This window comes from Legionella israelensis (assembly GCF_004571175.1).
Taxonomy (GTDB): domain Bacteria; phylum Pseudomonadota; class Gammaproteobacteria; order Legionellales; family Legionellaceae; genus Legionella_D; species Legionella_D israelensis.
In genome coordinates this window covers 1,384,113-1,614,798 of record NZ_CP038273.1, presented here as the reverse complement: position 1 = coordinate 1,614,798, position 230,686 = coordinate 1,384,113, and the positions used below count along the sequence as shown (strand labels likewise).

Here is a 230,686-nt window from a genome sequence, read left to right as displayed (position 1 = left end):
TGCTATTGACAACTCCTTGTAGTGGGTTATCAATGAATGAAACTCAATATAATAAGAAATGGAGACAAAGCATGTTAAGTTTGAAAAAGACAGCCGTAGCTGTGCTTGCTTTCAGTAGCAGTGCCGCGTTCGCTGGCACGATGGGTCCGGTATGCACCCCAGGTAATGTCACTGTTCCATGTGAGACGGTTGCTTGGGATTTTGGTATCACCGCCTTATATTTGCAACCTGTTTATGATGCTGACTGGGGCTATGCTGGTTCCAGAACTGATTTTGCCAATCATACCTATTATCATGACATAGACGGTGATTGGGATTGGGGCTTTAAGCTGGAAGGTTCTTATCACTTCAGCACAGGAAATGACATCAACATTAACTGGTATCACTTTGACAATGATTTTGATCACAGAGCTAATCCTTTCGTAACCTTTAATACTGATGTTAAATGGGATGCGGTTAATGGTGAATTCGGTCAGCATGTTGATTTCGGTGAATATAAAAACATCCGTTTCCATGCCGGTGTTCAATATGTAAGAATTGAGCATGACTTCCGTAGTCGTTTCTTTGGTCTTAATGACAACTACCTTAAAACATCATTTGATGGTTTTGGTCCAAGAACCGGTGTTGACATGTCTTACGACTGGGGTAATGGCTTTGCCATTTATGGAAATGCCGCTGCAGCAATATTAATCGGCACCAGTGACTTTGACTTCACGTCCCATTTTGGTTTGGTTGGAGGCTTCCATGGCTCTAAAAACGCTGTAGTTCCTGAGTTGGAAGCCAAATTAGGTGCTAAATACAGCTATCCTATGGCTACTGGTAACCTGACTCTGGATGGTGGTTACATGGTGGTTAACTATTTCAATGCTCAGCATTTCCGAGTTAACAATAACATAAGAGAAACTGACTTTGCCATGCATGGTCCTTATCTTGGTCTGAAGTGGGTTGGTAGCGTATAATATTAAAAATTTAAGAAATTTCAGTAATACTGTTGACTTTAGTAAAGTCCAGTTGGATAATTTATCCAGGTACGTTCTTGGTTAGAGCGAAGAATGCGTACTGTTACTGATTCTTCTTGAATGAGTAATGAACGGAAATTTAATAATAAAAAAAGTGGAGATTAAGCATGTTAAATTTGAAAAAAACAGCCGTAGCTGTTCTTGCTTTAGGTAGCAGTGCAGTATTCGCTGGCACGATGGGTCCGGTATGCACCCCAGGTAATGTCACTGTTCCATGTGAAACAGTTGCTTGGGATTTTGGTATCACCGCCTTATATTTGCAACCTGTTTATGATGCTGACTGGGGCTATGCTGGTTCCAGAACTGATTTTGCCAATCATACCTATTATCATGACATAGACGGTGATTGGGATTGGGGCTTTAAGCTGGAAGGTTCTTATCACTTCAGCACAGGAAATGACATCAACATTAACTGGTATCACTTTGACAATGATTTTGATCACAGAGCTAATCCTTTCGTAACCTTTAATACTGATGTTAAATGGGATGCGGTTAATGGTGAATTCGGTCAGCATGTTGATTTCGGTGAATATAAAAACATCCGTTTCCATGCCGGTGTTCAATATGTAAGAATTGAGCATGACTTCCGTAGCCGTTTCTTCGGTGTAAGAGGTACTCACGTCAACACAAGTTTTGATGGTTTTGGTCCAAGAACCGGTATTGACATGTCTTATGACTGGGGTAATGGTTTCGCCATTTATGGAAACGCCGCTGCAGCAATATTGATAGGTACCAGTGATTTCGATATCAATACCAATTTCGGTTTGCTCGGTGCAGGTGGTTTCCATGGTTCTAAAAACGCTGTAGTTCCTGAGTTGGAAGCCAAATTAGGTGCTAAATACAGCTATCCTATGGCTACTGGTAACCTGACTCTGGACGGTGGTTACATGGTGGTTAACTACTTCAATGCTCAACACGTCGGAATCAATAATAATGTAAGAGAAACTGACTTTGCTATGCATGGTCCTTATCTTGGTCTGAAGTGGATTGGTAATGTGTAATTGTCAGTTTTTTTGACAAACAAAGCCCATCAGTACTTCTGGTGGGCTTTTTTTTTTGAAAATGGAGTTGATATGTTAAGAAAAACAATCTTGACTGCTTTAGGATTAGCTGCCAGCAGCTTTGCTTTAGCCGGGATGCCCGGGAGCAAAGCTTGTCTGCAGGGGAATGTTACAGTACCTTGTGAAACGAAAAAATGGGATATAGGTGTGCAGGCCCTATACTTGAAATCCGCTTTTGATGCTGATTACGTTTATGGACTTGCGCAAAACGGTTTCTATCGCGATGCTGACAATGATTGGGACTGGGCCTTTCGCCTGGAAGGTTCCTACCATTTTTCCACCGGAAATGATATAACAATGACATGGATTCACTATGATACTGGTGATCATCATGGTGGTTTTAATGGGTTAATTCCGCTCAACGAAAGTTTTATTGCGTTGAATATTCCTTATGTACTACGGATTGATAACCAATTTGATCAAGTTAATCTTGTGATGGGACAACATACAGATGTTGGTCTATTTAAAAACATACGTTTTTATGGCGGTTTACAATATGCTGATATACGTGTGGATGCGAGCAATAACTTTTTAATTACTCCGACGCTACTTGTTGCTGCTGGAGTGAGAGCCGTGCGCCAATATCATAATACAGATTTTAATGGCGTTGGTCCTGTAATAGGTATCGATTACGCTTATAATCTGACTGACGGATTTAGTGTAACGGCCAATTCAGCAATGTCCATATTGTATGGCACGGGTCGTTTCAGTGATGGTTATCTTTTTTCGAATGACTTAATCCCCGTGGCCAATTATGGCAGCAAAAAAATGGTGGTTCCCAGCCTTGAGGCTAAGCTTGGTGTCAATTATGCCTTTTCAATGGCTGAGGGTGTGTTAAATCTCGAAGCTGGTTACCAGGCTGTGAATTATTTTAATGCTCTGCAAACTCGCGGTTTAAATGCTACAGGCACTCCCACCAATAGTGATTACGGACTTTATGGCCCCTATTTGGGCGCCAAATGGGTTGGGTATGCTTAACATCTATTCTTTAAGAACCATGAAAAGTAACAAAAGCCCATTTTTTAATGGGCTTTTTTGCGTGCTATTTGAAATGATACAGATAAATTTTTTCTGTTTTTGCTTTGTTCTCTTGTTCTGCGGTCATTTATTAGACCAGAGTCCATATCATTGCCTTAATAATGTATAAACTCTTCTCATGGCAGCTAACTTATCTTTCTATCATCTTATCCAAAGCTAGGACTGGCTTTAGGCTGTGCCTATTTAAATCATTCAACGTCCAGGAAATGCTGAAATTTATCTATGAAAACTCCCAATTGCGTTCAGAAAATATCCTCTACAAAGAAATGAGCGATTAAATTTTCAGATTGTTTAATTTTGCGCACTCAAAAGCATGGTCATCACTTGGCTAAAACGCTATAATCTTGCTTCCAAACATGAGAGGATGTAAAAAAAATAATCAGGAGTTTTTTTGTGAGGTTGAACAGAATTCTTTTATTCCTGGCTTTGTCGTCGGCCCCTTTGTATGCTACTGACCAACAGCAATTGCAAGATGAAATCCAGCAATTAAAACAACAGACACAGACGCTACAAGCACAACTTAAACAGTTACAGAAAAAAATATCAGAAAATACAGTAAAATCTGTAGCGGCAAAACCTTCTGTAAAGAAGGTTAAAGGCGGGTCTGGAGGCTATCATGGAAGCGTAGTCTCTGTGCATAGTTTTGATGGGCATCCAGAATCTCTCAATTTTTATCCAACGGCATTGCTGGTTGATGAGCATGTGGTAACTTATATTGCAGGTACACCTGTTGTTTCTTCTCCTTATCTTGGAGAAAGGCCTGCTTTTGATGGTTCGGATTATATCGTAAATATTTCAAGTATTAACCGTGATATCCGCTTGATGCAGCAACGGCGAAGGTTATATAGAGCTTACCAAAGAATGGGCTACCCTGTCCCTTATATGCCAATTATCTCTTTAAGCGGCGCTGTTCAGCCTGTAGCCATTTTAAACTTTGAACAACATAGAGAAACAGCCGATTTGACCTTAGGTACCAGTGAGTTGGATGTGGCTGCTGCTTTAAATGAAAACGTTGAAGCCTTTATGGCCATTACTTACGATCAGTCACCTCCTGCTGTAGGTGGTCCAAGAGTCAACAATTCCGTGTTCAATTTGAACATGGGTTTTATTAATATCGGAAATCTGGACAAGACGCCTTATTATTTCACAGCAGGACAGCTTTTTGTTCCTTTTGGTCGTTATTCTTCTGCCATGGCCAGTTCTCCCCTAACTTTATTATTAGCACGTACAAAATCTCGCCCGTTTATCTTAGGATATAAATCTCAAACAGACACCGGGCTCTTTGCTTCCGTATATGGTTTCAGAGGCGAAACGACTTTAGGAAAATCCGGTGTAGGCGGTGTAAATGCCGGTTATACGTTCAGTCATGGAGATGTTGCCGGGGAAGTAGGTGGAGGATATATCAATTCAATTAACGATTCGGCTGGCATGCAGAATACAGGCGTGACACCATTTACCACTTTTGGTGGATTCGGTTCTGTTACCAATGGTTCTGAAGCAGTACGTAAAATTCCAGGTGCTAATGTTCATGGAAACATCAGTATAGATCGATACAATTTTACTGCCGAATGGGTCGGTGCTGCTAAACGTTTTCGGCCTCAGGATTTGAGCTTTAATGGCCGAGGTGCAAAACCACAGGCTGCTCAGTTTGAAGCAGGCATGACTTTCAAGGCATTTGATAAGCCGGCATCCATTGGAATCGGCTATCAATTAACACGTCAGGCACTTGCTCTTAATCTTCCGGAACGTCGAATTAGCGGTGTTTTTAACATTTCATTATGGAAGGACACAATTGAAACGTTAGAATATCGGCATGATATTAATTATAAAAAAACTGAATTTGCTAATGGAGCGGCACCTGCAGGAACAGCAAACTTACCTGTGGTGGGTCGAGGCGGAAGCGAAGATGCCATACTGGCACAAATCGGTGTTTATTTCTGAGCAAAATATGGCAAGGAAAAAAACAGATTTCCGCCCGCTTGCGCGTAAATAAGGCATAATATTATCAAAGTATGATTTGCTCTGGGAAACATGCGCTAAAATTTCTATTTTTTATAACTCTATGTTAAATTGAAAAAAATAATTATTTTAGCCCTTTGATAATGACCTCAACGGCAATACGGGCGCCTTTAGCCGGCATTAATTTTTTTCTTGCTGATGTCAGAGATGGACTTGGTCCTTTTCTTGCAATTTATCTTCTTTCCTACCATCAATGGGAGAGCGGTCAAATTGGTCTTGTGATGACCATTGCAGGTGTTACCACCTTATTGTTGCAAACGCCTGCTGGCATGATTATAGATAGGACGCGCTTTAAGCGAGGTATTTTTATTCTCTGTAGCCTGTCCATTGCCATAGCTATTCTTTGCATACAGTTTTTCCCTCAATTTTATTCAGTGGCGATCAATAAAGCCATTATTGGCGCTGCTGCTGCTTTTTTTCCTCCCGCGATTGCGGCTCTGACTCTGGGAACAGTTGGCCCGCAGTTTTACGCTGTGCAAGTAGGGCGTAATGAAGCATACAATCATGCTGGAAATATTTTTGCTTCCATTATGGCTGCTATTCTCGGTTTTTATGTTGGCCTGCATTCCTTGTTCTGGTTTACTGCTATTATGGCGGTGGCTGCTGTGATAAGCGCCTTATCACTCAATAAAGCATTAATTGATCATCGTCAAGCCCGTGGTTTGCTGACGGATAGTCCTCAGGAGAAATTACCTGGTTTCAAAATATTATTGACGAATAAAAAATTATTGTTTTTTGGCATCTCCATTATGTTGTTTCATCTGGCTAATGCCGCCATGCTTATTCTCATCGGTGAAGAAATCGCTCTTAAACAACACGATAAATCATCGGTTTTGTTTGTATCAGGAAGTATTATCAGCGCACAATTTATTATGTTTTTCATGGCCATTCTGGTCAGTAAAAAAGCGGACTGTTGGGGGCGAAAGCCACTTTTTCTTTTGGCATTTATTGCATTGCCTATTCGCGGCTTCCTATTTACTTTATCCAGTGATCCTTATTATTTACTGGCTGTGCAATTACTTGATGGGGTTGGAGCCGGTATATATGGCGCACTTTTTCCCATCGTTACAGCGGACATGACTCGAGGCTCAGGACATTATAATACGGCATTAGGGGCACTCAGCACATTGCAGGCCATAGGAGCTGCGGCGAGCACTTTAATCAGCGGATATATTGTTGATTATTATGGCTTTAGTGCCGCATTTTATGTTCTGGTGGTCATCGCACTGATGGCCCTGGCGCTCTTTTTCTTCACCATCCCGGAAACACGCGCTAAAAATCTGCAGCCATTTACCGAAAGTCATGGTTATGAGGTATGAGTGTTTTTGATCATCCACCCCTTCCCATCATTGTTTTATTTTTTGTTTTTTTAGGCATCAGCTTCCGGAAAATTGGCAGTCTTCATTTGCCCATTTGGTTCATCATGACGCTTGCAGCTTTGCTGGTTTTAATCACAGGACAAATTGGTTTGATGCAGGCGATAAGAGCGGTAAATCTCGATGTTATCTTTTATTTGCTGGGCGTTTTTATTATTGGTCAGGCGCTGGAAGAAAGCAATTACTTAGAGCAGAAAATGCTTAAACTTATGCAGCGATTCACCAATGTAAAATGGATTCTTGCACTTTTGATCGTATTTTCCAGCTTTACATCCATGCTTTTAATGAATGATACCATAGCGATCATTGCTACGCCGGCTATTTTGTTGCTGCACCAGCGCATTAAACTCCCATTGATTCCTTTATTATTGACATTGGCTTTTTCCATTACCATTGGCAGTATCGCCAGTCCTATCGGCAATCCACAAAATTTGTTAATTGCCATGGAGATGACGAATCCTTTTATGTTGTTTTTTCAGCATCTGTTCATTCCCACTCTCATATGTCTGCTGATTTTATATTTTTACATGTGGTTTTGCTTTCGCGACATGCTCAATATTGAGATAAGACATGTTTCACTGAATACGGATATTGTTGTTGATAGGCATCTTGCTTTTCTTGCTAAGCTGTCTTTAGGCATTATGTTGTTACTTATCCTAAGCGAGATTACTTTTTCATTGTCTGGCTATCCGATACATCTTTCATTCAGCATGATAGCTTTGCTGGCGGCCAGTCCTTTAATCCTGTTTAGTCATAAACGATTTTCGCTGATGCGTAAAATTGACTGGCACACGATAGTTTTTTTTATTGCCTTGTTTGTGTTTATGGAAGCAGTCTGGTTGTCTGGATATTTCCAGAATGTTATTCAAGCAAGTCATCTACAGATTACGGCAAAATCCACCATCATCTGGGTTAGTCTGCTATTAAGTCAATTGATATCAAATGTGCCTTTAGTTGCGCTATATTTGCCCTTGCTTGCTAAAACGTCCGCGCAACATTATTTGTTATTAGCTATGGCCAGCACCATTGCGGGCAATATGTTAATATTAGGTGCTGCCAGCAATATTATTATCATACAAAACACGGAAAAAAGAGGAAAGCATGCTTTTAATTTTTGGCAGTTCATGTGTTTTGGTATCCCCCTTACCGTCATCAATGTCATTGTTTATTATCTGTTTTTATATTAAAACTCCGATTAAATATGCAGGGTCTGAGCCTCACGAGGGTAAACAACCAGAACCAGTCGTTCGCAAATTATATTTTAGATAACTATACTAAATTTGAAGCAGGAAGATCATGGGGCCTCGCATGCGTAAACTGAATCAAATAGAAAACATTAGTGTAAAGCACGCTTCTCTGATGGAAAATGCAGGCATAGAAGATCAGGAGGAGCTTTTAAAAATCTGTTCAGATCGAAAAGCTCGCCAACAAATTGCTGAACAAACCGGAATTCATGTAAAGTTAATTTTAAAATGGACGAGTCAGGCTGATCTCTCACGTATAAAAGGAATTGGTGATGAATTTGCTGAATTATTGGTAAATACTGGGATAGAATCGGCTGCTGCGCTGGCAAAGAGCGATGCTGAGCATCTTCTGGAAGAGTTGAAACTGGCTAATCAGAAAATAAGATTAGTAAAGCATATGCCAAGCCTCAATCAACTTGAAACTTGGATAGAACAAGCAAAAACATTGCCTGAGATTGTTTCTTATTAACATGAGTTATTAAGATGAATCTCGACATAAAGGCATTCGCAAATTAGAAGTTTTTTCGTAAGCTGAACCCCCTTAAATCTGGTCGTTGTATAACAGTCCCTGCTAGAAAACAATTGAGTTACTTTTTCCGTTTCTTTTTAATGCCAAGCACCGATAAAACAGCTCGTGTTAAATCACGAAAAATTTGTCTTATAACCTGACGAAAGAGCGTGTTTTTGCTCAAGCGATCAATCATGGTTGGAGATTTACTTTCAGATGTCGTTTTTGGGGAGCTGGGCTTTTCCACGCTTGATTGGTCAAAACGTTTATTGGCAGAACGTGGATTATTTTTTCTTGCATATCTCGACGAAAGTTCGGAGCGTGCAACTTGCTGCTGAATTTCTTCTGTAGTAAGTAATCCCATTCTTGATTCGGGCGCACGAATTAAACAATGTACTAAGGGGGTTGGTTGACCTTTAGCATCAAGAGCAGTGACCAGTGCTTCTCCAATGCCCAGAGAGGTTAGAAGATGTTCGGTTTGGTAGTAGCTTGAAGGAGGGAAGTTCTGCGCAATTAACCTCATTGCCTTACGATCCTTTGCCGTAAAGGCGCGTAATGAATGCTGAATTTTCAACCCTAGCTGACTTAATACCGTTTCAGGAATATCATTGGGAATCTGTGTGCAAAAAATCAATCCTACACCTTTAGAGCGGATGAGTTTCACCATGATTTCCAATGTGCTCATTAAGGTTTTGCTGGCATGATGAAAAATCAGATGGGCCTCATCAATAAAAATGACCAATTTTGGTTTTTCAGTATCACCGATTTCAGGAAATTTATGATAAACATCGTTTAACAGTTTCAGCATAAATGTTGAAAACAAGCCTGGATAACGCTGCATATCCATTAAACGTAAAATGGAAATTACACCTGTGCCTTGAGACGTGGTTTTTATTAAATCAAGCACATCAAAAGCCGGTTCACCAAAAAATGAGTCTCCTCCCTGGGATTCCAGCTCAATCAGTTGACGCAGGATAGTTCCGATGGAGGAAGAAGAGATGTGTCCATATTGCTTTTCAATGGCGGCTTCACCTTCCTCAGATTGTAAAAACTGCAATAAATTTTTTATGTCGTTTAAGTCAATCAGTTCAATGTGTTCATCTTTGGCATATTCAAATAAAACAGTCATAACTCCGGTCTGGGTAGAATTTAAATTGAGCATGCGTGAAAATATCATAGCGCCAAAATCTTGTACGGTGGCTCTTACAGGAACGCCAGGCTTGTCTTCTTCTAGTGTCAATAACTCTACAGGAAAGGAACGAGGTACGTAATCAAGGTTTAAGGATTGGTTGCGTGAGCGCAAAACTTCACTGTCTTCACCGGGCACGGCCAATCCGGAAACGTCTCCCTTGATATCCATAACAAGACTGGGTACGCCAGATAAAGATAATTGCTCTGCCAATACCTGCATGGTTTTCGTTTTGCCGCTTCCTGTTGAGCCGGCTATAAGTCCATGACGATTGAATGATTTCAACACCAGATTTACCGGAGATTCCGGTAAAACATGGCCATTCAATAAAATGGAGCCTAGCTGAATACCCGGGAGATGATTAGCTTTATAAGCTAAGCGCAAATCTTCATACATAATCATATCCTGTTTGATTACATTCAATATCTAACTCATGCTATGCAGCTACGTCTTTTTTGCATCTTTGGACGCATTTTGAAATTTCAAATGCTCATTTACTCCATGTAAACTGCGCTTTTAAATTTCAAAATGCGTCTAAATGTTCTAAAAAATACTGTGCTGCGTAACATGAGTATCTAAGCAATTATATTTTTATTCAGAAAATTTTCGCAAAATATCTCCTAGCTCAAGGGGAACAGGAAAAACAACCGTTGAGGTTTTATCTCCGGCAATTCCGGCTAAAGTCTGTAAATATCTCAACTGCATGGATTGAGGTTCTTGCACAAGAACTTGAGCAGCCTTTAATAATTTTTCAGAAGCTTGTAGTTCTCCTTCAGCATGGATGACTTTCGCTCTTCTTTCACGCTCCGCCTCAGCCTGTTTAGCAATAGCGCGAATCATACTCTCATCGATATCGACATGTTTGATTTCCACATTTGATACTTTAATACCCCAGTTATCGGTTTGTGCATCAAGTATTTTCTGGATGTCACTATTTAGCTTCTCTCTTTCAGCCAACATTTCATCGAGTTCGTGTTGCCCAAGGACAGAACGTAAAGTCGTTTGTGCCAGCTGACTTGTGGCTTCAAAATAATTTTCCACTTGAACGATGGCATATTGGGGATCAACCACTCTAAAATAAACCACCGCATTGACTCTGACCGAGACATTATCGCGAGATATGACATCCTGACTTGGAACATCCATGACAAAAGTGCGCAAATCGACTCGCACAACTTGCTGTAAAACTGGAATAATGATAATCAAACCAGGTCCTTTGACTCGCCAAAACCGCCCAAGCATGAAAACGACCCCCCGCTCATATTCACGCAGAACTCGAAACATGGAGGCAAGCAATAAAACAAGTATAACGATAAAAAAAAGTGCAAATGGCATCATGTATCTCCTTATTTAGCATAAAATCATTTTGAACAGTCTTTTCATTAACGGATTTCTTCTACCTCAAGGATGAGCCCTTTGGCATCAATGACCTTTATGGCTTTCCCCGCTTTGATTGGGCTTTGCGCCTTTACTGTCCAAATTTCACCTTTAATCAATGCCTGCCCCTGCAGGTTGATGTCTTCCAATGCCTGGCCTTGCTGATTTATTAATGCATGTGTCCCATGCATACTTTCACGCCAGCGTGAACGCATAACCAGGCTAAATACAATGAGAAAGAGCATAACATTGGCAGCGGCCATAGCCCAGATGGCAGACCAGGCGATTTGATAGCCTTCATGTTCCGTATCTATCAACATGATGGAACCAACAATAAAAGCTAATGTTCCTCCCATGCCCAGCATGCCAAAGCTTGGTGTATAAGCCTCAGCTATGATGAATGCAATACCGAGAATGATTAAACCCAGACCGGCATAGTTTATAGGCAATAATTGCAAAGCATATAGCGCGATAAGCATGGAGACGGCGCCGATGACGCCAGGTACAATGAATCCAGGATTCATCAATTCAAAAAAAATACCATAAATGCCTAACAAGAGGAGCAAATAAGCAACGGTTGGGTCTGTAATCATTAATAAAAACCGCATTCGCCAGTCTGGTTGAATCTTCTCAATTTCAACATTGCTTGTATTTAATTTGATGGTCTGCCCTTTCTGCGTAACGACTACGCCATTTAATTGTTGCAGTAAACTTGAGGTGTTTTTAGCTATAATGTCAATCACATTGGCTTTCAGTGCTTCACTTGCTGTCATGGTAGCCGCATCCAGTATGGCTTTTTCACCAAATTCAACGTTTCGGTTTCTTAACTGGGCAAGCGAGCGAATATAAGCAACCGCGTCATTCATGACTTTTTTACTCATGGTTGATTGTTGATCTTTTTTTTCACCACCCATGCCACCCGTTAAGCTTACGGGGCTTGCTGCGCCAAGATGAGTGCCGGGAGTCATCGCAGCAATCGTACTGGCATATAATAAAAAAGTGCCGGCACTGGCTGCTCTTGCTCCGCTGGGAGTCACATAGACCACAATGGGTACAGGAGAGGATAGAAACTCCTGAACGATTTGCCGAGTTGACTTATCCAATCCCCCCGGAGTGTCCATTTTTATCAGGATCAATGCAGAATCCTTTCCTTTTTCAATGCCTCGGACGAGGTAGTCAGCTGTTGCTGGACCAATTCCTCCCTTTATATTCAGTTCAGTAACTTTTACAGCAAAAAGAAAGGAAGTGTTAAAAAGCAGGATGAAAAAAATAAGAGTATGTAGGCAGCGAAATAATTCTCTCATGAAAATTCCCTGGCAACCGGTTCAATCTTCACAATTGAACCATCTGTCCATATTAAATGATTACATTCTAAAAGATAGCACAATTTGTAAGGTTTAAGTTCATCTCAGAAAAATGAATAGGCGGTTAAATCAGAGTCATTTTCCAAAATTCACCAATGATTATATAAGAAAGTGTTCCTATAAAAATACTGAGAAGTGTATTTCTTAACCACAGGTGGATGGCAAGAAGAATACTTAAGGCAAGCCATGCCGTTATAGCATAAGGTGGTCTGATGATGGTTTGAATATCAATTTCGTAAATGACAAGTAATAACATGATGTAGGCAGGTAGGTACTTACCCAGTTCATTTAATCGTTTTGTCATGAAGCGAGCCATGAGAAAAGGCAGGCTGCGTGTAACAATGATTAAGAGGCTCAGGCTAATTGTGACAAGCCAATAATAGCGGTTCATGATGTAACTCGTATTTTGATATAAAGATAAAACGCACAGCTTAAAATGGCCAGTAATAAATAATATTGAGGCATTAACCAATAGGCAATGAAAGCCGCTATTACAGGAATAATAAGCGCGTCTATTTTTTTGTTCAGCAAATAATATTCAATAACCAACAACATAAAAAAACTGGTTAGAATGAAACTCATTCCCTTGACTTCCGGAATTTTATCTGCAAATAAAGCACCGAAAAAAGTACCGCTTACCCAGCTTAAATATGGAAAAAGCGTGACATAAAAGCAAAAGCTAATGTCTTTGTTTTGCTTGGGTTTAATGGAGAAAATCGCATAGGTCGCATCCACGAGACCAAAGATTAAAAAGAATTTTTTTAAAAAAGTGGCCGGCTTAAAACGTTCAATGAGGCTTAATCCATAAAAGGAATTGCGCAGAGCGACAAATAAGGTGGCCAGGAGAATACCTAAGATACTGGCATGCTCGTTCATCATGCTCAGTGCAACGAATTGAACGGCTCCAGCATAAACCAAAGCACTCATCAAGGGTGCTAAATACCAGTCAAAATCTGCATGGGTAAATAAAACCCCAAAAACAAAAGCCAGGGAGAAATAAGCTACCATGGTGGGAGTGGTTAGGGAAAAGGCCAGTTTAAGTTCATCATTTTTCATTTTTTTACAACAATTCTTCAGAGTTCTGATTTATTCTTTTAAACTGGAAACATCGATATCGTGTGCAAGCAGGCGGCGATTGGCGCGAAAATAGGTAATGGGCGAATGCTCCAGTAAATCGGTTAATTTTTCCATGTAAATACAGGCAAAACGATCCACCTGATAAGCAAAATAACTTTCTTCAGCGCCTGCACGAAACACTCTGTCCCATTTTTCATTGTAAAAACCATGCTGTTTTTTTAACAATTCTGCTATCTCGCTGTCAACATCGGAAATTTTTTGCTGTAACTGGCTGATCTTATCCGCCTGTTCTTTTGACGACTCATCCTCAATCCTCTGGCTGCATAAATCGACATATTCTTTTTCCAGAGAAGTTTTAATTTTCATGGCATCAACAATTTGTTTTTCAACAGGTAAAGCTTTTATCTGAGAGGCGATTTCATCGCCTAATTCTTCCACCACAAGGGCGGTTCTCCAGTTACAGTCTTTTTTCAAACGCAGGATGTCGCCGTATATGTGATCACCAATATATAAAATTTCATCCCCATTGATGTTTAAATCCTCAGTGAGTTGATTGGCATGTCCCCCCTGATAGACACCGGGAACTATCTTGCCTTTCAGGTTGGTCATTGTACCGTCGGCGGGATTAATGCATAGAAATTTTAAATTGTCATAAAAAAAACGGGGCTTATTGGCCATGGTAATGACATATTCAAATAAGTCATGCCAGGTTTCTCCTTTAGAAAGAAAAGGATCAATGGCATATTTAAGTAGCGTGTGGGTATAATCGTAATCTGAATTGGTCAAAATAAAAAACTTTTTGCCATAATGCAAATATCGCTTAAGACCTTCGACGATTTTTTTATCCTTAACGACAAATTTAGATAAATTTTCAGCTATTTCCTGTTTTAACTTACCTTCAGCATGCACTTTGTCCACACAATACTGCAAGTCGAAAGCGATGGTTTGATAATTGGGCAAGATGTCCGGATAGGTATCTTTCAAGTCAACCATTTGCCCATATAAAACACAAAAGGCAATGGAAAAAGAGGTGTCGATCGGCATGTAATTGGGATCACCCAAATCAACGTAAATCGTGCGGTATATTTTTTTCTGCTGAAAAAAATCAATGGGGTGTGTGCCATGATAGCTTTGGCGAATGGCGCCAAAGCGGCTCAACTTTAAAATATTGCCGTTTTCACAATCAATCACCAATCCGCGAATGGCATCCTCAAATTTGAAACGTAAGGTTTTTATGATCTCAGGGTATTGTTTTATCTCAATCAACTTCGCTATCGCATATTGAAAAACCAGGGATTCAAGTGCTTCGATATGATAACGTACAAGCGTATGGTCCATGTCAAGACCAATCAATTTGATTTTTTTCATGTTTAAAATGCGATTGACAAAAATTTTTTGATCCAGCATGTTTTTCCTCAAGACAGTAAGGGGTTAGCCGTTTAATTTAAATGCAGATGCCTTGGTTCTGAGGAAGCCAGCATTTGTGGCGCGGCATCCCGCAGCATTTGCAAGGGTTTTTGGCATAATTGCAATACAGTATCCGTGGCCATTTTTTTGACATTGGCATTTTTTGCAAAATATTCCGATGCGCGCTTTAGTCCTTCAAGAACACCTACAGTCATCTCCCCTTTTTCTACCCGTTCCTTTAAGGCTAACACTTTCATGCTTGCCGTGGTATTTTGAGGGGAGGACTTGGAAAAAAAATAACCCGCATATTGAATGGCATTGTAAATGAATGAAGGGCCGCTTTCATCCTCTGTGTCAGTGACTTTTTTCCAGGCAATGATGTCTTTAGGATGGCTCAAAGGGGCTATGAGCTCAATCATACGCTGTATTTCGGGATGCAATAGTTTTTTACTGTTATCAGTGTCCGATGAATATTGCTCTGAACCGGCTTTCATGACCCAGTTATAAAGCTGCTGTATTTCAGCTAATTCCTCATGAAAATCCTTGATGCTGAAATGCTCAAGAACCAATCCAGCAACACCTATGTACAAAGTGTAATTTAAAATGGTCCCTATAAACTCGGGAATGGGTAAAAAAAGCCCCCAAACCCAAGAGCCTCCCCATAGTTTCATTAGCTCAGACATCGCCTGAAAAATATACATTGTATTGACACTGAACTCAAAATGATCCAGATAAGTCTGTAGCTCTTTCATTTGCTCTTGGTTATCTATATCAAAAGGCTGCTGCATCAACTGTTGTAGCTTTTCTCTATGTTGCTCTTTTTCTGCAGCTATTTTTTTCATTTGTACAGGGGTTAGAGATGGCATGGAAAACTCCTTGTTTAAAAATCAATCCTAAAGATGTTGATTATCGTGATGTTCAATCTTTTCTTAAACTACAGCCTGGTAGCGCTATATAGGCTTTTGAAAGTTGCACATCGCGTTTGAGAACAAAATATCATTTATTTTGCTATTTTCCCATGGCCTGATGGATTAAAAAACGTTTAAGAGGTTTAAACTGATTAAAGCAATGCAAGCCTATGCCTCTGATGACCTTTACAGCGGGAAGCGGATGACCAAACAAGGTTTTCAGGCTGTCCATGACAAAGATCATTTTCCATACCTCTGTTTTACGTTGGCGCTGATAAGAAGCCAGGGCTTTGCTGAAATCAGGGGTTGATTTCAGCCCTTTTATTTCTTCAAGCCAGCAGGCAATATCAGCAAGACCCAGATTTAACCCAAGACCTGCCAGTGGATGGATGGTATGAGCCGCATCACCGGCTAAAAGCCAGCGTGAGCCACTGTATTGTTTGACATGGCGCATGGTCAAGGGAAATTGATGCCGTTTGCTGATGAGCTTAGTTTGGCCTAGCCTTCTACAAAAGGCATCCGTCAGCTTTTCATTGAATTCATCCTCAGGCAGACTCATTAATGCTTTTGCTTTAGCTGAAGCGCTTGACCAGACGATAGAGCACTGATGTGAATCTGTTAAAGGTAAAAAAGCCAGGGGACCGTCTGCGTGAAAGACTTGCCAGGCTGTCTGCTGATGTTCGTGCTCAACTTCTACCGTGGCCACAATCGCATGTTGATGATAAGACCAACTGTTCAGAGAGACATTTAATTTTTCCCTCGTCGGAGAATGGGCTCCGTCGGTTACGACAAGCAACTGGCCTTGCCACTGTCGATGGGCTGCCCCCACTGTGATTAAGTTGTTATGAATGACGGAGTCGATCGATGATTCCGGGAAAAGATGAATACCATCCTGCTCCCTGATTCGCAAAAACAAGGCTTTTTTTAGAACTGATTCTTCAATGATGACGCCCAAATGGTTTGTAGCTACGATGCGTGAGTCAAAATCAATCGCTGCATTATTGGCAGCATCCCATACATGCATCTGTTGATAGGGAGAGATGCAATTTTCATCCATATACTGCCAAACGCCTAATTGCTGCAATAATTCTTTTGAAGCTTGATTTATCGCATAGACTCTCAGATCCGGCTTGCTCGTATCTGCCGTTAAACTGCCTGAGTCGATGACAGCAACAGAGTATCCTTGTGTGCTCATTGTAATTGCCGCAGTCAGTCCTACAATGCCGCCACCGGCAACCAGACAGTCAAATGTTTGATTCATCAATGCCCTCCTGTTGCACATTATCAGTGGCTTTGAGAGGAATTTCACAAACGAGATCGGGAGTGATTCCAGCAAAGCCGCGAGCATAATGTGCTAATGCCTTTTTCATGATCGGGATATTATCCACTGCAATCATGCCAAGCGTTCTGGCGATTTTAATGACTGGCCGATGACTGGTAAAAATATGGATGAGCCCGTCTGTCATTTGACTGATTGCTTTTTGGTCGCTTTTTCGAACTTTGTGATAATGCTTTAACATATTTGCATTAATGCCTTTTTCGGCGATAAGTTGTGCAAGCATGGCCACATCGCGTAAGCCCAAATTAAACCCTTGTCCGGCTACAGGATGCAGAGTGTGTGCAGCATTACCCACAAAAACTACCGGCCAGTGAATCGGTTCAGACATCAAGGTTTGTTTTAAAGGGTAAACTGAGCGCTGTCCTATGCGAATAAAACGTCCAAGCCGGTAACCAAAGGCACGCTGAAGTCGTTTGATGAATTCGCTATCCTTCATTTGTATCATGGATTCAGCTTCTATAGGAGGCATGGCCCAAATTAAGGACATGCGTTGTTTCGTCATAGGCAATAAGGCAAGAGGGCCATTTGCTGTAAAACGTTCATAAGCACGGAATTGATGTGAATGAGCCAACCCAACGTTAGCGACGATGGCCGATTGCACATAATCTTTGCTGATGGCTGACAGCCCGCATAAATGACGAGTTGCAGAATGGGTTCCGTCTGCGGCTACAATTAGCTTGGCTCTGATTTGATATTCGCCATCGGGTCGGGAAAGAGTGGCGAGGGATTGTTCTTTATCCAGATGAATTAATTTCGCTGGGGCCATGATCTTATCTTTAGGTAGCAAGCGGTGAAGGAGCTGATTGATATGCTGCATTTCCACTACATAGCCTAGAGGAGACGTTTTATCTCCGTGCAATCGTGTGCCGCCAAAGCGATTTTGATCGGAAACGTGAATCAATTCAATGGGTGTGGCATGAGGGGATAAAGCAGGCCAGATATTTAAAGTATTTAGAATGCGTATGCTGGCCGGCGATAAGGCAAGAGAACGTGCATCGAAATCAGCTTTAATATCTTCGTTAAAAGACTTTGCCTCTACCAGGAGACATTGATATCCCAGCTCATCTAATGCAAGCATGAAGGCGGCACCGGTTAAGCCACCACCCACAATGAGAATGTCAACAGAGTATTTAGTCACGCATCAAAGCCTCAATATCATCTATTTCAACCGGCAATTCAGCCGTTAAATTTTCATGTCCATCGGGGGTCACAAGAACATCATCCTCGATACGAATGCCTATATTCCACCAGCGTTCATCCACATTTTCCAGATGAGCCGGAACATAGATTCCTGGTTCTACTGTTAATACCATGCCAGGTTCAAGTAAACGCCATTTGTTATCTATTTTATAAGCGCCACAGTCGTGAACATCAAGACCCAACCAGTGGCCGGAATTATGCATGTAAAACGTTTTGTAGGTTTCATTGGCGATTAATTCATCCATTTTTCCGCTCAGTAAACCAAGCTCCGTTAAACCTCTAACAAGAACCTCTACCATCGTTTTTTGAATTTCATTCCAGGCCACACCGGGCTTGATGAGATTAATTCCTGCTTTCTGCGCGCGTAAAACCAGCTCATAGATGGCGCGTTGCTCATCATTAAAACGACCATTGACTGGAAAAGTGCGCGTGATGTCCGCCGCATAATTATGATATTCACCACCGGCATCGATCAAAACCAGATCGCCATTCTTTAACAGTTGATTGTTTTCTGTGTAATGTAAGATACAGGTATTTGAGCCGGAGCCCACAATGGGATCATAAGCTACTCCACGACAGCCTTGGCGGGTAAACTCATAAAGCAGCTCCGCTTCCAGTTGATATTCATATTTCAGATGCCGACAACGCCGCATGGCCTGTTTATGGGCCTCTACAGAAATATTTGCTGCCCGGCGCATGATTTCAATTTCCTTCTCGCTTTTGAAAAGACGCAATTCACTCAGCAGGGGGGTTAAATCGCAGATGGTGTCTGGCGCATGGATACCTCGTCTTGCTTGCTGCTTTATTTTTTGCAGGTTTTGCATTATTTGTTTTTCAAACTTTGGCGGCAAACCGAATTCGTAATAAATGGCTGATTTATTACTTAGTATTTCAGCGCATTTTTCCGCAAAAGATTCAATAGGCCAAGCTTCATCCACCCCTAATACCTCAGAAGCCTCTTCCTGTCCCAGACGTCGGCCTGTCCATTGTTCTTCAGCAGGATTTTTGCTGCGATTAAATAAAAAACTCTTGCTTTTTTTACCGTTGCTAATCACCAATAGAGCATCAGGTTCATTAAAACCGGTTAAATAATAAAAATTGCTGTTTTGACGGAAACGAAAATGGGTATCGCCACTGCGTAAAAACTCGGTGGCTGCGGGAATCAATGCAATTGAATTTTCCTCCATCTTTTCAGCCAGTTTGTTTCTTCGACTTAAATATTCCTGTTGAGTGATCATTTCCTTCTACCTCGGTTAATGAGTACGGTGACTATGATGATCGGATGTTTTTAGTGTGAGCTCGCCATGAAGGCTTAATACGGCTATGCGGGCATATTCACTAACTTCCAGCAATGCCATCTCATCTTCCTCACTGATATCCAGTGACTCATAATCCAATTCGGCGAACTCGGCTAAATGCCGCATGGCATCTTGGGCATCTTCTTCCTGGAGGTGGTTAACATGGATGCCGTTTATTCTTAAACCCTGAGTAAATCCTTCACACCATTCGCTAAATGCCTGAGCACGGTCGCGTAAAGGAGTATGGTCCTCTGGCAGCAACATTTGAAATTCAAAATTAAGTCCATTATTCATTTGTTGTTGACTGATGGCATAAACCTGAAACATGGCCAAAGCTGCTTTGCGAACAGATTCACTGTTCAGATTGCCCATTAAGGCCCGTAAATAGTTTTCTCCTTCGGTAGCTGCTCCTGCACAAAGGTAACTGCACATCATTCCATGTAGCTCACTGACTGAAAAAGGTAAATTCAGCACCAGAGTTGAATCAACAAAAGTCTGATAGGAAGGAAGATGTAATGGTTTATTTTCTAAAGACATGACCACACTCAATATAAGTTCAATACTAAAACTCCGAACAGGAGTTACTAAAAAATATCGCAGGGTTGCTCGTGAACCTATATGATAACTGATTTGATGCAACAAACCAAAATTGCTAATATTTATCGGATGAATTTACCAGGCAGGCAAACATGTCATTAAAAACATGCACGATTAAATTATTAAGTCATTCTTTTGAGATAAAATGTCCGGAAGGTGAGCAGCAAAATTTACAGCAGGCAGCCCAAAAACTAAATGAGCTGACCATGCAGCAGAAAATCAAATTTAAGCATCTTGATGATTTTCAAGCCTTATTGCTTGCTGCTTTAAACATAAGCCATGAATTGGTTTGTAGTCAGAATGAACAGGAAAAGCAACGCTTGCAGGTGAATCAGTTTATCAACTCCCTTGAAAATAAAATCAATAAAGTCATGGATACAGAGGCTAAAATTTGAGCTCTGTCATTTTGTTGAAAAGATTTTGTAAAATTCACAGTGTTTGATTTATGGGCTCTCATTAGTGCTATAATAGGTCTAGACCCGATGACAAGTGATTTATGAACCAACACTCATAAACAGGGGAGCATCCTGTAGTCGGCGTTGAGCAAGCCCACCTTGAAGTGGGAAGCCTGAACCGGCACATCCGCCCCCCACTTGAACTGCAAGGTTCAAAGTCTGAAGTCGTCGGGTTGTTTTTATTCTGTATCAATAAATACTAAACCATATCCATGAAATAATGATAATGCCCAGCAACAAAACTACAGGATAAATTATTCTCGACCAATGCATCAGCTTGTATTTTTCCGCTTCTTTCACGCTCTCGCCAATGACCACAAGAATGGCCTTTAAGCCTACCATAATGAAAAAGAACAACACCATGGCTTGCAGAAAAGTGATATAAGATACTTTCGGGACATCCGAGGTAACGGCCCATTGGAAGGCCACTATGGTTAACATGGCGGTAATGATGACAGCCAGACGGTTAATGGCAGGTTGTCTCGGCAGCCATAATACCATGTAGCTGATAAAAACAATGATAAGCATTGGTAAAAAGACTTTATAAAGGTAATACCCTGATTTTCGCTGGTAATTGAGGCTAAGTTGATACTGATTTTCATTTTGTGCGCTTATTTTATTTTTAGTTCCAGTCAAGTCCCATTCCTCAATATGGGCAACAGGATTGATGCCGATTTTATCGTTTAAAAGATAATAGTGAATACGATAGGGCATGGGACCAAATGGGGCTATCTGAATGTTGATCGTTTGAGTATCAAAAGGAAATTTGTGCATATTAAGGGCAGTTTCTATGCTTAATGTATATTTTGCCATGTATTCCACCATACCGTTATTTGAAATTTTCATGGCTTTATGGGTAACCTGAGTTGTACCCCGTGTATCCAAGAAAATAAAATAAGGCCACCACATCGTTTTAAGAGCGTCATCCACCTGGTTTCCATAGAAATACTGATCCTTTACTCCTTTTTTCTCAGATTGCCAACGAAGAAAAATGGTTGCCTCCAACTCTATAATTTCTTCTTGTGGCTGGATACGGGTAATATCATTAAGATAAAGGGCTATGCCTACTTTTTGTTCCGGTTTTTCTGCATAAGCTATCGCACAAAGGAGGGTAAAAATAAATAATCCTATCCATCTCCTCATGACATTCTCCTTTTCCCGTTCTTTTTAGAACCGGGAGTCAGTTTAAACGAGTTTTAAAGAGAGCGCTTTGCCCTTCTTCAAACAAATTCACTATCTCACTTAAGCGCCCCTGTTTAGCGGCAAACGCCTGTGTAAACGACAAAGCAGCGTCTTTGTGTATGCCTAAAAGCAACTCTTTTGCCGTGGCAATTTTAGTTTTCGCGGAAAAGGAAAAAAACGTAAAATGCTTATCAAGCCTGCGATCATGGATGTATTCTTGCAAACAAAATCCATAAACTCCTTTTTGAAATATCTGCTTTTGGCGTGGGTTTTTAAATGTTGATGCTTCTTTTATTAATTCCTTGGCGTAGGAAAATGCTGTTTCAAAGGAGCGAGTTTGATATTTGGAAACATAACTGTTATGAATATAGTTGAGCGCAGTTTGGAAGATAAGCTCTTCGTTTTTTTTATTCGCTTTAGCGTAAAATTCAGCAAATTGATAAACTTCACCGCTAAACAACAGATAATTGCTTATGGCTGACTCAGTGCCTTGTTCTTCCTTTGTAGTGTTTTTTCTAAATTGCACAGCCATTAACACTAATTCTATTTGCACCGTTGTGCAGTGCTCCTGCAAAAGATAATAGAGGACAAATAAACTTGTCATAGTGATTTGCAGTTTGCCCAGCTCACCCACATGCCAAAGCGATTTTGCCTGGTTTATTTCCCTGTCCAGTTCGGTAATTAAATTTTCTTTTTCCTCATGTATGCGGTAACCTGTTAAGCGGTTGCAAAAAATAAGAACATTCATGATTTGATCAAGGGTTAATTGGCTGTTATTGACAATAAATTCTCCTTGCAGCGGTGGATATAACAGCTCAGAACGATCATTGTGTTTTAAAATGTCATGTTGTATGAGGCTTTCCATAAAAACGAGCATAAGGTTTGTCTGAGGGTATAATGGCCATTCACCTGGTTTTACATTTTCAGATACATTTAGCCACATCACCCCCAATAATCGTTTTATCTCATGGGTATCTTCGGGAGTAAGAAGCTCATTATCATTTTTATCTTTTACCAAATCCAATAAGTTATCGCTAAAGATACGATATTCCTCTTCATTGCTTTGCTTAAAGGATTTTAGAACCAATTTTTTAAAACTTTTTATATCCATATCAGCTCCTGCTTTCCCAGGTAAAAGTAATAATTTAGCTGGATCTCAAACGTTCTTTTAAATGCAGATAGTCATCACGAATCTTTGCGGCCAGTTCAAATTCCATGTTTTTTGCATAGGCATGCATTTGCTTTTCCAGAGCATTGATTTGTTTTATTAATTCTTCAGAAGATAAATGCTCATAGACGGCTTCTTTCTCAGACAGCTTGCTCGGCTTTTTATAAATATAGGCACCTTCCATGATGTCTGTGACAGATTTGCGAATGCCTTGTGGGGTGATGCCATGAGCCTGATTAAAGGCCATTTGCTTGTGGCGTCGTCTTTCGGTTTCATCCAAAGCTCTCTGCATGGAACCGGTGATTCGATCTGCGTATAAAATGGCGCGTCCGTGAACATTTCGCGCAGCTCGGCCAATGGTTTGAATCAATGAGCGATCAGAGCGCAGAAAGCCTTCCTTGTCTGCGTCCAGAATAGCCACCAAAGCCACTTCTGGCATATCAAGACCTTCCCTTAACAGATTAATGCCTACCAGTACGTCAAAAACCCCCAAACGCAGATCACGAATGATCTCCACTCGCTCAACGGTATCGATATCCGCATGCAGATAACGTACACGTACTCCGTGTTCATTAAGGTATTCTGTTAAATCCTCTGCCATTCGTTTGGTTAGTGTGGTAACCAGCACGCGCTCTCCTTGTTTGACCACGTCATGGATCTCTGAGAGCAGATCATCTACTTGGTTACGTACAGGTCTGACTTCCACCAGAGGATCCACCAGTCCTGTAGGACGAACCACTTGTTCGGCAATGTTTCCTGTCTGTTCTTTTTCATAAGGGCCGGGTGTCGCTGAAACATAGATGGTCTGTGGTGAGCGTTCATCAAATTCTTCAAAGCGAAGAGGACGATTATCCAGAGCCGAGGGAAGGCGAAAGCCGTATTTGACCAGGGTTTCCTTGCGTGCTCTGTCGCCGCGATACATGCCGCCAATTTGTGGAACCGTCACGTGCGATTCATCGATGATAAGCAAGGCCTCCGCGGGCAAATAGTCAAATAAAGTTGGAGGCGGCTCGCCAGGGTTTCGTCCAGATAAATAACGGGAGTAATTTTCAATGCCGGAGCAATAGCCGAGCTCAAGCATCATTTCAATATCGAAATTGGTTCTTTGTTCCAGACGTTGCGCTTCAAGCAGTTTATCCTCTGCAATGAACTCTTCAAGTCTCTCTTGCAATTCCATTTTCACTTGCTCTATGGTTTGCAGAATTCGTTCACGCGGAGTGACATAATGGGTTTTAGGAAAAATGGTGATTCTTGGCAGTCTTTGTATGATTTCCCCTGTCAAAGGATCAAAGCGTGAAATGTTTTCTACTTCATTATCAAAGAGCTCAAAACGGATGGCTTCTTTTTCAGAATCAGCAGGGAAAATATCGATAACATCACCATGCACACGAAACTGACCGCGCTCTAAGGTTTGGGAGCTACGGATATATTGCATTTCAGCAAGACGTTTCAGGATTTTACGCTGATCCGATTGTTCTCCACGGGACAGATGTAATACCATACGCAGATAGGAATCCGGATCACCCAAGCCGTAAATCGCAGAAACGGTAGAGACGATGATGGCGTCTTTGCGTTCAATGAGTGCTTTGGTTGCTGATAGGCGCATTTGTTCAATATGCTCGTTGATAGAGGCGTCTTTTTCAATGAAGGTATCAGAAGCAGGAACATAAGCTTCAGGCTGATAATAATCGTAATAGGATACGAAATACTCTACTGCATTGTCAGGAAAAAAAGTTTTAAATTCGCCGTAGAGTTGCGCTGCCAGTGTTTTATTGGGTGCCATGATAAGTGTAGGTCTTTTCATGGCCTGGATAACATGAGCTATAGTAAATGTTTTACCCGAGCCTGTAACGCCCAACAGAATTTGTCTGGCCAGGCCGGATTGAAGCCCGTCAATCAACGAGGCAATGGCTGTAGGTTGATCGCCGGCCGGTTGATAATTTGAATAAATATTAAATACTTTTTTCATAATATATACTTTATCATAGGAGATTGAGGATGGAAATTCCATTGGCAGAGCGTGTAAATAAAGTCAAGCCATCACCTACTCTGGCTGTGTCTGCTAAGGCTGCGCAAATGAAAGCAGAAGGTCGTAATGTGGTTAGCTTAAGCGCCGGCGAGCCTGATTTCGATACCCCCGAGCACATTAAAAAAGCGGCTGTTAAAGCCATCGAAGATGGGTTTACTAAATACACAGCCGTGGACGGTATAGCAGAATTAAAACAGGCCATCGTAGATAAATTCAGACGCGATAATCATCTCGATTACAAATTGAAGCAGATATTGGTATCTGTAGGCGGCAAGCAAAGCTGCTACAATCTTTGTCAGGCTTATCTTAATGAAGGTGACGAGGTCATTATTCCGGCTCCTTACTGGGTTTCTTATCCGGACATGGCCTTACTGGCCGGAGGCGTTCCCGTGGTTGTTCATGCCACTGCTGAGCAAGGCTATAAAATGAGCCCTGAACAATTGTCCAAGGCAATTACCCCTAAAACCCGCTTAATGTTTCTTAACAGTCCTTCTAATCCCTCAGGTGTTGCTTATACGAAAGATGAGTTGAAGGCATTGGGAGAAGTGCTCAAGCAACATTCTCAGATTTTAATTGCCAGCGATGATATGTATGAGCATATTCTCTGGTCAAAGACTTTTGTCAATATCGTCAATGCCTGCCCTGAACTCTATGAGCGCACAGTGATTTTAAATGGGGTTTCCAAAGCTTATTCAATGACAGGATGGCGTATCGGTTATGCCGCAGGACCTTCTGAAGTGATTAATGCCATGAAAACCATACAATCCCAATCCACCTCAAATCCTTGCTCCATTGCCCAAAAAGCAGCCGTTGCAGCCTTAAACGGCGGTCTGGAAACAGTAGAGAAAATGGTCAAGGAATTTAAAAAACGCCATGATTATGTGGCCGATCGATTGTCAGAGATCCAAGGGCTGGATGTCATTCCTGCCGACGGCACTTTTTACATTTTTCCAAATATACAAGCCATTATAGAAAGAAAAGGCATGGAAAATGACGTAGAATTTTCAGCGCAGTTACTCAATGAGCAAGGATTGGCACTTGTTCCAGGCTCAGCTTTTGGCAATGAAGGCTGCATCCGCCTGTCTTTCGCTACCGACATGGATAGTTTAATAGATGCATTGGACAGGCTGTATATATTTTGTAATTAACTGTAAATGATCCTGCTGATTGACTATTTATCTGTAAGGTGTTTTAAGTACGACATTTCGCACCATAATATTTTTTAGCAAGAGTGCGGAATGTCTGTTTCAATAAACTAACAAAAAAAACCTTAATCCCCTTGACCTATAACCCAATTCATTTTAACATTCCGCTTCATTCCCCGGTAGCTCAGTCGGTAGAGCGGATGACTGTTAATCATTAGGTCGGCGGTTCGAGCCCGTCCCGGGGAGCCACACCACACGTGGCTTCTAGTAAAATTCAAATTTCCTCATAAGATCGCTGGGTACACTTCGGGGTACACTTATTTGAAAGTGACCAATTTTTGCTATAGCTTTGTCCATGGTTCTGGAAATTCATCCAAAGTTGGATTGTCATGAAATCCATCCGGTCTCGGGTACTTTTCACACATAATTACAAAAATGTCTTTCAGAAGTTGGCCGCATTTTTTAATTGTATTAATTTCCCATAAATCTGATTCATCCATTGGGGAATGTCCTTTTTCATTCTGGATATGGATTCTATTCCTGATTTCAGCGGCTTCGTTAATTTGATCATATATCGCCTCATCCTCCCCCAAAAAGCTATGCTTTTTACATATGTTATTAAAGCAATTCAGCTTATTTGGAACTTTCTTCATATCTTGAATAGCCTTAACTTCTTTTTTTGTTAAATTTGGAACTTGCTCATACCTATGCTCATTAATTTTTTTCAAAAAATCATAAAGTGTACATTCAATGATGGCAGCAAGGAGCAAATAAATTGGTTTGCAATAGTACCGCTTATCTGTACCCTCTATGGCACTATTAACCAACTTTTCAATAATTTTAAAATTATAATTTACGTTATCCATCCGCTTGAAATTCCAAAAAATAACCGATGAATAGTTGTCAAAGGATGCCATTTCAATTTCGTTTGCTGACTGTTGGTAACTGTATATCGGTATAATAGAAAACGACTTTAGTTTTTATCTTTTATTATTAACTCTTAAAGGGTTGTCTAGCTCGGACAACGGAGGAATTATTTCACTAACTTCAACCTTTAAAGCAAAAGCGATCTGAATTAAGTTCTGGATGGAAATATTTTGTTCACCACGTTCGACACGCCCCATATAAGTTCGCCCCATGCCAGCAGCATCGGCTATTCCTTCCTGGGAATAGCCTTTGAATGTGCGTAGCTCTCTAATTCTAGAGCCAAGTTTTATTAAATTAGGGTGCTTGTCTTTCATTTAGAAAGTTAAAACGATCACGCCCTATAAGTTCCACGCCTAATAGATGGCATTATTTTAATTTATGGTGTATTATTGCGCGAATGGACAAAATAAAGGCATAAAAATAATTGAAAATGATTTTCCTATAAAAAGCGTGCCCTTAAAAATACTTATCAAACTCATTACACATATCGCATATCAACTTACAGATGTGTTGTTGGGTTGTTATGAGTAATTTGACGTTTTTAAAGAGGACAATCATGTATAAAACACTTGAACCCATATGCCAATTCATTTTTCCTAATAAAATAGGCCGGCTTGATTTTTTTTTACGAATCTTGTTTTGGCTTATGGCTCTCGCATTCATCACTGTGGAAGCAGCAGCTGTTGGAGATAATTTATTAGGTATTGAGCCTGACTGGATATCTCTTATAGGTGGCTCATTAATGATCATTGGCTCTGCTTTTTCTTGTATAGCTCGACTTCGTGATGCGGGGAAATCTACTGGCAAATCGGTATGGTACTTGATTTGGATTTATTTGTTTCCTGTAATTGGCTTTATCGTCCTTCTTTGTATTTCTAGCGCTAATGATCATGCCAATCAAACGATACAGGTATCTCAAAATTAAATAACCATAGCCCCCTTAATAGCGCATCCTTTAACATTAGTAAACGCATATGAATATAGTAAACCGCTACATCTCCTCACACTGGAAAGGCAACTTAAGTCTAGGGAAAAGTTTCTGGATTAACTTTATCCTTTTGACGTATGCTTTTACTCAATTAATTGAACATGTTATTCCATCTCCCTCAACGATAAATAGCTGCCGCTTATTAGTAGGAATATTAACTAGTTGGGGATTAATATATTTATGGCAATTTGTTGGGTGTTGGCGTTCCGCAAGATTATATAAGGCTACAAGTAAAGATTCTTTCTCGGGAATAGCTGTACAATTGACATTAATAGGAAGCCTGTTCTATGTTGCTCATATATTTCCCGGGTACTCAGAATATATAAGAATATCAACTGGAAAAGATGATTTTTCAAAATATCAACTTAAGGTAAGTGAGGGTGAAATACTTTTAAGTGGTTATTTTGGATATGGATTAGACGATGACATCAAAAGAATACTTGAACAAAATGACGACATTTGGAACATAAGTCTCAGCAGCCGTGGAGGGAGAATTGCTGTCGCTAAAAATATTGCCAAACTTATAAAAGATTACAAAATAGTAACTTATACATCCTCAACATGTGAAAGTGCCTGTGTAATTGCATTTATAGCTGGTTCAAAAAGAATTCTGGGTGATGGGGCAAGGATAGGATTGCATTCATATAATTTTCCGGGGTTGACAAAAAAAGAGAACTTATCTTTTTCACTTGCAGATAAAAAGCTTTATAAAAAAATTGGTGTAACTGATTCATTTATTAAAAAGGCGTTTAAGACACCTGCTGACCAGATGTGGCATCCCTCTGAGAGGGAACTTATTAAAAATCATATAATAACGCATCAAATAAAAGAGGGTAAATTGATTGGCGTTAATAAGGCAGAGTAACACTTTGAGCTTTGTTTCAGACAAGAATATTATTCTTCACAAGTAATTTTTAATGGACTCTATATTGATCATTTACTATTGAACTGGCAGAGAAACTCGGAAAGTTATGTGCTACCGGATGATGCGACTCACTCCAAAACCCTGCTACCCCCCTCCAACCCCTAATAAATAATTTGAAATTGAAATTCGATTTATTTAGCCCAACTCTTTGATAAGGCTTTTGTTGTGCTGAATTGCTTGTCTAATCTCTGTTCTGAATGCCTTAGCCTCACTTGTGGTTTCGCCATGCTTTAAAGCATTGAGGTTATAGCGTGGCGCACCAGAGCCTCTCGCTCCACCATGTACGCGACAGCGGGCTTTTCCTTTAACAGTAGGGCAGCGACAAGGTTCGCCATTATTACCTTTTGTTCGTGCGCCACATCGTGGCGCAGAGTCAAACGCATAGCCCTTTTTCTCGGTTCTTGAGGTTGTTTTCATGTTTTTTCCTTTTTACCCATGCCCCCTTGGATATTGCCAACAACAGCTTGGCCTCCTTGATGGACATCAACGCGCTCAACAATTATTTTTTGCCCCCCAACGCCCTGTAGTTTTGCAAGTATATTGGCTTGTTGTACAAAGCAATTAGCTAATTTTACTGCCGTATTGGTGTAGTATTTCTTTAACTCCAAGCTATCAATGGCGTTAGCATAGGTCATCGTTCGCTGTTGTAATTCATGGATGGATAACATTTGGGCGGCAAGCATTGATTGCAAACCACCATTTACATCTAGAGCTATCAAAGCATCACTGCTTTTCTGTTTGGCTTTATCCATGTCAAATTTTTCAGCTCTGATATTGTTGGTTGCAATAGCATTTTCATCAATGATATGCCTGTTAAATTTCTCTTTTGCTTCAAGCACGTTATCGCTGAGTTGATATTGTTGTTTTTCTGTCGCATCAAGATTTGGCATAACTCCCTCGCTATATTCTGTTTTTTATCCGTATGGATTACTTGCCTGAGTAATGCGGTTTATCTGCTTTAAGCCAAAGCTCAATATGTAACCGCAATGATTCGGCAGGCACATTACCATTGATTATATCTTGTTCATCCTCCAAAGACAGGAGGCCATCTATAACTTGTTGCGCATCAATAGGAAAACCTTTTAAACATCCATTCACAAAACCAATCAAATCTATTTTTTCATTCATATTTTTATGAAAAACCTCAGAAGTGGTACTGACAAAACCGACAGAAGGGTGTTGTGTCAGTTTTGTCGGCTTGCTTTGTGGCATATCATCTACTATTTTCAGCCAACGCCCCATATTAATTTCCCTTCTACAGTGATGAAAAAAGCCATTGATAAACAATTTTTGGACGGCCATTTGTATCTGCTGAACCTAATGTTTTTGCTGCGATATAGCCAAAATCAATAAGCCAGTTTAAAGCGTCATTAACATCATCAATATTGTTAAGCCCTGACCAACCCTTGCGGTGTATAGTACGCGCCGTTAAAGGGTCATCCAGCTTGGATTTACGCTCAAGAATAAGTCTTGCGCCATCTAAGCTATGATTTATTGCAAGGCTGTAGAGCCGTTTAGCGTGGCTCAGCAAATAATCTGCCCAATCTAATGCTCTAGCAGTGGCTACCATTCCAACGGCATCATAGCCACCATCAATAATTTCAAATAACAGTGCCAATCCGGCAATGGTTTGAGGCATTTTGAGCATATGGCTTTCAAGGGCTGGGTGGATATCCGAACTGCGAGCAGTATCTTGAATTTCTTTCATCCAAGTAATGAATAATTGCTGTGCTTCATCGGTAAATCGAAAAAGACGCGGTTCCTCATCAATAGTGTTAAATTTAAGGTTGTGGAGCATGTCAAAAACAGTATTATATTTCGCTTTTGCCTGTTGATTAGGCGCACGATCAATCCACTCCCAGATGCCTATATCATCTGGCCAGATGGCTAATTGAAAGCGTTGAATCAAGCCATCATCAGCCGTTCCCCTGATGGCATCACGAACCAGTGTGGCTATTTTACTTGGTTGAATTCCCCCGATGATCGATAGAGTACAACTTTGAATTACAATTGTGCCGCGACCAATGCGATCATAAGAGTAATGCCCATTACCATCAAAGCACTCAAGATAAAACGCACGATCAGTTTGATGCTCCTCCTTGTTTAGTTTTGCTAACCAGCCCGACAGTTCATCACGAACTAATATCAAACCATTCGGATTTTCTTTTAATAACTCGCCTAGGGCGTGTTTTTAAAGTTTTTCAAACGATTAAAAATCTGATAAAAAGACTCCATACTGAAAATGGAGCAAATGGATGTCAAGATTTGTTATTGATGACAAAATGTGGATCAAATTAGAAGAATTACTTCCTGCTCCGAAAGGTCGCCATGGGGAAAATGATCGATTATTTATTGAAGCAGTTTGTTGGATAATCAGGACTGGTGCGCCCTGGAGAGATTTACCGCCAGATTATGGGAAATGGCAAAGTGTTTACGGTCGTTACAATAGGTGGGTAAAAAAGGGAAATTTCAATGGAATTCTTGAAATTTTAAAAAAAAGATGGCGATCACGAATGGCACATGATGGATGGTAGTATTGTTAGGGCACATCAACATGCGGCAGGTGCGATAGGGGGTCAGGACTATCAAGCACTTGGACGGTGTCGCGGCGGATTTAGCTCGAAAATTCATGCAAAAGTAGATTCATTTGGGCTCCCATTAGGATTTATATTAACCGGTGGCCAAGAACATGAAATAAAGATGGCGAAAGATTTATTGAGTGAAGATAAAAGTGAATATTTATTAGCTGATCGCGCTTACGATAGCAATGAATTTAGAGAAGAGTTGGCAAGGCGCGGAGTTGAGACCGTTATTCCAAGTAAAAAGAACCGATACCTTTTTATTGAGCATGACGCTCATATTTATAAAGAAAGGAATCATATCGAGCGATTTTTTAACAGAATCAAAGGGTTCAGAAGAATTGCTACGCGGTATGATAAAACTGCCGCCATGTTTTTAGGTGCTTTAACTGTGATAAGTATTTTGCTGTGGCTGAAACTTTAAAAACACGCCCTAGTTTTTCTATGGTAGCATCGTTGACCACCAATCTTTTTCGGGATGGTAAGGCAAGATTTTCCGAGAGTTTCAACGCTTCTCTCGCTGCCTCTCGATCGTCTTTTTTTAATGCGTTTTTAGCTTTATTTTTTGCGGCCAGCTTTTCCAGTTCAATTAATTGGCACTCTTCTTCATAATTTTTTACGTCTTCTTCAAATTGTCGCGCGGATTCTATATCAAACTGCCTTAGAGGCTTGAGAGCTTCCTTCATGCTCGGGCTTTTCATAGCAGATGGACGACCAATAATTGCTCCCCACTGATTAGGAGTTACTGCCCAATCATCAAGTTGCTTAGGGCATATCAATGCTTTTCGCCCTAATAGACTGGAAAGGCCGACAATTGCCGCCACGGCAACAAAATCAGGTAAGCTTTGCTGACGATCTGCTACATCAAAAATATAATCTCTAATGGCTTCAGGTAACATATCAGCTTGGAATGGAAAAACGGGTGGTCGTGCTTCTGGTAATGGTCGAGGTGAAATATTAGCTGCTTGCCGAGCCACTGATCTTTTATTGTACTCATCCACTGACCTGCCATCTGCTGCTGTGGTTATTTGCGCGACTTTAATAATCGCATCTTTTGGAGATAACCCTTCTCTAACACACATTAAATCAAAAGCATCATGCCAGTAACCATCATTTAATGGATCGTTGTGATGGCTAAAAAATTTGCCCTCTTTGACAGTGATACCAGCAATTCCAGAGGATGAATCAGGTGATAACCATTTTTCGTGATTGCTTGTGATAAGCTTTCGTTTGTAACCATACTGGCTCAGAAGCTCAGCCAATTGATGTTGTTCATTAAAGGCCTGTATCGGGGAAGTTTTATCACCTGACCATTGAGCCTTTTTAGATCCAGTATGATTGGTGGGTGGTAAATTTTTCGGCTCTACAACTTGGATCAGTAAGCCTTCCAGATACTCAAAATACAACGGTTCGGCATTATAGCTCATTGGTTTTCTTGGATAATACCAACCTTGAGCAAACACATTATTTTCTTTGGCATAGGCTAACAAGTGGCCGTTAATATTTTGATTGAGGGATATAATCGCTTGTTCAACGGTAGGTGCTAATTGTTCTCTGTTGTATGGCTTATCCGTTGCCAGGATAATTCTGTATCGATTTCCCTTCCTGCCAGCATAATGAGAGTGTGAGCCATAAAGGACATGCCCTATATCCATGCTTTTTAAAGCGTTATGAACGACTAATGGATCTGGAGCCCCTTCGAATTCACAACCTTGAGCATCAATGTGTTTATCGCAATCAATCACTATCAAATTAGCTATGCTGTCTGTGTTAGCGTCATTGCGTGGCATACACTTAGCATTTGCTGTATTCAGTGTTGTTCTTAAAAAGTGGCTACCGTCCTTATGCCCATGAGGTAATTGTTTAAGCTGTTCCAACCATTCCTTTCCGCCAATATTTTGAAACTGATCGGTTATGGCAATCCCTACCTGTGTTGACGCGACTTTAGTATTTTCCAAAATTGAGATAAAATTCTTCATGTTAAATCCTTAATAAAAGGGGGCGGTCACCCCCTAAAAATCCCGAGTTCATTGATTAACGCTTTCTTCTTGATCGAGTAGGGCGTTAATCTCTGTTGAAACTTCACCTAACTTAAATGGTAATTCGCACCAAAAACTCCATAAAACCGGAAACTCAGCCAATCGAGCCAAAAAACGGAGAAATTCTTCAACCAGTTTTTCCTGTCGTTCACGTTCAACAGCCGCACGCACCTCATCTCTTTGCTGTGCTTTAAGTTCGGGATTTTTATAGCGCGTGATTTCTTTAGGCGACATAAAATAATCACAAGTACCATCTGGGTTTTTACTGCTTTCAACAGGAATAAATCTCTGATTACGCAGGTATGACGCATAGGAATGTAGTGAGTCATTTGTATCAGCAATGCCCATATCGCCTAGTTTCTTTCGATGAATTACCTCGCCACGCAGCAAGGCTTGTAAACACTTATAAGCTTTAGTTTTTGTTTCATTAGTCATCATTTTTCTCCGGTACATTTTCATCAATCCATCGTTGAATGGTCGTGACGTTCCAAGCTAAGACCGAGCTATGTAATTTAGTTGGTTTAGGGAATTTGCCCTTTTCCCACCACCGCCTTAGCGTTAGAGGGCTGCGCCTTGTTAGCTGTTTTACATCCTTCATGTAATAAATTTGAGGTTCTTGAAAATCAGTCATTGCTAACCCCCAAATGACAGGGAATATCAATCCGACATTGAGCAAGATAGTTATCCAGATCGGATTTCAGGTACATGAATCTGCGTTTACTGATTCGGTAGCAAGGTAAGGGGATTGGAGTGCGATTACGCCACTCCCATAGAGTTTTAGGCTTTACGCCTAGATAGGCTGCGGCTTCATTTGTATCAAATCTCTTATCCACGATTTAATCCTTTTGGTTCGTTTTAATCGTGTATAGATTACTTGATGACAAATTAGGCTAAAATGGATTCATGAGAACACAGAGATATCTGCGTTTTTTGTGAGAATTGATTAATAAAAGATCAATCGCTTTTAATTACTGTTATTGGTTTTGTTCGAAAGCCATGTAATGATTTTATGTATATGTGGCCTTGCTGCGTGAAGATGGGTTTTGTGACCACAGTTAAATATTATATCTGCTTTTGTTCCACTGCCTTCAACGTGTTTTATTTTAAACTTTGGGTCAGATTTTTTCTTAACAAGAGATACGTATATTTTAGTTGCCATTAATACATGGTCAGGATCTTGTTCAAACAAAAGCTCTACTGCTTCTTTTAAGCTTCTAGTTGAATCATGTCCATATTGAGACGGTTTAGATAATTGTTTTACTGGTGTCCTAGACTCATCATCTTTTGATGTGCTTGTATCAGGGCTTTTTTCGGAAGAATAAGCATTCGCATTTTCATGTCTATTTTCAGCTACGGGGTTTTCATCTTGTATAGGGACAGCATTATTCAACAGCCAACTAAATTCCGGTAGATTTCGAAGTATCCTTACTGCCAAATCTTTAGTTACCTCCACACTCCAGTCATCTGGTATTTCACGCTCAGGTTTTCTTGCTATAACAGCAATGTCTAGTATGCCTTCCATACTTGCAACTTCACGATGTTCAGGCAACATTAAAGCCCACTCTCGCAGCTGAATACCTAATATTGCGCCAAGCTTCTCATATAAAAGCTTGTGAATGCTGATAGCATTATTGACAAGCTTTTGGTCATCATAATCTATATCACCATAGTCAATGTATTTTCTTGATGAGACAGCCAAATAATGAGCAATATATTTTAGCCATATTTTTTCTGGTAACTGCTCAATAATTAACGTTACAGGATTGTTGCGGCAAAAATTGCGCTGATTTCGAATTAATTCTGTCGATAAATTTTTTTCGGACAAATTATGTCGGTATTGATTATTGGCTCTTTTTTCGCGCTCTTTTAAGAGATCTGGCTTTTGCTTATAACTCAAGTCGGCATTAACTGATTCAATTAAACGAAGGCTTATGGATGAAAAAGGATCATCTAGGTGGCTTAGTGGCTCGACCCAATAAGTAGGTATTGTTTTCCCCTTATAGTCATGAGTCATTTCCCAACTTATACCCAATTTTTTATATATTTCCTCTGTCCTTGAATTTATAGGTAAGCTACTAATCTCAAAAAGATTGTGACACATTTTAATTTCATCAGTTATTTTTTCATGAAAAATGTTATCAATAGCATCAACATATTCGCAAAGATTCCGATCATTCCAAGAAATATCATCATAAGGACACTTTCGTTTCAGGATTGCCAATAACCAAGCTAATTCACGGGTACTTATCTTTTCCTTTTTAACAAATACATCCATTCTTAAGCTCTTAATTGGCTCTGGGGCATATTTTTCTAGGTAAGTTATTATTCGTTTGTGAAATAACGGATGTGATTCATTAATAATTTTCATTATTACTCCATCAAAGTAATATCATCACTGAGGTGTGCCAAGCGAAAGGGGTGATGTAACCCTTAATTCTCCCCGTCGGGATAGCTTGGCTAGGTGATTATACGATTTTTGCTTTATTAAAGCAGGTGTTTTATCGGTTATTTGTCACCTTTATCATCCTTAGATAACGCTTTTTTCGGCTTAAGAAAATTATCTGAGGTAACAACCTTTTGTCCTGTCTTTTCTTCTAACTCTATACGTGCTTTTTTGGCAATTCCACCCCCTTGTTTACTGGCCTTCTTGTTTTCTTTCATGCCAGTAGCATCGGTTGTTTCAGCAATTTGTCGGGTAGATAGCTCTGCCAAAGCTGTAAAAATAAGCTCAGCCTCACTCATATGATCACGCAAATTTTGAGACTTGAGGCCTTTTGCTTTTTTGTGATCTTTGACGCTAATATCTGACCATTCTTGATGGATGATATTGGTTAAAATGGCAAACTCTTTTGGCTCATCAATGCCATGATCTTTCCAATAATCAGTAAGTTTATTGCGGGTCTCCTGCCCCATCATACGTTGCTGTATCCATTTTTCACTGTAGCCATGCTTTTGCCAGGTCTCTCTGGCTCTATCAAGTGATCGGGATGGGTCAGCCATTTCTTGCATTCGCTCATAACCCACTTTTGCGAGCCATAATTTGATAGGCTCAGCTTTGGGACTAGGGACTGACTGAATAAGACGCAATAGTGTTTCTGCTGTGGCAGTATCTGTAAGGCGTAACTTCCCGTCCTCAGCCACCATTTTCAACCGGTTACAATTTGTAACCGTTTCACTGCCTTCTTTTTTCAAACGGTTTTTTAATACCTTCCAGTAGTTTCTAGCAGCTTGATAATCAGGCTGTTGAATTAACTCCTGAATCACATCAACAACAGAAAAAAACCATGTTTCCGTTTTCTCATCATATAGCCGACGAATTTTGAATTGCTCTAAAATGGTTGGATTACTATCCATGATAAACCCCTTATGTTTTTATGCTCTTTTTACTTGGAGCGGAACAACATTGTCCTGAAGCAAATTTTCAATATGTTCCGCCCATGCGTTCAATGCTTCTCTCCGTTGAGGCAGCATTTCGTTTTTATTGTAGGTCGCCATAATTTTTGGCATTTTGTGGCCTAAACACTTTTCAATCACAACCGGATCAACATGGAGGGCTTCACCAAGCTGCGTGGCAAATGTTCTACGAAGATCGTGCGCTGTCCAATCAGGAATGCCAACTCGTTCTTGAATTCTTTTAATTGCTCTTGGGAGTGCGTTTTCGGTAAGCGGTGTTTGTTTATCAGCACCAGACAGCACAAAGGGCGAGGTGCTATGAGCCTTAAGCTCGTAAAGAATAGCTTTCGTTTGTGGACTTAAATGAATTTTAGTCACAATACTGGTTTTAGAGTGACTAGCTGGTATTGTCCACAAAGATTGTTCAAAATTAAACTCACCCCATTGTGCCAGCCTTAATTCTGCGGTTCTAGCTCCGGTGAGCAAAATAAGCTTAATAGCACTCTTGGTTTGAAGTGACATCTGGTTTTGCGGGCTATCCAAAAAAAGCCATAGGATTCTAATTTCTTCAATAGAGAGGTATCTCTCGCGGGGGTGTTCTGTTCCACCAATATTTTTAGGGCGAATAACAGCAGCAGGATTATGGCTCATATGCCCTTGGCTAATAGCATAATTAAAAAGCTGTTTCAGTGAGCTGAGTACCCTATTAGCATGGACAGGGGCATCGCGATCCACAATTGTTTTTAACGCTGTAGAGATATCTATGGTTTGAATGCCATCAAGCTCGCAGTCGCCTAGCAACGGCACAATATCACGATCAATTTGCTTTTTTATTACTAAAGGACGTTTGATCTCCTTTTCGACATAGTCCACATACCACTTCTCGACAAGCTTTTTAACCGTATTCCTTTTCTGCCTCTCTTTTTCAACTTTTTGTTGCTTAATTAATTCCTTAGGATTTTTTTGATCTCTACGCAGGCCGCTAAGCTCAAGAAACTTATTTCTAGCATTAGCCAAGCTCATGGTCGGATAATGCCCCAAGGTAATTTTGTCAGTTTTGTCAGCTATCTTGTAACGGTAAATCCAACTTTTCACCCCTTTGGGGGTGATGCGAATACCAAAGCCACCGCCTTCATATTCTTCATAACGGTTTGCTTTCGGCTTAAGCCCTTTAATGTAGGTATCGGTGAAAATGCCCATAACCACCTTTTATCAAAACTGGGTACACCTTGGGGTACACTTAAATGTGTTCTCTCTTGGTACGACATGTTATTACATGGATGTGATAATATAGGGTAGGCCTTTATGTATCAAGGTTTATATTGAATTTTTGATAAAAGATGATTTTACTTGATACTGCTCAAAAAATGACTGTTAATCATTAGGTCGGCGGTTCGAGCCCGTCCCGGGGAGCCATATTTCATAAGGCTTTCAGCTCGATACTCCCTTTCACAAAACATTTTAATGGGTACTTTAGTGGGTACTTGTTACAAAGCGATCTGTTTGAAATTAGATGATATTCCTTGATTCCACACGATGATTAATTTTTGTATAATAGCCGCATCCAGCCATTGTATTAATTGAGTTGAATGCTTGTATGTTAGATTTTTATTTTGAAACCCCTTCAATTGTTTCCAAATCGCCTAGTTTAGACTGGACAGCTATTGCGGCTATAACAGCAACTTTTGCTTTAGTAACCACATGGTGGCTTTTCTTTCATGACAAGAAAAAACAGCAATCTTTATTTTACTTAAATCAAATCAAAGCTTACTTCACTCAAGCTACTTCTCTTTTAAGTGCTAATGACAATAGTAGTGTGAACTGGCACCAAGCGATTGAGATCTTGAAAATGGCCGATGAATTGGTTACTCAGCTAACAGATAAATCACATCAAAGTATTTGTGTCATGGATATGATGAATACAGGATTTCAGATTATTAATATCATAAAAGATATCGATGATTTTCGTTTTTTCTATGGTGTTCCTGATTACAAAACAAAAGATAGCGCCTCATTATTTCAGCAAGCCAATCCACAACACTTTGAGAGACCTACTCTTAGAATCGCACCAACAGCCTTATATTGCTTATGCGCTTTTATTAATAAGGTAAATTGTATTTTTCATGAGTCAGAGAATAATAAGCCAAAGCATATTATTTTTAATGCGGATTATTTCAAGGTTTCTATAAAAGAGCATAAAATTTCAGGATTTACTGAAATCAGTATGAAAGTTGTTATAGATTACATAAAAGACTCTAAAAAGCATAAGGCAGATAGAACACAACGCCACCTTAAGGAAATGGCAAACGTATAAATATTATCCATTATAAAAAACGCTTTTTGGAAAAAAAGCCCCACATGGGGGCTTAATACCTTGAAAACACATGCGTCTCGCCATTAACATCTACCGAACAATAGTCATTGATAAACAGATCACGGGCAAAAGCCTCACAATCAAAGTAATATCTCAAATGTTCCGGTATCTGATGCGCATAACATTCATCAAATAATTGCCAGGCAAAATCAACCTCTGAATCAAAGCTACCTTGATAACAGTCATCCATCATTGACTCAGCTTCTGATGCCTCGTACTCAGATAGCAGTGCTGCACCAACGTGACCATGTTCATTAATAAAATTTCCGTAATCAGCAATGGTTTTAATCGAGGTATATTCACTGATATCAGCATTACCAAAACCTTCAAAATCATGGATCGCAAATTCTTCTGCATCTTCTTTTGGGCTGTTCGCAAGCATGTCGTAGATTTCAGCCATAATATCGCTTTCTGATTGTGTGGCGCTAATCCACTCACCATGCAAGGTGCCGTTATTATAAGATGCAAGGCATGCAACATAGATTTGAGGGGTATCCATTAGACTTTCTCCTTATTCATTTAAAGAGCAAGCCCCATGGGAGCATGCTCCCATGTTGGGTGATTGATTAAAACGGTATATCGTCTGTCGTTTCCTGCAACATCTCACGCATTTGAGCCATATGGCTTTCAGCGATGTTGTTGGCAGGCTGGGCATCACTGGGTTTACTTTGGCCAAGTAACTGAACATTACTCACCACAATACTGATTGCAGAACGGTTATTGCCGTCTTTATCAGTCCATGAGTTTGAACGCAGTTTGCCTTCAATGAAGACTTGGCTGCCTTTATGTAAAAATTCAGTGACTTTGGTGTATTTGCCAAAGAAAACCAACTGATGCCATTCCACCCGGGTTTGCCATTCATCGTTTTGTTTAAACGACTCATTGGTGGCCAGTGTGGCGGTAACAAACGATTGACCGTCTTTGCCGGTGATACTTTTTGGATCAGCACCCAAATTGCCAATTAGTTGGATGCGGTTCAATGATGCAGTCATAATATTCTCCTATTAGGGTTAAAAATCGCATAACAGAAAAATAGCCGCATAGAGCAGACACTTTTCTGTTATGCGGATAATGATTTGCTTCAAAGGATTAACAAGCGATCTTTCTGCTTGAGAAAGTTTTTACAAATGAAATCAGCGACTCCAGTTTATTTAAACTTAATTCTGCCTGATGAATTTCATCGGCAGAAATTTGCAGGCGAACGCTTTGAAGATCATTCACACAACAATTTAATTCAAATAACAAATGCTCGATTTCTAATTGTGCTGCTGTTGTTCTTTGCATGGTAAGCTCCTTATTCAATAAAGAGGATTAACCCCAACAGGGATTATTTATCCCCAGTGGGTTATGCAAAACAAAGTTCACCGACGTATCGGTTGATTTGCCTGATTATTAAAGATGATATGCCTAGCGCATTCCATTGGCTTTAAGCCATAAGAAAATCCATGAAGGGTTTCCCGACTATACGTTCCACCATCAAATTAGGGAAAAAATGGTGTATCACAAGACCTTAAGGTTTCGCCAGAGTTTCACTGACTCTTCAGTTGTGTTAAATTAATTTCATACTAATTTATTGTGTATTTCAAGTAACTATTAGATATGCAGGGCAAGATCACGAGTGCCTTTAAATTAAACTGATTATGTGATCTCATAGCTCCTTTATTTATAAAGGAGCAAAAATGTCATCATTAGTAGAATGTTTTTCAATAATTCGCGATCCACGTCAATTTACTGCGGGTGGGAAGATGCGTACACAATCCTTAAGACAATTTGCAAACCGACAAATCAAAATGGACAGACAAGGAAAGTTTCAGTACCGGAAACACCGTGCCTATGTCATTCATAAAATGATTGATGACTTGTTTGTCATCCGCCAGGTGCCTCCCTCATGGCAAGCACTTAAACCTGAGCATATTTATAAATTAGTGCAGTACTGGAAAAAACGGCATATTAATCCCGTCACCATCATGCGCTATATGACTATTATCAGACGTTTTTTGCAGATGAGTGATTGTCAAATTGATAAGATTGATAATCAATCCCTTGATCTAACACGGCCAAAGCCTAAAAAGAGGCGAAATAAGGGCATTTCACCTGATATGTGGCAATCAATGGATAATCCCTATGCCCGAATCATTATGGCCTTCCAAGTTGAATTCGGCCTCACCTTCCAAGAAGCCATTCGGATTAAATCTTATCTTCATGTCAAGCAACATGGGCTCTGGATTACCCGTGATATTGCTTTTAATTCAAGTGATCGCTGCATTCCCTTTAGAACAGAAAAGCAAAAGGCTGCGTTACAATATTTTGATTGGTTAACCAAACATCATGACAACCTCATCAAACTTAAGCCTTATGAGGAACTCAGATTAATATGGCGAACGGCTTTGGCTCAATATCGTTTATCGAGCACGAAAAGTTGGCGTTATTTATATGCCAAACAAATGTATGCCTGCCTGTTACCGGAATATGGCAATTATAAAACCTGCCTGATGATTCGAGATGAGATGGGGATTAAATCAAGGAATACGCTTTGGCAATATTTGAAAGCTTGAAAATATCGCCGGGACAAATGGGACACTCGGGACACCTTGCTATTACTGGCTTGTAAGCGTCCCAATGTGTCCCAAGGCGAAAAATTTTTGGGACAATTTTAGTCTCAGTCCCAGATTTTTTTAGTAAATACATATAATCTGGGTGTACCGACACCTGGTACTCTGGGTTTATGGGTTGGCTGGCCATCACCACTCGGTTTCAGCCAGCCCGCATTCAACAACACATGAACGACTGTTTTCGGTTCAAACCCTTTGCACAATTCATTTTTAAATACTTCTGTTAATACCATGAATAGGCGGAATCCTTCATTATCGGTCATGTAAAAGCCTGCCCGGTTAGGGATTCGTTCTTGATTGGTATGCTTGATGTTTTCGAAACGACTTAGACCATGCGCTTCAAAAAAACCACGCACTTGCGACAATATTGCCCTTTCTTCTCGGTTACCTTCTTCACCAAAAACGTCCAGCCATGCCTGAAAACAAACATAAGCCGCATGAAGAGCTTCTCCTTCTTTCCATCCAGTTAAACCATATTGGCTGGCCATCTCGCCTGCGACGGCAACTAAGGCGAAACGTCTGGCAACTCGAATAATTTGGCCGGAGGAGTCTGGCCAGACCACCTTGTCCACAAAGGCTTGTATCGAATCGCCAATGTCTCTGGTTATCGATGGTTGGTTGGCAACAACTTGCTTTAACCACTCAACACCCACGGCGCCATGGTATTGATTGGTATACTGTTTTAAAGACAAGGCCATGCTGGCTGGACTTAACTGTTCATTCAGATGCTCAAAGATACCCATACCCATGCCTGCATCTGCTTCAATGTCCGCCAGCCTGATTTCTTGTCCGGCATTGGTTCTTTGTCCAGCTCTAGCCATCAGCGACATTAAAGACTCTTCCCCAGCCGATAAAAAGAATAATGACCATTGTGATGATGCTTTGGCTGTGCCATGACGGGATGCTCTTGTTTTGCCCTGACCATTGGCTAACAAATAAGCGGCCTCACCAGCCTCTTTGGGATCCATCTGACTCAATTCATCCAAAATTAAAAGCCCATCGTTATGCAGGGCTGCCAACCCTTCAAGGCCATTGGCCGTACTGCGCCATAAACGACAATAAGATTTAGGATTGCCCCAGACCGATGCAGCAACCATTAATGCAGTGCTCTTTCCGCAGGAAGACATGCCACGAAAATGAAAACCACCGGAATCTTCTTTGCTAAATTTTGCCAATGCCGGGGCTAGTGCTGCTGAAATTGCAAATACCAGCCGAGTGTTACCTGATGCTAATTTGCCAATAGACTGCTGCCAATCTTCCAGTGTTCCTGATACAGACATAGCGGACTCAATCGCATGGCTGTTTTGAAATACAATTTTTTCTGATGCATTGCCAATAACTTGTGAAGGGGTAACAAATAGATTGTCATGCCAACCTAATTTATCAACACATCTTGCCCGTGATTCCACAGGAAAGACTTGCAGATAAGTCGCCAGAAGATCACGAGCCATTTTATTAGGCGAAATTGTTAAGCCAAGTCGTGCCAGTTCCCGTCTTATTTCTGAGGAATCACCTTGCAATAACGCCAAAGGCATTGCCCACTGGTGGATGACGCCATCATCATCCTGCCATTCAAGCAAACGACCCTATTCCCCACTTTTAGCATCTCTGGTCTTTGCAACCACATACAATGGTGAGCAGATCCAGCGAGGTGCTAATGGATTGCCGTCTTTATCATTGCCAAGAAATGTGACGCCTTCTTCGGTTAACCTAAACCGACCACCAGCATACTCACAAACAATAGGGAAACGGTGCTTTATTGATTTTATATTTATAATTTGACCCTGTGTCATAAATTTTCTCCAAACAGAGTTCAATGAAGGCGCAAGATCTTTGATAGAAATATACTCCTTCCCTGAACGGTTCATACTTCAATCAGATTTATTCACTCACCATTGATAGGCATTGCCCTTCATCACTGGTGGAACGATAGATTTTTTGCTGTTGGAGAAAATCAAGCACATCGCTTTTGCGATATAAAACCTTACGACCGATTTTAAGATAAGGAACCCCCATGCCTGCCCAGCGATTGCGCTCAAGCAATTGGGTAGAGCAATTTAAAACAGCGGCCAGGGTGAGTTGATTAAACAAAGCCGAATCCGGTGCAGATTCAAATTCATTTAAGAGATGCAAACGTGATTTTTTATTAGTCATTTTGGAACCTCATCAATTGATTATTCATTCAGCATAACTGCCGACCTCTGGCGTCCCTGCCTAATGAATATCAGTTGACTGTCCGGTCGGATCTTTGACGGGATAAGTCTGTGATATTTCATACTCCTATTATTTTTCTTAGTATCGATACCTCCGTAAACTTAACAACTACAAGAAAGTATTATGTAAAAGTTAAAAGAAGGTCAAGGGCTTTTTGGCAACGTGAACTAATTGATACTAATTGTCATTAATTGTTACTAAAATAATTTTTAGCCTGCAGGCAATGTCCCATTTGTCCCAAGCGAAAAAGGCTTACTGGGACGCATCTAAACCAGTGTTGATGCGGTGTCCCGTTTGTCCCAAATGTCCCGCTCATTTTTATAATGATTGCAACAAGTATTAAATCAAATTTAACGATTATTAAGAAATCAAATAAGAATTTAAGTTTGACACAGCAATAACTTATTACCCGTAAATGCGGGTAATATTGAATTTACCCTCATTTGCGGGTATAATTAATATTATTGGCGATTGAGGGTAAAAAGAGGAAGTCGATGATCATCAGCTCAGCAAAAGATTTAGCATTGTATTTGAATGACAAGCGTAAGCAACTCAAAATGAGTCAATCTGAAGTTGCCGATTTAGTCGGTTTAAAACAGGATACCATATCAAAGTTTGAAAATAGCCCTGATAATAGCCGAATTGATACTTTATTTAGAATATTGTCTGCCCTTAATTTAAATATGAGTCTTGTTGAAAAAGAGCAAGCTGCTCATGAAGAGATAGAATGGTAATGCGTAAATTATACATATTGATGAACCATGAGCTCGTTGGGGAGCTTACCCAGGATAATGCAGGAGGTTTGAGTTTTTCCTACGTTGCTGACTGGCTTTCCAAGCCGTATTCACGGCCGGTTTCTTTATCGCTACCATTAATAACGCAAAAGTTCTCAGGTGAAGTTGTTTATAACTTTTTTGATAACTTACTCCCTGATAATCCGCAGATAAGAGCCAGAATTCAAGCTCGTTTTCAGGCAAGTTCATCACGACCGTTTGATTTATTAGCTTTAATTGGTAGTGATTGTGTTGGTGCAATACAAATCGTTGAAGAAATTCCCGAGAGACAAGAAAAAAAAATTGAGTGTAAAATTGTTAGTGAGGCCGAGATAGCTCATACTTTACGTTCCTATCAGATCTCGCCACTGGGAATGGATAAAGAAGATGATGAATTTAGAATATCGATAGCAGGCGCTCAGGAAAAAACCGCTTTTCTATATTATCAAAACAAATGGCATAAACCATTTGGACCTACACCAACAACTCATATATTCAAACTACCTATTGGGTATTTATCTCATCAAGGGATTGATTTAAGTGAGAGTTGTGAAAATGAACATCTCTGTTTACTACTGGCGAGCAAATTTGGTTTAGATGTTGCGAAATCTAAAATCTTACAATTCGAAGATGTAAAAGTATTGGTTGTCGAAAGATTTGATAGAAAATGGAGTCGAGATAATCGGTATATTCTCAGATTGCCGCAGGAAGATCTTTGCCAATCATTGGGATACTCACCAAATTTAAAATATCAGTCTGATGGTGGGCCGGGTATTAAAGAAATTATGCAGCTACTTAATGGCTCACAGCAGCCTCAAAAAGACAGAGATGAATTTTTCAGGGCACAGGTTGTTTACTGGTGCCTTGGTGCTATTGATGCGCATGCCAAAAATTTCAGTATAAGCATACAAGCGCAAGGCGGTTACCAGCTAACCCCATTATACGACATCATTTCAGCCTACCCTTTAGTCGAACAAAAACAGTTACAGTTTAAGAAATTGAAAATGGCAATGGCGTTATATGGTAAAAATAGTCATTATAAGATTGACGGTATTCAAAAAAGACACTTTATTGAAACGGCAAAATACGTTCAATATTCTAAAATTAAAGCAGCTCAGATTTTTGAACAAGTGATTGACCGTATCGAATCTGCTATTGATGAGGTCTCAACAGAGTTACCAAACCACTTCCCAGAAAGGATTGCAGATCCAATCTTCAAAGGGATGAGAGCTTTTAAGGCGCGAATGACGTCCACTTCATGACTCAATCTTACCGGATCAAAAAAATATCTATGATTTTGATTTAATTTTTTTCATATACTACGCCCTGTTTGGGTTGGATTTCTAACAGGGTTGCCGAGGGTTTAACCCCCATACACTTTAAGAAATAATCAGTAATCTGCTGCATTGGTTTTCTTAGACGTTCCACATCGGTCACAATATAGCCCGCGGTGATATCCCCATTCATTTTATGGTTCATTAAGCGTTTCAATGCATAGGCTGAAACATCTAAACTTTCGGCAATGGTAATGAAGGTGCGCCTTAAATCATGAATGGTGAAGTGAATACCTGAAACCTTGGTCACCTGTGCCATTTGCTTACGAGGCTCGATAATATGACCAGCAGCTCCTTTCCCGGGGAACACATACTCATTAATTTTGTTTTTGCTGCGTGCTAAAAGCAATTCATACAGGTAGTTCGATAGTGGCAGTGTATGGGGGGCACGATTTTTGGTATCCAGTATGGTGAGTGTTTTAGCTTTTAAATCCACTTGATCCCAGCGTAAAGTCGCAGCTTCCTGACGACGCAAGCCCGTTAGTATGATTAACATTAGGTAATCTCGTAACACCTCATTTTGTAATTGTTGTACGCCAAGATACCAAGGTGCTAATTCATGGGATTTAATATAAGTTTGGCGACGCTCAACCCGATACCAGGCACGGGTTTGTGATAGGCGCTTCACAGGGTTTTCACTAATCAATGATCGCCCTTGTGAATCTTCATATTGGCCGTCTGCAAAATTAAAAAGAGCACGCAAAAGTCGCATGGCTATATTGGCATAAGCTTCTCCTCGTTCATTGCCTAATTTTTTATGATGCCTCGCAACCTTATCTTTGGTGATGGCCAGAAATGGTTTATTACCCCAGTTCGAGAAAGCAGTGCCTAACAATTTTTTGTAATTGTATAACGTGTTGTGCTTTAACGATTTACGGACTTGGATATAGTCATTAAAGACATCGTTTAAGGTCATTTCACGTATTTTTTCAGCACGCTTTTCGGCAACCGGGTCAAGTCCTGTAGCAATCTGCCCCAATAACTTTTGCGCTTCTTTCCTTGCCATTTCAACGGTGAGTTCAGGGTAACGACCTAAGGTAATGCGGGAAAGTTTATTCTTTATCAGCTTTTCAACAAAAAAGGCTTTTGTACCTCCCGAAGTCACTCTGACACCAAAGCCTTTCATGGCATCATCATAATACCGTTTTTGTGCCGTTCTTCCCGGAGTCTTTGAAACGGGTATTGGTAATTTGTCCACTGCTGATTTTGTAATCTTCATTTTGCTTTCCATTCGTTTGTGTCGAACATGTGTCGAATATGTGTCGAAGAAATAATTAAAACACAATAAAAGAGTTTATACCACAAAAGTAGCGTAACACCTTGTAAATAAAGGGTTATTTAGGAAATTTAAAAGTTGATAAAAATTATTAAAAGTCGCAATATTATAACTGTTAATCATTAGGTCGGCGGTTCGAGCCCGTCCCGGGGAGCCAATTAGGACGATGTGGTAAGTTTAGGAAGACATCAAAGGGCTTTCGCGTTGTAAACATTAGCTTTCCAGCGTTCATTTCCAAGTTCGAGAATAAAATTGTAATAATCCGACGTTTTTCCACAAGGCGTGGAAAACAGGCGTGGGAGTTGAAGAGCAACGCATGCAATCAATTGAGAATTTAGAAAAGATGATTGTTATTCTCTCCTTTGTAGCCATTCGTTTACTGCAATTAAAAGAGCATTTTGAATACCCAGTTACTCTAAATATTGATGACAGTATTCTTTGTGAAGAATTATTATCTGAAACTGAATGGAAGGTATTGTGGAGTAGTGTTGAAAAAACATCATTACCCAAAAACACTCCGACCGCCGCATGGGCTTATCAAGCAATAGCAAAACTTGGTGGATGGACAGATTCTAAAAGAACTGGCAAAGCATCCTGGGCTATTATTTGGAAAGGTTGGTTTCGGCTAAGAGAAAGACTGGAGGGGCTTAGGATTGCAACGGAGATGATGAAGATGTGACAGTTTTTTAGGGTAGAGCCGGTAAATTTTTATATAATAGGTGCATCTGACCATTCATTTTAATTAAGTTGAATTAGTTTTGACTTAATCTGACATAACCACTTGAAAAGGTGAGAGTTTCCGGTTTTGATAGAAGTGCAAACTTTTAATCAAACCAAGAGGAAAACTCTCATGATAGATAATAACGTTAAAATCATTAAACATAAAGTTGGACTGTTAAATTTAGCAGAAGAACTTGGTAATGTATCAAAAGCCTGTAAAGTGATGGGATTATCCCGTGATACCTTTTATCGTTACAAGTCAGCGGTAGAATCTGGTGGAATTGAGGCATTATTTGATCAAACTCGCAGGAAACCTAATCATAAGAATCGAGTTGAAGAATCTATTGAGCTAGCGGTCAAGGAATATGCCGTAGAATACCCTGCCCATGGCCAGCAACGTACGAGTAATGAACTACGAAAGAAAGGGGTATTTGTTTCTGGCAGCGGTGTACGCAGTGTCTGGCTAAGACATAATTTAGCCAATTTTAAAGACCGATTAAAAGCACTGGAAGCAAAGGTAGCATCGGAAGGTATTCTTCTTACAGAAGCCCAAATAGCAGCTTTAGAGAAGAAAAAGAACGATGATGAGGCTTGTGGAGAGATTGAAACAGTTCATCCTGGTTACCTTGGCTCTCAAGATACTTTTTATGTTGGAACATTAAAGGGCGTTGGCAGGATTTATCAACAAACTTTTGTGGATACCTATAGCAAAGTAGCTTTTGCCAAGCTGTACACCACAAAAACACCGATTACATCGGCTGACATTCTTAATGACAAAGTATTGCCTTTCTTCGAACAACATCAATTACCTATGTTGCGTATTTTAACCGATCGCGGTACAGAATATTGCGGGAAGGTCGAACAACATGATTACCAGCTTTATTTGGCGATAAACAATATCGAGCACACTAAAACCAAGGCGCAATCGCCACAAACCAATGGTATTTGTGAACGCTTCCATAAGACTATTTTGCAGGAGTTTTATCAAGTCACATTTCGCAAGAAAATCTACGATACGACTGAAGAATTGCAAAAAGATCTGGACGAATGGCTTCATTATTATAATAATGAGCGCACCCATCAGGGCAAAATGTGCTGCGGACGAACTCCCATGCAAACTTTGACAGATGGCCAACAAATCTGGATGGAAAAATTTATAAACTGAATTTGACCTGACAGACACTTCTAGAAAACCGGCAACTGTCAGATCAAGTTTGAACTACTACAATTAAGTTGATGGCCTGTATGTTAGATTTTTACTGCCTTCCTTGTCTACTGCCCGATATAGAAACATCCAAATCCCTTTAACTTTTTGCAACAGCATCATCGTTTTTAGTTCTTTACCTAAAAGATAATGATGGCGGATAAATAAATCTGAAGGGATGGAGCTTATAGAACCCTTAAGTCTGCCCCATTCTCTTTTGAAATTTTATAAGATTCACGAATTGAAATCATCAAGCCCTCGATGGTATTTTTTGAAAAGTCTTGTTTACTATTATCCGCATAACGAGCAAGTTTTTTCACTTCTGGCATTATGTCATTTGAAAATGTTTCTGGACTTGTTTTTTTAAGAATATCCTTATGTAATGCCTTTGCAGCATCACTGGCTTTAGCATATCCTAGCTGCTTTGCAACGGTTTTTTTTAAATCCTTACCTCCACTCTCATTCAATAAGGCATAAATTAATATACTGACCTCTAAAGATGATTGCGAACTTTCTATCGCTACGGAATAAACCATGGCACGTCTTCTGCCAAGTTCTTTGGAAAAAAATGTCTTTTTTTTGTTTCTATTAGATAATCTTGAATCGCTATCTTGGTATTGGATTTGTTTTTATTTACCAATGAGTCCATTCGATCTAATCGTTTATTAAATTCTTCAGAAAAGTCCTCATTTACAATTTCATCTTTGTTCTTATAATGGAGAACCAAAATGTGAAAATCATTAAAGAATCGTAATACATCATCCGCGGTTGGACGTTCTTTATATTTAAATTTTTGCATTTTGTTAAGAAATTGTTTTACCGTTTCGATCAATCTCTCACGTTCAGGAAATTCCTCAGGGACCAATTCTTCTAATAAGTTAGAAAGTGAAAACGGAGGAGTTTTTCCATCCTTTCTATCATATATAAGATGATATGGATTAGGATACTTCTTATCCAACTCTTCAAAGGGATTCTCAACACCTAATACAACCGCTATAAATGGGACCATGGAAAAAATATCTGATCGGATACCACCTTTTTCATTTAATACTTCCGGAGCCACATAACGTGGTGATCCTTTAGCCGTTATTGATGTTCTTTTTCTTTCTACATCAGCTTGAGTAATGGCATCTGCCAAACCATAGTCAATTGGAGTTGCTTCCCACCTGTCTTTACTAACTTCTTTTATGACAATATTTTCCAATTTAATGTCAAAATTCTGGACGGCTTCCTTTGTAGATGGTGTATAGTGAGCCCATAAATTAAAGGTATGCAAAAAACTTACAACTAAATTTAGGCGCTGTTCCAGATTAAGGGAACTGAGTTTACTTTTTTTAAATTCCAAAAAATCTGTGCCCATATTTTCCATTATTAAAAAATAATGACCATTGACTAACATGTCACTGGGTTTTTCTGTCTCAATATATTTTTTCTGTACACGATATTCGTTATCCAATTCCTCTCTCTCTGTTTTAGCAGGAGACATGAGTTTAATCACATATTCTTTATCACCAAACCTTATTTCGTTTGATTCTAAAACAATTTTTTCAGCGGCATAGACTGCCCCGAAAGATCCCTTTCCTTTTAGATCCGCATGATTAATGTAATAATAACGAGGATTATCCTCGCTGCCTATTTTTAAAACAGAATCATTGTAAGCAGGCGGTTTCTTATCTTTCAGTAAGACAATACTTTTTTGGATACTTTCTTTTACGCCTAAGTCAGTTATCTCTTTGGACATTTCTCTCTCTCAAACCTTGAGGGGACTCAAAGAATCATATTCGTTTTATATATAATAGCTGCCCAACATTAAGTCTTTATTAACAAATAACAAGCAGTCTGCGCGGAGCAGGGCGATTTCATCAAAGTTCAAAATCCAATCATTTTTTTCAAATATTGAGTAGAAAGGGCAGCTTTCATTCGTTTTAAAGCGATGCCATCTTGGTTTGAAGTATCCTGGGTTAATAATTTAAGGACTATTTTACGCATAATGCTTAAATTTATATCAGCGCATCCACGATATATCGGACATTGGTCTTCATTCATCCCGACATCTAACTTGTAGTGCAAGCCATTTTCTATTTTCCAATGGTCGCGAATTGCCTGACGCATTAAGTTGTGTTTTTTATAAGGCAGGGATGTCATGTAGTAACGTGTAGCGGTTTCAATGTCGCCTGTGGGTAGATGCCGCGTGGATTGCACACGGATATAGGCGCTTAAATCTTTCCATTGTTGACCGTAGGAAGGAAGGTACATGGCTGGTAATACGGTGTATGTTCTTTCTTCAAAACGGCTGTGGTCATAATTATTGGTGTCTTTTTGTTGGAAAACCATGGCCTTGTAATTTAAGGAATCCGCTTTTTGAAAGAGGTTATCCACCTTTCGGTGCATGCGTTTATGATTCTTTTTTAAAGCAAGCACATAATGAGCTTGTTTGAGACGTATTAAATTGGCAATTCCCTTTTGCGTTCCCATTGCATCAATCGTTATCACCTTATCTTTGATACTGAGCGCCTTTAATAGTATAGGTATCCCCTTTATTTCATTAGACTTGTCAGGTGTAACCGTGCTGCCAAGGGTCGCGGATAAGCGTGGGGAGTAAGCATTCACCAGATGGGTCGCCTTCTTATTGCCCCTTTGATAAGAGGAGCCGCGACTCGTCTTACCATCAATCGCAATCAGCTCATCCATAAAAAATTGACTGATTTCTTCTATCCACGAACTTAAACAACGCTCAAATTCTAAAGGGTCAATCAGAGAAAATACCCGCGCCAATGTGTGGTGGCTCGGAAGACCTTCACTGACATCAATAAATTGGCTTAACCAGCGCTTGCGCGACCTGGCAAAAATCTCCATGGCTTTCCAACTGTCACAGCCACATATTAATCCGCATAAAACAATAATCAGTATCGTTAAAAGTGAATACGTGCAACGACCTCCAACTCGTGGATCGCGGATGGACAGAAAACAATGAAACAAATATTGATTTTTTCCAAATTTACGCGTACTTTCTAACACAATCAGGCTCCTTCTTAAGATTTTTATAATCTACGTCGACCAACGTAGGCGCCTGATTTTTAACATTTTTTATTTTAATTTGCCAGATTAATAAAACATATCCCTACAATTTAGCTCATTCTCAATGATGAATTTTTGAACTTTGATGAAATCGCCCTGTGCGCGGAGCTCTGTGCGGGACAAAACTTCATGAGTCAACTTCTACTTGTATATTTTGGGGAACAAGTTGTCTGATAATTTTTCTAGACTCATTGATTTTGCAACAAAAGGCGCTGAATTTATCGCGAATAAAATCCAAGCCCTATTTGAAGAGGCTGGCTCGTGGTCTTTGTTGTTTTTTATGGTTGTCCGCTTAAATCCATACCTCACCTCAAAAAGAGGTGATTTGATCATGTTTCTTAGCGATAGATAAGATGTGTAGAAGATTCAGATTTTCACAGTAGAGCCAATTGAACCTGCTACACCTGACCTAGATCACGATAAACAACAAAGGGTACCAAAAACTATAAGAAATCAGACAGTTAATGTGAATTTCAAGAGGTCGTCATGTTGTCTTTAAAAGTTGGTTATTGTCATGAATAAAGCCGCAAAAACCTTTTTTTCTACAAAAAGCTCTGTAAGTGTCGGATCAGTTTTCTGTTGACATTCAAAAATGAAAAGAAATTAATCTACTGATTTCAAATATATTTTAATATAATCACCACAAGATAATGTAAATTTTTATGTCTGTTTTTCAGTAAGAAGAAAGATAGATGAAATGTAGTGATACGGTTTTGTAACTTTTGAACATCCGTATATAAGGAGATATATTAGATGTTGTCTAAAAATATTACTCGGCTAAAAATTTTTTCCTTCTTTGATATTTTGCTTTATATCCACATCAATCTATAGTGGGGATGCCACATCCTTAAATTCATTTCCACAGTCAGGCATTTATCTTGGCGCCTCAGCTACAAAGGATACAGCCTATTATAAATTTAATCGTCGGGATTTTAATTCTCCTTTATTATTTATCGATCAGGACATATCGGTTTTAAGTGGTACGGGTGGTGCTGGTGAAGTTTATTTAGGTTACAAATATTCTTTTTTTTATCGATATTCTGTGGCACTTGAAGGATTTTATAATCGTAGTTTTAACTCTGCAAGTTTTAATTTATTAGATACAAATACACTTTATTCTCGTCAATTAACTGGTTCTTTTAAACAAAAATGGCTAGCCGGCATTGGGAAGGTAACATGAGGCTTTTCATCTCTTGTAATCCTCCTTTTGAGGTTGACCAGCATCAGCTTATTGATTAGGTTTACATGCTCAAACATTATTCAATAATCGAGTTACATGTATACAGCAAATGCTCTTTTTTGTCAGAGTCCCAGCCTCCCCCTCAGGCGTATCCGATGCTCCCAGAACTTCCGCTGCCACAGATGATATTCTCCGCACTTATCTGGTTTTATATTGAAACCCGGCTTGCTCAATATTTCATGGAGAAATACAGGAAAATGGCGTTTTCCAAATAATGCCTTAGCTTTTCAGCATTTAATTTATTCATACCTTAATCCCTTAAAAATGACCTCATTAATGGAAGAACGTGTCGGTTTCCTCTATGGTTCAAACAATGAATACAAGCGTTCGGCATAAGCTGATAGCTGATGAGCCTTGTCAGACATATTATCCTCACAATACCAGCAGACGCATAAAATGGCTTGAATGATGCACCAGCTCAATACTCTTTGCCGGTCAAAACCCGTTAACTCGATAATTAAATCAAGGTTTCGCGCAATGGCTTTGGTCTCAAGAGGACCTTCTACCACGCATAATGGATTTCTTAAGAAAGCACCGATTTCAAATTCTCTTTCGCCCACAACTCCTTTAGGGTCAATCGCAAGCCATTGATCATGGTGTCGCAAGATATTGTAATGGTGTAAATCCGCATGCAGAAGCACGGCTTCACCCTGGCTGGTTAAAAGCTCTTGCGTTTGTGAAGTTATAAATTCTCGCAATTTTTTAGCGACAAGCTTTTTTAACAAGGCATGGCTCTCTAATTGCTTAAGCCCCCTCAACCATTGTTTTAAGGAAATAAAATGCTCTGGATTGTTCAGGGGACGCCATAATTGCCGCATGAGAGAAACGGCTATTGGAATACTTTGCTGTTCATCCCTGAGTTCAAGCAAGCGACTACCAGGTATCGCACGTTCGATAATCATCCAGCCTTCTTCAGGAACAGCACTAATTAAAGAGACGCAACCGACACCGTTATAATGCTTTAGGGCGTGGATCTCATGAACAAATTCATTGTGTGGTACACAAAGCTTCAATACCCATTCTTCCTGATTAGGGCCTAAAACGGGGAGAACGTAATTAAAACTCAGATCGCTGAAAGGTGACTGTAATGTTAATTTATGTCTATGTGCCAGATTTTCAAGCAAATGAGGTAAATTATTCCACCATGACAAACCTTTTTGGCCGTGCACAGAGCAAATGGTTTCTTTTAACTTTGTTGTGTTCATTTGACCTCAAAAGAAAAGAGGTAAAGAAGGGTTATATGTTTGGTCTTTCTTTGCATGATTTATCCTTAAGCCGCATAGGCTGCAGCAAAAGCATTGATTACAAGCTTCGTTGCTTGAGCAATAACGCTTTCCTGTTTTTCCGCTGTTTTTTGATGGTCATTCGTGAAATAAACTACCAGCACAATAGGTGCGCTTTTAGGCGGCCAGATGATGGCAATATCATTCGTTGTACCGTAATACATGCCTGTTCCCGTTTTGTCACCCACTATCCAGCCTTTGGGTACACCTGCTCTGATTCTCGCTTCACCCGTGGTATTTTGCTGCAGCCAAGATATAAGCAGTTGACGCTGAGATTCAGCTAAAATATGTCCCAGCGCCAGGCGCTGTAAACTCTTTGCCATCGCTTTTGGCGTGGAGCTGTCATTCACATTATCCAAACCACCTGACATAGCCTCTTGTGGCCATCCGTGATCTTGACGAAAGACAGTATCACCGATGGAGCGAGCAAAAATATTCATCACCTGCACTCCGCCTAACTGCTTTACCAGTAAATTCATTGCAGTATTGTCACTGTAGCTGATTGCAGCGGCACATAGCGCTTCAACGGTCATGCCATCACTGAGGTGCTTTTCTGTAACAGGGTTCCAGTTGGTTAACTCTTCCTGTTTATAAAAAAGCTTTTTTTGTAATAGCAGAGGCTCACTCATACTTTTTTGAAGAACGGCTGCAACCCCCATAACTTTTGAAGTGCATCCTGTGGGAAAGCGTTCATTCGCACGGTATTGAATATGCGAGTTATCTGCGGTGTTGATGGCATAAAGACCTATTCTTCCTCCTGATTGAGATTCAAGCTCAGCCAGCTTTTTCTTCAATGCAAACAGTGAATCATTACGCGGTGTGGCAGCGTAGGTATTACAATGTCCTCCAAACAAAAAAAGCAGGCTTACCATGTATAAAAATAAACGTATAGACTTTATCATCAAAATTCTCTTAAATGGCATTCGATTTGAGCATCAATATAGAGGCTGTCATCAATGATTAAAATCGGCATCCATTGGTATTGTTAATCGGATGGTGATTCATTTTAACTGCCTTATACTTCTGCAATAAATGTCATAGGACCGCTGCCGTTGACTCAAGGCGGGTTGTTAACTGTTAGCACTTACAAATTGCTATAATAATTGTATAAAAAATTGAACAAAAATGGAAAATGAGTTTTGTGAATAATTTTAATCATATGCTAATGCATTCGAATGCTCTTTATGATGCATTTAAAGATTTTTTTAAGAATACGCCAATTGAACATTGGGGATATTATTGTTTTAACACGAGTGGCCATTATTTTCAGGTAGAATCTGACCAGCATTTTTTTAAAGATTTTTTAGAAAAAAAATTATATTTAGAAATTCCAATAAGTAATTCAAACTCAATTGAGTATCAATTTTACACTAGTGTTGTGGAAGCCGATCCAAATTTAAACAAAAATATTTATCAGCTGGCAAAGGCTCATGAATATTATTCATTTGTGAATATCATCAACTACCAGACCGAGTATACAGAAGTCATTACACTTGCCTCTAAAAAGAAATCTTTAAATATGGTCAATTACATCATAAACCATCAAGAATGGATGCTAAAAATAGCGCAAAAAATTCATGAGAAGCTGTTTTCTTTATTCAGCGAATCAAATTGTATCCTTTTACCTTCTGAGCTGACTCAAGACATACAAAAAATCCATCATCAAACCTTAATGAGTGTTGCACAGAAAAATGGCATTAATGTGAGCAATATTACTGTTTCAAATGATTCTTTTGATTTTGGTTCGCTTCCTTTCGATCTGCAACGTTATCTTTTCAGTAGTCGAGAAAAGGATATGATATACCTTCTGTACTACGGTTTTAACACGAAAGAGACAGCCGAAATTCTTGAGCTGTCAAGACGAACGGTTGAACGTACATTTGAAGAAATTCGAAAAAAACTAAAATGTAAAAATAAAATGCAAATATTATACGTTCTTTTTAACCGATTTAAGAAAAAAACCTGATAGGGGCGTGTCAGTCCCAATAAACTCATTACTCACCCATGCTGATTTTTCTATCGTATCTGACGGAAGTGTCGGTTATAACGCCATCTCTTTAATTCTTAAATAATCTTCAAATTATACACTGATTAGAAACAGGAGAATTAAAGGAAAAATGATGTCAAACAAGTTAATTAAAAATATCCAAAGCAATCCGAATAAAGTTTTAAAAGAAATAGCGATGCCTATTTATTCAATGGCTTCGGATGAAGTAACTCATAATATAGATCTTAACCAGGAGGACTATGAAGCGCGCATGGCTGCTTTAGCCGACTCATTCAAAGAGATTGTTGCTGCACAAGATTATTTTTCTCAAGATGATCTTATTGAAAATTATTTTGATTACAAGGAAATCATCAATAATTGGGGTGCACAACCGCATGATCCAGAAACAATGACAGCAGCAGCTAATTTTCAAGCTGCGTTATCAGACGAGTTATCCCGTGTTTTGTTAATGCAACTTAATGAAAAAAAAGAAGATGTATTTTTTAAATTGGGTTTGCTCAATTATAAAACCGGTCAAGTCCAAAAAGTGCTGTAAATTCCCATTAATTCAGCCTATCAAGTTAGTACGTTATTTAGTCAAAGCATTCATCCCTACAACATTAGACTTTCCGGCTTCATTCTCAGCCAGCCAGTCATTAAATTCGTCCATATTAAGATAACGCCTTGATTGCCACTGCTCGTTTTGTTCAGCTAATAAAGCGCCAATCAGCCGCCATGCAGAATCATCATTAGGAAATATCCTTATCACTCGTTCTCGGCGCCTGATTTCCTCGTTAATTCGCTCTTGCATGTTGGTGGTGCGAAGTCGCTTCCTGTATTTCTCCGGCAACGCCATAACTACCATGGCATCGTCAAAAGCCTCCTCAAGGCAGGTAACTGATTTTGGTGCTTTTTTCTCAAAGGCATCAATAAAATCATCGCGTCTACGCCTGGCTTCTTCCATATCAGGTGCCTGAAAAACAAGCTTTGCCTTTTCAGCAACATCTTTGCGGTGTCTGACAGAGCAGTGCCCGAGGATGTTGCGCATCAAGTGAACTTGGCATCGTTGCCAGGTTGCACCTTGAAAGTGCTTTCTAGCCGCTTCCACAAGCCCTGCATGCTGGTCTGACACAACATACATCACGCCTTTTAGCCCACGAGATTTTAGCCATTTAAACGCTTCATCCCATGTAGCATAGCTCTCAGTGTCACCAATGCGAAGGCCCAGTATTTCACGGTAGCCATCACTTCTGATACCCGAGATGGTCAAGGCTGCTCGAGACACGACTCTGTCACCATCACGACACTTGATAAACATCGCATCAACCATGATAAATGGGTAGTTGTCACCATCAAACCGACGCTCGTTGAAGGCTCTGACTCTTGCATCAAGACCAGAACACAGTTGACTGACGGTTGACTTTGAAAAACTAGCACCGCAAAGTTCTTCAGTAATGTTATTAACTTTTCTGGTTGATACGCCATTAACAACCATTTCCATCAGAGCCAATACAAAAGCCTGCTCACTGCGTTGATAGCGCTTAAAAATATCGGTAGAAAAAGAGCCATCACGTGTCTGCGGCACTTGAAGAGTGACTGGTCCCACACGAGTGTATAGTTGTCTTGGACGGTAACCGTTACGATAGCCTATACGTTCACCTGAACGTTCATGCTTGTCTGCTCCCAGACTTTCTGACACCTGTGCCTCCAATACCTGATTCAATACACCTTCAACAAGCTTTGCGAGCCCATCCTGGCTTGATAAAAGTTCTGGAAGCAATTCCTTTCCAACTGTAATATTGTAATCCGTCATCGCTAATCTCCTTCGATAGTTATTGTTTTTCGCAACTCAATAGTACCGAATTTTAGCGATGACTCCACTCCTAAAAAGTCAACCTGAATTTACAGCAGTTTACGGACATAACCTATAAAACCAGTGCGGCCAAAAAAAATAATTTAAATGAAATATTTCAATTTTTGAATAACAAAGAAATTGAATCTTGGCAAAAAAATAAAAAAATTGAAGATTTGGTGAAATATTTTAATGATATAATTAGACAATCAAAAGAAATAGCTGATAAAAAAGTGCCTCATCTTTCTAAGCTACTTGATACTTATCGAAAAGACTTGGAATTACATAGAGAAAAGACAAAAAATCGCTGGCTAGAAAGAGTAAAAGATGTCAAATATGATAAGAAAACAGGAAGCTTGTTTTCAAAAAAGATGAACTGTGATGCTGCACTAAGAATCACAGAAGAAATAAAAAACGGCATACTTAAAAATAAAAACCTTTCTTCAGTAGAAAAAATAAAACAGTTTGACGATGACCTTTCCCCCAAAAATAAGACCATGACATTGATGAGATTTCCATTAAAATTGCAAGATTGGAGAACTCAAAATGAAAAGACGTTATACAGAAGAACAAATCATCAAAGCCATTAAATCTCACGAAGCTGGAACCAAAGTGGCTGATATCTGTCGCGAATACAGCATTTCCTCAGGGACATTTTACAATTGGCGAAGTAAGTACGCAGGGCTTGAAATTAATGAGGCTAAGCGGCTACGTGAACTTGAATCTGAGAACAATAAACTTAAGAAGTTATTAGCTGACAAACTTCTTGAAGTAGAAGCAATGAAGGATGTGCTGTCAAAAAAGTGGTAACGCCCGCGGAAAGAAAGCCAATTGCTCAACACCTTATATTACGTTTTAAACTCAGTGAGCGTGTGGCTTGTAGGCTAACGGGATTGAGTCGAACGATGTTTCGGTATCAACCCAGATCACGGGCGGATGATGTAGTCAGAGCAAGACTCAGGGCATTGGCAACGCAATACCCTGCTTATGGTTATTTGTTACTTCATGGTTTACTCAAAGCAGAGGGCTTGGTCATTAATAAGAAACATACTTATCGGTTATATACCGAGGAGGGATTACAAGTACGAACGAAGAAGCGTAAAAAGCTTACCCGACCTAGACAGCCAATAGAATTACCCACAGCACCTAATCAACGTTGGTCAATGGATTTTGTATCTGATCAACTGAGTAATGGAAGACGATTTCGTGTATTAAATGTTGTCGACGATTTTTCCCGTGAGATGGTTGGTCAGCTGGTTTCCACATCAATCAGTGGCCGGCAAGTTGCACGTTTTCTAGATCAATTAATTGAGCAACGTTCTAAGCCAAATAAAGTGATTTGCGACAATGGGACCGAATTTACTAGCAAAGCAATGTTCTTTTGGAGCAAAGAAAGTGGTGTGAACCTTGGTTTTATTCAACCAGGAAAGCCAACACAAAACGCTTTTGTGGAAAGCTTGAATGGCAAGTTTAGAAATGAATGCCTAAACCTGCACTGGTTCCGGACACTGGATGAAGCAAAATATGAGATTGATCTATGGCGTGAGCACTATAACTATGTTCGCCCGCATAGCTCACTCAATTATATGTCACCAGTTGAATATGCGAAACAGGTAGCATAAGATTTCGAATCTCATCAAGGAAGTGGTACTAATTTAGGGGAAAGGTCATATGGTTTTTCACATCGATTCAAGAATTTTGTCTGCGTGCGTTTTTATTGCTCAGTGGGAATTATCCGAGGTGTACTTAAAAGATGAGTCACGATTTCCCTGGTTTATTCTTATCCCCCGTGTTGAAAACGTCCAGGAAATCCATCAATTATCGAGCCACCATCAAAGGATATTAATGGAAGAAATCAGCCATGTGTCTGAAATTATTTCTAAGCAGTTTAAGCCTGATAAAATAAATGTCGCCTCCCTTGGAAATATTGTTTCACAGCTTCATATTCATGTGGTTGGGCGAAGCCAAATCGATCCATTCTGGCCAAATGGCATATGGCAACCTAACTATACACCCCATCCGTACTTAAAATCAGATATAGAAAACCTTCAAAAAAAACTTCAATCCGTTTTAAAAGAGATATAGTTCGTCAATGGTTTTTCAAAGTAATTATGGTGCCGGTTTGTGGAATTAAAAAACAATCCTGAAAAGCTTGCAAAGACAATAATTCCGCGCAGTATTCACAGAGTTATCCACTGATTTTGTGGATAACAGCAAACCAACATTTTAATTAAGATAATGCGCTAAGTTTTGCTGGCGTGGATGTTTTTTGAAATGGCCTCGCCTATTGATGAAAATCAGAACGATGAATAAAAAAACTTATCCACAGGATAAGGTTTAATTTTCCAGGAAGCGAATACTGTATCAGAAATATTTTAAGAAAAATAGACTTGATTCTTTTTATTCTTCGTACCTGGCCTGTTTTTTCGTCGTCTACTGAGCTTTTTATTTTTGAAATCGGTTCAATAATGAACAGCTCATTCATTGTTCAAAAACGTTTGATCAGGAATGTCTTGATCAAGCTGCCTGCTCAATAACTGCAGCGGCCAGAGTACAGAATTTGATCATGAAAACATATCTATTTTTTCAATACAAATGTTTTTCAAAATACATGTAGAGTTTTACTCTAACGCAATCCTAAAGAAGCACAATTATCATTATTGTGAGATTCATCTTCTTCTCTTAGGTTTTGTTCTTTTTGTCCTGTTTTTAAGTATTGTTTATGTGTCTCATAAAATGCTTGGGTTGCTTTCTCATCTTCCTCGCATCTTTGAGAAAATTTTTCATATTTCTCATTAATTCTTGATTTGTGGGTATTATAGTTCTGTAAAGATCTAAGAAACATTTTAACTTCCTATTGATTTGGTGGATTAAGCCAGAAATAAATGATTATAATTTATTTCTGACTATCTTATTGATTTGCTCAATTGTTTACAAATGATTTTTTTAAATCATCATCATCATCTTTAACATTGGATTCCTTTTGAGGTTTTGAGCCCAGAAAACTGTCTCTGGTTGAACTTTTCTCAAAAAATCGTATGTTAAAAAGAGCTTCAGTGCATTGATTTACACAATGTTTCGGATAACCTGTTACGAAATCCTTGCTGGCCAGCAGGATATTAACCCAGTCTTTTTCATCATTTATTTGATTCATAAGCATCTTATGATTTTTCTTGATGGTTTTAACCTCTTTTTCCAGCCCGTACAATGTATCAAAATCTTGACTTAAAATTGAATCCATATGTCGTTTCAAGCCGCTTACTGATATTTTATCCTCGCCTGTTTGGGCAAAAATCTGCTCAAATCGGTGTTGCACCTCACTGCGTAATTTTTTGTTGCTGATTTTAGCAATGATTTGAGCTGTTTCTTCTTTACTAATATATGTCGTGAAAAAGTAAGAAGATTTTTGGGAAAAAATTTCCTTAACAACTGTTTCACTTGCCTCAACAATCTTTATTATATTTTCCCGCTGTTGTTTTATATTGGCATATTCATTTTCTAAGTCGTCTAGATCTTCTTCACGATTTTGAGCAATTGTTTCAGCCAATTTGATAAAAGCAGCGATTAACCCCATGAGGATTATAGTAGCAAGAATAAAGTTGAAAGAGCGTTCAGCCCGGTTCTCTACTTCTCCATAAGTGTTATTTCGCCAACCATTCGAAACATTATCAAGCGCCACAAGCAAAGTACATATTTTAAGTGCTGAAGCCTGGATGGACTTGTCAACAAAACCATGCCATAAATTACCTTTTTGTCCAATAAGCAAATTCGGCAATAAATCTAACATTTTTTTAGAAAATGTTTTTTGGAATATCTCAAGTTTATCTTCGGAGTTGACGACTTCGATGCTCATAAATTTCTTTCTAAAGCCCTCAAGTTGCCATTGGTTTATTACAAAATTTATACTGTCTTCAATGGATTCACGAGCTATCCTCCCCCCAGATTTATCGGGAACAAGGGGCAATTGACTTTGGCAAAACAGCCTTTTTACAAAATTAAATATTTCTCTTTGTTCAGATTCTGAGGTTATTTTTAAAGCTTCTATAGTATTTTTGGTAATCAATCCTAAAGCAAGGTCAATTTTTACAGGCGATCTTTTAAGATGCTTTTGATTTAAAATATTGGAAGATAAATAAATATTTGTGTCCAATTCACGACGAAATGCTTCAAAATCATAACTTACCAAGTCTATGTTAACTGTATCCTTATTATAAGAATTTTTACGATGTAAATTCATATAATGACGTCTGATTTGCTGATGGATTTTATACCTTCTCTGCTGTCTAAGCATCAATAAAATTCTCATGGTTTTCCTCTGATCAATATGGTTTATAAATTATCATTTTACGCATAAATCATTATTATTTAGTTATAAAGTTTGGGTAAAATGCGACATGAAAGTTATATAAAAATATTTTGAGGGGTATTAATTTGAATTGAATTGACAACAAACAAAGGAGGGTTATGTCCGTAAACTGCTGTAAATTCAGGTTGACTTTTTAGGAGTGGAGTCATCGCTAAAATTCGGTACTATTGAGTTGTGAAAAACAATAACTATCGAAGGAGATTAGCGATGACGGATTACAATATTACAGTTGGAAAGGAATTGCTTCCAGAACTTTTATCAAGCCAGGATGGGCTCGCAAAGCTTGTTGAAGGTGTATTGAATCAGGTATTGGAGGCACAGGTGTCAGAAAGTCTGGGAGCAGACAAGCATGAACGTTCAGGTGAACGTATAGGCTATCGTAACGGTTACCGTCCAAGACAACTATACACTCGTGTGGGACCAGTCACTCTTCAAGTGCCGCAGACACGTGATGGCTCTTTTTCTACCGATATTTTTAAGCGCTATCAACGCAGTGAGCAGGCTTTTGTATTGGCTCTGATGGAAATGGTTGTTAATGGCGTATCAACCAGAAAAGTTAATAACATTACTGAAGAACTTTGCGGTGCTAGTTTTTCAAAGTCAACCGTCAGTCAACTGTGTTCTGGTCTTGATGCAAGAGTCAGAGCCTTCAACGAGCGTCGGTTTGATGGTGACAACTACCCATTTATCATGGTTGATGCGATGTTTATCAAGTGTCGTGATGGTGACAGAGTCGTGTCTCGAGCAGCCTTGACCATCTCGGGTATCAGAAGTGATGGCTACCGTGAAATACTGGGCCTTCGCATTGGTGACACTGAGAGCTATGCTACATGGGATGAAGCGTTTAAATGGCTAAAATCTCGTGGGCTAAAAGGCGTGATGTATGTTGTGTCAGACCAGCATGCAGGGCTTGTGGAAGCGGCTAGAAAGCACTTTCAAGGTGCAACCTGGCAACGATGCCAAGTTCACTTGATGCGCAACATCCTCGGGCACTGCTCTGTCAGACACCGCAAAGATGTTGCTGAAAAGGCAAAGCTTGTTTTTCAGGCACCTGATATGGAAGAAGCCAGGCGTAGACGCGATGATTTTATTGATGCCTTTGAGAAAAAAGCACCAAAATCAGTTACCTGCCTTGAGGAGGCTTTTGACGATGCCATGGTAGTTATGGCGTTGCCGGAGAAATACAGGAAGCGACTTCGCACCACCAACATGCAAGAGCGAATTAACGAGGAAATCAGGCGCCGAGAACGAGTGATAAGGATATTTCCTAATGATGATTCTGCATGGCGGCTGATTGGCGCTTTATTAGCTGAACAAAACGAGCAGTGGCAATCAAGGCGTTATCTTAATATGGACGAATTTAATGACTGGCTGGCTGAGAATGAAGCCGGAAAGTCTAATGTTGTAGGGATGAATGCTTTGACTAAATAACGTACTAACTTGATAGGCTGAATTAATGGGAATTTACAGCACTTTTTGGACTTGACCCAAAGGAGTTAGAGATTTTATAAGAGGCAGCCACCACATTATTTTCACTCTCTTAATATAACTGTCTTTACTATACTAATGAGTATGTGAGTTTTTTAAGCCATTATGTCATTTTATGAATAATTTTAACCACATGTTAATGCATTCTAATGCGTTGTACGATGTGTTTCAGGAGCATTTTAAAGAAACACCGATCGATCATTGGGGATATTATTGTTACGATTATGAGGGGCATTATTTCCAACTTGAATCTGACAAGGAATTCTTTAAGGATTTTTTGGAAAAAAAATTATATGTGGAAACCCCGATATATCAATCGCGCTTAATGAAATATCAATTTTATTCTTCGGTTATAGGTGCGGATCCAAAGGTTCCGGAAAAACTGAGTCATTTATTAAAATCCCATGGATATTATTCTTTCGTTAATATCATTCATTTTCATAGTGATTACACTGCAATCTTAACAATGGGCTCAAAGAAACATTCTTTTGATATGATAAATTATGTCATGAATAATGAAGCGAAAATATTGAATATATCTCATAAAATTCATGAGAAACTCTATCCCTTATTCAAAAAACAAAATTGCATTATTCTTCCTGCCGACCTGAAAACCAAATTACAGATGTTTCAAGAGGATTTATTAAGAGAAAATGCCTACAAGGAAAAAGGCAATATAGCATCCCGCAACAACTTAGAAGCATTTAATTTTAGTTCTCTTCCTTTTGATTTGGCCCGATACAATTTTACCGCTCGGGAAAAAGATATTATTTATCTTCTTTTCCATGGTTTCAATACCAAAGAATCTGCAGATATTCTAGACTTGTCACCGCGAACAATTGAACGCAATTTTGCCAGTATTCGAAAAAAAACGAATACATCCAATAAATTGCAAATATTAAACTACCTCTTAAAGGCTCCATAGTTGCAATGTTTTCTTCTTATTGAATGCGCAGCAAAGCTGCGCGGGAAAAGCAATAAATATTCAACGGATGATTAACGAATGGCTATTATTGGGCTTAAAAAACACATTAAGTCTATACTTAAGGCACCTAATAAAAAATATTGTATCCAGAAGAAACTGGAGAAAATTATGCCTATATTTCCAATGATAGAAGAATCCACACAGTTAATCCGCTGGGTCAGTGTGTTAGGTGATAAACCTTTTTATTTATCTAGTGGGATGAATTCCGGTTACAGAAACACCTGGTTTCCTTTTCAAGGCATGCAGCAAGAAGATGTCGGAGCGACGACTTTTAAAGGACTATTAGTGAAACCTGATTCAACATTAAATAAGAATCATTATCCCCCAGATTTGGTCAATTTCTTTCAGACGCGCTTAAATGAATTAGAAATGAATTTTAACCTTATGTTAGATTTGCCAGAAGATAGAAAAAACAGCATATTTTTATATGAACAGTTTGCTGATATGTTCAGAAGGTATAAGGATAAAAGCGAGAATGAATTAGTAGAATCTTTGCAACAGCGTTTAGCTTCCGTATTGAATTTAAAAGGCGGTTATAATAACGAAGAAACATTAAAAACTCTGGATAATATTGCTGAAGTTATACAACATGTTTTAGATAATATTGAGCAACCAGATATTCTAAATAGTGCTGCAAGTATCATGGAAAAAAGTAAACAAAGACATACTCGCTTTGGAGAATACTATGAATATCAAGGTTTGGTTGAAAACCGCTTCGGTAATTTTGATTGCCTCTGCCTTTCGTTTTTAATTGGTGGAGGTTATTGGGAAAGCACTGAATCTCAAGAGTTACGCGATTTTTTACAAAATAACTACTCAGATTATTTAAGTTTCCTTGCAATACAATATGAAGAGCAAATTGAGGAGTGTAAGAACTTCGACATGGTTGTGCAAGGCGATTTACTGGATACCGTGCAAGATGCAGAGCAAATCAATGGGATTTTACGTGAGTCAGGTGCTGCTATTTCCGTTGATAATAATGGAAGTACTGCCTATGATAATACCTGGTACGATGTCCATGCAATATTAGATGATGATTTGCGTGATGATTATTTGCATGGTCTTCATCAACAACCCAGAGCGATAGAAAGAATCAACCTGGCTATCGATTGTTCGATAGAAAATAAAGAGCAAAGAAAAATAGCCAGGGCTCATTTACTTCATTATCACTCATGTTACGCACTAAACCTTGCTGCTCCCTGAAATTTAATTAAAATTTCATCCCTGATTTTTAGGGAGGAAGATTTAATGGATATGCTTGATATTTATAGTGACTATTTGATTTGCCAGAATAAATATGCAACAGCTACAGGTTTATCGGAGATGTTGGATGGTGAATTTGCTCACGACAAGGTGACACGATTTTTACGACTACAAGATTTTGGTTCCAAAGCGCTCTGGAATTATGTCAAGAAGTCAGTCAGGGAGAGTGAAGCATCAGACGGTGTTCTTTTATTGGATGACTCGATTGAGGAGAAGCCTTACACGGATGAGAATGAAATTAATTGTTGGCATTATTCCCATGCTAAAGGTGATGTGGTCAAAGGGATTAATATCCTGACCTGCATGGTTCGGTATGGTGACTTCAGTGTTCCTGTTGGTTATGAAGTTATCAAAAAAGACGTTGCTTTTTGTGACATTGAAACAAGGCAAGCTCGCAGAAAGTCATCCACGACTAAAAATGAACTTTTTCGCAAGCTTATCGCACAAGCGGTTAGTAATCATGTGTTGTTTGACTTTGTACTTGCGGACAATTGGTTTGGCTCGAAGGCCAATATGGCTTACATCCATAATGACCTTCAAAAATCGTTTATTATTGGGATTAAATCTAATCGAACCTTAGCTTTATCCAAAAACGACGCCAACAACGGACGGTACACAAAAGTCAGAGAATTAGAGCTTGAAGAGGACATAGCCCACACAGTCTATCTCAAGGGATTAGACTTCCCAGTGAGGCTTTTGAAGAAAATTTTCAAAAACGAAAATGGTTCTACAGGGGTTCTCTATCTCGTTTCTAATGACATGACCAGCAGTGCCGAACGTCTTTATGAAGTGTACCAGAAACGGTGGCGGATTGAAGAGTATCACAAGTCAATTAAACAAAATGCAAGCCTGAACAAGTCTCCAACCCGTACCAGGGCGATTTCATCAAAGTTCAAAATCCAATCACTTTTTTCAAATATTGAGTAGAAAGGGCAGCTTTCATTCGTTTTAAAGCAATGCCATCTTGGTTTGAAGTATCTTGGGTTAATAATTTAAGGACTATTTTACGCATAATGCTCAAATTTCTATCTGCATAGCCGCGATATATGGGGCATTGATCTTCGTTCATACCGACATCCAACTTATAGTGTAAGCCATTTTCTATTTTCCAATGGTCGCGAATCGCCTGACGCATTAAGTTGTGTTTTTTATAAGGCAGGGATGTCATGTAGTAACGTGTAGCCGTTTCAATGTCTCCTGTGGGTAGATGCCGCGTGGATTGCACACGGATATAGGCGCTTAAATCTTTCCATTGTTGACCGCAGGAAGGAAGGTACATGGCTGGTAATACGGTGTATGTTCTTTCTTCAAAACGGCTGTGGTCATAATTATTGGTGTCTTTCTGTTGGAAAACCATGGCTTTGTAATTTAGGGAGTCCGCTTTTTGAAAGAGGTTATCCACTTTCCGGTGCATGCGTTTATGATTCTTTTTTAAAGCAAGCACATAATGAGCTTGTTTGAGACGTATTAAATTGGCAATTCCCTTTTGCGTTCCCATTGCATCAATCGTTATTACTTTATCTTTGATATTGAGTGCTTTTAGTAGTACAGGTATCCCCTTTATTTCATTAGACTTGTCAGGTGTAACCGTGCTTCCAAGCGTCGCGGATAAGCGTGGGGAGTAAGCATTCACCAGATGGGTCGCCTTCTTATGGCCCCTTTGATAAGAGGAGCCGCGACTCGTCTTACCATCAATCGCAATCAGCTCATCCATAAAAAATTGACTGATTCCTTCTATCCATGAACTTAAACAACGCTCAAATTCTAAAGGGTCAATCAGAGAAAATACCCGTGCCAATGTGTGATGGCTTGGCAAACCTTCACTGACGTCAATAAATTGGCTTAACCATCGCTTGCGCGACCTGGCAAAAATCTCCATGGCTTTCCAACTGTCACAGCCACATATTAATCCGCATAAAACAATAATCAGTATCGTTAAAAGTGAATACGTGCAACGACCTCCAACTCGTGGATCGCGGATGGACAGAAAACAATGAAACAAATATTGATTTTTTCCAAATTTACGCGTACTTTCTAACACAATCAGGCTCCTTCTTAAGATTTTTATAATCTACGTCGGTCAACGTAGGTGCCTGATTATTAACACTTTCTATTTTAATTTGCCAGATAAATCAACTCTCTCTTCTACAGTTGAGATACTCTTATCGTTTGATTTTTGAACTTTGATGAAATCGCCCTGAACCCGTACGGTTAAAACACAATCCAACCATATCTTTGCCGCAATCATTGCATACTGCAAACTGGAAATGATGAAAATAAAGACAAAATTGAATCACTTTGCCATCAAGTACAAATTAATACTCAGGGCTAACCAAATTGCTATGCAGGAGTTAAAAAATATGGCTCGTTAAAGTCGATTGTGCGTAACATGAGTTATCAGTTAAACCATCTCTCCGAACTGGTGTCTGGCGCAGAAGGTCAAGAACCATGCCACCAAGGCATAGAAGAACAGGCACATCGAGTTTTGCAAGGCTTATATCAAACTTTTGTCAATACGAATTGGAATCCAAACTTGAATCCTAAAGGGGGAAAAACGATTGTTATTGGCTCTGATAATGAAGAGCGATATGAGTTCACCGGTCTTCCAGAGGGCATTGAGCGTATCCTTGACCTTATTTCAAATGCGCGTGCGAAAGACAAACAAGGTGAGGAAGTAAGTTGGGTTAACACGCTACATAAAGTAGAAAAAATTGGAGCAGAATCAGCCGCGCCACTCAAACTATTAGGAAAAAACCGCTTAGCAAAGGAGACGTTTAACTTTTTTAAGGCACGATATGAACAAACCAAAAGTCACCGAGAGGAAAGCGAAGCTGACTTTGTATCCCGTTATACGAGTCCAAATATTTAGCGCTCTCTAGGTTCTTTGCACTTATCTTTTACTGGCTGCAAATTAGGCTGCTTTTCTCAAATTTCAACTTGAGTTCGTTTAAATAGAACCGGCTATTCGTCTCATTCAAGCTGAAATTTGAGCTAAACCATCCAAATTTTCGCTACGACAAAAGATAAGTGCGCAGAGCCTAGGGCATTCAGAAAGCGGTTACTATATGTCGAATCTATATGGTCTATATTTAGATATATAGATTGAATATAGACCATGCCATGTATGTAGGACCCATCCTTCATTCAGATAAGCTCAATCTTCTGGCTTCGCAAATGCCATATATTTTTCTAAACCAACTAGGGGAGTATGGCCGCGAAAACCATGCAGAGAATATTAACTACATTCCGGAAGAAAGCAAAGACTCGTTTTTAGACAGTTTCATAGGGAATAGAGAGATTTCAAGCCCAACATTATCAGAATTTCATAAAATATAAAAAAACTGATTTTGCCAGAAACAATGAAGGTTTTAGCGTGATTAATCTAATCAATGCTCCTGAGGATCTTCCCGATACTTATTTTAGACGACAGTTAATTTATCTGATCTACTCGCGCATTCAGAATGGCGAAATAAAAGCCATTAAAGATGTAAGTATGAGAGGAAATCCTGAGACGGCGACCATCTCCTTAAAAGACTTGCTGGGAGATGAGGGCATAACTCTTTATCAATATGCGCTGCAGGAAGAAGTGAATTCCCCCGAATACCTGTTGGTAGTGGTCAATGAGGCAATCAGTCATGTTGAGGGAAACAAAACATTGCAACGGCCTATCATGTATGTTGCGGGACCTTCTGGTTGCGGGAAATCCTATAGTAGTCAATTTTTGAGTGAATATGCTTGTGATATGCTTGAAAAAGATCCCGATAATGATAGCGGGAACGTCTTTATTTCCATAGATGGCGGTATTGGTCGAGATGTATCGCAAATGCGACGATTGATGATATTGTTATCTAATGTCTGCGGCTATACTGGTGTCAAGGATCTTTATGATTATAGCAATGGCATTATTGCACCGGTAAAAAATCACCTGCTAAAAGCCGCTATCGATACTCCGGGAGTAGGAATTATCATACCAGAGACTTTTTCTAAACTGGTGATCCCATTCAATACATCAAGTGCTATGAAAAGATTAAATGAGTTAGAGGATTCGACCTTAATTTTTACCAGAATAAAATCAGAGCATTATCCGAGTATGAGAAAAACAGTGAAGGATATGGGGGATTCTCGCTCATGGAAAAGCGAGGGATATTATGATTTGATGGATTATGATTTAAATAGAGCCTCATTGAAAGAATCCAAAAAATATAATCCTCAATACTTTGAAAATGGAAGAAAAGGTTCATATAAGGCCCAAAAACAATACATGAATTTACATCATAGCCCCAAGCTCTTAATTGAATGTATATATGATTTACAATATCTTAAACCTGAAGGCGATGACTGGGTACCTGCAAGATATTTTGAAAAAGGGGCAAGACCCTTTTCTCAGCGTGTTTATAACGATTGGCATCAAACAGATAGGGCGGTGAGCTTACCAGACTACGCAAAGGCTTATCCTGAGCCGGAAATGCGCTTTTCTTCAGAGGCCAGGGAGGCTTTAAAAGAAAATAGTCCTTATGCTCACAGAAATTTAAAGATGTGATTGAATATACCGCTATGACAAAATTAGATTCATCTGTCTTTTGCTGTCATTTTGACGAAAAAAGTTAACCGCAGAAGACCCCATTTCACGAGGATTATGATGTGTTGGCTAAGCATTGAGATTAGAAGCTAATCATTTTTTGACAATTCGTGATATAATTTCCCATATACTTACCATAGATTATCCAGAGTGGTTATGAATCGTACATTATTTAGTGCTGTTGGCATCGCTCATAAAATTTTACTGGACTGTAAAAATAAGCTGCAATCTATTAAAGATGCACTGCCGGCTGTTCATCAACAAGAAAAAGTGGAACAGAGGAAAGAGGTAATAAACTTACTGAGGAAAGTCTCAAACATCTTCAACCCAAATATTCAGCAAGAAGTAGATGTAAAATACAAAGTGGCCGGCCTACTTTTAATGGCCGATCTATACTGTTATCTTGGTTATATAGCCGGCACTCCGAAGAGTGCTTTGAAAGCAATAAATGAAGCATTTAAAGCATTGGATAGCGCTAAAAAAATTATCAAAGATCTTGATTTCTCCGAAGTGGATCTTAAACTGATTTGTCAATTTAACACCTTTGAAATAGCAGATCCAGATGACGCATTAGAATTGATTCAAAGTAAATTATTACCAGAGCTCTCTGCAGCTACTGAAGATAAACCTTTTTTTCAAATAGTGACCCATGAGATTTCTCAGCCGCAAATTTAGTAACAGTGAGTTAGTAATATAATGGCTCAAATGCTGACGGTAGCATAAAGGGCCAAATATGACCGATTCTCGGGCAGGGCTGAGCACTTACGAATCAGGGGCCTCACCATAGTTGAGTTTCAATAAAACTTCCTGATATTTTATATTTTCATATCCAGGCTTTTATGCTCAGGTATGGGAGAGCCTGCGTTAGCTTCCATAGAGCAGGTTTTAAAAAATCTTGATTTTGCTGTTCCCTTCACCGTGGGTCCAGATTCTCCGGCGGCTAATTCCTCAAAGGGAGGGATATCATCTTCAAAATCGGATTCCTCATCGCTGAAAAAATCACATTCACTTTCACTGTCAGATGGAGAGAGATCGGCTCCCAACATGGTATCGGTTCCTTCATAAAGCGTTTCTGTATCAATGTCATATACGCTGGGAAAATTCATGCCATGTGAGCCGCGATGACTGATTTTATCATTTTGTCGGCTTAAAACCTCATGACAGGCCTGGCAGCACAACTTTGAAATGCCGATGTTAATTTTTTCTTCGGATGACTCCTCATTAAAATCAGTATATTCTCTTAAATAGTGCAATATGGCTTGCTCAGCATGCAATTGCTGTCGCTGCAATACCGCGGTATTAGGTGTGATGACCGTCATGGTGTCCGCATTTAACAAGGTATCCAGTTCCGATAAATTAAATCCTTTCTCGCCATTGGTATAAATACCCAACAAACAATGTTGGGCGAGTTTAAGTAAAGCATTTTCCAGATGTGAAATACTGTTTCCGCGATGTTTGTGACGAGATTGTTTATTGCTTGGCACAACATCTCCGACACCACCATTGTCTGAATGAATGATTTTTAATATGGTGTCGGTGGCTAATATTTTAGCGCGAGAGGAAAATTGTATTTCTTTGATGTTGGGTTGACTTCCAAGGGGAATATCTTTAGTCAGCTGTAACAGGAAATTTTGAATTAATCCCATTTTTCTGGCAAGACAATCCGCAAGTTCAGATTCCGTCATGGCTTCTTTCGGGTTAGGTGAATTTGATGAGGCAATGAGTTCTCCTTGATAAAAGGTCACTGCTACACATAGAGTATATTTATTATCCAAAGATAAAAGCCGGGATAAACTGTCCATTCTTCGCTGTTCCGGTGTCTTATTAACTGAGTGGCGAATGGGGGCGGAAAGCCTTTTAATCTCAGGATTTTGTTCGATGAACTGTTTTAGTTTTTCTTTTGAAAATTCCCCGCTAAACTCCCAATCCACGATTTTTGGAACAATAATATTTGCAATATCCTCGTCCATAAGGCCATAAAAGAGGATGGATTTTACTGCATTTTTACTGGCTTTTATTTTGGGATCACCAAGAGCTCTTTGTTGCTCTTCCCTTTGTATTAAATACATTAATTGTTCTATTCGCATGATTTTTTCCGGTATGTTTAATTAAATATGTACTTAATAAACAATATATAGCAGGAAGCTTAAATAAATATTAACCATTTATCCGCACAATTTGCGCCAAGAAAGGCTTACAGTAAAATTAATAAGGATAATTAAAAATAGGCTTAAAACTTGTAGCATCCTCCCAAGTGATAGCAGGGTTTTCACCACTATCCCACTGTTTCCATGAGGCGTTTTCCTTCAATCTGGAATAGCTGCGCATTAACTCCAGGCTTTCTTGCAAACCGGTTAAATCCCAGGCTTCATAAATGGTAAAATCCCTAACAGGTGACCTGTCGTAACTTGAATAGCGACGGCATGCAGCCCAAGTAGGCACATCCGCTAAATTTTTGGGCAAATAAATTTGTTCATACCAATCATTAAAGGATGTGCTTTTTTCTGGCGTGACTTCGACACTGACCATAAAAAATGGACGACCACCAAAAATGCCATCCCAAGTGCGTCTGGGATGTTCATATCGTTGTGTATAAATGCAAGCTTCTTGTATTCCATGTAAGTATTTCGATTGCCATGTGTTCCATTCAGATTTTTCCTGCTCACGGCCTGAACGTGTTTGAATGGCCTGAAGTGCTTGTTTGGCCATATTTTCAGAGGCACATTGGTAGATGGTAAGAAATTGCTTGTTATAATATCTCAAAGTACCATCAACGTTATGCTCTTCATAACGTTTTGCTGATTCAATTTCAGGAACGAGGTCCATTAATTTGGGAATATAAACATGGTGATAAAAATCGTTAAACTCAGCTTCTTTTTCACTATCGATGTTCAGGCTAACTATGATTAGCGCTTTCTTGTTCATTTGCGCTCCTCTCAATGATGAGTTTTAAATTACAGATCATGGCTGATATGGATATCGTCATTGTCCTTGGATATATCGGATAATAAATAGTGTTTAAACTCCCCACACCAGATGAATAATGATTCTACATCATTTCTTATTAGAGATGTATCAACAGACTCAATTTGAGCAATGAGTTTTACCACATCATCCAAGTCATGATTGAATTCTAGTTCTTCCTGAGACATTCCGCTGTATTTTTCAAGTTCATCCAATAAATTGAGCAGTTTTTTTAATTGCTCTGCTCTGGCCTGAGCGTGCTTGCTGATGGAAAAAAGAGGAATACTTGATTTAAGTCGATGTTTAATCTGTTTAAAGTCTTCCCATTTTTTTTCTTTATCTGATTCAGTCATTGTGTAGGTTAATCCTACAGAACGGCAGCATAACCAATGAAGCTCAATATCTCTTTGCGGGTGTTTGTCTCGATAGATTGCATTGATGATTTCAGAGAGGAATATTCGTTGTGATTGAGGTAGAAAAACATTGGGAAGCTGCTTGAATTTAGTGAGCTTCATGTCTTTCAAATTTTCGTCTGTAAGAGGCAACAAAACATGATTATACACCGTTTCTCCGGGTTGAGTAATGATTGGTTTAAACGCTTTTTCTGCAGTGACATTAAAGCGAAAAGGATTATGGCCTGTCTTGATTTGTAAATGTTTATTAATTTCTTTTAAACGCTTTTCCAGAGGAAGGGTTTGATGGGTCATGTTTAAACTATAAAAGTAAGTGTAGTCCATGATCGAGGTCCCCCAACTTTCCTGAGTGTAAAACACCAAGGTAATGCCTGGAGGTAAAGTAAAGGTTTTGGGGGCGGTGGTTTGATTTTCACGATTAATATGCTCAATCACTCCATGCCCCATACAAAATAACATTTCTTTCATCTTTTATGAAAAAAACAATAATCATATTGATATATTATAGAACGATATGGAGGAGATTGAATAAATATTTATCTCATGGCTAATCCTGCCCCGGGAACATAACATAACCATTATACGGAAGGGGGGAATGCGGCATCACTAGGTTAATTAATTTACTCTGATCGAGCCGGTATGTAGTCTATCCTTTTCTTAAAGGAGCTGTTCACATTGAATACTGTTCTTTCGGCGTAGTTGCTGATAAATAAATTCACGTCTTAATTATTTCAACTATACTAAACCAACTCTGCGTTATAAGGATTTCAAATGAAAAACACACTTATCACAGGGGCCAATAGAGGCATTGGCCTTGAATTTGCCCGTCAGCTAAAAGCGAAAGGTTATTATGTGATTGGAACTTGTCGTACTCCTTCCAAAGCCAAGGAACTGCACCAGATTGCTGATGAAGTGATTCAATTGGATGTCACCAATGACCAGCATATTGCGGACTTAAAAAAGGCACTTAATCATAGAGCCATCGATTTATTGGTTAACAATGCCGGTATCAGCGGTGATAAAGGGGTCACCATAGGAAATATTGATCGCGATAATTTTATCCATGTTCTCAATGTCAATTGCCTCGGCGCCGTTAAATTAAGCGATGCTTTACTGCCTAACCTGCAAGCCAGTGAGGATAAAAACATTTTAGTGGTCAGTTCCAGAATGGGTAGTATTTCTGATAATGAAAGAGGACGCTCCTATGCTTATCGAACCAGTAAGGCAGCCCTTAATTGTGTCATGCGCAGTTTTGCTATTGACGTGGAACCTATGGGTATCCATGTGATGCTGATTCATCCTGGTTGGGTGAAAACGGACCTGGGCGGCGAAGAGGCTTTGATCGATACACAAACCAGTGTGGAGGGTATGCTGAAACAGGCTGAACAACATTTTGCTGACAGCCATGCTGAAAAACTTCGTCGATTCGATGGCGACGGGATAATACCTTGGTGATTTATAAAGCAAATACAAGAATTACATTTTTTAAATCTTTCAAAGGATTGAATCTATCATGAACAAAATATTCTTAAACATGTTTTTATTGTTGTTGTTTCTTCCCGCGCAAGCCGCTGATATTCCAGAGGCAGAAATAGAGGATCAAAAACATGATCAGGAAATGTGCGTCCAGCAAAGGGTAAATCAATGCATTGATGTGATGTGTCAAACCTCAGAAGACATTAACTGTACTCAAATCTGTGAGCAAAATGCCAAGAACGAATGCCTTCAAGCTGGAGAGTGATATAGGCCCACCTGTAACAATTTAGTCCTGAACTTGTGAAGAGAAAACGTATCTTAGGTAAAATAAACTGGTTAATAAGATTAACAAAACCAATGCCAAACAAAATAAGAATAGCTGCAGCCACAATTAAAAAACCGTAGTATCGGATGCATACCTATCCAATTTTTATGTGCTTAATCTATTTGTAGTCTATTGAAGACCACTATTCCAATGATGATTGCTCATCATAATAAAATTTTAATAGCCTTAATCACTTGCCAGAATTCGGTTCAAGGAGTTCACAGACTGTGGTCCGTATAAGGTTTCAACGAGTCTACCTTGTGGATCAAAGACAAATGTTACCGGAACGCCTCTGATATCTCCGAGCTTGAGCTCTTTGGCGGGATCATTTTGCAGACTGGGGTAAAGGATATTATATTGACGGACAAGACTTAATTGTTGAGTGGTTGGCAAAGCATCATAATTGACAGCAAAAACGGTGGCTCGTTTTTTATTTTCCTTGGCAAATTGATTCAATGCAGGAATTTCACCGATACAGGATTCACACCAGCTAGCCCAATAGTTAATAAATACCCACTGTCCTTTAAGAGAAGAAAAAGGAATATTCTCTCCTTTTAACTTTTTAAGTACTGGCTCGGCAAAAAGAGATGTTGATATCATCACTAAAAAAAGAACGGTTAACATTTTTTTCATTTATTATCTCCGCAAATCTACGGTGGTAGAGAAAGTGGCGTTTAATGTTTAACGGGTAGTTTATCATAAAAAGAACTTGCCAATGCCAACTCATTGAACTTCACAAGATAGTAAAAAATGATCTAATGGGGTTTGTTGCAAGCAGAATTTATCGCAATAGATGCGCTTTTCTTGTCTTGTTGATTTTTGATAAAACCTGTAATAAGAAAAAACTGTGCCAGATAATAGCTCAGCATGATCCAGAAGCTATACTCATGATTTTTAAACATGAATTCATTAAAAGCAATAAGTGCATCAGAGAACATAAATAAAATCGCACCTGATGCCGAAATAGGATTATGTCGTAAGGCACTGATGGCCATAAGATTAATAACAAGCATATAAAGAGCAACAGGTATTTTCATTTGTCCCAAATAAGGCGACAAAATAAAAAAGACTAGCCCACTAACAAGAAAAACAGTAAGGATGAAAATGAAAAAGAAGTCTTTTCTTAAATACCATTGAGAAAGAAAGCGATTAAACAAGATAATATAAGTGATATGGGCTAATAAAAAGCAAAATAAACCAAATTCTAGAGTGTTTTGTGCTTTTAATGACAATACGATATCGCCTGAGGCAGAAAAAAGCAGTCCAAGCCATATTAATTTTTTTTTGGATAGAGATGAGGATGAGTGTTCTGCTAAAAACATTAAGCAGAAAATAGGAAGGGGTTTGAGAAGACTGGCAATTGGAAAATGAATATGTAAACCGATAAAAAGATAAAGAATGGATGTGAAAAAAAATGCCTTATATGTTCGTTCAAGGATGTCTTTATTCATGAAGTTAAATCCTTTTTAACCTGAAGAGTTTATTTTGACAGACCACAGTCTACACTATAAATAATGGAAATGTTCAGGGAAAAAAATGACCATTGCTTTTATATCTCATCCTGACTGTTTGTTGCATAACATGGGGAATTATCATCCCGAAAGCCCTGAGCGTTTAAAAGTCATTGATGAAGCCATAGATAAAAATCCATTGGCAGCTCAAATAAAACGTTATCAGGCTCCTCTGGCAACAAAAGAGCAATTGCTGTGCGTTCACGATGAGAGATACGTTAATTTTGTCTTTCAATCCTCCCCCAAAGAAGGTTCTGTTGTTCTTGATCCTGATGTGGTTATGAATCCATCCTCACTTCAAGCGGCTTTACGGGCTGCGGGAGCCGCTGTCTATGCTGTTGAACTGGTCATGAATGAGGAGGCGGAATCAGCCTTTTGTAATGTGCGCCCACCTGGACACCACGCTGAACGAAACAAAGCCATGGGCTTTTGTCTTTTTAACAATGTGGCAGTTGCAGTGGCACATGCTTTGAATGCTTTCAAGTTAAAAAAAGTAGCCATCATTGATTTTGATGTTCATCATGGCAATGGTACGGAGCATATTTTTAAAAATAATGAGCAGGTCCTGTACTGCTCAACGTTTGAGCACCCTTTCTATCCTTTCTGTGGAACGGAAACGCACAGTAAACATATTATCAATATTCCCTTGCCGGCAGGGACGACAGGCTCACTTTTTCGAGAAAAAATAGAAGAGCTGTGGTTAAATCAGGTAAGGGAGTTTCAACCGGATATGATATTTTTTTCAGCAGGTTTTGATGCCTATGAAGAGGATAATATGGCCGATTTATTACTAAAGGATGAAGATTATTTCTGGGTTACGCAAAAAATAAAAGAAATCGCGGATGAATGCTGCCAGGGGCGGATGGTATCAGCGTTAGAAGGAGGTTATCATCTGCCTGGACTGGGGCTTTGTGCAGTGGCTCATCTTCGAGGTCTCTTATCTTCACCTGCTGATTAACTTATGTTACGCAGCTTCTAAAAAATACTTTGCCGCGTAACATGAGTGATTAAAGAATCAGATTTTTTTTATTCTCAAAAACAGTCAAAAACAGCCTGGCTAATGACTTAACCTTCAAACCAATCTTTTGTGCCACCTTCATAGTCGTACACTTGCTTAAAACCGGCCTCATCCAGTTTTTCTGCGGCTTGTGGTGAGGCATTGCATTCAAAACTTGCACAATACACCACGATTTTTCGCTCCTTTGAGCCGGCGACCAACTCCACCAGCTGAGCAAAATTGTCTTTAGTATAAGGAATATTAATGGATGTTCGAATGTGTTTTTTATTGAAGTCATCTTGTGGCAGAACATTGATCAGTACAAAATCTTCATGCTCGACTTCATTCATTTTTTTTAACTGATGTTTTGTGATAGGTTGCATCCTTTCCTCCTTTCTCATTGTCCTAATATCAGAATGATTATAGACCCTAATTTTTACCATGGCAGAGATGAGCGCATGTTTAAATAAAAATGTCCTATAATAAGTCATAAATGGGTAACAAAGGATTGTTCAATGGCAGATATCAACATTTTAAACATTAATCCGGAAATGGTTTGCAGCCTGATAGTTAAAGCTAGAGAATTTCATGCCAAAGAAGAAGTCACATTCAGTGAAGAAAATCCCCAAACGGAATATGAATACGATTGGGCCCAGATTTTAGCCGATCATCAGGATGATTTTACCTATCTCGAAGTAAAAAATGTCATAAAATCACTCAGTTATGATGAGCAAATCGACTTGCTTAGTCTAATGTATTTGGGGCGGGATGATTTTGATGACTGGGAAAGTGCTCATCAGGCAGCCATTAACAATTTCATTCCCAATCTAACCGATTATTTGTTGGCCCATCCTTATATTGCCGATTATTGGGAAAGCGCATTAGATATACTTGAATATAACTGTGAAAAATAATCGTCTTGATGAAGCAGACAGATCTTTTAAATCATTTGGTGTAAAATGATTTAATTAAAACCAGTTCAGACTATGGGAAACTGGCCAGTATTTTTTGTTCTTTGAGGATGATGGATTCAGTTGCTTCATCATATTGATAAGCATCGAACAAGTCTTCATCCTCCAATGCTGTTTCTCTAATACCTTCATCAAAAGGCACATCCATTCGTTTGACTGTCCAGGCCCCATGAGTATAACTGGTGTATTTGCCTAATTTACGGTTTGAGGCCGGAGAAACATCAGTTGATGGACGAATGCCGGCCTGCTTTAAGCGATCTTCAAGAACCGAAATAATCTTAACCCACTGTTTGGAATCCAATTCAGGATTGGCATTGCAGTAAATAACCGCCTCTCTCCCTAACATTTTCAAATCCTTTTCTGATTGAATGCCATTGGCTTGCTTTTGGGACATTAACTTAAAAGTACCCAATTTAAATGACCGGGCACAATCAGCAATAATTAAAAAGGCCTTCAGCAAGTCATCTTTATGAATGGCAAAATTAAGTTTCCAGTCAAATTCATTTATTGACTTTACTGGTGGGTAATATCGTTCATAAACAATCCAGCGAGAGCGCTCAGGCATAAAGTCACTAAAATGAAAGGTTTTCAGTTTAAAGTTTAACGAACTGTGTTCTTCAATTTGGTATTTTTTCATGGGAGCATGGCTCGTTGCTTGAGGTATGTGCTGGAAATAGGCAGTAAGGATATCCTCAAATTTCTCAGTCTTAAACATGTGCGCAAAAGAAGTGACCATTTTGAAAAATGTATTGGAGGCATACTCAAGATACACGCTTTTGTCACTTCCAGTTCCCGTTTTGTTCTTTATTGAATCGTTCGTTATCGGCGAGGTTTTTGACAACGGTCTTTCTTTTCCCTCCAGTAATTGAGCCAAAAAACTTTGTCTTTTCTGCTGCGTTTGCTCTTCTGTACCTGGTGAGATAAATCCCATTAATGAGGAATTTTTAACTGTACCCCTAAGATAGTTATTAAACTTTTTAGCGTTTGGATCATAAGGTTGTTTTCTCAATAATTCGATGTAGGCTTCTTGTAAAATAGAGATATCAGATAACTGTTGTGAACTGTAATCCTCAACGCCTTCTTCTTGAGCATACAATCCCTCACTGTTAACAATCATGTTAAAAGCGATATCTAAAAGCTGTAACTTGACCAAAAGTTGAGTACTGTAATTTAATCGTTCAAGAATGTTAGCTACAGTCAATGCCTTTTGCTTGTCAGCACCTAATAGAGGAAGCAACATAAATTCTGCTGAAATATGCTCGGAGCTTACCATCCAATGGCCATTATTTTCATCATCATTTAAAAGTATAAGATAAGCATTGGCAATTTGTTCCAGATAAAAATATTCTTCTTCCTTCTGCAACTGCTTGGAAAGAACCTGCTCACTTAAAATGTGTAAATAATCCATTTTTTCTGTAAGAGAAAATGGAACATCTTGCGGGCAAAGAATATTTTCCTCAATATCTTTTAATTTTCTTCCTATCGATTCTGCTGAGCGCAGGCTCTTTACCATGAAAGAATGATGGGACATGGCTTCCAGAAAAGTCTGTGGCAGCTCCTCTTTCAATTGAATACGGCAATATATTAAAATGTCCTCAGATACCAGTTGATTCACTAAACTTTTAAATGGATTTGTCTGGCCTTCCATCATTTTCGGGATCTCTAAAGCAAACAATTCCTTTTTATACATGAGTTTTCTTAGTGAAAGATCAATATCAATATCAAATAGCTGTCTCCAAAGTTGAAGATAAGCCTCTTTTAAGGCTTCATTTGTGTATATTCTTTTTATTTCAGCTTCGGTATACGGATTATGGTGGGTAATGGACGTTATGGCATCAAGTAAATGTAAGGGGATGTCTTTGATTAAGCATTTGATTTTCTCCTCTGCAGAAGGAAATTGTGGTGATCCTTCATCGGCCTCCTCAGATGTTTTTGCATAGGCTGCAATCATCTTTTCCACTTGATGTTCATCCAGTGGAATTTCAACAAGAGGTTCTTTTGCTTTTTTATTCATGTAATAAAACCGCTTGTCAGCGGTCAGTACGTAAGCTTCAGTGGACTCAATCGATTGCAACAAAGTCATATTATCCAGTGTGTCAGAGGCCAGAATGAAATCCATTTTTTTGTTTTCATTCTCGATTTTATTAAACACTTCTTCTATCAGAGACAATTTTTTCTCTAGGTTATACAGCGTTTTACCTTCTGCATTTCGATATTCATTCTCCAATGCATTTAATGTGTCTAATAAAACCTTCGCATTTATTGACTCACTATCATTTAACAGAGGAAATAAAGGATTTTTTATCTTCAGATCTTCAAATTCCATGCCATGGCTATTTTGATAATAATTAACTACAAAGTCCCTGCTAAAATGACGTTTGAAGAGATTTTGAAGCGGTTCAATATTATTCAGACCAGGTTGTTGAGTTGACCAGCGCTCGAGTCTATAGGCCAGTATCGACTCATCGTTATTTTTAAAATAGCTGGCCATTTCATTCTGAGGTTTTTGCGATATCAGAAAAAGATATTCATTTCTTAAAAGCAAAAGCGACTTAAATTGTGTCGGAGTAATATATTGTAAAGAGTTCTTCCATACGTACTTAGTTAGCTCTGCTCGTTTGGTAATGGACAAAAACAAACGCTCAATATAATCGATTTTTTCATCCAGACTCATTGTATCATTATTTGTAATTTCCTTTTTGAAATCCAGTTCAGTCCCATTGTCAATCATTGGGAGTAAAGGTAGATCCTTGACATATTCCTGATAAGCTTTTTCGGTTAAGCGTTTGCCATGGAACTGGAGGCTCTGGCGTATACTGCTTCGTCTTTGATTAATGTATTTTGTTGAGCTATGATGTGCCGAGTCGTATCGGTATTTTTTCTTATGCCGTTCAATGAAGATATCTTCATCAAGATCAAAATCTTTTGATGTTTTCAAAGCCTCTTTCATCGACTCATAGGACTGACTCATCAGGATAATTTTGGTTGGTAAAGCGCTGAGAGGTACCCAGGATATTTTATCCATTACATCGAGACTTATACGACGCCCAGCTTTCATCATTGCACCGGGCATTACGGTTTCCTTAAGCTTTCTGAGCTCCATGTCCTCTTCATAATCTTCTGAAATATATTCAAAAACTTGTTCATATTTGGCAAATTCAGTTAATGCTGCAAGTACGTAGATGGAACAGTTATAACCATCTCTTTGTAGTTGTGAGCGACAAGATTTGAATTTGAAAGACACCCCCATTTGAGAAAGGGATTTATACAGAAGATCAACCGTTTCCAAATGCCTTGGATCGGCGGCTGATTCAAAACAGAAAATGTTATATTGGCCATTTTTATCGCGCTCTACATCAAAGCCAATGGCATGTTCTTCGGCCAAATGATAATAATAAAATTGTTTACGTTCCCCTTTTGCTAATCCTGCAATGTTTTTTGCCAATTTTCTCACTGTGGAATCAGAAGCATAATCAGGGCAGCTGATAAGTACCAGATTCAGAGATCTCATTAGATCTTGATTACGGCGATTTTTACTGTTTAGAAAAGGAAAAATGCTTTGATTGACAATTTTTTGCTCACCATTAAGTTTTGATGATAAAACTCTTATTTCAGAGTCTAAGTCAAGATAACCTGTAGCAGAAAAATCACTGGAAGCAAATTTAGCTAAGGTTTTTTTGCTCTTTTGTTCCTTCATAAATGCCAGTAATATGTTACTGACTTGCTCTTGCACATCATAAGATGGATTTTTAATAGAGCATGTTTTGTCGTTGAAAATTTTTTCTATTTTATGTTTTATGAACGAGTGGAAAAATAGCCAATATGAAAGTCCTTCGACATCTTCATGGCTGATCAATGAAAATAACTCATTTACCTCAGTTTCATCCTGAGTAAAAAAGGGTTTTTGTTTATGGCAATAAATAATGAGTTGAGCCAGTTGTATCGAGTTGATTTTCATATCTCGTCCTCATTCTTAAAAAATTTATACTTAACCTCAGCTCGACGTAAGCATTAGGCTCAGACTAGCTAAGATGACATCATTTTAAATCCCAATTATTAAGAGAACATTAAATAAACAATCAGAGCAAAATGTTTTCAAATTCTAGCTAAATTACCTATTACCAGGGAGGAAAAAATAGGGAATGGTTGAGTTAAGTAAATTGAATGGAATTTTAATGTTCAAGCTTTAGGCGCCTGGATTGAATGAGATGATAAACCACAGGCAGAACAAACAAAGTAAAAAGTGTGCCCAGGCATAAACCGCCAATTAAGACTGTACCAATGGCATGGCGTGATTCAGAACCTGCCGAGTGAGATAACACCAGCGGAACAGCGCCAAAGACCATGGCTCCCGTGGTCATTAATATGGGCCTTAAACGCAGTACAGCCGCTTTCTGTATGGCTTCCTTATGGGATGTGCCCTGCTGAGCAAGCTGGTTGGCGAATTCCACCATTAAAATACCGTGCTTGGAAATTAATCCTATCAAGGTGATAAGCCCTACTTCCATATAAATATTTATTGACTGCCCAAATAAATAGGTAAATAGTAAAGCTCCCGAGCAGGCAAGAGGAACGGTAAAAAGAATAATGAATGGATCGAAAAAATTCTCAAATTGGCTGCAAAGAATGGCATAAATAAAAACGACGGACAAAAGAAATAAAAATAGCGTTGTATTGGATGATTCATGGAGGGTTTTAGCAGCCCCTGTCCAGGTTAATTTATAATGCGGAGGAAGAGTATTTTTACTGATGGCCCATAGTTTATCAATGGCCTTCGCCATAGAGTCGTTTTTTTGCAACTGAACATGCAAGGTGGTTGAGCGCATTTGCTGGAAATGATCAAGTGTGGCTGGTTGAGCTTTAGGTCGCATGGTGGCTATGGCTCCGAGAGAGATTTTTTTCCCCTGTGGATTGGTTAAATAAAGCTCATTTAAGGTCCATGGCGCGGAAGCTCCCTTAACGGTGAGATTATAGACTATTCCATCTTTTTCAAAGGCTTGCGATTTGTCACCATTGAAAAATATTTCAATGGTTTTGGCGACTTGAGCTGCATTTAACCCCAGTTTTGCCAATTGATTGTGCTCAAGCTCTATACGATATCCCATGGTATCTAAGCGAAGATCATAACGGCTGGATGCAAAAGCTTGGCTTTCATCGAGTCTTGCCTTTAATTTTTCCGCCTGTTCAAAGAGTTCTCGATAACTGTCGGGACTGGAAATAACCAAACTAAGCTCAGACCCACTGCCTGCATCGTCAATGCCTGGTAAACCGGTATCCCAACTCCAGACAAAGGGATCCACAGAGGGATAATGATTAAAAGAGGGTCTTAAATCCTCGACAATCTGACTGGCTGAACGTTTTCTTTGCTCATGAGGTTTAAGGGGGAGAACAATGTTGCCGCCCCAATCACCGATGAAAGTCAATCGATGGCTGGATTCAGGAAGTTGACGAATAACTTTTTCAAGACTGAGTATTTTATTATCAATGGTGTTGATGTCCTCCCCAGCAGCAGGTGATGTAAACACTCCAACCAGTCCTCTATCTTCTTTGGGTGCTGTTTCATGCTCAAGCAATTGATATAAACCGATGCTGACACCAATGGAAAGAAATGCCATGCAAAAGATTATTTTTTGATGGCGGAAAACAAGATTTAAGACTTTGTTATATTGCTCTGCAAGCTTTGTAAGAAACTGATCCACCTGCGGCCATAGGTTTTTTTCATTAGGTTTTAACCATCTTGCGCACATCAGAGGAGAAAGTGTCAGCGCTATCACACCGGAAATAAAAACACTGCCTGCCAGAGCGACAGCAAATTCAACAAAAAGCTGACCTAACAAACCCTGAATAAAAGCCAGAGGCAAATAGACGCTGGCCAGGGTAAAGGTCATGGCCACAATGGCAAAGCCAATTTCTCGCGCTCCTTTGAGGGCTGCCTCAAAAGGAGAGCATCCGTTTTCCATATGACGCCAGATGTTTTCCAGAACAATGATCGCATCGTCCACCACAAGTCCGATGGCCAATACCATGGCCAGTAAAGTCATGAGATTGATGGAATAACCAAAGAGTTTCAAAAAAAGTAAGGCGCCGAGCAGGGAAACAGGAATGGTCAATAAGGGAATAACAGTGGCTCGAAGATTACGTAAAAAGAGAAAAACAATGACAAGAACGAGAAAAACAGCCTCAAGAATGGCTTTGCGAATATTTTTTAATGAGGCGTGAATAAAATCCGATTGATCGATAATGATGTTCATTTTAAGATCATCGGGCAATGTTTGCTGTAAGGCACTGAGCATTTGCCGAATGTCTTTTGCCACTTCTATGGGATTGGCATCGTTGGCTCGATTAATGGATAACACCAGTCCGGGATGCCCGTTAACCCTTATGCGAAATTGATTATTGTCCGTATCCAGAGCCACTTCAGCTACGGAGTTTAAAAAAACAGGATGTTTTTTATCGGCTTTGACCAGTAGATTTTCATAATCCTTTTGTGATTTAAGTTCAGAGTTAACAGTGGCGGGAATCTTATTTTGATAATTCCCTGCCGGCAGTGAGATGCGGCTATTGATAAGGGCTGTCATGATGTCATCCGCATTCACACCGAAAGAATACAATTTTTGCGGATCAAGTTCGATTTTATAAGTATAAGGTTGTCCCCAGATATTGACCGAAGCCACTCCTGGAATGCTGCGAAAGTTGTTTTTAAGATGAAGATTGGCATAATGCGTCAACTCGGCAAAATCTCGGCTTGCAGATTCTAAGGAGATGCCAATAAAAGGTAAACCCGAGGATTTCCGCTGACGCTCAACGGAAGGTGATTTTACCGAGGCAGGTAAAAATGACTGTGCTTTCCCTACAGCATCTTGAGCTGCACTGAAGGCTCTATCCATAGAGATGCCAGCACGAAACAGTAAACTGATGTAAGAACTGCCATTATTCGATTGAGAGGTCATGGTATCCAAGCCCTCAATTCCGGCCAGGCGATCTTCCAGAACATTGGTTACAGCGGTTTCGACCAGTTCCGAGCTTGCATTAGGATAAGTGGCAGAAACAGTGATGGTTGGAAAGCTGATGTCTGGGTACTCGCGTACTGGCAAGTTGCGCCAGCACAGCAAGCCCAAAACGACAATCATGCTGTTGATGATAATCGCAATCACTGGATGTTTAATAAAATAACTGGTTATCTGCATAATGATTAACCGACAGTACGGGCAGTGGCTGATTGATAAATATCCACTGGCATATCAGGATATAGCCGCTCTTGGCCTTTAATAACCAGTTGCTGTCCAGGCTTTAACCCGGTAAGAATTTCAATTTTGTCTTTTTGCTGAAGCCCTGTTTTTACTGCAACAAGTACAATTTTCCCTTTTTTTACGAGATAGACAAAAGGTTGGCCGTTTTTGAGGAATAAGGCTTGAAAAGGAACAACAATGGTGTTCTTTTTTTCAGCGACCACCAGTTCAATCGGAATAGTTGACCCCATCAGGCAATTCTCGCATTGAAAATCAATATCAGCAGGACACATATGGGTTTCTTCGTCCAGCATTTTCTGAAAATGATTTAAAGCATACGTTTTACCAAGGATTTTGACGGCTTGACCCGCATTAACGGTTCTTAAATTGCTGCAAGGGATATCCACATCCACGACAAGAGAAGAAGGATCATAAAGGGTGACGACGGCTTCGCCGTTATTAATCTGAGTTCCTTCTCTTTTTTTATAAGCACCGATGATCCCATTAAACGGTGCATAAAAACGAAGGTTATCCAGTTCAATTTTGGCTTTGGATAATTCTTTTTGTGCTTCTATCCAGATTTGTTTTTTTTCTTCGGCTTCTTTGGCGCTGACATAGCCTTTGCTGATGAGGGTATTTAATCGCTCATACTGAACCCTGGCCAGTGATTCAGCATTCTGTGAAAGCTGAACGCTATTTTCCAGCTCAGGATTTTTCATTTCGGCAATGAGCGTGCCTTTCTTGACTTTCTGCCCAGTAGGGATCAGGGTATCCAGCATGCCGTTGCCTTTAGCCAGCAATGTCGTTACATGTTTAGGTTTTATCGTTCCCAAAAGATTAACGGTTTGTTGTAAATCTTGTTGTTTAACCTTTTCAACTTCAACGAGTTTATTCGGCTTATTATCTACGGCATCAGAACGGGCACCGTAGAACATTTTTCCTGCGGCGTAAATAACGATTGCGATGAGAAAAATCATCAGGATTTTTTTTCGCAAAATTTGGCGAAACCATTTTAATATAGCAGGTTGGGTGTGCATTTTATTTAAGAACGCCATTTTAAGATGCGATACTTTAACATACTGCTGGTTAGATATTAAGCACTTATTGACCTAAGATGAGCATGGATTAGAAAACAGAATGCAAATCAATCGCCTGATTCAGCTTGGTGGATAAAAAAACGTAATGGCGAACGACATCGCTAAGACCGTCGATGATAAACTGTGTTGCAATAGCGGCAAGAATCAGCCCCATGATTCGAGTCATGACGTTTATACCGATTTGTCCCATATGTTCACTGATTTTTCTGGCCTGAAGAAGAATTAAATACAGTGCAGAAATGCAAAAGAGCAAGGCAAAACAGACGAATATGTATTCCATCATGGTGCCTGCCTCATCACCTAACATGATGACCGTCGTGATCGACCCCGGCCCTGCAATAAGGGGTATGGCTAAAGGAAAGATGGACACATCCTCTTTGGCAATGCCTTCTTCAAACTCCCGATGGGATGTTACAGAGCGCATCATACGGACATATAACATATCCAAGGAAATTTTAAACAGAATAATACCTCCGGCAATCTTAAAAGCCGGTATGGTGATTTTAAAAAACTGTAAGATAAAAGCGCCCATTAAATTCACTAAAAGTAAAAAGCTTCCTGCTGTCAAAATGGCTCTTTTCGTTGTCCATTTCAGCTCTTCCTCACTTAATTCTTCGGTGAAAGAGATATATTGGGGTAAGATACCTATGGGATTTAGAATTGCAATAAGTGCGCCAAGGCTAAATAGCATGAAATTGATGGTCAGGCTATAGTCCATTGTTGAGCTTCCCTCGCGATAAAGGCCTGGATAAAATGCATCCTACGGTGTATTGGGTTTTTTTAGGTTTATTACGATGGATGGCGGCGTAACATCAATTTATAATAAGGGATTCTTTGTAAAAAAACAAAACCCTTAGGTAAAGTGTTTTATGAATGCATAAATTATATGCATTTTGCCCTTAAAGATTAACGACTGTTTTTTTTATATTTACCGAGGACGGCCAATAATGTATGATCAATGCACAATTTAATAGCAGATTCTAATTGATTTCTTATGGTTATCTTATTGATAACATTAATCATTCTATTTAACCTTCTTTGTATAACCGTGATGTTTTATAAATGGTCACGGCGACCTGCAGAACGTTTATCCTTTTATCAATATATGACGCTGTGTCTGAGTGGTATTATTGCTTTCATAGCTGATACCGTTGGTGTAGGCAGTTTTGCTGTAAATGTTGCTCTGGCAAAATTATTCGGTACATTTCAAGATGATGAGTTGCCTGCCGTATGTAACGGCGCCCAGGTCATTCCTGGCATTATTGAGTCCTTTTTTTTCATGCACCTTGTTAATGTAGATGTGAAAACGCTGGTTACGCTGGTTTCCGGTGCTTGTGTCGGTGGTTTGATTGGGGGATGGGTGGTTAGTTTTTTAAGTAAGCAGGCTATTCGTCTCGCCATGATCGCTTGCTTTGCTTTGCTGATTATACTGGTTATTGTGCATCAGCTCCATGTTTTCTCGATTGGAGGCGATCTGATTGCCTTGCACTCATGGCGACTGTTTATTGGCTTTTGGGGCATGATCATTTGTGGAGCATTAACTTCTGTAGGAATTGGTTTATTCGTGATGGTTCAAGCAGTTTTATTTTTGTTGAATGTTTCCCCCTTAATCGCTTTTCCCATCATGACGACGGCGGGGGCGATGCAACAGCCTTTGACCACACTTGTGTTTTTACAACAAAATAAAATTCCCTTAAAGAAAACATTGATTTTAAGTCTGTCTGGCTGTCTAGGTGTGGTTTTAATCTTGCCTTGGTTTACTCAGTTAGCGGTTAAATGGTTGCATTCTTTGTTGTTATTCATTTTGATTTATAATTTTATTATCATTGGGCGGGCGTACCTGCACTCACGGTTAAGGCAAAAATATAAGCAGCCTCACGCTCTGGCTGTCGAATAAGTAACTCATGTTACGCGGCACGTATTTTTTAGAACATTTGGACGCTTTTTGGAATTTTAAAGCGTAGTTTACATGGAGTAAATGAGCATTTGAAATTCCAAAAAGCGTCCAAAGATGCAAAGACGAAGCTGCATAACATGAGTAAGTAAGAGCATTAAAAATCACCATCGCATTCCCATGAGGGAGCAGGAATGTGAGGTAAAGAAAAAAAGTTCAAACATACATCATACTGTACTCTGGTATTTTTTCTGAAACTAAAGTATTTTTAATCCCTTATGCCTCTAGGGTTCTATCTGGTCTTTATGTTTGATGAGTTACAGGAAGGGATATATGAAAAAAAGCTTAGTGGTTTTGCTTCTGCTATTTTGTTCATTGACCGGTTTTGCTGCGGATAAACGTTTTGATACTTTTGTTGTCTTTGGTGACAGTCTCTCTGATAACGGTAATTTATATAATTACATGTGGCATTTGCTACCAGCTTCCCCGCCTTATTACGAAGGTCATTTTTCTAATGGACTTTTATGGATAGAATACCTTTATAAGTCTTATTTTTCAGATGGTCATGCAGAAGGTTTTCAGGATTATGCCGTTGGAGGGGCGGGTGCAATACTATCGTATAAAGAAAACTTGCCTTTTACTTTAACGGTTGAGCTCGATGATTATCTTTATTGGAATACTTATGATAGAAAGGAGTCCACTTTATATACCATCTGGATTGGCGCCAATAATTATCTTAATGGGCCAACAAACATTGAGCCGCTGACCGATGCCGTTGTGGATGCCATAGGTGGAGTGGTGGAACGTATTATTGGTTACGGGGGGAACAAGTTTTTGCTGATTAACCTGCCGGATATGGGGCTTTCACCGCAAGCACGTGAGAATCATATGGAAAGTTTACTGACGGAATTAACCAGGGCACATAATCGAAAACTGGCAGAAAAAGTGGAGCAATTACGACAAAAATATCCGGATAAGATCTTTGTTTATTTTGACGTGCATCATTTTCTTAATTATGCCATAGAGCATGCCAGTGATTACGGTATAACCAATGTTACTGAGCCCTGTTACACGGGCGGTTACAGGGGCTGGCTGCCGGAAGTTTTTGGCGATGACACGCTTTTATATGATGATCTGCAAAAGCAAAACGCTAAATTCACTGAAAAACGATGGCAGATGATTCAAAGCAATCCATCTTTGCTTGAAGCCACACGCTTTGGTTATTGGTATCGAATCTTATCTGAAACACCTCAGGATGAACCACTGAATTGCGAGAGTTACTTATTCTGGGATCGGGTGCATCCCACCACCGTTGCCCATTATTTGATCGGCCAACAAGCCCGTTTGTTGCTTGATGAAGCCGGACTTGAAGCTTTTTCAGATAATGAAGCCGGTTTAATACGATAAAATTCAAGTGCGTTTTGAGCCAGAATGTTTCTGCATTCGGACTCGTTGAAATGAGTGGTAATAAGATTAAGATCAGAGGCATTAAAAGGGCGTGATGCTCGGGTTCCTGGCAAATCGGTACCAAACATCAATGCCTGAGGGCAGATGTCGTTGATTTTTTTTAAAGCATCAAGCACTTCAAAATCAACGCGCATAAAACCTGTGGCTTTAACACGCACGCCTTTTTCGACTAACCTGTAGAGTCGCCCAAGCCCTTCTCTGGTTAAACCCAGATGATCAATGCTGACCTTTGGCATTTGTCGGATGTATTTTTCCAATTCAACAAGCCTTGAATTCTGTACATAAAGCTCCACATGCCAGCCCACCAGATCAAAAATTCGTCTGGAAAAACGAACCAATTTTTCGGGAGACTGAGCCATGCTGCGATATAAATTAAAGCGAATACCCTTGATGCCTTTTTCATCCAGAGCAAGGATATCTTTGTCAGAAGTCTCATCGGATAATGTGGTAATGCCAACATGGTTTTTTGCCTGATGAGATAGAAAATCAATAAGAAACTCTTGATACCCTTCCTGAAAAGAGCCAGCAACAAGGGTTCCTCCGATTAAGAGATAAGGTTTCATGCGGGACTGATAATCATGAAAGCTGAAAGGCTTTGGCAAAAAATCATGATTTATTTTTAAAGGGAACCGCTGATCAATGATATGAAAATGGGCATCAAATAACATATAATCACTAGCAATATAAAATGTATTTTATATAGTATGGAACAATCAAAGAGCAAAACACAAAAAAAGCAGGAAGTTGAACGCCTGCAAAAGCTGGGTGTTGACATGATTAAATTAAGCGACGGCCAATTAGAACAGCTTTTATTGCCTGAAGTGCTGAAAAAGGCCATCATCGATGCGCGCTCAATTAAAAGTCACGGCGCAAAACGAAGGCAGGCTCAGCTGATTGGCAAATTAATGCGGGCCGCAGACAGCGAAGCCATTATAGCCGCCTATAATGAATTGCTCGCCGAAGGCAAGGCGAAAACTGCAGCTTTTCATGAAGCTGAGCGCTGGCGTGAGCGTTTATTAACAGAGGGTAGTGAAGCGCTTACGGAATTTATTCATCATCACCATCCTGATGATATCCAGCATTTAAGGCAGCTTGTTAAAAAAGCAATTGATGAGCAGCAAAAAGGAAAAAATACAGGTGCTAGCAAGACGTTGTTTCGTTATCTGAGGTTATATATACAATGAATTACTCGCTATTCATCAGTTGTCCCAAAGGACTTGAGTATTTACTGGAAGAGGAACTGAAAAATCTAGGGCTTTCAGTGACCAGGGTTAGTCCGCAAGGAGTATATGGCGAGGCAACGCTTGCCGTTGTTTACCATTTATGCCTATGGTCAAGAATTGCCAATCGTTTGCAGTTGATTTTATTTAATGGCAATGCCAGTAATGAACAAGCTTTGAACAAGCTTTGTGCCAATTTTCCCTGGCAAACGGTTTTCAGCCCTGATAAGACCATTGCTGTTGAATTTCATGGTTCTTCCGCTCGCATCCGCAATACCATGTATGGCGCGCAATTGGTCAAAGATGGCATCGTGGATCATTTCCGTCAATTGAACATCAGTCGACCAACCGTTAATAAGGACAATCCGCAGATTCGACTGCATGCTTACCTGAAAAATGAACAACTGACCGTCAGTTTCGATTTAACCGGATACAGTCTGCATCAGCGGGGCTATCGCAGTAAAGCTGGCGTTGCTCCCCTGAAGGAAAATGTGGCTGCCGCCTTGCTAATGCGGGCCAAATGGCCGGAATTGGCTGCTAAGGGGTATGCTTTTCACGATCCCTTTTGTGGCTCAGGAACCCTGGTCATTGAAGCTGCAATGATGGCTGCACATATTGCTCCTGGCTTATTACGCCAAGATCAGTCTCTTATGTACTGGAGCCAGCATCAACCTGGCTTATGGGAAAAACTGCGCTCCCATGCTTTAAGTCAGGTAAAACCGGTAAAAATAAAATTGTTGGGTTCTGACTCTAATTCCAAGTTAATTGCCGCTGCTTTTAAAAACGCTGAGCGCGCCGGGGTTTTGCCTTTAGTGGACTTCAAAACCCAGTCAATACAGGAATGCAGAGCAACTCAGGTTAAGGGTTTGCTGGCCTGTAATCCTCCTTATGGAGAGAGGATGGGCGAGATCACTCAATGGGTTCCCTTGTATCAGCAATTGGGAGCCGTATTAAATAAACATTATCAAAACTGGCAGGCGGCTATTTTGACGTCCAGCTCTTTATTGGCGAAAGCCATCGGACTGCAGTCGAAAAAACAATATACTCTTTTTAATGGTCCACTGGAATGTAAGTTATATTGTTTTGATGTTCGTGCTACCAACCAATTGCAGGGCGTCGATAACAAAAAACTGTCCAGCGGCGCTGAAATGTTCATTAATCGTTTGAAAAAAAATTATGCTCATTTAAGTAAATGGGCGCGAAAAAATCGGATAAATTGTTATCGGGTTTATGATGCTGATTTACCGGAATATGCCTTTGCCATTGACATATATAATGATTATGTTGTTCTACAGGAATATAAAGCGCCAGCAATGATTGCTGCCCATAAGGCTGAGAAGCGCAGTCTTGAAGTGATTCAGTCTATTCCGGCGGTGCTCGGTATTGAAGCGGATAAAATTGTAGTCAAACAGCGGCAACAGCAAAAAGGTCGTGATCAGTATCAAAAATTAAACCAGACGCGAAAGACCATGATCGTAAGTGAGGATCAGGCGAAATTAAAAGTCAATTTATACGACTATCTGGATACCGGACTGTTTCTTGACCATCGCCTGTTAAGATTACGTTTTTCCAGACTGGATGCGGGAACTCGTTTTTTAAATTGTTTTTGTTATACGGCTACCGCCAGTGTGCATGCGGCATTGGCAGGAGCAATAACGACTAATGTCGACATGTCAAAAACCTACTTAAGCTGGGCTAGGGATAATTTTAAATTGAATGAACTTGATGTATCGCAGCATCAGTTTGTCCAATCAGACTGTCTTGAATGGCTGAAAAGCTGTCGTGAGCGTTTTGATGTCATTTTTTTAGATCCACCCAGTTTTTCCAATTCCAAGCGCATGACTCAATCCTTTGATATCCAACGTGATCATATCCGTTTGATTGATGCGACAATGAAATTGCTCAACCCGAGAGGCATGCTGTATTTTTCCACCAATTTAAGAAAATTTAAATTATCACCGGCACTTGAGCAGCGATACGATGTTAAAAACCTCACCGCTGAAACCATTGATGTGGATTTCAGACGCAGTAAACGTATTCACCAATGTTATTTGCTGTCTCGTTTATCAGATGGCTCTTCTGTCACGTAAATTTTATTTTTTAACTCAGGAAGCCAATTGGCCATAAAAAATAACTCAGCCATTAAAAATAAAGGGGCTATGACAATTGCTTCATAAATATGATCTTTGATCGAAGGATGTTTTCCTTCCATCATGTGACCTATAAATTGCAATCCCCAACCAAGGACGAACGTGATGATGAATGCCCAGACCGCTGTTACTGTGGGGCCTGCGTAACCAAAAAGTGTTGCAATCCACAAAAGAAAAATGAGAATGGGTGTTAAAGGCAATGCCAATTTCCAGTTCAGCATAAAAGAATAGATGATCAAGACCAAGGTTCCGATGGTAGCAAAATCCACGTAGAGTACATTGGTGATTCCTATTTGAAAAAAACTGAGAAAAATCATGGAAGAGAGAAGAATGAGCGGTATACTGGCAAAATGAGTGTATCGGCTACTGGGCATTTGATGATAGGCTGCATACAAACGTGCATGTTCTATAAAATTTATCATTTTATCATCCTGATTTACTTATTGTTTTTTTTAAAAATAGCACATAATACAAGAATGTGGAAATTCATATCTACTTAAGCTTACTCCTTTAAGGGTTTTGCTTCAATTACCTGAAAATCCAGGTAATTTTTTTCTTCCAGGGCTTTTTGGGGTTCTTCTGTTTTCAGCTTGCTGGCAATGTTTAAAACAAGTCCTGCCAAAATGAGACTTCCTCCCAGTATTTGAGCGATTCCAGGTAAGGTTCCGAGGATGAGATAGGCAAAAAAAATGGAAACAAGAGGAACTACAGAAGAGCTGGTGACCACAATACTAACGTCAGCATATTTCATTCCTATATATTTAAAATAAGTTCTAAGACCCACAATAACGCCACCATAGAGGAGCATCCATTGCCAGAGAAAGGGTGAAAAAATATCGGCAAAATGTGACCAGCCGACAGTCAATATCACGATAAAGGAAAAGAAAATGATGCCTAAAAACATACTTAGTACGGAGAAAGCACCTAAAGGAAGTGTTCGAACGGCATGAAAATTGATAAGCATGCTGATGGTTTTCAAAAGGATAGCCATCAAAATACACATCTCTCCGGAATAGGGTGTTCTGGCAAGAAATGAATACAATGCTCCTTCGGTTGGAGATAACATGGTTTTTTCAGGATGTCCGGATACCCAGAGTTGAATGAAAAAAGCCGCAAGAATGCCGACTATAGTCAATAAAGAACCTAACAGTGTACGAAGTTGAGGGATTTCACGATAAAAAACCCAGCCGGCAAATAATCGCATTGGCGTTAATAAAGTGGATATCAATATCACGTTAATGATATCAGCGTACATGATGCCCAAAAAATAGAGGCTCGGAGAGAGGCATCCTGAAATAAAGGCGCTTAATGAGATGAGTTTCCAGTTTTTCCAGTTTAGGCTTTTGGGTTTAAACGTTTTTAATTCCCTGTAAAAAATGAACAACAAGGTGATGACGGCAATTAAATCACCAGCAAAAAGGACATTACAAAAGGAAATGGGATTGCGTCCATGGATGGGATGTTGGCTGCCAAGCTCCAGAAGCTTGGCGAGAGTTGGACTGGCTGCACTTACTATAGCAGCACTTAAACACATAAAGATGATTCCTTTCCCTTTTGCAGACAGTTTCATAATTTTTCATCAATAAATGAGGCATATCTTTTTAATCATATGCAGAGTTTTTTCTTCCGACAAGAGAAAATATAACAATAGGCCAGAGTGCGATTAAAATGTATATTTTGCAAATAAAAACAATACGTTACCTATGTCATGACGGCCTGGGATATAAGTGGCGGCCAGGGTGAAGCGGTTTACCATAAGAGATGCGACCGGCAGGATACCAGGGAAGGGAATATAGTTGTTAATGTCTGGTCGCGCGGTAAGAAAAGCCGTAATACCAATACCAGGTTGTAATGCCGCGTTTAATGTAAACATTTTTAAATAAGCATAACCGGCTATAGGTTCAATTTTTTTATGGGATTCCAGAAAGGCAAAGGCATATAATCCATGCCAGTTACCCTTTTCATCGATTACACCTTTACCCAACCCACCCCCCCAGGCAAGTTCATTGTATTTTTTAAGTCGCTGACGAGAGTATGTATAGCGGTTGTGCCAAGCGTAACCGCTCAGGTAGAGCTCGGGTTTACCTTCTGTCCAGATTTGCCGCAGACGAAGACAGGCTGGTTTAAACCATTTGGACCAATTTGTGCAGTGAGTGGATGGCTCATTGGTATATGCAGAGGTTGAAACAAAAAATAAAAGAAAAATAAACCCATTTCTAAAAAAGTTTTTTGCCAACAGTCTTTCTCCGTTTTATGATTTAATGATAAAGTTTAAACATCTCATTTTTTTAAAAAGTAAATGTTAACATGGGCTTGTTTCGTAAAAAAGCAATACGATGTTCTGCGGATACTGAGTATCATTTAGCCAAATGCCTGTCGGCATTGGATTTAACATTTTTGGGTGTCGGAGCCATTATAGGCGCGGGAATTTTTGTGCTGACAGGTATCGTTGCCGCTACGCAAACGGGGCCTGCTATTATTTTTTCTTATATTCTGGCAGGCTTGGCTTGTGCTTTTTCAGCTCTTTCCTATGCTGAGCTGGCTGCCGCTATTGGCGGATGTGGAAGTGCCTATGGTTATGCCTATGCAGGATTTGGTGAGTTAATTGCCTGGGTTGTTGGCTGGGATTTGCTTTTAGAATATTCTATTGCCGTTTCTGCGGTTTCTGTAGGATGGAGCGGTTATGCCAAGGATATTTTAAAGGCCGTTCATCTTCAGTTACCTACTGTCCTGCTTGTTGGACCGGACGGGATATTCAATGTCCTGGCGTTTTTAATTATCAGTTTATTAACCGTTTTATTGGTGATTGGCGTAAAATCAAGTGCTCGTTTTAATAATGCCATGGTCTTGGTTAAACTGTTGGTGATTCTTTTATTTATTATTGTTGCAGCAACAGAAGTAAAATTAGACAACTGGACTCCATTTAATCCTTTTGGTTGGTCCGGGGTTGTTGAGGGCGGGGCATTAATCTTTTTTGCCTACATAGGATTTGATGCTGTTTCTACCGCAGCGGAAGAGGCTAAAAATCCACAAAAAGACTTACCCATTGGCATTCTTGCCTCTTTGTTTATTTGCACAGTCATATACATGATAGTCTCGGGCCTTTTAACCGGCATTGTTCCCTATTCTGAATTAAACGTGTCATCTCCCATCAGTCGCGCTATGTTAATCCTGGGACATAAGGTAATTGCTGCCATGATTGCTGTTGGAGCAATTGCCGGCTTAACCACTGTGATGCTGGTGTTGTTTTATGGCTTGACACGTGTTTTTTTTGCTATGGCCAGAGATGGTCTTCTGCCTCGCTTTTTTGCTGTTACCCATCCCAAAACCAGGACTCCAATTCGAATTATTGTGACTTGTGGACTATTGATGGCAACGGTATCTGCTCTGGTTTCTATCAGTAGTCTGGCAGAACTGGTTAATGTCGGTACACTGTTTGCTTTTATTATTGTCTGTGCCGGTGTGATTGTTTTGCGTTACACACAACCTGAACTTGAGCGGCCATTTAAAACGCCCTTTATGCCATATGTTCCTATTTTAGGAATTCTTAGCTGTGCTTATTTAATTTATAACTTACCGGTTATCACCATGTTACGTTTTGCCGTCTGGATGGCGATAGGAGTCGTTATTTATTTTCTTTTCGGCCGTAACAACAGTGTTCTGCAAAGCGAAAAAGCCTGTTTGACGAATGGCTCATAGGGCATCGAAGATTTGAAAGTGTACAGCCAATATTTGATTCAGAATAGGGCAAAAATATATTGATTTATATACAATTTCTACGTCCCGCGGCCATATCATTACCCATAAGTATGTCCAAAAGCGCGTGTAAATACTTCACGCGCTTTAATATATTCATAAAGGGTTCGTAAACCTTTCCACATCACAATAGGACCGGGCTCACCGTCATGCTTTCGTCCGAGAAAACCTCCTAATTGGGCAATCATTCTCAGAGTATCTTTCAGGGTTGGGGGTTCATTTGGAGGGGGTTTTTCATAGATCATAACATAGGCGGTTTGCCATTCTATGGGCTCAAATAGACATTCACTGCTTAATGATGGGGAAGCACGACCAACCATGGTCATGAACAAAATACGCCAAGCAACAATAAGATACAGAGCGAGGCAAGGGTCAAATCGTTGCTTGTTGCTTAACTGCAATTTTTCAATAGCGCATCCGCTTTTCAATACCTTGAAAAAAATTTCGATCTGCCAGCGACATAAGTACCATTGAATTACTTGTAACGCTGCTTCCAAGTTGGATATAGGTACACTGGTTAAAAGTGTCCACTCGATTGCTTTCTCTCCAGGCGGTGGGTTTGTCTCTGTGGCAATGATTGTTGTTATTTTAACGGGGGTAAAACCTTCTTTTGCTTTATCCCGAGGAGGGAGCAAAGTCACTTCTTTTGCATAAATATCTTGTGCTACTTCTCGTTTTTTTCTATTTCCAAATGAGGACGTAGTAAATGTTATTTTTCCAATACTGGAAGAGGCTTTTACGCTTGTTTTTAATTTATTGCGTTTTTTAGGTTGATTCTCATCCAAAATAGAACGATCGAATGTTGCTCTAATCACCCAATCGGCAGTTCCTTTAGCGAAAGCTGTATTCGCTTCATGATAGATATCATAAATATCACCTTCTCTATCAGCAATATAAACAAATTGAGTATCGGGCATTGCCTTAGCAAGTTTTGTGGCTTTTTTATAACCTCTGACCCACCGGTAACTTTCCTTGTCTTTTATTGCTTTTGAATCACGTTCAGCTCTTCGTTCTTCTGAGCTTCGATGCGTAAATTTTTCCCGTGACCACTGTTCATAGTCAACTACTCCTAAACATTCGCGGTTGGGCGTTACCGCAAGAGTGGGATGAAGAAAAAGACCCCGCACGTTATCTTGTTGAATAGGGCCAATATCTTCACGTTCTTTTTGACCGCTATAGTTAAGCGTTGTTGTGTCTTGAAGCAATAAGATAATCGGATGTTCTTTAATTCGCTTAAGGGTGGCTATGCGATGAGGTTTTATAATTTTTTTTGCGGTAACCGTATTATTCTCAAAAAATCGATAGGCTGCTTTGGTTTCCGACCAACCTTTACAACTTTCAGGTATACTTGATGTTGGTTTATCACTAAACCTTTTTAATAACTCTTTTGCTCGTTTATTTAAACGTTGATCGCCGATATTCACGGAACCATACTCATGGTCGATCCAATCCATGGATAATACTGCCTTTAAAAAGGCAGCATTATCTCAAAAGTAAGGAAAAATTAATATAGCATTACTTATGGGTAACGATATGCCCGCGGCTCGTCTGCTGGATCCTGAAATCTCTCGGTATCACTGGATTCTGCAGTCAAGCCGCAGAATCTAAGGACATTTAAAAATAATAACTGCTTTGCGTCATCAATTTGGAGGTGATTCGCATCAATTCTTTAATGGGGGCTGGAAGCTCAGCGGCACCTGCCTGAATAGCCATTTCCGCATGCTGAGATTCATCTTCCTGCATTTGATTGAGAATAACTCTCGTTTTAATATCTTCCTCAGGAAGTTTTTGTAAATGGCCTTCTATATGAGCACTGACCTGCCGCTCGGTTTCTGCTACAAAGCCCAGACTGTATTTATCGCCAGCCCAACCCGCCGCCGCGCCAATCATAAAGGAACCGGTATACCAGAGAAAATTAAGAAGACTTGGACGAGCATTTAATTCATACAAACGTTTCTCGCACCAGGCAAGATGATCAACTTCCTCAGCTGCCGCTTGCGCCATTTTTATTTTTATTTCCTGTTTTTTTGCGGTTAATGCCTGACCCTGATAAAGGGCTTGAGCACAAACTTCGCCAGCATGATTAACACGCATTAAACCTGCAATCTGTTTTTTCTGTTTATCACTTAAAGGAGTGTCTTCGATGTGGTTGCCTGGACTATTGCGTTTGCAGAGTCGATGCTTTGGAGGAAAAATGGTCCTTAAGGCCGTATCAACCTCACTTATAATGTGATCAACAAAGGTCATATTATTTTACTCATGAGTTATTTTATGAATGAAAAATATCTGATAGCTCAAACCCCTATGTTGACGATAGCACAAACGTATTATGCATCAAAATAGGCTTGTTTCCAGGGCGGCTTAGAAAAATATTTTACCCTGATCTGCTCTTAAGATGAAACCGTTTCTGAATGTATGGCCAGCATAATGCTGCTCACAATTCAATCTTAGCGAAAAAAATCAAATGTTAATCCTGTCATTGATTCAAAATTAAGCGAAAAAAATAATGTATTTTCTTTCAAATCTTGTGATAAAATCGCCGATGGGCCAATCATTTTTGTCTTATTTTAATTCAACATGAAAGTTTAATTGACATTTTATTCATAAACCCATACAATCGCACTCAATCTTAGCTGATTGCCCAAATCCGCAAATGCCCAAAAAAAGCACAAGTAACGAAGCGCTCAGATCCGAAGATCTTGTTTGGTTACTTGCTTTCGCCGGAAGTCTCGAAGCTATCAACCAAAGTACCCAAAAAAGTCGTGAAAAAATCATTCGCTTCGCCCATAAGGTAGATGAAAATCGTGCGGCCTATTATTCCTATGCTCTTCTTGATGGCTTAAGTCTTTCTTATACCATGTTCAAGTATTTTTGTGATGTATTTATTGCTAATCAGGATTTTGATGCACAGCATGAGTTAATGCTAAGCCCGGGTGGAATGGCAGCCATAGCGGCAGAATCTATATTTATCATCGGTTTTTCTTTTCTCGCCTGTCATTTTGATGGTGATAAAAGCAATGCTCTTAAGAAGTTTATCGCTGTAGCCTGGCCTTATACACGCGATACCTTAAAAGCATTGAAAAACTGCTATAAGGGCTTACGCAGCACCCTGCAGATTGCAGAACTGCTCGGTGCTCCAAACATGCTTTCCACTCTTATTCCTGCAGGTTTGGCACTTGGTGCGTTGGCTGCGGCCAATCGCATCTGGATGCGCAGCATGGTTTCTAAGCGCAAAATACAACAGGATAAGAACAAAAAACTTCTGCAGGATATTGAAAAACTGGAAGCTTTGACTTATCTGGAGTGGCAATCCTATTTGAAACAAATAGAACATCAGTCGCATGGCCTGCGCGCTGCTGCCTTTGCTTCAGCTGCCTTTGGCGGTATGGCTGACAGTATGTATTTATATGTCGGCATTCTTACCTTAGGGTCACTCAGCTCCACAGTATTGTGGCCTATGACCGTTTTATGTGTGGTTTATGCTGTAAGCTGCGTGATTACTCGTATATATGAAGAGCATCAATACCAGCAAAAACTGATTCTCAGTCAGGTGAGTTGTGAAACGGCTCTTCTTCGTAAACGAATTGAAACGGTCTATGATGAGTACCTGAACAATGAGGGAGAAGAACTGGCTGATCTGGATAAAGAACAACAGTTGGCCAAATTATCACTGGTGGAATTGGAGCATCAATATTCGGCAATCCAGCAAAAACTTTTCATTGATGAATTGAGCCAACTGGAAACATCGGTATTAGAAAAAATTATTCGATTAAAAAATGAATGTTCAGAAGAAGAATTAAAGAAAAGATTAGCAGAAGAAAGCTTAGTACTCTCAGCAAAAAAATTACGCCAGCTACAGGATTCACAGTTAAATGCTGTATTGGAAGCAAAAAAGGAGAATCGATTAACGGTACTGAAAGAACCTGATGTTTTCGAGCTCAAAAAAGAAGAAAAATTATTACAGAAATTATTACTCAAAAAATTATTTGAAGAGGCTGAAATCAAGCGTTCTGAACTGCAAAAATTTTCCACCAACAGTTATAAAATGGCTGCTTTGATGGGAATGAAGCACGGTCTATATGCTTATGGAGCTTTGGCAAGCGTGATGTTTGTTGTGGCTACAGTTTTATTTCTGTGCTCAGTGTCCTTTCCTCCGGCTTTGCTGGCTGCGGGCGTGGTCATGGGGGCTGTTTTTCTGCTTGGTTTTGTCGCTCATTCATTGTTAAGTAATTATTGGCATAATCATCAGCAAAAACAAAAATTAAAAGATTCTTCTGAAGCAGGAAAGCTCAATGAGTTGAAGGAGGAGATTGATAAAACGGATAAGAATTTATTGCCTCAACAGCAATTCAGTGACAGTTTGAGGCAAGGCCTTATCATGGATCCTTCTCCCCAATTTTTCTTTCAGGAATGGTTTGAAGTTATTCGCTCATTTTTTTCAGGTCTTGGTAAGGGGCAAAGAAACGTGGACTTCACTTGTAATCCTTTATTGGAAGCCGATGAAAATGGTCATTATCATGAAACACCGATCATGTTTGGTATCATGGTTGTAAGCTCTATAGTCTTTTCCTTTACCCTGGCTCTGAGAGCGCTGGCAAAGGGTTTTCGGGGTAAAGGGAGTGAGAAAGAGGAAACGCTCTCCTCTGGTGAGCAAGAGCCAGAAAAAAGAAACAGTGTAACGGGCCCGAAAATTCAAGAGGATACTCCTTTTTATTCTTCTGAACCCATTCCTATACCACAATCTTTCCGTCCCTCCTCCCATCAAGAAAGCACCCTATCCCCTTCCCCATCTCTTCAAGAAAACAGCCCCTCCCCGCGACAACCAAGAAGGTCAACAAATTCTCTGTCGTTTTTTGCTCCTCCTAAAGATAAGTACCCTCCTCTCCTGAAAAGATCAAAATCCTGTCCGCACTTATCTCAATACCAATCAGCGGATGTGAGAAATTCTGTTTTTAATGTTTAAAATCTGCGCACTTTTAGAAAAAAATTCATACCTTGGAATATAACTCGGGGTTTAATTGCGGATCGTTATACATCTTAAATTGATGATAGACTCGAAAAGTACGGGTTTTAGCAACCACTTCTGCCAATAGTTCATCAAGACATTGTCCTAACTGTTGTTGCTGCTGAACAATAATCGCGAGCTTTTCTTTACATCTTTCCCTGTGTGTTGTATCAACGTTTTCCCGTTCAACCTGTATCGCCATATGGAAAGCTTTCAAGGCCAGTATGGATAATCGGTCAATCATCATTCCTGGCGTTTCGGAATGAACAGGACATTGTTCATAAGAAGCGGGAGCTAACTGTTGAAATAACCATCCATCCATCATTTCCATACGATTGTTTCGTTGCTGATTAAAATGGTCAATTTCCCGCTTGGCATGATAAACAAATTCAAATCCCTTATCTTCACGCCGAGCCTTATCTTCTGCATGCCAAAGCTGATAATTAAAACAATGATTCTCTTCCACAAGCTGATAAAATTCTTGATGTGATAAGTGAATGCCTTTTTTTTTCCAATGCAAAATGCAATTCTCATGCAGGTTTATTATTAAGTCAGCATTGATTACTTGAGACATGAAAACTCCATCACTAAGGCAAAATGACTTATTTTAACTTAAAAAGAAAAACAAACCTACCCATGATAAAAGCTATGCCCTGCCCTCTTAAAAGAGGGGGATTATTGAATGATTTTAAATTCTAGTCAAAATAACGTTTATAGATCTTTAAATAAGTGCCGTCTGCTTCCATATCGATTAAAGCATGATTGATTTGCTTAATAAGGGCAATTTGATCTTTATTGGCGACGATACCAAAACCAACTCCGACTTTGATAGGTTTTCCCACGAGGTTAAAGGCTGAATTGGCTGCTTTCCAATATTGGGAAGCAGCTTCATCCATTAAGGCTGCATCTATTTCATCATTCATTAAGGCATCAATAATATTATCGGAAAGTTTATAGCGAACAACTTCCACATCATTGTTGAATAAATTAGAAACCAGTTGTTCATATAGACTTCCGGCAAGAACACCTACACGTTGGCCTCGGATTTCCTTGATTTTATTTATAGCTTTGTTTTTATTGATAAATTGTCCATAACTTGCCATATAAGGAAGACTAAATAAATATTTTTTTTGTCGTTCAGCTGTGATACTGATAGCGCCTATTATTAAATCGACTTTTCTTTTGAATAATTGCTCAAAAATTTCTACAAATGAAGAAGGAATGAATCGACAATCCTTTTTAAGTCGCCGGCATATTTCCATCATCAGCTCCACGTCAAAGCCAGATAGGTGCTGGTTTTTATCGGCTTGCATATCAAAGGGGGGATCAAAAGCAGGAACCCCTATTCGCAACACGGCTGCCTGGTTTATGGTACTTAGACTGAATAACAGGATAAGAATCAAGGTACGCAGCATGTCAAATCCTTTTAATCTTTAAGATACATTCATCTCGCCGAGTAATAAGCCCAACTCAGTGAGAAATTTGCAAATCCCCATGGTTGACCACGAGTCCATAAAAAGGCCAATCTTATTTATCAAAGTCTTGGATAACACTGGATTTTGATAAATATACTGGTGATAGGCAACCTGGTCGATGCGCGGTGATTCTATGCGGAATAAATTCACAAAGTGTCGAGATAAGCGTTACGTTTCAAATTTACTCCATTTTTAGTCAAAAAAGATGCCGATGCGAAATGTCGAAAACCTATTAAAATATAGCCGATTTTTGCAGACAAAGGGAAGGGTCGATACGACATTTTAATATATTCTCTACGGTTACTGCGGCGGAGTGGATTTAAAGTTATCCTGTTATTCTTCTGAACCGATGAAGTCTGTGGTATTCTCAATGCAAGGTGAAGCTTTGCTTGAGGGTTATAATGCGCTATTTTTCTGTTATCTTGTTGAGTCTTTTTTGGGGTTTTGTTCATGCTGGCTCAGCACTGCCTGAATTTTGTCAAGCGATTCGCATTGACGACGAAACGGCGCTGCTGAAAACCAGTAAAACGGCTCTGTTTATGATTTATAATCGAACGGACAATACACTATGGCTGACACATCCCGTTGAAAATCCCGGAGCCAGCGCTGGATGGACGAGTGAATTACAGCCTGGGCATTGGTCTGCGCTAAACATTGGCCAAGATTTTACTCTCAATTGCGTGGAATCCTCTCCAGGGCATGAGCAACAGGTTTCCTGTAAGGACGCCATCCGTATATGTCGGTATAAAAAAGTTCGTTTTCCCAAAAACAATCAAGGTTCATATTGGGCTGGCGAGAATTTGCCATTAAAGGAATTGCTCAGTCATTTAGCCGAACGTGGTTTTGTACTGCCTGAATCGCAACATTAAATTTTTTTAAGCTTGCTTTAGCCTGAATATAAAATGAATGGTACACTGAAATTGATTCTTTTAAATTTTAAAGCAGGAAAACATTGAATAAAAAACATAATGATCCGTTCTATCAAAGAGAACAGAAAAAATACGATGAGCCGATTCCCAGCAGAGAATATATCCTTCAGATCATGGATGATGCCGGGCGTCCCATGTCACGGAATCAGATCATCAATAAATTGAACATTAAAAAGAAAAGCAAACAGGAAGCATTGGGGTTCCGCCTGAAAGCCATGCTGCGCGACGGCCAGATCATGCAGGATCGCAGAGGACGCTATTGTTTATTGCAAAAAACGAATCTGCAAAGAGGAACCATTCAGGGGCATCCCGACGGATTTGGTTTTTTCGTCCCGGATGATGATAAGCCAGACATGTTCCTCTCGGCCAAAGAAATGCGTGCTGTCATGCATGGAGATAAAGTTCTGGCTTATCAAACAGGTTTTGATCGGCGTGGACGTCCGGAAGGGAAGGTGCATGAAGTCATTGAACATGCCAATGCAACGGTGGTGGGACGTTTTTTTTCCGAACACGGTATTGCTTTTGTTCAGCCAGACAGCAAACGCTTGACGCAGGACATTTCTATTCCTTATGAATATATCAATGAAGCTAAAAACGGACAAATTGTACTGGCAGAGGTTGTTGCTTTTCCTAACAAGCGCACACAAGCCATTGGAAAGGTAATCCATATTCTTGGTGATCATATGGCTCCGGGCATGGAAATTCAGGTCGCCATCCATGCTCATGGCATTCCTCATGAATGGCCTGAGGATGTCAGTACAGAAGTGGCAAAAATTTCACAACAGGTCACAGAAGAGCAGATTAAGGAACGCACGGATTTAAGGAATTTGCCTTTTGTTACTATCGACGGTGAGGATGCAAAGGATTTTGATGATGCCGTCTATTGTTATCAGAAGCCTAAGGGAGGCTTTCAGCTTTATGTGGCTATAGCCGATGTCAGTCATTATGTCGATATAGGATCAGCGCTGGATAAAGAAGCTGTCAGGCGAGGCAATTCGGTTTATTTTCCAGAAAAAGTCGTTCCGATGCTGCCAGAAGCTCTTTCCAATGGTATTTGCTCTTTGAATCCAAAGGTGGACAGGCTCTGCATGGTTGCCGAGCTTGCCATTACTGCCAACGGGAAAATTGCCCGTTCACGATTTTATCGTGGAGTGATCCATTCTCATGCCCGGTTAACCTATACTCAGGTGGCTCACTGGTTAGAAGAAGAGAAGACCGATAAAAAACATCAATCTTTATGGCCAATGCTTCAATCCTTGTATGCTTTATATCAAACGTTGGTTTACACCCGCAAACTACGTGGCGCCATGGATTTTGAAACGACAGAAACGAAAATTGAATTTGATGAAAATAAAAAGATCAAATACATCGTTCCTGTCATCCGTAATGAAGCGCACAAGCTGATAGAAGAATGCATGCTGGCCGCTAATGTCGCGACGGCTCGATTTCTGGCAAAAGCAAAAATTCCAACATTATACAGAGTTCATGAGCCACCGGAAGAAAGTAAAATCACCGCTCTCAGGCAATTTCTTGGCGAATTGGGACTGTCTTTAAGCGGTGGAAAAAAGCCTCATCCAAAAGATTTTCAGCGCACATTAATGATGGCAGAAGGGCGTCCGGATAAACATCTTATAGAAACCGTGATGCTTCGATCAATGACACAAGCGCAATATGTTGAATCCAACGAGGGACATTTTGGCTTGGCTTATTCGGCTTATACCCATTTCACCTCCCCTATTCGTCGTTATCCTGATTTATTGATTCACCGTGCCATCGGTCATATTCTGGATAATCAACATGTCGATGCTTTTCCATACACCCATCAGGATATGAGTCGTTTGGGTAAACATTGCTCGCTCACTGAGCGCCGTGCAGATGAAGCTACCCGCGAAGTTATTTCCTGGCTGAAGTGTGAATACATGCAGAGTAAACTGGGGCAAACCTTCAAAGGTCATATTTCCTCTGTCACAGGTTTTGGTATCTTTGTTGAGCTGGATGACATTTATGTGGAAGGATTAGTTCATGTGACTTCCCTGAAGAGCGATTATTATTCTTTTGATGCCATAAAACATCGTTTGGTGGGTATGCGCAGTGGAAATGTTTATAGGTTGGGGGATTCAATGACGGTTCTGGTTGCTCGAGTGGATTTGGATGAGAGAAAAATTGACTTTGAACCGATAGAGGAAGAAGTTTCCAGTGACTGAGCAATACGTATACGGTTTACATGCCGTGAGTGCCCTGTTGAAAAATGAACGCCGAAACATCAAACAATTGTTTGTTAATAAAGGACGCTCAGATGAACGTATTCACCAGATTCTTGACTTGGCTTTATCGAAACATATTCCTGTCATAAGACTTGATGCAAAACAGATACAACAACAATTTTCTTCTTTTCCACATCAAGGTATTATCGCTTCTGTCACACCCCTGCCCGCGTTTAGTGAGCACGATCTGTTGTCGCTATTAAAAAAAGCAGGGGAGCCTGCGTTGATTCTCATTCTCGATGGCATCACTGATCCGCATAATCTAGGTGCTTGTTTACGCACAGCAGATGCTGCCGGAGTTGATTTTGTCCTCATACCTAAAGATAAAAATGTCGGATTAACGGCCGTTGTCAGCAAGGTGGCTTGTGGGGCCGCAGAAAACATGCCGGTTGTACGTGTAACCAATCTGGTTCGTGCGATGGAGATGTTAAAAGAACAGGGAATCTGGATCTATGGCGCAGCCGGTGAAGCCCAACAATCACTTTATGATATGGATTGTCTATCTCCCATGGCTGTGGTGATGGGAGCAGAAGGAAAGGGGCTTAGGCGTTTGACGCGCGAGCATTGCGATGGGCTTTTTTCTTTGCCAATGCTTGGTAGCGTGGAAAGTCTGAATGTTTCTGTAGCCACAGGCGTCAGTTTATATGAAATCATCCGTCAAAGACAAAAAGGATAAAGAAATGAATGAATTAAAAAAAAGGGCCGCAAAAGCTGCTTTAGATTACGTGGAAGATGATATGATTATCGGTATTGGTACCGGCTCCACAGTCAATTATTTTATTGATGAATTAAAAAACATCAAACATCGAATTGAGGCTTGTGTAGCCAGTTCTAAAAGCACTGAACGCTTATTAAAAGAAGCCGGTATTCCTCTTATGGATTTAAATGCGGTCAATGATCTGCCTCTATATATTGATGGTGCAGATGAGGTCACCAAACATGGTGAAATGATTAAAGGCGGTGGTGGTGCCCAGACCGGCGAAAAAATCATTGCCAGCGTGGCTAAACGATTTATCTGTATTGTGGATGAGTCAAAAGTGGTCAATCATTTGGGTGAATTTCCTCTTGCTGTAGAAGTGATTCCCATGGCACGCAGTTTTGTAGCCAGGCAATTGGTCAAATTGGGTGGTGACCCTGAATATCGAGAAGGGTTTGTAACGGACAATGGCAATATCATTTTGGATGTGTTCAATTTAACCATTAATACGCCAATGGCACTGGAGGATCAAATCAATACCATTCCTGGAGTCGTCGAAAATGGCTTATTTGCCAAACGAGTGGCTGACAAAGTATTGGTTGGATCCCAAGAGGGCATAAAACAATTAAGGTGAAAGTTTGGTTGCTATCCCACATTCCTAAGACAAGCTTTATAGAAGAATAATCGGGTTAACTCAGCTTACTTTAATGGACAGTTCAAGACTGAATTCAGCGACAGGTTCAGAGCGGGAGGGGTAGTCTGTGAACGCTCGTACTTTTATCGGTTTGTTGACCCGAGTGCTTTGTTTTCGGGACTCTTCAATCATTGCTCTGACTTTTTCACCATCTTCGCTGACGAAATAAACATCGGCTTCCGGCCGTTTTAAAAACTGGGCGCTAAATGATTTAAAGACTAAAGAAATCCTGCACTGTTGTTGTTCAGCGTGATAAAAACCATGCATTCCACCTGCCAAATCAGCTCCTACGGCCAAAGCGCCAAAATACATGGAACCCAAATGATTTCGGCTTCTTCTGTTTAAAGGAAGGCAAACCACCATTTCTTTGTCATCAATTTTTATCAGACGTGGTCTTAAATAGCCTATTAACGCGACTTTAAAAAGACCGAAATACCAGAGGAAGAACTTGAACCATCTTAAGGTTTTCATGATTGAACCTTACTGACTTTAAGATGAGAAATAATTTTTTTAACACCATGCACGTTACTTGCGCGTTTAATAATAAAGGAGATTGACTCTTCCCTCTTTACATCACCAGTTAAGGTGACTGTACCATTATCGGTTGTGGCATTGATGCCGATTAAAGGAATGGATTCATCGTCCAGTATCTTTGCTTTTAAGATGGCGGCTTCCACCTTTGCTGTAATATAAGCATCAGTGAGAGCCATATTGACTTGTTTAATATCCAGTCCGTCACTGTCAATGCGTTTAACACCATGGGTGTTTTTAGCAATTTTTAATGCTTCAATGAGAGCTTTCTTACTGCTGACAAATCCTTTCAGCGTGACTGCGCCCTGTTCGGTTGAAACGGATATTTTCAAGGGATTTAACAATTTGCTCTCGGCATATTTGGTGGTGATTTTAGCGGTGATCATGGAATCGCTTAAATCCTGTTCAAAGGCTTTTAGATCAGCTGCCTTTAATTGAAAACTTATCAGACATGTCAGGATAAAAAGAGCAATTTTATATTTGATATTCATCTCTCGAGCACAGGTTGTTTGACCATAATACTATTATACACAGGTCTGAAATAATTTACTCATGTTACGCAGCTTCGTCTTTTTTACATCTTTGGACACATTTTCTAAAAAATACTATGCTGCGTCTGGATCTAAATAAATATCCGCCTCAGTTGATTGCGCCTTTCTCTGTCATTTTATTGAGATTTATTTTTGCTCATGCTGATACTTTGAATCACAAAGCGTGAGCCATCCATGGGTTTGGCTTCAAGAACAGCCACAATGAAGTTAATTTCTACGTCAAGTTCGGGAATGATAATGTCTTGAGCAATGCGCCAGTAATGAATGCCGGACACATAACCGGTTTCCAATATATTGGGTGGCGCTTGAGGAGAAGGATGTAATTCCAGTTGTTTTTCACGAACGACATCTACCTTATCTCCGAGGAAACTGCTCAATCCATCCCAGGCATTCATTGAATAGTAGTGTTGTACTTTGCGAATGTCTTCATCACTTTCTTGATAACTGATAGCTAGTGTAGAAATAAGAACATTTTCTACCCAGGCTTTCACCTCCGTATTGTCGTCTGCCATACTTAAAGGTGAAATCAGCATCAACATCAATGTAAAAGACAAAATGAAACTGGGTGCTCTCATATTGTCTAATCCTTTAAACAGAGCGTTGATATCAAGAGTATAGCAAAATTGTATATTGCCTGATTGAGGTATATAAACAAGCACGTTTTGAAGGATCGCTATATTGCGCTAAATTGGTATATAATCTACTCATTTTGAGCTATAAAAATCTTAGAGCCGTTTCATGCAGAATATCAGTATTCGTGGTGCCCGCACACACAATTTAAAAAACATCGACGTGACCATCCCCAGAAATCAATTAACTGTACTGACAGGTCTCTCCGGCTCGGGCAAATCCTCCCTTGCTTTTGATACGCTCTATGCCGAGGGGCAACGTCGTTATGTGGAGTCTCTTTCAGCCTATGCCCGCCAGTTTTTGTCCATGATGGAAAAGCCGGATGTGGATTCTATCGAAGGATTATCACCAGCCATTTCCATTGAACAGAAAGCTACCTCCCATAATCCACGTTCTACCGTTGGAACCATTACCGAAATTTATGATTATCTTCGCCTGCTGTTTGCTCGAGTTGGCGAGCCTAGATGTCCAAAACATCAAGTCAGTTTGCATGCTCAAACGGTAAGTCAAATGGTCGATCAAGTGCTCAGCTTACCTGAAGAAAGTAAAGCCATGATATTAGCGCCAGTTGTTCGTGGGCGTAAAGGGGAGTATGTGCAGTTATTACAGCAACTACAGGCGCAGGGTTATATAAGAGCACGTATTGATAATGAGGTTTATGAGCTGGATGATCCTCCCAAACTGGAATTACATAAAAAACACACCATTGAAGTGATTGTTGACCGTTTTAAAGTTCGCGCCGACATGTCACAGCGTCTGAGTGAATCTTTTGAAAATGCTCTTCATCTGGCTGATGGTCTTGCCATTATTGCGCCGATGGATAATCAGTTTTCCGAAATGACCTTTTCTTCTAAATTTGCTTGCCCTGAATGTGGTTACAGTCTCAGTGAATTGGAGCCCAGGCTTTTTTCCTTTAATAATCCTATGGGAGCCTGTCCATCCTGTGATGGGCTCGGGGTAAAGCGTTTTTTTGATCCGGAACGGGTGGTTCATGACAAAAGCTTAAGCTTGGCCGATGGTGCTATACGCGGTTGGGATAAAAAAACGGCTTATTATTATTCCCTGTTAAAATCCTTAGCTGATCATTATCATTTTGATGTCGAAACGCCCTTTTTTGATTTGCCTGAAAAAATACAACAAATCATCCTTTATGGCAGTGGACGTGAAACCATTGAATTCCATTATCAGCGCCCACGTGGTGATGATCTGATTAAACGGCATGTTTTTGAGGGGGTGATTCCCAATATGCAACGGCGGTATAAAGAATCAGAATCATCCATGGTCCATGAGGAATTGCTCAAGTACATGTCATCACAGCCTTGCCAGGCTTGTCTGGGAACAAGACTACGTGAAGAGGCGCGTCATGTTTTTATTGACAATAAAAATCTGCCTGAAATTACCGCTTATTCCATTGAAGCCGCTTATTCTTTTTTTCGGCAACTCAAATTGACGGGTTATCGTGGTGAGATTGCTGAAAAGATCAATAAGGAAATCATTGAGCGTCTGGGTTTTCTGGTGAACGTCGGTCTGGATTATTTATCCTTAAACCGCAGTGCTGAAACCTTGTCGGGCGGCGAAGCCCAAAGAATTCGTCTGGCCAGCCAGATTGGCTCAGGACTTGTAGGTGTTATGTATATCCTTGATGAACCTTCTATTGGTTTACATCAGCGAGACAATGAACGGCTTCTTAATACTTTAAAACATTTACGTGATCTGGGAAATTCGGTCATTGTGGTGGAACATGATGAGGATGCCATTCGCTCGGCGGATTATGTACTGGATATCGGTCCAGGAGCAGGAGTGCATGGCGGAGAAATCGTAGCGCAGGGTGCGCCTGAAGACATTATGGCTAATCCTGATTCTTTGACCGGCCAATATCTTTCAGGCAGACAATCTATTGAGATACCTCAAGAACGCACACCTATGAATCCTGGGCAAATGATTCAGTTAGAAGGGGTTCAATGCAATAATCTTAAAGGCATTCATGTTCGTCTTCCTTTAGGTTTATTGACGTGTATCACTGGTGTATCAGGCTCTGGTAAATCAAGCCTTATCAACGATACGCTTTATCCTATTGCCGCCAATCGACTGAACCGTGCCAACCTGTTGCCTGCAGGAACATTGTCAGAAATTAAAGGGCTTGAGCTCTGTGATAAAGTGATTGATATCGATCAAAGTCCTATTGGTCGCACCCCTCGTTCTAATCCTGCCACATACACCGGCATCTTCACTCCGGTGCGTGAATTGTTTTCGGCAACGCCTGAATCACGTGCGCGCGGCTATCAACCAGGCCGTTTCAGCTTTAATGTTCGTGGTGGTCGATGTGAGGCTTGCCAGGGAGACGGTTTAATTAAAGTTGAAATGCATTTTCTGCCAGATATTTATGTGGCTTGCGACGTGTGTAAAGGAAAGCGCTACAATCGGGAAACGCTGGAGATTCAATATAAAGGAAAAAACATTCATGAAGTCCTGGAAATGACCGTTGAAGAAGCAAGAATATTTTTTGATGCCGTTCCTATCATTGCAAGGAAATGTCAGACCCTCATCGATGTTGGTTTATCCTATATTCGGCTCGGGCAAAGCGCCACAACCTTATCCGGTGGTGAAGCTCAGCGAATTAAACTGGCACGGGAACTATCCAAACGTGGTACGGGACGCACCTTATACATTCTTGATGAACCGACCACGGGTTTGCATTTTCATGATGTGAAGCAATTACTGGCCGTTTTATTCCGTTTAAGAGACCAGGGAAACACGGTGATTGTCATTGAACATAATCTGGATGTCATTAAAACGGCAGACTGGATCATTGATCTGGGACCTGAAGGAGGTAGCAAAGGCGGGCAAATCATTGCCGAGGGAACACCTGAGGAGGTGTGTGAAATAAGCGGTTCATTTACCGGACAATTTTTAAAACCTTTTCTATCTCAACTTTAGTTGTTTTTTAGAATTACCCCCCCTTGATAGCGGGGTGTAAATAGATCTTCATATATACCGCGGTCGATGCCGCGGTAATTCGAGTTTGTATTTTTCCAAGTCATTTTTTTCCATCGCATCCCTGCTACTTGATAGCGGGGTCTAGACTGAGTTTCATATAGATACCGCGGTCGATGCCGCGGTAATTCGAGTTTATATTTTTCCAAGTCATTTTTTTCCATCGCATCCCTGCTACTTGATAGCGGGGTCTAGACTGAGCTTCAATACCGCGGTCGATGCCGCGGTAATTCGAGCTTGTATTTTTTAAAGCCATTTTTTACATCGAATCTCCGCTACCTGATAGCGGGTCTATATAGAGCTGTTTTTTTATCAGGCTTTTATGAAGAGTTAGCTTTTTTAACTTCCAGAAAAATTTTTGCTTCAATCTGAAATAAACTCATTTTTTACAATTTATATAAGGAGATTGTGCATGAAATTAGCAAAAAAGTTGTATTTAGTGCTGTTTTCGCGCTATAACATGGTTATAAAAAAGAAAAAAGGATAAGAAGATGACTACATTTTTCATTGTTATTCTGGTAATTCTGGCCATTCTCATATTTTGGGTGGTTGGCATTTATAACAAGTTGATTGGACTCATAGAAGCTATCAACAATAATAAAAGGCAAATTGATATTCAGCTTGACCGGCGATACAAAGTTTTTGAATCGCTGATTGAAACGGTTAAAAAATACATGGATTACGAAAAAACCACCTTAAAAGACGTGGTGGAGCTACGTAATCAGGCTCAAAAAGCCAAAGCAGAAGGTGATGAAAAAACACGTATTGCGGCTGAAAACGGTATTTCCCAAATTGCCTCGAACCTGAACGTGGTGTTTGAACAATACCCTGACTTAAAAGCCAGCCAAAATGCTTTGCAACTTCAAGAAGAAATTGTCAATACAGAAAATAAGCTTGCCTATGCCAAGCAAGCTTATAATGATAGTCTTGAGCGTTACTATGCTAAGAAAAAATCTTTTTTTGAATCCATGGTGGTCAGCGTGTTTTCTTCTTCTTTGGATAAAGAGTATGAATACTGGGCTTTGCCTGAAGAACAGATTCAGACTCGTGAAGACTATACCGTTAAATTTTAATTAAAATTTTAAGGCCGAGCATGGCTCTTTCTGAATACAAGACAACCACCGGCAACTGGCGTGAACAGTTGCGCAAAAACGAGCGAAAAACCCGTTGGGTGATTCTGACCTTTTTAGGTATTTATGTGGCTATAGGTCTTGTGGTGGATGTCTTTGTGTTACAGTCTTTTTACCCCACAGCCACACTTGGGCAATTAATCTATGCTTTGCTCAGCTTTCAAGCAACACCCTATGCCACGCTGATCATGCTTGCCATTGCCGCCGTTTCTTTGATGATCACTTATGCCTTATATGATCGAATCATGCTACTTGGCACAGATTCTTATGAGATTACACCCGACAGCGCACGAAATTTACAGGAAAAAAAATTATATAATGTTGTTGAAGAAATGAAAGTTGCAGCCGGCCTCAGTTACATGCCAAAGGTGTATATCATCGATGCAGATTACATGAATGCATTTGCCAGCGGTTATAGTGAAAAATCAGCCATGGTCGCTATTACCCGAGGCTTGATGGAAAAATTGGATCGCTCGGAAATGCAGGCCGTTATGGCCCATGAATTAAGTCATATTCGTCATCATGATATCAAATTAACATTGATGGTGGCGGTGTTAAGCAATATTCTTCTCATTGTGATTGACGTGTTGTTTTATGCCGCTTTATTCAAACGCAATGGAAGACGCCAGGATAACCGTCTGTTGTTGATCATTATTGTATTACGTTATGTTTTACCCATTATTACGGTGATACTTGCTCTTTTTCTCAGCCGCACGCGGGAATATATGGCAGATGCCGGCTGTGTGGAACTCATGCGTGATAATGAACCCATGGCCCGAGCCTTGCTTAAAATCAGTCAGGACCATCAGGTCCATGCCGATGAATACACAAAACAATACGGCAATACCGCTCATGAACAAGTACGCCAGGCCTCTTATCTGTATGATCCTTCTACTATCGATCCGGTTAAATCCTTAAGTTCAATGTTCTCCACCCATCCATCAACTGAGAAACGTTTAGAGGCCATAGGCTTCAGCAAAAAGGAAAAATGAATTTTTTTAATTAATGTAGGTTTTTTGATTATTATTTTAATAATTTGTTAATATTGTTTGATTAAAATACATTTAAATTAACACTTAAGAAAATTCAATTCCTATGAAAATCGTAAATACCCTGTTTATAAAAAAACAGCTTCGCCAGCTATATCAAGGTTTTTCCGCTGAGCTTAAAGAGGCTGCGAGTGAGGTTTTGCTCGAATGTGAAGTGGCAATAAGAATGGGTGATTATCAAACAGCCTGTTATCATGCCCAGACTTTGTTTAAGTTGGCGGGCAAAGACAGCAAAGAAGCTAAAACCCTATTCCATGGTTTGATGTTCGCTGAAGATGTCGTAACCCGAGACTCTTTTGTTCTTATCCATAAAGAATCACCTTATTTTGAGTCCTTAAAAAAATTAGCTGCTGATTTAAATTTTTCTATAAAAGAACACTCTTTTCCTTATGGGTACTGGACAAAAGACTATGTGGTTTCCACTGGGAATGATGTTTTGACGCCGGCTAAAAAAAGTAAGGATCACTATTTTACAGAAACTTTCATGCGGAATGCTAAACAAAATGATGGTCTTTATTATGGCAAGTTGCAGTTAACCGAACACCATCAGGCAAAAACAAGCATACCTTCTGCGCTGGCTTGGAGAGATGAAAGCCAAACCTTACTCGACACCAGTTTTGTACGAAAAACAGCACTGGAAGGAGGAAATCTTTTTTGTGCTATCAATAAGAAAGGGCAACGTTTCTACTTGGTGGGTGAAAATGTGATTTCAGAAACGATGGCATACAATGAGGTCGACCGGACAACTGCCATTGACATTACTATCAAAGAACTAGGCTGTAATCCAGAGCAATTACTGGTTATTCCTCAATGGGTTTATCATCTTGATTTGCAAATGGCTTACCTAGGTCGTGGTCAATTTATCATTCACTCTTTTACTCAAACGGATTTCAATTTTAATTTATCGGAGGATGTTCAAAGCAAAGTCGCCGCGACTTTTCAGACCTTGGCTGATTTTTTTGAAAAAGACATTATCGATAAAACCTGTCAAATACTGAGAGATAACGGATTTGAAATCAAAAAAGTTTTTGGCTGCTTATTTTATCTTGATGACTACACGGATTTAAAACAACTTAAATACGTTCCTTTTTGTAAGAGCTCAGAAGAGCATGATGGCGTTCTTGCTTTAATGATGAACGGTTTTGCGCTGGATTTGGATGATAATGGCAGGCATTTTATTGTGCCCAGATGTGATCAGGATATTTTCAAGGAACAATTTGAAATTTACTTGGCAGGCTTGGGCGTAAACGTTCAGTACGTGGACATGCTTGAATATTATGACTACGACGACGAATTTTCAGGAATGGCTGCAGGAATTATGAGCGCAAACAGCGTAACCGATGTGGTTGCTTTTATGAATGGTTCGATTCGTTGCCAAACCTCAATTGTCAGCAAAAATCTGTCACCGGTTTATCATTTAGAGCAATCAAAGCATCGATTTTTTGAAGCTGCTAAAAAATTGGATCTGATAACCACAAAGACAGAAGATCATCTTTTTCTATCAGAAATGAAATGAAATGAAATAGTCAGATCCTTTATTGTTGGTAAAATCTGCGCTAAAAAATGAGTCATTCAGCCATTGTCTTTCGTAGCAGAGAGGAATTGAAAAAAGCAAATAAATTACTCATGTTACGCGGTATAGTTTTTTAGGAGATTTGGACGCATTTTGGAATTTTAAGGCGCAGTTTACATGGAGTAAATGAGCATTTGAAATTTCAAAATGCGTCCAAAGAGACAAAAAAGACGTAGCTGCGTAACATGAGTAAATTAAATCATGCCTTTTCTATATGCAGCCATCAATTTATTCAAGCAAACCAGGTAAAAATTGGCCAAATTTTTTTCATTTTTCTTAATTTTTTCTTAAGGTTTGCTCGTTATACTGCCCTCAGAAAATGAAGGGAGTGGTTATGCATTTATTGATCGTTGAGGATAATTCATTTAATGCCAATTGCTTGCAACGTTTGTTAGAAACTGTTTCAAACGATCTGAAAATTAATCTGGTGAATAACAGCACTGAAGCAAGCTCAATGATAAAATCCAATCCACCTGACTGTATCATTTTGGATGGTGATCTGGGTGTTACGGATGGCCTCAATTGCCACGGTCCGGCCTTGGCCGAGGTGATCTGGCAGCATTATCCTCATATGCATATTATTGCATGGACCGACTCAGAGGCCATGCGTCAGGCCTTCAAAGCAGTTTATAACTTACACGGAAAGTCCTTTAATGAATATTGCTGTTGGCCAAAAATAGTGAGTCAGGAACGACTTCATAAGTCGATGGCGTATTTTAATCAGCAATTTCACTCCGTGCGAAAAAATCCTGTGGCAGAGGATGTATTTTATTTAAATACAATAGGATAAGCCAGCCGCTCTTTTTTAAAGATGCGGCGATTGGGCCGCATGAAATGAAAACTAATGCGCTTCATCCCAATTATTACCCACGCCCATGGATACCTGTAATGGCACTGACAATTTAACGGTTTCTTCCATCAATTTTCGAATTATGGGTATGCAGGAGTCTACCTTGTCTTTAACTACTTCAAAGACGAGTTCGTCATGAACCTGCATGATCATCCTGGCTGGTGGAGTTTCCTGCTCTTTCTGCCATTCAGCGACAGCCAACATCGCTTTTTTAATGATATCAGCGGCTGTTCCCTGCATGGGGGCGTTGATGGCTGTGCGTTCGGCTGCTTTTTGCCGCATCATGTTGCGTGTGTTGATTTCAGGTAAATACAGGCGTCGACCAAACAAGGTTTCAACATAGCCGCGCTGATGAGCCTTTTCTCTCGTTCTCTCCATGTAATTCAAAACGCCCGGATAACGCTTAAAATAAGTGTCTATGTATAGCTGAGCATTTTGACGCTCTATACCAAGCTGCTTGGATAAGCCGAAAGCCGACATGCCATAGATCAGGCCAAAGTTAATGGCTTTGGCATGACGGCGATGTTCGCTGTTTATTTTATCCATAGGAATCTGAAAAATTTCACTGGCTGTAGCGGAATGAATATCCAATCCTTGCGCAAAGGCTTTCAGCAAGTTCTCATCCTGTGATAGATGAGCCATAATCCGTAATTCAATTTGTGAATAATCGGCTGCCAGCAATACGTGGTCTTCTGGGGCAATGAAAGCTTTACGGATTAGACGGCCTTCTTCACTGCGAATCGGTATATTTTGCAGATTGGGCTCACTGGAAGATAAACGTCCTGTAGCTGCCACGGCCTGATTGTAAGAAGTATGCACACGTTTTGTATCTGGGTTAATGCGTTTTGGCAAAGCATCAATATAAGTAGAAACCAGTTTACTTAAACTACGATACTCCAGAATGACAGCCGGTAGGCGGTAATCAAAACTCAGTTCCTGCAGTACGGATTCGGCTGTTGAGGGCTGGCCTTTAGGGGTTTTGGATATCACCGGCAATTGCTGTTCTTCAAACAAAATCTTTTGCAGCTGTTTGGTTGAGTTAAGATTAAAAATCTTTCCGGCCAGTTCCGTGGCTTCCTCCTCCAGCTCCTTCATGCGTGCTTTTAAGCGTTCTCCATGTTTTGCCAGAGTGTTCAGATCAATAAGCACTCCAAAACGCTCGATATCCGCAAGTACTGTCAATAAGGGCATTTCAATATCATGAAACACACGACGAAGGGTTTCATCCATCATGGGGTATAATTTATGATGCAGTTGCAAGGTAATATCCGCATCTTCAGCGGCGTAAGCGGCAGCAGAGGCGACAGGAATTTCATCGAAACGCAGCTGTTTAAGCCCTTTCCCGGCTACTTCCTCATAACTGATGGTTTTATAGCCCAGATATTTTAAGGCGAGAGAATCCATGTCATGGCGGCTTGCTGCACTGTTAAGCACATAAGACTCCAGCATGGTGTCAAAGCCAATGCCTTTTAAATCAATCCCATGATTTTTAAACACGCTGTAATCGTATTTTAAGTTCTGTCCTATCTTTTGAATATCTGGATTTTCCAGGATGGGTTTTAAGCTGTTTAATGTTTCTTCCCTGTCAAGCTGCTGATCTTCATTTCTGTGCTTTAAAGGAATGTAAAAAGATTTTTTTTCTTCAGTAGCTAAGGCAATGCCGACAATTTCGGCTTGTAAGGCATCGATATTTGTTGTTTCTGTGTCAACACAAAAAGCCTTACAGGTTTGAAGTGTTTGGCATAATTGTTCCAATTGAGCAGTCGTTATGATCACTTCAAAATTTTTTTTTATTGTTGCTGAATGGTTTTCTGTTTCGACGGTTTCCTTTGCAAGTAATTCTTTAAGCCAGGTTTTAAATTCCAGTTCTTTGGTCAATTCGATAAGCTGCTCTTGATCCATTTCTTTGAGTTGTAAGTCCTTATAAGATACTGGCAAATCACAATCTGTTTTTATGGTCACTAATTTTTTTGCCAAAGGTAAATTCGGTAAACTATCTCTCAAATTTTCACCTATCTTGCCACTGATTTCATCGGCGTGCTCCATTAAATTATCCAGCGTTTGGTATTCTTCAAGCCATTTGGCAGCGGTTTTAGGTCCGCATTTTTTTACACCGGGTATATTATCCACCGGGTCGCCGACTAAGGAAAGATAATCAATGATTTGAGAAGGCGTTACCTTAAATTTCTCTTTCACAGCTTCAATGTCTAATATGGTATTGTTCATTGTATTGATGAGCGTGACGTGTTCATTGACCAGTTGTGCCATATCCTTATCACCGGTAGAAATAAGAACAGACTGGCCTTCTTCACTGGCCTGTCTGGCAAGTGTCCCGATGACATCATCAGCCTCAACCCCATCAATGATTAATAAAGGTAGTCCCATCGCTTGCAGAAGTTGTATTAAAGGCTGAAACTGGCTGCGTAATTCATCCGGCATAGGAGGACGATGCGCTTTGTATTCTGGATATATTTCATCACGAAAGGTTTTACCCTTGGCATCGAACACCACGGCCATCCGAGAGGTTTGATAATCTTTCATCAGCTTTCTGACCATATTGGCTACGCCATAGATAGCACCCGTCGGTTTTCCCTTTGAATTGGTTAATGGAGGCAAGGCATGGAAGGCACGAAAGAAATAGGAGGAGCCATCTACGAGAATCAGGGGAGACGTCGTCATTTCTCAGCCTCAAGTTTTTCCAGGCGTTCGGCTAATTTTTTAACGGTTTCCTTTAATTGGTTATAATTTTTACGCATGATAGGTATGCGTGATACGGATAATTCCTGCTCAACGGCTTTATCACGAGGTCTGGCAGGGTTCCCAAGATAAACATTGCCTTCCAGTAAATGCTTTTTGGGAGGAACGCCTGCTCGTGCGCCTAAGATGACATCATCATCAATACGGACATGATCGCTGACGCCTACATTAGCGGCAAAAATAACCCGATCACCACTGACTGAGCTACCTGCGATGCCGGTAAAAGCACATAAAATATTATGTTTGCCTAGCTTGACAGAATGAGCCACCTGGACATGATTATCTATTTTTGTCCCTGCACCAATGACGGTAGCTCCTAAAGTAGCTCGATCCACCACTGAATTTGAACCAATTTCCACATCATCCTCAATGTTTACGTGGCCAATATGAGGTACCTTTAGATGCTTGCCGTCGGTAAAGGTATAGCCGAAGCCATCCGCGCCTATCACCGTTGAGGCATGGATATGTACTCTGGAGCCGATGTTACAATCATCATAAACCGTGACATGAGGATGTAAAACAGTGTGTGAGCCCAGAATAACGTTTCGACCGATATGAACATGACTTCTTAACACGCAGTGATCACCGATGACAGAGCCAGATTCTATTACCGCATAAGGACCTATGAATACTTCTTTGCCGATTTGCGCATCCTCGGCAATAACGGCCGTTGGATGAATGCTGGCTGGAAGTTGTGGTGGTGGATTATAGTGATTAAGTAAAGTGATAAAGGCTCTAAGCGGTTGAGATACCTGAATCAGCGTTTTTTTATCGCTTTGCGTGGATGGATCGACAAGGATAGCGGCAGCTTCAGAATTCTCGGCACGTTTTAAATTATCTTTGCCATCCGCAAAGACAAGTGCGCCTTTTTCTATGTTGTCAATGGGGGAAATGGAAGAAACCATCAGGTCCTCATTACCCACCACTTCACCTTTAATCAAATCCGCTATTTCGGCCAAGGAAGCTTTCATGAAAATAAACCTTTTATTTTTACAAACAAAATAGGCAAATTATATACTGTAGACGACCCATTATGCGAGTTTTTCGCCAATATTTCATCTGACTTCTCGGCCGCGGTCTTTTTTTGATTATTCTTCGTTTAAATTGATTCCATGCTATACACTACTTATATGTAAACCGTGCCGTTTTTTAATCTGAAGAATGGGTAATAACTTTCATCCTAAAGTATTCTTCAAACGACTTGTGGTACGGTTTTTTAAGCTGGCAAAGCAATTCATCTTCGTTCGATGGGTATAAGGTTTTTTAGCGACATAAAGGTACTCGTGCCCTTATGTCGAACACTCACGCTCATTAAGCTATAAATTTACGTAAAATCAGAGCAGCATTCGCTCCACCAAAAGCAAAATGATTGGACAAGGCAATGTCGATGAGCTGTTTTCTGCTTTGATTGGCCACATAATCAAGATCACACTCCGGGTCCGGTTCTGTTAAATTGATAGTGGGTAAAAGAACATCCTCTTTCAAACATAACGCGGTAGCAATAATTTCCATTGCTCCGGCCGCTCCTATGGTGTGGCCTGTCATTGCTTTTTGAGCGGTAATGGGAATCTCATAAGCGCGTTTTCCGAATACCGACTTAATCGTTATGGTTTCAGTAAGATCATTTAATTGAGTGCCGGTTCCATGAGCACTGATATAATGAACATCGTTAATGCTGAGCCTTGCGTTTTCCAAGGCATTGTGAATCGCGCGGCTCTGGCCTTCACTGTTGGGGGCGGTGACATGGTAAGCATCACAGCTGGAGCCGTAACCGATAATTTCTGCATAGATGGTAGCGCCTCTTGCTCTTGCGTGATTTAATTCCTCAAGAATCAATATCCCCGCACCATCGGCCATGACCATCCCATCCCGATTTTTATCAAAAGGACGAGAGGCTTTTTCGGGATGTTTGTTGTTGGTAGACATGACCCTTAATTTACACCAGGCAGCCATAATGGTTTCCCAAAGCAAAGACTCGGTGCCTCCGCACACAGCTATGTCCAGCTGACCGTTGGCTATTTGCTGATAGGCAGTACCTATGGCTTCGGCGGACGATACACAGGCATTGGATAAGGTGGAATTAGGGCCATTTAAGCCAAAGGCAATCGCCACATGGTTGGCTACGGAATTAGGCATTCCACGAATAACGGTTAAGGCGGGAACTTTTTTCCAGTTTTCAGTGAAAAAACTGCGATAAGCAGACTCCAGTTCAGGCATTCCACCAAGACTGGTACCAATAAAAGTACCCGCTTTTTTTCGCTCCTTTTCTGTGAGTCCAGAATTTTCAAAAGCATGATGGGTACAATATAAGGCATATTGAGCGACTTTAGGATAACGCTTGCTTTTATTGAATTCGGGCAGATGATCCAGCGACAAATCGGTAACCTCGCCGGCGATTTGTGTTGTATAAGGAGAAGGATCATAGGCGGTAATTCGTTTTATTCCACACTGTCCTTGTTTTGCAGCCTGCCAAAAAGTTTCAATTCCTGTTCCAATAGAGGAAATGATTTCCATACTGGTGATGACAACCCGTTTCTTCATTCGCTATCCTTGTTAAGGGAATATACCTACGCAATACTAAAGGTGAGAGGAAAAGGCTGTCAAGTCGATTTCAGTAACCTCTGTCATTTCCGTTCATATTTACGGATAGCGAACAGTAAAGACGCGTTTTTTCGGCCTATTTGATTATTGTTTATTATTCTTACATATCCTCAACGCGACGCAAGCATGACGCCTATATTTTGATAAATGGTATCTCGCTTAGGTATGAGATTTACGTTGAACTGGGGTTACATATCAAATGGGTATTCATTTTTAGCAACTGTTGATAAAGAGCCTGGATTAAATCGCCAGCATGATCATTCTCATTGTTTGTTGCACTGTTAAACAAGGCTACAACAATGACGTGGTTACAGGGGGAGTATAAATATAAAGCGCGATATCCCAGGGTTTCGCCTTCATAATACCAGTAATGGCCGATATTGGGTTGATAGCCTTGAATGATGCCTAAACCGAAACCGCGAGGATCATCTGCATCTGTTTCAGAAATCGGCTGACCCGTTTTTACCGAAATCAATTGCTGCATCTTTCTCTTTTGCTCTTTTGTCAACAATGTATCACGAATAAAAAGATGCTCTACCCACTGTGCGACAGCTTCACTGTTGGCCACAATCGCGCCTGCAGCCCCTGCCCAGCTTAAATTGTTTTCCGTAACATCCTGTCCCAGCAACTCGGGATTTTCATAAATATTGTAAGAGTAGCCTCGTACCATTCTTAACAAGACATCCGTAGAAAAATTAGGGATAGGATAATATGTGTTTTCCAGTTTTAGAAAGGAAATGATTTTTTCTTCCAGAAGAGAGCGAAACATCTTTTTGTACTGACTTGATAATATCATATCCATCAGGACATATCCGGAATTGCTGTAAAAATATCCTTTTTTTCGTGGTGGATTAAACTGCCTGGGATAAACTAAATCAATTAGTTCCACTGGATTCCAGAATTGCTTTAGATTTTTACTCATCAGATAATTAATTTTAGGTGAATCCGAATAATTCGGGATGCCGCTACTCATGTTTAAAAGACGAGTTAAGGTGATTTCACCCCAGTGAGGGTAATTCTGCAAATATTGATTTAAAGTTTGCTGCAATTGCAATTTATCCTCTGCTTCTGCCATGACAGCGAGGGCGGCGGTAAAGGATTTGGTAATGCTGCCTATGTTAAACAACTCTTTATTGGTAATGGGCATGCTTCCTGGAGTTAAGGCTTTTGTGCCTTTGACATAGGTGTGTATCTCATCGGCCGTTTTGATGGTGACCTGAATGGCGGAAAAATTTTCCATTTTTGAATAGGATAGATAGTGTTCATTAATGATTTTCTGAAAGGGATCCTGCTTTTCGGCCGGAGTTTCTGATTCAGCAAAGGTTATGGAAGATAAAAGAAGAAAAGCGACAAACAATAAATGAGTCATTTTGGATTTCAATAATGAGTTTACATAAAAATACTTTACTTTAGTTTCCTTGGCAGATCCAGGTTAAGACCAGAGTCGCATGAGATTTCTCGAAGCGAAAATGCAAGCTGTACAGCCAATTAATCGTCAACTCAGCCTAATCAAAGTAGGATTTTGCCCTGTTTTACAGACTCATTGCTCTTGACAGAGGAAGTTGCCAATAATCACAGGCATTTTGAGTCTTAAACCCTAAGCGCGTGTATAGTTTAAGCGCTTTAGTGTTTTTGATTTCAACGTCCAAATCAAGGTTTGGTTTGCCTTCTGCCAAAGCAAGGTTAATGCAATGGGCAATCAAACCGGTGCCAAAACCTTGACCCTGTAGCGGCGGTAGAATACCAATGTCAGAAAAAGTCGCTCCTTTTGCCTGCCATCGGATATGTGCCTTGCCTATTGGCTCGTTGTCAAGATAAGCCAGTATTAACTGGTAATCTCTGTCATTAAATAAGGAATGAAAGCGGGCAAGCATTTTTGCCGGATCTTTAGGAAAACAGGCTTTATCTACAAGACATAAGGCCGATATGTCTTGCGGAGATGCATTTTTAAAGCTTAAAAGCCGCTGGGGAACTAAAACAGGCTGCAAACTTCGACGCTCCATATGATATTCGCTTAATTGATACTCAAAACCCCGCGCCATTAACCATTCCTCGTTTGTTTGATGCGGGCTTGAAAAGATCAGCGTTTTTATGGGCTGGGCCTGAAGAATGGGCAGGACAGATTGCAGCAATTGTCTGCCTAGTCCTTTTCGCCTCTGTGCAGGGTCAACCAGCAAGCTGACTTCACAACAGTCTTCATAGAAGAAAAAGACACTGATAAAGCCAATCAGTTCTGCATCTTGATAATAAAGACCGTTGACGAAAAAAGGACGTTGTTGGATTAAGATGTGAGGATAAACATTGGGGGTACTTCCGTCTTTCAGTCGACATTGTGCAAGCAAGTGGTTTAAGTCACGCAGCTGAGCATTATTAAGTTGATTGGTATGGGTTAACATCACGCACCTTTTCACGTCTAACATGAGTGTTTAAGCAGAAAGTTCATATTTGATAACAAGGTCTTTCATTGCACCAGTCTTCTAAAAAATACTGTGCTGCGTAACTGAGTTATTAACAGCAATCTAAAAGACATTGCCTCTTTAAGTTGAACTCAGGTTATTTAAATAATTTTAAGTACTCGCCGTAGCCGCGTTTAATCAGCTGATCTTTGGGAATGAACTCCAATGCGGCCGAATTAATACAATAGCGTAAACCAGTAGGTTCAGGACCATCTTTAAAAACATGTCCTAAATGTGAATCCGCATACTTTGAACGAACTTCCGTTCGGGGCCAAAACAGCAAAAAACGATCCTTGTGATAGGTAATGTATTTTGAATCAATGGGTTTTGTAAAGCTGGGCCAACCAGTTCCTGAGGAGTATTTATCGGTGGAACTGAACAATGGCTCACCAGAGACCACATCCACATAGATGCCTTCTTGTTTGTTATTCCAGTATTTGTTTTGAAATGCCTTTTCCGTCGCGGATTCCTGGGTGACCTTATATTGCAAAGGTGTCAACTCTTTCAGTTTTTGTTCTTTATTAAAAGAAGGAAAGGCCTGTACATTAAAACTAAGAGTGAGCAACAACACAAAGCCTGCATATAATTTAAGATTTTTCATGACTCCACACCTCTTGCACGCGTTGATCGCGACCGCAGCGCCAGCGATAATATTTGTATCGCAGGGGATTTTTTTTGTAATAGTTTTGATGATATTTCTCAGCGGCATAAAAATGAGTTGAAGGTAATACTTCTGTGTATACTTTATCAAAGAGTTTCTCTACGCCCTCCAGTACATCTTCTGCCACTTTTTTCTGTTCGGGATTCAAATAAAAAATCACCGAGCGATATTGGCGGCCACGATCGCAAAACTGCCCATCCTTTGATGTTGGGTCTATATGCCTGAAAAAATACAAAACCAAATCACGATAACTGATTTTATCGGAATCATAAATGATCTTAACGGATTCGACATATTTTGTAGTACCGGATGAAACAAGATGATAAGTAGGGTTTTTATAGGTTCCGCCATCATAGCCGGAAGTGGTGGACAGTACACCGGGCAGTTTATCAAAATCGGCTTCAACACACCAGAAACAACCTCCGGCAAAAATGGCTTCATCTTGTTTTGAATATCCGGCAGCGCTTAAAACCAATAAAAAAAACAACCCAACAACTCGCAACATCAGCCTTCTCTCTGGTAATCTTTAAAACAACTATAGCGAATTTTTCTCAATAACTCAAAGCAAAATGCCGAGATGCCTTTCGTATAATTTTTGATTTCGTGAATGGTTTTGAATTTTAATGCAAAGGGGTACCGGCTTTCGCCGGTAATTCGATAACTCATATTACGCAGCTTCGTCTTTTTTGCCTCTTTGGACGCATTTTGAAATTTCAAATGCTCATTTACTCTATGTAAACTGCGCTTTAAAATTCCAAAATGCGTCTAAATGTTCTAAAAAATACTGTGCTGGCGTAACATGAGTGAATAATATGCTAAGATAGCGGGAAACTCAAAGGAATAAGACGAACGTTCTGTTTCAGCGCAATAAACAAGGTTTAACATGAGCCATTTTTTTCTTTTGCTAGCCGCCATTTTCTTTGTCCTTTTAAATGCTTTTTTTGTTGCCGCTGAGTTTGGTATGGTCAAGCTACGCCATACGCGGGTTAAAGCCATTGAGGAAACCTACGGCCTGCGTGGGCGGATTTTAGTCATTATTCACCAAAATCTGGATGCTTATCTTTCCGCTTGTCAGTTAGGCATTACCTTAGCCTCACTGGCCCTTGGCTGGATTGGTGAGCCGGCTTTTGCTCATTTGATAAGCCCTATTCTTCGAGGCGCGGGCATCACTTCGGCCAATTTGATCACGGTGATTTCTGTATTTGTGGCCTTTTCCCTGATTTCTTTTCTTCACATTGTGATCGGCGAATTGATGCCCAAGTCGCTGGCCATTCGTCAGTCAGAAAAAATTTCTCTTTGGACGGCTGTGCCTTTATACGCTTTTTATTGGTTAATGTATCCTGCTATCCTGCTGCTCAATAGTTGTTCTAATTTTTTGCTGAAATTGACAAAGCTTAGCGCATTTCATCCACAAGAGCATTTTTATTCAACCGAAGAAATCAAGCTGATTTTAAGCGCCAATCATTTGCACGGCGAATTATCAAAAGAACAGGTGAGTATGCTTGAGCACACCCTTGATTTCGCTGAACTTCGAGTAACGGAAGTGATGCGACCAAAGGAAGAAATGATCCAGCTGAATGTTTCTGACTCCCTGGAAGACACCATGGACATCATCATGAAATATCGATACAGCCGTTATCCGGTCTATGATCCAAAAGAGGATGCCATCATTGGCATTATTCATGTCAAAGACTTGTTTTCCACCCTTTACCATCAGGGTGAATTGAAAGATTTAAGCGCTCTCATTCGCCCGGTTTTAAAAATTTCCCGTCGCTTGCCTGTCTCTGAGTTATTACAGAAATTTCGCGAAGAAGTGCCTCATTTCGCTTTGATTTATAATCGTCGAGGCAGTCTCATCGGCTTTGTCACCCTCGATAATCTCTTGCAGGTACTCATTGGCCGTATCAAGGATGAGTTTCACTTAACGCAGGAAGACTGGGTTAAAAATCCCGATGGCAGCATCAGTATTAAAGGGGACTGTTCGGTGTATTCACTGGAGCGGGCATTGGATGAAGACATTGAACTCAGTGAGGAGGAAGAGGACATTGATACCGTATATGGCTTAATCACTCATCGTTTAGGCGCTCTTCCCAAGCAGGGGCAGCGGGTAGAGTTTAAGGAATTTTCAGTCGTCATCAATAAAGTGCAAGGCTCAAGGATTCGCTCCATGGTGGTTTATCCGAAAAAGAGTTGACTTTAAAGTTCATTTTTTCATTGTGAAAATTCAAAAAGATGAAGAAGGAGAATCAATGTTTACGAAATCCTCCTCTATATCCTTCTTCTTTTTTATAGGTACTGATATAGGTACTGACTTGGAGGTTTGCACAGGAGATTGCCCAAAATTCTCCTCAAAACCTTTTACCGTTAAATCTGAGGAAGAGTTGAGTCTGCTTAAAGAAGGAGAGACCTCAGGCATTTGGCCTATTTCAGAATCTATAGGTTCAAAATCTTCAATATCCGAAGTAATCTTAGGTTGCTTCGATTCAGCTGTCTTATTACTGAAAAAGGAGATGGCTTTTCCAATTCCTGCTTTGATCCCAACGAGCAGGGAGCTGCCGGCAATGGCAGTGAAAGCGGCACCAATCACCGCAGGCACTTCCAGGCTCAGTTTAGCGGCGATAAAGGTGACTGGATAACTCAGCGCCTTAATGGCAGGAGCAAGAAAGCCTGCGGCCCCTGGACCTGCCAAGGCCAGTAAGGCAGGAGCGGCAAAGATAGCCAGAGCGGCATAGGCAGCAACGGAAACGACAGCGCTTAAAACACCTAGCGCTGGATGAACACGCCAGGCGGCTTTAAAGCTTGTGATGGGGGAGGTAACCGTTCGCACCAGTAAGGAAAGCCCTTTGAATGCTCCTTGTAAACCGTATAAGGCCAGTAATGCGGTACTGCGTAAATATTGCAAGGCAGGATGGGTGGGAGCGGTGGCTAAAAGGGCATTTTTGGCGTAGCTAGCCGTTTCTGAGAGTGCATTTAATAAAAATTCTGTCGGCAGTTTGATGAGATTGATCAAAGGATTAAATAAAAAACCCAAGGTGGCAAAATAAAGCACCTTTTGTCCTGCACCTTTCTCCTTGGGCCAACCCATAAAATAATGGCCAAAATGCCGTTTTTTTCGCTTTTCTTCATTTTCCAGAGGCATGTAAGTGTCTTGCCAGGCCTTTTTCAAGAAAGCGCCCAAGCCGCTGTCGACTCTTGTTGCATGAGTCGTATTTTTAAGAGCATTTGCTGAGCGATAAACCGGGTTATGCGATTCTTTCAGTAAATTGTCCCGATTAATCTCACCGGCTCTACCATCGTTTATCATTTGCCTAAGCGTTAAGATATTGCTTGCAGTATGATAGCCGCAGGAAACAGGATCGAAGAAAGACTGGGTTCCTAAGGCCATGTAGTCAGCCTCTACTTGGTCGGTTGGATCAGGATCAGTCTCATTTGTAGTATTTATTGTGACTTTGGCTGAATAACGAGGGATAAGTGAGCGAAAGAGGCTGAGAATCACAGTGCCTATGCGACTGCCAGAAGGCTTATGAAAAAACTTATCTGGATCGCTTGTTTTAGGGTCAAAGATTTGAAGTCCGCCTTCACTTATAGGAGGTTGATATGCTGTAACGATATGACCTTCGGTAACGCCATCGCCTTTTATACCAGCAAGAATATGGCAGTTGTCCAGATTTCCATACTGAGTTTGTAAGGAGGTCATTAAGTCTTTATATCTATTGCTATCAAAGGGATGTAATACGACAATGGTGTTACCTTTTTTATAGCAAGAAAAGGAGTTAAATGGGTGATCAAAATCACCTCCGCCATGCAAGGGAATGTCTTTGTCGACATTCTCTGCAGGTAATTGACTCTCCAATGTATCTTTAAAAGCAGTATCGCTTAATACCGCATATCCAGTCATTTCATTAAACCCTAATTCATTGTTAATTAATGTTATAATAACAGAACAAAATTAAGACAACATTACGCATACAGTCTGGCCATGCCAATAAAAATCACTCAAGCGAAAAATTGCGACAAAGCCGATTTTTTTGATAATTGATCAAATATTAGATTAATTTGTTCTGTAAAAAAATAGAAAGATCAATATTTATTCTATACTAAAAATTAATATACATATGTGTAATGACTATGACAAAAGAGAAACGGTTACTACAGAAAGAATTGCCACGCTTGAATTATCTCTGGATTGGTTCACCGAAAATGAAGAGCAGTTATGAGGGAGCAGTTTTAGCGTCTGATGTGGAAAACGTCATAGAAATGGCAAAAAACTGTAATAATCCAGTTTGTTATTATTGCTTAGACGAATATAAAGACTTTTATGAAAATTTATTCGAAGAGCAAGGAGTCGATATCACTGTTGTCTCTGTCGATGCCTATCTTGAAGAGATGAGCTTGCATGAGGATGAGGAGTTTCGTCAATATGCCGAGCAGATGTTGGCAATGAAGCATGAACTCCTTAACCCGCCACGCGACAGAATTATTGATAGGGTCTCGTTTAAGGATGCCTTTTCCTTACTTTTACTGGCAACTCAAGGTAATTACACACTCGATACGAATGTAAAAATCATTGATGGTATAGAAGATAAAGTCACATTTGATGCTTATGATGCGTTTAAAATGCCTTATGTTAATTTGCAGCATGGCATAAATCCTGACTGTTGGATGATGTATGCTTCACCTCAAGCTTTGGAAGAACCCAAAAAAATGCTGGATTATTATTTATCAAATTGGGATAAAGTGCAGGAAATGATACGTGGCAATGAGAGAGATATTGATCATATATATAAATACCATAGGCACATTACGACATTAATGATTGGCTCGGTATATGAGGTATTATGCGGAGACAATAGAAGAATTGACCCAAATAAGTACGATAAAGATTGGGAATTTTCATTCGTTCGCCTGGATTCTTTACGTCCAAAAAACCCCGAGAGGCTACCTGTTGAAAAACACTATGCAAATTCGCATAAACCATGGCACGAATGCCTTAAAAATATTGAAAACGATTTCACTATTATTCAAAGTGAGAATGCTGCATACAAGAAATATAAGATAAGAAACGAGCTTATTGAAACTTTTCGCGGTATGTTGGAGAAGGAAAAAGAGAGAGCTCTACGAGGTTCCGTTCCAGATATGCATACCATTAAATTATTAGATGATGCATTAAAAAAAATCATATTTGTCGATCAGCATGCGAGAATATTGCGTGAAGTTTCTTCAGACTATAAATCAAAGAATAAAAAGAAACAAAAATATGCAAATGAAATTTTTAAGTGTATAGATAAAATGTATTCGATATGTGAGCAGTCACTATATTTCAAGGAGGTCATTGAACAATCCAGTCTTGAAGACATCATTAGGAACATTAAAGATATTCTGGAAGAAGCATGTGCTTACCATCATGACAAACATTCTTTCTTTAAAGAAGGCGTGAGTCGTTTCGAGAATTGCAAGGCATTACTTCAAGAACTCACTCTCAAAGAGGATTCAGAAAATATCGATGAGTACAGCTATTCTCAGTAACATGAGTCAGTAAGCTATAAGAGGTTAAGCAATAAAGCACCGCGCTATAGTGATATTAATAAATGCGCGTTCTACTGATCTAGAACGTGAGTCCCACAGTGTATGCTCATTTTTTCTTATGACAGGATTCACAGGGCTGGTTTTTGATTTTTAAATTGATAGTAGGCAGTTTATTAGCATCTTTGCCTGAGCTGGGTTTTAAGAAGGAAGCCGTGGTTTTCTCAGGAAGGTATCCGGCGTTTTTTATGGCTTTATTGATTAATTTTGGATCAGGATTTTTATTTGCTTTCATTAAAATAGTGACTTGGTGAGTTTCATCGCGAAATTTCACCTTTTCTACATTGGGTAGTTTGGTTAAATTGGCTATTAAGTCTTTTATACAATGTTGGCAATCAACACCTTGTATGTTTATGTTTACTAACTTTTGATTTGTTGCCAGGCAGATAGAAGCATAAAACAGGGCCAACACTATCAGTAGTACTCTTTTCATAATTCAATCCTTTATGCGTAACATGAGTGATTAATCAAAGACCGGGTGATTAACTAAACGGCAATCCCATAATCTAATAAAACCATATTTCCATATGGTTGTCATCAAATATGACAGGTGATGAAAATTAGGTAGTTAACAATTGATATACCACTCTAAAAGATTAAAATGGATACAGTAACTTAGGTTATGTCCGTAAACTGCTGTAAATTCAGGTTGACTTTTTAGGAGTGGAGTCATCGCTAAAATTCGGTACTATTGAGTTGTGAAAAACAATAACTATCGAAGGAGATTAGCGATGACGGATTACAATATTACAGTTGGAAAGGAATTGCTTCCAGAACTTTTATCAAGCCAGGATGGGCTCGCAAAGCTTGTTGAAGGTGTATTGAATCAGGTATTGGAGGCACAGGTGTCAGAAAGTCTGGGAGCAGACAAGCATGAACGTTCAGGTGAACGTATAGGCTATCGTAACGGTTACCGTCCAAGACAACTATACACTCGTGTGGGACCAGTCACTCTTCAAGTGCCGCAGACACGTGATGGCTCTTTTTCTACCGATATTTTTAAGCGCTATCAACGCAGTGAGCAGGCTTTTGTATTGGCTCTGATGGAAATGGTTGTTAATGGCGTATCAACCAGAAAAGTTAATAACATTACTGAAGAACTTTGCGGTGCTAGTTTTTCAAAGTCAACCGTCAGTCAACTGTGTTCTGGTCTTGATGCAAGAGTCAGAGCCTTCAACGAGCGTCGGTTTGATGGTGACAACTACCCATTTATCATGGTTGATGCGATGTTTATCAAGTGTCGTGATGGTGACAGAGTCGTGTCTCGAGCAGCCTTGACCATCTCGGGTATCAGAAGTGATGGCTACCGTGAAATACTGGGCCTTCGCATTGGTGACACTGAGAGCTATGCTACATGGGATGAAGCGTTTAAATGGCTAAAATCTCGTGGGCTAAAAGGCGTGATGTATGTTGTGTCAGACCAGCATGCAGGGCTTGTGGAAGCGGCTAGAAAGCACTTTCAAGGTGCAACCTGGCAACGATGCCAAGTTCACTTGATGCGCAACATCCTCGGGCACTGCTCTGTCAGACACCGCAAAGATGTTGCTGAAAAGGCAAAGCTTGTTTTTCAGGCACCTGATATGGAAGAAGCCAGGCGTAGACGCGATGATTTTATTGATGCCTTTGAGAAAAAAGCACCAAAATCAGTTACCTGCCTTGAGGAGGCTTTTGACGATGCCATGGTAGTTATGGCGTTGCCGGAGAAATACAGGAAGCGACTTCGCACCACCAACATGCAAGAGCGAATTAACGAGGAAATCAGGCGCCGAGAACGAGTGATAAGGATATTTCCTAATGATGATTCTGCATGGCGGCTGATTGGCGCTTTATTAGCTGAACAAAACGAGCAGTGGCAATCAAGGCGTTATCTTAATATGGACGAATTTAATGACTGGCTGGCTGAGAATGAAGCCGGAAAGTCTAATGTTGTAGGGATGAATGCTTTGACTAAATAACGTACTAACTTGATAGGCTGAATTAATGGGAATTTACAGCACTTTTTGGACTTGACCGTAACTTAGATTAGGATTGTTCGAGATGAAAAAAATAATGATTTATTTTTTAATGCTTCTTGGTGCTCCCATAGTTGTATCTGCCAGTTTACCAAATTTAACACACGAAAAGGAACTTGCAGTGAATGTTCTTGAAAGAAACAAACAGAATGTTATTGAATTTTACGATCTAATGTTCAACAAAAATAAGCCAGCTCAAGCTATAGCTAAATATGTAGGGGATACATATATTCAACATAATCCACATGTGAAAGATGGTAAAGATGGTTTCATTGCAGGGCAAGATCACGAGTGCCTTTAAATTAAACTGATTATGTGATCTCATAGCTCCTTTATTTATAAAGGAGCAAAAATGTCATCATTAGTAGAATGTTTTTCAATAATTCGCGATCCACGTCAAGAAAGCAAAATTGATCATGAACTGATCGATATCCTTATTCTGTGTGTTTTAGCAGTTATTTGTGGAGCTGAAGGCTGGCAGGATATAGAAGAAGTTGGACATGCTCGTTTAAATTGGCTTCAAGAACGCGGTTTTTTTAAGAAAGGCATTCCAGTTGATGACACGATCGCCAGGATAGTGTCCAGTCTCAATCCAGAAGAATTACAAAGCTGCTTCATTAAATGGATGGCAGCAGTTGAAGAAGCAACCGACGGTAAAATTATAGCAGTTGATGGAAAAACCCTGCGTCATTCATATGACAAGAAAAAACGTAAGTCTGCGATTCACATGGTGAGTGCATATGCTGCTGAAAATGGCGTTGTTCTCGGTCAAAAAAAGACAGATGATAAATCAAATGAGATTACGGCTATCCCAGCTTTACTTGATTTATTGGATATCAAGGGTTGCATTGTGACCATTGATGCCATGGGTTGCCAAGAGAAAATTGCGGAAAAAATAGTTAACAAAGAAGCAGACTATGTACTGGCTGTAAAAGATAACCAAAAACAACTTCACGAAGAAATAATCGATTTTTTTGAAACATCTCGCCGATTTGAATTTAAGAATGTCCGGTATGATTATTTTGAGGAAGCTCATAAAGGCCATGGTCGTGTCGAGCTGCGCCGATATTGGATTAGCGACATGTTGGATACTATTAGCAATCCTGGACGATGGGCTTCTTTGCAAGGCATTGGAATGGTTGAATCAGAACGTTATATCGATGGTAAAACAACTTCTGAAACCCGATATTTTATTGTATCAATAGCTCCAGACGCTAAAATATTTGCTAATGCAGTTAGAAAGCATTGGGCTGTCGAGAATCAGTTACACTGGGTGCTCGATGTGTCATTTAGAGAAGACGATTCTAGAGTCAGGCGAGACAATGCCTCGGAAAATTTCGGTGTGTTTAGACATGTTGCAGTTAATGCGTTACGTAACGAAAAATCATGTAAAAAAGGGATAAAAGCCAAGCGGTACAAAGCAACCTTGCAATCTGATTATGCACAGAAAGTACTAAATGGTATTTTTTGAGCACTCATGCGTTTGCCCTGGGTTTCATTGAATATTTTAGGAGAATGGCAAAAGAGTATCCTGGTAAGAAAGTCACATTTAAGAAAATCATTGCAGAAAATAACTTTGTTGTTTTGCACTGCTTACAAGAATGGCCAAGAGATAAGAATTATGCTGGTATTGATATTTTCAGGTTATCTGAAAGTGGCAAAATTTTAGAGCATTGGGATGTTTTACAGGTCATCCCCCCTGGTTCTAAAAATGGAAACTCAATGTTTTAGGTGGTCTGAATTTTACAATGACGGTTATTGGGTAAAGATAACTTCCCTCAAACACAAAAAATGTCCCAGAAAAATAAGTATTCGAAAAAATTTAAGTTCGTTGTCCTCAAACCGTGATTGTTGTTTTATAAAGAAGTAAGAGGGCTGTTGATTTGTCAGCGTTGTTACCGCATTCTATTAATTAAAATAGTTAGTTAGGAAGAAAAATGTTTGGTTTTTTTAAAAGACACTTAAATAAGCACAGCTTATTGATTACCGATGCAACTATTGATGATTTATCACAGCTTCGAGACGTTTCTATTGCAACCTTCAAAGAAACTTATATTGATTATATTAAAACAAAGTCTGACTCAGAAATTGAAGCTGAACTGGAAGATATATATAACTTGGAAAAATTAAAAGAATGGATTATGAATACGAATCATCATTGTCTTGTGGTTCGAACAAAATCCCAACCTCAAAAAATAGTTGGTTATTCATTAATGGTTTTAGAAACCCCGCAAGCAAAACTTAGTAAAATCTATCTCTTACGAGCATATCAAGGTAAAGGCTTGGGGCAGGTTTTACTTGAGGCTAATTATGATTGTCTTCGAGCAAATCCAGAAATAGAGTCATTGAGTCTCGAGGTTTGGGAGAAAAATCAGGCAGCCAAAAAATTCTATAAACGAATGGGATTCCGAGAAACGGGTGATAAAACAGTCTATTCTGGATCAGATCCTCATAATCCATTTTATGACGAAGTGCTTGTCCGAGACAAAGTAAGTTTTACAATCACAAACTCCTAGGACAATTCATTTTTAGCTATTTTGGCTAGTAGGCGATGCAACAATCGATTAGGCAAAACTCTTCGGGCGAGGGCAAGCAAATAAGCACTGAGGGTTACTTTATAAACAGGCTTTGGCCTTTTTGACTCAATAGCATGCAGGACTTTTTTAAATACCGCTTCGGGTGTTTGAGTAAAAGCTGATTTTTTCTTTTTTTCCTTAAAATGAAGCAGCATGTTTTTGTATTGCGGGGCAAAAAAACTATTTTCAATATTAATAGCTTTTAGCGAGGTATCTATCACCGTATCACGAAAATTGCTTTCAATTGGACCTGGTTGAATGGATGAAACCCAAATATTAGATTGCTCAAGTTCCAGCCGTAAAGTGTCACTTAAGCCTTCAACAGCGTATTTTGAAGCATTATATGCGCCCCTAAAAGGCAAAGACACCAGGCCTAAAATGGAGGAAATATTAATGATTCGCCCGCTTCCCTGAGCGCGCATTACAGGAATGATTTGCCTGGTCAGTTCATGTAAACCAAAAACATTCGTTTGAAATACATGCAGCATTACATCTTGACCAATGTCTTCTAAAGCTCCAGCCTGACCAAATCCTGCATTGTTGATGAGTATATCAAGCTTTCCAGAAGTGTGTTCTAGTAATTTCTCTACCGCCTTCTTGATAGAAGATGAGTCACTCACGTCCATCTGCAAAGTATTAATTCCCAAGGCTTGAAGCCGCATGACATCCTGAGTTTTTCGACAACTGGCAATGACCTTAAAACCTTTCTCATGTAAGGCTTTTGTCAGGAAAAATCCAATTCCCGTCGAACATCCGCTGATAAATACTGTTTTACTCATAATAAAGTCTAACCCTTCTTAAACTGACCCGGCAGATGACTTTGCTGTTTTTTCATTTGTTATTCATCGCTCTAATCAAAAAGTAAAACCAATCACAACACCCAGTAGAAGAAAGAACAAACAAATTGCAAGTAGGGCGAAGAATCCATCATTGGATATTAATGATATACCAAAAGTCATAAATATTAATCCTGCTAAATTTGCGCTAAATGGGATCAACTCCATCACTGGGGTTGCTAAAACAATAAGTAAGCAGATGAGGCAAATCATCCATGTACTTGCTGTATTAACCAAAAAGGTTAAACGTTGCTTGAACAATTTATCAAGGTATAAAGCTGGCTTACGTAAATAGTTTACACTTTTAATTAATTGTTTCGAGCTTATCGACCAATTCTTTATCCAGCTTGGCAACCAGATATGTTCTCGCCACATTAAAACTTGAAGAATAATCAGCAATAAAATGAAACCAATTACCACGGGGACGCCTGGAATATCTGCTAGACCAGGAGCGGCTAAAATCATACCAAAAAAAAATAAAATTGGCCCAAAGGAACGTCTTCCAATTGCATTTAAAAGTAAACCAAAGGAGATTTTGTTATTTTTATTGGCCAGATTTTCAATTTTATTTAAAAGCTGCTCTAAACTCCCATGTGAACCAGAGGACACTCATTTCTCCTATACATATACTTTGTGGCATTTCCACTATGATAAATCTCAGCGGAAATGGTAAAATAAAGTTAAGCTTAAGATATAAAAGACAAGTACTAATATGGAGTCGATACCCATTCTTAGCAGCCTTTTTGTTCCTCTAAACAAAAGCCCAATGCAATAAATTGCAGTGATAATAATGCCAGAAAGAAGAGCCAGTGCTGCTGTGGTATCAATGGAATTGATTATTAGTCCTTGAGAAAACATGAGGTCGGCGGGTAAAATCAAAAAAACCATAATGAGATTACTGCCTAAAATATTAGAAATGGCCAAGGTATAGGATTTTATTCTTACAGCGGCTATCACCGTGCTTAATTCGGGTAGCGAAGTGACAAGTGCGAGCATAGTTACCCCTATAAAACTTGTTCCCAACCCACTTTTTACAGCTATCGCTTCAGCAATAAGAGTTATTAACAAGCCAAAAATTAAAATAACCAAAGCACTTAATGATATATACATGAACAACTTTTTTAATGAAAGCTTCATGTAGTTAGAAGGTGACTTTTTTGCTTTTCCCTTTGATGATTCGGGCATCTCAAAAGGACGCCAGGTCTCAGAGGTAGTAAATCTTTTGGTAATAAAAACAGAACTTAAATAAAGAAAAGCCATAAAAACACTGGCAAATCCTACATGAGAGATAAAGCTAAAATCACCTATAAAATAAAAGACTAGTAAAATTGTAAGCATGATAATTGTAAACGCTTAATTAACCCCACTCTTCTCAGGCATTTCCAAAGCAGGTAAGCTGCGCATGTTTTCAAGTTCGGAAGGGTTTACATGAAAGGGCAGCAAAGCTTCGAGCTGTTCGATGGTTTCAGCATATTGGATGTTGGTCAGTGCGTATTTCAACCATGCGAAAGCATCAACCTGGTGTTGCTTACAGGTTTCGATGAGGGAATAGAGGATAGCACCTGCTTTGGCGCCCGTTTCGTTGCCATGAAAGAGCCAGTTTTTTCGTCCGATGACGAAAGGTTTAATGGAGCGCTCTGTTCGGTTGTTATCTATTTCGAGACGGCCATCGTCAAGGTATCGTTTGAGCGCAACCCAGTGCGTCAACAGGTAATGAACGGCTTTGCCCAATGGGCTTTTCGGTGGGATATTGATTTTTTTATCTTCAACAAAGTCTTTGAGTTCATCAAGAATAGGTTTGGCCTCTTTTTGTCTTGCCTGATAAATATCGTCTGGTGCAGCCTTTGCCTCTTTGAGGGAAGCTTCCAGCTGATAAAGCTCGGTAAAATAGGTCAAGACTTTATGGGCAATGCCTTTTTTCTTGCCGGCAAGTTTGACCACATCGACAAAATACCTTCTGGCGTGCGCCATACAGGCAACATGGGTAACATGGTCTTCTTTGTCTAAAGCGACATAACCACCATAACAGTCAGCATGCAGGTAGCCGCTGAAGTCGGAAAAGAAATCAGCCGGTATCTGGTGAGTGCGTGACGGATGGTACTGATAAACATAACAGCGTTTATCCGGTGGACCGCCAATGAATAGCCACATATAGGATTTTGATGTTGGCGGTTTGTTTTTCTGCTTGAGCACCTGCACGGGTGTTTCATCCGCATAAGCGATGTCATAATCGTGAATGGCCGCAACCATGAGTTTAACCAGCGGCGTTAATAAATCAGCGGCTTTTACCACCCAGTTGCAAAGCGTTGCTCTGGTAACGGGAATGCCCGCTTCTTTAAACATCGCCTCCTGGCGATAAAGCGGCATGTGGCGGTTAAACTTGGCATCAATCACTGCTGCCAGTAAACCAGACGATGCAATGCTTTGTGGAATAGGTTGTTTCGGCAGTTTGGCCGTTTGAATGGTTTCTTCACATGTCTTGCAAGCGTATTTTTTACGAACATGAACCACACGGAAGGTCATTTGCGGTACAACATCCAGTTGTTCTGAGATGTCGTCACCAATATGAGTTAACTCACAACCACAGTCGCAATGTTTTTCTTCATCGCTTAAGTCATGAATCTGCTCAACATAGGGTAATGACTTGGGCAGTGCTTTGCGGCCTGTGCCTTTTTTAGCACGGGTATAGGTAATGGTTTCAGTTTGAGAAGGCTCAACAGTCGATTCATCCTGTTCACTGGATGGCTCTGCTTCGTCAAATTGCAATGCCATTTGTTCCGGCACGACACCTTTTTCGCTTTTGCGGCCAAAGCGTGCATTACGGAATAAGTGCAGCTGGTGGCGAAGCGTTTCGATAGTGCTTTCCTGCTGAGCCAACAATGCCAACAAACGCGCATTTTCTTCGCGTAATTGCTCTACTGTTAAGTCAGATTGTTGTTTCATCGTTGGTATTATTTGTGTTGTTTTAATGGGCACTATTATACCAAAATAAGCATGCAATGTAACGGTTTAATTTAATAAAATCATGAAGTTAACTTAAAAATAATGCTTGAAATCAAGCATGGGAAATTCAGACATCAACTTAAATTCAAGCCCCGCCAACAACCAGTCCAACTGTTGGTGAGTAATGGCTTCAAGCTGGGTTGACGTCTTCTCCATCTTAAATTTTCCACGCTCTAAGCGCTTGTGATAAAGCACAAAACCATTCTTATCCCAAAACAAACACTTAACCCTGTCACGGCTACGATTATAAAAAACGTAAACAGAACCATCGTTCGCCGGCGATTCAAATTCCTCAATCACCATGGCAGCCAAGCCATTAATGGCTTTTCTGAAATCAACAGGTGTTGTTGCAACATAAATCGCTGTCGTTTCCGGTAAGCGCAACATTATAACGCCCCTGCAAACGTTAAAACTTCACGTAAAATGACTTTGTCGGTCTGACCGCTGATTCCAAGGCGTACACCATTTGGCAACATTAACTGAATGGCCGGCTCATAGGGCGTGTTTGCCGAAGTAGGTTCAACAGCTGACTTAACCGCTAGAAAATGAGGGGATGTTCTCTGCGCTTTTGAAGCTTTAGGACGAAGACGTCCTCGCCAATAACAAAACGCTGAATGACTTATGCCTTGCTGTTCACAGTAAACAGCTTGGGTTAAACCACTGACTTCCCATGAGTCATTATGAGATTGCCAAAATTCGCGTCGTGATCTTTTCGGATTGTCTGTCATGCTGATTTTCTCCGTTGTTAAAAATAAACGGAGTATCAAGGTTGGGAAGGAACTTTGCTAGGTGAGGTTAATTAAGCGCTTACTGATAATTAGAAATAAACCTTCAATTACTGGTGTCGGCTTGCGAGGAAAGGAAGTAAGTGTCTTTTGAGCAATTAAAATATCTGCAAGAACTAAAAGCGTCATTTGCAAGCTGATGCCACCAAACATATTATTAAGTGCTAATTGAGCATTGTTTGATGCAGCAGCTGTCATTGTGGTGACAACTTCAGGTAATTCTGTAATGACCGCTAAAAGGACAAATCCTAAAAAGGCCTTAGCAATTTTGGTTTTATCTGCAATGGCATCAACTAAATAAACTAAGAAAGTCCCAGCTATCCAAATAACAATGGTGAGTCCGAAAAATACACTCACACTAATGTATAAAGGAAGCTGTTGGAAATATGTAATTATTTCAGACATGTTTTGATGGCATAAGAAGTAATTGGCTTGACATAGTGCGTTCCTTACCTCAAGTTCTAACTGTTTTTTTAAATTAGTTGTACTTTCAAGAAAAGATAATAATTGATAGGGCTATTCAGTGATTTTTATCGCCTTGGCGTCCGTCGTTCAAAAAGGCCTATCGTAAATTCTCATTTTGTATCTCCCTATTCTCTCTCTGGACTAAATATAGTTATTTGCTGGGAATTAATCAATTTGATAGAAATTATTGTGCATTAGCTCAACATTCATACTTAACCTGAGCGTAACTGTCGCAAATGCGACCTAAATTTCATTCAGTTTTAATATAAATGCCTTACCATTTGTTTATATAATTTCGGGAGTGATTATGACACGAACAAATCGTTTTTTTAAAAAATCATCGAATGATAGGCGTATTTATAACAAGGTTTCCACGGAATTTAATTCAGATATAAAACACATCCAAAATTCTTATGCTGAAATACTCAATGACGAAAAAAATATCCGTCTATTGAATGAAATGGAAGAGCTAAACAATAAAATGGACGAGCTTTCTGAGAATTTTTTCAAAAAAGATGAAAAGGATGTCATGAAAGATATTTGTGTATTAAAAACAAACATCCTGCAATTAAAAACTAAGTGCATGATACAATATCTTTTATCTCATAATGATGAGTATGGATTAGAAGATTATAATCGTGTGGCAACAAGTTTGCATAACCCTTTGGAAGAGCTGAGCTCCAGGATTTTTCCCATTAAATGGGGTGAATTTAATCTGGACAGTGACACATATATTGCAATAAATTATGGGTTATTTGAAGAGGGATATTCTATATTACGTGCTAGATATGATGCATGCGTTATAGCATTTTCCATAGGTGATCTCTTCGATGACTGGAGTTATGATGAAGATGATAGCTCGGATAACAGCGTAGCATTACAGGTTTAAGGCCGGTACATATCCCTGATTTTCCCGGCAAAATAAGCTTTGAATTTATCTTGGCTTTTTGTGGAAAAATATAGAAATGGTTAGATTCTCTGCACTTATCTTTTATCGGCTGCCGTCATCATTTTTGCAACCAGACTGAAATACAGTATAATGCCTTACCCAAGCATTGAGAAGGCATCATGACAGTAAGCCCTTGGTATTTTTCATCGATTCTATCACTTTTTCTATATGGTTTTTGGGGATATTGGGGAGCAAGAGCCAGTCATATCATCCAGCCACTCTCCATCGCTTTTTATTCAAGTCTTGGTGTTTTATTAGCTGGCGCTGTAGCATTATTTCTTTTAGATTTTAAACCGGAATTTTGTATTAAAGGGAGTGTATACGGGCTTTTAAATGGACTGGCAAATGGATTAGGTTGTCTTTTTTTTATTATTGCTCTACGAAATGGTCCAGCCATGCCCGTCATATTAATCACTTCCATGTACCCTTTGATTACCCTTTTTTTATCGGTCATTTTTCTTAAACAAAGCATCACACCTAAACAAATTGTTGGTATGTTTTTTGCCATTTTAGCTTTAATTTTCTTATCCTTAGAATAAGTTATGATTTCTCATAAATTTAAGGGTAAACATAGGTATTTCATGAGATAATATGGTTTTTCATCTTCAGGGTACAATGAAAACCGCTTGATCGATGGTGCCGCTTTGGTATGCACTCTGATGGTAAGCTCTGCTACCTTTATTCATTCGTATTTAAAAAATAAAAAACGCACAGGAACTGTCATGAGCAAACCTCTGCAAATTATCCGATTAAAAGGGAAAGATATACTTCCTTATATTTCCGATCTGGCAACATTACGTATCAAAGTTTTCAAAGAATATCCATACCTGTATGAAGGTGATGTTCACTATGAACAAAACTATTTACAAACCTATGTGACCTGTCCTGAAAGCATTATGGTATTGGTATTGGATCAAAAACAGGTTGGTCAAGTCCAAAAAGTGCTGTAAATTCCCATTAATTCAGCCTATCAAGTTAGTACGTTATTTAGTCAAAGCATTCATCCCTACAACATTAGACTTTCCGGCTTCATTCTCAGCCAGCCAGTCATTAAATTCGTCCATATTAAGATAACGCCTTGATTGCCACTGCTCGTTTTGTTCAGCTAATAAAGCGCCAATCAGCCGCCATGCAGAATCATCATTAGGAAATATCCTTATCACTCGTTCTCGGCGCCTGATTTCCTCGTTAATTCGCTCTTGCATGTTGGTGGTGCGAAGTCGCTTCCTGTATTTCTCCGGCAACGCCATAACTACCATGGCATCGTCAAAAGCCTCCTCAAGGCAGGTAACTGATTTTGGTGCTTTTTTCTCAAAGGCATCAATAAAATCATCGCGTCTACGCCTGGCTTCTTCCATATCAGGTGCCTGAAAAACAAGCTTTGCCTTTTCAGCAACATCTTTGCGGTGTCTGACAGAGCAGTGCCCGAGGATGTTGCGCATCAAGTGAACTTGGCATCGTTGCCAGGTTGCACCTTGAAAGTGCTTTCTAGCCGCTTCCACAAGCCCTGCATGCTGGTCTGACACAACATACATCACGCCTTTTAGCCCACGAGATTTTAGCCATTTAAACGCTTCATCCCATGTAGCATAGCTCTCAGTGTCACCAATGCGAAGGCCCAGTATTTCACGGTAGCCATCACTTCTGATACCCGAGATGGTCAAGGCTGCTCGAGACACGACTCTGTCACCATCACGACACTTGATAAACATCGCATCAACCATGATAAATGGGTAGTTGTCACCATCAAACCGACGCTCGTTGAAGGCTCTGACTCTTGCATCAAGACCAGAACACAGTTGACTGACGGTTGACTTTGAAAAACTAGCACCGCAAAGTTCTTCAGTAATGTTATTAACTTTTCTGGTTGATACGCCATTAACAACCATTTCCATCAGAGCCAATACAAAAGCCTGCTCACTGCGTTGATAGCGCTTAAAAATATCGGTAGAAAAAGAGCCATCACGTGTCTGCGGCACTTGAAGAGTGACTGGTCCCACACGAGTGTATAGTTGTCTTGGACGGTAACCGTTACGATAGCCTATACGTTCACCTGAACGTTCATGCTTGTCTGCTCCCAGACTTTCTGACACCTGTGCCTCCAATACCTGATTCAATACACCTTCAACAAGCTTTGCGAGCCCATCCTGGCTTGATAAAAGTTCTGGAAGCAATTCCTTTCCAACTGTAATATTGTAATCCGTCATCGCTAATCTCCTTCGATAGTTATTGTTTTTCACAACTCAATAGTACCGAATTTTAGCGATGACTCCACTCCTAAAAAGTCAACCTGAATTTACAGCAGTTTACGGACATAACCAACAGGTTGTAGGGGCATCTACGGCTATTCCATTAGAATTTGAAACGGAAGAATGCCAGGCTCCCTTTATTGCACATGGGATGAACATCAAAGATATTTTTTATTTTGGCGAGTCGGTTTTATTACCGGCTTATCGTGGCCAAAATATCTATCGTCGTTTTTTTCAGAAACGTGAAGAGGCCGCCAGGGAATATGGAAGCCGAATAGCGGCATTTTGCGCGGTCGAACGTGCGGAAGATGACCCGCGACAGCCTGAAGGATATGTTCCTTTAGATCAGGTATGGCAATATTTCGGCTATCAAAAACATCCCGAGTTACGTGCTTATTATCAATGGCGAGAAATCGGAGAGAAAGAGATGAGCGCAAAGCCTCTGGTGTTCTGGCTTAAAAAACTGGATTAATTCAGCATCTTTTCTCGACTTTTGCTCGATGCCTCTCTGGCCAGTAAAGCGCGAAACACCGAGACATAACTCCAGGTCAAGGAGTGAGCTCCTTGCGGTAGACCGGTAAAAAGATTGATTTGCTCGGCGATGTTCATGTTTGGAGCATAACGCTTGATAAGAGATAAATATTCATCACCTTCCTGTATATAGTTTTCTATTAGAGCCTGATGTTTTGCTGTTAGGGGTAAGCTGTTGGCAAGGGTATAATAATACTCTGCCATTGCTGCAGTCAGAAGAAACCAGGGATTGCCGAGGCCATCATTGTGATAGCCATCATAAGTATCCCCAGGATAACGGCCAAAGAGCAAAGCGCCTTGATGTTGCTGATTGATGGGAAAGAGCATCTGAAATTGCTCTTTCAAAGCGGCCACGGTGTTTTTAATGTAAGTATTGCCAGGAGTAAACACGCTATCTTCGGTAGAACCCATCAATACGGCCAAGAGTACTGCAGAATCCAGTTCAAGCGTTTTTTGCGGGCCAGGATGAGGAGGAAGGGTTGCTTGAATGATGCCTTTGGTTTCGTCTAAGTGTTGCATCAGTCTTTTTTCAAGCCATCCAGACTGGAATTCATAATACTCAGCGGCTGGGATGTCGTTTAACTGCCTGGCAAGCTTTGCTCCTTCAAGGAGCGCTTTTCTTTGTATCATTGCTGTAAAAAAATGATGGCCATAAACTTCTTCCCAGAGATCAAAATTCTCCTCTTGCCAATGATGGGCTGTGTATTCAAGGTCTTTTTTAATCACGCCCATGGATACTGGCTCAAGACTGGCAGAGTATAAATGTTCTTTCACATAATCGATTTGTTTTTCTTTCAACAGTTCTTTGGCAAAACGAATCAGTGTGAGGGCTCGAAGTGCTGCCCCATCGTTTTGCGGTCTTCCCCAGGGGCCATCGTAGGGTCGTCCATCCAAATAAAATTTGGGCTCACCCAGAATATCCTGACCTGGAAGTGTATCTGTTTGCCGTTGTGTTTTTTCCACCCATTGAACATAATTAAGCAGTCTGTTTTTATCCTCAGTATGATGTGAGACTTCATACCAGCTTTCAACCAGGTCCATGGCAATGGCGGAGTCACGTATCCAGTCATAATAATAATCCGGATTCTGCTTCGAAGGCGATGCAACGATGGCGCCACTATCCTTTATGTTGGCAAGAAAATTCAATTTCAATTGACGGATTTCAGCAGGGGTAAATACGTCAGCTGTCGCTATGGACAACCATAACAACATGAATAGCGCTAAAATCCTTTGCATCATTTCTCCTGATGTTTTTGATAAGATGAGTGATAAGACCGAATCATTGAACGAAAGATATTATCCGAAATTGTCAATGGAGGCTATATGGATTTATCAAAAGGACGGCGGATAAACATTTTTCGCTCATCAACAGCAGCGAAATAATCTGCTGTTGATGTTTTAGAGTCTGTTTAAAATCTCTAATCTTGGTAAAAGAATTTAACAGGCTCTAAGAGTGTCAGAATTTACTCCACAATAAAATACTGGGGGCTATATTCATAACAATGCAAGGTTACCACATGATCCCCCAAGCGTACTCGATACTCCCCCACGTTTACATCAACCAGAGCCGGGTTTGTTTCATCGTAGCATACTCGGTTCGTTCCGCTTATGGTTAAATAGTAATAATCACGTGTGTTAACAACCGTGGTGGTGGGAACATATACACCCTGTATTTCATGAACCACAACCGGCTCTCCAGTTATTACAACTTTATCCGCCGCTGAAATGTTCAAGCTGAACAATAAGCAGGAAAAAGCGATGGTGGTTAATAAAAAAGGTTTCATTGTCTTATCCTCCATGTAAACCATCCGATTGGCGGTTTTTTTGATTGATTACCTCCTTTTTCCTGATGATTAAGTACTAATCTAAATATAGCTGATGTCAGGGATGAGGGTATTTTTTTCACCTTTTTGATAAAAAAATAAAGACGAAATCTGAATATGGATAAATTGACTTAACGTGCTTTTTTATTTTGCGGCTTTGCTCTTGAAAAATTCGTAGATCTTAGTAATGACAAGGTTTTTCGCGAATTTAAATGCTCTTTAAAATTTTGTCCATATGCCCTGTGGATAACTTTGTTAGGAGGTTTGGTCTATCCATAATCCATGCTGCCTGTGCCAGTCTTCAATGGACATGGGGGGATATTCGGCGTAATGAATATCATGTTTTCCTTCTGGTATTTCACACCAATTGGCGGCGGAATCCAACATCATATGAATTTTTTCAGGCGGTTTGGGCAGCGCTGTATCAATGGCAGAAGCAAAAGGGTGAATCAATTCTGGCCATTCGGGATCAAAAACCCAGAGGCAACTTGCACAGTTTCGGCAAAAATGCCGCTCTCCCGAGCTTATTTTGGTTTTTCCTTCTTCTCTAAGGATAGCCTGATAGATGGAGACAAATTTCTTGCCTTTCACCTTTAAGCTGTCAGCAACGGCCATGATATTGATGGCATAACCTCCTCCACCTGCGGTTTTACGACAAATGGAACAATAACAGCGCATAAATGGATAAGGAGAGTGACTCTCACATTCAAACCGTACGGCCTGACAGTGGCATGATCCTTTTAATTTCATCTTAATTTCCTTAACCTTTGATACATGCTAATGGTTTGAGAAAAGCAACTCTCTGAGCAAGACCAGCCAGCTCAGTTGCTCTGACAACTTCTTCAATATCTTTATACGCTCCCGGAGCCTCTTCTGCAACTCCACGCATGGAATGGCTGCAAATATAAATTCCCTGATTTTCGAGTTCATGAATCAGTTCCTTACCGCGCCATTTTTTTAGAGCCTGCCTTCGGCTCATCTGTCGACCTGCACCATGACAGGCTGAGGCAAAGGCATGATTTAACTCTGGAGAATTGCCGGCTAAAATATAGGATCCTGTTCCCATGCTTCCACCAATACATACCGGCTGACCGGCTTTTTTATAACGTTTTGGTAAGGCGGGATGTTCCGGTCCAAATGCTCGTGTTGCTCCTTTACGATGAATATAAATCTCTTTTTCTTGCCCATGGATTTGATGTTTTTCCCGTTTACAGGTGTTATGCGATACGTCAAACAAGGTTTCAATCTGCGTCTCGGGGATGAGTCTTGCGAAAGCCTGGCGGGTTAAATGGCTAATGATTTGTCGGTTGGCAAGTGCACAATTAATGCCGGCAGACATTGCTCCCAGATATCGCTCTCCTTCCTTTGAAAGTATGGGAGCACAGGCGAGTTCACGATCAGGTAAATGAATTCCCAGTTGTTTGGCTGCCTTGGCCAAAGATAACAAATAATCCGTTCCTATTTGATGGCCTAGACCACGAGAACCACAATGGATTGAAACAAGGATTTGATTTTCCGCAAGCCCGAACATTTTGGCAATGTCTTTCTGATAAATGGTTTTGACCAGTTGGATTTCCAGATAATGATTTCCAGAACCCAAGGTACCCATTTCTTTTAACTGGCGTTTTTTGGCTAAATCTGAAACATACTCAGGGTGTGCTCCTTGCATGCAACCTTTTTCCTCAATATAGGGCAAGTCTTCCTTATCGCCATAACCTTTATCTATAGCCCATTCAGCACCGCCTCGCATGACTTCATCCAATTGGGAGACGGTTAGATGTAGCTTTCTTTGCGAACCCACGCCAGAGGGGACAGTGGCAAATAATTCTTCAGCAAGAGGCTGGAGGTTGGATAGTATATCTTCTTTAAAGAGGTTGGTTCGCAGGCAACGAATGCCACATGAAATATCAAAACCGACTCCGCCTGCGGAAATAATACCGCCTTGTTCAGCATCAAAAGCGGCAACGCCTCCAATGGGAAAGCCATAACCCCAATGAGCATCAGGCATGGTCATGGCAACTCCCACAAGCCCAGGGAGTTGTGAGACGTTAATGATTTGTTCTCGTACTTTTTCATCCATGGCAGAAATTAAAACTTTACTGCCATACATCCGCACTGAATCCAAAGCTTCAAGCGGTGCCCAGCGATATTCATCGATTTGTTTTACTGTCGTCATATCCATAGCTCTGTCCTGTTTAAGCCGTGTCGTCATGAGATTTCCCGGCTCTATGTTTAAGCTAAAATCATCTCCATTTTCGCTTCCGCCCTATACATCCACCACGCATTGCGCAATCCATTGTTTGTTTTTCTGTTTGACCGATAACATTGTTAACGTTGCTCCTTTCACCTCAATACCTCGCGCGATGCCATCTCGCCACCTCTCTCCCCAGGCCCTGCCTTTCCATAGGTGATTTACTCGTTGCAGTTCGAAACGACTAAATACCAGATTTTCTGCTTGTGATTTTGCCACCAGCAAGTTAAGCCAGGTCACAAAAGCCAATTCCAAATCTTTTTCCTTAAATTCCAGTTCAACACACGAATGTCCATGCACTGACGACAAAGCGGCGGTCAATGCAAACATGGCTTCTGCCGCATCTATAAAACATTCTTCCACCGATGCGCCATACCCAATGATGCCGATATCGGCATCATGGTCAAAATAATTATTATCCGATGTCATCACTCTATCTAAAAAAGTCTTTTTTTAATTATAAGTAAGTCACATTCAAAATGTGGGATTTTAATAGAATCAGGCAATTAAATTGTCCTTGTTTTTATTAATATGAATAACATTTAATCTTTTCTTAAGCTCAAAGTGTTAATTTATTTTGTATATTGAATAATTATAGAGCTTTATATGATTAATAACGATGAAATGCATAAATTACTGGAATCAGATAAGACCGAGAAAAAAACATTCCTGTCTTCTTTGTTTCAATTTTTCAGTGAAATAAAGAAGATAGAGGAACCTGATTTTTCGCAGCAGTTAAGGGATTCTTACATGGCATTCGAGGTGAAAGAAGGATTTACTGAGCGATTTGTTACAAAAGCAGAAGATGGTGATTATCAAGGCGTTGTTCTTGAAAACGATCCCGATAAGCTTAAAGAAGAGGTATTATATCTTTATATTGTAACTTTGGATGGCCAGATTTGGTTTGCTCCTCAGTTTCAGAAAGGTGTAAAATTAACCCATGGAGGACTGGCCAGAAAAGCTCTGGCTGTAGAGGATGGGAAAACTCCCGCTGTGCTGGCTGCAGGAACGGTATTAAAAACGCAAGAGAAAAAAGAAAATTTAAAAGAGCAAAAAAATCTCTTTTTTAATCTTGCCAGCGGTCATTTTGAGCCGGAGGTCATCGGCTATACTTCTGTTTTGGAGGTATTGGCAGAGACATTGGCAGATGATTATTCTCTCTTTATTCAAGTCGGCTACGCTCATACGCATTATAAATCCATGGATTATCGGTATTGTGAGCCAGTGATTTTGCAGAATGTCATGGAAAATAAGACATTGAAACTTAATTTGTTGCAATACATACATGCTCACGACTCTGAACACCCTGGAGTGAGAGTTGCTTCTAAAATTTTCTCAAGCATGAATGTGGCTGGCAAAGAGTATGAAGAAGAGCCTGTTCCTTTGAGCGAAAAAGAGTTGCAAACTTTGTTCAATGACCATGAACTGGCCGATTTGATAAGAGATAAACTTCAGTTCTGCCCTGATGAGGTCCAGGAATATTACAAGCAGCAGTCTTCTGCTTCCTCGCTTTCCTTTTCAGGATGACAAATTCGAAAGTTATTTATAAGATGATGATCATTTTACCTAATAATGCAGACAGGGATGAGGTCATATTTTTTCGTAAGTACTTTTATAATCATACTGCTATTGAGCTCATGCGCCAAATTTATTGCACGACAGATTCAGCAAGCAGAAAATCAGGCCGATAAAGTTTATCCTCCGGTCAAAACCCTCTATCCGGAATTAAAAAATCAGTAGACGTAAAACTTGAACGATATAAGTCTGTCCAGACAAGACCTCATCAACGTGATGATATGGCTGTGGCAATTGCCATTTCCGGTGGCGGATATCGCGCAGCCAATCTGGCCTTAGGTGTATTGCTTGGGCTTGAAAAAATTAAAGGCCAGGGTTTAAAAGGAAATTTATTGCAGGAAGTTGATTATTTTTCAACCGTCTCTGCGGGAGGATTAGCGGTTGGTTTTTATTTAACAAAGCTGCATAATTATTTGCAGTCAAAGCGAAATCCACCATTTTCATTGCAAAAAGCGGTCGACAGCATGTTTTGGCTTGAGAAGGAGAAAGCCAATCCTTTGCGTGTCGATTTAATGGATTATTTATACACCAGTAATAAACAAGGCCTGACCATTGAGCGCATATTAAATGATACGCTTCTTTACACTCCTGAAGGCGGTTTGGCTGAAAAGGATATCTTCATTTCCCAGAAATCAGCCAGAGCAGTGCAACTACCCTATTGGGTGACCAACAGCACCATTTATCAAAATGCAGCGATTTTCCCCTTTACTCCTGATGTATTGGCCACTTATCGAGTGCGAGGCTTTTACCATAGACAACAAGATTATATATTCAGAGGCTCTTTAACTAACCCTGATTATGCTTTTTCAATGCCTGTGTCGGTTGGATTAATGGCAAGCATGAGTGTGCCATTTGCCGTGCCTTCTACAACTTTGATTAGCGAGGCATGCGGAAAGGAATGCTATTTAACGTGAATTCGATATAACTGGTCAAACGACAGCCATGAATGTTTTTTCAATATTCAAGGAAGGTTTCTTTGGCTTAAGTGCATAAGCTGCCAAACCAGCCAAGATATTGACCATAAAATTAAAGACAGAACGATGCCTTGAGTGTTCGATATTTGAAATATTTTTTAATTGGTCAATAACAGATTCAACAATGGCTCTTTTTCTCAACAGGACTTTGTCAAAGGCATCGAGCACTTTTTGCTTCATATTTTTTCTGACTTTGGTCAGTAGTTGCAAGCCTCTTTCAGCAAGTTTCTCGGTCAGATTTTGGGAAATATATCCCTTATCTCCAATCATTTTACCCAACAGATTTTTACTTAAATCGGGCACAACCGTTCGGTCATCTGTTCGGCTTGAGGTTATTTTAAAAGCCATTAGCTCACCTTTATCATTGGCCACCAAATGAAGTTTAAAACCAAAATACCATCCCATAGTTGATTTGGACTTCTCCGCTAACCCCTTAAATGTTTTATTCTGTTGCGCTCTTTTAACGTGGCAGACCTCAATAGGGGTTGAGTCTACGAAATAAATGCCAGTTAGAGTCTTTGATTGATTGTGGCAAAATGCCGTTAATGGCACTATACAAGATGGCATCAGCTCAGTCATTCTGCTATAGCTGACCAGTTTTGGGAAATAGGGACGTAAATCTTTCTGCAAAACATAAGAATAATAGCTTTTGAAGTTTCGATAATTGGATTGGTGGTAGTGTATCACTATCGTCATTATTTCGGACATAGACAGGCTACAGGGTTTCTTCCTGACTTTGCCTGAAATATTTATAAGTTGCTGCTCAAAGATTGGTAAAAACTTTTGACAAAAATCATCGACAATACAGAATAATTCGACTAACTTATCCATTCCAGGCCTCTTGTATCCTATTACTGTTCTTAGAAAAAACAAATAAGATCACAAAAGGTCTGGGTTTTCAATATATTTTCTCTTTGCAGGATAATCCTTAAACAGTTACATCGAATTCACGTTATTTACAATTATATGATGGGGGCATCGCTGATAATCTTGGCGTTTTCACCGCCTTAAATTTGTTATCCCAGGACAAGGCCAGGATCAAACTGTTAATGGTCATTGATTCGGGTAAAGATTTGTTGCAGCCTTTTTCCCAAAAAAGAGAGGCGCCAGAAGGCATGTCATTGGTAGTACGTTCTGCTACCATGACCATTGATTCTACCCGTAAATATCTTAAATCCAATTTAAATCTCATTGCTTATCGTACATTGTGTATGCGTGATGCAAGTCATGTGGTCGTTATTTACTTCAATCTGGAAAATTATCCGCGAACACAGAGCATCAGCAGTAAACTGACCATGACGCTTGCGGAGCAAAAACTGTTGATAGAAGTTGGCAAGGAGCTTGTAAAAAAAGAAAAGACTTTAAAACAATTTCTGGCAGAACTAAAGAAAAATGAATTGATGATAGGGGCATGTCAGCCAATACCGGAAAAAAACGAATCCCCGAATAAAGAATCCTTGCCGCCCAATAAAAAACTTAACGAAAAAATAAAGAAGAAAGGCTTGAAAGTTGTTTAATTTATCGATAGCCTGATTTTGAATCAATCAACATAGGACTTATATCATGCAACAAAAACTTGTTATTGGCTTATTTTCCTTAATGAGCATCACGGCTGCTATACCTGCTTTTGCCCAGGGAGAGGATTCCTGCTACATTGAATTTGCGGTATCTACACCTCCTGTTGAATTCAATCAAAGTGTTGCATTCAATGTGACCAATGATTATGGCTTCAGCAAATCCATTACCTTAAAAGGCGGCAGCGCCCCCCAAGTCATTGATAAGTTACTGTGTGTCGACGCTCCTTATACCATCAGCGCCAGTCAGTACTCCACACCGGCAAACCAACTTGCTCCAGGTATCGGGCAGTGCAGCTTAAGAGCTGGCAGTGTTATGCTGAATGCACCCTATAACAGCGTTTCGGTGGTTTTTCCTAATGATTTTGTGTGTAATTAATCTAAGTTCGATATAAAAGATATTAGTGCCAAAATGGCTTTGAATGAGGTGAATAGCTATTCTGTTCAACGAATTCAAAGCCATTTTGGCGCAATTAGCCGCATTTGGGAGAACATGCTCTGAATAAACGCCGCCCGCTTGCAGCCGTATTTTTAGCAGAAAAGACGAAGCTGCTAACATAAGTCATTGAGCCAAGGGCTTCACTTCACCGCCATACTGAGAAACTCGTTTGATCACTTTCCGTCCGTAAAAATAACGTGCAATGACATTAGTGACAAAGCGGTTTAGCAATTTTGGCCAAAACGGCATGGGCCGCAGGACATCGATGATGAGTACTGCACGATAATCATCGCTGTCATTTCTCACCTCATGAGGCCAGGAGTCATCAAATAAAACGGCCTCTCCCTCATGCCAGGTATAAGGCTGCTGATTGACGATAATCTGCGGCGGATTATTTTTGGGGATATGAATGCCTAAATGATAACGCAAATAGCCGAGATAGGGACCCTCGTGCAGGGGAATGGATTTTCCTGGTTCCAGGATGGAAAAGAAAGCCTGGGTTAAATGAGGAATGTTTTCCAGTAAATGACAAAGGGTCGGGCAAAAGCGATGGGCTTCCTCCAGTTGATATCCCAAGAGATAGAGCATAAACACATTCCAGTTTTTTGGAGTTGTATTGGATATATCCACTTCGCCTGGATCAATCTCATGGTAGCGCGGCAATTGCTGAGTATTGGCCAGGACCTGTTCAAATTCTTTTTTAATAACTGGAAATTGTTCTGTAATAAGATTCAGGGAAGGGAAAGTCTCGTCAATACTGAAAAAAGTCGGGCGTTGCTGGCCCACATAACGGTAATAAAAGCGGTTCAGTTTGTCTTTAAAATAATGGTAGTCCATTGCTTTTTCTTCCAGTAGCTAAAAAATGTGCAAGGATTTTAGCAGAAATTCCTTCACATGTGCATAGCCAGCTTATTCGTGAATTGCCGAAGAAAGCCAACCTCCAAAAACAAATCAGTTGAAAAGCATGTTTTCAGGTTTTTTCATAAAAGGATTAAAATTTGTCATTTCCGCGTAGGCTTGCCTGAAAAAAGACACAAATAAGGCAAAATATAATCAAATCATGATTCTGCCTGTGCCACAGCCTTTGGGTTTGACAGATAATTGCTCATTGTGTTAAAAATGATTTATTGTTTTATCCTGCTTCAATTTATGACTGTGAAATTCTTTATGCAAATCATGCTCATGCGCCGCCTGAACACTGTTTTCAGGTTGGCTTGTGATGTTTGAATTTGGCGCGAGAAGATTTCACAATCCCAACACGGTGTTCAGGCTTCTTCCTCAGTAACTCATGTAACGCCCCTTCGTTTTTTGTATCTTTAAACGCATTTTGGCATTTCAAATGCTCATATACTGTTAACTGCGTTAAAAAATACCATCGCGTAACATGAGCCAGTCATACCAAGCGCCCCTTTAAGATGAAAAAAGAGGCATTTTTATGAGCAAATGTATTTTAAAAGGCATTCATACTGACTCTATTGATAAAACCGATTATTCTTCCATTAAGCAATGCTATCAGAGATGGATTGCAGCTTTGCTGAAAAAAGGATTTTCTTTGGACTCCATCCGCATTTATTTTGACGATGAAAACCGCCAGATCCATTTGGATCATGAGCCGGATGAAATCGATGCCATGATCCTTTATGCCGAATATGAAGATAAGTTGCAGGAACATTTTACCCAATTTCCATTTTGTGAGGCGTGGGGAGGGCATCGTTATCGTCTTTGGCATAATAAATCCTTCGAAAAATACCTTTCAGACATTCACCACAGCTGTGATATCTACACGGAATTATCTAAGAAAGAATACCTGCCTGAAAAATGGCAATTTAGTCAAAAGGACCATGGTTATTTATCGATATCTGAACGGAAAGCAAAAATCAAACAGTCCTTGTATGAATTAAGAAAACAGGGAAATCAGCATCAGGGCATTTTTATTAATGAAATTCATCATCATCAATTCCCCAAGCGCTTTATTAAGGAAAATCTGGATTATTTTAAAGAGCTGGGCATAAAGACACTTTTTTTTGAGTTTCTCTTTTATGAGCGTCATCAGCTTTTACTGGATGAATATTTTTGCAGCGAACATGATGAGCTTCCTCCAGAGTTAGCCTGTTACCTGAATTTCAAAGACAAGGCAAGTGGCTGCGGTTTTTCAGGCTATACAGATATTGTTAAGGCTGCAAAAAAAGCAGGTATCCGCATTGTGGCTCTGGATTCATACGCCAGTATCCTGACGACCACAAGAACATTTCAAGCGCATTTCCACCATGATGATAGGGTTCGTCTGAAAAGTTTTAATGGCCAGGCTGCTCGTATTATCGAACAAGAGCATGATAACGAACCCTATCTGGTGTTTTTAGGAATGGATCATGGCTACGTTAACGGGCATTCATTGTATAAAAACATTAAAAGCGTGGCTGAGCTTTTACCCTTTACCTGTAGCATGTTTCTCAGTGATCAATTGATGATAACCGGCCATTTACCGTTCTTTTCTCATCAAAAAGCCATCCAATTTGGTTACAGCCGATATAAAGCTGAAGAAAAAATAGCAGGCGTGCACATTGTAGAATCATCCTGGCTGATGCACTCCAATTGCAAATTGTAATGGCCCATTCAATATTCTCTTGGGCACCGATTCGCCAGGATATCGCGCTGTTTCTCGACAAAAAATTTCAAGGGAAAAAGAGGAGCACAAGAGAATAGTCCTGAGGTTATTCTTAACCAACAACGAGTTTTTGATAACATGAGTTTAATAAGATATGCATTATGAACTCTTTCTTGTCTTTCTCACGTTTAAACCAGACGGTATATTTTAATGGGTTCATCTCGATGTTTCAGGTTAACGCTACCTATAAATTTACCTTGAATATTGGGTAGTTTTTTTGCGGCTTCTTCTGAAATGAGGACCTGCGTATGGTAGACTTTATTTAATTGCTCCAGGTGCGCTGTTGAATTGACCACATCACCTATCACCGTGTATTCGAGACGTCGTTTGGTGCCAATATTGCCTGTTATCGCATGACCAAAATGGATGCCAATTCCTAATCGTATATCCGGAAGGCTGCCTTTTTTTATTTCTTCCTGCGTACGCTCAATAATGGTTAACGCGGCAGTTACGGCATTAGCCACATCATTTTGGTTTGAAACGGGAACTCCAAAGACTGCCATAAACCCATCGCCAAGAAATTTATTGATAATGCCCTTATGCTCGTGGATGATTTCAATCATGTAATCAAAAAGATGGTTAAGAAGCTTCACCACTACTGCGGGTTTGTTTTCTTCAGAGAAATGAGTGAAATTTCTTATATCTAAAAACATCACGCATACAGGGATATATTCACTCGCATTCGCATCCTGCGATAACAGTTTGGAGGCCACCTCAGGTGAAACATGCTGGCCAAAAATACTTTCAATGCGTTCACGTTCTTTCTGGGCATTAAACGCTGTGGTAAGCCGTTTCTTGATTTCTTTGGTGATAAAAGCGGTAATGAAGCCACCTATCAGTAAAATTAGAGTGCGGGCAGCGAAACCATACCATCCGGTTAAAAAAGGATCAATAACAGAAATATTCGTATAATTTAAAAAATAATATGAAACTGCTGCATATTCTATGGCGGCTACAAAACCAGAAAACCGGCACAGCCATTCATTTAAAGTTAGTGAGGAAAGAGCAATAAAAAGATAATATGCCAAAATAGGCGGCATTAACAACACATAAGCCGGTGTGCGTTGAGCGATGACAATGATGGCTAAGGTTGGAATGCTTACTTCGACAAAAGCATTCAGATAGCGAACAAATATCGGCAGATTTGTTTTGTGCTCGATATAGCGTTGAACAAGTAATCGCATGAAAAGGAAATAAAGCGTAATAAGTGCGAAATAACCGGGCAAAAGAAAAACAGAAGCTTCCTCGCCCATGAATTGATGAAAATTTTCCCGTGAGACAACAATAAACAATGTCCAGACCAAAGTAAAAAGGGCAAAAACAAGAATTAAAATATTTGCTCTTAATCGTTCGCTTTTTAATACTTCCTGTTCCAGTGTTTTTTCCAGCGGCAGCATGATTTAATTCAATAAGTTGAATGGCTTTTTTTAATTGTAGACATACCGCCAAGAGTTGACCATTTTATGAGCTTTATTTGAATTGTTTGAACAGAGAAAGGCAAAAAACCGCCTTCATATGGAAGAATGAAGGCAGAAAGCTTATTTAACGGACAAGAACATACCTGCCATTTTTAATGTGATATGCTTTTCCGTTATGATAGACAACGCCTTTTTTACGGTAAACAACGATGTCGCGGTCCGTGGCTTCTTTACCAACGAGCCCACCAACCCCTGCGCCAACAACCGCACCCACCGGCGTACCACCTGTCGCAGCCAGCCCTACACCGGCACCCACAGCTCCCCCAGCGGTTGCGCCAACGTCATCACGCGTTCCGCAGCCTATAAGTCCCACTGATAGAGTGCTTACAGCCATAGTCATTAATATTAGTTTTTTCATTTTTTCCTCCTGAAAAAAGTTCCTTGTTTAAATACAACTCAGTAACAATATAGTACAAAAATCCCGAAAGGGGGGTTACAAAAAAAGGTTATGTCCGTAAACTGCTGTAAATTCAGGTTGACTTTTTAGGAGTGGAGTCATCGCTAAAATTCGGTACTATTGAGTTGCGAAAAACAATAACTATCGAAGGAGATTAGCGATGACGGATTACAATATTACAGTTGGAAAGGAATTGCTTCCAGAACTTTTATCAAGCCAGGATGGGCTCGCAAAGCTTGTTGAAGGTGTATTGAATCAGGTATTGGAGGCACAGGTGTCAGAAAGTCTGGGAGCAGACAAGCATGAACGTTCAGGTGAACGTATAGGCTATCGTAACGGTTACCGTCCAAGACAACTATACACTCGTGTGGGACCAGTCACTCTTCAAGTGCCGCAGACACGTGATGGCTCTTTTTCTACCGATATTTTTAAGCGCTATCAACGCAGTGAGCAGGCTTTTGTATTGGCTCTGATGGAAATGGTTGTTAATGGCGTATCAACCAGAAAAGTTAATAACATTACTGAAGAACTTTGCGGTGCTAGTTTTTCAAAGTCAACCGTCAGTCAACTGTGTTCTGGTCTTGATGCAAGAGTCAGAGCCTTCAACGAGCGTCGGTTTGATGGTGACAACTACCCATTTATCATGGTTGATGCGATGTTTATCAAGTGTCGTGATGGTGACAGAGTCGTGTCTCGAGCAGCCTTGACCATCTCGGGTATCAGAAGTGATGGCTACCGTGAAATACTGGGCCTTCGCATTGGTGACACTGAGAGCTATGCTACATGGGATGAAGCGTTTAAATGGCTAAAATCTCGTGGGCTAAAAGGCGTGATGTATGTTGTGTCAGACCAGCATGCAGGGCTTGTGGAAGCGGCTAGAAAGCACTTTCAAGGTGCAACCTGGCAACGATGCCAAGTTCACTTGATGCGCAACATCCTCGGGCACTGCTCTGTCAGACACCGCAAAGATGTTGCTGAAAAGGCAAAGCTTGTTTTTCAGGCACCTGATATGGAAGAAGCCAGGCGTAGACGCGATGATTTTATTGATGCCTTTGAGAAAAAAGCACCAAAATCAGTTACCTGCCTTGAGGAGGCTTTTGACGATGCCATGGTAGTTATGGCGTTGCCGGAGAAATACAGGAAGCGACTTCGCACCACCAACATGCAAGAGCGAATTAACGAGGAAATCAGGCGCCGAGAACGAGTGATAAGGATATTTCCTAATGATGATTCTGCATGGCGGCTGATTGGCGCTTTATTAGCTGAACAAAACGAGCAGTGGCAATCAAGGCGTTATCTTAATATGGACGAATTTAATGACTGGCTGGCTGAGAATGAAGCCGGAAAGTCTAATGTTGTAGGGATGAATGCTTTGACTAAATAACGTACTAACTTGATAGGCTGAATTAATGGGAATTTACAGCACTTTTTGGACTTGACCCAAAAAAATATTAGGGTTGTTTTACATTCCGAATGAGGATCTGTTGTCATCTTCTGAATCTGAAAACCCGAATTCTGAATCATTATCCAGATGATAAGATGTTTCCAGCTTTTCGGGTAAAGGCGGTAAGAATATTTGTTTGCTCTGTTCTTCTGCTGCTTTGAAGATTTCTTTTGCCGTTTTGAGAATATTTTTGCATTCGGCATAAAAGTCCTGCAAATGACTTTTGCTGAACATATTAAATGATTTAAAAGCGTCTGGATTATCTTGCTTTATCTTTTTTATTTTCTTTATCCCGAAATCCATATCTTTGTTTTCGAATGCCTCAATCACGGCATTATGCATTTCCGCCAAACAATCCTTTTTATCTTCGCTATGCTCAAGTTGCCATTTTTCCTTATCTGAGAGTTCGGCTTCCTCTTTTTCTTCTAACTTTTCCCTGCGCTGATCATATAAATTATATCTTTTCTCCATTTGCTCTAAAAAAAGATATACGGCGTTTTTTCGTTCAGAAGAGTCTTTGCTTTCCGCAAAATCCTTATATTTGCGCATGATCAGTCTCTGAAAAGAAGCAATTAATTCAATTATAGACCAGACTGTTTTTTATTGAATCAAAATATTGACTAAAATTAAATTTATCTTCCGGCGCAGATATTTACTCATGAATTATTTGAGTTCGACTTAGTGGTTTGCACTTATGAGCTGGTAAAGATCTGAGGATGGAGTTCGTATCTTGCGACCGTAAAAATACGTTTTTTGCCATCCTCTACTGCTGAAAGCCTCTAGAATGGGATATCATCATCCAGTTCTTCAAAAGCGTCCTGCGCTGCTTTGGAGGGTTGTTGTCGGGATGAACCTTCTGGCGGAGATGATGGCATATCTTCATAGGACGTATTGGAAGAACCGACTCCTTTCGTATCCAGCATTTGCAGATCGGATGCGATAATTTCAGTGGTATACCTGTCTTGCCCTTGCTGATCTTGCCACTTTCGGGTACGTAAGCTGCCTTCAATATAGAGTTTTGAGCCTTTACGTATGTATTCGCCGGCAATTTCTCCAAGACGGTTAAAACAAACAACGCGATGCCATTCGGTACGCTCTTGCCGCTCACCGGTTTGCTTATCTTTCCATGTTTCACTGGTAGCCAGAGACAAGGTGGTGACTGCATTGCCATTGGGCATATAGCGAACCTCGGGGTCAATACCTACGTTCCCCACCAGGATAACTTTATTAATACCGCGTGCCATGTGTTTTTCTCCTGTTTGCGAAAGTCAGCACAGAAGTATACCTAGGCTCTGTTAAATTTTCTACCATGGCGATGGGAAATCCTGGTGTTCTGTGCTTCGTTGTCTATTTCTTATATAATAACCTCAGCGTAACTCTTACGTCGAGTTGAAGTTATATAAGAGGTTATATAATAGGATTTTATCAGCGAATAGGTGTATAATATCAAAACAATGATCAAATGCTTATATAGATATTCTCTGGTCCGTTAAAACTGGACTTTAGCCATTTTTCAGTAAAGGAATGCAATAGATTAAAGATCATAGAAGCGCACCGTTATATTTATCAGAGGGCCGCTTTAAATCGATGACTTGAGAAAATAGAATGGCACGAATTACCGCGGCATCGACCGAGGTATCCATGCGAAGCTTCGTATGGACCCCGCTATCAAGTAGCGGGGATTCGATCCCTAAAAAATGGCTAAAGTCCCGTTAAAAGGAATTGAAGCGCATGACCTATTGTTGAAAGCAGGTCTGATGGAGCTGTGCCTCGCTTTTTTTAGTTTCTTAACAAGGTTTTTTTAATGATAGAACATATTCGTAACGTCGCCATTATTGCTCATGTGGATCATGGCAAAACCACGCTCGTGGATAAACTGTTGCAACAAACCGGAACTCTTAATGAAAGAGCTCCTGCCGTTGAGCGGATTATGGATTCAAATGCACTGGAAAAAGAACGCGGCATCACCATTCTCGCCAAAAACACCTGTGTCAATTGGCAAGGGTATCGGATTAACATTGTGGATACACCAGGGCATGCTGATTTTGGCGGTGAGGTTGAGCGTATTCTTTCCATGGTGGACAGTGTATTGCTATTGGTTGACGCCGTAGATGGTCCCATGCCTCAGACCCGTTTTGTCACCCAGAAGGCTTTTGCCCGTGGCTTGCATCCTATTGTCGTTATCAACAAAATTGACAGACCTGGTGCGAGACCGCACTGGGTCATGGATCAGGTGTTTGATTTGTTTGATAATCTGGGAGCGACGGATGCACAACTGGATTTTCCTGTGGTTTATACTTCAGCGCTGAATGGCTATGCCAAACTGGATCTGGATGAAAAAACTCAGGATATGCGTCCTTTACTGCAGACTATCGTCGATCACGTGGCGGCTCCCGATGTGGATGCAAACGGCCCTTTCCAGATGCAGGTCAGTTCCCTTGACTATTCCTCCTATGTCGGGACGATCGGCATAGGACGTATTTCCCGCGGAAAAATCAAAGCCAAATCTGCTGTTAAAATCATCGACAAAAACGGAGAGATCCGCAGTGGCCGCTTATTGCAGTTATTAGGATTCCAAGGATTGGAGCGTATTGAAATAGAAGAGGCTTCTGCAGGGGACATTATAGCCGTCACCGGCATTGAAAACTTAAATATTTCCGATACGCTCTGCGATCCTAATCATGTGGAAGCTTTACCGGCTTTGACGGTGGACGAGCCTACCATCAGCATGACCTTTCAAGTGAATGATTCGCCCTTTGCCGGCCAGGAAGGTAAATATGTGACCAGTCGTAAGCTACGTGAACGTCTTCAGACGGAATTATTGCATAATGTGGCTTTGCGCGTTGAGGATACTCCTGATCCGGATAAATTTCGTGTATCTGGACGAGGAGAATTGCATTTATCAATTTTGATTGAGAACATGCGGCGCGAAGGCTATGAACTTGCGATTTCCAGGCCAGAAGTGATCATGAAAGAAGAAAACGAGCAGATGCTTGAACCATATGAGCGTTTAACTGTGGATGTGGAAGAAGTCCATCAGGGAGCCATCATGGAAAAACTGGGCGAACGACGAGGTGAATTACAGAACATGATTCCTGATGGCAAGGGACGCGTTCGTTTGGATTACATCATTCCCACTCGTGGTCTGATCGGTTTTCATACCGAATTTTTATCAAGCACTTCAGGTACCGGTTTAATGTATCATGTCTTTGAGCATTATGGACCAGCGGTCCGGGGTCGGATAGGAAAACGAGTTAACGGTGTGTTGATTGCCAACTCTCAGGGCATGGCCCGTGCCTTTGCCTTATTTAATCTGCAGGAGCGTGGTCGCTTGTTTATAGAACCGCAGACCGTTTGTTATGAAGGCATGATTGTCGGTATTCATTCCCGTGATAATGACCTGGTGGTCAATGTCACTAAAGAAAAACAATTAACCAATATTCGTGCTGCAGGCTCCGATGAAAATATTATTTTGACGCCTCCCATCAAGTTATCTTTAGAACAGGCTCTGGAATTTATTGATGATGATGAATTGGTGGAAGTAACTCCGGCCTCTATTCGTCTGCGTAAAAAAGAATTAAAAGAACACGAGCGCAAACGCAGTTCAAGAGCGGCAAGTGCTGCGGATTGAGTGCTTGCTCAGTAAATTTAAATGTAACTCATGTTACGCAGCATAGTATTTTTTAGAAGACTTGGACATATTTGAAATTTTAAAGCACAGTTTACATGGGGTAAATGAGCATTTAAAATTTCAAATATGTCCAAAGATGCAAAAAAGACGAAGCTGCGTAGCATGAGATGTAAGTAAACTGGAAAGACTTGTTGTTGTGTGATGGTTACATAACTCATGAGTTATATAATTGAAAGAATAATAAGGTGATCATGAAGCAAAGGTTCAAGCGCGCCATTTTATATGCAAGGCAGCATCGGGCAAATGAAGATGTGCTTGAGAGCCTGCAGCGTCTGATAACTTATCTGGAAAAAAAGAAATGCGAAGCTTTTCTTGACGTGGATACGGCCTCCTCTTTTAAATTGAAACAGCCTGTTTTGCCTCGTGAGGAGATGGGTGAAAATCAGGATGTGATCATTGTGGTGGGTGGTGATGGCAGCCTGCTGTCGGCGGCTCGTATGGCCATTAAAGTGAATGTTCCTGTGATAGGCATTAACCGTGGTCGTTTGGGCTTTTTAACGGACATCTCACCGCAGGATATGGAAAAACATTTAAGTCCTGTTCTGGAGGGTGAATATCAGGAAGAACTTCGATTTTTATTGCAAACAAGAATTCACGATGAGGAAAACACTTATTTTCATGGCGATGCTTTAAATGATGTGGTTTTAAGTCGAGGCAATGAAACTCATCTCATCGAGTTCGATGTGTTTATTAACCGGCAGTTGGTCAGTCATTTTCGCTCAGATGGCATGATTTTGGCAACACCCACAGGCTCAACGGCCTATGCTCTTTCTGCTGGCGGGCCAATTATGCATCCCCGCCTGGATGCAATGGTCTTAGTACCCATGTTTTCCCATAGCCTGAGCTCTCGCCCTTTGGTGGTGGATGGGCAGGTCAAAATTGATCTAAAAATCAGTAAAAGAAACGAAGCGGATTTAAGGGTAAGCTGTGATGGTCATGAATCCAGACTGGTGAAAGCAGGGCAAGTGGTTTCGGTGGAAAAAAATGCCCAGTATTTACGCTTGTTGCATCCGTGTGATTATCATTATTATGATACCTTACGTATTAAACTGGGATGGGAATCCAGATATCAGGGATAAATCATGTTAACCCACTTACGCATTGAAAATTTTGCCATTGTTAAGGAACTGGAACTCGATTTTGCTGAAGGCATGACGGCTTTTACCGGCGAAACCGGTGCGGGCAAATCCATCATGATTGATGCCTTAATGCTTGCTTTAGGAGGGCGTGCTGATTCTTCCGTTATTCGCAACGGCGAGCACCGGTGCGACATTACGGCCTGCTTTCTGGTGGAGGCTGATACTGAGCCCGCTTTATGGCTGACCAGACATGATCTGGGGCTCGAAGAGGGAGAAGTGATCCTGCGCCGTGTCCTTTATGCTGAAGGTCGCTCAAAATCCACCATTAATGGACAGCCGTTTCCTTTGCAGAAAGTAAAAGAACTGAGTGAAATGCTGGTCCATATTCATGGACAGCATCAGCATCAGACGCTCATGCAGCATGCAACTCACAGACAGCAACTGGATCGCTATGCGCAGCATGAGCATTTGCTGGCTGAAGTTCAACATCTTTACAAAAATTGCACCGGAATCAAACAGGAGATAGAGCATTTGCAGCATTCGGGACCGTCTTCTGAACGCTGTGAATTATTACAGTTTCAAATCGATGAACTTATTTCCCTGCATGTTCAGGAAAATGAGCTTAATGCTTTACATGAAGAGCATCAACTCCTACACCACGCCAAGGATTATCTGCAGCGTAGCCAGGACATCCTGACCTTACTCAGCGGAGAAGAGTCATTAAATTTAACCTCTGGACTAAGTCAGATCCTGCATTTGTTAAAAGATCTGCCTCAGGAGTTATCCTCCGTTAAAAATGCCAATGAGCTCATCAATTCAGCTTTGATTCAATGTGAGGAAGCCATTGATGAAATACAAAGGCTTTCCGAGCAAATCCAGTTGGATCCTGAGCGCTTACAGGAAGTGGAAAACAGAATGGGGACTTTGCACCAGGCGGCGAGAAAATATCATATTGACGCACACAAGATTCCAGAACATGTGGCTCAGTTACAAAAAGAACTGGAAGAATTACAAGGCACAGAAACGCGCCTTAAGCAATTGCGAAAGCAATATGAACAGGAGCTTGACCGTTATCAACAAACGGCCATGAAGCTTAGAGCATCGCGTCAACATTTTGCCAAAAAGCTGGCTGAAGAAATCAGTACACATATCCAGAAACTCGGCATGCCTAAAGGCTATGTTGAAATAGAATTCACCCCTCTTGACAAGATGCAGTCCCACGGCCTCGATAAAGTGGAATACAAGGTGTGTACAAATCCGGGAGCGTCCCCTGATGCTTTGGCAAAAATCGCCTCTGGCGGTGAATTATCAAGGATCAGTCTGGCTATCCAGATGATTACAGCCCAGCGGGGGGCTACACCAACCTTGTTATTTGATGAAGTGGATGTTGGAATTGGTGGCGCAACAGCCGCATTGGTAGGACAATTATTGCGTAAATTAGGACAACGTTTGCAGGTATTTTGTGTTACTCATCAGGCACAGGTGGCCTCAGCGGCCCACCATCATTTTATGGTAGAAAAACGGAATGAGAATCAACAGACGTATTCCAAAATTATTTCTTTGCCTGAAAGTGAAAGGATTAAAGAAATTGCCCGTATGTTGGGTGGATTGACCATTACTGAGCAAACTCTCTCTCATGCTCGAGAGTTAATTGCTGAAAGTGCATAACTTAAGAGAGGTAGCTGGGGCCGTCTGATGAATCGAATCGCTTTAACTTGCTAACATGAGTTGCTAATATCAAGCAATAGCGGATACAGTCATCCACAGATCGTTTTATAAGAAAAAAATAAAAAAGAAAAATCAAAAAACTTTATTATTCAAAAAGTTAAATTGTGAGTTTTCATAATTTATATCATTATATTCCATTTTATAAACAATATTATCCACAGCCCTGCCTTAGTCCCACTCTGCTTTATTGTCTTTAAACCCCATGACGCTCCTGAGATTGAGGAAATCACTGTCGAACTTATTCCTGAGTTAAATGAGTTCGCCTTTCCTGCATGGTTTCAACACTGTTGGTGACACTTTGGTAACAAATATCCCGCATAATGGGTATGGAATCTAAAGAACGACCTTGGTTAATCGCATAGGCGATATAAAAACTGTCTTGCCAGATTTTTTCGTTTTTGCGAGCACTGGATTTTAACCATAAGGTAAGCCAGATAAAATGAAATAGCCATCTTTCACGCTGCACTTCCATTTCTTCTTTGAAAACATCTTTCATGGCTTCATCAAAGTTGCAGACTTTAGTTCCCTCTATAATGCTGCAATGTCGGTTGACGAGTTTATCAATATGAGCATTTTCTACGAACCAGGATTCGGTAAAACGTTTATTTTTAGACCAGGATTTGGAGCGTTTAAGAGAGTTTTCAAGATTCTCTGGCGTGAAGGGAGTGATTTGTATACCTAATTCTTCGATAAGAGCTTCAACATCGATTTGTTTGGGGTGAAATTGCAGGCCTAATAATTCTTGAATTTCAAGTAAGTGCAGATCAGGAATATTCCCTTTGGCGATGGTCAGGGCAAGAAAATGCTCGCACATTTGTTTAAGATAATCCAGGCCGACCGGACGAAGGGTGACGGTGTCATCAAAAGCTTCATGGTAATATCGTTTCACATCGGCCGCTGTTATATCCGGTGTAATCCAGGCATCTTTTATACCTGTCTGTAGACTGAACAAGAGTCCACACAAACGGTTTTTTCGATTTTTTTTGTAGTGAATAAAAACCCCTTGCGAACCACTGCCATCCACTTCACTGACCTTAATCTCGGTTTTTTCAGCCTGTTTTTCTTTTGCAAAGACAACACCTTTTTTCCGCTGAATTTTTATCCAGTGACTGAATCGGAGCTGGGTCTTTTCCGGAAACCAATGCTTAAGAGCTTCCAGTCGCGATAAAGAGATCGGTGATAAAACGATATCATCAATGAATTGATCCATCGTAGCAATGATCATATCTCTGACTTCTTTTTTCGGATGCAGTAAGGTTAAAAGTCCAATATCCTGGCCTTCTTCAATGCTGTATAAATCAATGACCAAGTCAGCAAAAAAATCTGAGGGCATGGCATAACTTTGGGCGAAAAAATTTTCCGTAATATCGAAAACACTTAAATCCGATAGTTCAGCAATTAAGTTTTTCATAGAATGAATATGAGAAAAATCATCATAATCGCTAGCGTCTTCTTCTTCGCTGGCCAAATTAAAATAAGCATTTTTTAATGCGGAAGTAAGTTCAGTATGTGTTTCATAAAAAGCATTTAAGGCAGGAAGCCAGAAACTGACTGAGTGGTTTCTTCGGTTCATGATTTCTGCCATATAATTCATTAAGCGTTCAAGCGTTTTCATTGAAGGTTTATATTGCAATTCAATGGTAGACTGCAATTGAGCGACACAGAGATCCAGAGCAAAGATGGCTGCGGAATATAAATTTATATTCTGAGGTGACTGTTCTTCACTTAAGTCATTAATGAAGTCGACCAGTTTAAAGGAAAGCTCAGGCTCTTGTATAAAACTGGCATAAAGGTTGGGATCCGGAGCGTCGTTTTTATCCAGCAAGACGGCCATTTGCTTGATTAGCTGCTCTAGGTTTTGATTGCTTACACTCATGAGAATTTTTACACCTGTCTTGGTTTTCCCTCGTCATCGATAGCGACAAAAACAAAAGTACCTTTTGTTACGCTATAACGGGTATGCTGAGTCGCTGGTTTTGCCCAGACTTCAACGTTTATGGTCATGGATGTTCGGCCGGTTTTAACTAAATCCGCATAGCAGCTAATCACATCCCCCACACGTACTGGCTTTAAAAAGCTCATGCTGTGGATAGCAACGGTAGCCACGCGACCACGGGATATCTGTTTGGCCAGAACCCCGGCTGCCAGGTCCATTTGTGAAACCAGCCAACCACCGAAAATATCACCATTAGCGTTAGTGTCAGCCGGCATCGCCAAAGTTTGAATGGTAATTTCACCTTTTGGCTCAGACATATTATTTCATACCTTGCTTTAATTTTGCTAATGCATCGGCCATGGCAGTATTAAATATCGTTTTTTTAGAGCTCGCAGGAGTGTTTTTGTTTTGCGCAGGCTTATCTTTTTTGGGAGTTGATTTTTTTGCTTTCCTGGCTTGAGGCGCCGTTGAAGCGGTTTTATTGACTTCAATGGCCTCTTTGTTTTCTTCCAGCTTCATGGTCAGGCCGATTCTTCGGCGTTCTTTGTCGATATCCAGAACTTTGACTTTGACAACATCTCCTGCTTTTACCACTGAACGTGGATCTTTAACAAAACGATGCGTCATTGCAGAAATATGCACCAGGCCATCCTGATGAACACCGATATCCACAAATGCACCAAAATTGGTCACATTGGAAACCACACCTTCGAGAATCATCCCTTCATGTAAATGATGAATATCTTCCACCCCTTCCTTAAATTGCGCGGTTTTGAATTCCGGTCTGGGGTCACGTCCAGGCTTTTCCAACTCCGTTAGTATATCACGAACGGTACTTAATCCCACGTTATCATTGATATATTGACTGGCATTAATCGAATGTAGCACTTCTTTATTGCCAATCATTTCAGATAAGCTTATCTGGTGATCTGCCAATATTTTCTCAACCAGAGGATAGGATTCAGGATGGACACTTGAATTATCCAGAGGGTTATCGCCATTAGGTATACGCAAAAAACCTGCAGCCTGTTGAAAGGTTTTCTCTCCGATACGTTCAATGGCTTTAAATTGTTCGCGATTGGTAAAAGCGCCGTGTTCATTGCGATATTGGACAATATTCTTTGCCAGAGATTCATTGAGCCCTGAAATATAAGTCAGTAATGCCGCTGAAGCAGTATTTACATCCACGCCGACTGCATTCACACAATCTTCCACGACCGCATCCAGACTTCTGGCCAACCGAGTTTGATTAACATCATGTTGATATTGCCCGACACCAATTGACCTGGGTTCTATCTTCACCAATTCGGCTAAAGGATCTTGAAGGCGCCTTGCAATTGATACGGCACCGCGTAAAGAAACATCCAACTCAGGAAATTCTTCTGCGGCGATTTCAGAGGCTGAATAAACTGAGGCGCCAGCTTCATTAACCATTAATTTGGACAATTGCAAATCGGGATACATTTTCATCATGTCGGCAACCAGACGTTCTGTTTCGCGTGAACCTGTGCCATTTCCAATGCTGATGAGACTAACTTCGTATCTGGCAGCCATTTTGGCCAATTCAGCCATGGCTGCATGCCATTCATTTTGAGGTGCGAAGGGAAAAACAGTCGTGTAGTCCAATAGCTTGCCTGTAGCATCGACAACAACCACTTTCACACCCGTTCGAATCCCTGGATCAAGTCCCATGGTGACTTGTGCCCCCGCTGGAGCTGCCAATAATAAATCACGCAAATTACGAGCGAAGACCTTAATGGCTTCTTCATCCGCCATCTCCCGTAAACGCGTTAATAACTCCAATTCCAACTTAGTAAACAATTTGATTTTCCAAGTCATGCGAACAGTATTCAGTAACCAGGAGTCAGCAGCTCTTTGCTGATCATGAATATGAAAATAATGGGCAACGGTTTTTTCACCATAGTCAATGTCATTTTCAGGGAGGGTCAGTGATATCTTTAATGCCCCCTCTCGCCTTCCTCGCAAGAGTGCGAGAGCTCGATGAGACGGTATTTTTTTAATAGGCTCGGCGTAGTCAAAGTAATCAGAAAATTTGTTTTTCTCCTCTTTTTTCTTGCTTGTACCAACAGCCTTTACAATTCCATGTTGCCATAAATATTCACGTATTTGATCAATCAGTGCGGCATCTTCTGAAAAACGTTCCATGAGTATTTGCTGTGCACCTTCTAATGCGGCACTTGCATCATGGATATCGGCTTCAGGATGAATGAATTCGGCCGCATATTGTTCAGGCTCAATGGTCGGATCACTTAAGAGATTGACTGCCAAGGGCTCAAGACCAGCTTCAATAGCGATCATTGCTTTGGTACGGCGTTTTGGCCTGTACGGCAGATATAAATCCTCCAGCCGGGACTTGGTATCTGCGGCCAGTATGTTCTGTTCCAATTCGGGGGTTAACTTATCCTGTTCACGTATGGAGTGAAGAATGGAGGCGCGACGTTCATCCAGTTCACGAAGATAGTGAAGACGTTCTTCCAGTAATCTTAACTGAACATCATTCAGACCTTTGGTTGCTTCTTTTCGATAACGTGCAATAAAAGGCACAGTTGCTCCATCGTCCAAAAGTCGGATAGCGGCTTCAACCTGTGCTACCTGTGCTTTTAGTTCCTGGGCGATGATTGCCGCAGCCCCCCTTAACTTCTCTTGAGTCATTCATATCCCCGTAAACATCATAGAAAATTTGTATACACCTCTTGGTGGTGCACACTATTATATACTTATTGGAAGTGATATTGCGATATTTTGTCAGGTTCTGTGCCCTTATCTTTTATCGTAGTCGTTTTGCCTCAAGCTCGCAAAATGTCAAAAGATTTACTGCATTTATTTTTTGAAGTATTCATTCAACAGTCACTGATTTTGCCAGATTTCTTGGTTGGTCCACATCCGTACCCTTGGCCACGGCAACATGATAGGCCAGTAATTGCAGTGGTATGGTATAAATGATGGGGGCGATCCAACAACCGCAAGCAGGAATTTTAATTAAATGGGCATCGTTTGATTCCCATCCGCGAGAATCATCAACAAAAACAAAAAGCTGACCGCCTCGCGCACTGACTTCGTGCAGATTGGATTTCAGCTTATCCAGTAGTTCATCATTGGGAGCTACCGCTATAACAGGCATTTTATCATCCACAAGTGCCAAAGGACCATGTTTGAGTTCTCCAGCAGGGTAGGCTTCTGCATGGATATAAGAAATCTCCTTTAATTTTAGAGCACCCTCCAGAGCGACCGGATATTGCATGCCTCGACCCAGGAACAGAGTATGCTCCTTGTTGACAAACAAGGTGGATAATTTTTCAATATTCTTATTCATTTGCAATGAACGTTCACAACAGGCAGGTAACTCCTGTAATTGTTCCAGAATTTGTTGGGTGTTATTTTGTCTGGTACTAAGCGCTGCAGTTAGCATGAGAAAAGCGGCGAGTTGCGTGGTAAAGGCTTTAGTGGAAGCAACGCCGATTTCAATGCCGGCACGGGTGAGAAAAACCATATCCGCCTCACGGACTAAAGAACTGCTGGCAACATTACAGATGGCAAGGCTGCCTAAATAATTCATTGACCTGGATTTGGCTAAGGCAGCGAGTGTGTCTGCTGTTTCTCCGGATTGTGAAACGGTGATAAATAAACTGTTTTCAGGTACCACTACATCTCGATATCGATATTCGCTGGCTATTTCCACTTGTGTGGGAATGCCTGCTAAAGATTCAATCCAGTAGCGAGCAACAAGCCCTGCGTGATAGCTGGTTCCGCAAGCTACGATATGAATGTATTTGACTTTCGGGAAAAGCTCAGCCGCCCGTTCGCCAAAGCTGGCTTTTAGTACCTCCGGGCTTGAAATACGGCCTTCAAGTGTATCAGCAAGGACTTTGGACTGCTCAAAGATTTCTTTCAACATAAAATGCCGATAAGGCCCTTTGCTGACAGCTTCATTGTCCGAACTCAATGGTTGAGGTTTGCGTTGCGTTTTATGTCGTTCTTTATCATAAATCTGTACGCCGTCAAAGGTCAGAATCGCACTGTCTCCTTCCTCAAGATAAATCACGGATTGGGCAAAAGAGCGAAGGGCAAGCGAATCGGAGGCAATGAAATTTTCTCCAATTCCAAGTCCAATGACAAGGGGGCTGCCTTTGCGTATTGCAACAATCATATCCGGACGCCTTTGATGTATAACACCCAGAGCGAAAGCACCTTCCATTTCTGCGCTGGCCTCCTGGACTGCTTCCAGAAGATTTTCATGTTGTTGATAATGATAATGAATAAGATGAGCAGCAACTTCCGTATCTGTTTCTGATAGAAATTCATAACCTTTTTCAACTAAAGCCTGGCGTAAGCGTTCATGATTTTCGATAATGCCGTTATGGACAATGGCAATTTCATCGTGGGAGAGGTGCGGGTGGGCATTCAGTTCGCAAGGTTTACCATGCGTTGCCCAACGAGTATGTGCAATGCCGGTATGACCTGCAATGGCGGTTTCTTTCAGAGCCTCAGTCAAAGCCTGAACTTTCCCCTGCATTCGAAGGCGTTTTAGTTGGGAATGATCATCGATAACGGCTATACCCGCTGAATCATAACCGCGATACTCTAAACGATGTAAACCCTCTAGCAAGACTTTACTGATATCACGCTGTGAAACCGCTCCCATAATCCCGCACATATTATTACTCCCCATTGTAACCGTTTACTTGATCTTCTTAGTAACTCATGTGAAGCAAATCTTCTAAAAATACTGTACTGAGTAACATGAGTTAGAAACTGGCCTCAAATACAAAAATCACTCATTATGCCACAGTTGGAAGTGGCTAACCAAATGTTTAACCACTTCAACAGGACAAATCCATCTGATTTTTGATCACAAAAGTTCCCCTTTTGCCTACCTGCTGAGCTTGCGCTATTAGGTGCGTTTACCCTGCCATTTCAAAAGTTTTCTCACGTAGGCATATTGCAATGAGTATCATAACCCTTATCTTTTAGGGCAAGGCATATTTCATAGGCAAAATAATGGTGGGCGCGGGTTGATGGATGAATCTCATCCCAGAACAGATAATTTTCCGGTGTCTGGCATACATGATAATTAGTTTCACCCTGAGTAAATTGCGGATGACGATATTGCAAGACTTGCGCATATTGCAGGACATAATTATGAGTAAAAGGTGAGCGGCTTGCGATGAGATTAAACATAGGCAATTTAACGTCAATGCAAGCATCAGTGATATTGGTAAAACCGTATCGGGTTGGCTCGGTTAATGCCTTGGAGAAAATATCTTGTGCATCAATATAAATGAAATCCGCGACACTGGACAAAGAGGCTTGCCAATCGGTGATGAGCTGCTGTAGTCGCTGATTATGTTGATCCACAGCCTGATTAAGGATGGCACTTTCGGCAGTATGAATGAATTTGGGCGTATTGCCAACGTGCGGAATACCTATAATGACGAAATGCCTGGCGCCTGCCTGGGATAATTTATGAATGGAGGCAGAAAGATCATTTAATACATTGTCTATGTATCGATTCATGACCTCTGGCTCGTAAGTGTCTTCAAAGATGAGGGCATTCACGTAATCATTATTTCCACTGAAAATAAAATAATGGGCTTGAGAATCGATTTGCTGATGTTCCATCAGATAGGCCTGTACGATTAAACCTAAACTGGGAGGGATTAATTTGCCATTAATGAGTGTTTTCAGCGTTAAAAGAGGGTGTTGAATAAAATTCCAGATGGTTAACTGACGATTATAGGTCATAGCCCAGCTACCTCCGAAGGCTTTATTGATATACTGCTCTTCTTCCTCCTTATCTATTCCCAGCATGGGGGCAAGGTATTCAAACCAGACACGGCCATTTGAAAAACGGTGATTCCAATAAGGTTTTTCGGGCAGGACAGGGACGCGGCGTATGCTGCCAATAAGATCAGCCAGCATCGGAGCAAGTTGATAATCAAAGAACTCAGTGACTTGCCTTATGCCGGCATCAAGAAGAATTTGCGGAACATAGTATTCTTCGGCGAATTCTTCCATTTTGTTGATGACATACACTTTTAGGGGGCGGACAAGATAGGAAGGATTTTCATCTTTTCGTAGGCTTTTTAATAAATGCGATGTATTGCCTATATCCGACAAACTGTCGCCAAAAACCACTATGGATTTTACAGGGGGGGCAGCAAAACATAAAGAAGTACAAAGCATAAAACTAAGGATACTGCTAAAAAGGTTTGAGCGCTTTGACATAAGTTTCTCCTTAAACTTGTGCAAAAAATAATTTCCCTGATCCATCAGATTACTCTTGTCGAGTGAACCTTGTCAATTCGTTGCTTATCATTCCTATTGCCTAAATTATGATTAAATGCTAAGTTTTGCAGCTTTTAATGATAAGATTCGTTCAGAAATGGTAACATCTGGTAAAAAAATGAAAGATATCGTTATTGCTGCCTTTTATAAATTTATTCCGCTTGATGATTTTGAAGCCTTACGCGAACCCCTCCTTGAAAAAATGCAACAACTTGGGCTAAAAGGGACGATTATTTTAGCTGAGGAAGGTATTAATGGCAGCTTTGCCGGTACTCGAGAGTCGATGGCAGAATATTATCAATTTCTACGCCGTCATTGCTGTTTTGAGGATTTGCAATTCAGAGAAACCTTTGACGATAAAAATCCTTTTGAGAAAGCCAAGGTTAAATTAAGAAAAGAAATTGTCACATTGGGTATTGAAGGTATTGATCCCCGGACATCCGCAGGGGAATATTTAAGTGCACAAGAATGGCATGAACTGATTCAAAACCCCAATGTAGTAGTGGTGGATACTCGCAATCATTATGAATATACCTTAGGAACTTTTCAGAATGCGGTCAATCCTGACACGGAAAATTTTCGTGATTTTCCAGATTATGTGGAAAAGCATTTGATGGATAAAAAAGATAAAACCATTGCTATGTTTTGCACAGGTGGTATTCGCTGTGAAAAATCAACGGCTTATTTAAAAAGCAAAGGCTTTGAAAAAGTTTATCATTTGCAGGGAGGAATTATCCAGTACTTGCAAGCGAAACAGAATGACGACGACTCTTTATGGCAGGGTTATTGTTTTGTTTTTGACGACAGGGTAGCAATTGATCAGAACCTGAATCGAGTATATCCTCAATTACCTCAGGATTAAACGAATTTTAAGTGCGCATTGCTTGCAAGATGGGCCAAGACCGTATTTGTGCCGGCTGGCATGTTTTTTATTACATGGCCGGTTAGCGGTATTTTTTCATAAGCCTTGCATGATCTCTCTGCCAGTCCCTTTCCTTTATGCTGTCTCGTTTGTCATGCGTTTTTTTACCCTTGGCGAGAGCGATTTTGATTTTTACTTTATTTTTTTTCCAATAAAGCGATAAAGGCACAATGGTATATCCTTGACGCTCAGCGCTGCCAATCAATTGATTAAGCTCTTTACGGTTAAGCAATAATTTGCGGGTGCGGGTAACATCCGGTGTGATGTGGGTGGAAGCCGTTGCCAGAGGTTGAATTTGTGCGCCCAATAAAAAAGCTTCCCCGTGTTTGATGATCACATGGGCGTCTGAGAGGTTTACTTTGCCTGCTCGCAAACTTTTGACTTCCCAGCCTTCGAGAACTAAGCCAGCTTCAAATTCATCTTCAAGAAAATAATCAAAGCGGGCTTTTTTATTGATGGCGATTGTGGCATTTTGTTGGGCTTTGGCCGTCATTATCAGCTTAGAGTTCATTTTACAAAAAATTGATTATAACATATCCGATGAACCATAGGACAGACTATAATGACAATAGGTATTTCCTCTTGCCGGAAGTCAATTACCCGTGTTTTGGAGTTTTTATGAAAATCGGTGATAAAATTGAATGTGAATTTATGGCCACCAACAATCTTTCTGCCAATTTGGCGGATTATGCAGGAAAATGGCTTGTTTTGTATTTTTATCCTAAAGATTCTACGCCAGGTTGCACCACTGAAGGACAATGTTTTCGTGATGCTTATTCACAGTTTCAGGAATTGAACACCGAAATTTTCGGTGTTTCGCGGGATGGTTTAAAATCTCACAACAATTTCAAAATAAAGCAGCAATTTCCTTTTGAATTGATTTCCGATGGTGAAGGCAAGCTATGTGAGTTATTTGATGTCATTAAAATGAAATCCATGTTTGGCAAGCAGGCACTGGGAATTGAACGAAGCACTTTTATCATTGATGGACAAGGCGTATTACGCCATGAATGGCGAAAAGTCAAAGTCAAAGGGCATGTCGATGAAGTTCTGGCCACATTAAAAAAGCTGCAACAATCTATCTCCAATAAGTAGAGTTTTAACATCAAACTTGAGTTTTGCCGTGATAAATCGAATAATCGTCCTTTCTTAGATAAAAAAAATATGCGTGAGGGTCTGTTTCGACCTCCTCACGATAAAGCAGGGCAGGATGAGAGGATAAATAATGGATAATGATAAACATAAGCTGTTTGTTCTGGATACCAATATATTAATGCATGATCCAACGGCCATTTACCGTTTTGAAGAACATGATATTTACTTACCTATGGTGGTTCTTGAAGAATTGGATAGCCATAAAACAGGAATGTCTGAATTGGCGCGAAATGTCAGACAGACGAACCGTATGCTGGTCGAATTGATGAATCACGCCACCCATGATGAAGTGGTTGCAGGCTTGCCGGTACCCGGTTATATGAATACAGATGAGGCTCAATATCGCGGTCGTCTGTTTTTCCAGACCGATGATTTTGATCAGGTTCATCTTTCTTCCTTGCCGGGTAATAAAGTGGATAACACGATTCTCGCTACTGCTTTGGGGCTGCAAAAGAAATACGCTGGCAAAAAAAGAGTGATTCTCATCTCCAAAGACATTAACCTGCGTATCAAGGCCGGGATTTTAGGTATTCCCGCAGAAGATTATTACAATGACCGTGTTCTTGAAGACGTTAACCTTCTGCATAGCGGCTTACATATTCTGGACAATAATTTCTGGGATACGCATGCGAAAAATATGGAAGCCTGGCAGGAAAGCGGGAAAACATTTTATCGTGTGACGGGACCTTTAGTCAGCCGGTGGAATCTTAATGATTGTTTAAGCACGGAAAATAATGAATTTCAGGCTTTGGTGAAACGCCTTGAGCCTGATGACAGTGCCGTGGTTGAGCTGGCAAAAGATTATACACAATCAAATCATGCCGTCTGGGGCATTACCGCACGTAATCGGGAGCAGAATTTTGCTTTAAACTTATTGCTTAATCCTGATATTGATTTTGTTACCCTACAAGGCACTGCGGGTACCGGAAAAACACTTTTAACCATCGCCGCAGGATTAACTCAGGTGTTGGACCAAAACCGCTATAATGAAATTTTAATGACGCGAGTTACCATTCCCGTAGGTGAGGACATTGGTTTTCTACCGGGCACGGAAGAGGAAAAAATGACACCGTGGATGGGCGCTCTCATGGATAACCTTGAAGTATTGCATGGTACGCAGGAAGGCGGCAGTTTTGGCCGCCATGCCACAGCCGATCTCTTGCAGAGTAAAATTAAAATTCGTTCATTAAATTTCATGAGGGGCCGCACTTTTTTAAACCGCTACATCATCATTGATGAAGCGCAGAATCTGACCTCCAAACAAATTAAAACTTTAGTGACACGGGCCGGTCCAGGCAGTAAAATTATTTGTCTTGGTGATATCAAGCAGATTGATACGCCTTATCTGACAGAAACGACATCCGGCTTAACTTTCGCAGTTGATCGATTTAAATCATGGGAGCATAGTGCGCATATGACTTTAACGCGTGGCGAGCGTTCAAGGCTTGCTTATTATGCTGCTGAGCATCTATAGAGGTAAAAACACATGCATAATGAAGCCATCACTTTTGATGATGTACTACTGGTTCCTTCTTACAATCATCATGAATCAAGACGCGTTGTTGATATCGGAATGACTGACAGATGCAGCAAGCTGTCACTTAAGCTACCGGTGATGAGTTCTAATATGGATACCATCACTGAAAGCAAAATGGCCAATTTTATGCATGCCAAAGGTGGCATCGGTGTTTTACATCGTTTTTTAAGCATTGAAGGCAATGTAAAAGAATTTAAAAATTGTGAGGGGAAGGTTTTTGTTTCCGTAGGATGTTCTGAGCAGGAACTACAGCGGGCGGAAGCCTTACGCGATGCCGGTGCAGAGTATTTTTGTGTGGATGTGGCCCATGCGCATGCCAAATACGTCGGTAAAACATTGAAAAGCCTGCGCAAGTTGCTTGCTGATCGCTGCATTATGGCGGGCAACGTGGCTACTTATGCCGGTGCTGATTATCTGGCCTCATGCGGGGCGGATATCATTAAAGCCGGTATTGGCGGCGGTTCTGTCTGCAGTACACGTATCAAAACCGGCTTTGGCATTCCCATGCTGACCTGCATTCAAGATTGTGCACGCAGTGATCGTTCCATCGTTGCTGACGGCGGTATTCGCACTTCAGGAGACATCGTGAAAGCCCTTGCCTTCGGCGCTGATTTTGTCATGATAGGGGGGATGCTGGCCGGAACAGGGCCGACTCCAGGGAAAATCGTCGAGAAAGAAGATGGCTCCAAAGTCAAATTTTACCGGGGCATGGCTTCAAGAGAGGCCCAGGAAGAATTTCTCGGCCAAATGCATGAGTGGAAAACGGCGGAAGGTGTGGCGACAGAAGTTCCTTATCGCGATGTTCAAGATCAGATCATAGCCGATATCATTGGCGGTCTTCGTTCGGGACTTACCTATGCAGGTGCCGACACCATCTCGGAATTGCAACGAAAATTAAATTATGTCGTGGTTACTCCTGCTGGTCGAACTGAAAGTTTACCACATAAGCTTTTGGGTTAGTAAGTTGCTCAGCCCTGCTCGGGAAATAGGAAGTTTCAGGCATTCTGGGGTACCTCAAATCCCCAGGGATGCCCCTTCTTCTGCTGTTTCTTCTATTGCTGGTGATGGTTCTTGCGACGAATCTTTCTGAGTAGTTGTATCCTCTAACAAGGCGAGCTGGTTATTATCTACCTCTGGAGCAGTCTGAGAGTCGACAGAGGATGCCTCTAGGGCAGGACTCTCATTTTTGTCAGCTCCTTCGATTAAGTCCACGTCTTCCTCGAAATCATCTCCAGGATCTTTATCTTCATCCCCAGTAAGTGCAAGGTCGGTATCTGGCTCTTCTTGCTGAGTTTTTTCAGGTTGTTGTTCTTCTGGTTTTTGTTCTTCAGACTTTGTGTCCTTGTTTTGCATAGCTGATTTTAAAGCATTACCAATGCCCTTCGCCAAGTTACCTAAATCATTATTTAATTCCTTTGCGAACTGATATAATTCTACTGCCATTTCCATAATATTTTTTGCAATGGTGTCGAGTTTATCGTCAACCAGCTTATCCATGTAGGATTCGGGTTTTTTTTCCTCCTCATCGTTCTTCTTCTCATCTTTATCTGATTTTTTGGACTTGGGTTTAGCTTTCGCCTTGGTTTCTTCTTTACCTTCTGGCTTTTCTTCATTTGCTGTGGCAAGCTGCATTTCTTCTTTATCAGTTTTCTTTTCTTCTTCTAGGTCTTCATCTTCTTCCAGTTCCTCATCCTCATCATACTCTTCATCTTCGTCATACTCTTCATCTTCGTCATACTCCTCATCCTCATCGTATTCTTCGTCCTCATCATACTCCGGATCTTCTTCCGTTGTTGCTTTTTTCGCTTCAGTTTTTTGAGGTTGCGGAGACTGATTTTGGGACGTGTTTATATTTTGCATGGCTTTTTGGGCATTTTGCAATCCATTTTGAGCCGCTTCTGCAGTGTCCTCATTCTTTTTGTCATTAAAATAGGCAGAGGCACCCTCATAGGCTGCTTTTGCCTGTAGCTGACGTCGTCGTGGATCTTTTTCGTTTGGGTCAAAACCAAACTGTTTTAAAATATCCTCGCCATCAAGTTTAACGAATTCCTCAAAGGGCATTTTTTCATTTTTCGGTTGAGGCACCCATTTATTTGATTTCTTTTCCTGTATGGAGTCATTGGCGGCTCTCGCATTGTCGAATCCTTCTCTACTGGCCTCAGGATTATCTTTATTTTTATCCGGATGAAAAAATAACGCTGCTTTTTTATAAGCATTTTTGGCCGATTCTTGGCGTGCCTCATTATCTTTAATGTCGGGATCATAGCCGAATTGCTGCAGTAGTTTATCGCCTTTAAGCTTCGCGGCTTCTGAAAAAGTCATCCCCTTGGGTGTCTTTTTTTCAGGTTTAGGTGCGCTTTCTTCAGGTTCAGGTGCGGCTTTATTCTCTTCAGGCGCAGGTGCGGATTCATTTTTCTCTTCAGGCGCAGGTGTCTCGGGTGCTGTATCTTTTTTCTCTTCAGTCATTTGTATTTACTCTTAAATATGGATTAATTAAGTGATTATTAATACTATAATAGTACATAAAGATTTTTATTTAAACTTTTTGATAAAATTGTATTAGCACTTAAAGTTTAAATAAAATGCTCTCTACATCTGTCATGAAATCCATTATCCATGTATTCTTATTTTAACAAAAGGAAACGTGTAAACATTTTTTCTTTATGTTTATTTACATATAATTTGCAATTGGCTGAAGGGTTTCAGGAATGAAGAGAGATGATTTTCGCCACATGCGCCGCGGCAAGCAAGTTGCTGCTTTAAAAGACAGTGATTTACGTTTTTTAAAGCCTGTTCATTACATAGGTAAAGAAAAAAATCATGCCCTGCTAATGCTGCATGGTTTTTCCTCTTCACCGGCCGTTTTTCGCTATATGCTCCCTCACTTATTAAACTATGATGCCATTATTGCTCCTGTTTTGCCGGGGCATATGGATACTATAGATGCTTTTTCGCGGGTAAAGGCCATGGATTGGCTGATGAGCGCCGAAAAGATATGTGCTTCATTATTGCAGGATTATAAGCAGGTGGACTTGCTCGGTTTTTCTCTTGGTGGCTTAATAGCTTGCTATCTCAGTGAGCGCTTTCCATTCCATCGTTTGTATTTATTTGCCCCGGCACTTGCACTGCACTTGCATGTAAAAGCGATTCTAAAACTGGCCCGTGCTTTTCGTTGGTTAGGTTTTTGCCAGGTAAGAAATGCAGCAGGCAATTTATTGCATGAAGAACATACTGAAATAGCCTATCGTCGTTTACCTCTTGAATCGATTAAGGAACTATTTGTTTTGATTGACGAGTTCCGTTGGCAGCCTCCTGAGTATCCAATTGAACTTTTTTTGGGTTGTCATGATATCGTGGTGGATAACCATAAAGTCAGTGCATTCTTTTCATCCTTACCCAATGCAAATATTCATTGGCTGAAAAACTCAGCTCATGTGCTGCCTATGGATAACGACTTTGAAGAGATCATTCAATACATGAATGATCAAGCCCAACAGCCATTGTTGCCGATGATTAAATAACATAAGTCAACAAATAAGCATTTTCTATCAGCCATTTTTCATGCTGTATGAAAGAGAGCTTACGGAATGTGTTTGTTATAACGATCATATTCTTCCAGGTCATGTTGCGGCCATTCACGCATATCCAGCACCGCTCCATTGAATGCCATGAAATTGGTCTGCATGGTAGGGATGTTATAATAATAAATGTCACTGGCGTCGCTGGCTAAGCTGTGTTGCTTTTTCAGCGTACTGATTTCTGCAATGGAACGTTGATGGGTTTTTACAAATGTACGGTTTGCTCGCAAATAGCGTCCTTTAAATTTGGCTGAGTCCCAGAGTTCAACATGAAGCTCATCCACAATTCCAGCTAATTGTGCTTTAGCGCTGCCGTAAGCACAGACTCTGAGAAAAGGACTGTTCACCCAATATAGGCTAAGCCAGCCAGATCCTGTCAGATTCAGACTGGTCAGACTCGTTTGGCCGGTCAGTTGAACACGCGGCTTTCCTTTCATGTTGATGCGTAAACCACGGTTGCTGATACCGTGGATTTGGGTAGAGCCTTTGCCGCTGATATTCAACGAGGTTAAAGCAAGATGCCCTTTTAAAATCGTGCTGCCATCATTGTCAATGTCCAGAGCGAGAGAAGATGAATTGAGCTTTGTGCCTTTTACCACGCCAACGCCTTTATATTTAAAAGCATAAAGTCGATGCCCATGAATAACGGCGGTAATGCGTCCACAATCCGGATAACCTTTACCTACTTTGACGTAAAGTCTTTGGTTTGTTACAAAAACTTGTACCTGTTTTAAATCTCGCGGATCTCCATAAAGTATCACTTGGGGCTTGGAATACCCGCTATGCAGGCTGACATCAATAACACCTTCCACATCTACACTGTTAAAGCCACTGACTTTTTTTACCTGTTTCGCACGTACAGGTTTACTGGTAAGGACGCTCTTGCTGACTGCTTTTTTGATACGAGGGGAAAAGATAGCTGGTCTATGGGCGCAGCTGCAGAGCAGAATAAAAATAGATATGAGTGAAATAGTCCGAGTCAACATCACTGTATTCCAATGTTTTTAATCATTCTACATTAGAGTAGTTTGCCTGAATTCGCAAGAGTCAGGCTTTGTGAAAAATTTACGAATCCCCGTGGCTTGACCACGAGGTCCATAAAAGGCCAATCCTATTTATCAAAGTCTTGGATAACATTGGATTTTGATAAATATACTGGTGATGGACGCCGCAGCGATTCGTAAGCGGAAAAAACTCATAAAGTCGAAATTGTTTTCACTCGCTTTGACAGGCGCTCTTTTTAAAAAATGTCGCAGCACATTGGTTATTTTTAAATATTTTGTGTGTGCACATGAACCTGTCAAAAATTAAACCTCAACTCCGATCACCGTTTTTAAAATCAGAAATCCAGATATGATCCGGACAGCCGCTATAACGATCCGTTTTTGGAGCGTCGGCTATCAGCACGGATAGAGGTTGCTGCTCAGGTATAAGAACAGGTAATTGGATAAAAATATCAACGAGCATACCGTTTTTGCATCCCAGATAAATTTTTTGATCTGCATTTTGCCCGAAGGCTTCCTGTATTTTTTGTCTTAACTGTTGTTGCTTGATGCTCAGCCCTCTATTCTCGCGAAGATATTCACCCATTGTGGAATTATCCGCTTCACGAGCCAGGCGCATGGCCAGGGAAAAATAATCATCACTTGAAAGAACCTGACAACTGCCATGTTTATTCCATTCATGGCGTTCGAGACAGCTGCCAAAGGCATAACTGGGCATCAGTTCTTTTAAATGGGTGGCCACGACAGGACCTAATTCAACCGGAGCATAGGAACAATGATTTTTTTGTGGCGCAACGCCGCAATAACTATAGCTCTGCCCACAGGCTTTTTGATTGGGCCATAATCCATGCAGCGTCATATGATGCGAGGCGTAGGATGTTTCTGATAGATTCAGGCATTCCGGTTTTCCAGCTTCATAACCGTAGGTTTGGCAAAAAGCCGGCTGCCAGCTGAGCGCCAAAACATAGGAATCTGCCAATCCAGGCTTCATTTCACAATCGCCATTTTCCTGTATCTGATATTGAAATTGACCACATTCGGCATGGACCCAACGGAAGGATGAGGATTGAACAGGAATTTCTATACGTAACCAGTCAGGGGAAAGTCGATTGATTTCCCGTAGGGTGTAGCGTTGTTGTTTCTCAACATGTAAATCATTTGGATTGGTTTTTTTATTTTTGGAGAGAAAAGCCGGGCAGGATTGGTTTGCTTCAAAATAACCGCTGACAAGAATAGAAGCGTTTAAATTAAAAGAGAATATAATGAACAAGAAGGAAATCAGTTTATTCATAGGGTTCATCCTGAGCTCAATTTAAATCAGCCGGTCTATAAGGTCTTAACCATTGACTGCCGATCCTTGGTGTCCTGTGCTGCTTAACATGAATATTTAAATACAAAAACGTTTATATTTAAAGATTTTTTTGACAAGTGTAGAGAATCTTCCTGCAGAGCTTCTGCAGGAAGAAGGGATTGAAATACAAGGGTTTTAAATCGCTTCAACTTCTTCAGCTTGCAGACCTTTGGTCCCCTTGGTGACTATAAATTTAACCTGCTGGCCTTCATGTAATGTTTTTCGGCCTGCGGAGCTGACGATTGAACGAAAATGAACAAAGACATCATCTTGACCATTTTCCCGACTGATAAAGCCATAACCTTTATCATCATTAAACCACTTAACGTGGCCAGTTTCTTTTGCTGACATTTTTATTTCCAATTTTAAATTTTAAACTATCACTTGTGATAAAGAAGATCGATAAAAATACAATGCCGTTAACATAATAAGTTCACTACTGTTTATAGGAGGGAGCTTTCTATGGAGCAAGATTTTAACCGAAAATTTTTATACAACAAGTCCTCTTATTATATATTAATTTTTTGAAAATAGCGATATCAGGGTAGTGCAAGGCGGGGCAAACGATCACAAAAGCCCCTCTTTGCCTACCTGTTATACTTTATGCACAGCATCCATACGAGCTCATATCAAGCACTATGTTGGATTCTGTACATAAAACGCGGAATGTGGGTATAGTGATTTTACATTGCACTATTAGATGCGTTTATCCCTGCAGTGTAAGGTATATCTATGTCTTTTGGGCAAGGGGACATGTGTTCATATGCTTTGCCCCAAGGTATTCGCTTAATAGATTCAAAGCTACTTCGTTGTTTTTATGGAAGTGGTGTTGACCCAGTAACTCGACCAATCCCCCGTTTTCAAGGGCACGCAGAACCGGTTGGCGCAGACGAGTAAACCATAATTCTATACCGGCTTCATCGAGGCGTTGATACAGATTGCGCAGTGTTTCCACACCACTTGCATCGATATTGTTAATGCTGACGCAATCGACAATGATATATCTTGATTTTGGTTTCTCTTTAATGAGCCTAAGGATTTTATCCTCAAAATAGGAGGCATTGGCAAAATAAAGTGATCCGCCAAATCGGATCAAACTGATGAGATAACAGGTTTCTTCCTCAGGAGAAGCTTCTACAAGATCGCCGGCTTCATTGCGGGTAAGTTCATTAAAACGCGGTTTCCTTGATTCATTAAGGTATACGCCTAATGAGATCAGCATGCCGAGTAAAATAGCGTATTCAAGTTTGGGTGCAAGAATAAGTGTTAAGATAAAAGTAGTTAATGTGACAACGCCTTCTTTGATATCCACACGGTAAATCTTAATCATTTCCTTGAAATTAAGAAGCCCTAATGCGGCGATAATAATCACAACAGCCAAGGTGGCTATCGGTAAATAATAAAATAAAGGTGTTAGCCATAACAAAACAAGCATGACAATAAAACCGGCAAAGATAGAAGAAAAGCCAGTTTTTGCACCGGCTTTAAAATTTACTGCCGTGCGAGAAAATGCTCCTGACACTGGCATGGACTGAAAAAAGCTTCCTGTAATTTTCGCTAATCCCTGACCAATCAATTCCTGATTGACATCCAGTGTTTCTTTACTCTCAGTGGCAAGATATCGTGTAATCGTTGTGGCTTCCATGAAACCTATTAATGCGATAACCAGTGCCGCTAAAAAAAGTTGCGTGATCCTTTCCCATTCCAGAGAAGGCATTTGAAATTCCGGCAGCCCTTTAGGGATACTACCCACAATTTTTCCGCCTGCCTGTATGGTCACCTGCCCCTTATCATCGATTTGCGCTACGCGCCACGATTGAGAGGCCATCTTTCCTATTGGAGTCATGTTATTGGCAACCACATAACCAGAGTGATTATCATTGGTCGTAACTTTACGTAGCCTTAATTGCTGGATATGGATTGCATTTAAGTTATGCTTAATCATGCGGCGCTCCAGTTCCCACTTGGCCTCACTTACTTTATTCATCGCTTGTGCTGTTTTCTCAGCGGTTTCTCCGGCTTCCTTAATGGAGGTTTGCAGTTTTTTCATGGTTTCCTCAACCGTTTGCGATAACTGCCGGAATTCTTGTGGATACCTTTGGTAACTGCTCAACATTTCCCGTATAGGATCACTGATGATGTTTTCAATATGGATGACTTTTGATTTTTCATAACCCGATAACCAGGATATTAAAGTGGTTATAATGACCGCGACCAGAATTCGCGGCGATCGCGGCCAGAATTTTCGACAAATGGCAATGCTTACAAAAGCCACCAGAGAAATGGCTACGGTTGGCCAATGGGTATTGTTTAAGGAATCCGTTAACACCTGCCATACCGTTTGATAATGACGGGAAAAGGATAAAGAAGGAACGCCTAACAGGCTGCCCAGTTGGGCTGTGGCAATGATGAGCGCTGCTGCGTTGGTAAAACCCAGCAATACGGGATGAGAAACAAAATTAAGTACAATGCCGAGCCGTAAGATACCCAATAATAATTGGATGACGCCGGCCATTAAAGTTAAGAGAATGACATATAACAAATAGTTCGACGTCCCGCTTGCGATGATGGGCTGTAAGGCCGCTGCAGTAATCAGGGAGGTTATGGCTACCGGACCTGTGGATAATATCCGTGATGAACCGAAAAGAGAAGCCACAATGGGTGGGATAAAAGCCGCATATAAACCATAGTACGCCGGTAATCCGGCCAACCTGGCATAAGCCATGGATTGTGGAATCAAGAGCATGGCAACGCTTATCCCCGCTATTAAATCGGCGCGTAATATTGGCCAGTGTTTCAGCTCAGGCCACCAGGCTAAAAAGGGAAAAAAGCGCTCATACTCAGTAAAATAAGTTAACATCGCTTTTTTTTTCATGATGATTTGCCTATACATGATTTCGCTTTGCTGAAATCAGGCAGCAACGATTGAATTTCACGGGCAAGAGTAAACAACAAGGCATCTTTGCCATGGGCCGTAGCTATTTGCACTGAAACAGGCAAGTGTTCGTGATAAAGTACCGGAAAACTCATCGCTGGAAGTCCCGCCTGATTAAACAGTGAAGTGAAAGGGCTAAAAGCGAGGTTTTTTTGCAGGTAGCGCTCGAATTCATCATCTGTCTTCAATTTATTAATGAACAGCGGCAATTGTGCAAGAGCGGGTGTTAATATGATATCTGCCTCCATGAGTAGTTGATGAACGGGTCGGGTCAATTGGTATAGTCGATTTTTAGCCTGAATAAGATCGGTGGCTGATAACTTTTTGCCACGCTGAAAAAACTCCCACGTCACAGGCTCAAGTTCGCTGTTTTTGGCTTTTCGTTTCATGCGGCTCTGCTGCAATTCAATTTCAGCACATGTGTTTGCTGCTATCAGAATAAGCGTGCATTCACCGATTGCTTCCAAGTCAAGGTTCAGGGGGTACTCATGAATTTGATGCCCCAATTGTTTTAACAGCTCTTCAATTTTTTGTGTGGCTTTTAAACAGGCAGGATGCACAGGCACTGGAGCAAATGCACCTTTAAGGCGAGCGATGGTCAATGAGGAATATTGCGGGCGCTTTAAATCCAGTTCTGACATTAAATGAAACAACAATTCTGAATCACGCAGACTGCGAGTCAGAACATGGCTGGCGGCCAGACCTGACCAGGACTCCCCTGTCCAGGGGCCCGTTGGCATCAACCCTTTACTCGGTTTAAAGCCAATAAGCCCACAACAGGCAGCCGGTATACGGATTGAACCACCTCCGTCACTTGCCGTGGCAATAGGGGCAATACCGGCTGCGACAGCGGCAGCAGACCCACCTGATGAACCTCCCGAAGTCCGCTCAAGATCATAAGGATTACGGCAGGGGCCAAAGAGCTGAGGCTCGGTCACGTAGGAAAGCCCCAATTCTGGTATGTTGGTTTTGGCCAAAGGCAAACAGCCAAGGTTTAATAGCCGTTGGATAAAATCACTGTGCGCCTGACCTATGTTATGGGAAAAAAATTTCGAGCCGGCCGTATCTCTTATGCCTGCAATGGAAAATCCGAGATCCTTAATCAGCACGGGAACGCCATATAAGAGCTCTGTCCCTTGAAGTTTTTGCAATTGTGCTTTTGCAAAATCAGAACAGTCAGTGACAATCGCATTAAGTTTGCCATTGACTTCCTGCAGACGTGCTATAGCGCAATCCAGTACCTCATGTGCACTGATTTTTTTTGTTTTTATCAATTCAGCCAAATCATGAGCGTCATACTGCAAGTAGTCCGTGACTCGCATTATTCATCTCTTCTTAGTAAGTGCTCAGTCCTGCTTTTTGTGGTAGCCTCAATAGAGGCTGAGCTATTACGTTAGTTAATATTCAGTTTTTATCTGTTCCTGATTCCAGAAAAAAGTCAAACGTCACGTTTAAATTTAAATCCATTCAATGCGCCAGAGCCTAGAGCACCGAATGATTTAAAAGTTTACCGTCAATATTTGACTTAAAATAGATCAAGTATATACAATTTCCACGTCCTACGGCTCGTCCGCGGGTTACAGAAATCTCTCAGCATCACTGGATTCTGCGGCCAAGTCGCAGAACGTAGAGACGGAGTTAATATTTTTGATTCATCAATAATCAAATTTAACTTGTACATATTTAAATCATTCGGCGCTCTAGTCCCTTCTATAACCTCCTTGAGGATGAATGGGAGGAAGAGGATTTTCTCTGGATTTTTTAGGCTTGCTATTTTTAAAAGCAAGTAGAGCGCGCCATAAACCATCACCTTGCCACTGAGATGTATTATGACTGTAAAGCGATTGAGATAACAAGTTTATTTGTTTTTTTAATTGGGAATCACGGATTTGTTTACTTAAATCTGCCAAATTTAAAATGCGGGCTTCAGGCCAGTGCTGTTTTGACCATTTCAATAAGGACGCCTTGGCTTTGGCTGCATCATTTTGTTGGCAGGCAAGCTGCAAATCTTTCATGACTGATTTAGAATCCATTTTATCGCTTCCTGGATTTCTTTTTTGCCAAAACCAAAATAAAAGTGTGATGAACCAGGCCAGTGCAAAGAGGATGGCTAATATCCAGCCCAGTGACAGAAACCTTTGCTTCTCACTTGCTAAATTGGGCTCGGTGGAGGACATCTTCGTCTGTTTTATATCCGTATTTAGAGCAGGGGGAGGAGTTTGGGAAGACACTGCAGCCGGCGTAACTTCAATTGTTCGTGAAGGTAAATGGGCGGTGGCTTCATTGCCTGTTATCGTGTTAAACCACTTCAAGCGTAACTCTGGAATGGTGATTTTGCCGGCCTTGCTGAAAAGATATGTGATTTTCGTAGTGGTCGTGCCTACAAGCTGCTGCTGGCGAACGATATTGTTTTCTTCTGGTTTTTCCGGATAAATATTAAATTGACCGTTTTCCTCAATATTCAGCTTAGGCATTAACTGGGCTGGAATGCCGGTGCCTTCTATGGTGATGGTGCGAGTTAATGTATCACCTTGAATGAAAGACTGGGCATGCTTATCATAATGCTCTGATAAGTGGATTTTTTCAGCGGGAAGCCAGTATTTGCCTTTATAATTATCAGGAATTGGCTTAACAGATAACTGAATATTTTTATCGCGAACATTAACCCGCTGCGGTACGACATCATAAACCAGCGCCTTAAACACTGGGGAAGCAATATTTATATGGCCACTTTTCTGAGGAAAAATGGCATAACGTTGCTCTTCAACTGCATAGACTCGATTATTTTCCATGGTTTGATAGCGCTTGGCATTGCCTAGAGGAATGAGCAAGGCATCTTCAATTTGAGGCCCTTGATACTCGGCATCAAGCAAACGTCGGCTGGTATAAAGCTTAACCGTGTAAATGACTTGTTGGTTGACATAGGGGGATTCGCTACTGATTTCGGTGGTCAGTAAAACATCCTTCTGTTGCTCATCTGCGGTTGGTTTGCGTGCTCGGGATGAGGACGTGTCGGAGGTAACTTCAACAGTGAGTGGTTTCGTGCTTTGCTGACCTATGGTAATCGCTGGAATCGTAAGTTTTCCTTTTCTTTTTGCAGAGAGCAATATAGTCCACTGTTTGATGGAGTTGGCTTGGCCGTCGATTAATGTGTAATTGATGCTTCGTTCCGTGCCGAGGATGTTAAAATCGGCTTGCAAAGGTGTAAGATCAGGAATATCTGTATCTTGAACATTTTCCTGGGTGATGGTTAACTTGAAGGTTTCATCAATGCTGACTTGCAATTCTGAGAGTTCGGCAGTTAATTCAGCATTAGCAAGGGATGACCATACGATGAATAAAATAGCTAAAATCACTCTTTTCATTGATACCATCCGCGTTGTCGTCTTAAATGATCACGTAAAAACTTTTCGCGCATCAAGCCTCCCGGATCATCCGGTATGACGCGTAACCACTGTTCTTTTGCTTGTTGTTTTTCTCGTTCAGCAGCAGACTGAGTTGCTACTTGGTTCATTGTATTTTTTAGCGGCTTGTCCTGCTGTTGTTTGTCCTGCTGTTGTTTGTCCTGCTGTTGTTTGTCCTGTTGTTGCTTGTTCTGTTGTTGCTTGTTCTGTTGTTGCTTGTTCTGTTGTTGCTTGTTCTGTTGTTGCTTGTTCTGCTGTTGCCTGTCCTGCTGTTGTTTGTCCTGCTGTTGCTTGTTCTGTTGTTGCTTGTTCTGTTGTTGCTTGTTCTGTTGTTGCTTGTTCTGTTGTTGCTTGTCCTGTTGTTGCTTGTCCTGTTGCTCCTCTTGTTTTTTCTTTTCTTTTTCCTTATTTAATAAATCAACCACAATTTTACGATTATATAAGGCATCCTGATGATCAGGCTCAATATTTAAGGCTTTATCGTAAGCCTGTAGTGCTTCTTCATATTTTCCCATATGGGCTAAAGCATTGCCTTGATTATAATAGCCTTCAACGCTTCGTTGTTCGCCAAACCATTGAGCAGCTTGTTCATAGTTGCCACTTCGATAGGCGGCAACGGCAGACCAGTCCTTACGTTTAAATGTGTTTTCGGCTTGTTTAAAGCGGCCTTTTTCCATCATTTTTTCTGCCTGCTGATCGGGAGTAAGCCATACATCTTTCCAGCTTAAAGCATGCGTTAGAGAAGAAGGGAGGATAAGAAGAAACAACAAGCACAATCGATACCTCATACGATTATCCTCTGGAGATTGCCGCGCCTGAACAAGGGTAAAAAGAACAATAAAGCAGGAATTAAAAACCAGCGACCCTCGTCACGCCATAAGGGAACATCATTATATTGACTCAGAGCAAATTTTTTATTTAATTGCGTGTCATTGAGCCATTTTACAATATCCGAATCATCAGGGGTTAAATGAAGCAATTGCCCATGGCTCGCATGAGCAAGCTGTTGATACAGAGGATTTAGGATTTTATCCTTGCTTAAGGGGAGAATAGATGTATAGATATTGTGCTGGCTAAGTTTTTCCGCTGTTTGAATGGCCTGTGAATGGGGTGGTGTGCCAGTTAATACCAGGATTTGTCCAGATTGATAGCCCGCTTGATCAATCAGTTTAGCGGCCTGATCCAGTGCTGTATCCAGTTGATGCCCACCTACAGGCATAATGTCGGGTGTTAGTGTTGAGAGCAGGTTCGTGATGGTCTGTGCATCGTCAGTCAGGGGCGAGACCACAAAGGGTTCGCCGGTATAAACGACCATCCCCCATTGCCCCTTATCTGAATGTTGAAATAAATCATGAAGCTTGAATTTTGCCCGACTCAGGCGATCAGGCGACAGATCTTTGTTCAACATCTCATGGGATAGGTCCAGTACGATCACTCGAGGTTCTACGGGTTGAAACACAGGCACGGCTAACTTTAACCAGCTTGGCCCAGCTAAACTTAGGATAAAGAACAATCCGCTCGTCAGAAGAAAAAATGAGGTGAGAAAATCTTTTGGTCTCTCTTTAACTTGAATAAGTTCTTTTAACAGATGACTGTCGCAGATAGCGTTCCAGGTTTGCAGTCGGTTTTTTTGCTGCCATAATCTCACTGCAAAAAACGCAAGAGGGATGAGCGCAAGCAACCATAGCGGTCTTAAAAAATGAAAGTCAGTTATCATATTTTAAATGCCCCCTGTTTCTTTGCAGAACGGACTTAATATGTTGTCTTAAGTCCGTCCTTTCAAGCAACCAGACGAAAAACAGAATTAAAGCCAGTGCAAGTGGCCAAGGATAGTAGTCTTTCTGTGGTTGTATGGTTGTATGTTCCTGTGAAATAGCTTCCAGCTGATTAATGGTTTGATAAATGGTTTGCAATGATTGAGAGTCGGTTGCGCGAAAATAGCGGCCCCCAGTGACATTTGCTATCTTTTTTAAAGTCTTTTCATCGAGATCAGCAGATGCTCCAGGCATAAGAAGTACCCCCGACAATGCTCTGGAGTCACTGGATGAGCCCAGTCCTATCGTATAGATTTTTATGCTTTCTGTTTTGGCCAGCTCAGCGGCTTTTACTGGTTGAAGGATGCCTGAGTTATTGGCTCCATCCGTTAATAAAATAATGACTCGGCCTTTGCGAGGCATTTTTTGTAGATGTTTGATGGCCAGGCCTAAGGCATCACCTATAGATGTGGTTTTTCCAGCCAGCCCAACAGTAGCATCTTGTATGCGTAATAAAACACTATGGCGGTCATAAGTCAGCGGGGATTGTAAATAAGCACGGCTGCCAAAAAGAATCAATCCAATTTTATCGCCAGTTCTTTCTTTGACAAACTGCTCAGCGGCATGTTTGACGACATCAAGGCGGTTTACTGGCCGGCCATGAAACAACATATCCGGAATTTCCATAGAACCGGATAAATCCAGCGCCATTATGATGTTATAACCTTCCCGAGATACAGGCTGTGGTTGGCCGACCCAACGGGGACCGGACAGAGCAATGACGGCAAACAACCAGATGAGAAAAGGTAGCATCAGAGAGCTTTGCTGCGTTAATACCCGTTTATCCTTATCGACAATGGAAGATATGGCGTGAAAAAAAGGAACCCTAAGGGCAGTGGGCAATGGTGGTTTGGCTCGAGGTAGCAGATACCAGATGCAAGGAGGTAATAAAAGAAGGAGCAAAGCCCAGGGCATGGCTAATTCGAACATGGCTTTCTCCGTTGTTTTATCCATCTTTCTGCCCGTGTAAACAAGGGTTTAAGTGAACAAGTTTCATTAGGCTGGTATGGCAATTCAAGAAGCATATTTTTTACAGGGTTAAAATTCACCTCTTTTCCTGTGCGGTTTAGGAAATGAATCCAGTCTTCTCCCTTAAGACCGGCGACGTTTTTTCTTGGATAGTAAGCAAGAGCAACGCGTTTTAAAAGCTCTGACACCCTGGCACTGATAAATGAGCAGTTCCGTTGCTTTTCATATTGCTGATAATATTCATCAAGTAATTTCAAAGCCTGCTTTTTTGGGCGGCTATCCAGGTAGCGCTGATAAATTTTGTAAGCAAGCGCAAGAAAAATGAAAAGCAGAAGAGCAGCTAAAATGTACCATCCGGGCGCTAATGGCCACCAACTTATCGGAGCAGGCAGATGAATATCTTTTAGTTGTTTTAAAGATTCCGGCGTGCTTTTTGCTTGGGCAGGTGCCACAGGGATTTTGGCTGCATCAGGCGCAGTTGCACCATATCCTTTTTCGTGAGTCAACAGCAGAGCTAAAAACATTAGCAGGATAAGCATGCCATAACAATAACGAGAGATACGGATACGCAGCGCATTAGCCATGTGATCTCCTCGGATAAGTCTGACGAACCAACTGAGGCAGGTTATCATCTGAGGTAACCTGTATATATTGAATGCTTGTACGTTTAAACAAATCCTGTAATGCCGATATTCGTTGCTGACAATACTTCTGGTAACCCTCTTGTATCGTATGGATACGGGTATCGAATAAAATCTCCTCTTGACCATTGCTGATGGCATATTGTTCGGGTATTGGAGAAACGAGTTCAAGGGGGTCGCAAATATGATAAGCAAGAACATCGTTATGGTATCTTAAGCGGTGTAAATGTTTTTCGCACTCATCATTGATGTTATAGAAATCACTGATAAGAATAAGAATGCTGCCTGGTCTCGTCACCCGACGCAGACGAAGCAAAGCTTTGGCCAAGGCTTCAGGCTGAATGGTGTAGCGGGAAATTTTTTGTTGTGTATGATGACTCAGGCTCGATAACATCGGTAAGATACCTGTTTCACGCCCACGAGGCATAAATTCTTCATGCCCGTTGCTGGAAAAAAGCAGCCCGCCCACACGGTCCCCTTGCTTTACCGCCGTCCATGATAGTAGAGCTGCCAGCCGTGAGGCGATGACGGATTTGAAGGCTGTACGAGTTCCAAAAAACATAGTGGGGCTGAAATCGGCAAGAATAACGACTGGTCTTTCTCGTTCTTCCTGGTAAATTTTGACATGCGGCCGTCCGGTTCTTGCTGTTACCCGCCATTCCATGTGGCGAATTTCATCGCCAGCCTGATAGTTTCTGACTTCGGCAAAATCCATGCCGCGACCGCGTAATTTGGATAAATGATTGCCTCGGCAAAGGGCACGCCCTTCCGGTTTATAGGTCACAGACTGGGCATAACGCCGCAAAGCCAGCAGTTCATTGAGTTCTGCAATAATGCCTTCAGCCATGAAACACCTCTAGGGAACAGCTACAAGTTGCAATAATGAATCAATAAAATCGTCGCTTGAGATTCCTTCGGCTTCTGCCTCGAAAGTGAGCAGAACACGATGCCGTAAAACATCATGGGCAATCAGATGAATATCATCCGGTGTAACATAGTCACGGCCGGATAACCAGGCATGTGCTTTAGAGCAGCGATCAAGAGCAATGGTAGCCCTGGGACTGGCGCCAAAACGCAACCAACGAGCCAGCTCTTCGCTGTAGATGCCTGGGTTTCTTGTCGCGAGTACAAGTTGAATGAGATAATTTTCAAGCGTTTCGCTGGTATGAACCTTAAGCACCTGACGACGTGCTTCAAAAATGGTTTTTTGCGGCACCTCCGTAAGATGTGTGGGGTCATTGACTGACTGACCCATGGCCTCATTTCGAGCAAGCTCCAGAATATGTTGTTCAATTTGAGCATCAGGATAATTAATTTTTACATACATTAGAAAACGATCCAATTGCGCCTCGGGCAAAGGATAGGTTCCTTCCTGCTCAATGGGATTCTGGGTCGCCATAACCAGGAATAATTCATGTAAAGGATAGGTTTTACTGCCAATGGTAATTTGGCGTTCTGCCATGGCTTCCAATAAGGCGGATTGAACTTTGGCTGGAGCACGGTTGATTTCATCGGCCAGAATCAAATGATGGAAAAGGGGGCCTGGTTGAAACACAAAAGAGCCATCTTCGGGATGAAAAACATCCGTACCGGTCAAGTCACCTGGAAGCAAATCGGGGGTAAACTGAATGCGGTGAAAATCCCCTTCCACACGGGCGGCTAATTCTTTTACGGCTCGTGTTTTGGCTAAACCGGGGGCTCCTTCAACCAGCAGATGGCCATCAGCCAGCAAGGCAATCAGCAATCGAGAGATTAATTCTTTCTGACCTAATATACGGGAATTAAGATAAGTGCTTAACTGTAATATTTGTTGCTGCACGGTTGTTGTCATCGTTTCTTCTAATTGCTCCATTGATCCCATCCTGTGCAAAAAGTCATATCCTAGCGCGATTTGCTGCGGATGCCAAGTTTTGTCTGCTATCATTCTTCCTGTGGGTGTGACTATATTGTTTTCTTAATGCCTGGAGCGTCAAATGATTTAAAGATAAGCAGATGCCGTGTTCATTGATATTCTTTTTGCAGTTCAAGCGGCATGAGTTGCTGCACTCTCTCATAGAGATCAAGAATTTGCTCGCAGAAAACATGCAGTTGCTGGGGATTCTCCCATAAATCATATTCCAGCCCTTTAGTAAAGGCTTGTTGCTGTGACAACGTTTTTAATAAAGCCAACTCCCTGCTGGAAAAGCCAAGATGCTGATTAAGTTCTACCAGTTCACGTAGATTTTTGTATTGTTTGATCGGTCGATTTTCATGAAGGGCGTAGGCTTTAAAGGTGAGGAAAAAGGCTTTATACATGAGGGTAATGACGGGATACAGGGCATCAATGTCCTCACCGTCGCCTCTTACAATGCTGGCATTTTGCTCTAGCAGATGTTCGGCGCAATAAGCATGTTGAGTTGCAATATTTAGTAATTCTAAAGGAGATAATGAGCGTTTTTCCATGATGCAACTCGTCTCTTATAGTCAATTTCTTAATCATTGTAATTGATGTTAAAATAGGAAACAACGATATATTCACAGGATCAGCTAATGAGCCTGATGTAAAGCAAAGATTATGAGTGATTATCAAGCGAAAACAACGGCCACCAAGATACGTCGGTTTTCCGAGATGCAAACTTTTTTAAATTCACCTTTTCAAATTGGTCATTTAAGCTTTCCCCATCGCTTAATTCAAGGTCCCCTGGCAGGTTATAGCTGTGCGCCTTTTCGGACATTATTTTATCCATTTCAGCCGCCGGCCTATGGCGTCTCGGAGATGATTTCGGCCCAGGATGCTTTATCTAAACAGGCATTAGAATCCCGTTATTTAATGCGTTCACCAGAAGAAAAGTACCTGGCTTATCAAATCGCCGGTTGTGATGCCAAGGTATTGGGAAATGCGGCCAAAAAACTGGCTACTCTGGGTGCTGATATGATTGATATTAATTGCGGCTGCCCGAAAGCTAAAATTCGTAAAAAAGGTGCCGGAAGCGCCTTGCTTGCCAAGCCTGATCAATTGGTAAAAATCATTAAGCGCATACGGGCGTCCATCTCTGTTCCTTTGACCCTGAAAATCCGTATTCAGGGCAATGAGCAGGATATCTATCTGGCCGAACAAATTGAGCAGGCGGGTGCTGATGCCTTGATTGTACATGGACGACGCTGGCAGGATGATTATGACATAGCCTGTGATTTCCAGCAGATATCGTTAATAAAACAGGCCATTGACATTCCAGTGATTGCCAATGGGGATATCGCAAATAGAGAAAGCCTGTATAAGGCTTGGTCAGAAAGTGGCTGCGATGCTTTTATGATTTCACGGGCTGCCTGTGGTCGTCCATGGTTGTTTGCAGAATTGCTTTCAGGCCAGGAGCCTAAAGTTTCACCTGAGATAAGAAAAAATCTTTTTATGCAGCATTTACAGGGTTTGGCTGCATTGGAAAGTCCTTATAAAGCGGTTTTACAGTCAAAATCCCTGGTTCGTTATTATTTTCGCCAATGGATGACGAAAGAACAGCTTTCCATGTTTTATCGCTTGACAAACTTGTCGGATATTGAGGATTTCCTCCATACAGAGAGCAAAGCACAGAACCAAAGTGCAGACATCAGTATATGAGGATTTGGGTCCACCTTTCCTCTTCAAGAGTCATGACCAGCCAATGCTTCTGCCGCCATCTACCGTTAAGGTTTGTCCGCTGACAAAATCATTGTCAATTAAAGCAAATACAGCTTGAGCAATATATTGTGGATGGCCGTGCCGCTTTAACGGTGTTTTGACAATGATGCGTTGTTTTTGTTCAGGGCTGAGCTCATTCTCATCTTCAGGCCAGCAAATAGCACCTGGCGCTACCGCATTGACACGAACACCTGGGGCGAATTCTTTCGCCAAAGCTTTGGTCTGCATGACCAATGCGGCTTTGCTTTGACAATAGACAGCATACGATTTCAAGGGTTTTTTGGCATGAATGTCCGTGATATTAACGATAACGCCTTTATTTTTTTTCAGATAAGGACGAGCGTTTAAACTAAGTAACAGCGGTGCTTTGACATTGATGGTAAAGGTTTTATCCCAGATGCTTTCATCAGGGCTGTCTAATGGCGTGCGAATAAAAATGGAAGCATTGTTCACCAGAACATCCAGCCGCCCTGTCTGATGCAGGCTGTTTTGAATCAACCTTGCTGGCGCGTTTTCTGCGTATAAATCTTCTTCAACCCAGAAAGCGCTGGTTGCTCTGTGCTGATTCAGCTCGTCAACCAAGGTTTTCGCAGTCTGGACAGAGCGGTGGCAATGAATAATGACCTTAAAACCCTTTTGGTGAAGATAGCGGGCAATTTCTGCACCAATACGTTTGGCCGAACCTGTGATTAAAGCGGTTTTTCCCTCTTGTGTGTTGGTCTGATTCAAGGTATGTTCCCCGTTTTGTCATGGTATAATCGGATTTATGTATTTAGTTGATATTCTGCGGGAGCGTCTGCCTGCGCCTTTTGTGGACTATATGCAGCAGGCGCTTTATGCTCCCGGACTTGGCTATTATAGCTCAGGGTCGGCAAAACTGGGAAAGGCTGGTGATTTTATAACGGCGCCTGAGTTAACGCCGTTGTTTGGGTACACGCTGGCTAATCAGTGCAGGCAAATTTTTACTCATCTTCATTCTCCTTGCCTCTTTGAGTTTGGTGCCGGCACAGGCCAGCTTTGTGTTGACCTCTTGAGTGGGCTGGAGAAACTTAACTCTTTGCCTGAGCGTTATTTTATTCTCGATGTCAGTGCTTCTTTGAGGCAGCGACAGCAGGCTTTGATTGAGGAAAAAATTCCAACTTTGGCAGGGAGAGTTGAATGGCTGACGGAGTGGCCAAAAACACCGTTCAATGGCGTGGCCATTGCCAATGAAGTTCTTGACGCCATGCCGGTACATCGTTTCATGCAGACGGCGGACGGTCTTTTGGAAAGTTTTATTCATTTGGATGAGAACGACCGTCTGGTTGAGCGTTTTCAGCCTTGTGCCGATGAGCGATTGACGGCTTACGTGAAAAAAGTATTACCTGTGTCTCGTTGTCCTTATCTTTCCGAGGTCAATCTTTTCATGGAAGGCTGGCTTAAAGAATGTTATTCCATGTTAAACCAAGGCGCATTGCTTATCATAGATTATGGTTTCCCAAGGCATGAATATTACCATCCGGACCGCAACCAGGGGACCATCATGTGTCATTATCATCACCGTGCGCACAGCGATTTTCTCGCCCATCCGGGTGAACAGGACATTACAGCCCATGTCGATTTTACCCATGTGGCAGAAGCGGCCTTTGATGCTGGTTTTCATGTGGCAGGATACACCAATCAGGCCTCTTTCTTACTGGCCAATGGTTTGCTAACCTTGATGTCTGAAGCAGACAGCGACAGAAAAAGGCTTGCGATGAGTCAAGCCGCCAAGCAGTTGCTGCAACCCAGCGAAATGGGTGAGTTATTTAAGGTGATTGCCTTAAGCAAACATCTGAAAACAGAATTGAGTGGTTTCCAGTTAAACGATAAGCGAGCGAGTTTATAAGCATGAAAAAATACCTGACCACGGTTGAATTGCAAAAGGAAAGCATGAAATTTTCTGCAGGACATACTACCATTTTTTCTGCAACAGAACGTGAACCTCTGCACGGTCATCAATATGGAGTTTACCTGGCCTTAACCACCTGGGTGGAGGAAAACGGCCTGACTTTTGATTATCGCTATTATAAGGAAAAAATTCATACCTTATGCAAGTACTTGAATCAAACCTTTCTCATGCCGCAATATTCTCCTTTTTTAAGCATCGAGGAGGATGAGGACTATTATTATTTTACCTTCAACCGTAAAAAAATGCCTTTTTTGAAAGAGGATGTCACTTTGTTGCCCCTGACCAATATCACGGTCGAAGAGTTGTCACGTTGGTTCGTTAATGAATTAATTAAGAATAAAGAGGAGCTTGAAAAGCATCGGATTGAACAAATCACTGTCAAAATCTTCTCAGCTCCCGGTCAGTCAGCTAGTCATCAATGGTCACGCAGCTGAAATCCGCCTATCAGGTATGTATTCCCCATACCCATCGTGATTTTTTTACTTATCTGGCCGAGGGCGTGTTGCAAGCCGGTTGCAGAGTATGGGTTCCCTTTCGCAAACAAATCCGTTTAGGACTGGTCATTGGTAAAGCTGAGGCCAGTCATTCTATGGATAAGCTAAAGGATATTGAAGCTGTTATTGATGCGCAGCCGTTGTTGTCAAAGACCATGCTGGATCTTTGTCATTGGGTCAGCGATTATTATCAGTCACCTTTATCCGAGGTGATTCCATTGGCATTGCCTAAGAAATATCGCGACGGGCAAAGTTGCTCCCTGCCTTATATCGATAAATTTCAATTAGCAATGCCAACTGAGACTGCCCACTCATTGATTCGGCCTCAAGCAGTCAGGCAGCATGCCCTGATTGACTTTTTAGAGCAATGCAAAAAACCTGTATCGCGAAAAATGATTCTACAATCGGGTTTCACGACACTGCAATTACATAAACTGGTCAAGAATAATATTCTGCGTATTTCAAGGGAAGTAAATTGGCCTGTGCCGGCTTCTGCGGCTGTTTCTCCGCCATTATCAATCAACCCAGAGCAGGCTGAAGCCGTAGAGAGCATTTTACATCATCGCCATGCGTATCGTTGTTTTTTATTACAAGGCGTCACAGGAAGTGGCAAGACAGAGGTTTATTTGCAAGTCATCACCAAAGTTTTGGCAGAGGGTAGGCAGGCTCTGGTCTTGGTTCCTGAAATCGGGCTGACTCCTCAGCTTTTGGCAAGATTCAGCTCACGTCTTCCTTATTCGATAGCGGTTATTCATTCCGGCCTTAATGAAACAGAAAGACAGCAGGCCTGGCAATTAGCCAGCAACCAAATGGTCAAACTGATCATTGGAACCCGAGCAGCGATTTTTACACCCATGCCTGAGTTGGGGTTGATCGTGATTGATGAAGAGCATGATGCTTCATTAAAGCAAATGGAGGGTGTTCGTTATTCAGCCAGAGATACCGCTTTAATGAGAGCGTATTCAGCCAATGTTCCTATTGTACTGGGTTCTGCCACCCCAAGCCTTGAAAGCTTGTATAATGCTGCGCGAGATAAATACCAGTTATTACCTCTTCAGCAAAAGGCTTTGACGAGCGAACCCTTGCATTATCGCCTTATTGATATTCGAAATCTGCCTTTGCAGCAGGGGCTGGCAGAGCCGACGCTGAAGGTGATGAAAGAACATTTGCAAAAAGGCAATCAAGTTCTGGTTTTTATCAATCGTCGCGGTTTTTCACCGGTATTACTCTGTCATCAATGTGGCTGGATGGCGGATTGCTCTTCTTGTGATGCCCATTTAACCTTTCATCGTCAAGTGAATGCTTTAATTTGTCATCATTGCGGGCGAACACAATCTTTACCCTCCGTTTGTTTGGGCTGTCACGGTCGTGAGTTGATGCCGGTTGGTGCAGGAACGCAACGCATTCATGAATTTCTAAGTCATGCTTTTCCAGAGGTGGCCATGCTTAGAATAGACCGTGACGAAGTGCGAAAAAAACATGTTTTTGCTGAGCATCTTGAGCAGATCCAGAAGGGTAAAGTGCAGTTATTGGTAGGTACTCAGATGTTGGCTAAAGGACATCATTTTCCAAAGTTAACTCTGGCCGTGATTCTTGATGCCGATGTGGGTTTCTATAATCAGGATTTCCGGGCGACGGAACGATTAGGTCAATTGCTGATTCAAGTGGCAGGTCGAGCTGGTCGAGCGGAGCACGCCGGTGAAGTGCTGATTCAAACCCATCTCCCGCAGCATCCGCTTTTAAATTGTCTTATCCAGGAAGGTTATGAAACCTTTGCCAGACGTTTGCTTGAGACCCGTGAAAAAGCACAACTGCCTCCTTATCATTATTTGGCCGTGGTACGGGCTCAGGGTAAAAAATCAGCTACCGTTTTAAATTTCCTTCATTCCGTCAAATGTGAAATTAATCATCCTGAACTCATGGTGATGGGACCTGCCCCTGCGCCTTTAGCACGTAAAGCCAATCAATATCGTATGCAGTTACTGATTAAATCACCTTCGCGTGCATTGCTTAAAACGGCTTTATCGCGATTGCGTCAGGGATTGGCTAAGCAAAAAATGCAAGGAATACGTTGGAATATTGATGTTGATCCTCAGGATTTATCATAGACAATTTACAAGCCAATCTTTTCTTGATAGAAAGTTCTGGTAGAGTTTTTTCCGTCTTAAGCTAACAATCACGACTTTTTCATGTTTGAGTTCGTTGACTCGCAGCGACTTTGCATACACTTGCCTAAAGCCATTAGAAATAGCTGCCAAAATCCGTCAACAAAGTGGTATAATCCCTCCATTTCGTCAGGAGGCGGGAATTGTGAAGCATCGTCCACGCAAACGGTTTGGCCAGAATTTTCTACAAAATGAAGAAGTGGTTGAAAACATTTTACAGGCTGTTCATCCCAGGCCCAAAGATAATATGCTGGAAATTGGACCAGGACTCGGTGCACTTACCCGTCCTTTATTAAAGCGCTTAAATCAACTTATCGCTATTGAAATCGATAGAGATTTACACGCCCAACTTGCAGCTTTGCCAGAAGGACAAAACAAGCTTACTCTGATTGCGGCTGATGCATTAGCGTTTGATTATCGTCAATTTGGAAATCATCTGCGTATTATCGGAAATTTGCCCTATAATATTTCCACACCATTGATTTTGCACTTGTTAAAATATCACACGAGCATTGATGACATGCATTTTATGTTACAAAAGGAAGTTGTTGACCGCCTTGCTGCGAAACCTGGTACAAAGGCCTACGGGCGTTTAACGGTTATGGTACAATACCATTGTCAGGTGGATTATTTATTTTCTGTGCCTTCAGAAGCTTTTCATCCGAAACCAAAGGTTGAGTCAGCTGTTGTGCGCCTGGTTCCCTTTAAAGAATCACCGTTTGAGGAGGTTGCTTTTGAACGGCTCGAAACATTGGCTGCCAAGGCTTTCGCTATGCGCCGTAAAACATTGGCTAATAATTTGAAAGGCGTAATTTCAGCTGAGGATTTATCCAAACTTGGCATTGATCCTGGGCATCGACCTGAACAAATTTCAATAAAGAATTATGTTCAGATAGCGAAATTTATTTACAATTAGTGTAAAATAAAATAAATTTTTTTACGGAGGTTGTCTTGTTTCGTCGTCAAGGAAAAAAAACCGTTGCTCAATCGACCAGGTCTATGAAAGACTTAATAAAAATCCTTCCTGTCCGGCAATTGCTGGCGGATGAAAAGCGGCAAAATCTGCTGGCTGAGATGAAATCGCTAAGCGGTCTGGAAGAGTCGCGTTATGAAAGTCTGTGCGTGGTTTTGATCAATAATTTAATCCAATATTGTCAGAGTCTGCCCGAGACAAGCCATCACTATTATTCTCAACCAGGTGGAATTATCGATCATGCTTTGAATCGAACCGAGGCGGCCTTGAGTCTGTTCAGCCAGTTTGTGGTATTGGATGAAAACGCCGAATTGTCAGAGCAGCAAAAACTTTGGCAATATGCCTTATATTCAGCGGCCCTTTTAAAAGGGATCGGCAAATTGTTTGTTGATTTTAGCATCAATTTATATGACAACCACGGATATTTGTTAAAATCCTGGAATCCTTTATTGGAAAATTTGACGACCTTTGGCAAGTATTATGATTATTCTTTTGAAAAGGAACCGGACATTGAGTTTCGCAGACGTTTGAATCTTTTGCTGGCTCGCGCAATTGTCCCTGCCAGCGGCTTTGCCTGGATTGCTTCGGATGTTGATGTTCTAACGGTCTGGCTGGCCTTGCTCAATGAAGATGAGCGTTCGGCAGGTACTTTAGGAGCTATTTTAATTCGCGCCGATGCCATTGCCATTCAACGTTATTTTAACCGATTGATGGTTAAAGGTTTTGGTGGACGAACAGGTCGTTATGGGCGTATAGGCGCCTTCAGTGACAGCACTCCCGCTTCTATCACGGAAAAAGAGCAACAGATAGGCATTGAATTCATTCAATGGTTAGCGCGCGCCCTTGAGAAAGGGCAAATCCAGCTGAATAAAACGCCCTTGTTTATGGTTCCGGGAGGCATGTTAATGTCTGCGGATGTATTTAAATGGTTTGTGCGCGAAAATCCTGAGTTTAAAAACTGGCAGGCTGTTCAAAACGGTTTTCTGTCTCTAGGTCTGCATGAAAAAGGGTTCGATGGCAAGCCAACGACAAGTTTTGAGCAAATCAATAATCAGCAAATTCATAGCGGCGTTGTTTTTGAAAAATACGGCGTGGTCCTCCCTGAAAAACTACAGGTTCATAACATGAACACAGGAAAGTCAGTCAACCGTTCGGCCATGGATGTGATACATTCTACCGAACTTGCCAATCATTTTGTTCGCGCACACTCCTCTTCGCCTCAGGCATCCGTCCAACATCTCTCATCTTCCGGGCAATGGAAAAAACCAGAAGTGACTCAGGCAGCCATTCATCCAGGGGTGAAACGAAGTGGTTGATTACGCCATAGGTGATATACAAGGCTGTTATGATGCCTTGCAGCGTTTACTTGAGCGTATCGATTTTAATGAAAAAAAAGATCAGCTATGGCTGGTAGGTGATTTAGTCAATCGTGGCCCGCAATCGCTTGAGGTCTTGCGTTTTATCAAAGGACTGCCATTACCGGCAAACATCACCCTGGGCAATCATGATTTACATTTATTAGGCGCTATGTTTGGTGGCCATCCCTGGCGGGGAAAAGATGATACGATTGGTCCTGTCCTTGCTGCCGACGATGCGGAAGACATCGGACATTGGCTGCGTCATCAAGCTTTGTTAATACATAGTGAAACATTCAATCTGGTGATGTCACATGCAGGAATTGCTCCATTATGGAATCTGACCAAGGCTAAAAAGCTGGCTCGCGAAATGGAAAACGTTTTACAAGGAGAAGGCTATATTGAATTTCTTAAACAAATGTATGGGAATGAACCTGATATTTGGTCGGATACTTTGACGGGCATGGATCGTTTGAGGGTAATTACCAATTACTTCACTCGCATGCGTTTTTGTGATGCCAATGGGCGATTGCTGTTTGGTTACAAGGGGACCATTGCCAAAGCTCCTTCTCATTTTTATCCTTGGTATGAAGTCCCTCATCGTTGTGAAATTGAAGAGGACATTGTGTTTGGGCATTGGGCCGCTTTGGAAGGTAAATGCCTACATCCAAAGCTTTACCCTATCGATACAGGTTGTCTCTGGGGAGGCGAGTTGACTGCACTTCGTCTGCATGACAGGAAGCGTTTTACAGTTCCTGGACTGGAGAGGAATTAGGTTTGTCTTTCTTCGTTTTGTTTGCAATAAAATCGTTTATTTTGCCAAAAAATTAATCTATCATTGGCGTGCTATGCATAATTTATTTTTTTACCTGTTGTTTTTCATCCTTGTCATTAGCTCTGGCCAGGCACAGGAGGCCAAGAATCGAATCATTCCAGCTCAGTCCATCCATGAAAAGGCACAGATTCAGCCTGCGCAGTCTCGTCTTCAGGCGGCCATCCATCAGCCGGAATACATGCTCAATCATTGGGTGCTTTTACCGACTGCACCTGATTCAAGAGACAGAAAAGTCTTGAAGTTGACTTTGCGCGAAGCCATTCTACTGGCCTTACGTTATAATCCAAACATTCAAAATGTGGAATTGGACCGCATTATTCAGCGTTATCAACTACGTCTTGCCCAAAATGAATTTGAACTGCAATATGCCTTGGTCGGTTCGGCAAATATTGAAAAAAGCCGTTATTCTGGTGTTGGCAATGCCACAACCCATTCCGCGTTGGCTACCCCAGAATTAGGATTAAGGACAAAACTGGGCACAGATGTTTCCTTAACCATGAACAACAATGTAGAAACATATGATTCTTATAGCCCCGTACTGAGTTTTTCTCTGACTCAGCCTTTGTTAAGAGGCTTTGGTAAATCCGTTAATGAAGTTGGCCTGTTAAACGCCATCGATAATGAAACTTTGAACAAACTCAATATGCGACAATCCATAAGTAATCAGGTGACTGAGGTGATTACGGCTTATCGTTCCCTGATTTTAAGCGGCAATAATCTGCAGAATCAAAAGCTCCAGCTTAAAGAAGCAAAACGTTCTTATGAAATTAATGAAAAAAAAATAGAAGCCGGACAACTTGAACCTACGGGAAACATTCAACAATCATACCAGATTGAATCATTAAGCCTGCTGGTAGAGCAGGCAGAAAATGAATTTAAGACAGCGGCGCAAAATTTATTACAGACAATAGGGCTTGATCCGCAGATGCATCTTTCCGTTCCAAGCGATGTTAGTGTGGACAAGATTGTGATTCCAGATTTAAAACAGTCAATAGAGCAAGCATTAAATCATAATACCGATTATCTCGCTTTGCACTTGGCTTATAAAGCGGACGAACGGGCTTATACTGTTGCAAAAAATCAGCAGTTGTGGCAGCTTGATTTCTCAGCCAATGTGCAAGCCGGCAATTTATCCGATGTTGGTGGTGACCGTGGCCTGCGCAGCATTTATAGCGGCAGGAACATTAATGAATCAGCGCGCTTGACGTTGAAAATTCCTATCAATGATCTTGACCGCCGAAGGGAGCTGATTAATGCCAAAGTGAAACTGGAAAAAGACCGGCTGAATCTTATTGCCGCTAAAAGAGCATTGATCACGAATGTCACCAATTTGATTAATTCAATTGAGAGTCAGGCGAAACGATATCAATTGGCACAAAAACAGGTCAAACTGGCCGAACAGTCCTATGCACTACAGAAGAAACGACAGGAAGCTGGTATCTCGACTGCACTGGATGTCAATAACACGCAGAACCAGCTAATTCAGGCACAGGCTGGGCTAATTTCAGCCAAAATAGCCTATTTAAATCAACTATCTGCTCTCCAGCGACTGTTGGGCACTACGCTGGATGAGTGGCAAATCAAACTCAGGTACGGTGAATGAACATTAAGTTGAAATTTTTAATCATGATGTCCATAAGCCTTTTTTTACTGGCGTGTGGCAATGAAAGCAAGCAAAAATCAGCGCATCATAAGGTTTATCAGGTAAAAAAAATGTCCATACAGAAAAAACTGCATTTTACCGGTAATATCCAGCCTTTAGCTGAAAGCTCGTTAAGCAGTCCTGTGGATGCCATTATTGAAAAAATCCATTACCAATATGGCCAGTGGGTAAAAAAAGGCGACATTCTGCTGACCCTAAATTCCAGCGCATTACAAAAGCAATACAATGATGCCTTAACCGAATACTTAAAGGCCAAAGACAATTACACCATTGCCCGTACTAAATTTACAGGAACTCAGGAGTTATGGGCTGTGGGTTTGTTATCGAAAAATAATTACCTGAGTGAAAAATCAAGTTTTGATAACGCCCGTGTGGTTTTGATGCAAACCACACGCTATCTCGCTGAAATGCTGGAAAAAATGGATGAAGAGAGTGTCCCTGACTTGGCCGATTTGTCAGAACTGTCCTACTCAGAATTTGATAAGGTGAGGAAAGCCTTAACGGCGCGTCATAATATTGTTCATATCAAGGCTCCAAATGATGGTATTTTGCTTTATCCACCCAAATCTAATGACGACAAAGCTGCCCGACTTGCAGTAGGCAACGTCGTCAAGGCGGATCAACTGATAGGTTTGATTGGTGATTTGAACGGGATTCGGGTTGAAATTGATATTCCTGAAATTGATATTGATAAAGTATATACAGGCATGGAGGCCACGGTTCGCGGCATTGCTTTTGGAAAAGAGGAATTTAAGGGTAAACTTGTTTCCGTGAATGCGCAAGCCTCAACGAACAGCATTGGGGGATTGCCTTCCTTTACTGCCATTGTGGAAATAAAAAAGTTAACCCCACAACAACAGGCTTATATAAAAGTTGGTATGAGCGCTTCTATAGAATTAGCTACAGAAAGCAAGGAGCAACTGCTTATTCCCATCAATGCCATCCAACAAGAGAAGGGGCAGTCTGTGGTCAGGATTAAAGAAAAAAACGGTCAATGGTCAACAAAAATCGTGACCACAGGGGCAGCGGAAGCGGACAAAGTCATTATAACCTCAGGTCTTAAGGAAGGCGATTGGGTGCTTTATGGCTGAAAATCCACTGATATCCTTAACTCAGATTGATAAAAGCTATTCTCTTGAGGGGACCGCTCATCGCATTTTGAAAGCAATTTCACTTAAGGTGTATGAGGGGGATATGCTGGCCATTGTAGGCGCCTCTGGTTCAGGCAAGTCCACTTTAATGAATATTATCGGACTTCTTGATACCGCCGACAGCGGTGAATACTGGTTAAAAAACCGAGATGTAGCTAAGCTTAGCGCTGATGAAGCGGCAGGATTGCGCAATCAAAGCATTGGATTTGTTTTTCAGCAATTTAATTTATTGCCCAGATTCACTGCCCATCAGAACATTGCCTTGCCGTTAACCTATCGTAACATGTCAGCGGCAGAACGAGAGCAAAAAGTGGATGATGCGCTCAAGCGCGTAGGCATGTCTGCTTATGCCAGACATCGACCACCACAGTTATCAGGCGGTCAGCAGCAGCGCATTGCTATTGCCCGAGCTTTAGTGGCTGAACCGAGTGTTATTCTTGCCGATGAGCCAACCGGGGCTCTGGACTCAAAAACCAGTACTGATATCATGAATTTATTTCTCAGCCTGCACAATGAGGGACGCACACTCATCATAGTGACTCATGATGAACAGGTTGCTCAGCAATGCCAGCGCAGAATTCTTCTTGCCGATGGAGAAGTGAAAACGGCATTGCAAAAAGCCGACTGAAAACACAAATCAGAGCATTTATTAACATTTTACAGAGGCGAAATCACTAGAAAAATGAAATATTGGACTTATTATCAGCAAGCCCTGGTTAATCTTACCGCTGCAAAATTACGCTCCTTTCTGGCCGTCCTGGGTATATTGGTGGGTACGGCAGCGGTGGTTGCTTTAATCAGTTGTGGCCAGTTAGCCACGGAAAAGGCTTTGGAACAATTCAAAGCACTGGGTACGGATCTGATGGCCATTACCGTTTATGCAAAATCATCGGATAAGTCACACAGCAGTCTTGATCATCTTAGCCTTCAACAGTGGCGTCAGTTGCCAGAGCATATGCCGCTGATTGAGAAAATTGCTCCTTATGCTCTTGCCTATCAGCCAGTCAGTTTTTCTGGAAAACCATTGCAAGCGGCCGTTATCGGCGCAGATGAGGCTTTGGCAGACATCATCGACATTCAATTGGCAGAAGGGTATTTCGTCTCCTTTGTGGAATCATTTGAGCATTTTTGTGTCATAGGGGATGGACTTGCCCGTCAATTAAAAGAAGCCAGTCAAGATAATCCGGTGGGTCGTCAGCTTCGCATTGGCTCCAATTTATATACCATTATTGGCATTGCCAAGCCCTGGAAAGAAAATGGATTTTTTAATGAAGACATTAACCAAGCCGTGATTATCCCCATTGGCGGAATGCCTTTAGTGCAGAAAGACAGTAAAATCAATAATGCCATTATCTTATTAAAGCCTGAGAGCCAAATTGATGAGGTGATAGAACAGATTAAGCAAATTATCACGTTTCAGGCTCCCAAATTAAATGTTTTTCCTCGTAGCGCCAAACAGATCATTGCCAGCATGGAAAATCAAGGACGGATTTTTACTTTATTGTTGGCGGTGATCGGAGGCATTTCATTATTGGTGGGGGGGATTGGAGTGATGAACGTCATGCTGGTTTCTGTCAGTGAGCGCAAAAAAGAAATCGGCATTCGCAAGGCTGTGGGGGCACGTAATCGGGAAATTCAGGACTTATTTCTCGTTGAATCGGTCATGCTCGGTTTATTGGGTGGAGTTCTCGGCGTTGTTTTAGGTTTGACAGCGACGTTGGTGATTGCTGTTTTCAGCCACTGGACGTTTCATTTCTACATTATGCCTTCCCTAGCTGGATTTGCTGTTTCAGTAACCACCGGCATTTTCTTTGGTTATTATCCGGCAAAATGGGCAGCAAAACTGGAGCCCATTGCTTCTCTTCGAGGAGAATAATGCAAAAGATATTACACAACACAGGATAAAAAAGACGAAGAAGCTGCATGACATGAGTTAGGGCCTGTCGACAATTAGATTTTTACTTTGAAAATACTGATTGCCGACAGACCCTAGTAAACATGCTCGTCATCATTGAGCTAGTACATACCGTCTTTTTCAGAGACAAAATTTTGCTCAAACAAAGAAAAGGCACGTACTCTCTGCTTATTTAGCCACGTACCGACAGCTTTCAGGTCGTCCATTTGCATCACAAATGGCCATATCATTTTCCAGGCAGAAGGAATGATTTCTCACTGGACAAGGTGGTTCTGATTCACTCTGGAAAATGGTAGCCAAACAACTGCCTTGATTTTTATATATCATGCCGGGATCGCAGTCAGGCACTTGTTCCAGGGGACTGCAAGTGAGTTTATTAAAATCCAGGCAGTATGGGGTTTGCGTATGTTCATCATCATAAGGAATGCAGGCACAGTAATGATAGATGTCCTTATAGCATCCATCTTCATCGGGGCCGCAGACGAAATAACGTTCACTGGCATAGTTAATATTGACAAAAAACAATAAGCAGATACCTGCGGATATTGAAAATTGTCGCAAAGTAAGTTTGAAAATGGAGAATTTACTGAATAGCTTATTGATGAATAAGTTAACGTTCATAATATTCCTTTATTGTTGTTGGACTTTTTGCGAAATGGCAGGCTGTTGGATTGTAATAGCTCAACCCTAGATTGATGGCAATATAAACGGACAGATTTTAGTTCAAGACCTAATGCGGCCGTTTCTCAAGCAGGCTGAGTGCTTACGTCAGATTACCCTTTTCGCACAAGGGAGTATAACCATATCGTTACCCATAAGTAATGCTATATTAATTTTTCCTTACTTTTGAGATAATGCTGCCTTTTTAAAGGCAGTATTATCCATGGATTGGATCGACCATGAGTATGGTTCCGTGAATATCGGCGATCAACGTTTAAATAAACGAGCAAAAGAGTTATTAAAAAGGTTTAGTGATAAACCAACATCAAGTATACCTGAAAGTTGTAAAGGTTGGTCGGAAACCAAAGCAGCCTATCGATTTTTTGAGAATAATACGGTTACCGCAAAAAAAATTATAAAACCTCATCGCATAGCCACCCTTAAGCGAATTAAAGAACATCCGATTATCTTATTGCTTCAAGACACAACAACGCTTAACTATAGCGGTCAAAAAGAACGTGAAGATATTGGCCCTATTCAACAAGATAACGTGCGGGGTCTTTTTCTTCATCCCACTCTTGCGGTAACGCCCAACCGCGAATGTTTAGGAGTAGTTGACTATGAACAGTGGTCACGGGAAAAATTTACGCATCGAAGCTCAGAAGAACGAAGAGCTGAACGTGATTCAAAAGCAATAAAAGACAAGGAAAGTTACCGGTGGGTCAGAGGTTATAAAAAAGCCACAAAACTTGCTAAGGCAATGCCCGATACTCAATTTGTTTATATTGCTGATAGAGAAGGTGATATTTATGATATCTATCATGAAGCGAATACAGCTTTCGCTAAAGGAACTGCCGATTGGGTGATTAGAGCAACATTCGATCGTTCTATTTTGGATGAGAATCAACCTAAAAAACGCAATAAATTAAAAACAAGCGTAAAAGCCTCTTCCAGTATTGGAAAAATAACATTTACTACGTCCTCATTTGGAAATAGAAAAAAACGAGAAGTAGCACAAGATATTTATGCAAAAGAAGTGACTTTGCTCCCTCCTCGGGATAAAGCAAAAGAAGGTTTTACCCCCGTTAAAATAACAACAATCATTGCCACAGAGACAAACCCACCGCCTGGAGAGAAAGCAATCGAGTGGACACTTTTAACCAGTGTACCTATATCCAACTTGGAAGCAGCGTTACAAGTAATTCAATGGTACTTATGTCGCTGGCAGATCGAAATTTTTTTCAAGGTATTGAAAAGCGGATGCGCTATTGAAAAATTGCAGTTAAGCAACAAGCAACGATTTGACCCTTGCCTCGCTCTGTATCTTATTGTTGCTTGGCGTATTTTGTTCATGACCATGGTTGGTCGTGCTTCCCCATCATTAAGCAGTGAATGTCTATTTGAGCCCATAGAATGGCAAACCGCCTATGTTATGATCTATGAAAAACCCCCTCCAAATGAACCCCCAACCCTGAAAGATACTCTGAGAATGATTGCCCAATTAGGAGGTTTTCTCGGACGAAAGCATGACGGTGAGCCCGGTCCTATTGTGATGTGGAAAGGTTTACGAACCCTTTATGAATATATTAAAGCGCGTGAAGTATTTACACGCGCTTTTGGACATACTTATGGGTAATGATATGAGTATAACAGGTTAGAAACTTATGGAAAACCTATTATTTTCAATGGATTGGCCTTAGGTTCTGTGAACAAAATTTTCGCTCTGCAAAACATTTTTATTCACAGAACCTAAGCTAACGCTCTCAACGGTTAAAAGGCTGAAATAATTTTTTATTGTAATTGATATTCCACTGTCGTTACCACACGTACCTTTTTCATAATCGCATTACCCGAATCATACGTGGAATTCGCGTCACTAATGGTAAACAGTCCTTGTAATGCTTTTCGTATGTAACCCAGTTTTGCCTTAGCGTGATGGGCAAAACTTTGGGCAGCCGTATGTGCACTCGCTGTCGCTTCATCAAGCATAGCTGGTTTAATATCATTCAAACCATTAAAACGATATATGGCATTAGAGGACGTCACGACGACCCCTTGTGCCACTAAATCTCCTGTTTTCTCTTCAGTGGTCTGGATCATATCAACACGCTTTGTACTGACTGTAATTCCAGCATCGGCGGTGTAACGGGGTAAATTTTGATTCTGGGAATTATAACTGTTACTTTGATTATCGTTAACGGATATCGGATTGTTACTGATTTCGTTTTCTTTAAATCCTTGTTTCAATAAAAATTGTTTTACCTTGGCCTGAGCATCTTCTATAGCCTGATAAAGAGCAGGAAGCTCGTTATTGACCAGTTTAAAATTAATTGTCCAAAGGGCTTGATCAGCTTTAACCACTCGTTCAGCCAAACCTTTCACGCTGACATATCTTAACTCTTTACGCGATTCAACAAGTCCGCTAGAGATAAAAAATCCACTGACAGCAAAACCTAAAGCAAGAAGAAGTGAAGCAACTATCATTTTTCCAGACATCATTTTTATCCTTGGTTCAATATTAAAAATGAAAACCAGCTATTGTATTCTTTGTATAAAAACTTTGCAAACTTTCTTCAACATACCCACGTGTGGATATATGGACAAAATGAGAATGGTAAAATCCAAATGAGCAAAGTATGATTTTGCCCTGTGGTTGAAAGGAATGCCGAGAGGGGCCTAGTTGACTAGCGCTATCTTTGTATAAGACCGTTCAACTATTCTAGACTCACGACCCCAAACGTATTGTTTAAAAAAACTAGAATCACTCTGCAACGATTTTCCAGAGCTTTCAGAAGAAACCAATTTAGGCTCATGACTTAGTTGAAATCTAACTTTAACTCTATTAATCAAGCTTTTTAAGTAAGGATCGCTATTGGCTTCCATTTTGAAATATTTCATACGTGCATTGAAGTAGGATTGTATCTCCTTATCCTTAATATCAAACAGAGCCGCTAAAATATTTTTATGATAAAGCATCATCATGACTTCTATTTCAAAAATATAAGCATTGGCTTCAGTATTTGCAAGACCAGCATAAACGTTAAACGCATGTCCAGCTTCATGAATTATAGCCCCGATAATTTGAATGTCTCTGTTGCTTGCATTAAAAAAATCTTCCTTAATCGCGATGGTCACATTAGGAATCCAGGAATCATAAAATTTATTTAATTTCCTATACGTAACTTTGTTTACGAAAATTGCAGGATTTCCATGTACGCCTAAAAATAAGGAACTGGAAACGAGATCAATTTTCAATCTGGGAATAAAAGCATTTGTTTTATTACCCAAGCCAATCATCGCTTTGATTCGGCACATTAACAGTAGCCGTTCAATTTTTTGCAACTTCATAAGCCTCGCCCCCTATTTTTGTGAATGCAAACAGAAGCACAGCTTCATTACTTTATGATCAATAGTACTCAATAATTATCATTAAGTTTATTTGTCAGTCAATTATTTTTTTGAATATTTATCTTTAAAAAAAGAAAAAAGTATTATTGAGGTATTAGATTTGCCAGAGATTTATTTGAATAATTACACGAAATTTTTAATGTTAAATTAACTCAAAATTACATGATCTTGCCCTCTTGGAGTAAGCTCATACCCTTTTAATCAATAAATATTTTCATAAAGGGATTAAAACTGAACATTTTTGCGCAGACGCGTTGTTACATTATAAGGCATAATGTAATCAAAGTAGGATTTACCTTGATGATTGTCTGCTAATTTTGATTAGCCTTAATCTATATTTCTTAATTTCCAGCGTTTATGCATCCAGTGCCATTGTTCGGGATGGGCAAGAACCAATTTTTCCAGGGCTTTGTTGTAAGCCAAGGTGTTCTGATAGATGGCTTCCTGGCGACTTGGATGATCCTGCCAGTGAATAGGCTCATGAAATTCAAGGACATGTTTTCCATCAGCTAATCTGTAGCTTGCGGCAGGAACCACCGGAACACCTGTATAGCAGGACAAGCTGGCAAGGCTGCGATAAGTACCTGCTTTTTTGCCAAAAAATTCAACGGCTATACCATCGCGATTTCCCAGAATTGCATGCTGATCCATGACAAAAACAACAGCATGGTTTTTGTCCAAGGCATCACAAACCTGATTCAGTGAGTTTTTCATAGGAATCACGTTTAAACCGGCTTTGTAATAACGGCTAAATAGAATTTGTTCAAGTTTTTTAAAGCCTATGCTCTTACGAATAAAATGAAATTGGCCTTTAAATTGATGAAAATTAAGAATACCCCCTATGGGGGCAAATTCCCAGTTGCCAAAATGACCGGTCAGAATTAATACGCCTTTTTTTTGAGTAACAATATCCAATAAATATTGATGACCTTTGACTTCGACCGATTGCTTAAGCTGTTCCTGACTCATAAAGCGAAGCTGAATGGCTTCTTTAACGGATTTAGCTAAATGGGAATAATAGGCTTTTATCAGGTGCTGCTTACTTTTGGAGCAAATCTGATGACCATAGACTTGATCAATATTAGAGCCGATGGTTTTACGTCGATAAGGCAACAGGCGATAAATCAATTTCCCAGCAAAGCTGACAGGCAGGTTCTTTATCTGTTGATTGATGTTATTCACAGGCTTTTATCACCAGACAAGCGTTCATACTTCCGAAACCCCGATTAATAATCAGCGCGTGGGAGCGGTTCAGGGATTGATGAGAGGTCGAGATGGCCAGATCTTTGCTGCTGTTCGCCGGCTGTTTAAAATTGGCGATGCCGGGTATGCATTGTTGTTTTAGAGCATAGGTCGCCAAAACGGTGTCCAGCAGACCTGAAGCACATAAGGTGTGTCCTGTAGACCATTTAAACGCCGTCACTGGCGTTTCTGATGGGAAAACAGCTTGAACAGCGCTGGCTTCCGTATCATCGGATTTAGGATTGCCGTTGCCGTGAGTGACGAGCATCCCTATCTCCTTTGCGTCGAGTTGACATTGCATCAGTGTTTGCCTCATCAAATCAGCCAAGGGTTTTCCCTCTTTTTCAACAGCAAAAAGACCGGCAGTTTCTGTAGCTGATAAACCTCCAATGATTTCGCCATGACAAGTCGCATTACGTGCGGTTGCGCTTTTTTCACTTTCAAGAATCAAGGCCGCGGCTCCATCAGCGAGTACGGTTCCGTCGTGTGCATGCTCAAAAGGCTTCAAATCAGTGGTGCTTAAGACACCGAGCTTCTCATAGTAAAATAAAGCCTGTGGCTCAACACCCATGTCATAGGCTACCACAACAGCACGCTCAACCTGCCCCGTTTGTATGGCATGAAACGCTTCCAATACGGCCTGAGCGCCGCCTATGGCATGATTAGTGATGTTATGGTTCGGCCCTTTAAAACCATAGGTGATGCCGGTATAAGCCAGAACATTGTTGGGAAGAATGCGCAAAAGCCACATGGGATGCACTTCTGTAAACAATTCCTGAGCGAAGACTTTCATATCATCATTGCTTTTGCTGAGCAATGGAAGAAAATCGTATTGCTGATAATATTTGTTGCCAGGAGAGCCTACGTAAATGGCCGTTTGCTCATTGAAGGATTCAGCGTCATCCAGAGCATCTCGGTAGGATATCAACCCGCTATGATGGATGGCTTGTACTGCTGCATTAATACCCATGACATCCTGGAGCGAGATAACCTTGAACAATTTACGGTCAGGCAGCATTTTTGCCGGTTTAAACTCTTTTAATTCACCGCCAATATGCACTGGCCAATCGGATAAATCCCACTGTTGAATGTTTCGAATGCCGGATTGACCGGCCAAAACTGCATTCCAGCTGTCATCTGCCGTGGTGCCAGTCGCTGTGAGAGCGCCAAGACCAGTTATAAAAACACGGTTGTTTAGACTCATTGGCTCGCTCCTTTAAAGTCTGGATGTTTAAACAGCAAGCAACTATTCGAACCACCAAATCCAAAAGAGTTGGAGAGCACGACACCTAAAGATTTTTCTCGAGGACCTTCCGTTACATAATCCAGATTACAATCCGGGTCAGGTGTAGTGAGATTGGCGGTCATAGGAATATATGAGTGGGTAATGGCTTTAACTGAAATGACAGCCTCCAGTGCGCCTGCTGCAGCAATAAGATGACCAGTTTGGCTTTTGCTTGAACTGACAGGAATTTGGTAGGCACGTTTGCCAAAAACAGCTTTGATGGCGTTGGTTTCGCTCAAATCATTCATTTTGGTCGAGGTGCCATGTGCATTAATATAATCGACATCATCAGAGCTGACTACGGCTTCAGCAAGCGCTCTCTCAATGGCCTGAATTGCACCGTCTCCGTTAGGATGGGAGTCTGTAATGCGATAAGAACTTAATGAATTGCCTTCTCCGGCTAATTCAGCGTAAATTCGTGCGCCTCTTGCTTTGGCTTTCTCCCATTCTTCAAGGATCAGAAAGGCGGCGCCTTCACCGAGGACAAAACCATTACGTGTAGCATCAAACGGGCGGCTTGCCGAAGCAGGTGTCTCATTATAAGTCGATAATGCACCTAAAAGACAAAAACTGGATAAGCCCAAGGGGTTTATCATGGAATCAAAACCGCCGGCAAGCATAAAATCCGCATCGCCGCGACGAATGACCTGCAAAGCAAGTCCCAATGCCTGCCCGCCCGAAGCGCAGGCAGTATGAACAGATGTAGCATAACCGCTGATACCAAATTGTTGAATCAGCAAGGATAAGCCCGAGTTAGCCACCGTTTTGCCAAAATCGGTGAGTTTATAAAACGATTTAGTCTGTTGATGCAGTTGTTTCCAGTTGATTTCACCATCTGAGGCGCAGGTTTGATGAAAGCGACGTAAATACTCAAATTCTGCTGTCATCATCCCGCTGCCAGTGATAACCCCCCAGCGCGAGGCGTTTTCTTCTGTAGGTAAAATGCCTGCATCATCAAAAGCCTGTTCCGCGGCATTTAAGGCATATTGTGTAAAAGGCAGAGCAAAGCGATGCTGTTTTTGATGTGTACTAGGAGAGAAATTTTTCACTTCAGCAGCAATTTGAGTGGGAAAGCTGCTGGCATCAAACTGGCGTATTTTTGCAATACCTGATTGTTTTGCCAATAGATTCTGCCAGGTGGATTCCACATCATTACCTAACGGTGAAACCACACCCAGTCCGGTAATTGCGACACGTCTTTGTTTCATATCAGCCCCTCTGGGTAAATACAGCCTCTGCAACGCAGACCCGGTGTCCACTGACGGTACTGCGAAAGTTCAGAATGAGTTCTTCTTCGCCTTGCTGCTTAATTTTAGCTTCACAAAGCAGTACATCTCCCGGATAAACAAATTCATTCATTTTGACTCTTCTTAGTTCTTTGAACTGATACCGGTTTGCATAGTGAGATTGTTGAATAAAATCTTTTGCCAGATTCAATTTGCATTCCAGTAAAACGGTCATAGGCAGGACCGGTTTTCTCGGGAAATGATCATCAAAATAGCCGGCCATCCGACTGATGCGCTTTTCAGCAGTGACACTGTGGTCTGGCATGAGACTCAGTATGCGATCAAACTTCAGGGAGGTTGTTAGATGGTAATGAGCCTGAGGATTCTTTGTGTTATTCATTTCAGATGGGTTATGGCTTATTGTCTCCCAGTCTCCAGGACGGTTGATTTCTGAAAATTGCCGGCGAACGAGTTCCTGATCAATAAAATCATCCATAGGTAATAGAGGCCCTAAGGCACCTTCAATGGTAAAAACGGCTTCCTGGCCTACACGGGCGAGACTATGATATTGCACCGCCTGAGCGTCAAGGCAATCAATATAAGATTCGAGCAAAAGGGTTTCGCCCACATAAGCCGGTCGATGCAGGCGTGCGCTGGCTACGACTCCTGCTACGGGTCTTGCCTGAAACTGGTTGTGAAACATCACGTTCCATGCAGCCAGTTGTCCCAGGGTTTCACCAATCAATGATGGAACAAAATAAAAGCGACCGTGCTCATCTAAAGAGAGAAATGCATCATCCTGAGTGATATGCTTGATGCCTTTAATGCTTTCCCCAGGTTGTAACTGGACAATTCGATCAACGAATAAAAACCGCATCAGTTCAAAGATTCACTTGTTTTTTGTTCATTTACTGCAGAAACAACGAGCTTGCAAAACGTCTTAACAGTAAACAATGTGGGGATTTCATTGACTTTCATGTCTTTTTTGAAATGCTCTTCAGGAACTTCGTCTAAATAGTTTTTAAGAGCCTTCATTCCTTTTTCTGTGATGAATCCGCTTTTTTCAAACTCATCTTCAGATAAATCACCACGAGCATTTTTTTCCAGTTGTCCCCGCGGGATTTTGATGTTAAATTCTTTCTCCAACTGAAATACCAAATCAAGAAAATCAATCGATTCGGCATTTAAATCGGCGATCAAACGATTGTCTGGGGATATGTCATCTTCATCGATGACCAATACATCAGCGATAATCTCCCTTACTTTAGGATAAACGCTATCTACATTCATTTTTAAATCCTCTGAGCTCACCAGGTTCATAAAGCCGCCAATTGTAGCATAAAATTTTAAAAGACAGCTATATGTAATTTAATTAAAGCGCCATTGCCGTCGACATAGGGTTTGAGCTTCACACGTTGCTGCTCAAGGTTATCCCATTTTGCTGTAGCCGGCATCCACAAACAAGGTATGCGCATTGATCATTTCTGCTTCCGGCAGGCAAAGCAGATAAACAGCATTAGCGACATCGTCGGCTAATAATGGACGCGAAGATAAAGAATGCGATTGATATTCATCCAGTAATTGTTCTCGATTTGGAAAATGTTTGAGCGCGTCGGTATCAACGACACCTGCTGAGACGGTGTTAACGGTAATGCCTGCTTCAGCTAATTCCAGACTTAATGAGCGCACCAAGGCTTCAAGGGCAGCCTTTGAAGCACCGATGAAGGCATAATTGGGAATCGCTCTGTGCGCTCCCAGGCTGGACAGGGCAATAACCCGCCCACCCCTGGGCATTAGCTCGCGTGCTCCAGATACCAGATGATTGAGAGCAAGAGCATTGGTTTCCAGGCACCAGCGCCAGTGTTTGGTCGACATTTTTAAGGCCGGCTTTAATACACCACTGGCTGCATTGCTGATTAAAAAATCGAGGCGGTTAAAATGATTGCGAAACTGCGTTAGCATGTCTTTTACGGATTGATGATCCGCTACATTGGCCTGTAAGGCAATGGCTTTTCGCCCCATGTCCTGAATGGTTTTGACCAATGTCTCTGCCTCATCAGAGCTGTTGAAATACACGATGGCCACATGGCAGCCTGCTTTTGCCAATTTAAGTGCGGTTGCTTTACCAATCCCCCGAGCACCACCGGTGATCAAAGCGACTTTATCTGTAAATATCGAAGTCATTGCAGGCCCCTTAGATGAAAAATGGAAGAAGTTACCTTTAATTGCTGAAACTGTCAATTTAACCTGCATTTCGCAATAGAGGATATTTTTGAAAGTCAAAAGAGGAAGGCCAGACTAAATGGCATTTGCGCTTTTTATATCGAACTCATTTGATTTAATCAAGAAGAAAGTGGCTCAAATTTTAACCTGATTTGCTCCACGATGAGCAATCCCCATAAGACATAAAAAGCAGACCAGGCATGGCTGGGAATGAGGGTGTAGATAAAAGCATTATAGAGCATCAAAAAACAAGCCACCATTAAAAGCAGCCTGAGCGTATGGGCATGGAATTTTTTTAACAGGTAGCGATAAAAAGCAATCAACAAAATACCAAAAAACAATCCGCCTGAAACTTCATACAGGTTATGGTAGCCATAATGAATTAAACCGGCTCCGATACCCGTCAATAAAATGGCAGTAATAACACGAAAGGGCCAGAAAGAATAAGAAAGAATGAGCCATAAATAAAATACCGTAGCAAATTGCATATGACCGCTGGGAAAAGCATAACCAGAGCCAATTTCCACAGGTAAAGGGACTTTAAATGTTCCCTTTAAGGCCACATTGACAATGATATCAAAAGCGCCCAGGCTTGCGGCTTGAAAAAAAAGCTTCCGATTGATAAATAAAAAACCAGTCAGGGAGATAAAACAAATGGCTGTCAATTGACTGAAGGTTAGGAAAAAATCAGCGAGATAATCGGCAAACATTTAAAATGTCGGTAAATGACTATCTGGATATTTTTATCCAAATTTAAAAAGATGTAAATCCAGAGCGGCACAGAAACGACCTAAATCCTAATTGAAGTCAAGGCTGGGTGGTTTCTTTCATTCGTAATCATGACAATTAATTGGGAGGATGACTTGTTTCACGGTCGCTAACTTTGTAACATTTGTAACCCATGTTTTTTGCCTATCAAGTGCTGATGAAGTTTTCCTGGTCAAACAGTGTTTTTCCTATCGCCGTTGTTTTCTCTTTTCGAATGCTCGGTTTGTTTATGTTGATTCCGGTGTTTACTCTGTATGCTCCGCAACTGACAGGAGCCACCCCGGCCTTGATTGGTTTCGCGCTTGGTGGTTATGGCTTAAGCCAGGGTATTTTACAGCTTCCTTTTGGTATGCTCTCTGATCGCTTTGGCCGAATGCCTATCATTACTCTCGGTTTGTGCCTGTTTGCTCTGGGTAGTCTCATCGGTGCAATCACCCATTCTATATATGGGATGATTTTGGCACGAATCTTACAGGGTACAGGTGCAATAGGAAGCGTTCTCATTGCGTTGCTCGCAGATTTAACTCCAGATGAACAACGTACAAAATCCATGGCCGTGATTGGCATGACGATTGGTCTTTCTTTCAGTTTGGCGATGATCATCAGCCCACCCATCAGCCGTCATTTTGGTTTGCAGGGAATTTTTTATCTTTCTTTTATCATGGCTTTGCTTGGGTTGGTTTTATTGCATCTGATGATAAGAAAGCCTCCTCAAGAACGCTTTCACGCTGACGCTGAGGCCAAAATCTCTTTGTTAAAAATTGTGATTAAAAATCGACATTTATTGCGGCTTGATTTTGGAATTTTTTGCCAGCATTTTGTTTTAACCGCTACTTTTTTTGAAATACCGTTGCTATTACAGCAGCAGTTAAAGCAAGGCAATCTGGCTCAGCAATGGCAGTTTTATTTACCCTTAATGGTGTTTTCTTTTCTCATGATGATACCTTTTATTGCTGTTGCCGAAAGAAAGCGAAAAATGAAACCCTTGTTTCTGTTGGCTGTTATCCTAACAGCTTTTACCCAATGTTTTCTGAGTTTTGCTCACGGAAGCTGGTGGTTTTTGTGTTTGCTGATGTTTCTTTATTTTACGGCCTTTAATTTTTTGGAGGCCAGTCTGCCTTCCCTGGTATCCAGACAAGCTGATCCCGCCTCGAAAGGTACCGCCATGGGAGTTTATTCCAGTTGTCAGTTTCTTGGTATTTTCTGCGGTGGCGCTGCAGCCGGTTTGTTTTATCCATGGGCTGGCAGTTCAGGGATTTTTCTGATGAATGCCAGTCTTGCTTTACTTTGGGGTATGGTTGCTGTCTTTATGAAGCCAAATGTTTATTTGAGTACGGTGATCGTTCATTTTGACCCTTTTGTCTGGGATAAAACCGAGCTTATGAACAAATTAAAGCCTCTTTCTGGTGTGAATCATCTGCTCGTTTCTGAAGAAGAACAGGTGATTTATATACAGATCTGCCGGGAACGTTACCTGACAGGCAGCGTTGAGCAGGTATTGGCTGAAAAAGAAAAAAGGCGAGCCGCACTGTCCACTGTTTAGTTTCAATGAACCCATCCTTGGGATAAGCCACATTTTTCATCTGGGTGCTGAGCACTTACGGTGAAATTGGTCTATGTTTAACTCATGTCACGCAGCTTTGTCTTTTTTGCATTTATTCTAAAAAATACTGTGCTGGGGTCACATGCGCGTTTAAGAAAAACATTTTTTACTAAATGTTAAAATTTAACATTTAGTAAAAAATGTCAACGGACCCCTAAAGAAAAAACAACTGCAGACGACGAGATGAGTAAGTGGCAAAAAAAAAGAAAAAACCATGAAAGGGGGAATTATGAACAAATGGGGACTTGCCATTATGGCTACATTGATAATGACCTTCAATCAAACAGCCAATGCCAGGCAAAACTGGAACGAATGGGTGGCAGAAATTCGGCAAGAGGCACTTAATCAAGGAATTTCACCCCAATTATTTGATGAGGCTTTTGCAGATATTCGTGAACCCAGTCGTCGCGTCAAAGGATTGTCTCGCTCACAGCCTGAACATCGATTGACCTTTCTCAAATATCGAAATACTCGGGCAGATAATTATCGCATCGTCATGGGTCGCAAGCGCTATCAACAAAATAAGGCCTTGATTGATCAGGTGGCGCGTGAGTATGGCGTTGATCCTTGCTTCATCGTTTCCTTCTGGGGTATGGAAACCAGTTATGGCAGTTACATGGGAAATTTTCCTGTTATCCGCTCGCTTGCGACTCTCGCCTATGATTCCAAGCGTTCAGATTTTTTCCGTAAACAGCTGTTTTATGCTTTACACATTTTAAATGATGGTCATGTCAGCTTGAACGATTTTAAAGGCGAATGGGCAGGGGCATCAGGACAACCCCAGTTTCTGCCATCCAGCTGGATGAGGTATGCCGTGGACTATGACGGTGATGGTCGCAAAGACATATGGAAAAGCAAAGGGGATGTTTTTGCCTCTATAGCCAATTACATGGTTAAAAATGGTTGGCAAACCGGTGAGCCCTGGGCTATAAAAGTCAAGCTTCCACATCATTTTGATAAAAAGAATCTGGAAGGAAAATCCGTGGTGAAACCTGTTCGGGAATGGAATGAACTCGGTGTTCGAACCACAGATGGCAAGCCATTGCCTTATCAGGATCTGACTGCGAGTATTATTGAGCCATATGGGGGGCCGGTATTTTTGGCCTTTCCCAATTATAAGATGATTTTACGCTATAATAATTCTATATATTACGCCGGTGCAATTGGTTATATGGCGGATAAAATTTGCCATCGATCCAATATTTAAGCCACTGAGTTTTAAAGCAGCACCTATTCTCTTTTCCCTTAAGGGAAAAGAGAAACTTATGGAAGATGTATGATGCACACCTATATTGATAAAACAGGCAGTTTGACTCCGCAAGCGAAAGAAGTTATCTGTGATAAGGCCACAGAGCGCCCTCACAGTGGAGAATATAATGAAGTGGTTCAACAGGGAACTTATCTTTGCCGAAGATGCGGTTTAGCCTTGTTTCGCGCAAAAGCTCAATTTCATTCCGGCTGTGGTTGGCCAAGTTTTGATGAAGATATTATTCAGGCCGTGGCACGTCAGCCGGATCCGGATGGTTTACGAACAGAAATTCTTTGTCAGCGTTGCGGCGCTCACCTCGGGCATGTTTTTGAAGGGGAGTATTTAACACCCAGAAATCTACGCCATTGCGTTAATTCCCTTTCTCTTGATTTTGTCGCAGATGATGAGGTTTTAGATACGGAAGAAGCCATTGTTGCCGGTGGATGTTTCTGGGGCGTGGATTATTTATTGCGTCAGATGCCGGGGGTATTGAAGGTTGAAGCAGGTTATTGCGGCGGTCATTTGCAAGATCCTCGTTATGAGGATGTTTGCCGCGGTGACAGTGGTCATTATGAGGCTGTAAGAGTCATTTATGATAGTGCAAGGATAAACTATTACAAGGTTATCAAGCGTTTTTTTGAGATTCATGACCCTACCCAGCGTTCAGGACAAGGCCCGGATATTGGGCAGCAATACCATAGTGCCATTTTCTACTATAATGCAGCACAACGTGAAACCGCTGAGGAACTCATCGAACAATTACGGAATAGAGGATACGATGTGGTTACCCGCCTGCTGCCTGTGAAAACGTTTTGGCGTGCTGAAAACTATCATCAGGATTATTATCTGAAACATCAGAAAGCTCCTTATTGCCACCAGCCAGTGGCTCGATTTGGCGATGAAGTTTAAACGATTATTTACTCATGAGCTATTTAAATCATTCGACTCTCTGAGGTTTCTCAGGTTCATTGAAGTGTTCTTTATGATATTGTAAATCTGCTTCTTGTGCTTTTTGAGTATTGTCCGATAATTGCACTTCTTTTAAATGCTGTTGCCAAATCTCGTTCGCCTGTTGCTTTAATTTATCCATTTTTTTAAAAATCAAACCCAAATGTCTTGCCAGCATGGGTAATTTGGATGGCCCAAAAACAATGACAGCAACAAAGAGGATGAGCAACAATTCAGCCATACTCATGAGGATTTTTTATCCTTTTTTTCATCATTATCGCTGTCTTCATTGATAGCACGACGAAAATGTTTAATGGCGTTTCCAAGATCAGAGCCAATATTTTTTAATTTACCCGTGCCAAAAAGAGCAAGAATGATCACTAAAATGAGCACTAACGACAGAGGACTGATGCCACTTAATCCCATATTAACTCCTTTTGTTATGATAAATGAGAGCAAAAAGTCCCGCTATTGCACTGCCTGCCAGCGCAATAACGGGGAGTTGGCTTGTATCGGCTATTTTTAAATACCCTAAAACGCCAATACCAAGCAAAGCAACGAAGGCACCTTGGGCAAAGGATTTAATAAGACGACTCTCCTGGGGAGGCTGTTGCTTGGCTTGCTTTAATAGCATGGTTTGCAAGATTTTATGTTCCTTGGTTAATTCGAGTACATCGGCAAATAAGCGAGGGACATGAGGTAATTGCTCCGTAAAAAAAGGGATATTCTTGCGTAATTGACTAAGAAAAGCTTTAGGTCCAATTTGTTCCTTCAGCCATTTTTCCAGAAAGGGCTTGGCCGTTTTCCACAAATCAAGTTCAGGATATAATTGCCGTCCCAGACCTTCTACAGCCAGCAATGTCTTTTGTAATAAAACCAACTGAGGTTGTACTTCCATTTGAAATTGTCGAGCGGTTTGAAAAAGATGAAAGACAATTTTGGCAAAGGAAATATCTTTCAGTGGTTTTTCAAAAATGGGTTCACATACCGTTCTTATCGCACTTTCAAATTCTGTAATCCGCGTATCTCGCGCTACCCATCCAGACTCAACATGCAGTTCAGCGACACGACGATAATCTCTGTTGAAAAAAGCATAGAGGTTTTCAGCAAGATAACGCTTATCGTTATCGTTTAATGTACCAATAATGCCAAAATCTACACAAATATATTGCGGGTTGCGGGGATGAAGAGGAGAGACAAAGATGTTACCTGGGTGCATATCGGCGTGAAAAAAGCAGTCACGAAACACCTGAGTGAAAAATATTTCCACTCCTCGCTCAGCCAGTTTTTTTATATCAATATCATGCTCATGCAGCGCGTTGAGATCAGAGACCGGAATACCGTGAATGCGTTCCATGACCATAATGTTTTTACGGGTATAATCCCAGTAGATTTCAGGGATATAAAGGAGGGATGACTTTTCAAAATTCCGTCTTAACTGTGCCGCATTTGCTGCTTCACGCATAAGATCCATTTCATTCATCAGACTCATTTCAAATTCATCGACAATTTCTTTAGGCTTTAAGCGTTTGCTGTCGGCCCAATATCTCTCGACCAAATTAGCCAGCGTGCGCAAAATGCTTAAATCCTTATCAATGATTTGCTTCATACCAGGGCGCAGCACTTTCACCACCACGTCCTCGCCTGAGTGTAATGTGGCGGCATGTACTTGTGCCATGGAGGCTGAGGCCAGTGCCCGGGAATCAAATCGGGCAAAAATCTCATAAGCCGATTGGCCAAAAGTTTTTTCGATAATGCTCAAGACGATGGTGCTGGCAAAAGGAGGAACCTTATCTTGCAATTTGCTTAATTCCTGGGCGATATCTGCGGGTAAAATATCTGGCCTGGTTGACAAAGCCTGACCAAATTTAATGTAAATGGGCCCCAATTCCTCCAGGCTGATACGTAAGGCTTCCCCGCGAGTGAGCTTTTCTTTACGGAACCAATTCCACGGGTTTAAATAAACAATAAAACGTATTGGAGCAAAAATTCGAATCGATACAACGAGATTATCCAGCCCATTTTTAGCAAGAATATAGTTTATTTGTAGTAAGCGGAATAATTGTTTAATTGATTTCATGCTCTACCATCAGTTTTTGGATATGGGCTTGTAATCGCTCAACATCTAATGATAGCTCATCTATTTCATTAAAAAAATCGTCCAGTTCTCTGCGAGATGGAAACATGCGAAGCTCTTCCTGCAGGTATTCCGTCATGTTCAGCCGCATGGATTCGTGAAAATGCTGAGTGAAATCTCGTCCTTTGCGAAATAAAGAGCCCAGTTGATGGGCAATCACATCACCGGTGAAATGAGCAAGGTGTCCTTCCCAATCGATATCCATTTCATCAAACAGTTTTTTAACTTGCTGGCCTAAATCCATATCTCCTGAAATACGAATATTATCATTAAATAAAGAACGAGCCTTGGATGCAGGTAAAAAACTGAGGCGGATCAAACCCAAGGGACTGCTGTGAATGGTGGTATCCGGTGAGCCCTCATAATGAGCCAGTAATTGTATCTTCTGCTCATCAAAGAGTATAAAAAAATTAACGCTCAAAGGAGCGACAATGACTTCCAGTACCTTCCCATGTAACTGGCTGATTTTATATGGTATTTGCGGATCCAATGCCAGGGCATGGTTAATGGTTTTTTGTAAAGCTCGTAGTGAATATTTTTTTAACATAATTGTCTCAATATTTATAAGCAATGTGCAAAGCGACAATGCCACCACTTAAATTATGAAAATGGCAATCTTCAAAGCCTGCCATTTCTATCATGGCCTTTAATTCCTTCTGATCAGGGTGCATGCGAATGGACTCAGCCAGATATTGATAGCTGGCCGCATCATTGGCAAAAAAATGACCCAGCTTAGGTAGAACATGAAAAGAATACCAGTCATAAATGGGTTTTAAGCCAAAAACATTTGGTGTTGAAAATTCAAGAATCATGAGTTTTCCACCAGGTTTACAGGTTCTGAACATGGAACGTAAGGCTTCCTCTTTATCGGTCACATTGCGTAAGCCAAATCCCATCACAATGCAGTGGAAGCTATTGTCGGAAAAAGGCAGAAGTTGTGCATTTCCCTGAACATAAGAAATATTTTTTATCAAACCGGCATCGATCAGACGATGGCGTCCAATTGTTATCATATCCGCATTGATATCGGCCAGAATGACATGCCCTTTCCCACCTACTTTTTGGCTGATTAATCGAGTTAAATCGCCACTTCCTCCTGCCAAATCAAGCACGGTTTGCCCGGGTCTGACCTGACTGAGCTCAACAGTAAACCGTTTCCATAAATGATGGATTCCCAAAGACATCAGATCATTCATCTGATCATAGCGACTAGCTACCGATTTAAAGACATCGGCAACCTTTTTTTCTTTTTCGTTCCAGTCAACCGCTTCAAAGCCAAAATGGGTTGTTTTTTTTTGCCTGATCATAAAACTCAGTCGGGTGTGGTAAAGTCATCATATTAACCGATAAATGGTTAACACCCAATATTATTGATGCCAGTTTTATCATTACAGGCACATTTTTTTTCAAACATAAAATTTAAGTCTGAACGACATCCAGGCGAATAAAGTTAGAGCTGTCTGCTGCCTATTTAACGCTGCCAACTTATTTTTGAATACATTTTATCATGAAATATCTGTACTATTTGATGATAATTTGTTAATTTTCGTCCGATATTCTGCCCTCGTTTTTTTTGCTAAAAATGGAGTAAATTTGAATGGTTCTGAAAAGTGCTGTGGTGCAGAATAACTGAATTGCCGATTCGACTGCGTTATTGTTTTGAGAAACTTATGCTGAACGTACTTTTTGAAACCTTCGTCCCTTTAATCAGTTTATTTATTTTCGTGTTGGGGACAGGTTTTTTTTCGACCTTATTGGCCCTTAAAATGACACTTGCCCACGAGCCTCCAATTCTTATTGGCGCATTAACTGGTTTTTTCTATGCGGGACTTGTTCTGGGCTCATTTCGTATTGAGGGATTTATTATCCGAGTGGGACATATACGAGCCTATTCGGCTTTTTCTGCAATGCTGGCTATCATTTGTTTGTTGCATGGGATTTATTACAATCCTTGGCTCTGGATTTTGTTACGGTTTATAGCCGGTTTTGCCACAGCAGGCTTATTTGTGGTCATTGAAAGTTGGCTGTTGTGTAAAAGCACTCATGTCAATCGAGGGCAGGTTCTTTCTTTGTATATGATTGTTTTCTATGCAGCTCAAAGCCTGGGACAATTTTTCCTGAATCTGGGTGATACCCAAACCATGTTGTTGTTTGCCGTAACTTCTATGCTATGCTCCTTGTCCATTATTCCTTTAGCATTATCCACGGTCCAAACCCCGGTTTATGATGAACCTTCAACCCTAAGTTTGCAAAAATTGCTGAACAAATCAGCTTCAGGCTTATTAGGTTGCCTTAGCTCAGGGATGATCATGGGGGTTATCTATGGTCTTTTACCCACGTATTTCA

The 230,686-nt window shown here is 40.8% G+C and carries 215 protein-coding genes, 1 tRNA gene, 1 other RNA gene and 5 pseudogenes (1 of these 222 running past the window's edge); 95 read left to right on the top strand and 127 right to left on the bottom strand.

Annotation, left to right across the window (positions count from 1 at the left end; genetic code table 11):
• Positions 1–71 precede the first annotated feature (71 nt).
• The 7 genes from E4T55_RS07205 to E4T55_RS07175 all read left to right on the top strand — a co-directional run bounded on the left by E4T55_RS07205 (position 72) and on the right by E4T55_RS07175 (position 8,226).
• Positions 72–959: an Lpg1974 family pore-forming outer membrane protein gene (locus tag E4T55_RS07205; protein WP_115325391.1), complete on the top strand. Its 888-nt coding sequence runs from the start codon at positions 72–74 to the stop codon at positions 957–959.
• Between the two features lie 167 nt (positions 960–1,126).
• A complete protein-coding gene (locus E4T55_RS07200) occupies positions 1,127–2,020 on the top strand; it encodes an Lpg1974 family pore-forming outer membrane protein (protein WP_115325390.1) in 894 nt (297 codons plus the stop codon).
• Positions 2,021–2,092: 72 nt separating this feature from the next.
• On the top strand, positions 2,093–3,058 hold the full coding sequence (locus E4T55_RS07195; protein ID WP_058503090.1) for an Lpg1974 family pore-forming outer membrane protein: 966 nt from the start codon (positions 2,093–2,095) through the stop codon (positions 3,056–3,058).
• A gap of 453 nt (positions 3,059–3,511) precedes the next feature.
• Complete coding sequence (locus E4T55_RS07190; protein WP_058503049.1) at positions 3,512–5,059, top strand: LbtU family siderophore porin; 1,548 nt, start codon at positions 3,512–3,514, stop codon at positions 5,057–5,059.
• 161 nt (positions 5,060–5,220) lie between these two features.
• On the top strand, positions 5,221–6,456 hold the full coding sequence (locus tag E4T55_RS07185; protein WP_058503048.1) for an MFS transporter: 1,236 nt from the start codon (positions 5,221–5,223) through the stop codon (positions 6,454–6,456).
• Positions 6,453–7,700, top strand: coding sequence for an SLC13 family permease (locus tag E4T55_RS07180; protein WP_058503047.1), 1,248 nt, complete (start codon positions 6,453–6,455; stop codon positions 7,698–7,700). The genes E4T55_RS07185 and E4T55_RS07180 overlap by 4 nt, the downstream gene beginning before the upstream one ends.
• 121 nt (positions 7,701–7,821) lie before the next feature.
• Entirely contained in the window at positions 7,822–8,226 is a 405-nt protein-coding gene (locus E4T55_RS07175) for a DUF4332 domain-containing protein (protein ID WP_058503089.1), read from the top strand.
• Between the two features lie 118 nt (positions 8,227–8,344).
• On the opposite strand, the gene E4T55_RS07170 is transcribed toward E4T55_RS07175, so the two are convergent.
• From E4T55_RS07170 to E4T55_RS07120, 11 genes are all read right to left on the bottom strand, one after another.
• Entirely contained in the window at positions 8,345–9,850 is a 1,506-nt protein-coding gene (locus E4T55_RS07170; protein WP_058503046.1) for a helicase HerA-like domain-containing protein, read from the bottom strand.
• 195 nt (positions 9,851–10,045) lie between these two features.
• On the bottom strand, positions 10,046–10,792 hold the full coding sequence (locus E4T55_RS07165) for a slipin family protein (protein WP_058503045.1): 747 nt from the start codon (positions 10,790–10,792) through the stop codon (positions 10,046–10,048).
• 44 nt (positions 10,793–10,836) lie between these two features.
• The gene (locus E4T55_RS07160; protein WP_058503044.1) at positions 10,837–12,135 is read right to left on the bottom strand and encodes an NfeD family protein; all 1,299 of its coding nucleotides are present in this window, start codon (positions 12,133–12,135) and stop codon (positions 10,837–10,839) included.
• 124 nt (positions 12,136–12,259) lie between these two features.
• Positions 12,260–12,586: an AzlD domain-containing protein gene (locus E4T55_RS07155; protein WP_058503043.1), complete on the bottom strand. Its 327-nt coding sequence runs from the start codon at positions 12,584–12,586 to the stop codon at positions 12,260–12,262.
• Positions 12,583–13,251, bottom strand: a complete 669-nt coding sequence (locus E4T55_RS07150) for an AzlC family ABC transporter permease (protein ID WP_058503042.1) — start codon at positions 13,249–13,251, stop codon at positions 12,583–12,585. Before E4T55_RS07150 ends, E4T55_RS07155 begins: the two co-directional genes overlap by 4 nt.
• Positions 13,252–13,281: 30 nt before the next feature.
• Positions 13,282–14,679, bottom strand: coding sequence for an HAD-IG family 5'-nucleotidase (locus tag E4T55_RS07145; RefSeq protein ID WP_058503041.1), 1,398 nt, complete (start codon positions 14,677–14,679; stop codon positions 13,282–13,284).
• A 32-nt stretch (positions 14,680–14,711) separates the two neighbouring features.
• Positions 14,712–15,545, bottom strand: coding sequence for a hypothetical protein (locus E4T55_RS07140; protein WP_065236028.1), 834 nt, complete (start codon positions 15,543–15,545; stop codon positions 14,712–14,714).
• A gap of 142 nt (positions 15,546–15,687) precedes the next feature.
• Positions 15,688–16,848, bottom strand: coding sequence for an FAD-dependent monooxygenase (locus E4T55_RS07135; RefSeq protein WP_058503039.1), 1,161 nt, complete (start codon positions 16,846–16,848; stop codon positions 15,688–15,690).
• Positions 16,832–18,004 carry an FAD-dependent monooxygenase gene (locus tag E4T55_RS07130; RefSeq protein WP_058503088.1) on the bottom strand — a complete coding sequence of 391 codons (1,173 nt, stop codon included), beginning with the start codon at positions 18,002–18,004 and terminating at the stop codon, positions 16,832–16,834. The genes E4T55_RS07135 and E4T55_RS07130 overlap by 17 nt, the downstream gene beginning before the upstream one ends.
• 52 nt (positions 18,005–18,056) lie before the next feature.
• Positions 18,057–19,364 carry a Xaa-Pro aminopeptidase gene (gene pepP, locus E4T55_RS07125; RefSeq protein ID WP_058503038.1) on the bottom strand — a complete coding sequence of 436 codons (1,308 nt, stop codon included), beginning with the start codon at positions 19,362–19,364 and terminating at the stop codon, positions 18,057–18,059.
• Between the two features lie 15 nt (positions 19,365–19,379).
• Positions 19,380–19,961, bottom strand: coding sequence for a UPF0149 family protein (locus E4T55_RS07120; protein WP_058503037.1), 582 nt, complete (start codon positions 19,959–19,961; stop codon positions 19,380–19,382).
• Positions 19,962–20,113: 152 nt separating this feature from the next.
• Here E4T55_RS07120 and E4T55_RS07115 point away from each other — a divergent pair, with 152 nt between their 5' ends.
• Both E4T55_RS07115 and ssrS read left to right on the top strand, forming a co-directional pair.
• Positions 20,114–20,416: a cell division protein ZapA gene (locus tag E4T55_RS07115; protein WP_058503036.1), complete on the top strand. Its 303-nt coding sequence runs from the start codon at positions 20,114–20,116 to the stop codon at positions 20,414–20,416.
• Positions 20,417–20,494: 78 nt separating this feature from the next.
• Positions 20,495–20,655: non-coding RNA, 6S RNA (ssrS, locus tag E4T55_RS07110), on the top strand.
• 10 nt (positions 20,656–20,665) lie between these two features.
• Here the strand turns inward: ssrS and E4T55_RS07105 are convergent.
• The 3 genes from E4T55_RS07105 to uvrB are packed head-to-tail and all read right to left on the bottom strand — an operon-like array spanning position 20,666 to position 24,795.
• On the bottom strand, positions 20,666–21,619 hold the full coding sequence (locus tag E4T55_RS07105) for a ligand-gated ion channel (protein WP_058503035.1): 954 nt from the start codon (positions 21,617–21,619) through the stop codon (positions 20,666–20,668).
• 37 nt (positions 21,620–21,656) lie between these two features.
• Entirely contained in the window at positions 21,657–22,769 is a 1,113-nt protein-coding gene (locus E4T55_RS07100; protein ID WP_058503034.1) for a hypothetical protein, read from the bottom strand.
• A 34-nt stretch (positions 22,770–22,803) separates the two neighbouring features.
• Positions 22,804–24,795, bottom strand: coding sequence for an excinuclease ABC subunit UvrB (gene uvrB, locus E4T55_RS07095; protein WP_058503033.1), 1,992 nt, complete (start codon positions 24,793–24,795; stop codon positions 22,804–22,806).
• Between the two features lie 29 nt (positions 24,796–24,824).
• Between uvrB and E4T55_RS07090 the strand changes: the two genes are divergently transcribed.
• Positions 24,825–26,003, top strand: a complete 1,179-nt coding sequence (locus tag E4T55_RS07090; RefSeq protein WP_058503032.1) for a pyridoxal phosphate-dependent aminotransferase — start codon at positions 24,825–24,827, stop codon at positions 26,001–26,003.
• Positions 26,004–26,173: 170 nt separating this feature from the next.
• Positions 26,174–26,249, top strand: a tRNA-Asn gene (locus tag E4T55_RS07085).
• Positions 26,250–26,341: 92 nt separating this feature from the next.
• Here E4T55_RS07085 and E4T55_RS07080 read toward each other — a convergent pair.
• Both E4T55_RS07080 and E4T55_RS07075 read right to left on the bottom strand, forming a co-directional pair.
• The gene (locus E4T55_RS07080; protein ID WP_135121920.1) at positions 26,342–26,917 is read right to left on the bottom strand and encodes a hypothetical protein; all 576 of its coding nucleotides are present in this window, start codon (positions 26,915–26,917) and stop codon (positions 26,342–26,344) included.
• 63 nt (positions 26,918–26,980) lie between these two features.
• Complete coding sequence (locus E4T55_RS07075) at positions 26,981–27,241, bottom strand: helix-turn-helix domain-containing protein (RefSeq protein WP_058503030.1); 261 nt, start codon at positions 27,239–27,241, stop codon at positions 26,981–26,983.
• A 242-nt stretch (positions 27,242–27,483) separates the two neighbouring features.
• On the opposite strand from E4T55_RS07075, the gene E4T55_RS07070 reads away from it, so the two are divergent.
• Complete coding sequence (locus tag E4T55_RS07070; protein WP_058503029.1) at positions 27,484–27,852, top strand: DUF805 domain-containing protein; 369 nt, start codon at positions 27,484–27,486, stop codon at positions 27,850–27,852.
• Between the two features lie 49 nt (positions 27,853–27,901).
• Positions 27,902–28,780, top strand: a complete 879-nt coding sequence (locus tag E4T55_RS07065; protein WP_058503028.1) for a hypothetical protein — start codon at positions 27,902–27,904, stop codon at positions 28,778–28,780.
• A 195-nt stretch (positions 28,781–28,975) separates the two neighbouring features.
• On the opposite strand, the gene E4T55_RS07060 is transcribed toward E4T55_RS07065, so the two are convergent.
• The 4 genes from E4T55_RS07060 to E4T55_RS07045 are packed head-to-tail and all read right to left on the bottom strand — an operon-like array spanning position 28,976 to position 30,989.
• A complete protein-coding gene (locus E4T55_RS07060; protein WP_058503027.1) occupies positions 28,976–29,257 on the bottom strand; it encodes a hypothetical protein in 282 nt (93 codons plus the stop codon).
• Positions 29,254–29,730 carry a hypothetical protein gene (locus E4T55_RS07055; RefSeq protein WP_058503026.1) on the bottom strand — a complete coding sequence of 159 codons (477 nt, stop codon included), beginning with the start codon at positions 29,728–29,730 and terminating at the stop codon, positions 29,254–29,256. Before E4T55_RS07055 ends, E4T55_RS07060 begins: the two co-directional genes overlap by 4 nt.
• Before the next feature lie 37 nt (positions 29,731–29,767).
• On the bottom strand, positions 29,768–30,082 hold the full coding sequence (locus tag E4T55_RS07050; protein ID WP_058503025.1) for a hypothetical protein: 315 nt from the start codon (positions 30,080–30,082) through the stop codon (positions 29,768–29,770).
• A 13-nt stretch (positions 30,083–30,095) separates the two neighbouring features.
• Positions 30,096–30,989, bottom strand: a complete 894-nt coding sequence (locus E4T55_RS07045) for a DUF3987 domain-containing protein (RefSeq protein WP_058503024.1) — start codon at positions 30,987–30,989, stop codon at positions 30,096–30,098.
• Between the two features lie 106 nt (positions 30,990–31,095).
• Between E4T55_RS07045 and E4T55_RS15285 the strand changes: the two genes are divergently transcribed.
• Together E4T55_RS15285 and E4T55_RS15280 are read left to right on the top strand one after the other, a co-directional pair.
• A complete protein-coding gene (locus E4T55_RS15285; protein WP_058503023.1) occupies positions 31,096–31,374 on the top strand; it encodes a transposase in 279 nt (92 codons plus the stop codon).
• Entirely contained in the window at positions 31,361–31,843 is a 483-nt protein-coding gene (locus E4T55_RS15280; RefSeq protein WP_082636595.1) for an IS5 family transposase, read from the top strand. Before E4T55_RS15285 ends, E4T55_RS15280 begins: the two co-directional genes overlap by 14 nt.
• On the opposite strand, the gene E4T55_RS07035 is transcribed toward E4T55_RS15280, so the two are convergent.
• The 7 genes from E4T55_RS07035 to E4T55_RS07005 all read right to left on the bottom strand — a co-directional run bounded on the left by E4T55_RS07035 (position 31,764) and on the right by E4T55_RS07005 (position 38,051).
• The gene (locus E4T55_RS07035; protein ID WP_058503021.1) at positions 31,764–33,398 is read right to left on the bottom strand and encodes a DUF3987 domain-containing protein; all 1,635 of its coding nucleotides are present in this window, start codon (positions 33,396–33,398) and stop codon (positions 31,764–31,766) included. The two genes, E4T55_RS15280 and E4T55_RS07035, sit on opposite strands and share 80 nt — an antisense overlap.
• A 48-nt stretch (positions 33,399–33,446) precedes the next feature.
• Positions 33,447–33,896: a hypothetical protein gene (locus tag E4T55_RS07030; protein ID WP_135121919.1), complete on the bottom strand. Its 450-nt coding sequence runs from the start codon at positions 33,894–33,896 to the stop codon at positions 33,447–33,449.
• Positions 33,886–34,056, bottom strand: coding sequence for a helix-turn-helix transcriptional regulator (locus E4T55_RS07025; RefSeq protein WP_223168316.1), 171 nt, complete (start codon positions 34,054–34,056; stop codon positions 33,886–33,888). Before E4T55_RS07025 ends, E4T55_RS07030 begins: the two co-directional genes overlap by 11 nt.
• 25 nt (positions 34,057–34,081) lie before the next feature.
• Entirely contained in the window at positions 34,082–34,291 is a 210-nt protein-coding gene (locus E4T55_RS07020) for a helix-turn-helix transcriptional regulator (RefSeq protein WP_202967207.1), read from the bottom strand.
• 131 nt (positions 34,292–34,422) lie between these two features.
• Positions 34,423–35,826, bottom strand: a complete 1,404-nt coding sequence (locus E4T55_RS07015) for a hypothetical protein (protein ID WP_058503019.1) — start codon at positions 35,824–35,826, stop codon at positions 34,423–34,425.
• A 137-nt stretch (positions 35,827–35,963) separates the two neighbouring features.
• Positions 35,964–36,812 (bottom strand): BRO family protein, encoded by an 849-nt coding sequence (locus E4T55_RS07010; RefSeq protein ID WP_058503018.1) that lies wholly within the window; start codon positions 36,810–36,812, stop codon positions 35,964–35,966.
• 18 nt (positions 36,813–36,830) lie between these two features.
• Positions 36,831–38,051 carry a tyrosine-type recombinase/integrase gene (locus E4T55_RS07005; RefSeq protein WP_058503017.1) on the bottom strand — a complete coding sequence of 407 codons (1,221 nt, stop codon included), beginning with the start codon at positions 38,049–38,051 and terminating at the stop codon, positions 36,831–36,833.
• Between the two features lie 397 nt (positions 38,052–38,448).
• On the opposite strand from E4T55_RS07005, the gene E4T55_RS07000 reads away from it, so the two are divergent.
• On the top strand, positions 38,449–39,165 hold the full coding sequence (locus tag E4T55_RS07000; RefSeq protein WP_058503016.1) for a hypothetical protein: 717 nt from the start codon (positions 38,449–38,451) through the stop codon (positions 39,163–39,165).
• Positions 39,166–39,217: 52 nt separating this feature from the next.
• On the opposite strand, the gene E4T55_RS06995 is transcribed toward E4T55_RS07000, so the two are convergent.
• The 3 genes from E4T55_RS06995 to E4T55_RS06985 form a co-directional block, all read right to left on the bottom strand.
• A complete protein-coding gene (locus E4T55_RS06995; RefSeq protein ID WP_058503015.1) occupies positions 39,218–39,724 on the bottom strand; it encodes an antirestriction protein ArdA in 507 nt (168 codons plus the stop codon).
• Positions 39,725–39,791: 67 nt separating this feature from the next.
• The gene (locus E4T55_RS06990; protein WP_058503014.1) at positions 39,792–40,217 is read right to left on the bottom strand and encodes a single-stranded DNA-binding protein; all 426 of its coding nucleotides are present in this window, start codon (positions 40,215–40,217) and stop codon (positions 39,792–39,794) included.
• Between the two features lie 97 nt (positions 40,218–40,314).
• Complete coding sequence (locus tag E4T55_RS06985; protein ID WP_058503013.1) at positions 40,315–40,509, bottom strand: hypothetical protein; 195 nt, start codon at positions 40,507–40,509, stop codon at positions 40,315–40,317.
• Positions 40,510–40,970: 461 nt separating this feature from the next.
• Here E4T55_RS06985 and E4T55_RS06980 point away from each other — a divergent pair, with 461 nt between their 5' ends.
• Positions 40,971–41,780: an integrase gene (locus E4T55_RS06980; RefSeq protein WP_058503086.1), complete on the top strand. Its 810-nt coding sequence runs from the start codon at positions 40,971–40,973 to the stop codon at positions 41,778–41,780.
• A 104-nt stretch (positions 41,781–41,884) separates the two neighbouring features.
• Here E4T55_RS06980 and E4T55_RS06975 read toward each other — a convergent pair.
• Together E4T55_RS06975 and E4T55_RS06970 are read right to left on the bottom strand one after the other, a co-directional pair.
• A pseudogene (locus E4T55_RS06975) lies at positions 41,885–43,630 on the bottom strand (DUF927 domain-containing protein).
• A gap of 88 nt (positions 43,631–43,718) precedes the next feature.
• Complete coding sequence (locus E4T55_RS06970) at positions 43,719–43,991, bottom strand: helix-turn-helix domain-containing protein (protein WP_058503012.1); 273 nt, start codon at positions 43,989–43,991, stop codon at positions 43,719–43,721.
• Positions 43,992–44,545: 554 nt separating this feature from the next.
• Between E4T55_RS06970 and E4T55_RS06965 the strand changes: the two genes are divergently transcribed.
• A complete protein-coding gene (locus tag E4T55_RS06965) occupies positions 44,546–44,785 on the top strand; it encodes a helix-turn-helix domain-containing protein (protein WP_058503011.1) in 240 nt (79 codons plus the stop codon).
• Complete coding sequence (locus tag E4T55_RS06960) at positions 44,779–46,086, top strand: type II toxin-antitoxin system HipA family toxin (RefSeq protein WP_058503010.1); 1,308 nt, start codon at positions 44,779–44,781, stop codon at positions 46,084–46,086. Before E4T55_RS06965 ends, E4T55_RS06960 begins: the two co-directional genes overlap by 7 nt.
• A 40-nt stretch (positions 46,087–46,126) precedes the next feature.
• Here E4T55_RS06960 and E4T55_RS06955 read toward each other — a convergent pair whose 3' ends face one another.
• Complete coding sequence (locus E4T55_RS06955; protein WP_058503009.1) at positions 46,127–47,377, bottom strand: tyrosine-type recombinase/integrase; 1,251 nt, start codon at positions 47,375–47,377, stop codon at positions 46,127–46,129.
• Positions 47,378–47,705: 328 nt separating this feature from the next.
• Between E4T55_RS06955 and E4T55_RS06950 the strand changes: the two are divergent.
• Positions 47,706–48,113, top strand: a pseudogene (locus E4T55_RS06950) (IS4 family transposase); the annotation flags it as partial.
• Between the two features lie 171 nt (positions 48,114–48,284).
• A pseudogene (locus tag E4T55_RS06945) lies at positions 48,285–49,386 on the top strand (IS481 family transposase).
• Between the two features lie 157 nt (positions 49,387–49,543).
• Here the strand turns inward: E4T55_RS06945 and E4T55_RS06940 are convergent.
• The 3 genes from E4T55_RS06940 to E4T55_RS06930 all read right to left on the bottom strand — a co-directional run bounded on the left by E4T55_RS06940 (position 49,544) and on the right by E4T55_RS06930 (position 52,376).
• On the bottom strand, positions 49,544–49,894 hold the full coding sequence (locus tag E4T55_RS06940) for a hypothetical protein (protein WP_058503006.1): 351 nt from the start codon (positions 49,892–49,894) through the stop codon (positions 49,544–49,546).
• A complete protein-coding gene (locus tag E4T55_RS06935) occupies positions 49,879–51,099 on the bottom strand; it encodes a protein kinase domain-containing protein (protein ID WP_058503005.1) in 1,221 nt (406 codons plus the stop codon). Before E4T55_RS06935 ends, E4T55_RS06940 begins: the two co-directional genes overlap by 16 nt.
• Positions 51,100–51,227: 128 nt before the next feature.
• A complete protein-coding gene (locus E4T55_RS06930; protein ID WP_115325389.1) occupies positions 51,228–52,376 on the bottom strand; it encodes an ISAs1 family transposase in 1,149 nt (382 codons plus the stop codon).
• 856 nt (positions 52,377–53,232) lie between these two features.
• Between E4T55_RS06930 and E4T55_RS06925 the strand changes: the two genes are divergently transcribed.
• On the top strand, positions 53,233–53,616 hold the full coding sequence (locus E4T55_RS06925) for a hypothetical protein (protein WP_058501785.1): 384 nt from the start codon (positions 53,233–53,235) through the stop codon (positions 53,614–53,616).
• 359 nt (positions 53,617–53,975) lie between these two features.
• Here the strand turns inward: E4T55_RS06925 and E4T55_RS06920 are convergent, their stop codons facing one another.
• Together E4T55_RS06920 and bla are read right to left on the bottom strand one after the other, a co-directional pair.
• Positions 53,976–54,881 (bottom strand): aminoglycoside phosphotransferase family protein, encoded by a 906-nt coding sequence (locus E4T55_RS06920; protein ID WP_058501784.1) that lies wholly within the window; start codon positions 54,879–54,881, stop codon positions 53,976–53,978.
• A 65-nt stretch (positions 54,882–54,946) separates the two neighbouring features.
• Positions 54,947–55,864: a class A beta-lactamase gene (gene bla, locus E4T55_RS06915; protein WP_082636521.1), complete on the bottom strand. Its 918-nt coding sequence runs from the start codon at positions 55,862–55,864 to the stop codon at positions 54,947–54,949.
• A 236-nt stretch (positions 55,865–56,100) separates the two neighbouring features.
• Between bla and E4T55_RS06910 the strand changes: the two genes are divergently transcribed.
• Positions 56,101–56,925, top strand: a complete 825-nt coding sequence (locus E4T55_RS06910) for a helix-turn-helix transcriptional regulator (RefSeq protein ID WP_162262326.1) — start codon at positions 56,101–56,103, stop codon at positions 56,923–56,925.
• Positions 56,926–57,079: 154 nt separating this feature from the next.
• Complete coding sequence (locus E4T55_RS06905; protein ID WP_115325386.1) at positions 57,080–57,502, top strand: hypothetical protein; 423 nt, start codon at positions 57,080–57,082, stop codon at positions 57,500–57,502.
• 33 nt (positions 57,503–57,535) lie between these two features.
• On the opposite strand, the gene E4T55_RS06900 is transcribed toward E4T55_RS06905, so the two are convergent.
• On the bottom strand, positions 57,536–58,759 hold the full coding sequence (locus tag E4T55_RS06900; protein WP_115325208.1) for an IS256 family transposase: 1,224 nt from the start codon (positions 58,757–58,759) through the stop codon (positions 57,536–57,538).
• Between the two features lie 164 nt (positions 58,760–58,923).
• Here E4T55_RS06900 and E4T55_RS06895 point away from each other — a divergent pair, with 164 nt between their 5' ends.
• The 3 genes from E4T55_RS06895 to E4T55_RS06885 all read left to right on the top strand — a co-directional run bounded on the left by E4T55_RS06895 (position 58,924) and on the right by E4T55_RS06885 (position 60,883).
• Entirely contained in the window at positions 58,924–59,388 is a 465-nt protein-coding gene (locus tag E4T55_RS06895) for a hypothetical protein (protein WP_115325385.1), read from the top strand.
• A protein-coding gene (locus tag E4T55_RS06890) for an IS3 family transposase (RefSeq protein WP_245183910.1) occupies positions 59,345–60,420 on the top strand; the annotation gives its coding sequence in 2 pieces (ribosomal slippage) (positions 59,345–59,594 and positions 59,594–60,420; 1,077 coding nt in all). Before E4T55_RS06895 ends, E4T55_RS06890 begins: the two co-directional genes overlap by 44 nt.
• 49 nt (positions 60,421–60,469) lie before the next feature.
• Positions 60,470–60,883, top strand: coding sequence for an HIT domain-containing protein (locus E4T55_RS06885; protein WP_058502233.1), 414 nt, complete (start codon positions 60,470–60,472; stop codon positions 60,881–60,883).
• A gap of 541 nt (positions 60,884–61,424) precedes the next feature.
• Here E4T55_RS06885 and E4T55_RS06880 read toward each other — a convergent pair.
• The gene (locus tag E4T55_RS06880) at positions 61,425–61,643 is read right to left on the bottom strand and encodes a hypothetical protein (RefSeq protein ID WP_058502231.1); all 219 of its coding nucleotides are present in this window, start codon (positions 61,641–61,643) and stop codon (positions 61,425–61,427) included.
• A gap of 78 nt (positions 61,644–61,721) precedes the next feature.
• Positions 61,722–63,104: a hypothetical protein gene (locus E4T55_RS06875; protein WP_058502230.1), complete on the bottom strand. Its 1,383-nt coding sequence runs from the start codon at positions 63,102–63,104 to the stop codon at positions 61,722–61,724.
• 267 nt (positions 63,105–63,371) lie between these two features.
• Between E4T55_RS06875 and E4T55_RS06870 the strand changes: the two genes are divergently transcribed.
• The 4 genes and pseudogenes from E4T55_RS06870 to E4T55_RS06855 form a co-directional block, all read left to right on the top strand.
• Complete coding sequence (locus tag E4T55_RS06870) at positions 63,372–64,595, top strand: IS256 family transposase (RefSeq protein WP_115325208.1); 1,224 nt, start codon at positions 63,372–63,374, stop codon at positions 64,593–64,595.
• Between the two features lie 172 nt (positions 64,596–64,767).
• Positions 64,768–65,577 (top strand): helix-turn-helix transcriptional regulator, encoded by an 810-nt coding sequence (locus E4T55_RS06865; RefSeq protein WP_058501201.1) that lies wholly within the window; start codon positions 64,768–64,770, stop codon positions 65,575–65,577.
• 183 nt (positions 65,578–65,760) lie between these two features.
• Entirely contained in the window at positions 65,761–66,840 is a 1,080-nt protein-coding gene (locus tag E4T55_RS06860) for a hypothetical protein (RefSeq protein WP_135121918.1), read from the top strand.
• A 45-nt stretch (positions 66,841–66,885) separates the two neighbouring features.
• Positions 66,886–67,773 (top strand): annotated as a pseudogene (locus E4T55_RS06855) (IS701 family transposase); the annotation flags it as partial.
• A 19-nt stretch (positions 67,774–67,792) separates the two neighbouring features.
• On the opposite strand, the gene E4T55_RS06850 reads toward E4T55_RS06855, so the two are convergent.
• Positions 67,793–68,941 carry an ISAs1 family transposase gene (locus E4T55_RS06850; protein ID WP_115325366.1) on the bottom strand — a complete coding sequence of 383 codons (1,149 nt, stop codon included), beginning with the start codon at positions 68,939–68,941 and terminating at the stop codon, positions 67,793–67,795.
• A gap of 160 nt (positions 68,942–69,101) precedes the next feature.
• Here E4T55_RS06850 and E4T55_RS15610 point away from each other — a divergent pair.
• The 4 genes and pseudogenes from E4T55_RS15610 to E4T55_RS06835 all read left to right on the top strand — a co-directional run.
• Positions 69,102–69,272 (top strand): annotated as a pseudogene (locus tag E4T55_RS15610) (IS701 family transposase); the annotation flags it as partial.
• A 17-nt stretch (positions 69,273–69,289) separates the two neighbouring features.
• Positions 69,290–69,769, top strand: coding sequence for a hypothetical protein (locus E4T55_RS06845; RefSeq protein ID WP_058502575.1), 480 nt, complete (start codon positions 69,290–69,292; stop codon positions 69,767–69,769).
• Between the two features lie 504 nt (positions 69,770–70,273).
• Positions 70,274–71,440 carry a hypothetical protein gene (locus tag E4T55_RS06840; protein ID WP_058502576.1) on the top strand — a complete coding sequence of 389 codons (1,167 nt, stop codon included), beginning with the start codon at positions 70,274–70,276 and terminating at the stop codon, positions 71,438–71,440.
• Positions 71,441–71,635: 195 nt separating this feature from the next.
• Positions 71,636–72,154: a hypothetical protein gene (locus E4T55_RS06835; RefSeq protein ID WP_058502577.1), complete on the top strand. Its 519-nt coding sequence runs from the start codon at positions 71,636–71,638 to the stop codon at positions 72,152–72,154.
• Positions 72,155–72,294: 140 nt separating this feature from the next.
• On the opposite strand, the gene E4T55_RS06830 is transcribed toward E4T55_RS06835, so the two are convergent.
• The 3 genes from E4T55_RS06830 to E4T55_RS06820 form a co-directional block, all read right to left on the bottom strand.
• Positions 72,295–73,566: a nucleic acid/nucleotide deaminase domain-containing protein gene (locus E4T55_RS06830; protein WP_058502578.1), complete on the bottom strand. Its 1,272-nt coding sequence runs from the start codon at positions 73,564–73,566 to the stop codon at positions 72,295–72,297.
• Positions 73,567–73,684: 118 nt separating this feature from the next.
• Positions 73,685–74,404 (bottom strand): DUF4286 family protein, encoded by a 720-nt coding sequence (locus E4T55_RS06825; RefSeq protein ID WP_065236019.1) that lies wholly within the window; start codon positions 74,402–74,404, stop codon positions 73,685–73,687.
• 29 nt (positions 74,405–74,433) lie between these two features.
• On the bottom strand, positions 74,434–75,315 hold the full coding sequence (locus E4T55_RS06820) for a putative adhesin (RefSeq protein WP_058502579.1): 882 nt from the start codon (positions 75,313–75,315) through the stop codon (positions 74,434–74,436).
• Positions 75,316–75,627: 312 nt separating this feature from the next.
• Here E4T55_RS06820 and E4T55_RS06815 point away from each other — a divergent pair, with 312 nt between their 5' ends.
• On the top strand, positions 75,628–76,311 hold the full coding sequence (locus tag E4T55_RS06815) for an SDR family oxidoreductase (protein ID WP_058502580.1): 684 nt from the start codon (positions 75,628–75,630) through the stop codon (positions 76,309–76,311).
• 58 nt (positions 76,312–76,369) lie between these two features.
• Entirely contained in the window at positions 76,370–76,597 is a 228-nt protein-coding gene (locus E4T55_RS06810) for a hypothetical protein (protein WP_058502581.1), read from the top strand.
• Positions 76,598–76,843: 246 nt separating this feature from the next.
• Here E4T55_RS06810 and E4T55_RS06805 read toward each other — a convergent pair whose 3' ends face one another.
• Positions 76,844–77,290, bottom strand: a complete 447-nt coding sequence (locus E4T55_RS06805) for a TlpA family protein disulfide reductase (RefSeq protein WP_058502582.1) — start codon at positions 77,288–77,290, stop codon at positions 76,844–76,846.
• A 122-nt stretch (positions 77,291–77,412) separates the two neighbouring features.
• Positions 77,413–78,108 carry a lysoplasmalogenase gene (locus tag E4T55_RS06800; protein WP_058502583.1) on the bottom strand — a complete coding sequence of 232 codons (696 nt, stop codon included), beginning with the start codon at positions 78,106–78,108 and terminating at the stop codon, positions 77,413–77,415.
• A gap of 85 nt (positions 78,109–78,193) precedes the next feature.
• Here E4T55_RS06800 and E4T55_RS06795 point away from each other — a divergent pair, with 85 nt between their 5' ends.
• Complete coding sequence (locus E4T55_RS06795) at positions 78,194–79,126, top strand: histone deacetylase family protein (RefSeq protein WP_058502584.1); 933 nt, start codon at positions 78,194–78,196, stop codon at positions 79,124–79,126.
• A gap of 107 nt (positions 79,127–79,233) precedes the next feature.
• On the opposite strand, the gene E4T55_RS06790 is transcribed toward E4T55_RS06795, so the two are convergent.
• On the bottom strand, positions 79,234–79,548 hold the full coding sequence (locus E4T55_RS06790) for a rhodanese-like domain-containing protein (protein ID WP_058502585.1): 315 nt from the start codon (positions 79,546–79,548) through the stop codon (positions 79,234–79,236).
• A 132-nt stretch (positions 79,549–79,680) separates the two neighbouring features.
• Between E4T55_RS06790 and E4T55_RS06785 the strand changes: the two genes are divergently transcribed.
• Positions 79,681–80,079, top strand: a complete 399-nt coding sequence (locus tag E4T55_RS06785) for a DUF3775 domain-containing protein (protein ID WP_058502586.1) — start codon at positions 79,681–79,683, stop codon at positions 80,077–80,079.
• Positions 80,080–80,149: 70 nt separating this feature from the next.
• Here E4T55_RS06785 and E4T55_RS06780 read toward each other — a convergent pair whose 3' ends face one another.
• From E4T55_RS06780 to E4T55_RS06765, 4 genes are all read right to left on the bottom strand, one after another.
• On the bottom strand, positions 80,150–84,094 hold the full coding sequence (locus tag E4T55_RS06780) for a YopJ family acetyltransferase (protein WP_058502587.1): 3,945 nt from the start codon (positions 84,092–84,094) through the stop codon (positions 80,150–80,152).
• Between the two features lie 214 nt (positions 84,095–84,308).
• Complete coding sequence (gene lpeB, locus E4T55_RS06775; protein ID WP_058502588.1) at positions 84,309–87,323, bottom strand: multidrug efflux RND transporter permease subunit LpeB; 3,015 nt, start codon at positions 87,321–87,323, stop codon at positions 84,309–84,311.
• Between the two features lie 5 nt (positions 87,324–87,328).
• Positions 87,329–88,402 (bottom strand): efflux RND transporter periplasmic adaptor subunit, encoded by a 1,074-nt coding sequence (locus tag E4T55_RS06770; protein WP_058502702.1) that lies wholly within the window; start codon positions 88,400–88,402, stop codon positions 87,329–87,331.
• Positions 88,403–88,490: 88 nt separating this feature from the next.
• Positions 88,491–89,180, bottom strand: coding sequence for a MarC family protein (locus E4T55_RS06765; protein WP_058502589.1), 690 nt, complete (start codon positions 89,178–89,180; stop codon positions 88,491–88,493).
• Positions 89,181–89,456: 276 nt separating this feature from the next.
• On the opposite strand from E4T55_RS06765, the gene E4T55_RS06760 reads away from it, so the two are divergent.
• A complete protein-coding gene (locus E4T55_RS06760; protein ID WP_058502590.1) occupies positions 89,457–90,359 on the top strand; it encodes a sulfite exporter TauE/SafE family protein in 903 nt (300 codons plus the stop codon).
• Between the two features lie 330 nt (positions 90,360–90,689).
• Positions 90,690–91,763, top strand: coding sequence for an SGNH/GDSL hydrolase family protein (locus tag E4T55_RS06755; RefSeq protein ID WP_058502591.1), 1,074 nt, complete (start codon positions 90,690–90,692; stop codon positions 91,761–91,763).
• On the opposite strand, the gene E4T55_RS06750 is transcribed toward E4T55_RS06755, so the two are convergent.
• On the bottom strand, positions 91,676–92,491 hold the full coding sequence (locus E4T55_RS06750; RefSeq protein ID WP_065236020.1) for an amidohydrolase family protein: 816 nt from the start codon (positions 92,489–92,491) through the stop codon (positions 91,676–91,678). The genes E4T55_RS06755 and E4T55_RS06750 overlap by 88 nt on opposite strands.
• A 36-nt stretch (positions 92,492–92,527) precedes the next feature.
• Between E4T55_RS06750 and yjgA the strand changes: the two genes are divergently transcribed.
• Positions 92,528–93,007 (top strand): ribosome biogenesis factor YjgA, encoded by a 480-nt coding sequence (gene yjgA / locus E4T55_RS06745; RefSeq protein WP_058502592.1) that lies wholly within the window; start codon positions 92,528–92,530, stop codon positions 93,005–93,007.
• Positions 93,004–95,133 (top strand): bifunctional 23S rRNA (guanine(2069)-N(7))-methyltransferase RlmK/23S rRNA (guanine(2445)-N(2))-methyltransferase RlmL, encoded by a 2,130-nt coding sequence (gene rlmKL, locus E4T55_RS06740; protein WP_058502593.1) that lies wholly within the window; start codon positions 93,004–93,006, stop codon positions 95,131–95,133. Before yjgA ends, rlmKL begins: the two co-directional genes overlap by 4 nt.
• Here the strand turns inward: rlmKL and E4T55_RS06735 are convergent.
• The 3 genes from E4T55_RS06735 to pagP all read right to left on the bottom strand — a co-directional run bounded on the left by E4T55_RS06735 (position 95,091) and on the right by pagP (position 97,429).
• Positions 95,091–95,615: an Mpo1 family 2-hydroxy fatty acid dioxygenase gene (locus tag E4T55_RS06735; protein ID WP_058502594.1), complete on the bottom strand. Its 525-nt coding sequence runs from the start codon at positions 95,613–95,615 to the stop codon at positions 95,091–95,093. The two genes, rlmKL and E4T55_RS06735, sit on opposite strands and share 43 nt — an antisense overlap.
• Before the next feature lie 80 nt (positions 95,616–95,695).
• A complete protein-coding gene (locus E4T55_RS06730; RefSeq protein ID WP_058502595.1) occupies positions 95,696–96,763 on the bottom strand; it encodes a DMT family transporter in 1,068 nt (355 codons plus the stop codon).
• A gap of 93 nt (positions 96,764–96,856) precedes the next feature.
• Complete coding sequence (gene pagP, locus E4T55_RS06725) at positions 96,857–97,429, bottom strand: lipid IV(A) palmitoyltransferase PagP (RefSeq protein ID WP_223168300.1); 573 nt, start codon at positions 97,427–97,429, stop codon at positions 96,857–96,859.
• A 71-nt stretch (positions 97,430–97,500) separates the two neighbouring features.
• On the opposite strand from pagP, the gene E4T55_RS06720 reads away from it, so the two are divergent.
• Positions 97,501–98,892: an amino acid permease gene (locus E4T55_RS06720; protein ID WP_058501835.1), complete on the top strand. Its 1,392-nt coding sequence runs from the start codon at positions 97,501–97,503 to the stop codon at positions 98,890–98,892.
• 98 nt (positions 98,893–98,990) lie between these two features.
• On the opposite strand, the gene E4T55_RS06715 is transcribed toward E4T55_RS06720, so the two are convergent.
• Both E4T55_RS06715 and coq7 read right to left on the bottom strand, forming a co-directional pair.
• On the bottom strand, positions 98,991–100,403 hold the full coding sequence (locus E4T55_RS06715; RefSeq protein WP_058500493.1) for an IS4 family transposase: 1,413 nt from the start codon (positions 100,401–100,403) through the stop codon (positions 98,991–98,993).
• A 160-nt stretch (positions 100,404–100,563) separates the two neighbouring features.
• Entirely contained in the window at positions 100,564–101,196 is a 633-nt protein-coding gene (coq7, locus tag E4T55_RS06710; RefSeq protein ID WP_058501836.1) for a 2-polyprenyl-3-methyl-6-methoxy-1,4-benzoquinone monooxygenase, read from the bottom strand.
• Positions 101,197–101,602: 406 nt separating this feature from the next.
• On the opposite strand from coq7, the gene E4T55_RS06705 reads away from it, so the two are divergent.
• Entirely contained in the window at positions 101,603–103,912 is a 2,310-nt protein-coding gene (locus tag E4T55_RS06705) for a hypothetical protein (RefSeq protein WP_058501837.1), read from the top strand.
• Positions 103,913–103,937: 25 nt separating this feature from the next.
• On the opposite strand, the gene E4T55_RS06700 is transcribed toward E4T55_RS06705, so the two are convergent.
• A complete protein-coding gene (locus tag E4T55_RS06700) occupies positions 103,938–104,528 on the bottom strand; it encodes a DUF4254 domain-containing protein (protein WP_058501838.1) in 591 nt (196 codons plus the stop codon).
• 121 nt (positions 104,529–104,649) lie between these two features.
• Entirely contained in the window at positions 104,650–105,369 is a 720-nt protein-coding gene (locus E4T55_RS06695; RefSeq protein ID WP_058501839.1) for a transporter substrate-binding domain-containing protein, read from the bottom strand.
• Between the two features lie 461 nt (positions 105,370–105,830).
• On the opposite strand from E4T55_RS06695, the gene E4T55_RS06690 reads away from it, so the two are divergent.
• The 4 genes from E4T55_RS06690 to rpiA all read left to right on the top strand — a co-directional run bounded on the left by E4T55_RS06690 (position 105,831) and on the right by rpiA (position 109,953).
• On the top strand, positions 105,831–106,298 hold the full coding sequence (locus E4T55_RS06690) for a hypothetical protein (RefSeq protein WP_058501840.1): 468 nt from the start codon (positions 105,831–105,833) through the stop codon (positions 106,296–106,298).
• Positions 106,299–106,381: 83 nt separating this feature from the next.
• Positions 106,382–108,562, top strand: a complete 2,181-nt coding sequence (gene rnr, locus E4T55_RS06685) for a ribonuclease R (RefSeq protein WP_058501841.1) — start codon at positions 106,382–106,384, stop codon at positions 108,560–108,562.
• The gene (rlmB, locus tag E4T55_RS06680; RefSeq protein WP_058501842.1) at positions 108,555–109,298 is read left to right on the top strand and encodes a 23S rRNA (guanosine(2251)-2'-O)-methyltransferase RlmB; all 744 of its coding nucleotides are present in this window, start codon (positions 108,555–108,557) and stop codon (positions 109,296–109,298) included. Before rnr ends, rlmB begins: the two co-directional genes overlap by 8 nt.
• Before the next feature lie 4 nt (positions 109,299–109,302).
• Positions 109,303–109,953, top strand: a complete 651-nt coding sequence (gene rpiA / locus E4T55_RS06675) for a ribose-5-phosphate isomerase RpiA (protein ID WP_058501863.1) — start codon at positions 109,303–109,305, stop codon at positions 109,951–109,953.
• 60 nt (positions 109,954–110,013) lie between these two features.
• Here the strand turns inward: rpiA and E4T55_RS06670 are convergent, their stop codons facing one another.
• The 3 genes from E4T55_RS06670 to E4T55_RS06660 all read right to left on the bottom strand — a co-directional run bounded on the left by E4T55_RS06670 (position 110,014) and on the right by E4T55_RS06660 (position 111,670).
• Positions 110,014–110,484, bottom strand: coding sequence for a PaaI family thioesterase (locus E4T55_RS06670; RefSeq protein ID WP_058501843.1), 471 nt, complete (start codon positions 110,482–110,484; stop codon positions 110,014–110,016).
• Positions 110,481–111,035, bottom strand: coding sequence for a BON domain-containing protein (locus E4T55_RS06665; protein WP_058501844.1), 555 nt, complete (start codon positions 111,033–111,035; stop codon positions 110,481–110,483). The genes E4T55_RS06670 and E4T55_RS06665 overlap by 4 nt, the downstream gene beginning before the upstream one ends.
• 176 nt (positions 111,036–111,211) lie before the next feature.
• Positions 111,212–111,670, bottom strand: coding sequence for a DotI/IcmL/TraM family protein (locus E4T55_RS06660; protein WP_058501845.1), 459 nt, complete (start codon positions 111,668–111,670; stop codon positions 111,212–111,214).
• A gap of 163 nt (positions 111,671–111,833) precedes the next feature.
• Here E4T55_RS06660 and uvrA point away from each other — a divergent pair, with 163 nt between their 5' ends.
• The 5 genes from uvrA to E4T55_RS06635 all read left to right on the top strand — a co-directional run bounded on the left by uvrA (position 111,834) and on the right by E4T55_RS06635 (position 119,261).
• The gene (gene uvrA, locus E4T55_RS06655; RefSeq protein ID WP_058501846.1) at positions 111,834–114,662 is read left to right on the top strand and encodes an excinuclease ABC subunit UvrA; all 2,829 of its coding nucleotides are present in this window, start codon (positions 111,834–111,836) and stop codon (positions 114,660–114,662) included.
• A gap of 548 nt (positions 114,663–115,210) precedes the next feature.
• Positions 115,211–115,792, top strand: a complete 582-nt coding sequence (locus E4T55_RS06650) for a LemA family protein (protein WP_058501848.1) — start codon at positions 115,211–115,213, stop codon at positions 115,790–115,792.
• Between the two features lie 20 nt (positions 115,793–115,812).
• Positions 115,813–116,841 (top strand): zinc metalloprotease HtpX, encoded by a 1,029-nt coding sequence (gene htpX, locus E4T55_RS06645; RefSeq protein ID WP_058501849.1) that lies wholly within the window; start codon positions 115,813–115,815, stop codon positions 116,839–116,841.
• A gap of 103 nt (positions 116,842–116,944) precedes the next feature.
• On the top strand, positions 116,945–118,414 hold the full coding sequence (locus tag E4T55_RS06640) for a hypothetical protein (protein ID WP_058501850.1): 1,470 nt from the start codon (positions 116,945–116,947) through the stop codon (positions 118,412–118,414).
• Positions 118,415–118,805: 391 nt separating this feature from the next.
• Positions 118,806–119,261, top strand: a complete 456-nt coding sequence (locus E4T55_RS06635) for a response regulator (RefSeq protein ID WP_058501851.1) — start codon at positions 118,806–118,808, stop codon at positions 119,259–119,261.
• 51 nt (positions 119,262–119,312) lie between these two features.
• On the opposite strand, the gene polA is transcribed toward E4T55_RS06635, so the two are convergent.
• From polA to msrA, 7 genes are all read right to left on the bottom strand, one after another.
• Positions 119,313–122,000 (bottom strand): DNA polymerase I, encoded by a 2,688-nt coding sequence (gene polA, locus E4T55_RS06630; RefSeq protein ID WP_058501852.1) that lies wholly within the window; start codon positions 121,998–122,000, stop codon positions 119,313–119,315.
• Positions 121,997–123,049, bottom strand: coding sequence for a UDP-3-O-(3-hydroxymyristoyl)glucosamine N-acyltransferase (lpxD, locus tag E4T55_RS06625; protein ID WP_058501853.1), 1,053 nt, complete (start codon positions 123,047–123,049; stop codon positions 121,997–121,999). The genes polA and lpxD overlap by 4 nt, the downstream gene beginning before the upstream one ends.
• 340 nt (positions 123,050–123,389) lie before the next feature.
• Positions 123,390–124,619 (bottom strand): beta-ketoacyl-[acyl-carrier-protein] synthase family protein, encoded by a 1,230-nt coding sequence (locus E4T55_RS06620; protein ID WP_058501854.1) that lies wholly within the window; start codon positions 124,617–124,619, stop codon positions 123,390–123,392.
• A gap of 232 nt (positions 124,620–124,851) precedes the next feature.
• The gene (locus E4T55_RS06615; protein WP_082636527.1) at positions 124,852–126,048 is read right to left on the bottom strand and encodes a serine hydrolase domain-containing protein; all 1,197 of its coding nucleotides are present in this window, start codon (positions 126,046–126,048) and stop codon (positions 124,852–124,854) included.
• A 163-nt stretch (positions 126,049–126,211) separates the two neighbouring features.
• Complete coding sequence (locus E4T55_RS06610; protein ID WP_058501855.1) at positions 126,212–127,075, bottom strand: GNAT family N-acetyltransferase; 864 nt, start codon at positions 127,073–127,075, stop codon at positions 126,212–126,214.
• Positions 127,076–127,232: 157 nt separating this feature from the next.
• Complete coding sequence (msrB, locus tag E4T55_RS06605; protein WP_058501856.1) at positions 127,233–127,736, bottom strand: peptide-methionine (R)-S-oxide reductase MsrB; 504 nt, start codon at positions 127,734–127,736, stop codon at positions 127,233–127,235.
• Positions 127,723–128,301, bottom strand: a complete 579-nt coding sequence (gene msrA, locus E4T55_RS06600; RefSeq protein ID WP_058501857.1) for a peptide-methionine (S)-S-oxide reductase MsrA — start codon at positions 128,299–128,301, stop codon at positions 127,723–127,725. Before msrA ends, msrB begins: the two co-directional genes overlap by 14 nt.
• Positions 128,302–128,679: 378 nt before the next feature.
• On the opposite strand from msrA, the gene E4T55_RS06595 reads away from it, so the two are divergent.
• Entirely contained in the window at positions 128,680–129,990 is a 1,311-nt protein-coding gene (locus E4T55_RS06595) for a hemolysin family protein (protein ID WP_058501859.1), read from the top strand.
• Between the two features lie 30 nt (positions 129,991–130,020).
• Here E4T55_RS06595 and E4T55_RS06590 read toward each other — a convergent pair whose 3' ends face one another.
• Positions 130,021–131,694, bottom strand: a complete 1,674-nt coding sequence (locus tag E4T55_RS06590) for a hypothetical protein (protein WP_058501860.1) — start codon at positions 131,692–131,694, stop codon at positions 130,021–130,023.
• Positions 131,695–131,924: 230 nt separating this feature from the next.
• Here E4T55_RS06590 and E4T55_RS06585 point away from each other — a divergent pair, with 230 nt between their 5' ends.
• Entirely contained in the window at positions 131,925–133,322 is a 1,398-nt protein-coding gene (locus tag E4T55_RS06585; RefSeq protein ID WP_058501861.1) for a hypothetical protein, read from the top strand.
• A 106-nt stretch (positions 133,323–133,428) separates the two neighbouring features.
• On the opposite strand, the gene E4T55_RS06580 is transcribed toward E4T55_RS06585, so the two are convergent.
• A complete protein-coding gene (locus E4T55_RS06580) occupies positions 133,429–133,812 on the bottom strand; it encodes a heavy-metal-associated domain-containing protein (RefSeq protein ID WP_058501862.1) in 384 nt (127 codons plus the stop codon).
• A gap of 298 nt (positions 133,813–134,110) precedes the next feature.
• Here E4T55_RS06580 and E4T55_RS06575 point away from each other — a divergent pair, with 298 nt between their 5' ends.
• The 5 genes from E4T55_RS06575 (at position 134,111) to E4T55_RS06555 (ending at position 137,907) form a co-directional block, all read left to right on the top strand.
• Entirely contained in the window at positions 134,111–135,334 is a 1,224-nt protein-coding gene (locus E4T55_RS06575; RefSeq protein ID WP_115325208.1) for an IS256 family transposase, read from the top strand.
• An 82-nt stretch (positions 135,335–135,416) separates the two neighbouring features.
• Positions 135,417–135,692: a nuclear transport factor 2 family protein gene (locus E4T55_RS06570; protein WP_058502511.1), complete on the top strand. Its 276-nt coding sequence runs from the start codon at positions 135,417–135,419 to the stop codon at positions 135,690–135,692.
• Positions 135,693–135,743: 51 nt separating this feature from the next.
• Entirely contained in the window at positions 135,744–136,862 is a 1,119-nt protein-coding gene (locus tag E4T55_RS06565) for an ISAs1 family transposase (protein ID WP_058500405.1), read from the top strand.
• 44 nt (positions 136,863–136,906) lie between these two features.
• A complete protein-coding gene (locus E4T55_RS06560) occupies positions 136,907–137,122 on the top strand; it encodes a nuclear transport factor 2 family protein (protein ID WP_115325381.1) in 216 nt (71 codons plus the stop codon).
• A 206-nt stretch (positions 137,123–137,328) separates the two neighbouring features.
• The gene (locus tag E4T55_RS06555; protein WP_058501815.1) at positions 137,329–137,907 is read left to right on the top strand and encodes a GNAT family N-acetyltransferase; all 579 of its coding nucleotides are present in this window, start codon (positions 137,329–137,331) and stop codon (positions 137,905–137,907) included.
• Here the strand turns inward: E4T55_RS06555 and E4T55_RS06550 are convergent.
• The 7 genes from E4T55_RS06550 to E4T55_RS06520 form a co-directional block, all read right to left on the bottom strand.
• The gene (locus E4T55_RS06550; RefSeq protein ID WP_058501816.1) at positions 137,904–138,746 is read right to left on the bottom strand and encodes an SDR family NAD(P)-dependent oxidoreductase; all 843 of its coding nucleotides are present in this window, start codon (positions 138,744–138,746) and stop codon (positions 137,904–137,906) included. The genes E4T55_RS06555 and E4T55_RS06550 overlap by 4 nt on opposite strands.
• A gap of 75 nt (positions 138,747–138,821) precedes the next feature.
• Positions 138,822–139,412, bottom strand: coding sequence for an exopolysaccharide biosynthesis protein (locus tag E4T55_RS06545; RefSeq protein ID WP_058501817.1), 591 nt, complete (start codon positions 139,410–139,412; stop codon positions 138,822–138,824).
• 48 nt (positions 139,413–139,460) lie between these two features.
• Positions 139,461–139,913, bottom strand: coding sequence for a hypothetical protein (locus E4T55_RS06540; RefSeq protein WP_167758043.1), 453 nt, complete (start codon positions 139,911–139,913; stop codon positions 139,461–139,463).
• Positions 139,914–140,156: 243 nt separating this feature from the next.
• Positions 140,157–141,746: an IS66 family transposase gene (gene tnpC / locus E4T55_RS06535; protein ID WP_058501897.1), complete on the bottom strand. Its 1,590-nt coding sequence runs from the start codon at positions 141,744–141,746 to the stop codon at positions 140,157–140,159.
• 93 nt (positions 141,747–141,839) lie between these two features.
• The gene (tnpB, locus tag E4T55_RS06530) at positions 141,840–142,193 is read right to left on the bottom strand and encodes an IS66 family insertion sequence element accessory protein TnpB (RefSeq protein ID WP_058501898.1); all 354 of its coding nucleotides are present in this window, start codon (positions 142,191–142,193) and stop codon (positions 141,840–141,842) included.
• Entirely contained in the window at positions 142,193–142,534 is a 342-nt protein-coding gene (gene tnpA / locus E4T55_RS06525) for an IS66 family insertion sequence element accessory protein TnpA (protein ID WP_058501899.1), read from the bottom strand. Before tnpA ends, tnpB begins: the two co-directional genes overlap by 1 nt.
• A 57-nt stretch (positions 142,535–142,591) precedes the next feature.
• Complete coding sequence (locus tag E4T55_RS06520) at positions 142,592–142,996, bottom strand: hypothetical protein (RefSeq protein ID WP_058502414.1); 405 nt, start codon at positions 142,994–142,996, stop codon at positions 142,592–142,594.
• Positions 142,997–143,363: 367 nt separating this feature from the next.
• Here E4T55_RS06520 and E4T55_RS06515 point away from each other — a divergent pair, with 367 nt between their 5' ends.
• The 3 genes from E4T55_RS06515 (at position 143,364) to E4T55_RS06505 (ending at position 144,955) form a co-directional block, all read left to right on the top strand.
• Entirely contained in the window at positions 143,364–143,945 is a 582-nt protein-coding gene (locus tag E4T55_RS06515) for a hypothetical protein (RefSeq protein ID WP_058502415.1), read from the top strand.
• 179 nt (positions 143,946–144,124) lie between these two features.
• A complete protein-coding gene (locus E4T55_RS06510; protein WP_058502416.1) occupies positions 144,125–144,544 on the top strand; it encodes an EamA family transporter in 420 nt (139 codons plus the stop codon).
• A gap of 183 nt (positions 144,545–144,727) precedes the next feature.
• Positions 144,728–144,955 carry a hypothetical protein gene (locus E4T55_RS06505; RefSeq protein ID WP_131780794.1) on the top strand — a complete coding sequence of 76 codons (228 nt, stop codon included), beginning with the start codon at positions 144,728–144,730 and terminating at the stop codon, positions 144,953–144,955.
• Positions 144,956–144,988: 33 nt separating this feature from the next.
• Here the strand turns inward: E4T55_RS06505 and E4T55_RS06500 are convergent, their stop codons facing one another.
• Positions 144,989–146,212, bottom strand: a complete 1,224-nt coding sequence (locus tag E4T55_RS06500; protein ID WP_115325208.1) for an IS256 family transposase — start codon at positions 146,210–146,212, stop codon at positions 144,989–144,991.
• Between the two features lie 58 nt (positions 146,213–146,270).
• On the opposite strand from E4T55_RS06500, the gene E4T55_RS06495 reads away from it, so the two are divergent.
• On the top strand, positions 146,271–146,726 hold the full coding sequence (locus tag E4T55_RS06495) for a hypothetical protein (RefSeq protein WP_058501654.1): 456 nt from the start codon (positions 146,271–146,273) through the stop codon (positions 146,724–146,726).
• On the opposite strand, the gene E4T55_RS06490 is transcribed toward E4T55_RS06495, so the two are convergent.
• From E4T55_RS06490 to E4T55_RS06470, 5 genes are all read right to left on the bottom strand, one after another.
• A complete protein-coding gene (locus E4T55_RS06490) occupies positions 146,723–147,997 on the bottom strand; it encodes a glycoside hydrolase family 15 protein (RefSeq protein ID WP_058501655.1) in 1,275 nt (424 codons plus the stop codon). The two genes, E4T55_RS06495 and E4T55_RS06490, sit on opposite strands and share 4 nt — an antisense overlap.
• Positions 147,998–148,248: 251 nt before the next feature.
• Complete coding sequence (locus tag E4T55_RS06485) at positions 148,249–148,569, bottom strand: hypothetical protein (protein WP_131780776.1); 321 nt, start codon at positions 148,567–148,569, stop codon at positions 148,249–148,251.
• A gap of 294 nt (positions 148,570–148,863) precedes the next feature.
• Positions 148,864–149,358: a GFA family protein gene (locus E4T55_RS06480; RefSeq protein WP_172461014.1), complete on the bottom strand. Its 495-nt coding sequence runs from the start codon at positions 149,356–149,358 to the stop codon at positions 148,864–148,866.
• A gap of 10 nt (positions 149,359–149,368) precedes the next feature.
• Positions 149,369–150,790, bottom strand: coding sequence for an RtcB family protein (locus E4T55_RS06475; protein WP_058501658.1), 1,422 nt, complete (start codon positions 150,788–150,790; stop codon positions 149,369–149,371).
• Between the two features lie 84 nt (positions 150,791–150,874).
• Entirely contained in the window at positions 150,875–151,288 is a 414-nt protein-coding gene (locus tag E4T55_RS06470) for an archease (RefSeq protein WP_058501659.1), read from the bottom strand.
• A gap of 177 nt (positions 151,289–151,465) precedes the next feature.
• On the opposite strand from E4T55_RS06470, the gene E4T55_RS06465 reads away from it, so the two are divergent.
• A complete protein-coding gene (locus E4T55_RS06465) occupies positions 151,466–152,386 on the top strand; it encodes a hypothetical protein (RefSeq protein WP_058501660.1) in 921 nt (306 codons plus the stop codon).
• A gap of 269 nt (positions 152,387–152,655) precedes the next feature.
• Positions 152,656–153,348, top strand: a complete 693-nt coding sequence (locus tag E4T55_RS06460; protein WP_058501661.1) for a hypothetical protein — start codon at positions 152,656–152,658, stop codon at positions 153,346–153,348.
• Positions 153,349–153,363: 15 nt separating this feature from the next.
• Here the strand turns inward: E4T55_RS06460 and E4T55_RS06455 are convergent, their stop codons facing one another.
• On the bottom strand, positions 153,364–154,239 hold the full coding sequence (locus E4T55_RS06455; RefSeq protein WP_115325251.1) for an IS982 family transposase: 876 nt from the start codon (positions 154,237–154,239) through the stop codon (positions 153,364–153,366).
• A gap of 218 nt (positions 154,240–154,457) precedes the next feature.
• Between E4T55_RS06455 and E4T55_RS06450 the strand changes: the two genes are divergently transcribed.
• Positions 154,458–154,925 carry a hypothetical protein gene (locus tag E4T55_RS06450; protein ID WP_058501788.1) on the top strand — a complete coding sequence of 156 codons (468 nt, stop codon included), beginning with the start codon at positions 154,458–154,460 and terminating at the stop codon, positions 154,923–154,925.
• Positions 154,926–154,971: 46 nt separating this feature from the next.
• The gene (locus E4T55_RS06445) at positions 154,972–155,361 is read left to right on the top strand and encodes a hypothetical protein (protein WP_058501789.1); all 390 of its coding nucleotides are present in this window, start codon (positions 154,972–154,974) and stop codon (positions 155,359–155,361) included.
• A 183-nt stretch (positions 155,362–155,544) separates the two neighbouring features.
• Here E4T55_RS06445 and E4T55_RS06440 read toward each other — a convergent pair whose 3' ends face one another.
• A complete protein-coding gene (locus E4T55_RS06440) occupies positions 155,545–156,258 on the bottom strand; it encodes an aspartyl/asparaginyl beta-hydroxylase domain-containing protein (RefSeq protein WP_058501790.1) in 714 nt (237 codons plus the stop codon).
• Between the two features lie 598 nt (positions 156,259–156,856).
• Here E4T55_RS06440 and E4T55_RS06435 point away from each other — a divergent pair.
• The gene (locus E4T55_RS06435; RefSeq protein WP_058501791.1) at positions 156,857–158,026 is read left to right on the top strand and encodes a TraB/GumN family protein; all 1,170 of its coding nucleotides are present in this window, start codon (positions 156,857–156,859) and stop codon (positions 158,024–158,026) included.
• A gap of 188 nt (positions 158,027–158,214) precedes the next feature.
• On the opposite strand, the gene E4T55_RS06430 is transcribed toward E4T55_RS06435, so the two are convergent.
• Both E4T55_RS06430 and E4T55_RS06425 read right to left on the bottom strand, forming a co-directional pair.
• On the bottom strand, positions 158,215–159,483 hold the full coding sequence (locus E4T55_RS06430; RefSeq protein ID WP_223168345.1) for an adenylate/guanylate cyclase domain-containing protein: 1,269 nt from the start codon (positions 159,481–159,483) through the stop codon (positions 158,215–158,217).
• A 145-nt stretch (positions 159,484–159,628) separates the two neighbouring features.
• The gene (locus tag E4T55_RS06425) at positions 159,629–159,922 is read right to left on the bottom strand and encodes a hypothetical protein (RefSeq protein ID WP_058501792.1); all 294 of its coding nucleotides are present in this window, start codon (positions 159,920–159,922) and stop codon (positions 159,629–159,631) included.
• Between the two features lie 199 nt (positions 159,923–160,121).
• On the opposite strand from E4T55_RS06425, the gene E4T55_RS06420 reads away from it, so the two are divergent.
• A complete protein-coding gene (locus tag E4T55_RS06420; protein WP_115325208.1) occupies positions 160,122–161,345 on the top strand; it encodes an IS256 family transposase in 1,224 nt (407 codons plus the stop codon).
• Positions 161,346–161,423: 78 nt separating this feature from the next.
• Here E4T55_RS06420 and E4T55_RS06415 read toward each other — a convergent pair whose 3' ends face one another.
• Positions 161,424–161,876, bottom strand: a complete 453-nt coding sequence (locus tag E4T55_RS06415) for a hypothetical protein (RefSeq protein WP_135121916.1) — start codon at positions 161,874–161,876, stop codon at positions 161,424–161,426.
• A 308-nt stretch (positions 161,877–162,184) separates the two neighbouring features.
• A complete protein-coding gene (ssb, locus tag E4T55_RS06410; RefSeq protein WP_058500527.1) occupies positions 162,185–162,649 on the bottom strand; it encodes a single-stranded DNA-binding protein in 465 nt (154 codons plus the stop codon).
• A 560-nt stretch (positions 162,650–163,209) separates the two neighbouring features.
• Between ssb and typA the strand changes: the two genes are divergently transcribed.
• The 3 genes from typA to recN all read left to right on the top strand — a co-directional run bounded on the left by typA (position 163,210) and on the right by recN (position 167,843).
• Positions 163,210–165,036, top strand: coding sequence for a translational GTPase TypA (gene typA, locus E4T55_RS06405; protein WP_058500526.1), 1,827 nt, complete (start codon positions 163,210–163,212; stop codon positions 165,034–165,036).
• A gap of 251 nt (positions 165,037–165,287) precedes the next feature.
• Positions 165,288–166,175 (top strand): NAD(+) kinase, encoded by an 888-nt coding sequence (locus tag E4T55_RS06400; RefSeq protein ID WP_058500525.1) that lies wholly within the window; start codon positions 165,288–165,290, stop codon positions 166,173–166,175.
• A gap of 3 nt (positions 166,176–166,178) precedes the next feature.
• On the top strand, positions 166,179–167,843 hold the full coding sequence (gene recN, locus E4T55_RS06395; protein WP_058500524.1) for a DNA repair protein RecN: 1,665 nt from the start codon (positions 166,179–166,181) through the stop codon (positions 167,841–167,843).
• A gap of 298 nt (positions 167,844–168,141) precedes the next feature.
• Here the strand turns inward: recN and E4T55_RS06390 are convergent, their stop codons facing one another.
• From E4T55_RS06390 to plaC, 5 genes are all read right to left on the bottom strand, one after another.
• A complete protein-coding gene (locus E4T55_RS06390; protein WP_058500523.1) occupies positions 168,142–169,779 on the bottom strand; it encodes a hypothetical protein in 1,638 nt (545 codons plus the stop codon).
• Between the two features lie 8 nt (positions 169,780–169,787).
• The gene (gene yciA / locus E4T55_RS06385; protein ID WP_058500522.1) at positions 169,788–170,156 is read right to left on the bottom strand and encodes an acyl-CoA thioester hydrolase YciA; all 369 of its coding nucleotides are present in this window, start codon (positions 170,154–170,156) and stop codon (positions 169,788–169,790) included.
• A gap of 1 nt (position 170,157) precedes the next feature.
• Positions 170,158–172,512, bottom strand: coding sequence for a Tex family protein (locus tag E4T55_RS06380; protein ID WP_058500521.1), 2,355 nt, complete (start codon positions 172,510–172,512; stop codon positions 170,158–170,160).
• A 184-nt stretch (positions 172,513–172,696) separates the two neighbouring features.
• Positions 172,697–174,514 carry a glutamine--fructose-6-phosphate transaminase (isomerizing) gene (gene glmS, locus E4T55_RS06375; protein WP_058500520.1) on the bottom strand — a complete coding sequence of 606 codons (1,818 nt, stop codon included), beginning with the start codon at positions 174,512–174,514 and terminating at the stop codon, positions 172,697–172,699.
• A 272-nt stretch (positions 174,515–174,786) separates the two neighbouring features.
• Positions 174,787–176,085, bottom strand: coding sequence for a lysophospholipase/glycerophospholipid:cholesterol acyltransferase PlaC (gene plaC / locus E4T55_RS06370; RefSeq protein ID WP_058500541.1), 1,299 nt, complete (start codon positions 176,083–176,085; stop codon positions 174,787–174,789).
• A gap of 178 nt (positions 176,086–176,263) precedes the next feature.
• On the opposite strand from plaC, the gene trhO reads away from it, so the two are divergent.
• Positions 176,264–177,007 carry an oxygen-dependent tRNA uridine(34) hydroxylase TrhO gene (gene trhO, locus E4T55_RS06365; protein WP_058500540.1) on the top strand — a complete coding sequence of 248 codons (744 nt, stop codon included), beginning with the start codon at positions 176,264–176,266 and terminating at the stop codon, positions 177,005–177,007.
• Between the two features lie 82 nt (positions 177,008–177,089).
• On the opposite strand, the gene smpB is transcribed toward trhO, so the two are convergent.
• The gene (gene smpB, locus E4T55_RS06360; RefSeq protein WP_058500519.1) at positions 177,090–177,560 is read right to left on the bottom strand and encodes an SsrA-binding protein SmpB; all 471 of its coding nucleotides are present in this window, start codon (positions 177,558–177,560) and stop codon (positions 177,090–177,092) included.
• Positions 177,561–177,685: 125 nt separating this feature from the next.
• Between smpB and E4T55_RS06355 the strand changes: the two genes are divergently transcribed.
• The 3 genes from E4T55_RS06355 (at position 177,686) to E4T55_RS06345 (ending at position 180,719) form a co-directional block, all read left to right on the top strand.
• Positions 177,686–178,162, top strand: coding sequence for a peroxiredoxin (locus tag E4T55_RS06355; RefSeq protein ID WP_058500518.1), 477 nt, complete (start codon positions 177,686–177,688; stop codon positions 178,160–178,162).
• Positions 178,163–178,292: 130 nt separating this feature from the next.
• Positions 178,293–179,696 carry a PhoH family protein gene (locus tag E4T55_RS06350; protein ID WP_058500517.1) on the top strand — a complete coding sequence of 468 codons (1,404 nt, stop codon included), beginning with the start codon at positions 178,293–178,295 and terminating at the stop codon, positions 179,694–179,696.
• Positions 179,697–179,708: 12 nt separating this feature from the next.
• On the top strand, positions 179,709–180,719 hold the full coding sequence (locus E4T55_RS06345; RefSeq protein ID WP_058500516.1) for a guanosine monophosphate reductase: 1,011 nt from the start codon (positions 179,709–179,711) through the stop codon (positions 180,717–180,719).
• A 54-nt stretch (positions 180,720–180,773) separates the two neighbouring features.
• Here the strand turns inward: E4T55_RS06345 and E4T55_RS15185 are convergent, their stop codons facing one another.
• Complete coding sequence (locus E4T55_RS15185; RefSeq protein ID WP_058500515.1) at positions 180,774–182,225, bottom strand: J domain-containing protein; 1,452 nt, start codon at positions 182,223–182,225, stop codon at positions 180,774–180,776.
• Between the two features lie 242 nt (positions 182,226–182,467).
• On the opposite strand from E4T55_RS15185, the gene E4T55_RS06335 reads away from it, so the two are divergent.
• Positions 182,468–183,280 carry an alpha/beta hydrolase gene (locus E4T55_RS06335; RefSeq protein WP_058500514.1) on the top strand — a complete coding sequence of 271 codons (813 nt, stop codon included), beginning with the start codon at positions 182,468–182,470 and terminating at the stop codon, positions 183,278–183,280.
• A 59-nt stretch (positions 183,281–183,339) separates the two neighbouring features.
• On the opposite strand, the gene E4T55_RS06330 is transcribed toward E4T55_RS06335, so the two are convergent.
• From E4T55_RS06330 to E4T55_RS06270, 13 genes are all read right to left on the bottom strand, one after another.
• Entirely contained in the window at positions 183,340–184,323 is a 984-nt protein-coding gene (locus E4T55_RS06330; RefSeq protein ID WP_058500513.1) for a GIN domain-containing protein, read from the bottom strand.
• A 328-nt stretch (positions 184,324–184,651) separates the two neighbouring features.
• Positions 184,652–185,632 (bottom strand): ribonuclease T2 family protein, encoded by a 981-nt coding sequence (locus tag E4T55_RS06325; RefSeq protein WP_058500512.1) that lies wholly within the window; start codon positions 185,630–185,632, stop codon positions 184,652–184,654.
• 195 nt (positions 185,633–185,827) lie between these two features.
• Positions 185,828–186,043 carry a cold-shock protein gene (locus E4T55_RS06320; RefSeq protein WP_058500511.1) on the bottom strand — a complete coding sequence of 72 codons (216 nt, stop codon included), beginning with the start codon at positions 186,041–186,043 and terminating at the stop codon, positions 185,828–185,830.
• 379 nt (positions 186,044–186,422) lie between these two features.
• On the bottom strand, positions 186,423–188,567 hold the full coding sequence (locus E4T55_RS06315) for a SulP family inorganic anion transporter (RefSeq protein ID WP_058500510.1): 2,145 nt from the start codon (positions 188,565–188,567) through the stop codon (positions 186,423–186,425).
• Complete coding sequence (locus E4T55_RS06310) at positions 188,564–189,949, bottom strand: amidase (RefSeq protein WP_058500509.1); 1,386 nt, start codon at positions 189,947–189,949, stop codon at positions 188,564–188,566. Before E4T55_RS06310 ends, E4T55_RS06315 begins: the two co-directional genes overlap by 4 nt.
• Before the next feature lie 378 nt (positions 189,950–190,327).
• The gene (locus E4T55_RS06305; RefSeq protein WP_058500508.1) at positions 190,328–191,992 is read right to left on the bottom strand and encodes a BatD family protein; all 1,665 of its coding nucleotides are present in this window, start codon (positions 191,990–191,992) and stop codon (positions 190,328–190,330) included.
• Positions 191,989–192,819, bottom strand: a complete 831-nt coding sequence (locus E4T55_RS06300; protein WP_058500507.1) for a tetratricopeptide repeat protein — start codon at positions 192,817–192,819, stop codon at positions 191,989–191,991. Before E4T55_RS06300 ends, E4T55_RS06305 begins: the two co-directional genes overlap by 4 nt.
• Entirely contained in the window at positions 192,816–193,748 is a 933-nt protein-coding gene (locus tag E4T55_RS06295) for a vWA domain-containing protein (protein WP_058500506.1), read from the bottom strand. The genes E4T55_RS06300 and E4T55_RS06295 overlap by 4 nt, the downstream gene beginning before the upstream one ends.
• Entirely contained in the window at positions 193,738–194,775 is a 1,038-nt protein-coding gene (locus E4T55_RS06290) for a vWA domain-containing protein (protein WP_058500505.1), read from the bottom strand. Before E4T55_RS06290 ends, E4T55_RS06295 begins: the two co-directional genes overlap by 11 nt.
• Positions 194,763–195,398: a DUF4381 domain-containing protein gene (locus E4T55_RS06285; protein WP_316409759.1), complete on the bottom strand. Its 636-nt coding sequence runs from the start codon at positions 195,396–195,398 to the stop codon at positions 194,763–194,765. Before E4T55_RS06285 ends, E4T55_RS06290 begins: the two co-directional genes overlap by 13 nt.
• On the bottom strand, positions 195,391–196,302 hold the full coding sequence (locus E4T55_RS06280) for a DUF58 domain-containing protein (protein WP_058500504.1): 912 nt from the start codon (positions 196,300–196,302) through the stop codon (positions 195,391–195,393). Before E4T55_RS06280 ends, E4T55_RS06285 begins: the two co-directional genes overlap by 8 nt.
• A gap of 9 nt (positions 196,303–196,311) precedes the next feature.
• Complete coding sequence (locus tag E4T55_RS06275) at positions 196,312–197,307, bottom strand: AAA family ATPase (RefSeq protein ID WP_058500503.1); 996 nt, start codon at positions 197,305–197,307, stop codon at positions 196,312–196,314.
• Positions 197,308–197,456: 149 nt separating this feature from the next.
• Complete coding sequence (locus tag E4T55_RS06270; RefSeq protein ID WP_058500502.1) at positions 197,457–197,897, bottom strand: hypothetical protein; 441 nt, start codon at positions 197,895–197,897, stop codon at positions 197,457–197,459.
• Between the two features lie 166 nt (positions 197,898–198,063).
• Here E4T55_RS06270 and E4T55_RS06265 point away from each other — a divergent pair, with 166 nt between their 5' ends.
• Positions 198,064–199,050 carry a tRNA dihydrouridine synthase gene (locus E4T55_RS06265; RefSeq protein ID WP_058500538.1) on the top strand — a complete coding sequence of 329 codons (987 nt, stop codon included), beginning with the start codon at positions 198,064–198,066 and terminating at the stop codon, positions 199,048–199,050.
• Between the two features lie 30 nt (positions 199,051–199,080).
• Here the strand turns inward: E4T55_RS06265 and E4T55_RS06260 are convergent, their stop codons facing one another.
• Positions 199,081–199,839, bottom strand: a complete 759-nt coding sequence (locus tag E4T55_RS06260) for a pteridine reductase (protein WP_058500501.1) — start codon at positions 199,837–199,839, stop codon at positions 199,081–199,083.
• Positions 199,840–199,876: 37 nt separating this feature from the next.
• Here E4T55_RS06260 and E4T55_RS06255 point away from each other — a divergent pair, with 37 nt between their 5' ends.
• The 10 genes from E4T55_RS06255 to E4T55_RS06210 all read left to right on the top strand — a co-directional run bounded on the left by E4T55_RS06255 (position 199,877) and on the right by E4T55_RS06210 (position 211,552).
• Positions 199,877–200,977 carry a class I SAM-dependent methyltransferase gene (locus E4T55_RS06255; protein ID WP_058500500.1) on the top strand — a complete coding sequence of 367 codons (1,101 nt, stop codon included), beginning with the start codon at positions 199,877–199,879 and terminating at the stop codon, positions 200,975–200,977.
• A 2-nt stretch (positions 200,978–200,979) separates the two neighbouring features.
• Positions 200,980–201,474 carry a 6-pyruvoyl trahydropterin synthase family protein gene (locus E4T55_RS06250; RefSeq protein WP_115325377.1) on the top strand — a complete coding sequence of 165 codons (495 nt, stop codon included), beginning with the start codon at positions 200,980–200,982 and terminating at the stop codon, positions 201,472–201,474.
• Entirely contained in the window at positions 201,459–203,642 is a 2,184-nt protein-coding gene (locus tag E4T55_RS06245) for a primosomal protein N' (RefSeq protein WP_058500498.1), read from the top strand. Before E4T55_RS06250 ends, E4T55_RS06245 begins: the two co-directional genes overlap by 16 nt.
• A 202-nt stretch (positions 203,643–203,844) precedes the next feature.
• A complete protein-coding gene (gene rsmA, locus E4T55_RS06240; protein WP_058500497.1) occupies positions 203,845–204,615 on the top strand; it encodes a 16S rRNA (adenine(1518)-N(6)/adenine(1519)-N(6))-dimethyltransferase RsmA in 771 nt (256 codons plus the stop codon).
• A 35-nt stretch (positions 204,616–204,650) separates the two neighbouring features.
• Positions 204,651–205,988: a TraI domain-containing protein gene (locus E4T55_RS06235; RefSeq protein ID WP_172461013.1), complete on the top strand. Its 1,338-nt coding sequence runs from the start codon at positions 204,651–204,653 to the stop codon at positions 205,986–205,988.
• Complete coding sequence (locus E4T55_RS06230) at positions 205,981–206,802, top strand: symmetrical bis(5'-nucleosyl)-tetraphosphatase (RefSeq protein ID WP_058500496.1); 822 nt, start codon at positions 205,981–205,983, stop codon at positions 206,800–206,802. Before E4T55_RS06235 ends, E4T55_RS06230 begins: the two co-directional genes overlap by 8 nt.
• 73 nt (positions 206,803–206,875) lie before the next feature.
• Positions 206,876–208,465: a TolC family protein gene (locus E4T55_RS06225; protein ID WP_082636456.1), complete on the top strand. Its 1,590-nt coding sequence runs from the start codon at positions 206,876–206,878 to the stop codon at positions 208,463–208,465.
• A complete protein-coding gene (locus tag E4T55_RS06220; protein WP_058500495.1) occupies positions 208,462–209,616 on the top strand; it encodes an efflux RND transporter periplasmic adaptor subunit in 1,155 nt (384 codons plus the stop codon). The genes E4T55_RS06225 and E4T55_RS06220 overlap by 4 nt, the downstream gene beginning before the upstream one ends.
• A complete protein-coding gene (locus E4T55_RS06215) occupies positions 209,609–210,304 on the top strand; it encodes an ABC transporter ATP-binding protein (protein WP_115325376.1) in 696 nt (231 codons plus the stop codon). Before E4T55_RS06220 ends, E4T55_RS06215 begins: the two co-directional genes overlap by 8 nt.
• 54 nt (positions 210,305–210,358) lie before the next feature.
• Entirely contained in the window at positions 210,359–211,552 is a 1,194-nt protein-coding gene (locus E4T55_RS06210; RefSeq protein ID WP_058500494.1) for an ABC transporter permease, read from the top strand.
• A gap of 207 nt (positions 211,553–211,759) precedes the next feature.
• Here E4T55_RS06210 and E4T55_RS06205 read toward each other — a convergent pair whose 3' ends face one another.
• Positions 211,760–212,212, bottom strand: a complete 453-nt coding sequence (locus tag E4T55_RS06205) for a hypothetical protein (protein WP_223168267.1) — start codon at positions 212,210–212,212, stop codon at positions 211,760–211,762.
• Positions 212,213–212,474: 262 nt separating this feature from the next.
• Here E4T55_RS06205 and E4T55_RS06200 point away from each other — a divergent pair, with 262 nt between their 5' ends.
• Positions 212,475–213,887, top strand: coding sequence for an IS4 family transposase (locus tag E4T55_RS06200; protein ID WP_058500493.1), 1,413 nt, complete (start codon positions 212,475–212,477; stop codon positions 213,885–213,887).
• Between the two features lie 155 nt (positions 213,888–214,042).
• On the opposite strand, the gene E4T55_RS06195 is transcribed toward E4T55_RS06200, so the two are convergent.
• From E4T55_RS06195 to E4T55_RS06155, 9 genes are all read right to left on the bottom strand, one after another.
• Positions 214,043–214,750: an SIMPL domain-containing protein gene (locus E4T55_RS06195; RefSeq protein ID WP_082636474.1), complete on the bottom strand. Its 708-nt coding sequence runs from the start codon at positions 214,748–214,750 to the stop codon at positions 214,043–214,045.
• A gap of 177 nt (positions 214,751–214,927) precedes the next feature.
• Positions 214,928–215,599 (bottom strand): hypothetical protein, encoded by a 672-nt coding sequence (locus E4T55_RS06190; protein ID WP_058500975.1) that lies wholly within the window; start codon positions 215,597–215,599, stop codon positions 214,928–214,930.
• Between the two features lie 387 nt (positions 215,600–215,986).
• Entirely contained in the window at positions 215,987–216,841 is an 855-nt protein-coding gene (locus E4T55_RS06185; RefSeq protein WP_058500976.1) for a lysophospholipid acyltransferase family protein, read from the bottom strand.
• A complete protein-coding gene (locus tag E4T55_RS06180; protein WP_058500977.1) occupies positions 216,834–218,105 on the bottom strand; it encodes a beta-ketoacyl-[acyl-carrier-protein] synthase family protein in 1,272 nt (423 codons plus the stop codon). The genes E4T55_RS06185 and E4T55_RS06180 overlap by 8 nt, the downstream gene beginning before the upstream one ends.
• The gene (locus E4T55_RS06175) at positions 218,102–219,394 is read right to left on the bottom strand and encodes a beta-ketoacyl-[acyl-carrier-protein] synthase family protein (protein ID WP_058500978.1); all 1,293 of its coding nucleotides are present in this window, start codon (positions 219,392–219,394) and stop codon (positions 218,102–218,104) included. The genes E4T55_RS06180 and E4T55_RS06175 overlap by 4 nt, the downstream gene beginning before the upstream one ends.
• Before the next feature lies 1 nt (position 219,395).
• Complete coding sequence (locus E4T55_RS06170) at positions 219,396–220,289, bottom strand: ApeI family dehydratase (RefSeq protein ID WP_058500979.1); 894 nt, start codon at positions 220,287–220,289, stop codon at positions 219,396–219,398.
• Positions 220,289–220,702 (bottom strand): acyl carrier protein, encoded by a 414-nt coding sequence (locus E4T55_RS06165; RefSeq protein ID WP_058500999.1) that lies wholly within the window; start codon positions 220,700–220,702, stop codon positions 220,289–220,291. The genes E4T55_RS06170 and E4T55_RS06165 overlap by 1 nt, the downstream gene beginning before the upstream one ends.
• A 138-nt stretch (positions 220,703–220,840) precedes the next feature.
• Complete coding sequence (gene fabL, locus E4T55_RS06160; protein WP_058500980.1) at positions 220,841–221,596, bottom strand: enoyl-[acyl-carrier-protein] reductase FabL; 756 nt, start codon at positions 221,594–221,596, stop codon at positions 220,841–220,843.
• A gap of 158 nt (positions 221,597–221,754) precedes the next feature.
• Positions 221,755–222,345: a phosphatase PAP2 family protein gene (locus tag E4T55_RS06155; RefSeq protein WP_058500981.1), complete on the bottom strand. Its 591-nt coding sequence runs from the start codon at positions 222,343–222,345 to the stop codon at positions 221,755–221,757.
• Positions 222,346–222,560: 215 nt separating this feature from the next.
• On the opposite strand from E4T55_RS06155, the gene E4T55_RS06150 reads away from it, so the two are divergent.
• The 3 genes from E4T55_RS06150 (at position 222,561) to E4T55_RS06140 (ending at position 226,164) form a co-directional block, all read left to right on the top strand.
• Entirely contained in the window at positions 222,561–223,946 is a 1,386-nt protein-coding gene (locus E4T55_RS06150) for an MFS transporter (RefSeq protein WP_058501000.1), read from the top strand.
• A gap of 289 nt (positions 223,947–224,235) precedes the next feature.
• Entirely contained in the window at positions 224,236–225,213 is a 978-nt protein-coding gene (locus E4T55_RS06145) for a lytic murein transglycosylase (protein ID WP_058500982.1), read from the top strand.
• Positions 225,214–225,285: 72 nt separating this feature from the next.
• Entirely contained in the window at positions 225,286–226,164 is an 879-nt protein-coding gene (locus E4T55_RS06140; protein WP_058501001.1) for a bifunctional methionine sulfoxide reductase B/A protein, read from the top strand.
• Positions 226,165–226,192: 28 nt separating this feature from the next.
• Here E4T55_RS06140 and E4T55_RS06135 read toward each other — a convergent pair whose 3' ends face one another.
• Genes E4T55_RS06135 through ubiE form a run of 5 tightly spaced genes read right to left on the bottom strand, consistent with a single transcriptional unit; the run spans position 226,193 to position 229,647 of the window.
• Positions 226,193–226,450: a Sec-independent protein translocase subunit TatA/TatB gene (locus tag E4T55_RS06135; protein ID WP_058500983.1), complete on the bottom strand. Its 258-nt coding sequence runs from the start codon at positions 226,448–226,450 to the stop codon at positions 226,193–226,195.
• A complete protein-coding gene (tatA, locus tag E4T55_RS06130; RefSeq protein WP_058500984.1) occupies positions 226,447–226,629 on the bottom strand; it encodes a twin-arginine translocase TatA/TatE family subunit in 183 nt (60 codons plus the stop codon). The genes E4T55_RS06135 and tatA overlap by 4 nt, the downstream gene beginning before the upstream one ends.
• A gap of 1 nt (position 226,630) precedes the next feature.
• A complete protein-coding gene (gene ubiB, locus E4T55_RS06125) occupies positions 226,631–228,283 on the bottom strand; it encodes a ubiquinone biosynthesis regulatory protein kinase UbiB (protein WP_058500985.1) in 1,653 nt (550 codons plus the stop codon).
• A complete protein-coding gene (locus E4T55_RS06120; protein ID WP_058500986.1) occupies positions 228,270–228,887 on the bottom strand; it encodes a ubiquinone biosynthesis accessory factor UbiJ in 618 nt (205 codons plus the stop codon). Before E4T55_RS06120 ends, ubiB begins: the two co-directional genes overlap by 14 nt.
• A 7-nt stretch (positions 228,888–228,894) precedes the next feature.
• Complete coding sequence (ubiE, locus tag E4T55_RS06115; RefSeq protein WP_058500987.1) at positions 228,895–229,647, bottom strand: bifunctional demethylmenaquinone methyltransferase/2-methoxy-6-polyprenyl-1,4-benzoquinol methylase UbiE; 753 nt, start codon at positions 229,645–229,647, stop codon at positions 228,895–228,897.
• 363 nt (positions 229,648–230,010) lie between these two features.
• On the opposite strand from ubiE, the gene E4T55_RS06110 reads away from it, so the two are divergent.
• Positions 230,011–230,686: the 5' portion of an MFS transporter gene (locus tag E4T55_RS06110; protein ID WP_058500988.1), read on the top strand. The gene runs 542 nt beyond the window's last position; 676 of the gene's 1,218 nt are visible here — the first part of the coding sequence; it begins with the start codon at positions 230,011–230,013; the stop codon falls past the right edge of the window.

Coding starts and splice junctions, on each gene's coding strand:
- E4T55_RS06865 (WP_058501201.1), top strand. CDS start 64,768: ATGAATAATTTTAACCACATGTTAATGCATTCTAATGCGTTGTACGAT.
- E4T55_RS06835 (WP_058502577.1), top strand. CDS start 71,636: ATGAATCGTACATTATTTAGTGCTGTTGGCATCGCTCATAAAATTTTA.
- E4T55_RS06515 (WP_058502415.1), top strand. CDS start 143,364: ATGACACGAACAAATCGTTTTTTTAAAAAATCATCGAATGATAGGCGT.
- E4T55_RS06315 (WP_058500510.1), bottom strand. CDS start 188,567: ATGAAAAAAAAAGCGATGTTAACTTATTTTACTGAGTATGAGCGCTTT.
- E4T55_RS06430 (WP_223168345.1), bottom strand. CDS start 159,483: ATGCTGCCGCTGGAAAAAACACTGGAACAGGAAGTATTAAAAAGCGAA.
- E4T55_RS06425 (WP_058501792.1), bottom strand. CDS start 159,922: ATGAAAAAACTAATATTAATGACTATGGCTGTAAGCACTCTATCAGTG.
- E4T55_RS06195 (WP_082636474.1), bottom strand. CDS start 214,750: ATGATGTCTGGAAAAATGATAGTTGCTTCACTTCTTCTTGCTTTAGGT.
- E4T55_RS07080 (WP_135121920.1), bottom strand. CDS start 26,917: ATGGCATCCTTTGACAACTATTCATCGGTTATTTTTTGGAATTTCAAG.
- E4T55_RS06440 (WP_058501790.1), bottom strand. CDS start 156,258: ATGGACTACCATTATTTTAAAGACAAACTGAACCGCTTTTATTACCGT.
- E4T55_RS06190 (WP_058500975.1), bottom strand. CDS start 215,599: ATGAAGTTGCAAAAAATTGAACGGCTACTGTTAATGTGCCGAATCAAA.
- E4T55_RS06920 (WP_058501784.1), bottom strand. CDS start 54,881: ATGAACACAACAAAGTTAAAAGAAACCATTTGCTCTGTGCACGGCCAA.
- rlmKL (WP_058502593.1), top strand. CDS start 93,004: ATGAATTACTCGCTATTCATCAGTTGTCCCAAAGGACTTGAGTATTTA.
- E4T55_RS06345 (WP_058500516.1), top strand. CDS start 179,709: ATGCATAATGAAGCCATCACTTTTGATGATGTACTACTGGTTCCTTCT.
- E4T55_RS07060 (WP_058503027.1), bottom strand. CDS start 29,257: ATGAAAACAACCTCAAGAACCGAGAAAAAGGGCTATGCGTTTGACTCT.
- E4T55_RS06935 (WP_058503005.1), bottom strand. CDS start 51,099: ATGTCCAAAGAGATAACTGACTTAGGCGTAAAAGAAAGTATCCAAAAA.
- E4T55_RS07030 (WP_135121919.1), bottom strand. CDS start 33,896: ATGATGACTAATGAAACAAAAACTAAAGCTTATAAGTGTTTACAAGCC.
- E4T55_RS06150 (WP_058501000.1), top strand. CDS start 222,561: ATGAAGTTTTCCTGGTCAAACAGTGTTTTTCCTATCGCCGTTGTTTTC.
- E4T55_RS06560 (WP_115325381.1), top strand. CDS start 136,907: ATGGCAAAAGAGTATCCTGGTAAGAAAGTCACATTTAAGAAAATCATT.
- E4T55_RS06420 (WP_115325208.1), top strand. CDS start 160,122: ATGACGGATTACAATATTACAGTTGGAAAGGAATTGCTTCCAGAACTT.
- E4T55_RS06830 (WP_058502578.1), bottom strand. CDS start 73,566: ATGCGAATAGAACAATTAATGTATTTAATACAAAGGGAAGAGCAACAA.
- E4T55_RS06995 (WP_058503015.1), bottom strand. CDS start 39,724: ATGGATACCCCTCAAATCTATGTTGCATGCCTTGCATCTTATAATAAC.
- E4T55_RS06450 (WP_058501788.1), top strand. CDS start 154,458: ATGGTCATTGATTCGGGTAAAGATTTGTTGCAGCCTTTTTCCCAAAAA.
- E4T55_RS07025 (WP_223168316.1), bottom strand. CDS start 34,056: ATGAAGGATGTAAAACAGCTAACAAGGCGCAGCCCTCTAACGCTAAGG.
- E4T55_RS07065 (WP_058503028.1), top strand. CDS start 27,902: ATGAATATAGTAAACCGCTACATCTCCTCACACTGGAAAGGCAACTTA.
- E4T55_RS06715 (WP_058500493.1), bottom strand. CDS start 100,403: ATGGATTGGATCGACCATGAGTATGGTTCCGTGAATATCGGCGATCAA.
- E4T55_RS06990 (WP_058503014.1), bottom strand. CDS start 40,217: ATGACTGCATCATTGAACCGCATCCAACTAATTGGCAATTTGGGTGCT.
- E4T55_RS07070 (WP_058503029.1), top strand. CDS start 27,484: ATGTATAAAACACTTGAACCCATATGCCAATTCATTTTTCCTAATAAA.
- E4T55_RS06470 (WP_058501659.1), bottom strand. CDS start 151,288: ATGACATCGGATAATAATTATTTTGACCATGATGCCGATATCGGCATC.
- E4T55_RS06435 (WP_058501791.1), top strand. CDS start 156,857: ATGAGCAAATGTATTTTAAAAGGCATTCATACTGACTCTATTGATAAA.
- lpxD (WP_058501853.1), bottom strand. CDS start 123,049: ATGAAAGCTTCCTTGGCCGAAATAGCGGATTTGATTAAAGGTGAAGTG.
- E4T55_RS06320 (WP_058500511.1), bottom strand. CDS start 186,043: ATGTCAGCAAAAGAAACTGGCCACGTTAAGTGGTTTAATGATGATAAA.
- E4T55_RS06460 (WP_058501661.1), top strand. CDS start 152,656: ATGGCTGTGGCAATTGCCATTTCCGGTGGCGGATATCGCGCAGCCAAT.
- msrB (WP_058501856.1), bottom strand. CDS start 127,736: ATGAAAAATCTTAAATTATATGCAGGCTTTGTGTTGTTGCTCACTCTT.
- E4T55_RS06380 (WP_058500521.1), bottom strand. CDS start 172,512: ATGACTCAAGAGAAGTTAAGGGGGGCTGCGGCAATCATCGCCCAGGAA.
- E4T55_RS06480 (WP_172461014.1), bottom strand. CDS start 149,358: ATGAAATTAAAAGGATCATGCCACTGTCAGGCCGTACGGTTTGAATGT.
- E4T55_RS06275 (WP_058500503.1), bottom strand. CDS start 197,307: ATGGAGCAATTAGAAGAAACGATGACAACAACCGTGCAGCAACAAATA.
- E4T55_RS07050 (WP_058503025.1), bottom strand. CDS start 30,082: ATGGGGCGTTGGCTGAAAATAGTAGATGATATGCCACAAAGCAAGCCG.
- E4T55_RS06595 (WP_058501859.1), top strand. CDS start 128,680: ATGAGCCATTTTTTTCTTTTGCTAGCCGCCATTTTCTTTGTCCTTTTA.
- E4T55_RS07130 (WP_058503088.1), bottom strand. CDS start 18,004: ATGCTTGCATTAGATGAGCTGGGATATCAATGTCTCCTGGTAGAGGCA.
- E4T55_RS06765 (WP_058502589.1), bottom strand. CDS start 89,180: ATGGACTATAGCCTGACCATCAATTTCATGCTATTTAGCCTTGGCGCA.
- E4T55_RS06565 (WP_058500405.1), top strand. CDS start 135,744: ATGTCATCATTAGTAGAATGTTTTTCAATAATTCGCGATCCACGTCAA.
- plaC (WP_058500541.1), bottom strand. CDS start 176,085: ATGTCAAAGCGCTCAAACCTTTTTAGCAGTATCCTTAGTTTTATGCTT.
- E4T55_RS06550 (WP_058501816.1), bottom strand. CDS start 138,746: ATGAGTAAAACAGTATTTATCAGCGGATGTTCGACGGGAATTGGATTT.
- E4T55_RS06285 (WP_316409759.1), bottom strand. CDS start 195,398: ATGGCTAATGCGCTGCGTATCCGTATCTCTCGTTATTGTTATGGCATG.
- E4T55_RS06305 (WP_058500508.1), bottom strand. CDS start 191,992: ATGAAAAGAGTGATTTTAGCTATTTTATTCATCGTATGGTCATCCCTT.
- E4T55_RS06610 (WP_058501855.1), bottom strand. CDS start 127,075: ATGTTAACCCATACCAATCAACTTAATAATGCTCAGCTGCGTGACTTA.
- E4T55_RS06585 (WP_058501861.1), top strand. CDS start 131,925: ATGACAAAAGAGAAACGGTTACTACAGAAAGAATTGCCACGCTTGAAT.
- E4T55_RS07015 (WP_058503019.1), bottom strand. CDS start 35,826: ATGAAAATTATTAATGAATCACATCCGTTATTTCACAAACGAATAATA.
- E4T55_RS06245 (WP_058500498.1), top strand. CDS start 201,459: ATGGTCACGCAGCTGAAATCCGCCTATCAGGTATGTATTCCCCATACC.
- E4T55_RS06755 (WP_058502591.1), top strand. CDS start 90,690: ATGAAAAAAAGCTTAGTGGTTTTGCTTCTGCTATTTTGTTCATTGACC.
- E4T55_RS06955 (WP_058503009.1), bottom strand. CDS start 47,377: ATGAAGATTACAAAATCAGCAGTGGACAAATTACCAATACCCGTTTCA.
- E4T55_RS06695 (WP_058501839.1), bottom strand. CDS start 105,369: ATGCTGCGTACCTTGATTCTTATCCTGTTATTCAGTCTAAGTACCATA.
- E4T55_RS06400 (WP_058500525.1), top strand. CDS start 165,288: ATGAAGCAAAGGTTCAAGCGCGCCATTTTATATGCAAGGCAGCATCGG.
- E4T55_RS06815 (WP_058502580.1), top strand. CDS start 75,628: ATGAAAAACACACTTATCACAGGGGCCAATAGAGGCATTGGCCTTGAA.
- E4T55_RS07175 (WP_058503089.1), top strand. CDS start 7,822: ATGCGTAAACTGAATCAAATAGAAAACATTAGTGTAAAGCACGCTTCT.
- E4T55_RS06140 (WP_058501001.1), top strand. CDS start 225,286: ATGCACACCTATATTGATAAAACAGGCAGTTTGACTCCGCAAGCGAAA.
- E4T55_RS06735 (WP_058502594.1), bottom strand. CDS start 95,615: ATGATAAATTTTATAGAACATGCACGTTTGTATGCAGCCTATCATCAA.
- coq7 (WP_058501836.1), bottom strand. CDS start 101,196: ATGACCTTTGTTGATCACATTATAAGTGAGGTTGATACGGCCTTAAGG.
- E4T55_RS06985 (WP_058503013.1), bottom strand. CDS start 40,509: ATGCAAAGAACAACAGCAGCACAATTAGAAATCGAGCATTTGTTATTT.
- lpeB (WP_058502588.1), bottom strand. CDS start 87,323: ATGCAGATAACCAGTTATTTTATTAAACATCCAGTGATTGCGATTATC.
- E4T55_RS06885 (WP_058502233.1), top strand. CDS start 60,470: ATGGTTTTTCACATCGATTCAAGAATTTTGTCTGCGTGCGTTTTTATT.
- E4T55_RS06155 (WP_058500981.1), bottom strand. CDS start 222,345: ATGTTTGCCGATTATCTCGCTGATTTTTTCCTAACCTTCAGTCAATTG.
- E4T55_RS06255 (WP_058500500.1), top strand. CDS start 199,877: ATGTATTTAGTTGATATTCTGCGGGAGCGTCTGCCTGCGCCTTTTGTG.
- E4T55_RS07180 (WP_058503047.1), top strand. CDS start 6,453: ATGAGTGTTTTTGATCATCCACCCCTTCCCATCATTGTTTTATTTTTT.
- uvrA (WP_058501846.1), top strand. CDS start 111,834: ATGCAGAATATCAGTATTCGTGGTGCCCGCACACACAATTTAAAAAAC.
- recN (WP_058500524.1), top strand. CDS start 166,179: ATGTTAACCCACTTACGCATTGAAAATTTTGCCATTGTTAAGGAACTG.
- E4T55_RS06790 (WP_058502585.1), bottom strand. CDS start 79,548: ATGCAACCTATCACAAAACATCAGTTAAAAAAAATGAATGAAGTCGAG.
- tatA (WP_058500984.1), bottom strand. CDS start 226,629: ATGGGATTAAGTGGCATCAGTCCTCTGTCGTTAGTGCTCATTTTAGTG.
- E4T55_RS06970 (WP_058503012.1), bottom strand. CDS start 43,991: ATGACTAATAAAAAATCACGTTTGCATCTCTTAAATGAATTTGAATCT.
- E4T55_RS07100 (WP_058503034.1), bottom strand. CDS start 22,769: ATGGATATAAAAAGTTTTAAAAAATTGGTTCTAAAATCCTTTAAGCAA.
- E4T55_RS06415 (WP_135121916.1), bottom strand. CDS start 161,876: ATGGAGAAAAGATATAATTTATATGATCAGCGCAGGGAAAAGTTAGAA.
- E4T55_RS07200 (WP_115325390.1), top strand. CDS start 1,127: ATGTTAAATTTGAAAAAAACAGCCGTAGCTGTTCTTGCTTTAGGTAGC.
- E4T55_RS06225 (WP_082636456.1), top strand. CDS start 206,876: ATGCATAATTTATTTTTTTACCTGTTGTTTTTCATCCTTGTCATTAGC.
- E4T55_RS07145 (WP_058503041.1), bottom strand. CDS start 14,679: ATGCTGGATCAAAAAATTTTTGTCAATCGCATTTTAAACATGAAAAAA.
- E4T55_RS06215 (WP_115325376.1), top strand. CDS start 209,609: ATGGCTGAAAATCCACTGATATCCTTAACTCAGATTGATAAAAGCTAT.
- E4T55_RS07135 (WP_058503039.1), bottom strand. CDS start 16,848: ATGAATCAAACATTTGACTGTCTGGTTGCCGGTGGCGGCATTGTAGGA.
- E4T55_RS06705 (WP_058501837.1), top strand. CDS start 101,603: ATGCCCAAAAAAAGCACAAGTAACGAAGCGCTCAGATCCGAAGATCTT.
- E4T55_RS06845 (WP_058502575.1), top strand. CDS start 69,290: ATGAGTTATCAGTTAAACCATCTCTCCGAACTGGTGTCTGGCGCAGAA.
- E4T55_RS06505 (WP_131780794.1), top strand. CDS start 144,728: ATGAGCAAACCTCTGCAAATTATCCGATTAAAAGGGAAAGATATACTT.
- E4T55_RS07105 (WP_058503035.1), bottom strand. CDS start 21,619: ATGAGGAGATGGATAGGATTATTTATTTTTACCCTCCTTTGTGCGATA.
- E4T55_RS06165 (WP_058500999.1), bottom strand. CDS start 220,702: ATGAATGTAGATAGCGTTTATCCTAAAGTAAGGGAGATTATCGCTGAT.
- E4T55_RS07010 (WP_058503018.1), bottom strand. CDS start 36,812: ATGGATAGTAATCCAACCATTTTAGAGCAATTCAAAATTCGTCGGCTA.
- E4T55_RS06660 (WP_058501845.1), bottom strand. CDS start 111,670: ATGAGAGCACCCAGTTTCATTTTGTCTTTTACATTGATGTTGATGCTG.
- E4T55_RS07140 (WP_065236028.1), bottom strand. CDS start 15,545: ATGCCATCTCTAACCCCTGTACAAATGAAAAAAATAGCTGCAGAAAAA.
- E4T55_RS07165 (WP_058503045.1), bottom strand. CDS start 10,792: ATGATGCCATTTGCACTTTTTTTTATCGTTATACTTGTTTTATTGCTT.
- E4T55_RS07090 (WP_058503032.1), top strand. CDS start 24,825: ATGGAAATTCCATTGGCAGAGCGTGTAAATAAAGTCAAGCCATCACCT.
- E4T55_RS07035 (WP_058503021.1), bottom strand. CDS start 33,398: ATGAAGAATTTTATCTCAATTTTGGAAAATACTAAAGTCGCGTCAACA.
- ubiE (WP_058500987.1), bottom strand. CDS start 229,647: ATGATCAGGCAAAAAAAAACAACCCATTTTGGCTTTGAAGCGGTTGAC.
- E4T55_RS07055 (WP_058503026.1), bottom strand. CDS start 29,730: ATGCCAAATCTTGATGCGACAGAAAAACAACAATATCAACTCAGCGAT.
- E4T55_RS07185 (WP_058503048.1), top strand. CDS start 5,221: ATGACCTCAACGGCAATACGGGCGCCTTTAGCCGGCATTAATTTTTTT.
- E4T55_RS06485 (WP_131780776.1), bottom strand. CDS start 148,569: ATGAAACCTTTTTTATTAACCACCATCGCTTTTTCCTGCTTATTGTTC.
- E4T55_RS06570 (WP_058502511.1), top strand. CDS start 135,417: ATGAAAAAAATAATGATTTATTTTTTAATGCTTCTTGGTGCTCCCATA.
- E4T55_RS06145 (WP_058500982.1), top strand. CDS start 224,236: ATGAACAAATGGGGACTTGCCATTATGGCTACATTGATAATGACCTTC.
- uvrB (WP_058503033.1), bottom strand. CDS start 24,795: ATGAAAAAAGTATTTAATATTTATTCAAATTATCAACCGGCCGGCGAT.
- polA (WP_058501852.1), bottom strand. CDS start 122,000: ATGACGACGTCTCCCCTGATTCTCGTAGATGGCTCCTCCTATTTCTTT.
- E4T55_RS06490 (WP_058501655.1), bottom strand. CDS start 147,997: ATGTTGTTATGGTTGTCCATAGCGACAGCTGACGTATTTACCCCTGCT.
- E4T55_RS06300 (WP_058500507.1), bottom strand. CDS start 192,819: ATGAGGTATCGATTGTGCTTGTTGTTTCTTCTTATCCTCCCTTCTTCT.
- E4T55_RS06700 (WP_058501838.1), bottom strand. CDS start 104,528: ATGTCTCAAGTAATCAATGCTGACTTAATAATAAACCTGCATGAGAAT.
- fabL (WP_058500980.1), bottom strand. CDS start 221,596: ATGACTTCGATATTTACAGATAAAGTCGCTTTGATCACCGGTGGTGCT.
- E4T55_RS06270 (WP_058500502.1), bottom strand. CDS start 197,897: ATGGAAAAACGCTCATTATCTCCTTTAGAATTACTAAATATTGCAACT.
- E4T55_RS07115 (WP_058503036.1), top strand. CDS start 20,114: ATGTCATTAAAAACATGCACGATTAAATTATTAAGTCATTCTTTTGAG.
- E4T55_RS06350 (WP_058500517.1), top strand. CDS start 178,293: ATGGATAATGATAAACATAAGCTGTTTGTTCTGGATACCAATATATTA.
- E4T55_RS06280 (WP_058500504.1), bottom strand. CDS start 196,302: ATGGCTGAAGGCATTATTGCAGAACTCAATGAACTGCTGGCTTTGCGG.
- E4T55_RS06510 (WP_058502416.1), top strand. CDS start 144,125: ATGACAGTAAGCCCTTGGTATTTTTCATCGATTCTATCACTTTTTCTA.
- E4T55_RS06175 (WP_058500978.1), bottom strand. CDS start 219,394: ATGAAACAAAGACGTGTCGCAATTACCGGACTGGGTGTGGTTTCACCG.
- trhO (WP_058500540.1), top strand. CDS start 176,264: ATGAAAGATATCGTTATTGCTGCCTTTTATAAATTTATTCCGCTTGAT.
- tnpB (WP_058501898.1), bottom strand. CDS start 142,193: ATGTTGCGCTTACCGGAAACGACAGCGATTTATGTTGCAACAACACCT.
- E4T55_RS06520 (WP_058502414.1), bottom strand. CDS start 142,996: ATGTCTGAAATAATTACATATTTCCAACAGCTTCCTTTATACATTAGT.
- E4T55_RS06780 (WP_058502587.1), bottom strand. CDS start 84,094: ATGAAAATCAACTCGATACAACTGGCTCAACTCATTATTTATTGCCAT.
- E4T55_RS07150 (WP_058503042.1), bottom strand. CDS start 13,251: ATGAAAAATGATGAACTTAAACTGGCCTTTTCCCTAACCACTCCCACC.
- E4T55_RS06590 (WP_058501860.1), bottom strand. CDS start 131,694: ATGACTGGATATGCGGTATTAAGCGATACTGCTTTTAAAGATACATTG.
- rpiA (WP_058501863.1), top strand. CDS start 109,303: ATGAATGAATTAAAAAAAAGGGCCGCAAAAGCTGCTTTAGATTACGTG.
- E4T55_RS07170 (WP_058503046.1), bottom strand. CDS start 9,850: ATGTATGAAGATTTGCGCTTAGCTTATAAAGCTAATCATCTCCCGGGT.
- E4T55_RS07120 (WP_058503037.1), bottom strand. CDS start 19,961: ATGTCTTTAGAAAATAAACCATTACATCTTCCTTCCTATCAGACTTTT.
- E4T55_RS06200 (WP_058500493.1), top strand. CDS start 212,475: ATGGATTGGATCGACCATGAGTATGGTTCCGTGAATATCGGCGATCAA.
- E4T55_RS06720 (WP_058501835.1), top strand. CDS start 97,501: ATGGGCTTGTTTCGTAAAAAAGCAATACGATGTTCTGCGGATACTGAG.
- smpB (WP_058500519.1), bottom strand. CDS start 177,560: ATGACGGCCAAAGCCCAACAAAATGCCACAATCGCCATCAATAAAAAA.
- E4T55_RS06635 (WP_058501851.1), top strand. CDS start 118,806: ATGCATTTATTGATCGTTGAGGATAATTCATTTAATGCCAATTGCTTG.
- E4T55_RS06820 (WP_058502579.1), bottom strand. CDS start 75,315: ATGTTATTTTGTATGGGGCATGGAGTGATTGAGCATATTAATCGTGAA.
- E4T55_RS06690 (WP_058501840.1), top strand. CDS start 105,831: ATGCGCTATTTTTCTGTTATCTTGTTGAGTCTTTTTTGGGGTTTTGTT.
- E4T55_RS06445 (WP_058501789.1), top strand. CDS start 154,972: ATGCAACAAAAACTTGTTATTGGCTTATTTTCCTTAATGAGCATCACG.
- E4T55_RS06325 (WP_058500512.1), bottom strand. CDS start 185,632: ATGAATAAACTGATTTCCTTCTTGTTCATTATATTCTCTTTTAATTTA.
- E4T55_RS06965 (WP_058503011.1), top strand. CDS start 44,546: ATGATCATCAGCTCAGCAAAAGATTTAGCATTGTATTTGAATGACAAG.
- htpX (WP_058501849.1), top strand. CDS start 115,813: ATGGCTCTTTCTGAATACAAGACAACCACCGGCAACTGGCGTGAACAG.
- E4T55_RS06810 (WP_058502581.1), top strand. CDS start 76,370: ATGAACAAAATATTCTTAAACATGTTTTTATTGTTGTTGTTTCTTCCC.
- E4T55_RS06760 (WP_058502590.1), top strand. CDS start 89,457: ATGGTTATCTTATTGATAACATTAATCATTCTATTTAACCTTCTTTGT.
- E4T55_RS06800 (WP_058502583.1), bottom strand. CDS start 78,108: ATGAATAAAGACATCCTTGAACGAACATATAAGGCATTTTTTTTCACA.
- E4T55_RS06355 (WP_058500518.1), top strand. CDS start 177,686: ATGAAAATCGGTGATAAAATTGAATGTGAATTTATGGCCACCAACAAT.
- E4T55_RS06940 (WP_058503006.1), bottom strand. CDS start 49,894: ATGGTTTATTCCGTAGCGATAGAAAGTTCGCAATCATCTTTAGAGGTC.
- E4T55_RS06980 (WP_058503086.1), top strand. CDS start 40,971: ATGCGTACACAATCCTTAAGACAATTTGCAAACCGACAAATCAAAATG.
- E4T55_RS06120 (WP_058500986.1), bottom strand. CDS start 228,887: ATGTTAAAAAAATATTCACTACGAGCTTTACAAAAAACCATTAACCAT.
- E4T55_RS07205 (WP_115325391.1), top strand. CDS start 72: ATGTTAAGTTTGAAAAAGACAGCCGTAGCTGTGCTTGCTTTCAGTAGC.
- E4T55_RS06135 (WP_058500983.1), bottom strand. CDS start 226,450: ATGAGTATGGCTGAATTGTTGCTCATCCTCTTTGTTGCTGTCATTGTT.
- E4T55_RS06615 (WP_082636527.1), bottom strand. CDS start 126,048: ATGACTCATTTATTGTTTGTCGCTTTTCTTCTTTTATCTTCCATAACC.
- E4T55_RS06330 (WP_058500513.1), bottom strand. CDS start 184,323: ATGTTGACTCGGACTATTTCACTCATATCTATTTTTATTCTGCTCTGC.
- E4T55_RS06825 (WP_065236019.1), bottom strand. CDS start 74,404: ATGAACAAGAAAGCGCTAATCATAGTTAGCCTGAACATCGATAGTGAA.
- E4T55_RS15280 (WP_082636595.1), top strand. CDS start 31,361: ATGATGGATGGTAGTATTGTTAGGGCACATCAACATGCGGCAGGTGCG.
- E4T55_RS06770 (WP_058502702.1), bottom strand. CDS start 88,402: ATGCACACCCAACCTGCTATATTAAAATGGTTTCGCCAAATTTTGCGA.
- msrA (WP_058501857.1), bottom strand. CDS start 128,301: ATGTTGCGAGTTGTTGGGTTGTTTTTTTTATTGGTTTTAAGCGCTGCC.
- E4T55_RS07075 (WP_058503030.1), bottom strand. CDS start 27,241: ATGAAAGACAAGCACCCTAATTTAATAAAACTTGGCTCTAGAATTAGA.
- E4T55_RS06210 (WP_058500494.1), top strand. CDS start 210,359: ATGAAATATTGGACTTATTATCAGCAAGCCCTGGTTAATCTTACCGCT.
- E4T55_RS06905 (WP_115325386.1), top strand. CDS start 57,080: ATGTCAAACAAGTTAATTAAAAATATCCAAAGCAATCCGAATAAAGTT.
- E4T55_RS06900 (WP_115325208.1), bottom strand. CDS start 58,759: ATGACGGATTACAATATTACAGTTGGAAAGGAATTGCTTCCAGAACTT.
- yciA (WP_058500522.1), bottom strand. CDS start 170,156: ATGTCTGAGCCAAAAGGTGAAATTACCATTCAAACTTTGGCGATGCCG.
- E4T55_RS06575 (WP_115325208.1), top strand. CDS start 134,111: ATGACGGATTACAATATTACAGTTGGAAAGGAATTGCTTCCAGAACTT.
- E4T55_RS06640 (WP_058501850.1), top strand. CDS start 116,945: ATGAAAATCGTAAATACCCTGTTTATAAAAAAACAGCTTCGCCAGCTA.
- E4T55_RS06580 (WP_058501862.1), bottom strand. CDS start 133,812: ATGAAAAGAGTACTACTGATAGTGTTGGCCCTGTTTTATGCTTCTATC.
- E4T55_RS06455 (WP_115325251.1), bottom strand. CDS start 154,239: ATGGATAAGTTAGTCGAATTATTCTGTATTGTCGATGATTTTTGTCAA.
- E4T55_RS06475 (WP_058501658.1), bottom strand. CDS start 150,790: ATGGATATGACGACAGTAAAACAAATCGATGAATATCGCTGGGCACCG.
- tnpC (WP_058501897.1), bottom strand. CDS start 141,746: ATGAAACAACAATCTGACTTAACAGTAGAGCAATTACGCGAAGAAAAT.
- yjgA (WP_058502592.1), top strand. CDS start 92,528: ATGGAACAATCAAAGAGCAAAACACAAAAAAAGCAGGAAGTTGAACGC.
- E4T55_RS06500 (WP_115325208.1), bottom strand. CDS start 146,212: ATGACGGATTACAATATTACAGTTGGAAAGGAATTGCTTCCAGAACTT.
- E4T55_RS06860 (WP_135121918.1), top strand. CDS start 65,761: ATGATAGAAGAATCCACACAGTTAATCCGCTGGGTCAGTGTGTTAGGT.
- E4T55_RS06205 (WP_223168267.1), bottom strand. CDS start 212,212: ATGAACGTTAACTTATTCATCAATAAGCTATTCAGTAAATTCTCCATT.
- E4T55_RS06335 (WP_058500514.1), top strand. CDS start 182,468: ATGAAGAGAGATGATTTTCGCCACATGCGCCGCGGCAAGCAAGTTGCT.
- glmS (WP_058500520.1), bottom strand. CDS start 174,514: ATGTGCGGGATTATGGGAGCGGTTTCACAGCGTGATATCAGTAAAGTC.
- E4T55_RS06785 (WP_058502586.1), top strand. CDS start 79,681: ATGGCAGATATCAACATTTTAAACATTAATCCGGAAATGGTTTGCAGC.
- E4T55_RS06555 (WP_058501815.1), top strand. CDS start 137,329: ATGTTTGGTTTTTTTAAAAGACACTTAAATAAGCACAGCTTATTGATT.
- E4T55_RS06495 (WP_058501654.1), top strand. CDS start 146,271: ATGACTCCACTCCTAAAAAGTCAACCTGAATTTACAGCAGTTTACGGA.
- E4T55_RS06540 (WP_167758043.1), bottom strand. CDS start 139,913: ATGTATATATCATTAAGTGCTTTGGTTATTTTAATTTTTGGCTTGTTA.
- E4T55_RS06960 (WP_058503010.1), top strand. CDS start 44,779: ATGGTAATGCGTAAATTATACATATTGATGAACCATGAGCTCGTTGGG.
- E4T55_RS15285 (WP_058503023.1), top strand. CDS start 31,096: ATGTCAAGATTTGTTATTGATGACAAAATGTGGATCAAATTAGAAGAA.
- E4T55_RS06805 (WP_058502582.1), bottom strand. CDS start 77,290: ATGAAAAAAATGTTAACCGTTCTTTTTTTAGTGATGATATCAACATCT.
- E4T55_RS06265 (WP_058500538.1), top strand. CDS start 198,064: ATGCAAACTTTTTTAAATTCACCTTTTCAAATTGGTCATTTAAGCTTT.
- E4T55_RS07000 (WP_058503016.1), top strand. CDS start 38,449: ATGTTAGATTTTTATTTTGAAACCCCTTCAATTGTTTCCAAATCGCCT.
- E4T55_RS06295 (WP_058500506.1), bottom strand. CDS start 193,748: ATGATAACTGACTTTCATTTTTTAAGACCGCTATGGTTGCTTGCGCTC.
- ssb (WP_058500527.1), bottom strand. CDS start 162,649: ATGGCACGCGGTATTAATAAAGTTATCCTGGTGGGGAACGTAGGTATT.
- E4T55_RS06670 (WP_058501843.1), bottom strand. CDS start 110,484: ATGAAAACCTTAAGATGGTTCAAGTTCTTCCTCTGGTATTTCGGTCTT.
- E4T55_RS07005 (WP_058503017.1), bottom strand. CDS start 38,051: ATGGGCATTTTCACCGATACCTACATTAAAGGGCTTAAGCCGAAAGCA.
- E4T55_RS06170 (WP_058500979.1), bottom strand. CDS start 220,289: ATGCGGTTTTTATTCGTTGATCGAATTGTCCAGTTACAACCTGGGGAA.
- E4T55_RS06880 (WP_058502231.1), bottom strand. CDS start 61,643: ATGTTTCTTAGATCTTTACAGAACTATAATACCCACAAATCAAGAATT.
- E4T55_RS06730 (WP_058502595.1), bottom strand. CDS start 96,763: ATGAAACTGTCTGCAAAAGGGAAAGGAATCATCTTTATGTGTTTAAGT.
- ubiB (WP_058500985.1), bottom strand. CDS start 228,283: ATGAAATCAATTAAACAATTATTCCGCTTACTACAAATAAACTATATT.
- E4T55_RS07195 (WP_058503090.1), top strand. CDS start 2,093: ATGTTAAGAAAAACAATCTTGACTGCTTTAGGATTAGCTGCCAGCAGC.
- E4T55_RS06795 (WP_058502584.1), top strand. CDS start 78,194: ATGACCATTGCTTTTATATCTCATCCTGACTGTTTGTTGCATAACATG.
- E4T55_RS15185 (WP_058500515.1), bottom strand. CDS start 182,225: ATGACTGAAGAGAAAAAAGATACAGCACCCGAGACACCTGCGCCTGAA.
- tnpA (WP_058501899.1), bottom strand. CDS start 142,534: ATGACAGACAATCCGAAAAGATCACGACGCGAATTTTGGCAATCTCAT.
- E4T55_RS06220 (WP_058500495.1), top strand. CDS start 208,462: ATGAACATTAAGTTGAAATTTTTAATCATGATGTCCATAAGCCTTTTT.
- E4T55_RS06750 (WP_065236020.1), bottom strand. CDS start 92,491: ATGTTATTTGATGCCCATTTTCATATCATTGATCAGCGGTTCCCTTTA.
- E4T55_RS06290 (WP_058500505.1), bottom strand. CDS start 194,775: ATGTTCGAATTAGCCATGCCCTGGGCTTTGCTCCTTCTTTTATTACCT.
- E4T55_RS06465 (WP_058501660.1), top strand. CDS start 151,466: ATGATTAATAACGATGAAATGCATAAATTACTGGAATCAGATAAGACC.
- E4T55_RS06250 (WP_115325377.1), top strand. CDS start 200,980: ATGAAAAAATACCTGACCACGGTTGAATTGCAAAAGGAAAGCATGAAA.
- E4T55_RS07155 (WP_058503043.1), bottom strand. CDS start 12,586: ATGAACCGCTATTATTGGCTTGTCACAATTAGCCTGAGCCTCTTAATC.
- E4T55_RS06310 (WP_058500509.1), bottom strand. CDS start 189,949: ATGCGAGTCACGGACTACTTGCAGTATGACGCTCATGATTTGGCTGAA.
- E4T55_RS06875 (WP_058502230.1), bottom strand. CDS start 63,104: ATGAGAATTTTATTGATGCTTAGACAGCAGAGAAGGTATAAAATCCAT.
- typA (WP_058500526.1), top strand. CDS start 163,210: ATGATAGAACATATTCGTAACGTCGCCATTATTGCTCATGTGGATCAT.
- E4T55_RS06650 (WP_058501848.1), top strand. CDS start 115,211: ATGACTACATTTTTCATTGTTATTCTGGTAATTCTGGCCATTCTCATA.
- E4T55_RS06870 (WP_115325208.1), top strand. CDS start 63,372: ATGACGGATTACAATATTACAGTTGGAAAGGAATTGCTTCCAGAACTT.
- pepP (WP_058503038.1), bottom strand. CDS start 19,364: ATGATCACTCAACAGGAATATTTAAGTCGAAGAAACAAACTGGCTGAA.
- E4T55_RS06390 (WP_058500523.1), bottom strand. CDS start 169,779: ATGAGTGTAAGCAATCAAAACCTAGAGCAGCTAATCAAGCAAATGGCC.
- E4T55_RS06620 (WP_058501854.1), bottom strand. CDS start 124,619: ATGAAGAAACGGGTTGTCATCACCAGTATGGAAATCATTTCCTCTATT.
- E4T55_RS07160 (WP_058503044.1), bottom strand. CDS start 12,135: ATGAGAGAATTATTTCGCTGCCTACATACTCTTATTTTTTTCATCCTG.
- E4T55_RS06180 (WP_058500977.1), bottom strand. CDS start 218,105: ATGAGTCTAAACAACCGTGTTTTTATAACTGGTCTTGGCGCTCTCACA.
- E4T55_RS06665 (WP_058501844.1), bottom strand. CDS start 111,035: ATGAATATCAAATATAAAATTGCTCTTTTTATCCTGACATGTCTGATA.